Source organism: Bradyrhizobium sp. CCBAU 45384 (assembly GCF_028128665.1).
Classification (GTDB): Bacteria; Pseudomonadota; Alphaproteobacteria; order Rhizobiales; family Xanthobacteraceae; genus Bradyrhizobium; species Bradyrhizobium manausense.
The window spans coordinates 1-230686 of record NZ_LBIZ01000113.1; the positions used below are offsets into that span (position 1 = coordinate 1).

Below are 230686 nucleotides of genomic sequence, written 5' to 3' on the forward strand. Positions count from 1 at the left end.
TCTCGGAACGGGCGGGCGACTTCAAATCGGAATGGTGGGCGAGATCATCTCGGAATGGTGGGCGACATCGAGCGGAATCCGCACACCGGCGCACAAACCCAGTCCTCGTTCGCTAGGAGCTCCCTGACAATCCGCTTGTGCGCCGAGCTGGGCTACAAAGCCATTTTAGGCGCAACTTGCCAATCATCGGAACGACATCCTGAAGCTAAGACAGGGAGCTCTCTCCGCGGCCCGAGCGCAAGCGGGCTATTAAGCTAACTTGGAAGACCATCGCCTGTGTCGATCTGACCCAGTCTGACGCCGGAAGCAGCACGGGCGCGACTCGACGCTGGTCGGGCTGCATGGACCAGACGTTATCTCTGCCGCGCCCGCGCTACTGGTTGAAGTTAGCAGAAACGTGACTCGGCGCCGAATCCCCACGCATACTCGGGGCTAGCGCTGTCCCTACCACGCGCCGCTAACTTCAAGATCATTCTACACTGACTAGCTGTCCAAAACCTGACGGACTCGATGCGATGCATCAGGCGTAGCAGCCTGAGCGGGTCGATGCTCTCCTGCCTTGGACCCTGCTTGACATTATTGCCTGGGTTTCACATGTCATCGAGAACTTGGGAGGGGATCAGAAGTCCATACCACCCATACCGGGGGCTGCCGGCATTGCTAGAGCAGCCGCCGCGTTCTTCGGCAGTTCGGCAACCATCGCTTCCGTCGTAATCAGCAGCCCGGCTACCGAGGCGGCGTTCTGGACCGCGATGCGCACGACCTTGGTCGGGTCAATGATGCCTTTGGAGAGAAGGTTGCTGTACTCGCCTGTCTGCGCATCAAAACCAAAAGAGTACTGCTCGTTATCGAGGACCTTGCCGACCACTATCGAGCCGTCTTCGCCGGCGTTGATCGCGATCTGCCGGGCCGGCCAAGACAGCGCCTTGCGAACGATCTCGACGCCCGTCTTCTGGTCGTCGTTGTTGGTAGGCAGGCCCTTGAGCTGCTCGGAAGCACGGAGCAGGGCGACGCCGCCGCCCGGGACGATGCCTTCCTCGATAGCCGCGCGGGTCGCATGCATGGCGTCATCAACGCGATCCTTGCGCTCCTTCACCTCGACCTCCGTCGCGCCGCCGACGCGGATCACCGCGACGCCGCCGGCGAGCTTGGCGAGACGCTCCTGCAGCTTCTCACGGTCGTAATCCGAGGTGGTCTCCTCGATCTGCGCTCTGATCTGGGCCACGCGCGCCTCGATGTCGGCCTTCTTGCCGGCGCCGTTGACGATCGTGGTGTTCTCCTTGTCGATCGTTACCTTCTTGGCGCGACCGAGCATGTTGAGCGTGACGTTCTCGAGCTTGATGCCGAGATCTTCCGAGATCGCCTGGCCGCCGGTCAGGATCGCGATGTCCTGCAGCATGGCCTTGCGGCGATCGCCGAAGCCCGGCGCCTTGACCGCCGCGACCTTCAGGGGGCCGCCGCGCAGGCGGTTCACGACCAGGCTCGCGAGCGCTTCACCCTCGACGTCCTCGGCGACGATGACCAGCGGCTTGCCCGTCTGCACCACGGCCTCGAACAGCGGCAGCAGCTCGTTCAGCGTGGAGAGCTTCTTCTCGTTGACGAGGATGTAGGCGTCGTCCATCTCAACGCGCATCTTGTTGGCGTTGGTGACGAAGTAGGGCGAGATGTAGCCGCGGTCGAACTGCATGCCCTCGACGACGTTGAGTTCGGTCTCGAGCGACTTAGCTTCTTCGACCGTGATGACACCATCGTTGCCGACCTGTTTCACCGCGTCGGCGAGAAACTTGCCGATCTCTGCATCGCCATTGGCCGAAATTGTGCCGACCTGGGCGATCTCCTCATTCGAGGTGACCTTTTTTGAGTTCTTGTGCAGGTCCGCAACGACGGCCTCGACCGCGAGGTCGATACCGCGCTTGAGGTCCATCGGGTTCATACCGGCGGCAACCGACTTGGTACCTTCACGCACGATCGCGGCGGCCAGGACGGTCGCGGTGGTGGTGCCGTCGCCGGCTGCATCCGCAGCCTTCGAAGCTACTTCGCGGACCATCTGGGCGCCCATGTTCTCGAACTTGTCCTCGAGCTCGATCTCCTTGACGACGGTGACGCCGTCCTTGGTAATCCGAGGCGCGCCGAATGACTTGTCTAGCACGACATTGCGGCCCTTCGGGCCGAGCGTGACCTGCACGGCATTGGCGAGAATGTCGACGCCGCGCAGCATCTTGTCGCGCGCGTCCGCTCCGAACTTGACTTCTTTGGCTGACATAGAAAATTCCCTCAATTCTAGTTCATCCTTTGGCGAGCCCCGGTGGGCTCTCCTCAGGAGGGGCAGCTGCGAGCCTGTGTCAGGCGACTCTCTTCGTCGAGAACACCTCGGTGAGAACGCCCATAATGTCGCTCTCCTTCATGATTAACAGGTCTTGCCCATCGATCTTGACTTCGGTGCCGGACCACTTGCCAAACAGCACTCGGTCACCGACTGCGATGTCGATCGGAATCTGCTTGCCGCTATCATCGCGGCCGCCCGGGCCAACGGCAATGACTTCGCCCTGCGATGGCTTTTCCTTCGCGATATCCGGAATGATGATGCCGCTTGCGGTCTTCTCTTCGGCATCGATGCGCTTAACCACGACGCGGTCGTGAAGCGGTCGCAAAGTCATAGAGGTCTCCTGAGCGTTTGAACAAGTTAGCGTTAGTCACAATGTGATCAGCACCCTTGTAGCAAGAGTCAGGCCAGAAACGCGCTCGGCGATCTATCCTCACATTTCTGCTGAAGTATGGACCGGACTGCGTGTGTGTTTGTCCCGAAGCAAACGTGCTGAGGTGCACGGCCGCCCGGCTGTCGTAAAATTGACATTGCGCTTCCTCCAAACTCCCGCATCGATCCTTGGAATACACCAACATTGCTCGGGTGGCGTTGCACCGATCGAAAGGCCGCGGCTCGACGACGGTGTCGGGATTGCACATGATTACCTGACAGCACCATCTAGCAGCTGGGGGCGGCGCAGCGTGCACTCTACAAGTCCTATCGAAAAGCGATCGTCCAATCTGTCGTAGTGGTGCATGCGAAGAAGTATGCAACTATCTCGAAAAATCGGGAGCTGCTTCTTGTAAGTCGTGGCGTGCTCCAAGCCACGTCGCCATCGAATGGTAACGAAGCATGGGCGTTCGGCCGCGATGCGCAAAGCCTATTGAATTGCGCCTGGTCATCCTAGGGCCACAGCATTTTGGGAAATGTGAACGTGCCGCGAAAGCGGGATTATGCCAAGCAACGCGTGGGTTGGTGCTTTCACCGACTTTGGCTCCTCTCCGGCGATTCCGAGGAAGGGGTCGCCGGGAGCTACCGTCAGCCAATCTGAGATGGCGGCCGTCAGTCGGCAGAGCCCATTTTCGCACCACTCGTCATCGAGCGGAGTGGCTGTTGCTCTGCACGTGGGGCAAAGAGGATCTGGCTCACCGAGGCCGCATTTTTCCGATAAGTTCGAGATTGAATCGCGAGCTGTTCGACAGACTCTCTGTTTGATGTCGATGGCATGCAAACAAACAGCTGTCGTGGATCAAGGGGTGCTGGCGCATATATGAACTTTATACCTTGATATACGTTGTGCAGCGGCTTCTGACGTGTGATCGGCTCGAAGTCGAAAATCATCCGATCTCCGCGCACCATGGAAGAGCAGCTGTGTCGTCCGTAGAAGTACATCAGCACATCGTCTCACTTCTTCAGAAGCCGAACCCGGTCATCCTGGATATCGGCTGCAATGATGGGACTGATACGAAAAAGTTTCTCGAGCTATGCCCGCAACCCAAGCTCTACTGCTTTGAGCCGGACCCCCGAGCGATCGCGCGCTTCAAGAGGAAGCTCGGTCCATCCCTCGATAAGGTGAAGTTGCTTGAAATCGCCATCAGTGATCGCAACGGGACCATCGACTTCCATCCGAGCAATGCAGACGGGGATGCGAAGGATTGGGACTTATCAGGTTCAATACGCCGCCCAAAGAACCATCTTACCGAGTATGATTGGGTTCGGTTTGATCACCCTGTCTCGGTTGAAACACGGCGGCTGGACGACTGGTGCAGCGAAGCCAACGTGGACCTAGTCGATTTCATCTGGATGGACGTTCAGGGAGCCGAAGCCGACGTTATCGCCGGCGGAATGCGGACCTTGAGCAACACGCGCTTCATCTACACCGAATATAGTGACCGCGAGCTCTACGAAGGGCAGTTAACCCTGCAAGACATTCTTAACTTATTACCATCATTTGAAGTGGCGGCTCACTATCCGCGCGCAGTGGAAGGTGATGTATTGCTCAAAAATACGCGTCTCTAGCAGCTACTCATGTCGAACGTCTCATTCACGTAAGGCTTGACCAGCGGACTCTATGATGGTCGCAGCTGCACAACGGTGCTCGTCAAGGCGAGCGGCCATCGCTAGCCGGACAGGCAGCGCGGTGGGCTGGCATTGGGCCGGCAAGGGTGAGTGCTAGGATAGTGCGCAATGCAGAGCGTCTTCCGCACTCTGCGCCCCAAGCGGCAAGGTAGGCAACGGTGAGAATCGGGTCGCGCGCGCGGCCATTTGGAAAGTTTGGGAGTTGAACCGCGAGCCGTTACGCAAAAGCAAAGGTGGATACCGCTCGGCACCTCAATGATTGCGACAGGGCCGTAGAGGTATATAACGGCTCGCTATGTTTGGGCAATGAACCTGGTGATCCGGGATATGAAGTGAAAATCTTTTTCAAGGGGGAGAGCCCGAAGCTGTCTTTGTTCACATTGAAACGCGTGACGTGTGGCTTGCGCGTGCGTAACCCACTTCATGGAAAGTCCGGCTGTATTGCCGTGCCGAGCAGAGCGCGGCCAGCGCTCTGAAGCGTTCCCTCGTTTAAAGCTGCGTGCTGAGCAACCACGAAGCTGTCGCACATGGCGCGTGCTAGATTGCCAGTGGTATGGAGCGCCCCAGTACCGGCAAGACCGCTCGCAATCCTGCAGACCTCAGCGCCCTGCCGCGCGGCGTTCGTCGCGGCGAGCCGCATCAGCATCGTGGTGCTCAGAGTTACCTCACCCGTGAGCGCTTGCTTCCACAGCTCCTCCGTGGCCTCGTAAAAGAAGGAACGAGCGGAACGTAGCATGGCTTCGGCTTTGGCGATCTCAAGCTGGACATAGCCGCGCTCAGCCATCACGGGCGCTCCAGTGATCGAGGCGCGGCTTCCGGCCATGGCGATCACCTCGTCGATTGCGGAACGTGCAATCCCAATGCCCACAATCGCATGTGCCTGCGCGGCAAAAGCCAACGATGGATAACTATAGAGCGGCCCATCAAGTGTCGCCGGACCACCGCGGATCAAGGTCCATTCCTCTGGCACAATGACGTCGCTGACAACAACGTCGTGGCTTCCAGTGCCTTGTAATCCGATGACGTCCCAATTGGGCCGGATTGTCACCTTCTCGGCCGGAATCACCGCTACGCGCGGGAGGTCCCCGGCCGGATCGCCTTCCACTGTGATACCAACTCCTATCAAATCCGCGCCCGGCGAGCCGCTAGCGAATGGCCACACTCCGTTCACGACAAATCCATCGGTGCATCGCTTGGCGGGCTGGAGCGGGAAAAGCGCGCCCGCCAACACGACGTCCGGCCCATTGGCGTAAACTTTTCGAAGCGTGTCGTCCGGAAGAGCAGCGAGGTAGCGAGCTCCATCCCCGAAGCTGGCGACCCAACCGGCGGATCCGTCCGCCTCGGAGATGCGCTCGATCAGGCGACAAAAATCGGCTGGCGTTCGCTCCTCGCCGCCGAATCGCTTGGCGACCATAGCCCGATAGACGCCGACGCGCCTGAAGCCATCGATGATCTCTTTTGGAATTTTCTGCGCGCGGCCAAACTCATTGCGATGCGCGCGGATTTCGATGAGTAGCGGCGACAGATGAGCCCAGCTAGCAGCCGCACCGGGGGTATGTTGTGGTGGTGCGTTCATAAAAACGTCCTCCATGTCTTGTCCAGGTGATTTGCCGTGGGTGTGAAGGTGAAGCGTCAGCTCACAATATCGACCTTGCCGGTGTCGATTCGATACAGGCCCCCGACGACCTTCAGCCGGTTCTGCTCGACTGCAGCGTTCAGAATCGGGCCTGTCGATCTAAGTTTGTTGACATTATCGATCACATTTTGTCGGGCTGCGTGAGCGAATGTGTCGCCGGCTTGCTGTAGAGATGCTTTCACTGCAGGAGCAAGTGCGGTGACCAGCGATGAAATGTGCCCCGGCGGCGGCTTGTCTTGCTGGAGAGACTTGATCGTGGCGTCGATCGCACCGCAATGATCGTGGCCGAGTACAAGGATGAGCGGCGTGTTCAGCACTGCGACCGCATATTCCATACTGGCGAGCGTATCATCACTAGCGAAGTTTCCGGCGACGCGGCAGACAAACAGATCACCTAGTCCGCTGTCGAAGATAAGTTCGGGCGCCACGCGAGAGTCGGCGCAGCTCAGAACCGCCGCATATGGATTTTGGCCCTCAACCAAGACCGGACGCTCGCGCCTGAAATCGTCGACTCGTGATGCGCCCTGGACAAAACGGTCGTTCCCCTTTAGCAGCCGCTTTAGGGCAGCATCTGGACCCAGCAGGTTGTCGGGCTTGGGCGGGCCTTTTGCTTCCTTCGCATCGAGAATGCTATTGCCGAACCGCAGGGAAACTGCCAAAGCAGCGAACGCCAACAGCGACCGGCGCGAACGCGCTATCTTGGCTAAATGGTACAGGTTTGGAGAGTGGGGTGCATGCATGTGTCGCCTCATCGCGCGGCCTTACGCCACCCGGTGGCTTCGGCTTCCGCTTCGCCACAGAGCCAGCGTTCGCCGCGCTTCTTCGTCATGTCGATTTGTTCGTAACTGGGTTGCCCTGGCAGGTGGTAAATTCGCTCGCCGCTGCGCTCGAGAGTGCCTTTTATCAGGCACTCGGGGGACGGCGGTTCCGTTAGCAGATCGGATCCGAGCAGGACTTGCTGAGCGTTGATAGGAACCAACGTCGCGCCGACGATAATTGTCCCCCTATTGCGGCGAGGCCAGTCCCAGGGCGCGATGAACGCCCCCGACCACAGCCCCGCACGGGCTGTGCTCGCCACCAACTCATAGACAGCGTAGGTATGGAGAGATGCACCTGCCGATAGTGCCCAGCCCGAGCGTACCATCCAGGCGTTCACATTCTCGCCTTCGATGAAGCAGCTGCCGAGGGCTCGCCTGTACTCGTCGGCTCTTTGGGTATGACAATCCCAGGTTCGCCCATTCGAATGCTTGATGAGCTCGTCGCGAGCAGCTACGCCGCAGGCCCATCTCCGGCCCTGGGAGTCGAGGCAAATCTGGTCCGTCTCAGGAGCTTCGATGCCCGAGAGCCGAACGTTGGTGTGCTCGATCTCGATAGTATTGCCGTCGTGGATGCGCGGAACACCGCTGAGTGTCGCGGCGCAGACCGGAGATGTGATGAGAGCGAGCAATGCGCATATGATTCCGCGGTGCTTCATCCCGAGGATAACCTTTCACTCCTGATCCATGTTCACGCACGATACGCTGCCGATACATTCGACTGCCCGACCGAATTATATTCGCGATGCCGTTGGCATTTTCGACATGCTGTATGAGAGCTTCGCGAAGCTACGACCTGACGCTGCGTAAGGATCAAGAGATTTTTTCGGTAGTCCGTGCGGCGCTATTCTTCGAGCATCGACGGCTCTCTCACTGGGAGCGCACTGTACCTTCTCGAGTTGCGGAGAAGATCCTCGTCGGGCGGCGCCGAACTCGCGGCGCTGAACGAAAACCCAAACCTCGCAATGTTGCCTTTGCAAAAAACGGCCGACTATGAAGGGTCGGCGCTCGCGGTGCGGTCGGGCGTGGAGGAGCAACCATGCTGTGGTTGGTGATGGCTTCGATCGGCAGACTGGACGCTCCCGATCGTTCCGCGGAGGACAATGAAAGTTCGCCCTAAAGTCTTGACAGGAAAAAAGATGTTCAAGAAGCTTCTGGTCTGCTCGCTCTGACGGATTTACAAAAAGACGTAATGGAGTTCAACCTCAACGCTCGCCGCGCAAATGAACCTTTCTTGTTTGAGCAAATCGGACAAGTCCGGTGCGTTTTGCGCCCGACTAGATGATCTCTGATAGCAATCGCATTGGGGGTTTTGGCTCCTCCACCCTGCACCATGTCCGTTAAGCGCTACCTCCCAAACGATTGTACAAGGACTGAATGAGTGTTGACTGAAGCCGCGACGGGCGGCCGTTCTTGGTAGGGACTTTCCCCGCGATCTCAACGTGCGTACCCATGAGCGCTGGCATTCGCGTCCGTTTGCTCGAGAAATTGTAACTCCTGCGATATTGAGCCGCGGCTTTGCCGTAGACGCGCCGGAAAAGGGGAGGCGGCCCACGTGTTCGGACAATAGCGAGCATCCTGATGCAATTCAGTGCGAGGCTTCAGTCTACAATAGGCGTTGCGCATCACCGCGCGCGGGGCGGATAGCTTCGGTGCGGTTGCCGACTCAAGCTACGCATCATTCTTAAGCACCTGGCTGCATGATTGGAATGACATGCTCGCGGCCGTTCGGGAAGTACCGGTCTCGTCTTCCGCACTTGAAGTAGGTGCCCGACTCAGAGCCGGATTCGCAATAAGAGGCGGTGTCAGCTGGAGCAAAGCTAAAGACGCGCTTTCCTATGTTTCGAATCCGGATCTATGCGTGCAGACGAATGAGTGCGAGGAAAGCTAAGGGCCGAGCCAGTCTGGTCCTCGACGTTCTCGCGTACGGCCCCGGAGCTTCCTGCTCTGCGCACTCGGAAATGTGCAGGCGCTCAGCGGGTATGCCGGGGTCGCTACCGCTGCCCCGTTCGCGGTAACTTCCTCGTCGCTTTCGTCGCAGAACTGCGACCTTGGTGCAGCCTCGAGCCGATATGCTCACGCTGTTACGTATGCTACTCAGTCACGCGATGCGCGGCGCACGCGCCGAATCGGCCTCGTGCTGGAGGCATCTCGACCTCGTGCTGGAGGCATCTCGACGGGTCCAGCGAATAATGCGTGATAGCTGGTTCCCTCGCAAATCGGTCGCGAGCCAGTATGCGCCGCTGAGCTCGACAACCGGCGGTAAAAACCAAACGTGCTGCCGACCCTTGCACACGACGGGTCGATCCGCTGCAGCCGGACAGTTGTGGAGCCGTAAACAACGGAGCGGGTCTGTCTTGTAGCAGGGCCCGACGCGCCCAGCCATGGACGGGCTGCGCCGCTATGTTGCGCTGCTTGACAATTTGCTAAGGCCTTCGCTCTCCTAAGTCTTCCTCTTCGTTTGGCTCGGTGCGTTGGAACCAGGAGCCAGGAGGAAATTTGGCGATGCGCTTGGCAAAGGAGGATTGTGGCTCCCAATCATGTCCTTCAGTCTTCTCGAAAGAGATGACCCCATTGTATGTAAAATAACGTGGTCCTTGGATACTACAGTTCACCACGAGCAGAACGCGCCACATATCGCCTTTCTCGGTCGGCTTGTCATTCCGCTTCGGTAGGTAGTCCACTCCGACAGGATCGATGATAGTGCAGCGGCCGTGCCGCAGAAGATCGCCGAGCCGGCCTTGCGGCGTAGTCACAAAGTTGAAGTTGGTCGGATCATGCAGAAAGCTAAGATTTGCGCCCCGTTCGCCATCTGCGACTTCAGTGGCGATTAGCGAGAGCGCCAGGGCGCGCCAGCCTAACTCCATCGGCTTCGCATACGTTGAGGCGAGTTGAATCGTACCGTCGAGCGCGACTTTCCAAGCGATAACGTACTGTTCGTCTGATTTGTTGTCCCGGTGCCTGGTCCACGGAACGAAAACAAAGTCGTTTTGGCCAAGTTCAACAACGCCCCACATTTGCGGGACGAACTGGGCCACCATCGAAACATTGGAGATGATTTGTTCTATCGTCTCGCCATCTTGCGCTCGCCAAGTTGACTTGAGTCGTTCGACTAGGGGGCTGTCGTTGGCGCGAATATTGTTGCTCTTGGCAGCCGGCCAGGCGAGGCAGATTAGAAATCCGCCCAGGCAAAGCCATGGCACTGGTCTTCCAGACATTCTCTTCATAAGCCTCAGCCTATCGCGTTTCATCGAGACATCTTTCAAAGTGGGCGACCTTGAATTGCTATGAGCGAGCGCAAGAAAATTCCCGAGATGCGGGGGGGCACCCCTCGTTAGCTCTCCCGCGCCAGCAGGCGCTCCCCTCTATGTCACGTGCCGCTGACTTCCCTCGCCAGCGACAGCGTCAATCGGCTGAGCTGGACATGCCCAGCGGGAGGAGACTGGACATGCCGACGGCTTGCATTCTTCGTGCCAGGCAATAGGCGGAAATTTGCACGGATTTTGTGTCCCTCCTTGTCGACTTTCCGACCTGCGCCCGTTTCGATGTTTCCATTCAGTGTATCCGTCGCAGCTGTTGTATCCTTGTGCCGTACCCGATAGTCAGCGCGAGAGGTGAACGCCTCGATGCCAAGTGCCTGATGACAATCGGCAGTGCGTTTGCCGCCATTTAAAACCGTTCGGTTCGCTATCGTTGTCGTCGACGTTCGAGCTACAGGATTGCTAGCGACACAAAGCCGAGTTAACCCCGACTTTGAAGTCTGGCTGGCACGCCAAATCTACCTCTCGCCGCGCATGTTGCTAGATTGCGCCGCGTGCCGTGGCCTATTCGATGTCGACCCCTCAGTCCGAGAAAACAGCTGGCCAACGGAGGTGCGGGGCGAGCCTCTCAAAATCGGAAGCCGCATGCATGCTCATTCGCCTAACAGATGTCGCAGATTCGCTTGGCACACAATCTGAGAGGTTGACGGAAGAGTTCTCCTGCCGATAATCCAAGCCGTCGAGGTTCTCCGGTGCCCATTTGATCCGGAGCTAAGAGGGAAGCCGGTGCGAATGCCGGCGCTGCCCCCGCAACTGTGAGCGGCGAGCCGCTGTCCAACGATGTCACTGAAGCCTCCAAGGCTTCGGGAAGGCCGGACAGCAGCGATGACCAGCAAGCCAGGAGACCTGCCCCGATAAAATATTGGTCCACGGGCGGGGTGTCTCGGTGGTGCGCCAAGCAGTCGTCGCACGCGCGACTCCCCTGCCTGCGTCCGCCATGGCCTTTGTCCCGAACAGAGGTTAAAGCTATGTCTCTTCCCTCTCTTCCAATCGCTACGCTCGGGACGCCGCGCATCGGTCCAAGGCGTGAGCTCAAACTCGCTCTTGAAAGCTACTGGGCCGGAAAGATCAGCGAACAGCAGTTGCACGAGGACGCATCCGGCCTGCGCGCAGCGAACTGGGCTCGTCAGAAATCTCTCGGCGTCACGATCATTCCGTCGAACGACTTCTCGCTATACGATCAGGTGCTCGATACAAGTGTCATGGTCGGCGCCATCCCGGAGATCTACGCCTCGAAAGGAGAATCCGTTTCGCTCAGGACGTACTTCGCCATGGCCCGCGGATCACAATGCGACGATCAGGATGCGAGTTGCGGCCAGAGCCCGCGGGGATCTGGCGCACCCGCGCAGGGAATGACCAAGTGGTTCGACACTAACTACCACTATATGATCCCAGAGTTTTACAGGGGACAAGCGTTCAGATTGTGCAGTCGCAAACCCGTTGAAGAGTACGAGGAAGCAAAGGCTCTAGGCTTTCAGACCCGCCCGGTCCTGATCGGGCCGGTCACATTCCTAAAACTCGGCAGGAGTACCGATAGCGCGTTCCAGACCCTCTCCCTACTGGATGATCTGATACCGGTCTATATCGACGTTCTGCATGAATTGGCCGAACGAGGGGCTGGTTGGGTTCAGCTTGACGAGCCCTGCCTGGCCCTTGATCTGGATGAGGCGGCACGAAAATCGTTGCTACATGCCTATAACCGGTTCGCAAAGGAGGGACCGGACATCAAGATCATGGTTGCCAGTTATTTCGGCCCGCTAGGCGACAATCTGAATACTGCCTTGAGCCTGCCAGTTTCCGGTCTGCACCTTGATCTTGTTCGAGCGCCTGAGCTATTGGATCAAATCATTGCTGACGGCCGAAGAGATCTCGTCATGTCGCTCGGTGTCATCGACGGCCGGAATATATGGCGCTCGAACTTGTCGTCGCTCCGGAAGCGGCTCGATCCAGCGATTGCGAAGCTCGGCAGGCACCGTGTACAGCTCGCTCCATCCTGCTCGCTGCTTCACGTGCCGGTCGATGTTGAACTCGAGACCGGGCTTGCGTCCGACGTCAAGAGCTGGCTCGCTTTCTCGGTTCAGAAGATGCGTGAGCTTGCGATCCTGGGGCGGGCACTCGCAGGCGACGAGAATGTTGGGCTAGCTCTTGCCGATTCGGAACGCGCTGTGACTGCCCGCCGGACTTCGCCGAAGATCCATGATACCAAAGTCGCTGTCCGGATGAGGAGGATCGGCCAGACGATGCGCCGGCGCGCCAGCCCATTTGCCCGTCGTTCCGAAATCCAAAGGAAACGCTTTGGACTTCCAGCTTTTCCTACCACGACGATCGGATCGTTTCCACAGACCACAGAGGTCCGAAATGCTCGTGCAGCGCATGCGCGAGGTGCGATGAGCGACGAACAATACGACAGGTTCCTCAAGGAGGAGATAGCCCGCGCCGTACGCTGGCAGGAGGACATCGGTATTGACGTCCTCGTGCATGGCGAATTCGAGCGTAATGACATGGTGCAGTACTTTAGCGAGCAACTCGCCGGGTTCGCATTTACCAGGAATGGATGGGTACAGTCCTATGGTTCGCGCTGCGTCAGGCCCCCGATCCTGTTTGGGGACGTAGTACGGTCGACGCCGATCACCTTGGAATGGTGGCGCTACGCGCAATCACTAACCAGTAAGCCGATGAAGGCGATGTTGACCGGACCGGTGACGATCCTGAACTGGTCGTTTGTTCGCGATGATATTCCTAGAAGCGAGGTCTGCCGTCAGCTTGCGCTCGCGATCCGCGACGAAGTCCGCGATCTCGAGAATGCCGGTGCGGCCATGATCCAGATCGACGAAGCTGCACTCCGCGAAGGATTGCCATTGCGCCGGTCGGATTGGAAGGCATATCTAGATTGGGCCGGAGATTGCTTCCGCATCTGCTCATCTGGCGTAGCCGATCAAACGCAAATCCATACACATATGTGCTACTCAGAGTTTAACGATATCATCGCTGCGATCGCTGCAATGGATGCGGATGTCATTTCGATCGAGTCGTCGCGCTCGAAAATGGAGCTACTGGATGCATTCAAGACATACGAATATCCAAATCAAATCGGACCCGGCGTTTACGACATCCACTCTCCACGCGTTCCCGAGGTGGGCGAAATGAAGGAGCTGATGGTGCTGGCTCGGACGCGTTTGCGGGATTCACAGCTTTGGGTCAATCCGGACTGCGGCCTAAAAACGCGCAAATGGGAGGAGGTTCGGCCTGCGCTAACCAACATGGTCGCTGCCGCTCGCGAACTGCGCGCTTCATCTGAATCGCAAAACCATTGATCCCGCGCTCGGGTCTGTTCTCGACAGAGCTAATTCGCTTGTGGCCATTTGCGCTTTCCACAATGTCGAGGCAAGCCTTGCCGCCAACAAAATGCCCGGTCCAGTTCGCGGACCGGGAAGGTGAAGGCTCGGAGGAAAGACGGTGACGCGTCTCGCTGCCTTCTTGGCCGAGGGAGAATAGCCGACGGTTCGATCAAAGCGACAACATTCGCCGAAAATCTGCGCATGTATAAAGCACAAGTTTATCGTAGCTAAATTGTGTGGTGGTATGCGGCGTTATAGCCTGAGATACAGAAATCTACGGCGACTTTGTCGCTCATGAGCACGATGGCAACGATTGCGACAGCAATGAGAAACGTCATGCTTGACGGACAGCGCAAGGCACCCACCATGGATTCGGTCCGCTCGGAGATGATTGCCGTCGGGCTCGCTCATTCGATCGACCCTGCACAGTTTCCGAGAGTACAGCAAGGCGGTCCCTGCCCAACTCACGCCAGTCCATTTTGCAGGATAGCGCAGCTATCCCGGCCAGATACGCCAATGCGTTGGCTGCACGGTGACGTGCTTTCCGGTATGCGCGTTGATCCATCCGCCGAAGACCCGACGGCAAGGAAAGACAACCCGGTAAATTGAATTACCCTCGATCACGGCAATCTCCAGATCCTGATCGGGGGGCGGCACCGTTTCGAGCCGCTCCCAGGTCAGATCGCCATTAGATCCTGGTCTATGTTCATTGCTGCGGGCTGACAAATTCAGATAACCTTGTGAAGACTACGCACGTTGCTCGGGTTCCGCGCGGACAGGCTCAGTCCAGTATCGCGCGCGCGGCCCGCGGGGTCGATCGCGTCAGCCGAGGCGAGAGGGCTATCGGCCATGCGCCGTTGTGAACGAAGCACGATCCGCTCGCGAACTGAAATATTTGGATTTGCGCTACGAAAGAACGCCCGAGCTTCCGTCGAATCGATCTGATCAGCTCAAGAACTCGCTTATATGTAGCTGTACTGCACAAGCTAAACTGGACTGCAGCTCCAGCAATCCGGCCCGCGGCGGGAAAAATGGTCCGGCTTTCTGTCATGTCACGTCCCTTATTGATGAGACATTCCTTGTTCTGCGGCGTCATCCTACTGGGTGTGTGGGGGCGCTCAGCCGCGCCCTCTGGCGCGCGGCAGTCTATGCAGCGAGAGCGCAAAGACGTCGGAACCGCTTAACAGCATTAGGATGAGCGTAGCTCCGCTCGGAGCCCATAGTTGGGCCGGTCCGCAGGCCGAAAAAGTGGACGCCCTCGCGAGCGGCGCAGCCTACCGTGTGCAGTTCATTGGCCCGCGGCTCGGATGCGCTGGGCAGCAGTCCTAAAAAGCGGTCGTTGGTACCCGGACATGAAAGCATCGTGGGCGTCAAGCCTTTCTGTCTGCCGTGCATCTGACCTTACTGGCAGATAATTCTATCAGGGCGCAGCCGCCGCAGCGTTGATGCGGGTCAAAGAGTGGTGCCTGTTCGGGATTGGTCGAGCTCGAACGGGCACAACGAGCTGCAGACGCCCGCGTTGACAGTCGGCATGTCCGAACTCGCGCTTCCGCCAGCGCCTCGCGTTTCTCTGCAACGCGGCCAGAATGGTGATTTGCGGCGCAGCTCACGTCCATGGGCTATGACAGCATTTTCCTCATTGATCTGTCCAAGCGAATCGTCGATCGACGTTCCGCCTCTCATCGTCGGTAGCCTTGCCGGCGCCGATCCCACCCTTAAGCTTTGGCACTGAAGTCCCGGACCGGGCTCATTGACGACAAGCCTGATGATCGGATCTGCTGTCGCGGCGCCAGGTGGACCGTCGGATGCAGGATCGGGATGCGCGCTGCCCCGCGATCGCTTGCGCGTATAGCCGCCTGTCGGCGCATATCAGAAATCCGGCCGCGATGAGCCGGCAAGCGATCGCGGTTTTTCGCGACAACATGAGCCTAGCGCCGCGCTGCTATGGACCTGTCTTCGGAGGAGCGGACGGAGCTCTTGGATGCTGCTTGAGGTAGATCAAATACTCTAAGGGCGAGTGGCAGATAATGCATAAGCGAACCATAGGAAGAGGGGGGCATGCCTTCATTTAACGTTCGGTTTATTAAGACCGTTCGCGACGATACCGGCGGCGAGCATCGTGCGTGCCAGGCGGCATTTAAGGTCAATGCCGCCTCGCTGAGTGCTGCTGCACAGCAGGCAGAGACCGATTTCTGCAGGCAAAAGAGAGTCCGCGATTGGACAATCTTCGCCGATGTATTGGAGCTCCGAACCCCGCCCGCATGAGCTAATCCGTCCAGATCAGCCGTTCGAGCATCCGGCAAGGACGAACTCTCCTGAATAAGCAAAGGGCCTTACAGTTCCCGATTGTTCCACACAAGCTGGACGTCTTATCTCGTCGTTTTCGGATGCAACGTTCACCGCTGTGCTCGCCAGTCATGGCATTGCCATCAGCGTGGACGGCTTGGGCGCCGGGCGGGACATCGTGTTCGTCGAGCATGCCTACGACACCTGTGTCCGACGCCCGCGTCTCGATCGGACGTACCTCCCTTTTACAACGGCCAGCGTCGCCATTCGCACCTGGGCGGCGGCGCTTCGGATCAAGCTTACTTCCGCCCGCTGCCATTCCGTGCGGTAGCCTTACTGTGCCGATGGTGATGTACTTCGACTAGATCGCGAAGTTCAATTTGGAAACACTGTGGTTGTGATGGGTCTCAGAGCGCGAGGTTTGTATGAAGTCTACAACTCCACAGCTGCACTCGTCGAGACGCCTCGCTCGGAAGACGTGACCGACCTTATACCCGCGACTTCCTATGATATTGCCTGTTTTTTTCGGTCGTCGCGCCGAGAAAACCATGTTACAAGCCGCTCCCTCTCAAAAGGAGCATTAATCGTGAAGAAAGCAACCAAGAAACGCGTTAAGCGGCGCGAATGGACCAAGGCAGATATCCAGGAGCTCAAAGTTCATTCGAAGGCCCGAACCCCGGTCATGAAAATAGCAAAGATGACCAAACGCAGCGTCGGTGCTCTCCGCCAGAAGGCCTTAAATCTTGGAATCGGACTCGGACATCAGCGGTAGCTTTGGGCAGCGCCGGTACTGGAGCGGCAGGGCGGCTCACAGGCCGCCCTCACCCATGGAAATTTGGGCGCAAATTAGTTTTGCCGATCCGCGCTGAGAGGAGTTTTTGGATGGCGTTTCAATGTCGCGGTGGGAGGCTCGAGCATCCTCTCATTGATGAACTCTCTTAGAAGTGGTCTAAGCCGTTGTGACCACTCGCCATCCATATCGGCAGTGAAGACATTGTCTTGGCTATCTGTTAAGGATCTCCCACATGAACGGCTGACAATCTGCCTCCGTCACGAGAGGTAGGGCCAAGCGCGCTTGCTGATGGGGTAATCCCGAGGCCTGCTAGATCAGGTCCATCAATCCTAACACTGGCAATCTAACACTCCTTAGCGCCCGTCAGGGAGGAACAGCGTCGCGAGGTCCGCTAACCCAAATACACCTTACGGTTTCGACGAATGGGCTTGTGTAAAACAAGCTGGCCGGACCTATAATCCAGGGTGTTGACCAACCAACGGTGGCGCTCACTGGAAGTGAGTCTGGATCGCTGCCGCGTTCAGAAGATTGCTGCGTCCTGCCAGGTGTGACGTTCAGGATACCGTCGGCGTCTTTGTAGGACTGCGCTCATATGTCGAAATTGATTGGAGTATGCCGAGCCTCAGCGAGGTGCATATCGCATTTACCTCTTCAACGCCCCAGCGCAGGCATCTTCTGACTAAGCGTAGCAATCTTCCATGCCGCGCGCGGCCGTCGGCAAACGTCGGTATAGTTCTTTTCAACCTTTCCATAGCCACAGTCAATCTTCGTGCAATTGAGCTGTTGCTTGATTTGGTCTCATTGGGTCGGCAACAGCGGAGGCGATTGCAGTTATCCGTTCTGTGATCCCACCCCATCGAACTGAACGGGTCTCAGCTCATGAGTGGCAGACAGAATTTTTGTCGTTTCGAATCTTTGTGCGCAAGCGGTTGTCCTCATGTGATCTGCCGGCTGGCTTTGTTTGGCCCAATCGAGCTCGCGCCGACAGGGGGCGCTTGCCAAGCACGAGTGTCTGAACAATGAGCGGACGTCTTGGTCGTTCACCTGAGGTGTGCTTTCTCCTCGGTCTTCCACGATCCGGGACGACACTCCTGGCACATTTGCTGCAGCTCCATCCAGACATTGAGGCTCCGCCTGAGCCTTGGTTGATGCTGGCGCTTGAAGCATTTGGCAAGGTGGATCGGCGCCACCCGGCGGGCTGCTCATTGATTGAGACCGCAACCTCCGAATTCTTGGGACGGATAGATCGCAAGATCGCTAGCCGCGCTTTTGCAGACGCAGCATACAATCAGTATCTGGCAGAAGCGGGCAAGCGTATCATCATAGACAAGACACCACGCTATTGGACGGTCCTTGACTTTGTTGAAGCCGTGTACCCAGAAGCACCACACATCCTCTTGATGCGCAATCCCTACGCCATCGCCGCTTCACTGAAATCGACGTGGGGCATCCCACTGCGAGCAGAAAGCTCGCGGCCGGTCAGCGTATCCAGCCTCGCTGAGCTCATGCTCCGTCTGCCCGATAGCATAATATCTTCACTTGCCGATTTGGTTTTGGGTCTGCCTAGGCTCGCCGCGCAACGTACTCGCCGGCAGACTCATTTGGTGCGATACGAACTGCTCGTGGCGCATCCGGACGAGGAGATCCAGCGTCTACTGGCAGGGCTCGGCTGTGATCCAGGAGGCGTCGCATCGGCGAGCATGGAACGAGCAGATTATCTTCAATCCAGCAGCTTTGGGGATCGAAAAATCCTGGAACGAAACGCCATCGACGAAAGCTCTGTCAAATCATGGCAATCTCAATTGAGCGTCGAAGAGATGCAAACCGTGACGGATCTGGTCGGTGCCGAGCTATTGCTAGACCTCGGATATGAGCAGGAACTGCTGCATGCCCAGAAAGCTGGAGTTCTGGACAGGGGACCGGAGGTAACCGAACTCTATCGTCGGATGTTCCGAACCTGGTGGGATTTGCGAAGTGCCAAGGCAAGAGAATTGTCCGGCTCATCTCACGCTGGAGGGCCGGTCGACACTTCTTGGAGTATTTCGGAAAATCGGGACGTGGCTATCGAGATGCTGCGAGGCGAGGTCGCGCGGCTTGAACAGATCCTCAGCGTCTCCTAAAGACTCTGGATGCTTGTGATCAAGACACGCTGGTTGATTAGCCGAGCTCGTTAGTCGGCGCGCTGATCCCCCGATCAGGTATGACGCAGGCGCCGACCGCACGAGCGGGAGAATGCGATATGTTGCCGCGTCTGGAATTCTGCTGTCCAACGGGGTAGACCTGATCGACGAGCCGTGCGTTTCCGCCGGTCGTATCTGGCTCGGATATTCCCACTCTAGGGAGCCAAAGAGCGGCGAATAACAGAGATCCTCACGGAAAACAAGATATATGCTGCCGAAGCATCTGCGCCGTCTCGAGGCTGAATCGATTGAAATCATGCGTGATGTGGTCGCCGAGTTCGAAAGGCCCGTCATGCTTTACTCCATCGGAAAAGATTCAAGCGTGATGCTGCACATCGCGATCAAGGCGTTCTATCCGGCAAAAATACCGTTCCCCCTGCTTCACGTCGATACGACGTGGAAGTTCCGCGAGATGATCAGCTTTCGAGACGCGACAGCCAGGCGACTCGGCCTCGACTTGATTGTCCATGTCAACAAGGACGGCATCGCGCGTGGGATCAATCCGATCGATTCCGGCTCCGCGCTCCACACCCAGGTGATGAAGACCGACGCCCTGAAGCAGGCGCTCGACTTCCATGGATTTGATGCCGCCTTCGGCGGAGCCCGGCGTGATGAGGAAAGGAGTCGCGCAAAAGAACGGATACTCTCCTTCCGTTCGGCCGGACACGTATGGGACCCCCGTAACCAACGGCCGGAGCTCTGGAGCCTGTTCAACACACGGATTCGTCAAGGCGAAACCATGCGCGTGTTTGCGATGTCAAACTGGACAGAGCTTGAGGTGTGGGAATACATCATGATCGAGAAAATTCCGGTCGTTCCGCTCTACTTCGCAAAACGAAGACCGATAGTGCATCGAAATGGTGCGATGATCATGGTTGACGACGAGCGATTGCCTCTTAACCGCGACGAGACGGCGGAAATGCGGATGATCCGCTTTCGCACCCTTGGATGTTATCCCTTGAGCGGGGCTATTGAATCCGATGCGACAACGATCGAAGATATCGTTGCAGAAATGCAAACAGCGACTGTGTCAGAGCGCCAGGGACGCCTCATTGATACAGATGGAGCCGCTTCAATGGAGAAGAAGAAGCGGGAAGGCTACTTTTGATGTTTACAAATCCGACAATGGAGCGGTTCCCGACCCGGACGAAGGATCAGTTGCGATTCATCACATGTGGCTCGGTGGACGACGGCAAATCGACGCTGATCGGCCGATTGCTGCACGACAGCAAGATGATCTACCACGATCAGATCAAGGCACTGGAACGCGACAGCATCAAGTACGGTACCACCGGGAATAGCATCGACTTCGCCCTGCTCGTGGACGGGCTCGAGGCCGAACGGGAGCAGGGCATCACGATCGATGTTGCCTACCGCTTCTTCACTACGCCGCGGCGCTCCTTCATGGTGGCCGACACTCCTGGCCACGAGCAGTATACCCGCAATATGGCTACCGGCGCCTCGCAAGCCCAGCTCGCCATTATCCTGATTGATGCCCGCAAAGGCGTGATGGTTCAGACGCGCCGCCACTCTTTTATCTGTGCCCTGCTCGGTATTCGCCATATCGTGCTGGCAGTGAACAAGATCGATCTTGTCGCCTACGACAAGGCGTGCTTCGATCGGATCGCCCGTGACTATCTGTCCTTTGCTGCCGGTCTCGGCTTCACCTCGATCATTCCGGTCCCAATCTCGGCCCGCGAGGGCGACAACGTCGTAGACCGCTCCGCGCGTACCAACTGGTATCATGGCCCCTGCCTGCTTGAATATCTGGAGAGCATTGACATCCACTCCGGGACCGCAAGCCAAGCTTTCCGCTTTCCGGTACAATGGGTGAACCGGCCAAACCCGGAGTTTCGGGGCTATGCCGGGACGGTGGCTTCCGGTCAGATCTCGGCGGGGGATGAGATCATCGTCGCCGCGTCGGGACGGACCACGCGCGTCAAACGGATCGTGACCCACGGTGGCGACCTTGTCGGTGCCGAAGCCGGGGATGCGGTGACCATTACACTGGAAGACGAAATCGATATCGGCCGTGGCGACGTTCTGTCACGTCCGGACGATCAGCCGAAGGTTGCCGACCAGTTCGCTGCTTATGTCATCTGGATGGACGAGGAGCCGCTCGCTCCGGGACGCAATTACGTCCTGCGGATTGGATCGCAGACGATTGCCGGCAGCATTACCGAAATTACGCACCGGATCGACGTCAACACTTGTGAGCATCTGGCCGCCGGGATGGTTTCATTGAACGAGATTGCTCTTTGTAATGTTGCGACCACAATGCCCGCAGTCTTCGATCCCTACGACGTCAATCGAAAGACCGGATCATTTATCTTCATCGATCGGTACACCAATCGTACAGCCGGGGCCGGCATGATTGCCTTTCCGCTACGGCCGGCCGCCAATATTGTTAGGCAAGGCCTATCCGTGGATCGGAGGGAGCGCGCCGCGATCAAGAATCAGAAGCCCTGCGTCATCTGGTTTACCGGCCTGTCTGGCGCGGGAAAGTCGGCGATTGCCAATCTCGTTGATCAAAAGCTGTTTGCGATGTCGCGGCATACAATGCTGCTGGATGGCGACAACCTCCGGCACGGATTAAGTGCGGATCTGGGCTTCTCGGAGGCGGATCGCGTGGAGAACATTCGGCGTGTCGGTGAAGTTGCCAAATTGATGGCAGACAGCGGCTTGATCGTGATCTGTTCGCTTATCTCGCCCACCAGCGCCGAACGGGGCAGGGTACGCATCCTGGTTGGCAAGGAAGAGTTCATAGAGGTCTTTGTCGATACGCCGATCGAGGAATGCGCGCGACGAGACCCGAAAGGGCTGTACTCAAAGGTAAGATCAGGCAAGATCAAGAACTTCACCGGAATCGACGCGTGCTACGAAGCACCAGCAACGCCGGACATTCATCTCAAGACCATGGAGCAGACCCTAGAGCATTCAGCGAAAGCGGTGGTGGATTTCTTGATCGCGCGCTCAATTCTTGATGGTTAGAGGTTCCTCGCACCGCGATTCGCACAATATACTGCTGGTGCGGCTCGGGCGATGTGGCTCGGGCGGGGCCTGCGACGAACTTTTCGCTCTAAAGCAACAAAATGGCCGCGCCAACTCGTGTACTGCCAGCTTCAAATTATGTGCTCGAAGTGGATGGTCAATTCAAAACCGAGTACGCGAGCGAAGATGGAGCATGGTCAAAAGCCGGGGAGCTCAAGAGACGCAGTCCCATGCTGCAGGTCAGAATTCGCGACGCGGTGAGAAAGGCCAGAGAGGAAGTCCGTCTTCTGATCAGTATGCCGGGAGTAAGCGCAGGATCGCCGGATAGCCAGCCTTCCGGAAAGCGCGGCACGAGCTTCGTACTGGGCGGAGCTTAAAGCCGGGCCCTGGCTCGGCTTTGAAGGGAGCTCTGCGTTTCTTAGCCGCACGCGCAGCAAAAAGCGCCATGCGAAAAATCTAAACCGAGCAATCGGTCACGATCCATCCGGTCGCGGTGATGGTAACGTCCGACGAGCTTGCTTCCTATTGGCCGCCGCTCGTGGGCAATCACCGTCGGCGTACGCTCCGCACCTTCCTATCGCGAGGCTACGCTGCCGCGAACACCGGCCAACACGAGCTACGGAGCTCCCGCCGTGTGTTTGGGTCATGCTTCATTCCGCCTTCCATCGTGTCGCCATGAAGGCGGCCATCGGCACGGCCGGAAAGGAAGGGCAGCTTGTCCTTGGCGAGCGACTATGAATAATCTCTTGATGATCCGCTCTGTCTACCGTCAACGTGCTGTAGACTGCGTCGGACGTGATCTCGCATCAATGAGCGGCCCTGCAGAGGAGAAGAGAGCAGAAGGGCTCGGAAGTGCGGCTATCGTCAGGCCAGAGTGTCTCATCGGCGAGGTACTTGCGCGGACCGGGGGGGCTGGTGATGCGCGGAACTCCTGTTCGCCGGCTCACGCTTTGAAGTCGCCGTAAACCACGGCATGCTGCTGCCGCCATAATCGCTCGGTGAGACGTCTCGCGGCGAAGCGGCGTGTCGTACCGAGAGATGCTGCCAGCCTAGTGATCGCTTTCAAGATGGACACGGGCCACTCATTTGGACTCGGATCGGTCGTGCTCCTAGCAATTCAGGACGAGATGCTCTGTCTCACGGACCCCCGCCGAAAGGTCTCGACTGATCCTTGCTGAGCGGGCAGCGATCCAAGATCGCTCAACCGCTTCTAGTCGGACTCGACCGCAGGCTGCGAAGGCCGCTCCATTCGAGCGCAACGACGTGAGACAACAGCTAGGCCAGGAGGTGTAAGCATTCAGGCGCCGCGTCCAGGGAGATCTCGCCGGACCGCGGGGAAACTCCGTACCTCCAGATGGTGCTTTGGCCAGGATCGTACGTGAACGAAACGATCAGCCCTCACTTCGGCAGGAAACGCGCTCGCGGGCGAAAAGCTTACTGTAGATCCAAATTGAACTATCAAACTAGGTGCCTCGCTGTGGGTTCTCCGTATTCGGCCTTGCGTCGGCTTGTCGCAGCCAAATGCGAGCACTGAGGAAAAATTCGTGCGAGAAAAACTCCGGAGAGGGTTGAAACGCCCGTAACGTCAAGTTGTACGATCTCCGACATCGCCAACACGGTCATTGGCGTCACAAATCCTCCAACGAGCGACGGAGTGCAAATGTATCAAGCCCCAAGCAAACGCATTGGACTTCCGCCGCGAGCGACGATTATCGAGTGTGCCTGCCTAATCATCCGGGCGCGACGATCCCGGCTGCATCGCCTTACTGGCGTAAAGCGCCTGGCTGGGCAGGCTCACACGTAAATCGTCGGCCGACTGGCGCTGCGTAGCGCAAGAAGGCGACCGCGCCCAAGCCTGCACATGCGTGGCTGTTGGATGAGAGCATGGTCGCCGCCAGTTTGCGTCCGAGCGCTCAGCGCCAAAGGCTATTTGAGAGGTCTGAAGGGCATCGACGGGGAGCTTTGTGAGGAATCGCTCTCCATCCGCGATGAGATGTTTGGGGTTTGTCATCCGGCAGCCATTTCGAGCGGCCGATGCCACGCGCTTAATGGCGCTTCATTCGAAGCCGTTGACGAGGAAGAGGACGCGTGCGCCACGGGGCTGCCCGTTGGGCGTACTCCAGGTCCTCGACGAATACAATGTAGGAGGAATGGTTTGACAAGACAGCGCTCTCTGCTGACGCCTGGTCCATTGTCGTTATCGCTGGCGGTGAGGAGCCAGATGCAGCTCGATCTCGCATCTCGCGACGACGAGTTCAAGGAGGTGACCGCCTGCATGAGGCGGCTGATGCTCAACTTGCTGGGAAATGCCGAGGACTATTCGGTGGTGCCCATTCAAGGGGGTGGCTCCTTTGCAATGGAGGCTGCCCTCTCTTCGTTTGTGTCCCGGGTCCACAGGCCGCTCGTTTGCGTAAACGGCATCTATGGCGAGCGCATTCTACAAATTTTGCGGCTGTGGGGTGTCGAAGCACTGAAGCTTGTCAAGCGCGCGACCGACTCCTTGGATGCGCAAGAAATCGGCGAGTATTTGAGCCGAAATCCTGGCATTACGCACCTGTGCTTCGTGCATTGTGAGACGACAACCGGAATCGTCAATCCGCTGCACGAGATCGTGGAGGAGGCGAGGCGACGTGGCGTAAAGACCATCATCGATGGAATGAGTTCCTTCGGCGCCATCAATATCGACCTGAGCCAGGGTGGACCTGACGTACTGGTCACATCGAGCAACAAGTGCATAGAGGGGCCGCCGGGCGTAGCGTTTGTCATCGCCTCCCGCGAGCTGCTCGAAGATACGACTCAAGAGCCGAGATCGTTTGTGCTCGACGTGAGAGATCAATGGCGCTCGCTCGAGCGCACAGGTGAGTGGCGATCGACCCCTCCCACCCACATCGTTCAGGCAACGACAAAGGCTTTGAAGATTCTGCACGAGGAGGGCATCGATGCCAGGCGCTTCAGGTACGAGAAGGTCAGAGACGACCTTATCAAGGAACTCGAAGGGATAGTGTCCCCGCTGTTGTCCCCCGAGTTGCAGTCGCCGGTCTGTGTCGCGTTCAGTGCGCCGCCCGGAATGGTGGACCAGCCAGGGTTCGATGGGCTGTATCGCCACTTGGCGAACCACAATCTTTACGTCTACTCAAAGCTGCATCTCGCGACGCGTAGCTTTCGGGTCGGTTGCATTGGGGAAATCCAATCCAGCTGGATTGAGGAGTTGGGATGCGCCTTTCGTACATATTTCCGGTCCGGTCAGGCTCGGTCAGTAAGGTCGACGTCGGGCCAAGAGGCATATCGGGCGCACGTAAAGATGCCGGCTCAAGCAGCTGGGGGCCGGCGGCTGCCGCTTTCCCCCGAGACTGCTGTTCTGCATGCGGGCTATCGACGCGATCCGGTGACGAAAGCCGTTGCAGTGCCGATTTACCAGAATACAGCTTATGAACTCGATGGCGATCTAAACCACATCGCTGACGTGTACAACGTCAAGGCGGATGGGTTCACCTACACTAGGATTATCAATCCGACGACACGCGCGCTGGAGAAGCGCTACGCCGCCGTCGATATGGGAAGCGACTCGCTCGCCGTTGCGTCAGGTCAAGCGGCGACGTTCCTTGCTATCATCAACCTTTCAAGTGGCGAAGTAGGGGACAATATCGTCGCCTCCCCGTATCTATACGGCAATACCTGGAACCTGCTCCACAACACCTTAAAGCGTTTGGGAATCAGCGTGAGGACAGCAGATCCTCGAAGGCCCGAGACGTTCGAGCGTGCCATCGATGACCGCACGATTTGCCTGTTCGGTGAGGTAATTTCGAATCCCTGCCTGATTCCGCTTCCCGTCAAACAGCTGGCGGAGATCGGCCGAAGGTACGGAGTGCCTCTGGTCGTAGACAATACCACCACGCCACTGGTATGTCGGCCGTCCGACCTGGGCGCTGCAGTTACGACGTACTCCGCAACAAAATATATATCTGGCCATGGCACGACCCTCGGCGGACTAATCGTTGACAGCGGAAAATTTAGCTATCGGGGAGCCTCTCGCTTTCCCTTGTTCAACGGTCCCGACGAAGCGCATGGCGGAATTGTCTGGCACAACGCTGTGCGAGATGTCGATGATCTAGGAAAGAGCGAGTTTCTCCTCAAGGCTCGCATGACCTGGTTGCGCGATACCGGCGCAGCCATCTCCCCGTTTGCGAGCTTTCAACTGATCCAAGGGCTTGAAACGCTGCCGCTCCGCATGAAGCAGCACTGCGCGAATGCCAGGATCGTCGCGGGCGCTCTAAAGGAGCATCCTAAAGTGCGTCGCGTCTTTTACCCGGGGCTCTTTGAAGGCGCCGATCGGGATATCGTCGAGCAGACACTCGACACCGCATACGGACACGGGGCGATGGTCATGTTCGAAGTGGAAGACGAACTGGCCGGTCGCAAGTTCATCCAGAATGTTGACTTGATGTATCACGTTTCCAATGTGGGAGATGCCCGCACGCTCGTGACTCATCCGGTCTCGACGACCCACACCACTGTCCCGCGGGAAAAGCGCGAAGCCGCCGGCATATTTGGCGGCTCGATCCGGCTCTGCGTCGGCATCGAAGATGTTAACGACATCTTGCGCGATCTGGACAAGGCGCTTTCCGCAATCTGACAAACTGCAAGGCGATCAGGAAGAGGTTCTCATGAATCAGGCAGAGGCTTGGAAACTGAGGTCATCACGCTATGAGGCCGTTCAATTCAGTCGGGAGATCAATCGGCAGCTATCCGAGCTGAGGCCTGACAACATAACGGGAGCGGCTTATATTGCCAAAGACTACGCTGTCATCGCAGCTTGTACGCTCGCGACTGTGTCGGTCTCATGGTGGCTCTACCCGCTCGCCGTCCTCCTGATTGGCGCCTATCAGCGCGGATTGACAACCATCGCTCATGATGCGGCTCACCGCACGCTGGCGAAGAACACCACCTGGAATTATGTCCTTGGCATTCTGTTCGCCTCCTATCCCTTGTTCCAGCGTCACTGGGCCTACCGGATCTCGCACGTCTATTTGCATCACCCCTATCTTGGAGATCCGGACAAGGATCCCGACCTGAAGTTCTTCCTGGCCAGCGGCGTTTACAACGTGCAGCCTCCCGAGCGGTACGCTTTCAACATGATCTGGAAGCCGATCTTCGGCGGCGCGACAATAGCGTATCTGAAGTACCTTTGGGCCAATCGATTTTCGATTACAGATGTCGAAGATCAGAGCCGCTCAGGCATACTTATCGACAAGTACGGCTTCTATCTCTTCTGGATCAGCATCCTGGCCGGGTCATATGCTGTTGGGCTGCTCCATATCGTCGTCCTGTTTTGGATCGTGCCCTATCTCACCACGTTTCAGGTCCTAGGCTGGTTCATCGAACTCGCCGAGCACTCACCGATGTGCGAAACCGAGACGCAGAACGTCTATCTCACCAGGAATCGGAAAGGAAATTTCCTCGAGCGAGCCATCCTCGGACAGAATCTGGATGAGTACCACCTTGAGCATCACCTTTCGCCGGGTATCCCGTTTTGGCTGTTGCGAAAAGCGCAGAAAATTCGGATGCAGGATCCGAACTACGCGAAGGTTGCCGCGACCTGGGGCGGGCTCTTTGTCAAGGGACCTCAAGGTCAACCTAGCGTCATAGCTCAGTTGAAAGAGCGAAATCGACGGCTGTATGAGAACTCCGTTGCCGGCGCTCGCACGCGAGGACAGGTGGCGTGAGGTTGCAACAGCCCGAGCACGCCCGAGCCGTTGTCGGGGTTACTTCGAACCGTCTTCTGGTCGACGGTGTGCACCGCGACTGGGTACGGCGTAAGTACGTGCAGGCACTCCATCGTCATGCGGGAGTGGCTTGCGTCGTATTGCCGACCGTCGATGCGGAAGATGCCAGCGAGGAGGTCGCCACGGCCATCATGCGCCGGCTGGACGGTGTGGTCTTGACCGGCGATGAATCTAACGTCGACCCCGCCGTCCTGTCAGCGCCTGCATCCATAGCGGATCCTGATCGGCATGACGTAGAGGCTGGGATCCTTGATCGTCCTAGGGACCGGCTTGCTGCCGTGGCCATACAGAGTGCCATCGCGCTTGGGATGCCTATTTTGGGTATCTGCCGTGGGCTTCAGGAGCTCAACGTCTATTTCGGCGGCACGCTCCGCCCATCGCTTGCGGAGTGGAGCCTCGAAAGCGGCGCTATGCATGCCGAGAAGCCAGATCGTCCCAGGGACCGTCAGTACGATGCCGCGCACAGCGTTAGGATATCTTCCGACGGGGCGCTCTTCCCCATCGCGCGGACGATCGAAGCCCACGTCAACTCACTGCACAATCAAGGCATTGAAGCGCTTGCCCCGGCCCTGAGGGGGGAGGCGTGGGCGCCTGACGGTCTCGTTGAGGCGGCTTCGGTGATCGGCGCGCCGACGCTGCAAATCGGGGTGCAATGGCACCCCGAATGGCACGTCTCAGTCGATCTCCTCGGCAAGCAACTCTTCAAAGCATTTGGAGAGGCCTGTGTTGTGTACCGCGGAACGAAGAACCACGAGGGCAGATCGTGAGATTCAGACCAAACGTGGCCCGTACAGGCCGAAAGCTGAATGCGTCAAAACCGATGCGCGCGGCCCGTCTCTGCGAGGGCCGCGCCCCGTCGCGCGGGCACGAAAAGGGCAGACAATTGACGAATAGGTTCGCGCTCGGAGTGTTTTTTGTGGCCCTCTATGTCGTCGTGAGTGCAGCAGGCGAGGTTTATGCCGCAGCGTATTTTCAGCGAGCAGATGCGTTCGTCGCGCTCCTGCTGTCCTTTGCCGTGGTTTGTCTAACGTTCAATCTCTTGGCTCGCCACGACGCAAGCAAGGCAGGAGTGGGATATCGGTCGCTCTTGGTCTTCGTCGTACTCAACGTCGTGACTGCAATCAGCTGGATCGGCCTATTTATCGGCTTGAAATACGTTGAACCTGCGATCGTCGTTGCGTTCATGGTGGCGTTGGGGCCCACCGCAACTGTGTGGCTAAACGCCGTGATCAGGCGGCAGGGAGTCCCTCCAGCATCCGATATTGTCGTCAGCGCTTTGATCGCGATGATCGGGAGTTACATGATTTGGATCTCGGCCAGCGGCAACGCAGGCGTGGAGTGGGGGGCTCGATCGTCCTTTGGAATAGTCTTGGCCATCGTAGCCGGCCTATCGCTCGCCCTTACAAATATACTTGTCAAACTTCTGTTCGACCGTGGGTTTTCCGGCCGGCAAGTGCTGGCGCATCGGTTCTATGGAACGATCATCTTGCTGCTGGGACTGGTGGACTATTCATCCCTCGTGCCTGAAATCTCGCAGCACTGGTTTGCGATCGCAGCAATTGGCGTTTCGACGATGATTGTTCCTTTGCTCTTGATCCAGCAGGGCATTCGTTACGTAGAGCCCTTCACCGTCAATATGGTCTTGTCCGCCGCCCCTATCGTCACCTTCCTGTTCCAGTACTGCGATTCTCGCATCGTGCCTTCGTCACATACGTTCGTTGGAAACATTCTCATTACGGCTATCGCTGTCAGCAACATCTACTTGCAGTATCGGAGATCCGCATGAAAGAACGCAATTGTGTAATCGTAGACGCATACTCTACCGGCCGATATCTACCGGAGCAGTTCAAGCGCTATGGCATTGGAACGGTGCATGTGATGTCTGCCGCACAGATTCCACCCATATTCCAGGCGCACTTTGATGCTAATCTGTATGATGAAGTCATTCGCCCCGGCGAGCGCTTGGGGTTTGACGACATCGTTGAATATCATCTTCAGTCGCTCCATGGCAGAGAATTTGAGTTCGTTATAGCCGGCTGCGAGTCTGGAGTCGAACTCGCCGATTCGTTGTCGGAGCGGCTGGGCCTACCTTCAAACGGCACCGCTCTATCGGCGGCTCGGCGTGACAAAGCGCGATTGTCTAGCGCGTTGACCTATGCCGGTGTGCGATCGATCCGACAAGTCGTGTCTGACAATGCTGTAGAAATCGCAAGCTGGAAGCGCGAAGCGAACTTCGACGAGATCGTGATAAAACCTCTGAACAGTACGGGCACCGAGGATGTATTCTTTTGCTCGACAGATGCTGACATTCAGCGGGCACTAAGTGCGATTGTCGGGAAGACGAACCGTGTCGGAGCGTTGAATCGTTTTGCCCTCGGGCAGGAAAAAATAAACGGCCAACAATACACTGTAAACGCCGTCTCGATCCACGGGGATGCCTTCGTTACGGAGGCCTGGACCTATGACACCGTTACTATCGAGGGGGCATCATCGGTCTGTTCACTGGAGAGATTGTTGGACGGCAGCGAACCAATCGTTCAGGAGCTGTCCGATTACCTGAAACGAGCGCTGCAGGCGCTTCAGATCGCTGAGGGACCGGCTCATGCCGAGATCATTGTCGATCATCGGGGGCCCGTTCTGGTGGACTTCGGGGCGAGGATTCAAGGGACTATGTCGGCAAAAGCGCGTACCATGGCGTTGGGGCATAACCATATGACGCTGACGGCGTGGCGCTACGCAGATCCCACGGGCTTTGGTGAGTACATGAGGCTGCGGGGACCCTACAAGCGGAAGGCGCACGCACTATGCGTCTCCCTGATCTCCGATAGGGGCGGTGTCGTTGCCGGTTACCCGGGGCTCGAAGCAATACGCAAGCTCCCCAGCTTCGCGGATGCTATTGCGTTCGTTCCGATTGGTGAAGAGCTGGTTCCGACTATCGATTTGGCATCGACACCAGGCATCGTCTATCTCGTGAATAGCGACCTGACTCAGCTCGAAGATGATTATCAAAAGTTGCGAGCAATGCCGATGGAGCAGGTGTTCGAACTGGTGGCGCGGGATAGCAAGTGATGCCAACTGAAGCAACGTCTACCGGAGCTAATGCAGCCGCCGTGATGATCGGCGTAAGCGATTTCGACGGTGTGCTGCGAGGCAAACACGTCTTCGGTGAAGATCTCTCAAACCGAGATAAAGTCATCAAGTTCTCTGAAGCAGTGCTGGCGTGGGATTGTTCGGATCGGGTCATTCCGATCAGTGTCACGCAAAAGCCGCTAGCAGCATTCGGGGATGCTGATCTGCGTATTTTGTCAGGCACCGGCCGTTCGGTCTCTTGTGTCGGCAACCAATATCTTTACCTTGCCGAGTTCACGGGCGCACATGAGAACATTTGCCCACGGGGTGTTCTGCGCAAGGTCCTGAGAAGGGCTGCTGACCTAGGATACAGATGCGCTGCCGGGTTTGAATTTGAATTCATACTGTTCAAGGAGAGCGCCGACACAATTGAGGATAAGCCGTTCGAAGAATGGGCTCCTTTAACACGGGGCCCGTTCGGCTACTCGGTTATGCGCTCCGTTGCTCAACATGAGCTGTTCGATGAGATCTTGGCGCTTTGTGAGAAGGCTAGAATACCTCTCAGCGGACTACACTTCGAAACGGGACCGGGCGTGGTCGAAACCTCACTTCGTCATTGTGATGCGCTGGAAGCCGCAGATCGAGCAATCATATTTAAATCGATGATAAAAGCGTGGGCGCAAAGGCGAGGCATGATGGCTACATTCATGGCCAAGGTCTCCGAGAAATGGCCCGGCCAGTCCGGCCATATTCACATCTCTATGTCCTCAGATAGTCAAAATGCGTTTTACGACGGTGATGCGTTCGGCAACGTCTCCAATCTTATGAGGCAATTTATCGCCGGACAACTAGAATACATGAATGAGTTCTGTGTACTCGCTGCGCCAAACTTCAACAGCTACAAGAGATTGGTACCGGGCTCCTGGGCACCAATCTGTCCAAGCTGGGGAGTTGACAACCGCTCCTGCGCGGTTCGCGCCATTCCGGGAGATCCATCTGCCCATCGCCTAGAGTATAGGCTGCCTGGCGCAGACGCGAACCCATATCTCGCGCTAGCATGTGCGATCGGTTCGGGAATATTGGGCGTCGAGACAGGTCCGGCACTACCGGCTTCGATCGTCGGTGATGCAAGCGCGGAAATGTGTCGTCCGTCCGCGAGACTGCCTCAAAGCCTATCAGAGGCAACATCTCGGTTTGCGCAGTCTGCAGCGGCCAGTGATGTCTTCGGAGAAAGCTTTGTTGAAGCGTTTTCTTGCTCGCGCCGCTGGGAGTGGGAAGCTGTCCAACATCGAGTCACCGACTTTGAACGTCGGAGATACTTCGAAATCATTTAGCTTGGACTGTTCGACAGTTCTGTAGATCATTCTTCTGGCCGGTTCCGGCGGCGCGACTGCGGGGGTCTGTGCCGCTGATGTTGGAGTTCATGCAGAGAAAATGTGCGTTACTCGTTGGGTGAGTGACCTTGAGGAGGTGAGCTGCTATCTGCACTATAGCAGCAACCGAGATTGCTCCGTTTGCGATGCTAGGTAATTTCTAGCAACGATCAACACCACCTCTATTCGCATCAATGAAGACGTGCTCGGCTTCTTCAAGAGGGAAGGCAAAGTCTATTATGCTCAGAGGAAGCCGAAGAGGCACGTGATGAGCGACGAAGTAGCCGAGCCGCGGAGCCACGCAGGACGCGAGGCGCAGCATCAAATGGGGGCAGGCGACCAGACGATGGCTTGCACTCACGACAAAGCCGGACGACGCGAGCCAGGTATTTATGCCGTCGGAGACAGAACCGCTGGCATCGAGTTCGACGCCAAGCAGCCAGCCGTTCCTCTGCCAATTGTAGCCGATCTGGCCACCTGCGAGGAACGTCGGCGTATCGACGATGCCGCCATAGATTGACGGACCGTAGGGATTGCTGAAGGAGATCTTGTGTCCAGGTTCGGGCTCGGTGGTACGCGGCCGGTGGCAGAGCGCCTCTATCCTCATCCGCCGCATTGGCGTTTTGACATGCCAGCGGCTGATCTTGCACCCCTCGGCAGCCAACAGGTCTCGCAACATTCAAGAACCGGCGAACGGAGCGATGTGGCCGTCACGGTCAAGGACGAACGAGGTGGGAATCCCGATAGAAAAGCTGGAGTCCATCCAAAGCTTGTTCATTTCGCCTGTTGAGTCGAATCCGATCCGATAGTTCAGATTCGAGAACTTGTCGGTCAACCACGCGTCCAACCTTGTTCGGGCCTCGTCGGCCGTTTGAGCTCGTTCGTGAGCTGCGATGCCGAGCAGCTCAAGTCCGCTGTCTTTGTATTTCTCTTGCAGCTGTACTAGATGAGGCATCACTGCCACACATGGCCCGCACCAAGTTGCCCAGAATTCGACGATGTACACCTTCCCGGGCTGGAAGCTCGTGAGGGGCTCGCCTCGCAGCCAGTTCTCCACCTTGATCGGAGGAGCTGGGGACTCCATGCGCAGCACCATGTTGCTCTCCAAAACCGTTGCCACTCGTAGCGCGACTTTGTGCGCTACCAATTGTAGAGATCTCATATTGGGGCGCTAGCTTACGAGAATCTGATGAGGCTCGGCCCGATGCTTAGTTCGACGCTGAGAAGGCCGTCGAGTCTTAACCGGACCGGATACTAGCGGCAGCGACAGCGGAACGGTGAATGTCCTGTGTGCTCCCCGAGCTGCGGTGCTCAGAGCCTATATGTTCGCAAAGCATATTCAAGCGGCACCTCCACCTCTAACAATTCAAGCGGCCAGAGTCCTCCTTTGAGCTGCCGGCGAAATGGGATCAAGCCATTTCTGCGCACATAACCCGACTTCGGATTCTTGGGCTCATGGCTATAACTTCTGAGTTCGTAGCCGTATGTCGGGCGACTTGAAAGTTGAAAGCGGTCGATGCGTGTTTTTTATCGACGTCTGAGGTCATGAGGACAATGGGCCGGCGAACGTAGCTCATCGATGCGGTTACATGGCTGGCGAGCACGCCCGTGAACGAGGCGCTCGTGAACTGCGATCTCCGGTTTGTGTTAAGGATGTCCAGCTTGCCGTGGCGAGCGAGAGCGTCGTTCAGCGTCTCGACGCGGCTTCCATCGTGATCAAGACGCACCATGATAGCATCGGGCGGCTGAACCAGTCGAGCACCACCAAGAGATAGACGAACCCGCCATCGGCCATCGCCGAGCCCCACCTCGGCTTCCAGCCCGTCGTGGGGAAACACCGTCTTCCGCCATCCGTGACGAAGTAGCTGCCCGCTCAACCGCGCCGCGCTCACAATGTCGCCAGATTTGCGCGGTTCTCGAAAGCCATCGACAACAATGTCGAAACAATGCGTATGAATTGTTCTCCAAACACCGGCTATTGGCGGGAATCCTAGGTGTTGCGATGCATGCGATTTGAGCTGGTCTCCGCCGCCAGGAAAGCTAGCTGTCGCGGCGGCAGGTAGGAGGGCCGCTGATCAGATCGGCATGCGCTGCCACTTCGCCGAGATAGCGATCCATCCCCGTTAGGTCGGCAAATTCTTTGATGTCATGCGCAGGTCGATCGTATCGATCATCCACGCAAGCTGCGTGTTTGGCCGAGCGGCGACCGCCAAATCCAGACTATTGAGGCAGCGCCAAGCAGGCTGCTCACAAGCAGCGTAGCACGCAGTCCTGTCGCTGCAGCGAGTGCGCCACCGGCCAGCGCTCCCACTGACGCCAGCCCCCACACCAAGCTGCGGATGCTCGCATTGGCCCGGCCTTGCAAGCGCTGTGCGACCAGCGCGTACCGAAGGGGAACTTGCTGCACATTGTAAATCCCCTGGCCGACCCACAGAATGAATTGGGAGAGCGCGACGCATGCAATCGTCGCCCATCGGGGTTCGGTGATCAGGGTGGCCACGCTCATGCCTGCTGCGCTCAGGGCCAAACCGACCATTAACGCCGGGCCGATGCCGATTGCCCGGCCCGCCAAGGGCGAGCTGGTCGCGCCGACCACGCCACCAAGCGCGCCGATGCCGAGCACCATGCCGACGATCCGGCCGTCGAACCCGAGATCCTTGGTCAGATGTAGTAGAAAGGCCGCAGAATACGCGCTATGGCAAAAAATGAAGGTGGCGGTTGCCAAGGTGACCGCCCTCAAGATCGGATTGCCGAACACGCTCGCCAGCCCCTCGCTTATTTGGCCGAGGACCGCGCTCGAGGCGGCCGTTGAACAACCAGCGACCCGCATCGGCACCAGCAACAGCAACGCGGCGGCAAGCAGAAAGGAGACAGAGTCTGCCAGGATTGCGGTCGGTGCGGAGAGCGCCTCGACGAGCCAACCAGCCAGGAATGGACCTGCCGCCATCGCGATCGCTTGGCTGAATTCCAATGAGCTTTGCGCCCGCACCAAGCGAGAGCGGTCTACCACGGTGGGGATGCACGCCAGATATGCCAGGTCGGCGATCACCGCGACACTGCCAACCAGTAGGCTTGTCATGTAGAGCTGGGCCATTCCAAGACGTCCGAGGCCAGCGGACAGTGGGATCGTCGCCAGCGTGGCCGCCATAATCACGTTGGCTGTCAAAAGGATGTTTCGGTGCGGTAGACGGTCCACGATGACCCCGGCCAACAGGCTCAGCAACAGACAAGGCGCCCGACCGCAGGCCAGCAGCAGTCCCGTCTGCGCGGGGCCGGCGTCCAGCAGGGTGATCGCGGTCAGCGGTAGCGCCAGCATCGTGACGTTGGAGCCCAGCAGCGAAATGGTCTGGCCGAGCAGCAGCGCAAGATAGCTACGCGGCAGCCCGCGAACAGCGGCTGGACAGTTCCTCCTACTCACGGCTCGCCGGACGGGCTTGCCAGTGACAAATAGCCGAGACGGGCCAGCTCACATCCGGCGATCTGTTCGAACTCCGTAATCTGCGCTCGCGTCAGATCCTGGGCGTAACGGCCGACCCGGCCTTGGTGCAGCGGCTTTCCCGCAGCCTCGGCCGCCGGATGGCCGTGCGGTTGTTCGAACAATGCGTGCTCGTATTCGGCGTGACGCAGCACCGCCTCATCCCAAGGCAAGCCGAGATGGTCCAGAACTCGTGTCAGCGTGGACCGAGGACTGCCGACAAGATCCTCGTAACGGATCTCGAGATAGCGGCCGAGCGGCGCGATCCGATGCGGCCCGGACACCACGTCAAGCCAGCCGCGCGCGGCCTCGGCCACAGTCCGGTACCCCCAATCAGGAACGGTTTTCAGATGCGAGGCAGCAACGTCCCTTCCGTCGCGCACGATATGCACGAAATGCGCGCGCGGCCAAATTCGGGCGAAGTCATCGATCTGCGCGATCTTGCGCTGCAGTTTCAATCCCCATCGCCGAGCGCCGCTGCGGGTCCTGCGCAACTCGCCCATTTCATTGACAAGCCTGCATCGGTCGACGAGTGAAACGATGTCGTTGCCCAATTCGAGCATGACCTTGCTGGCCAGCTCGCGCACGTCATTGAAGTCCAGACCGAAGCGGCGACATTGCACCACAAAATGTACGCCGTCATACCAGAACGGATCGACCGTGTTCTTGGTCGCGCCCGCAACCCGCGGATCGCCGGCGGCAAGCAGGTCCGTTGCATGCAAAATGTGCGGGCCGAGATTGGGCGGCTCAAGGAAGTCGATCTCCGGCCCAACCAGCAGATCAAGATGCGAGTCAAGCACCACGCTAAGCAAGGTCGTGCCCGACCGGTTCTCGCCGCCGAGCAGCACTGGGGACGTCGAAAATGGATTGGGCTGCTGCATATAAAGCATTCTCTTCGGAAGACCTTTCTCATCCCTGGGCTGGCGCAATGAACCAGCGCCGAACCGCCTCAGGGCTCGCAACGAAGTGCTCACCGGCAAACCGTATGGCGGCTGCAAGCGGATCGTGCTCGTCATCGCAGCTGTCCAGCTGCGACTGCGCGGCCGGCAGAGCCTCTGCAGCTGCTTCAACAGCTGCCTTCACGTCGGCATTCGATACCGCCGCGGATGGCATGAAGCGCCCGCCATATTGCATGAGAAAGCCTCGCGCCCACATCTGCTGGAAAAACATCTGACCAAGCTCGGCGTTGGCAAAAACGACGTCGAACATGGTCGGCCATGCAAACGCCCATGCCGCGACTTGCCGATTCGCGAAGACCGCGTTCAGTCCCCTGATCAGTTGCTCGCCAACCTCGCGCATCCGCGCCAGCGCGGTGCCGTCGCGCAGCGCCTCCAACGTACTCAGGGCGGCAGCGAATGGAGTGACCTCGCGCTGATAGGTGTTGCCCATGTATGTCTTTTCGCCAGCGCTCAATACGTCCGCCCGACCCGCGACTGCGGACAACGCCATGCCGTTCGCCAATCCTTTACTCAGCGTAATCAGATCGGGCGCAAGGCCGACCGCCCCGTGGTAGCCCCCGAAAGCGTAACGGAAGCCGGTCATCACTTCATCGATAATGAGCAGCGCACCGTGCCGATGCACCAGCCTCTGCAGCTCCTGATGATAGTCGGGCGGGAAGAAATTGACCTCCGGCGTGACGATCACCGCCGCAACGCGCTCGATGCTGGCGAACTCGTCGAGCAAGTCCAGGTGATAACGGAAGTCCAGGCTGTCCCTGTCGCGGTTGGGCAGCCCCATGCCCGGCCGGTCCTGCAATTGCCAGTCATGCCAGCCATGATATCCGCTGGTGAGCACACGGTTCACGCCCGTAAACGCGCGGGCAAGGCGGACCGCGGCGCTGGTGGCGCATGAGCCGGTGCGGAAGAACATCGTACGTTCCGCGATTGGGAATATCTCAGCGAGCCGTTCGGCCAGCTCGACCCGGTGCACGGATACCGGCCCGGGCAGGATGCCGCCGGTCCGGCGCATCTCAGCGGCGGCGTGCGCGACGACGGGTTCGTATCCGGCTCCCAGCGGCGCGGCTCCACTACAGGACGTGAAATCGACATATTGCTTTTCGTTGGTATCCCACACATGCGCGCCCGACGCGCGGGTCATCACGACGGGAAATCGCCTGTTGAGGTCCCATTTTTCCGAGGCCGTGACGCGCAGAGCGCGCCCTAGTGCCGATCTGTGTCGATCGCTCGCGGCCACGGTGCCACTAGGTATGTTGGTCGACAAGGCCGGCCTCCGTCGATGATCCACGCTGGTCAGCTCAACTGGCTGATTATTCTGCGAGCTATCCGCATTGCGTTCGCCTGGATCGTGAAAGTCGGGTTGACGCCGCCGGCATAGGGAAAGAAGCCGCCATCTGCGACGTAGAGGTTGTCTATGTCGTGCACCCGGCCCCAGCGGTCGACCACCGACTGTGCCGGGTCGATCCCAGCGCGACAGCCGCCGTGCAGATGGCTGCTGCCGAACTGATAGTTGGAATCCTGGTAATCGATCTTTTCCACGCCCGCCTCGGCCAGCAAGTTCGACGCGCGTCGAGAAAGATAGCCCAATCGGCGTTTGTCCAGCGGATGGGTTGAGTAATCGAGAATGATGTTCGGCAAGCCCAGCGGGTCCTGGCTGGCGGCCAATCGGACGGCATTGTCGCGCATGGGCTGGTCGGCCGCCAGGAAATGCAGCCGCAAGGTTATCGCTCCGTGGCGGCCCGTGCGGTTAGATGCGGTGGCTTCGTAGATCATTCCGCCCAGTCCGGACGGTGCCTCGCGGTCCAGGTAGTGATCGGAGATCGCGACTGTGGAGAATGGGCCGCCAGAGGGGGAGGTCGAGAGCCGATCCAACCTCGTCGTGCCAGAGACGTAGCCGCTGATTTTAAACGAGAGGCCGCTGCCGACCATACCAGAGGCATTGCCTATGCCGTTAGGCGCGGCCCGCTGCCTCGAGCGGAGTAGCAGGGCAGCGGATTGCACTGCGTTACCCGCGAGCACAACGCAGCGGGCGCGGACCCTGGCGCGTCGCCTGCTTAGGGTGTCGAGCCATTCCAGCGAGTCCGCGCGGCTGACACTGCCCAGATGGATGCTTACAACCTTGCTGCCCGGAGCAACCGTCAGTGCGCCCGGCGGCAGCGCGATGTCTGTGAATGGCGAGCGCGCATCGGCCCTCGCGCCTGTTGGGCACAGATGTTCGTTGCACGGTCCCTCGCAACGACAGGCTGGCCGGTTGCGATAGGGCACCGAGTTGATTGCCAATGGGGTGGGGAACGGCAGGCCGCCCAGCCGTCCACACGCCTCGGCAATCAAGCGACCCTGCGCGCTGTACTCATGGGGCGGCAGAACAGGAGGATCGCTCGGTGGTTCGAGCGGATCGGCCCCGGCCAGACGGGCCACTCCCATCCGGTGTTCGAGTTCCTCATAGAATGGACGTAGTTCGGCGTATTCGATGGGCCAGGCCGGGTCGAGCGCGTCCGTCGCAATATGCGCTCGTGCGTCAAAATCAATGGTGCGATAACGGAAGGCTATTCCGGCATACAAAGTCATTCCACCGCCGAGCGCAGAGACGGTCCACGGGCGGCCGAACGGCGTCAACGTAGCCGGCGCAGACCGAACCAGCGCGCTGTCCATGCTACTTTGGACGTTCGCCAGCGAGGCGCCGGCAGGAAGCGCCCGACCTGCTTCGAGGAGGAGCACTCGCAAACCACTTTGGGCGATCTCGTGGGCTACCGTCGAGCCGCTGGCGCCACTCCCGATCACGCATACGTCAACGGCGTCGGCCGCCATGTCTCGCACTTTGGCAACACTTCGACGATAGGTCATCCCGATTACTCAATATCGGGCAACTGTCTTCACAGATGCCGTCGCCAGCGTTGAACGTTCGGTAGGTCCCCAGATGACTGGTGTGGCTTCGCCACTTGCCAAAGGATCGTCGCGAACTACTTCGGCACTATACAATGTGACGCTACGTGCGATTCAAGCCTCTTCGGCGGTAAACGCATGAATACGATCACGAGAGTCTCGCAGGATCAGCGAGAGCTTCGAAGAGAATGACCAGATTCATGATCCATCAACAACCTGTGGACCTGATGCGGGCGGGTATGCGTCTTGCGCGGCCAAAGCGATACGTCCCGGACAGGTGAAGCATCGAGGCTTCATCAGTCGTCTTTTTTGAGCACGAATCCTGGTGGTAGTGAGTTAAACGCGGCTCGAACACGCAAGCTGTCATTCATGGTTGGCAAAAAAAGGCCCGGCCTCGTTTCGATGGCCGGGCCGAAGTTAGTCTGGACGGGCGAGGCTGCTAAGCATCGCGCCGACCTCCGCCAGCAGAGGGAGGGCTGCCGACGGCTATTTGCGGTGGAACATGCACCGCAAATCCGTAATTGCGAAGGCCTTGTTCTCGGATACACCCGGCGTTCATTCGAAGCGATCTCTTGGGTCAGGATCGAAGACGCCGGTATCGCTCTGGGCTGTCCACACATCGAGCGCATTGGCGTCTTCGTTCGCTGATGGCAACAGAGCACCTGATCGACGTGCCGGGGGGCCTCACCATATATTTGGGATCGTACAACGTGACGCTACGTACGATTCAAGTCCTTTGAGCCGCCGCGATAAGAGATCGAAGCTCCCGACCTCTCACCAGCATCCACAAGTAAGCGGTGGGCGGTGGAGGCGCGTGTCACATTCCATTCATGGACTCGCGTGCCTAGCCTGGAGCATGCTCGCAAAGGGCCGTGATTACGACGCCAACTTCACGGGGCCACGCCGCTTAAGACAGGGCCGGGACGGGAGAAGATCCACGATCCACCCGGAAAGGCACAATATCCCGCCCAGGTTTGCGAGACGGAAAGGACGAATGGAGCAACGGTTGCACCGACACTTCTGAAGCCTGGTTCGATGCCATCGCCCTTCTTGAGGCCAGCGAGTTACTGAGGACAGGAGTGGGCGGATATCCATAGTGGCTCGAGGCGAGAGCCTCAAATCGAAGCCGGATAGATTGGCGCAGACCGCTACATTTCTTTGTCGATTCCTCTTGCAACGCGGGTGTGGTCCATAGATCGGTGTCAAAGCCTCCATCGTCACCAACAACCGTCGGGCTCCCGGAGGCCTGTTCGTGCTGCACGCCAGGGCGCTGCCCGATAATCCCTACGACGGGCACACTTTGCGCGACGTGATCGACCGCACCGAGACACTCACCGGCTGTCCGATCGAGCTGGCCTATGCCAACAAGGGATACCGCGGACACGACGCGCAAAATCCCCGACGCGTCTTCATCTCTGGCCAGAAGCGCGGCGTCTTCGACGTCATCAAGTGCGAGCTACGCCGCCGATCCGCCATCGAACCCTTCATCGGACACCTGAAGACCGACGGTCACCTTGGCGGCCGCTACCCCAAAGGCCGCGCAGGAGACGCCGCCAGCGTCATCCTCTCCGCCGTCGGCCACAACTTCCGCCGTATCTTCGCCTGGCTCAGAGAACTTTGATGCCTATCCAGCTCTGCCGCACGCGAGCCTGTCCGGCACCGCTCAATTCGGCTTATTAACTTGGCGTAATCGCGGCTGACGTCTTCTTGAGAACACGAGGATCGGTAGGATCGGCGTCGCGGAGGAGGTCACCAAGCCGGCCGCCCCGATACCCAGTCTCTACGATGGCGTCGGCTGCTCGGCGCTGCATTGGGAATGCACGCGATCTGCCCCCTTCTACGGAAGTGAGGAAGCGCAGCCAGCCGCGTCGACAACCGCGCTCCGTATGTTGTATAGCTCTGTCAACTAACGCACTCTCAACAGCTTGGACCGTCCTACATGCATAAGTCCGAGATCGGAGGGCAGGCTGCCCATTCGAGTGAATTTGTGACTTCAGCCTCGGCCAACCGGATCAGCGTGCAAATACCAAATCTAGTGTGCGCGCGTTCTGAATCACGAAGAGAAAAAAAGACTGTCTCTGTCTAGCCGCTCTGCTCTGATCGTCAATAGCAGCGAAAGGACTGAGATGATGAAGAGAGTTGACATTCTTAAATACGCGAAGAGCAAATATGAGACCGAGGCAGAGTATCCTTGGGAGAACTTTCCGCGCTACGCGGTGCTTAAGCACGAGAACAATATGAAATGGTACGGTCTCATAATGAATGTGCCGCGCGAGCGTCTCGGGCTTAAGGGCGATGGCGAGATCGACATTATCGACATCAAGACCGACCCGTACCTGGTCGATGCGCTCAGGAATGCAAGAGGCTACCTGCCGGCCTATCACATGAACAAGGAACACTGGATCTCGGTGCTCCTTGATGGCTCTGTCTCCAAGCAGCAGGTTCAGAAACTGATCGATAGTAGTTTCGACCTGACGAAGTGACGCAGGCGGAGTTTAAGCGATGACGTTCTGGGCCGGCAACTTTGGAGTGCTCGCGTTGCGCTATATCAATGAGGAGGCCTCTGCCAGACTGTCTGCAGACTTCGAGCCTAGTCGTCCAAAGTCTCGAAGCTATGGCTGGCCATCGTACCGATGTGATCGACCTCCAAACTGAAATCCGGCAGGGCCTTGAGCGCAAGCTTGTGATGGAAGCTGGTGATGGCGATGCAGCTATGCTCGACCGGGGGGCATGAGAACCGTCAGCGCGTCGTAGGGCTGGAGAACGAGCGAGCCTGAGCATGCGTAGGGCATGGTGTACAGCAGCGAGACGAAGTGCCGTCGCCGCCCCGGCGCCGTATAGACCTGATAGAGAGCTCCCCCAGAGAAGGGATAGACCTGTAGCCCGTTGATGAAGCCGTTGCGGACCGTTTGCACCCATGCTGGATCGTAGGGATTGCTGAAGGAGGTTCGGCCGAAAGCGCCGCCGACGTGTCCACCAATATAGCCTCCGGACCAGTCCCACACCGCCGCGGGCAGTTTGACTTCCGGCTCTAGGTCTGCCGCATTCGCCGCACCATTTGCGACGAGCGCAATTGTCGTGGCGCCCAAAAGAAGAACTCCAGATCGCATTCAACAAGTCCCCTGCATTTTCTCGGTCCATAACCGAGCGCCCTTAAATTATCGCCGCAGTAAACCGTCGGGGCGGTCAAGACGCTGACAGCGACACGCGCCGAGTCCGTCCCGAAGACCATCGCACCGCGATTGGTGATGAGGCCGTAAAAGAGCAAGTCACGTGCCGAAGTGAATTCGCAGGCTTTGCAGGCACTTCGTCGGGGCGTGTACCGTCAAGTTGCTGACATTGTCTCAATACCGACAGCCGCAGCCACTGCCCGAGCAATCTTTTCAGCCTCTGAGGTAGAGATCGCCGCCAACCCTCCAGGCTCTTCGGCAACGCCGTGGTAGCAATATCGGTGAGATCATGATTGCCGCCGACAGTAAGATTGTCCGGCACGGCCGCGATCGCCGTGTCGTTTGAGGTAGTTGAGTCGACGTCGCTAGATTGCGGACCGTCAATCTAATGACAACGAGCTGCCTATCTGCCGTCGAGCCTTCCGCCCACTCTGAAGATACTCTACGCCAACCGCAATCGACGGCCCCATCTGCCCGAGATACTCCCGCCTGGTCTTGCATCTCCAGCTCAACGGGAGTGAGGTAACGCGCCTGCCCAATCTGCTTCCAGCCGGACTCGAGACTCTGTTGGTCCACTGAAATCGACTGACAGCTTGCCTCAGTCCCTCCCGGTCACGCTCCAAGGTGTGAACATAGGTTACAATTTTTTATCCACGCTGCCCGAAACCCTCCCGATGTCATGGACCGAAGCGCACGATGCGCATGGTCTCCTGGCTACCGAAGCCATGCGCTCAAGATCGAAATGCTCGGACTGGATGAGGCCAGCGACCCGCAAGGACATGGCTAATGATCCTTGCTCGATGCGCGCGCCATTTCTTAGCGTCGAAGACGCCCGGCGCTTGGCTTGAGGTGTGATCTTTTCAATCGAACTTATAGGAGGCCTGAAAGAACGTACCCCAGCGCTCCATGCTGAACCTTGCAAACGCAGGTGGCGCTCCGGTGCACTTGCTGTCGCTGCCGTTGCAGATTACCTCGCCCCGCCTTTTGGTCCACATGGCCCAGTAGCGCCCGCCGACGCCGACGCTGAAGTTCTTGGTGAAGAAATAAGACAGCACGCCTTCAACCTGGACGCCGCCGCCACCATCGCCCCGCTGTTCAGCGAAGGTGGTCTCGTGGCGCAAGAGATGATTGTCGCGCCCCTTGAAATCGGTCCAAGGCAGGTAGGCGACATCGGTATTTAGTCTCCAGCCATCGGTCAGCATGGTTTCGGCGCTCAGGCCGATTCGAGGCGCATTCCACTGAGTATTCTGGCTGCCAACGATCCTGTCGTCGCCGCGCGCAAGACATGGGCGACGGGGGTTAACCGTTTCTACGCATCCGGTCGAGTCGGAGCTCTGATCGTAATAGGTCCAACCGATAAATCCCCCAACCTTGTAGTTGGCGCCGCGCAGGAAATCGTAACCCGCATCGGCGGTGTAATAGCTGAACCTCCCGTTTCCTTGGCCTGATACCGTGTTGACGTACGGCGTTATCGTTCCCGAGTGGGATGGGGGGAGGCTCCAGTCTTCATCGTTCATGTTCCCTTTGTCGAAGCGTCCAAGGCCAATGTTGCCCTTCAGGAACACTCCCCAAGGGCTGTCGGCACGGCCAAATAGCTCCCCGGAAAGTCCGTCGAGTCCGTGATAGGTGAGCCTCGATCCAAGAATGCTGGGGTCTAGAGGCCAGCCATAGGGCATTGCGCTGTTGTCCCATTGAAAACGTCCGCGGCTGAGCCAGAGCCGCGATCCGCCTTCAAACGACCAGCCGGTCGTGTAGGCAATCGGCGGCGCGCCGGCGGGTGCTTTTGCGTACAGCGGCGCACCGGACCATTGCGCCGTCCACGGGTCGGCGCCAAAATGGTAGTTCAATCCAATCTTTCCGACGTGATAGTTGCTGGACAGGCTCGTTGTGTTCCCCGGAAGAATTGACAAAGGCGGATCTTGCACGGTGGCGGGAGTCGCGACACTCGGCCCGCCGAAATGCAGATAGTCATACTCCGCTGTGACCGACCATGCGGACGTAAGCGCTTGCTCGACTCCCACCCCGATGATGCCACCGAAGCGACCATAGTCGAAATGGGTTTTCTGCTGTGGCAACTGGCGCCCCTCGTAGTTATTGACGACGTCGCCCTGATTGTTTTGCCAAGCCACGCCTCCCTTGAGATAGGCCAGTGTGCCACCCGACGCGCCAAACGTGTATCCGACACGACCGGTCGCGGTGGCAAAGACGTTCGGACCTGCCTTGCAGTTTGCACTCACGACAAAGCCGGACGACGCGAGGCAGGTATTTGTGCCGTCTGAGACAGCACCGCTGGCATCGAGTTCGACGCCAAACACCCATCCGTTCTTCTGCCAATTGTAGCCGATCTGGCCACCTGCGAGGAACGTCGGCGTATCCACGCTGCCGCCATAGATTGACGGACCGTAGGGATTGCTGAAGGAGGTTCGGCCGAAACCGCCGCCGACGTGTCCGCCAATATAGCCTCCAGACCAGTTCCACACCGCCGCGGGCAGTTTCACTTCCGGCTCAAGGTCTGCCGCATTCGCCGCACCACTTGCGACGAGCGCAATTGTCGTGGCCCCCAAAAGAAGAACTCCAGATCGCATTCAACATGTCCCCTGCATTTTCTCGGTTCACGGGGCGGAGCAGACGCTTACAGCGACACGCGCCGAGTCCGTCCCGAAGACCATCGCACTGCGATTGGTGGTGAGGCCGCAAAAGAGCAAGTCGCGTGCCGAAGGTGAATTCGCAGGCTTTGCAGGCACTTCGTCGTGGCGTGTATTGTCAAGTTGCTGACATTGTCTCAATACCGACAGTCGGCGCGGCCGCTGCCGCAGCAATACTTGGCGAGCGCGGGGTCATGGGTGGCCGAACCACATGATGCGCCGGTCTCGCTTTGGCTACGGGAAGCCTTGCTGCCTCCACAGATGGAAAGACAGTGCGGAACGGGCTGCGTCGCTTCGAAGATATTTGAGCTCGATCTGTGCTCCTAAGCGCTCTCATCGAGAGCGCTCTTTATTTGACGCCGCTTTAGTTGTGCCGCCGGCCACCAGAATGTTCTTGCGGGCAGCGAGCGCTTCGCGGAGCACGATCGCCTGAGCGGCCGTCATGATGCCGGCGGCCGCGTAGTCGTCCAGTGTGAAAACAGCGAAGGCAGGCTTGCAGATCGCAAAGGCCGGCCGCGCAGCGACCGGCGGCAAAATCCCCTCGAACCTCTCTCCCGTCTCGGAAAGTCGGCCGAGACGCGCGGCTTTTCCGCATGCACCTCCGCGCCGACATGGTGCCCGACCAGACGCACGATCCGCTCTCCGTCAGCGGCGGACAGCGTTCGGCCGCTATCCTCCAGCCCCCAGTCGATCCAGAGCCATCCATCGGGGTTGAGCATTGCCTCGACGATCGCGGGGCCTTCGAGGAACGTCGCGATCGCGGGGGCCAAGCGCGGTGCGAAGCATGCGCGCGCCACGCGAGAACGCTTCCGAATGGAGTGAAGTGCCCGCCACGATCGGTTCCCGTCGAGCGCCAGCCGCGGCAAGCACCGCGCAGCCCAGGGAGAATCTCGTGTAGGACGATGCCCTTTAAGAGCTCGAGGGAGAAAAGAATCGGATGAGCGACAATAGCAACCTCGAAGACAGAACCATCGAAGCGATACGGCACTATCGCGAGGCCCTCGCCGTGGTCGACGGCCTGGAGCGAAAAGAACGTTCCGCGCATCGAGCGCTGACCAGGATACTGCCTGAATTGGGACATGCCCTGCGCAGCCTAGACCCGCGGTCTCTCAAGGATAACATTAAGATTGGCTTGGCAGCTGTCTCGCGGCAGGACCAAGCGTGGGCCGAACGATATAGTTGGTCTTATGGTTGCGCTCGCATCACGCGTTTTTTGCGTGGGTTGCGCAGCATTTTTGTGCCGAAGTCGACTTCGGCGCTACAACTATCGATCGCCGAACAAGCAGGCACAGGAGCGCTGGAAGCGTCACCTAGAAAATCCCCGACCGCACAGCCTTTCGGTGAGGCGGCCCTCTCAAGAGCAAGCAGGTATGAATGTGCTTCACGGGTAAGCCCTCTACCGGTCTTCATCATTATCTCGCCATCCGCAGCGCAATGCGTAGCTCGTAAAAACCCTGATGGGATCAAGACCCCGGCTTTGGGGACTACATTGCTGAGAACGATGCAGCGGGGGAGCGGATCGCGGTAGCTCTTGACCATCTTCTCCTATCGCCGCAACGAAAACAAGCAAAGCAGATCGAGATGATGAGAGCGGGCTGTGGTGGTGACGGATCAAATCCCAAGCATCGGAGTTGCCGCCGGTCTTTTACGAATATCGAAACGTTTGCGGAGACGCCGCCGGCGGACGAAGTCGAGCCTCCCGCGCTTGGCTTGTCACCTGAGGATAGAGACGTCCTTTTATGGATCCAATCAGGACATCAGAAGACAGCCGATGAAATTGCCGAGCTCAATCGCAACGTCGATTGCGCAGCAAGCCGAGCTAAAGTGAATCTCGGATCAGATCGCAGCCCGGACCTAAAGAATCGAGGGGCTGCAGAATCCAGCGCCTGTTGCTTCTCCTGCTCCTGCTGCTTCTTCGCCACCGTGGCGCACCACATCCAAGCCGGCCAAGAGAGACGTCCGGCCCTCGAAACCACAAGGTCCGGTTTCTGTCGGAGGCGCGCCGCTGACTGCGGAGCTGAGCGCGGGACAGCGCTGATGACCACAGATGCCTGCCATATCAGGCTGCGCCTTCCAACCACCTCGCAAACCAACGGTCCACCATCTTGATCGTCAGGCCGAGCCTCTCATTGCTCCGCGTGGTTTCGGAAATCCTCTGTGAGTCGCAAGAAGTTCATAAGCAGGACGTGCCCCTGTGAGGTAAGTATCGACTCGGGATGGAACTGGACCCCATGAGTGGGATAATAGCCGTGCGTGAGGGCCATGATCTCGCCTTCCTCCGAACGCGCTGTCACTATGAGGTTCTGCGCGCATGACTGATCAAGCTCGACGATAAGAGAATGGTAGCGTCCGACGTCAAGCGGGGTTGGCAGCTCCTTGAATAATCCTCGGCCGTCATGGGCAACGTATGAGCGCCGACCGTGCATGGGCCGACGCGCACGCGCCACCCGTCCTCCGAAAGCGCTCGCAATACACTGATGTCCAAGGCAGATACCGAGAATTGGTACGCGTCCTGAAAGTTCGCGAACCGCTGCTGTCGATATTCCTGCCTCAGTTGGGGTGCAGGGGCCGGGCGATATGACCACCGCGCGCGGGTTGAGACCAACGAGCTCGCTGATGCTGATGGCGTCGTTTCGGATCACTTCCGTTGCTTCACTGAGCTTGTGGAAATAGCGGGCAATATTGTACACGAAGGAATCGTAATTATCGATAATGACAATCAAAATGCACCAGCTGGTTCAGAACCAAATGCATCAAAGAGTCGCTCTGCCTTGGCGAGCGTTTCCTCGTATTCGGCCTCGGGCTCCGACAAGGCTGTTATACCGCTGCCCGCATGAAACACAGCCAGGTCGCCGTCGATCGTGACAGTGCGGATCGCAATACTTGTGTCCATGTGCCCGTTGAAGCCGATGAACCCGATCGCCCCACAATAGACCTCTCGCGCTATGCGCTCGATTTCTGTAATAATTTCCATCGACCGCAGCTTTGGCGCTCCTGTAATGGAGCCGCCGGGAAAGCATGCACGGAGCAGGCTAACGGCGTCTTCGTCTCCGGCAAGTGCACCCGTAACGATCGACACGAGATGGTGCACCGAGGCATAGGACTCGAGATTGCATAGGGCCGGAACCTCGACCGAATGCGCAGTGCAAACGCGTGACAGATCGTTGCGCAAAAGGTCGACAATCATCGTGTTCTCGGCATGATCCTTTTCGGAAGCGAGGAGAACAGCCGCACGGCGGTGGTCTTCCTTGGGATTAGGCGAACGGGCGATCGTGCCCTTGATGGGGCGTGTCTCGACTTGTCGCCCGTCAAGTTTTAGGAATCGTTCCGGCGAACTTGATGCGATTGTCAGCTTTCCCCATCGCAGCAGGGCCGCAAAGGGCGCCGGATTCCATGATCGTAGCTGGCAATAGAACGCGAGCGGATCAAAAGAGGTCGACAGGCGGGTGTTGAAACGCTGCGCAATATTCGCCTGGAACACGTCACCCGCCAAGATCAAATCGATCACGCGTTGTACCGCCGCAATGTAGCCCTCGCGGCTGAAGTTCGAGCGCCATGCGCCGGCGTTGCTGGGACAACTCTTCTGTGGCGCCTTTGGACCGGCAAGCAATGCTGCAAAATCGTCGGCTCGACGACGCGCTCGTTCGCTCCGTCGCGCGCGATCCTGCTCCGGCCATCCGGTCGAGACGATCCAGCATTTGTTATCCCGGTGGTCGAAGCTGATGACCAGGTCATAGAAATGCAGGATGGATTGGGGCAAACCCAGACCGGCAATCGCCGGCGCAGACAATCGCTCCAATGTCCTGTTCATGTCGTAGCCAAGGTAGCCTGCCGCTCCTCCCTGGAACGGCGGGAGATCGGGGCGATGCTCTTGCGGGTACTTCGCGAGTAGCGTTCGAAGGACCTTCCATGGATCGGCCTCGAGAGTCAGTCCGTTCCAACTGGCTTGGCCATTCGTGACCCTGTAGGTGCTGAACGGGTCGCACATTAGATATGAGTAGCGTCCAAGCAGCTCGTGCCTTGCTGAGCTATCGAGAAACGTGAGATTGGATCGATGCCCAAGACGTCGCATCGCTGTGACAGGTTCAACCCACTGCAACTCGCGAACGTACATCGCTTTATCAGTCACCGGCGGCTGACGTTGTGAAAGTGCCGTTCCATCTGTTGCCCACCCGATGAGAATGACGCTTATCTGCGATGGGCCGAAACATGAGGGCCATTGCCAAGGTAACCCGGCGGTGGACGTTTTGCTGCGACAGCACCTGGATCATCCTGCCGTGGAGGCGAAAGGGGTATCTGTTGATACATCGTAGTCGGCCGCGAACCGGAGCTCGCGGAGCGGTCGGACTCGTTTAATCGACTCCTGGTAGAGATCGTGCGCTTTGTACGCTGCGAGCTCCCTCTCGCTGTCGAACTCGCCATAGACGACAATGTCGATATCGTTGCCGAGCTGATCGGTCCTGCGGTTGCGGGCAACCTCAAGCCGGCGCGCATGTGGTATCGTGGTGAGAAGCGAAAGACCTTCGATGATCTGGTTGATCTGCGCCTCGTCCTTGGCGCTGAAGAAGACGATGTGACGAATCATGGCCGCCCGTAGAGATGTCGCTGGAGGGTGCCATAACTATCTGGGAATAGAGCCCGTTGCAATGATGCCAGTCGCTTGCCGCATGATCGTCGCTTGCGATCGTCGGCGATCCGCAATGAGGCTTGCCAGATTTGCTCAGGACGCCGGAAGAGCAAGGCGCTCAATGGTTTGAATGTGCCGCGCGAGCAGGTTACAGGCTTGATCAACGTTGCGCGTCCGCAAGGCTTGCAGAATCAGGCGGTGATCTTGATTTGAGCGCGGTCGCCAGCCCACCGATCGCGCCATCGCGAACACCAACCGAGAATTGGCAAGCTGCAATCCATCGAGGCTCGCGAGCAGACGCGGCATCCCGCACGGCGCGACCAAGGCTTGGTGAAAGGCGCGGTTGGCCATCTCAAAAGCCTCGATCGTCTTTGCATTGTCTCCTTCGATCAAGGCCAGCTCGATCTCAGCCAAATGAGCTGTTGTGAGCCTTGGCCCCGAATGGCGCAGTGCCACCACCTCGAGCGCGGCGCGCATTTCGGCGATCTCCTTCACTGAACGGGTATCGAGCGGGGCAACCCGAACACCACGGCGCGGCACGGCGACAACAAGATGTTGTGCCTGCAGCTGCCGAAAGGCCTCGCGCACGGGGACGTGGCTGGAATTGAATTCTCGTGCAATGTGATCCTGACGGAGTGGCGCGCCTGGCTCTAAAGCGCCGCTGATAATGCGATCAGCGATTAAGTCCGCGATGCGCGCGACCGTCGTCTTGTTGTCAGCAGCGATCATAGATTATCTACCGCAATAACCGGTGCATTTGCGAGGCGGCTCGATTAGCATCTCTTCGAGAGCGATGACTATAGATAATTCACAGGATTATCTATAATTGAGCGGGATTGGGTTATGGATGCTGCTGCGCAAGTCCAACGGAAGGAAGCAAGCCACGGGGCGCAGGTTCGTAATCATTGGAACGTCGAAGAGGTCAAGGCGCTCTACGACCTTCCTTTCGCCGACCTGATGCTTCAGGCGCAGCGCGCTCATCGCAAGAACTTCGATCCAAACCACGTCGAAACTGCGAGCTTGCTCAGCATCAAGACCGGCGGCTGTCCGGAAGACTGCGGTTACTGCTCGCAAAGCGCGCATTACGAGACCGGCCTGAAAGCGACCCGTCTGATGCGTTGCGCCGATGTGGTTGCGACCGCGCAGCGCGCGAAGGATGCCGGCGCCACGCGCTTCTGCATGGCCGCGGCCTGGCGCACGCCCAAAGATCGCGATCTTGATTCCGTCTGCGACATGGTCAACGCGGTCAAAGGACTCGGCATGGAAACGTGCGTTACGCTCGGTATGCTGACACCGAAGCAGGCCGCGCGCCTCGCCGAGGCCGGCCTTGACTTCTACAATCACAACGTCGACTCATCGGCTGAGTTTTACAGCAAGATCATCACCACCCGCAGCCTGCAGGACCGCATCAATACGCTGGCGCATGTGCGCGATGCCGGCATCAAGATCTGCTGCGGCGGCATTATCGGCATGGGAGAGCGCGTCGAGGACCGCCTAGGTATGCTCGTGCTGCTCGCTAATCTTCCCAACCATCCCGAAAGCGTGCCGATCAACCTGTGGAACAAGATCGAGGGCGTGCCGGTGGAAGGCACCGCAGAGCCTCCCGATCCGATCGCGCTGGTCCGGCTGGCTGGCGACCGCGCGGATCATGATGCCGGGGAGTGTGGTTCGCTTGTCCGCCGGGCGGCAATACATGACCGATGAATTGCAGGCGCTTTGCTTCCTGGCCGGCGCAAATTCAATTTTCGTCGGCGACGTGCTCTTGACCACCAAAAACCCTAAAGTTGATCGCGACGCGGATCTGCTGGCCCGGCTCGGCATCACGTCCGGACTCGCCTGACGGAAGCAGTGCGCGCAATTGCCCCGACATCCAGCCTAGGTAAGAAATGCAGATAACTTTGATGAAGGGCAAAATCCATCGAGCCTCAGTGACCGAAGCTGATTTGCACTATGAGGGCTCGATCTCGATAGATCGTACGCTCCTGCAGGCAGCAGGAATGGTGATCAACGAGCGCGTCGAAATCTACAATGTCGAAACAGGGGCGCGCTTTGCTACCTACGTGATCGAGGCGCCGCCGATGTCTGGCACGATAAGCCTGAACGGCGCGGCCGCCCGACTGGCGATGCCCGGAGACAAGATCATTATCGTTGCATATGCCTCATTCGACGAGGCCGAAGCAAAGATGTTCAAGCCACGCATTGTGCGTGTCGACCGAGACAATCGCATCCTGGCAAGTTGAACCCAACCGGCCATCCTTCCCTCTTAAACGGCCAACGCATCTTATGCGTATGCGATCCTCGGAGTGATGAATGCGGTCGATCCAAACAGCTAGACTTAGTCCCTACGTCGCAGCGTTGAATGCCTTGAACGAAGATAAACGGCTGCGCTGCCTCAAGCCGCGCGTGGGGGTCGATTTCGCATCGAACGACTATCTGGCGCTCGGGAACGCTTCGCGCATCAAAAAGGCGATGGTCGCCGCGCTCGAGGCGGGCACTCCGGTTGGAGCCGGCGGGTCGCGGCTTCTACGCGGCAATTGCGAGGAACATGAACGGCTCGAGACGGAAGCGGCTCAGTTCTTTGGCGCGGAGGCAGCGCTTTTCTTTGGAGGCGGCTACATCGCAAATTTTGCTGTCCTGACAACGCTGCCGCAGCGCGGCGATCTGCTCGTCCTCGATTCGCTGGTGCACGCCAGTATTCACGAGGGGGCGCGGGCCGGTCGCGCCGAGTGTCGAATTCACGCGCACAATGACCCCCAGTCAGTCGAAGACGCAATTCGCGACTGGCGAAACAAAGGTGGCGCGGGCCGCGTCTGGATTGTGGCCGAAAGTCTCTACAGTATGGATGGCGACTTCGCTCCACTCGAAGAGCTGGTGGCAATCGCCGATCGCCAAGACGCGTTTCTGATCGTGGATGAGGCTCATGCCACAGGCGCTTACGGGCATCAGGGACGAGGGCTCACCGCCCCTTACGATAAGCGCGAAAATCTGATCGTCGTTCATACCTGCGGCAAAGCGCTCGGTGCGGCGGGTGCACTTGTTACCGCCTCCGGCATCTTGCGCGATTTCATGGTCAACCGCTGCCGTCCGTTTATTTTTGCGACCGCCCCATCACCACTGATGGCCGTTGCCGTTCGAGAGGCGCTCCTCACCCTGCAGAAAGAGCCGGAGCGGCAGCAAGGGCTGGCCAAACTCGTTGCGTTCACGCATCGGCAGATCACCTCGCTTGGTTTGGGCACACCATCGACCTCTCAGATCGTGCCGTACATCGTAGGTGACAATGCTCATGCAATGCGACTTGCCTCTGCTCTGCAGGCGCGCGGCTTCGATATCCGCGGAATTCGGCCGCCAACCGTCCCTGCAGGCACCGCCCGCTTGCGAATTTCGTTGACACTCAATGTTGGGGAAGCGGACGTGCGCGCAATGCTCGATGCGCTGGTTGAGGTGACGAGGGGCTCGTTTTGATGAATAAGCGGATCGTCGTGACTGGTACAGACACCGGGGTCGGCAAAACGGTATTCTCCGCAGGGCTCGCCGGGCTTCTCGGCGCGAATTACTGGAAGCCGGTCCAGGCTGGACTCGAACAAGAGATCGACTCGGAGTGCATCCGCCGCCTCGGTGGCCTCTCGTCCGATCGGATTGTCCCGGAGCTCTATCGACTTCGGACGCCTGCGTCGCCCCATCACTCCGCGGAGATCGACGGCGTTCGCATAGATACAGATACGCTTCGACTGCCGGACAGCGGCGAGCGGAAACTCGTGATCGAGGGCGCCGGCGGACTCATGGTGCCGCTGACAGCGCGCACTCTCTACATCGACATCTTCGAGCGCTGGCAGCTTCCCGTCGTGCTTTGCGCAAGGACGGGACTGGGCACAATCAATCACTCCCTGCTCTCCATAGAGGCTCTGCGCAAGCGTCAGATTCGAATCCTTGGAATTGCGTTCATTGGCGAAAGAAGCGCCGAAACTGAGAGCGCGATTTGCGAGATCGGCAGAGTGCGTTGGTTGGGACGGCTCCCGTGGCTTGTTCCCCTCACGGGCGATAGGCTGCAGGCCGCTTTCAAAGACTCCTTTGTTATCAGCGATTTCCTAAACCTATGAAGACAGCCAAGAGGTCGCCGATCTGGCACCCGTTTACGCAGCATGCTCTACAGCCGAACATGACGAAGGTGCTGCGGGGAGAGGGGGCTTATCTTTACACCGAAGATGGCCGACGCCTTATCGATGCAATCTCCTCCTGGTGGGTCGTGACCCACGGCCATTGCCATCCATGCATCGTGAACGCGATCCGAGAACAGGCAGGCAAGCTCAACCAGGTCATCTTCGCCGGATACAGTCACGACCCGGCTGAACAAGTTGCGACGGAACTATTGAAGCTCACCTCCCCCGCGCTCGAACATGTGTTCTTCTCCGATAGCGGGGCAACCAGCGTCGAAGTCGCGCTGAAAATGGCGCTCGGCTACTGGCGCAATACCGGAAGAGAGCGAACCAAAATTGTGGTGATGCAGCACTCGTACCATGGCGACACGATCGGGGCGATGTCGGTAGGTAGCCGCGGCATCTTCAATGCGGCCTACGGGGCGCTGATGTTCGAGGTGACCTCGATTCCGTTCCCGGCAAGAGATTGTGAGCAAAGAGCGCTCGATGCGCTTGAAAACGCGTGTCGAATGGAACATCCCGCAGCCTTTATCGTGGAGCCCCTGATATTGGGTGCCGGTGGAATGCTGATGTATTCTCCCTCGGTGCTAAGAGAGATGAAGCGGATTTGCGAAACCTTCGACGTCCTGTTCATTGCGGACGAGGTCATGACAGGCTGGGGCCGCACGGGTACCTTGTTTGCGTGTGAGCAGGCCGATGTCACGCCCGATATTGCCTGCTATTCGAAGGGCCTCACGGCTGGGGCGCTGCCGCTCGCCGTCACACTCTGTCGTGCCGATATTTTCGATGCCCACTATTCTGAAGATCGCACGCTTACGTTTTTTCATTCGAGCTCATATACGGCCAATCCAGTGGCCTGTGCCGCCGCCAAGGCTAATTTGGACCTATGGCAGGATCAGGAATATCGCCGCCGGCTCGCATCCTTGGCGATCATGCAAGAACAGGCACTCGCGCCGTTTCGCGCCGATTCACGATTCGCAAACGTCCGGCGCACAGGAACAGTAACAGCGGTTGAACTCAACACGAGCGATGTCGGCTATCTGGCGGACATCGGTCCGAAGCTTTTGGCTTTCTTCCAAGCGCGGAATCTGCTGTTACGCCCACTCGGTAACACGATCTACGTGATGCCGCCTTACTGCGTTACGGCGGCCGACCTTGATGAAATCTATACTGCCATCCGCGACGCTGCTGACTTGCTGGTGTGAGATGCACGAGACTGTGCGATCGTCTGCAGTGACAGGAACTTGGAAGGCGAACGTGTCCGTATTGCTGCCTTTTGATAGTGCAACGAGGATGCAGCCCCCACGGCTCGCAGGTTGATCGTGCTTTAAGCACTTAAGCGCTCCCGATCTAACTGCCGCAGCAATTATGCGAGCTTGCCACGAAAGGCGCAGCATTTGACCGAAGCGTCGAGCGAATTGCGTTAAACACGACAGAGGAATCGATTATCTTGAGCAAATTCTCGGCGAGGCGTTTTGCGGAAAGTACTGCTTCGCGAAGGCAGTCCGCACATCAGAGTCAAGGCTCTTGATGGTTGCAAGAACCAGGGAGACGAACCGCCGGGCGGCCGCACCTTTGGTGCGCGCGTGGTGCTGCGGTCAGAGGGCAGCAGGGCTTCCCAAGTAAATGTCTGACAGGAGGCGAGAATGCACATTGGCTTCCGTAATTCCCTTGGCCATTCAGTCACATGCTGCGCGATATGCGGCGGAAAGTTTGGGCTGATCCGCCATTACTGCTGGCGAACGGCTCTTTGCTCCAAGAAATGCGTCAACCGCTTCAAGGCGCGGCGGGAGGCCGATCAGAAATGGCTTCGATGGCTTCGAGCGGCTTAGGAATGGACTGAGTTGTGCCGGTACGGCCCTGGTCGAAGAGTTCGAGTGGCCCTCTAGAGCAAGTGGAAATAAAGTGACAGAAACATCGGCAAAAATAATCGACTTCAGGGCCTACAGGGCCAGCGGGCTGGCTCGGTCTGAGCGCCTTCGCGACAACATCTACTCGACGGCGACTCTCGCGGCGCTTTCTCCGGCCTGTCACCTCTGGACGTTCCTGGCCTGCCATCCGTTTGCTTTGCTCGCTGCGCCGAGGCAGGAGTCTCACGAGCCCGCCTAGGGGGCAGACAGGAAGATGTGCCCTAAAGACGAAGTCCTCACTGCGTGCATCTGCGGCTCGGTCCGGTCGAGCTGTCGCCATTTGGAGAGACTGCAATCAGCCCGGAACCGCGTGTAGATGGTGGTTCGTCGCGAGCGCCGCTGCTCGATTGAGGCCGCGGCTGGCATAGCGCTGAAACTGCACGGGAAGACGCGCCATCGGGTGGTGAAAACCGCGATGAGGAAGGTCTTGTCTCATGATTGCGCGACCATCGGACTGTTTCTGCGCTGTTCTCCAGTTCTACAGAACTGGGATCTCCATCCTCCATGCCATTGACAGGGTTCTCCCGCGTTCTTTAGGAAGCGCAGGCCGTGTGTGGGGAGCGGATTCAATATGAGCCACAGTTCAGAACAGCCTCTAGAGCGTGTCACCATTCCGGCACTGCAGCAGTGGAAGGATAAAGGACGGCGTCTCGTGATGACCACTGCCTACGATGCGGTTGCGGCGCGCATCGCGGATCCCATTGTCGATATCATCTTAGTCGGCGATAGCGTTGGAAACGTCTGCCTGGGATTCGACAACACGCTGCCCGTCAGCGTGGCCATGATGAATCATCACCTGGAGGCTGTTGCGCGCACGAGGCCTCATGCCCTGCTTGTGGCCGATATGCCCTTTCTGAGCTTTCATGTCGGTTCTGAGGATACGATTCGCAATGCAGGAGGTTTTTTGCAGCGTGGCGCCGATGCTGTGAAACTCGAGGGTGGTGCCAAACGCATCGAGATGGTACGCGCCTTGGTCGATTGCGAAATTCCTGTGATGGGTCATCTCGGTCTGACCCCGCAGAGCGTCAACGTGATGGGTGGATTCAAAGTGCAGGGACGGACAGCGGAGACCGCCTTGCGGCTGCTCGAAGACGCGCACCGTCTGCAGGAAGCCGGCTGCTTCGCACTGGTCCTGGAGGGCATTCCTGCCGAGCTCGCGGCGCGAGCGACCGAATTTCTCACGATACCCACCATCGGGATCGGAGCAGGACCCGATTGCTCGGGCCAAGTGCTCGTGTTCCATGATGTCTTGGGACTAACCGAAGGCCATCGCCCCAAATTCGTTCGTGCCTATACAAATGGATTCCGGCTGTTCCAGGAGGCGTTGTCGCGCTGGGCTGCCGATATCCGCAACGGTGCATTCCCGGGCTCAGAGGAGTGCTATCGGCTTCCTGATCAGCTTCGGCATGCCGTGGCCAACTGGGCGCCCTCCAGTTCAACCTCAAGGTAAGAAATGCAAGTCATTACGAAGGTCGCTGAGCTGCGTCGCGCCCTTGCAGACGTTCGCAAGACCGATAAGCGCATCGGATTCGTTCCGACGATGGGATACTTGCACGACGGCCACCTGGCCCTGATCTCGGCTAGCCGGGGACACTGCGACGCCACTGTCGTTAGCATCTTCGTCAATCCCACTCAGTTCGGCCCAAATGAGGATCTCAGCAGGTACCCTCGCGACTTCGCGCGCGATGAAGCGTTGTGCCGCAGTGCCGGGGTCTCCATCATCTTCGCGCCAAGTGCAGAGGAGATCTATCCGGCTCAATTTGAGAGCTTTGTCGAGCCGGGCGAACTCGCAAAGCCGCTCTGCGGAGCTTTCAGGCCTGGACATTTTCGTGGTGTAGCGACTGTCGTCTGCAAGCTATTCAACATGGTGCAGCCGGACGTCGCGTACTTTGGACAGAAGGATTTTCAGCAATGCGCTGTGATATGCCGCGTGACGGCTGATCTGAATCTTCCGATCGAGATTGTCACTGTGCCAACTGTGCGGGAGGCAGATGGGCTGGCAATGAGCAGTCGAAACCGTTATCTCAGCCCGGAAGAACGTGGTCGGAGCCTTGCGATCAGCCGTGGCTTGTTCGCCGCAGCGCATGAGTTTGCCTCAGGGGAGCGCGATGCGGCAACGTTGATTGCGCTTGCAAGAAGGCATTTGGAAGGAATCGATCGACTGCAGTACCTTGAGCTTGTCGACACTGGAACCCTAAGGATTGCCGAGAGCCCTCTGCGCTATCCGGCGGTGCTCTGTGTCGCAGCGTACGTCGGCTCCACTCGGTTGATCGACAATGTAGTCCTGTCCTGGTCGCCATCGTAGCCAGATCACGCAAGTGATTGCGCTCACAAACAGTCGGACCGGATGCGTCGAACATGAAATCCTCAACATCCTGGAAAATCCTCAACATCCTGGAAGAACTCTCGAAGGGATCCGGAACTGCCCTTTGCGTGCTGAGCAACTGCCCCACGGCTCGAGCTCATGATGTCGGTTGGAGATTGGCTCTGCCGCTGACGGGGTGGAGGGCCCGGCCGCTCCCACGCTGCCGAGAGCAGCCAAGTGCGAGTTCGCTTTCTGTATTATGATTTCGGCGGCTCGCTCAGACACTCCGGGAGTTCCGACCGCTTTGTGCGTTTTTTACGAGGTCGCGCAAAGCAATTTCAGAAAGCCGTACAACCAGCTGTTTGAGGCGCGCAATCTCCTGCTTGCAGCGCTCCAGCTCGTGCTGTTCGTCTGCCATCACAGATGGTGCGCGACGATAGCTGCTGCCGAGATGATTCATGTAGCTCCCTTTCCGATTCGACAAATACGGCAAATAATCTGAACAGCCCAGGTCGCTTCCCTTCGCTGGACGAAGCGCCTCGGCGTCATGTGATTGCTCTGGGCGGAGACTGTAACAAAATGGCAATATCGATTGATGCAACGAGCCGCGCTCTCGCGCTCGAATCCTGCATTACGGCAGCGTTCCCGATGAAGTTTCACGCTACGTTCGCGTCTTGCTGCTGGGGTCCTTCAGCTACACCAGGCTTATATATCCAAAAGGCAAGTCGCTTCCGAAATCATCCGTCTGCAAGCGGGCATTGCCAGGAGATTCGCTCAAAATCGTGTGCTGCCAATACGTGCGATTATGGATCAACCACCACACGCCCATGACCATGAAATCACTTCGCGATCGCGCAGGCGACCTCGTCAAGTTGCATCAAGCTAAAGCTCTCTCAAGAGCGGCGAGGGGGCGAGCAAAAGGGGCACTGCGCGCGCCCCAGACTAGGCTCGATTTCGTCGCCAGAGGTTGGGCGGCGCTGGTTTTTGACGCAAAGATATGCTTCACCGCAAGAATTAATCGCGATGTCCCTTTGCAGTGTTTGATGCCAAGCACTCGGGTTTCGAGCCGATAGTGCCGTCTTGTGACACGAGACATCCGAGCAAGGCAGTCGCAAGCGATTTCTACCGACGCAATCGGGGCAGGTATGCCGAAGCATTGGTTGGACGCAGCGGGCGCGATGAACGGCAGATCCTCTAGCCGCAATTGAACTTGACGAGGCTCGGCAACGAACTGGCACCGTTCGAGCAATGGCCTGCCGCCCAGTCAGTCCGGCGCGCAATAGATGGCCGAGCATGCCGTACAGAATCGCAGAGCATGATCGCAGGGCGCTCACATTGGCCTCTGAGCTCTAGCAAGCTTGTCTGTTAAGCCGAGACGGCCGACGAGAAGACAAAAGCAGGCCGATCAAGCGAGCTGCCGCAATGGATCAACGATCGCAGAGGTGCTGGACATTGCACCGCGCTGGAAATCTGCTGACCGGTAGTCGCGGTAGCTCATAAGATCTGATGTGCTTGAGTTGCGGTCCAGCAAATGCTCATTTATCTTCCTCGATGGTAGGAGGGAGATCTCCCAATGCTGGACGGTGCCACGACCGCACTTCTGCGCACGATCCTGGATGAGGTTTGCAAAGGCGTCTCACCGTATGACGCCGGCGTCCGCGCCTACGTTGCCTCCGCAATTCTGGAGGCCGCCACCAAAGGTGAGACGCGCCCCGATCTGCTTAAACAGATCGGTCAGGAAGCGCTTTCCAGAGCACCAACGATGTGGCGATAGATCTAGGACATGGCTTGCAATTGAGGTGAATTTCCAAGTCACAGTGCTGAGGATCCTGGCCTGTTATCCAGGGTCGCGCGCGCCGTAGTAATCCGGCTAGCTCGCAGAGGTGTATCGTAGTCGCTCGATGGCGGCCTAACGTCATCCAAGACGCGGCGTTATCCGATGTGAATCGGTCGGCGCGTTGCTCGCTGCGAGGCCAATCGTTGAAACGCGAGAGCTCGCACAACAGGCAGCATATCAAAGCCTTGGCGTGCCCACCCTTGCGCCACGATGTCGGTGAGGCGTTGCGCTAACAGCCTTCATCCCGAAGCGAGGGCGAACTCAGTGTTCGGCGCCGGAGCGCCATCACTCAAGCGAGTCGGCGCGCCATTGCTGTTTACTCCTGTGCGAGCGCCGCAAGTGCCTTTTCGATCACTGTGATGTCTCGACTGACCTGAGCGATCGCTGGCTTCGGATCAACCCCGGTAACGCAGTTCAACTGCTGCAGTAGCTCACGCCGATGCGCCAGAAGGTCGTCCAGCGCGCTGCGGTTGTTTAGTTTCACATAGCCGTCGACAATCAATCCAATCGAAAGAGACATCGAAGCTCTCAAACAAAGCTGTTCTCAATGAAATGCGTATAGCACACCGGCAAACGATGTTCAGCTCGTCGTGAGAGGATACTGACGGGCGAGCTTGTTAGCGACAGTCCGGCGGCGGGGGCGTGACCGGCTATTCCTTGCGCCCTACAAGCGTCCAGCTCTGTTTGAGCGATTAGCCGAGCAGAAAGACGGCTATGGCGAGCCAAAAACGCTGCGGATCGTCGCAATGGAAATGCTGGCTAGGGGGAAGGTCGTTGTCCGCCTGCCGAACGGCTTCCGAGAGGCGATGGCAGGCGGCGTTTGATCGACGACATGCTCGCCTGAATATTTCATAGGAGAGATTGCAACGACCTCAGGAGCGTCCCGGATGCTGATATTTGGCCCGGATTCGTTCTCCACCGTACCAGTATCCACCGCTATTCTCGCCTTTCGGAATCTATGGTCTGTGGTGATACTCACGGACATGGTCCGGCACTCCTGAACCAGAATGTGCGAAGTGAATTGGAGCCTCGCGAATCGATCCCACTCAATCTATGGATGTCATTGTAACAAGCAACTATGAAGAGAAGAAGTCATGTCGTTGTGACGCAGTGTGCGCGGAACGGTTGAGGTGACGCAATATGTGGCCCTCCGGTCGAGGGGTGCCCCGCAACACGCGTCGGAGCGAATAAAGCGATCATGGTTTGACTGCTATAGGAATGTTTTGCTGCGCGAAGGTGCCAAGTCGCCCTTAAAAGAAGCGTTTCACAGCGGAGTATCTTTGAAGGCGGCTTCGGATTGCGGGCGAGTTTGTCCTGGACCAAGGACGGGTGCGGATCATCGGCTCCGGCCCTCTTATTGCCCCCACCCTGATATCAACGTCTGCTCAACTGCCCCCGTCGAGGCTCTGCCACGGGTGATTGTCTTGCTGACGGTGGTCCAACTGGACCCAACACCGACAATTGACTAAGATCAAGCCATCTAATTCGGATACTCTATCCTTCAGCGAATTAAGGAGGCAAGAGATCTCATGCGTTACCTTCTCGCTACTGGAATCCTAGCACTTCCCATCCTCGTCAGCTTTGGAACAGGTTCGATCGCTGCTTCACGAGTTTATTCGTACACCCCGCCGGCTCGCCAAGACGTTTATTGCCTGCAGGGCCGAGCCTGGGGATATCCGGGCAACTGCCAGTTCTCGACTTACAGTCAGTGCATGGCTACCGCATCCGGCACAGATGCTTATTGCGGTATCAATCCGATCTACGCCTTCGAGCGACAGGGAAGGCAATTGCGCTGAGGCGAATGCCGTCCGGTCAGCCAAGCAGCGTTGGATGGACGGGCGCGCCGGTCAGACTCTCGTCGCGGTTCGCTCGACCCCGGCCGCTGAATCGGCTGATTGGGCCGTTCGTTCGACTGCGCCCGGTGCCGCGCTTGCATCTGGACGGGAATATCCGCTCCAGGGGCGGGGCGACACTGTTAGAAACGGATCTTCTGGCTCAGATCGTCTCTCGGAAGATAGCAGAAGGCCCGCGTTCTTCCCAGCACTGTCTCAATCTGTCTCAGGGTTTCAGCGCGGCGTGCAGCCGAGCCTTCTCCAACCGAGACCTGAGTCCACTCAAACAGGCCGCCAGTTTGGCGAACTCCTGAATGCTGAGATAATCAAAGACGAGCTGCTCAAGCTCTTCCTGCGGCCCTGCAATGCTCGCAAGGCTCTTGGGAGCGATGGCCGTGAGCGACAAAAGGACGTACCTGGCATCCTTCATGTCAGATTTCCGGCGCACGAACTGCTTACTCTCGAGCTCCTTTGATTGCTTGGCGATGAAACCCGACGCAACTCTCATCAGCTTCGCGACAGCAGACGGGAACGCCATGGTCTTCTTCGAGCTCCGTCAGAGCCATCAAGATCATCATTTGCGGACCATTATTGCCAAGCGCGTTCGCGTGGTATGACCGAAGATCGTCAAGACATAAGTCGATTGATCTGATCTCCCATGTAAAGCGCCTGAGTAGTTCCTGGCTGTCGCGCGGCTCCTTCCGGGAGCGTGTTGCTAATGCAGGCAGCTTGGGTGGCATCTGATCCCAGGAGCTCCATCCTCAAAATATGGCTTTGCTGGCTGGGCTCAGCAGAGAGGACCGATCCTCGCTGATCACTTTGACGCCCAACCGCCCGATCAGTCAGGCGCCACAGCCAGACCATTCGTTCCGGTTCGATTTATGAGGATGCCCCAGTCCGGCTTCGAATGTACCACGCAAATTCAGAAAATCGTTGCGATTAGATTCGTCAAAAAATCGATAGCCTCGGCAGGATATGTCCACCGCCGCCCGTATAAGAATTTGAGCTGCAATGCAGCGCGAGAGCGTGCTCAGCGAGGCACCAAGGCGGCCTTCCAGCTCTCGCTTTGGAAGCAGGCACGCCAGCTGGTGCACCTCGTATAGTGGTGGCTTGGTCCTCAGAAAACCATGCCTCCCCTCGTCGCGAAAAAAGTCATCCCATATGCAGACTGTCTGCGGACACTTTGCCGGAGCTGCCGGTCTTACGCTCGAAGCTGATCCGGCCCCTCAGCAAGGGAGGTGTATCCGGTCTTCTCGACTGACCTGATGTGCACGAATACGTCGGCTTCGCCATCATCGGGCTTGATAAATCCATAACCCTTTTTCGCGCTGAACCACTTCACAATACCGGTTGCCACTACAAGGTCTCCATCTCAAACAACCCCGATCTAAGTATGCTGTCTCGCCATGTCCTCTGGACGGGTGTGGGACCGCCGCTTCGAAACAGGCCGGCGAGGCCGCGCTTTACCAACGCAGAGCCCGGTGCGAAGATGCTGAAGCGAAATCCGCCGCGTGGACTGCGACGAAACCAACGATCCTCTCGTGAGCGCATCCAGCTAGCGCCGGAAGTGAGACGAAGCCGTCCGTTGAAAGCTTAGTTTATCCTTCCGGCTGAATGAAGCCGTAGCCTTTGACGGCATTGAACCATTTGACCGTTCCCATTGCAACTCTGCGCACTCCTCACATTGAATGTCGCGACCCAATCGTCGGTCATGCTGGAAGGCAAGAAGACCGGGGCCGCATCACCTGTCGCCGATCGACAGGCGCCATCGTCCCGAATCCCATCCGCGTCTGCACTAATGCAGTTAATAGGCGCGCGGTAATCTGCTGACCGTTCACGTCACCGCTCTGATTTCCGCGTCGGCGCTAAGAGGCTCCATATCGAGGATGCTCCTGTCCGTTGCCAGGCGATCGCAACCGAAATGCTCGATTGATTTAGGTTTAACCTTGAAGCAGAGCCGCAGACGTTTGCAGGTTGTGCGCTCTCAGTGGGTCGGGCAAAAAAGGTTCGTCCAAAAAATAAAAACGTCGAAAGTCGAACAATGCGGAAAGTAGCGCTAGGTCGAGATTGTAATACTGGATATCTCGATAGCAGAGCCGATGTGTGTGAAGCGCACCAGGCGTGGCGCAGTGCGGGCAGTCTTCGAAGGTGATAATATGGTCCAAGGCGCCGCGCAGTTTCAGCGTTTCAATGCGCCCTCTAAGTATTTCAACTTCCTTAAGTTGGGTTCTCTTTCGGCTTAGCTGTTTTACTTTATTGGGATCGAGTGCTCCCGCGATGAGATTATTGATCTCGCCTTTCAAAGCGCCTTCCCTCGCCAGCAAGGTTTCGACGATGCCGTCGGGCCGTCGATCGAAGTCCGACAGGCTAAACCCACACATAAAGCCCTCAGCGTCGCCATTTAGTCCGTTCACATAAACCACGGCGCAGCGAGCGAGAAAGCTTAGATCGCGCAAAAGAGCGACGAAATCGGGCGAAGGATTGAAGGATGGGACGAGTACGATTCGCGGACGGCGAGCTTCTTGGTTGCGCACGGCATCAAGAAAAACGTTGAGGAACGTCGTGGGATCGTAGGTGTCGTAGCATATAGCGATTGCGACGCGCATCTCATCGGAGTTGAACATGACGCTCGTTTCATAGCTCAACGCGGTCGTTCCGGCGCGGCCTAGCACATTCTCGCCGAGCCCACGGGCCGACGCCGCTTTGTAATGCCAATGGTCGTGAATCGAAGTCTTGCCGTGCCTTTTCGATAAGATTAGACCGCGATTGTACCGATCTTCGTGCCGTGTCCCAGCAAAGAAAAAATAATCGAGAGCCGCGTTGGAGCAGGCATTGCGCAGATCTTGCGCGATCGACCGGGAATTCCGCGGGGGAAGACAAAACTCCGGGATGACGATAATACGCGATTGGCGGTCCAGCGTGCGACGCGCCAGCGCCGAGATTGCGTCGTGCCAATCATGGATATCGGCCTTCTCGGCTAACGTTGTTCGACCAAGCTCGGTTGGAAGCGGGGCCTCGTTCGACACAACTGGCGTGTCGTCCTGAGGCGCCAGAAAACGGAGGTCTTCGCCTAGTTCTGCAGTGCTGAGCTTGCTGATTGGGACGCGATACCCGATTGCCGCGACCCTTAGGCGCCGATCAAACTCCTGTTGCGACCATCGATCGAGCCCGGCTTCAATCTTCGCATGGTTCTTGTGATTGTTGTCAGCGCGCTCGATCGTGCTGTCGTCGCTGACCATTGTTATCGCCCTTAGGTTCGCAAGGTCCTGGTCCGACAAGCCGGCGACCTTCGAGCGACGTGACCGCGCTTCGAAGTAAGCATCTTTTACTAGCTGAGATAGGGGAGGAGCAGTTCGTAGCTTGCGGACTGCAGGCGGCTTACTCGGATCGACCGGATAAGCACGGCTTGTTGTCAGCGGACGGAATACCAACAAGTGTTCAAGAAGCGACCTCCCGTAACGCCTCTGATTTGCTTCAGATAACAGTAACGGGTCAGCATCAAATATTTGCTTGTAGATCGGCGCAACAATTGGCCCCCGCGGCATTCCCCAACCCTAAATATATCCAACATGCGCTCTTGAGGCGCTTTGAGAATCTAGATGTTCTTGCTGAAACGACTTAAGACGCAAAGGCGGGAGACGTATGACCGGCTTGGGTTCGCACTCGGCGTTCCAGACGTAGCGCTTCAGCAGACGCCAGGCCGGCGCTTATGTGCAACGCAGCTGATCGAGAGCGAATTTGATCAAGACTTAAAGGCCGCTCAGCGTCAAGCTTATCGAGCTCGTCCTGATAACCGCCACCGTCGCCCATGTGACGAGCGACACCCGACAAAAGGCTCGAATAGCGTGGCGCACCCTCGAGCCGACATACGACCGCTTGCATGCCGTACGTTGTGTTTAGCACCGAAAACTTTTTGGGCTTTAATTTGTGGTCAGCAAACGCATGCGACGCGAAGTGGTCTACCGTCTCCAGCCCCTTCCGAAGCTCCTCATCAGACGTGGTTCTAAGCTGATTTAGTTCGATGTGATCGTAGTGGATAGCATCAACAAGATGGGCGACCGGCTTGGTATCATCATCTGTAAAATTGAGACGGACAGATCCATCCCTAAACTTTAAGCCGCTCGCGGCCGTCTTCGGCACTGCACGGAGACTTTCAACGAAAGCCGCACGTAGTTCCGAGAGAAGATGCAACTCGTTCTGATTAACCCAAGCCAAGAACGCGGTCGCGCGCGCTCCAGATTGTGACCGGTTAGGCTTCTGCGGCATGCCGTGGATGCTGAGCCACAGCTTGGAACGACCGGATGAACTCTGAAGTGCAGATGATGTCAGTGTTATTCGGCGACTGATTATCCAAGGAACGCTGGCGAACGTAATAGTTTCTTCAATGCGTGGAAGCTTTGCTATGAGCGTGTCAAAACGAGCTTTTTCGTGAGTCCCTGATCTTGCGCTTGACGGGTTCGTCGATGCGACAATTTCGACCGCGGGTACTGATCCTGCGAGAGAGCCGTACAATCTTTGGGCGAGTGCGGCAGCCTGACTCCGAAACGCCTGAACTAGGCTATCGCCAGCAAGAGGTTCAACGAGACGGTCATCATCACGCGATATGAATAAGCCAAATCGGCTCACGGTCAGGCTGTTCGGCATCGCCGCTCCAAGGGTCAGGTTAAATCACTTGGCGTCCAACCAGGAAAAACGCAAATCATTCAAGGATCATGCGCTTATCCCGTCATCAAAGCAACGTGACCTCCTCGCAAACCCGGTAAATAGCCCTCGGGATGTTGCTGCAATGCAGCACGACTCTCGCGATCCTGCGATGATCCTTTCGCTTGTTCTCTCGATCATCGGCCAAAATGGTTAACGACCAATGCTACCAAACGTTGCTAAGCATTTGACACCAATGCAGCTTCGGTAGGTCCTCCTCCAGTGGATTACGATCGTGTCCGCTCACTCCCGAATGCAAGAAGTACCGGCTGCGACGTTTGGCGGCACGCATGGACAAGAACCGTGCACCAGCTGCCGCCTTTGACGCCACTGCATATTTGCGGCGCGGCACGGGCTTCGCTGTGCCAACGGTAATCCCAACCATTACGTTCGCAGCGAGTCTAACGATGACCCGTTTACCGGGCCGCGCTCGAATGGGGGGGACGGACCCGATCGTGATCGAAAGTCGGGATGACCTTAAGTCCGAGTTCCGCTATAGCGTCGGGCTTTTCAATCGGTGGCTAGGGCTAGCCTCTGGCGGCCTCGGTTTGTGCTAACAAACCTGCTTCAACCTGAGGGGCGGGATTTTTCTCAGTGACCGTCAATCTCGCGCATGAGTGCCACCTGCCGTATGACAGTCTGAAGGAACCGCATCTCGTCGTCGGTCACGCGCCGGTTGAAGTAGAAGCAAAGCGTCTTCTCGTTTTGGGCATCGCGGCCGGCGGAAGAGCAGCGCAGCGGCTCCTGTTTCGCGCCGCTGACAAGCCGCAGTGCGGACCGCGAGTGCGGTGTTTCGGTCTTGGGGGTGTCTGGCACGGGACGGGCTCTCTCAACGCGTGGGCGAAGCTAGTGGCGGGTTTTTGGGCAGGCGGCAGGCGCGCTTTTCCGCATCCACAGCGATCGCGGAGAGCGTTTCGTTCTGATCAATGAGCAGAGAGATCGCCTTCGTCGACCAGTCCTCGTAGGTCAGCGTGCCGGAGTGCCACAAGAAGACAAGCGCGCGGGCGACCGCGTTATGGTGCGATAGTTCCTGCAGTTTGCGGTAAAGCTCGGCGTTCATTTGCTCGGGCATGCTCTTCTCTTCGTCGAGGCCGTGTCGGGGGGTATCAGTCGACGCTAAGTTCGAGCGCGCAATGCCTCGAGCCTGTTGCCGCCATCGCGCTAGTGGTCCCGATCTTTCGTGATGTCGCGCTCGGCCCGCTCGGCGACCGACACGCGCTCACGGAGGGGCTCTTAACATCGCAACCATTGCGATAATCGGCGTCGATGGGCGGCCTTGTGCCGTCTTTCTGCTTGATCTGCCGAGGGTTAACAAACTCAGAAGGAGCACCTGCGCGCGCGGACGCCGATCATCGCTGGGCAGCCCTCAAAGATCAGGACCTTCCGATCGCGATCGATACTATTGCAGCACTCCCACCGTATTACTCGAGAGACGTCATACCGCGCGGTGTAAAAAGTGTGTTTGCATGTTCGACTGTAGAACACTGGTCCGCTCACCCAAATTGTGAATTCAAGCTCTTTAGCTATTTGGGCGGAGTGTAATTGGTCTCAGGTGCCAGCGAATGCAATAAGACTATTCCAATAAATCGCCGAAGTCGTTGAACCGAGTGCCAAGGTGCAAACGGCCACGACATTGAAACTGCTCTCTGCGGCGATGCGTGATTGCCACAGCTGTACAGCAACAAACGTGCGTGCGCGGCGAAATAAAAGGAAGCTGATTATCTCCGCGCGACGAAAAATAGTTCGTCTTGGACTCGCAGCGCCGGACAATCTCTGAGAGGATGGATCATCAGGCAATGGTGCCAGTCAGGAGCGCGGATAATGCGCAACAACATCTTCGACAAGCCGAGGTGTTCGATCGTGCGCGAACTTGTCGATCAGTTGCGTTCGTGTCGCTCCTGAGTAGCGTCTCAATTCGCAGGAGCGACCTGGCCTTAGATCGCTCTAGCCCTTCGAAATCATAACACCGCAGTGGCTGAACAGCAGCATCGGCACCCGCTCGTCCTGAGCGGCGTGGTCGCACAGAGCTGCCTCGCTGAGGCCGTCGGGTGTTTCACCGCAAGCGTCATTCTCAAGGAGACAGCATGTCTGTGAACAACGAGCCGGTCAAATTCGCCTACTGGGTGCCGAACGTATCTGGTGGCCTTGTGATTTCGTCGATCGAGCAGCGTACCAGCTGGGACATCGACTACAACCGGAAGCTTGCGCAAATCGCCGAGAGAGCAGGTTTCGACTACGCACTCAGTCAGATCCGGTTCACGGCGGGTTATGGGGCCGACAAGCAGCATGAGCCGGTGGCCTTCTCGCACGCGCTGCTGGCTGCGACCGAAAAGCTCAAGGTGATCGCCGCTCTCCTTCCCGGTCCGTGGAATCCGGCCGTAGCCGCCAAGCAGATTGCGACGATCAGCCAGCTCACCAATGCGCGCGTTGCGGTTAATATCGTATCCGGCTGGTTCCGCGGCGAATTTCATGCGATCGGCGAGCCCTGGCTCGACCACGACGAGCGCTACCGGCGTTCGGAGGAATTTATCAACGCTTTGCGTGGGATCTGGACGCAGGAGAGCTTCACGCTCAAGGGGGACTTCTATCGGTTTAACGACTACTCGCTCAAGCCGAAGCCACTCGATCCGCTGCCCGAAATTTTCCAGGGCGGCTCTTCGCGCGCGGCCCGCGATATGGCCGCTCGCGTGTCCGATTGGTATTTCACCAACGGGAATACGCCAGAGGGGCTGAAAGCACAGGTCGAGGACATCAGGTCCAAGGAGAAGACCTTCGGCAAGCGCTTTCAGACCAAAATCGGCATCAATGCATTTGGCATCGTCCGGCAAACTGAAAAGGAAGCCAAGGACGTTCTGCACGAGATCCTCGACAAGGCGATCCCCGATGCAGTTCGCGGCTTCCACCATGAGGTCCAGAATGCCGGCAACGCCAGTCCCGAGCGTGAGGGCAACTGGGCCAAATCCACCTTCCATGACCTCGTTCAATACAATGATGGCTTCCGCTCGAACCTGATCGGAACGCCGCAGCAAGTCGCTGAACGCATCATCGAGCTCAAGCACGCTGGCGCCGACCTGATCCTGCTCGGGTTCCTGCATTTCCAGGAAGAGGTCGAATATTTCGGCAAGCATGTGATCCCGTTGGTCCGCGAACTCGAGGCAAGGACGCCTGTACGTATTCAGGCTGCCGAATAGGCGCAAAACGAGGGGCAAGCACGTGGCGGCGATTGTGACAGGGGCGGGGGCGTATCGGCTGGAGGAGATGCCTCCACGCCGATACGCGGATGTATCGACCGAAAGGCGCAATGACGCGCTGGACGGGGTCGCGGACGAGTCTGCCAAGACGCCCGGGCGGCCAGCCCTGGGACTTGCGAACATTTCGCTGGCGTTCGGCGGCGTCGCAGCCCTACGCGAGATAAATCTGGAGGTTGCGCCGGGTGAGATCCTGGCCGTGATCGGTCCGAACGGCGCCGGCAAGAGCTCGCTCCTCAACATCGTCAGTGGAATTTACAAGCCCGATCGCGGCGAGGTGCGGTTCGGCGAGCGCTCCTTTCGCGAAGCGCCAACTTCGCAGCTGGCAGTCCTTGGCGTGGCCCGGACGTTTCAGAATCTTGCGCTCTTCAAGGGGCTTTCCGTCTTCGACAATGTGCTGATGGGGCTGGCGCATCGCGTGCGTGCGGGGTTTTTGCGGCAGATCGTCGGCTCGCCACTGGCGCGACGGGTCGATGCGGAGAATCGCGCGGCCGCCGAAGAAGCGATCGGCTTTCTGCATCTTACCGCGGTTCGTGACCGCCTTGCCGGAGCGCTTCCCTATGGACTGCAGAAGCGGGTCGAGCTGGCGCGGGCCCTCGTTGCGCGGCCGAAGCTCCTGCTGCTGGACGAGCCGTTCGCGGGCGTGACTCTGGCCGAGAAGCGCGAGCTGTCACAGCATGTGCGCAACGCTCGCGACAGTTTTGGCGCAGCAATCGTCCTGATCGAGCATGACATCGGCGTGGTGATGGGGCTTTCCGATCGCGTGGCCGTGCTCGATTACGGACGAAAGATCGCGGACGGCACGCCCGATCAGGTCCGCGGCGATCCTGCAGTGATCGACGCCTATCTCGGCGTCGCACATGGGGACGATAAGGAGCTCGCGATCTAATGCTCGATTACCAGTTCCTGCTTGAGGTGCTGATCGGCGGCCTGCTCTCGGGTGTGATGTACTCGCTGGTCGCAATCGGGTTCGTGCTGATCTACAAGACCTCAGGCGTGCTCAACTTCGCGCAAGGCGCGATGCTGCTGTTCGCGGCCCTGACCTTCGTCAGTCTGGTCGAGCGCGGCGCGCCATTCCTTGCCGCACTCGCCGCGACGCTGGTCGTCATGGTCGTGCTGGGCATCGCCACCGAACGGTTGGTGCTACGGCCGCTCGTCAACGAGCCGCCGATCACCCTGTTCATGGCGACGCTCGGACTCTCCTACGTCATCGAGGGCGCAGCCCAGCTTCTGTGGGGCACGCAGGTGCATGGCCTCGACATTGGCATCAGCGACACGCCGTTCGAGGTGGCGGGCGTGCTGATCAGCCGGTTCGACCTGTTTGCAGCAGCAGTCGCTGGCAGCCTGGTAGCGCTGTTTGCGCTGTTCTTTCGCTACACTCGCACCGGGCTGTCGTTTCGCGCCGTGGCCGATGATCAATTTTCAGCGCTTGCGGTCGGCCTGCGGCTGCCACGGGTCTGGGCCGCGGTCTGGACCGTGGCGGGGATCGTTGCTCTCGTCGGGGGGCTGCTATGGGGCGCGCGGCTCGGCGTGCAGTTCTCACTTTCGCTTGTCGTCCTGAAGGCGCTCCCAGTCTTGGTCCTCGGTGGTTTCGACTCGATCGCGGGGGCGATCGTCGGCGGACTTTTGGTAGGTGCCATCGAAAAACTGGCGGAAGTCTATGTCGGACCATTCTTTGGCGGCGGCATCGAGGCCTGGGCCGCCTATCTCGCGGCACTGGCTCTCCTCTTGATCCGGCCGTCGGGCCTGTTCGGGCAGAAGCTGGTGGAGAGGGTGTAAGTTATGCCGACTCTCATCTCCGCCAAATCGAACTGGTTCTCCAGCAACGCGATGTGGATCGGCCTCGTGATGATGGCCGCTTACGGCATCGTTCCGCTCGCGGGGACGGACTACCTGCTCGACGCGGTGCTCACGCCGTTTCTTGCGCTGTCGCTGGCCGCCGTAGGACTCAACGTCCTGACTGGTTATGCGGGTCAGGTCTCACTCGGCTCGGCCGCCTTTCTTGCTGTCGGCGCCTACGCCGCCTACAATCTTCACCTTCGTATCCCGGCATTGCCGCTGCTCATCGATCTGGTGCTGGCCGGAGGCGTCGCGGCGGCTATCGGCATTGTATTCGGGCTCCCCAGCCTACGGTTGCGCGGTTTCTATCTCGCCGTATCAACGCTCGCTGCGCAGTTCTTCGTGCAGTGGGCGCTGACCAAGTTCAGCTGGTTCTCCAACGACAATCCATCAGGAGTGATCGACGCGCCGATTCTCAGCATCGGCAGCATCCCGTTCACGACCCCCGCCGAACGTTACGTCTTTTCGGTGACGATCGTGGTCGTTTTGACTCTGCTGACGCTGCGGCTGCTGCGTTCCCAATCTGGCCGCAACTTCATCGCGGTACGCGATCACGAGATCGCGGCCAAGGTGATTGGTGTGCCGCTGTTGCGAACCAAACTGCTCGCCTTCGCCATCTCGTCGTTCCTGATTGGTGTTGCCGGCGTGCTCTGGGCGTTCGCGTATTTGCGCACGGTCGAGCCGGCCGGATTCAATCTGGATCGCTCGTTCCAGATCTTGTTCATCATCATCATTGGCGGCCTCGCCTCGCTCCGCGGCTCGTTCGTCGGCGCGGCCTTCATCGTGGTGTTCCCACTTCTGCTGTCGCGTATCGGCGCCACCCTGCTTGGAAACGTGTTCGATTCCGGCGTGCTGGAGATGAGCCAGCGCATCGTCATTGGCGCGCTCATCATTGCCTTCCTCATCGCCGAACCGCGCGGACTGATCGCCCTGTGGGATCGCGCCTGGGCTGCCATTCGGACGGCCAGGCGCCCGGCGATCCCAGGCTGAGATTTGCTTAACCCAAAGGAGCTTGTAATGAACATCTTCAGACATTTGAAAGTAACGATGGGCGCGGCAATCGCCGTCGGCCTTGCCAGTTCGTTCACGGCGCACGCCGACGAACAATTCTTTCCGCTGCAGAGCTATCGCGTTGGCCCCTATGCTGCTGGCGGTACCGGGTTCTTTGGTGGCTTCATCGACTATCTCAATCTGATCAATATTCGCGATGGCGGCGTCAACGGCGTCAAGCTGACCTGGGATGAAGGCGAGACCCAGTATGAGGTGGAACGCGGCGTCGAGGTCTATGATCGGCTAAAGAGTCACCCTGGGATCGCGGCCTGGAATCCGCTGTCGGTCGGCATCGCTTATGCCATGATCGACCGCATCACTAAGGACAAGGTGCCACTGATCACCATCAACCATGGCCGTACCGATTCGACCGATGGCCGCATTTTCCCTTACGTCTTTCCGCTGCTGCTCAACCCCTACAGCGAAACCTCCGGCATCGTGAACTACATCGTCTCCAGAGAAGGCGGCGCGGACAAGCTGAAGGGCAAGAAGATCGTTGTGCTCTATCATGGTTCGCCCTACGGCAAGGAGACGATCCCGATCTACAAGCTCCTGGCGGACAAATACGGCTTTGAGCTGGAGCAGATCGAAGTCCCGCACCCGGGCAATGAGCAGCAATCGCAATGGCTGTCGATCCGCAGAGCCAAGCCCGACTACGTGGTCCTGCGAGGGTGGGGCGTGATGAATCCGGTGGCCTTGAAGACGGCGCAGAAGGTCGGCTTCCCTGCCGATCACATCATCGGCAACGTCTGGTCCAACTCCGAAGAGGATGTCATTCCCGCCGGTGACGCCGCCAAGGGCTACATTGCAATCACGACCCAGGCCTCCGGCGCCGAATATCCTGTGCTCCAGGAGGTGATCAAGACCGTATATGGCGCGAACAAGGGCAATCTTGACGACAAGAAGCGCATCGGCAGCGTCTATCACAACCTCGGAATCGTAAACGGCATCCTCAATGTCGAAGCTGTCCGGATTGCGCAGGCAAAGTTCGGCAAGCGTACCCTGACGGGCGACGAGGTCCGCTGGGGTTTTGAGCACCTGCAGCTCGACCCGGCACGAGTCGAGGCGTTGGGCGCCAAGGGCTTGTTCCATTCGATCAACGTCACCTGGGACAATCACGAGGGGGATGGCCGCGTCACCTTCCAGCAGTGGGATGGCAGCAAGTGGAAGGTCGTCTCGGACTGGATCGCGCCGGATTGGGCGTCCCTGCGGCCCATCATCGAGAAGTCGTCGGCCGCCTATGCAAAGGAGCACAACATCAAGATCCGTACGTCCGGCGATGATCAGGTCGGCCAGTAGCACCAGGCAATGCTGGGGTCTCTGCGGGAGCTTCGGCTCCCGCAGCCTTCAGGCGGGGTGAATCAGGGCATGAGTGACGTTCTGCTATCGGTCGAAGGGCTGGCGGCAACCTACAACCACGCCATTCGCGCGGTGACCGACGTATCCTTTGCGGTTCGACGTGGCGAGATCGTCGCCGTCCTCGGCGCCAACGGAGCCGGCAAGTCGACAACGCTTCAGGCGATTTCGGCGCTGCTTCCGGCTCGGCGCGGTCAAGTGGCGGCTGGGCGCATCATCTTCGATGGCCGCGACATCGTGTCCGCATCGCCCGCGAAGCTGGTCCGGGCCGGGATCGTTCCGGTGCTTGAAGGCCGGCATTGCTTTCCCTCGCTGACCGTCGAGGAGAACCTTATCACCGGCGCCATTGGCCGCGATGCAAAGTCTCGCATCATCCGCGCAGACCTTGACGAGATCTACGAGCTTTTCCCACGACTAAAGCATCATCGCAGGTCGATTTCGGGGCTCACCTCAGGCGGCGAGCAGCAGATGACGGCGATCGGCCGTGCGCTGATGTCACGTCCACGCCTCTTGGTGCTGGACGAACCCTCCATGGGGCTTGCGCCGCTCGTTGTCGAAGGCATTTTCCGGGCGCTGAAGCAGCTGAACAGCGAGCAGGGGCTCTCGATCCTGGTTGCGGAACAGAATTCGACGGTTGCGCTGCGCTTTGCCGACTATGCTGTCGTGCTTGAGAGCGGCCGCAGCGTGCTGTCCGGCGCATCAACCGAATTGCGCAGTCGCGACGACATCAAGACCCTTTACCTCGGCGTTTCGCCGCAAACCGATGTCGCCGAGACACCGCTTATCCGTGCCGTTGCCACGCTTTGACGAATACAGGGGAGAATAACCAATGGCTAACGACAATCTGGCGCGAAAGATCGATTCCGACATCTATTCTCGGCTGGATGCCGCGATCGATGCGGCCGTAAAGGTCGATGCCGATCGCAATGATTTGGAAAGTCGCTTTCCAAGAGAAAATCTGACGGCATTGGCGGAAGCTGGCTGGACCGGCGTGTTGAACGAAACGCGCTTTGGGGGCCTCGGCCTTGGCCATATTGATTTTGCCGAAGCCGCTTACCGCATCGGACAGGCCGATGCGTCGACCGGCCTCGTCTACGTCATGCATGTCGGCGCAGCTCAGACGATCAATCTGTTTGGTAACGACGATCAGAAGGAACGCTGGCTCAAGGCGAACAATGGCGCGCTGCTTGGGACATACTCGACGAGCGAACGCGCCACCGGTGGACACTGGTGGTATAATCTCTCGGAGGCATCGCGCGACGGCGACAATTATCTTCTCAACGCCGAAAAGTCATTCACGACGAGCTCCGGCCAGGCTGACTTCTATGTGGTGCAGACGCGTACCCCCGGCGCCAAGGACCAGGCCGACATCGTCTTCTTCATTGTCGATGGCAAGTCGGAGGGCATCGAATCCAAGCCTTGGGATGCGCTCGGTGTTCGTAGCAATCACTCAGGTCCGATCCGCTACAGCAACGTCCGGGTGCCGCAGCGTGACCGGCTCGGCACTGAGGGGCAGGGCAAGGAGATCATCTACGATGGCGTATCCCCGGTCTATCTGATCGGCCTCGGCGCGGTCTGGGAAGGTGTCGCTCGCGGTGCGTTGAATGCAGCCGTCAAGCACGCCACGAATTTCGTCCATAAGGACCGAAACAAGAGCCTGTCGGACTACCAGGCGATCCGGCAGGAGCTGGGTGCGGCAAAGGTCCTCGTCGAGACATTACGGCCCTGGCGGCTGGAGCTTGCCTCAAGGCTCGATGAGCTATGGCGGGCCGGTACGCCGCAGAGCGAGATCCTGATTCCTCTGACCGAGTTCAAGGTGCATGCGGCCGAAGTCGCCAACAAGGTTGCTGCAGCCGCGCTCACGGTCACTGGAGGTTATGGCTACCACCGCGGGCCCATCGAGCGCGCCTTCCGCGACGCGCGCGCAGCCATCGCAATGGGGCCGTCGAATGTGATTGCTCGCGACTGGATCGGCAAGGCGCTGGTCGGCCTTCCGCTCGAGCTATTCTACGAGGGCGGTGAGTAGTTCCAGCTCGGCACCTTTGGCCGCCTGCCGGCGATACGGTGTTCGGACCCTGGCCGATTATCGCGAGAGCATCACCGCACCTGCTCGCGCGGGCCTGGATGGGTCGGCCCGCGGGGCGCGGCGGGGCGACTCACGGTCCGAAGCAGATCGCTCGTTCATATCAACTCTTGCGCGGCGACAGGAGGTCGCGTTCTTTTCAGTCCTCTCTCAATCTGCCTCAGAGTTTAGCTCGGCGTGCAGCCGAGTCTTCTCGAACCCAAACCTGAGCCCACTTAGGCAACCCGCCAGTTTGGCGAACCTCTTGAAGGCTGAGATAGTCAAAGACGAACTGCTCGAGCTCTTCCTGCTGACTTACAATGCTCGCAAGGCTCTTGCGAGCGGTGTCCGTGAGCGACAAAAGGACGTGCCGGGCATCATTCGCGTCAGACTTCCGGCTCACGAACCGCTTGCTCTCGAGCTCCTTCGAAGCCTGGTGATGAAACCCGACACTACTCTCATCAGCTTCGCGAGAGCGTTGACGGGAACACCGTTACCTTCTTCCAGCTCCGTCAGAGCCATCAAGATCATCATTTGCGGACCAGTAATGCCGAGCGCATTGGCTTGGTAGGACCGAAAATCGTCAAGACATATGTCGATCGATCTGGTCTCCCATCTGAAGCGCCTGAGTAGATCCTCACCGACGCGCGGCTCTTTTCGGAGGCGTGTTGCTAATCCAGGCACGTTGGGTGGCATCTGATCTCAAGAGCTCCATCCTCAAAACGATTGGCTGCTGGCTGCGCTCAACAAAGAGGATAGATCTTCGCTGATCGCTTTGAGATCCCAAGCGCCCGATCTAAAATCCATCGCCACTCAGATGAGTTCGTTCCGGTTCGATATCTAAGAGGATGAACCCCGGCCCAGCTTCGAGTGTACCACGCAACTTCACCTAGTCGCCCTGATTAAATCTGTCAAAAACTTGAGAACCTCTACAGGATTCCGTTATGCGCTTTGATCCGCAGACGTAGTCGCGCTGATGTCGCGAATCGCGGCCAGCGAATTCGAGGACCAGCCGATCCACCGTGCCCACCAACGCCGGTATCCAAAACGCGTGCTAGGATTTGCACGCATCACTCGCAATGACTTGGTCATTACGGAACGATGTCCGTCTCGGCGAGGCAATTCATTTTATACGGAGATTTGTGCCGACATTTTGTCCGAGCTACCAGTCTTGCGCTCGAAGCGGAGCGGTGCCCCCCTCAGTAGCCCGCCTCCTCGACGGCCTAATGTGCACGAATACGTAGGCGTCGCCATCATCCGGCTTGATAAAGCCATAGTACGTTTGTCGGGCTGAACCACTTCACAATGCCGGTGGCCACTACAATATCGCTCCATTTATACGGTCGCTGATCCAAGCACTGTTTGCAGAGGCATCAAGGTCTTGCGTGTAAGCCATACGCGAGGCTGCCGCGGCACATATGCAGCCACATCGTCGTCGGGAGCTAGCCTTGCAAAAGGGCTAGGTGGACCGGCCATCGCGCGTCCTCAGGCGCTTACGTCGGCGATGCCTGCGACTGGCGCGTTGGTCTTGTCGGCCCGGGGCATGCGCGGGAAGCTCACTTGCGAGTGGTTTCTCAGCCCTGCCTTCGAGCGCTCGCTCCCGAGAAGCCGGGGGCCCCGTCTGTTCCAGCAAAGCAAGAAAGGCCTGGCCTTTTTCCGTTATGATCCACTGTCCGGGTTCTCGCGCGACCAGCCCTTGTCCGAAAATATTGAGATCCGGCGCCCGCTCTGCCAATTGCTTCATACGAGCCGTCCACTCCGGACCGCTGGTGTAGAACACCGCCAGGTAGTCCTTCAGTAGGGCGAGGCTCGCACGGCCTTCCGGCTGACCGGCGAGAATTTTAAGTATCGAGACCTGAAAACTCAATTTCTCTAACCAAACGCGATAGCACGAACGCCGCACATCTTAACGGCACTTGCTGGACCCCGCGCTGGACTTCAAAACAAGAACCTGAAAACAAAAGCTGATGTATGGATCATCCGATAAATGTGGATGAAGCTTAGACTGTCCTTTCAGACCTGGGGAGACCCTTTTGATGCAATCCTCGGCCGTTCCTGGATGGCCTGCGGGCTGTCGAGCATCGAATCTGACTGAACCGTGGACAGCCCAGAGCTTTCCTAAGCTGAGCTTGCGCGTCTCACGTCAGGTCGTAACTCGCGAGCGCGAATTTTCGATCTAAGGTCGCCGTCGCAAGAAAGCTGAAGACTACCATACGCGCGTGAATGTATCGGCGCCCTTCAGCTTGCTGGGCTTGCCGCTCTTATCAACGTAGAACAGCGTCCATAACGTTGGCATTTGAAGACCGTTTATCTTTCCAACCCACCGGGTGAACGAATTGCACTGACCAAAAGTAACAACAAAATAGAGTCCGGTTGGACGGGCGGCTCCCGAAGCGGGATAAGGGATGCCCTGGCAGGCGAACCCTTGAGCATGGTTTGTGAAAGTCCCTTGGATGGACCCGCCATTGGCGGACCAAACAAACAGTTCCGAGCCCCGTTCATTCTTCCAGTATGAGGGAGCAGGAAGTCCCTGCGCCCCCGCCTGAGCGGCGACCAAGAAAAACTGAGCGATCAACAAAAATGCCAGAAGTCTCTTCATATTGAAGCCCCGAGAGTGTTCGCCTAAAAGTAGCAAAATGGATCGCCAGTCTGGTACAATCTGAGGTGACGTTCGCTGCTCTTATCTCGCGTTCAGCAAAGGATTGCGGCGCATATGCACGAGTTCATGCTGGATCTCGACGTCGCTCCAGCTTCGCGGCTCTGCATCTGCTAGCCGGTGCACAATAGCACCTGAGGTCCAAGCCATGATCGGTCGGTCAGCTGCCCGTCAAAAGTTTAAATCACCAGACGCAAGGGCAATTGCTGACATCGATAGTGGAGCTTCCGGCGAGCTTGCGCTTAGCACCGTACCGTCGTCCGCAGCTCTTGACCGGTGCCCATTATTCGTGAACGAGAAGCATCGATGTCTGGAACGGCAGAGAATCTTGGATGTGATTGATGAGGCGAGCGCCTCGGAGTTACCGCATTTTGCACAAATCCTTACGGCGCTTGTCTTGGATCTTCGCCCTCGTGGTCACCTCCTTTGGCCTGTGTGCCGCGGGAGCCTACCTTTGGACCAACATGGAGACAATTTTGGTGAGGTCCCCGGCGCATGAACCAGCGCCAATTCCAGGCTTGTCAAGTGACGATAGGGAAGCTCTGTTGGAGGTTCGATCCGGGCAACAGCGGGCCAGCGATGAAATTGCAGAACTCAATCGCAATATCGGCGCGCAGCAAGCCGATTTGAAACGAATGGCAGACCAGATCGAGGCGCTTACCGCGAAGATCGAATCTTTGCAGAGTTCACCCGTTGCTGCCTCAGCCGCTGCGTCTGCGCTGCCGGCTCCTTCTCCGCCTGCAGCCCATTCCGTTTTGAGGCCAGCGAGGCGAGCGGTCCAACCCTCTAAGCCAGACGGGCCAGTTTCGGTCGGCGGCGCGCCGCTGATTCCTAATTCAGGCTCTGAGCAGCATTGATATGGACCGCTGATTGTCCTGAGCGGATTTCATAGGTGTAGCGCTCCCGGCCGCGCGAGCCGCGGCCATGGCCAGTCTAGATTGACGGCTCTGTGGGTCCGCGGCACGCGCGAAGAAGAAATTCCCGGCAGGCTCGACAGCGTTGGTGATGCGCTATTCATCGGAAGGTCATCGCATGCGTCCGCTGGCTCACGCCTTCTCTGCAATTTGCAGCAGATGAGAGGCGCGGGTCCCAATGACGGTCCGGATCGTCTTCAGAATTGCGTGCGTGATGCCTGCCTCTTCCAGCTCTAGGAGGAGGCCGTCGGCCGCGCTTCTGATGCTGTCCGCCGTTTCCTTGATATCCTTGATGAGGAGACGTTGTGCGCCGCGTGTTGCGGGAACGAGTGTCAGCCAGTGCTGCAACTGAATCGTATCCGGCATTGAGCGCCCGCCGATGGCCATGGCGAGCTTCTTTGCCAGACGCGGGTAAGCGGCTGTGCAGACGACGTCATAAAGCGGGGCGAGGTCTGGCACCTCGCCTCGATAGAGCAGGGCATAGTTCTTCCCATGTGCGTCGGCATTGCCGACGAGATAGTGAAAGATCAGCATGCGGATGAACTGCAGCCGGTCGGCTGCCGGTCGTGCTGTGGCGCGATTGATCAGGTCTAGTGAACGCTCGGTCCCCGGTCCTCCTTCTTCCTCGTATTTGAGCTCCGGAGGAACGCTCAATGCCTGGCAGAAATCCTCCTGATGCAGGCGCAAGATGGTGCCGTCCTCATGTCTCGACCGGTCGTACCGTTCGACCAAAAGGAATGAAGTGGCCCTGTGCCGTCGCATCTGGACGTCAGGCACAGGCAGCTTCAGGCGTGCGGCGAGGCGCAGGCAGAAAAATTCATTCTCGACGCTGCCCTCCAGCGCTTGAATGAAGGGCTTTAGAATGTGCGTGGTCGGGCGGCCTCCCTTGGCAAGTCCAATTGTCTCTCCCTCAAGACAAACGGCAAGCTTGTCTTGCACTCCGGCGAGCGACAGCCGCACGCCCTCTTCTCCACCGAGAAGGGGACGTTCCCGAAGTTTGCCCAAAATTTCCTCGAGCCGGGCAGGGGTCAATGCCTCGACGCCGTCGTCATCGGACGAGGGAGGCTCCTGGCCGGCTGGATACAGCGACAAGGCGCCCGCGCACTCCCCGCCGATTACTTCAAGGAGCCCAAAGACATTTCCTGCGGAAATCCCCAGCGCGCCGGCGAGACGTTGCCGGGCGCCCTCATCGGGCAAAAGACCTGAAAAGAAGGGACGGACAATGCGATCTGGGTGGGGGGCCTCCTGTAGCGGCATGGAAAAGGAGATTGCTCGAGGTGCCTCGCCGGCGAGGTAGCCGGCGTCATAGCTGTAGGTGAGCATGCCGGCTTCTTCCTGGCTGAGTGTGCCGGCCTTGACCTTGCCGAAATAGACATCCAGCAGATGGCTCATCGCGGAGTCTCCCGGCGGCTGCTAACCGAGACGGTGAGACCCAATGCGGCAGCGACCTGAAGTGCGCGACCGAGTTGGCAACTCTCTTTTCCGGCTTCCAATTCTCGCACAAAACGCACGCCGACCCCCGTCAGGCCCGCAAGCTGTTCCTGCGTCAGGCCTTGGTTCTTGCGTTCATCCCGGATCAGAGTTCCGAGGCCTTTGCTGGTCGCGATCTTCGCCATAATCGTCCCTATCGGGAGGATTTTAGCAGGTTCCGGACCAAACTGCATGGAAAAGAACCGATCGGGACGTTTTTTGCAAATTGATAACCCGGTAACCAAGATAGTCCCGAGCGGGACGTTTTTTGGATGGCTCTCAGGGAATAGGGTTCCAGATCGTCGCTGTCGTCAGCGGCAGAACGGAGGAAAAAAGCTTGGAAATGAGGCAATTCCGCAGGAAAAATGCTTTCGGTCTGTCAATCGGCGTTCGACTGGGTCTCTGACGCAACTTTGGTGCAGCCCCGATTATTGTGCGCCGATTAGTCTGGCCTGCAGCAGATCGATTTTGCCGCGGCCATACATCTGACGTCTGACGAGCTTGAGGCGCGTAATCTGACCTTCGGTCTGTCCGTTGGACCAAGGGGAGGTGATTGCCGCCCGGACCGCCGCTTCATCCCTGGCAAAGCGGTTGGCAAACGAGGCAACGAGACTGTTGCGGGCCCGTTCAATCCATGGGGCGAAGCCCGCCTCAGCCTTGCGCCGGATCATCATCTGGCATTCGGCGATGATCTCACGGGCCTCGACCAGGGTTGGTACGCCAGTTTCGATCGCCGCGACCGTGACGGTCTCCGCTTTCTAAGCAAGTCAGCGGCCGATCGTCATCAGACGTGCAATTGTTCTGGCTGACGGAATCCGTTGAAGGTTTTGCGTGTCAGCCTTTTCAGCTCGTCGGCGGCGCGTCGCCCACTCGCTGATGACGCGCAGTGAGCCTCGGAAGCCTCGCGGCTTTAGGCGGCGCCAAAGTTCGGCTCCGTTTCGACATCCAGACGCCCACTGGTCGTCGAGCCATGGCAAATGCAAGTCCAACGAACTTTGTCGGGTTCGGAATACATCGTTGCGCTCGCCGCGGATTACCTGTCGTACCAGCTTCCTGCTATAGCCAGTCTGGCGCACGATCTGCTTGATCGGTATGCCAATCTTCGACAGAGCCAGGATGGCCGCATTGGTCTCCTCGCGGCGCAGATACCCCTCATACTGGAGGCGCTCGGCGGTCGTGAGTAATTTGAGATCGATGGTGGACGCACCGATGACGTTGCGTATCTGACGCATCGATTTGCGAACGGCATCAAGGAAGGCTCGGCTGGTGTTCTCCATCAGATGCCCACGGTCCGCGACCTGGACCGCGTGCGGCAGGGCTTTGGCTGCCGCTTCGCCATACCCTCCGCCACGATCGCGGGCGAGAATCGCGATCGTCGGATGCGCAGCGAGCCAGGCTTGGGCGGTCGCAGGCTCCCGATCCGGCAGCAGGGTGACGACCCGGCGCCGTTCCAGGTTGCAGACGAGCGGTGATTGCGCCGCCAGGCCCAATCATCAATGCCGACAATGCTGAGCGGGTCAGCCGGCGGACGGCTACGGCGTCGGACCACGCGCAGCAGCGTATCCTTACTCACCGGCAGCATCAGCCGTTTTGCGAAGCCTGCGTCGACCGCCAAGCGCCAGACCGAGGTGATGGACGATAGCTTCCAGCCTTGTCGTGCGTCGCGCCGATGGGGCCAGTACGCCATCGCTGAAGCGCTCGGTGAAGATTTGGCGCCCGCATAGGACGGCATCGCAGCGGAAGCGGCGGGCGATAACCAGGAGCTGGACGATCCGCCCCGAGAGCGGCAGATCGGTCACACGTCGCCGATATCGGCTATGGACACGTCGGGGAACCGTTCCGCACGTTGGACACAGACCAACGCTTCCCGACGCCCGGACCGCAATGACGGTCTTATCACCCTCACAGTACGCACTCTCTACAACAAACCCACGCGGTACCAGATTGGAGCGCTGGAGTGCGTGCTGCATGGCGCTGATTCTCCCCCAATCAAAGCGCCAGACATCCTCCAAACTGCATCAAAAGTGAATCAGAGCCCTTATTCCATGCCGAAATACACAGGTGTGGGCGTTTTGGCGCCTGCTCGCACGTAGAATTTGGCGCCTTCCCGGACGTCTTCGGAAATTTTGTACAGCAGATTCTGAAGGGTGGGAGCCTGGTGATCGGCCCCTTTTTAGACCCGGTCGAGTTCAACGGCGTTCCACACGTCCTGTCGTGCGTTCTCCAACACAAACGGCGTGTGAAAGTCGACGCGCTGCTGCACGCGGGCGAGTACCGCTGCATTGTTCGGGTGAGGCTCCTGGATCATGACCGCTCGCTGAGCGTGGGGGCGGTAGGGGTCAACGAACATCGGAGCGGTCGCATAGACCAGGGTTAGGGGACCGTGCAGGGGCGATTCCTGCTTCAACCGCCGATCCCAGATATGTTTGACGTTAGCGGCGGCCTGCGGCAACTCGCCGTTCATGTTCTCCCAGCTCTGAATCGTCGTCCGGCTTACCTTCACGCGATCGGACCGTCTTACGATCTCGTTGCGCGCATTGCTGTAAGTGGGTCTGCGCCCTGGGGGAGGTGGTGAGGCCAACTCTACAGTTTGGCTCCGACATAGAACGTCAGTATTGAAAGTGCGCTCTCTCGCTCACTAGGCGTGAGTTGACCAGCGAAGTAGTCGACGTGAAACTTCACCTTCTCGTCGATCGCGTGGAGGAGCTCTTTTCCCGAGTCGGTAACACCGACGAATGTGACCCTTTGGTCTTGATCGTCGCGCCTGCGATCTGCCAAGCCCTTTTCAACCAAAGTCCGCACCAGCGTGGAAGCAAAGGCTGCTGGTATATCGAGCCGAGCGGCGATCTGATTTACCTGCAGATGCATTTCAGCGCTACCGTAGATCTGGATGAGAGCCTGATGGGCCAACGGGTCTATCCCGAAAGCTCTTGCCTGATCCTCGACTATACGGAAGGCCTTGCGTAGAACATAGCGAGCTTCTGCCACTCCCATGAAATACGTGTGCTTGTTCTCCGCCTCGCGAGATTTTTTTGCCGCGTTCCGTCGGCGCCTCAGTCGTTCAAGATCGAGTGGTTGAGGAGTGAGGGCCGGAGACGGAGCAGGTTCTCGGGTGCGCTCGTCGGCTCTTTTTGCTTTAGTTGCCATATCCAATCTTTCCAGTCGGTGCCGCGAGTCGGCTACTTCAGTCTGGCAAATAACATGGATACACAAGGTAAGTAAGTGAATTTACGTAGATATATTTGCCGGATTGGGCATGTCAACGTCACCCACCCGTGAAACGCACAGCATTGATGCGGGTCTCGACCCCTACGGCCAACGAAAGTAGCGGCCAGTCGCCACGGCTACCGCCGATCAGCATCAGGCCGACTGGACCTGTTGTGGGTTCTTGGCAAGGCAGGCTGATCGCGCAGCCGTCCAAGGCATTAACGATAGTTGTGTTTCGGAGCATCAGAAGATTGGCGCGGGAATACGCCTCGTCGCTCGTCTCGAGCTCGCGGATTCGGGGTGCAATAGTCGGCACGGTCGGCGCCAGGACGGCATCGAATCCTGTCAACTCTCGCTCCCATTCGGAGATTAGGCGCGTCCTCAGCTGAAGGCGACGGATATAGTCGGCGGCTCGGTGTTGAGCACCTCTTTTTATTCGAGAGCGTCCCCGCGGATCGTAGGCAGCCCCCCTTCGTTCGAGCAGTTTTTCATGCCATTCGAATGCCTCAGCAGCCACGATACCCCCGTCCTGCATGATCTCGGAGAGGTGAGCGACGGCGCTGCTGTGGCGTTCAATCAGCTTGAATCCCGAATTAGACAGAAGGTTAAGCGTTCGCTCATAAGTTCTGGCGACCTGAGCGTCGAGATCTTCCAAGACGCGATTCTTCAGCACCATGAAGGTAGCGGGGTGGCCCATGGAGGACGACTGAGGCTTCTGACCGGACAACAGCCGTGGAGCCGTGCGCATTCGCCGACGCTGGGAGCTAGCGGCCCGATTGAATCAAATGAGGGTGAGAGAGGAAGAGTTCCTTGCAGGGGTACCGTTCGGGCCGTCGGTTTGAACCCAACGAGACCACATAGCGCCGCAGGAATCCGCACCGAGCCGCCGGTATCGGTCCCAATAGCGACTTCTGCCATTCGATCAGTAACCGATATTGCCGCGCCGAACGAGGATCCGCCCGGGATGCGCCGTTGGTCACGTTCCCATGGATTGGCGGTCGTTCCGAAGTGAGGATTTAGCCCAAGCCCACTGAAGGCAAATTCGGTCATCGTCGTGCGTCCGACAATAATCGCGCCGGCCTCCCGAAGGCGCCGGACGATCTCTGCGTCGCGTGGGGCTGGCTCCTCGCCCGTTCTCGCTCGCGAGCTGGCGCGCGTCACCTCACCTGTGACGTCGAACAGGTCCTTAATTGAGGCGATCATTCCGGCCAGTGGAGGCAGCTCGATTCCGAGAGCGAGCGCCTGATCAAAATAATCGGCAGTAAGCTTCGCCTCGTCCGCGTAAATTCGCGTGAAGGTATTGGAGCCTTCGCCCCTGGGTTCGCCGCGTTCTCGAGGCAATGCTCCACCTTGGCGCGAATTGTTTGTGCCAGCGCCATGCGCTCCTCCATTTTCGGCGAAATCAGCTCGTGCTTGAACTGTTGTCGTAGGATGCTTCAATATCACCAGCCATGGAGGGCGAAATCGATGTCCGGTGATGCTGGGGCTATGGAAGCTTGCGCCAAAGCGCTGTAACTGCCCCGGAAAAAGAGCAGCGGACCCGCGCCAGCTGTTCGAGTTTTGAACCGTGACACCCTACAGACGAATATGTCGTGATCCCCTCCGTCGTATGTAGCGTAGGCGGCGCATTCGAAGTATGCGAGCCAGTCGGACAACAATGGGGACCCGTTTTGCATCTGGCCGACCGTTAGATCCGCCCATTTATCGCCTCCGCTCTTCGCAAATCGGTTCGAGAGGTCCTTCTTATCTTCCGGCAAGATGATAACGCCGTAGTCTGCGGCCGATCGCCATTGATCTATTCCGAGTGCGCGCCGAGACAAGCTGAACAATATTAGCGGCGGGTCCAGAGATACCGAATTGAAGGAGCTTACGGTGACCCCAAGACGTCCTTGAGGCGTTTCGGCGGTAATGATGGCAACGCCCGTTGCGAATGACCCGAGAGCATCTCGAAAGGCGCGAGAGTCGAAGTTTTCCATCTGGCCCACCTAGGTATTTTTCGGTTGCCATAACGATTGAAAGCGCGTCGCCACTACGTCATTGTAGGCCGGTGCACCATTTAAAATACCGAGTCTTCGGCAAAAGACGTTCATGCCTTCAACGAACGTCCTTGAGATTCTTGCCGAATATTGTGGAATGTCGCGGCGGATTAAATCGGTTATCAGCTTCGCTTCCGTAGCGGGGAATACTTTAGCGCCTACTTCAGCAGCTTTCTCTGGAGCGGCCTTGAGGATCTCCTGGGTGCGAACGATCGCCCTCACAACCGCCTCGACCTGCTGTGGATCTGTCGCGATCTTCCGTTCAGTCGTCGCGATTGACGCCATGGTATAGTTGAAACATTCTGGTGGACCGTCGCCGCGGCGCACGTCGATCACCACAGATCCGGCGCCGGATCGTACAGCTGTTTCTGTACCCATGCCGTTTGCCCAAAAGCCGTCAATCAATCCCTTTTCAAGGGCATGAGCCGCTGTGAGACCGAAGTTCACAGTCTTTCCTATGGCGCCAGGCACCGGCGCGATTTGGACCTCGTCCCGTTCGAGGTCGATTCCGCCGGCGATGAGTAACTGGCGAAGCCCCATATCGACCCAAGGCGCGGCACCTATTCTCCGCCCCTTTACGATCGATAGATCGTTCCGCTGCGGGCTGAGATCCTTGCGCATGACCAGAAACCAATACATGCCCTGGCCTTGCGCGCAGACAAGCTTGACGCCGTTCCACTCGGGAAACGCGCTAAGCGCCGAATGAGCCGAACCTGCAACAAAATCTAGGCCGCCGTTCTGCAGCGCAGTGTAGGCACGGTCCACAGGGAAGACGAGCTCAATCTCGGCATTCACTCCTTCCTCCCTCATGATTCCGAGCTCGACGGCCGCGACAGCCGGAAAGTATGAATTCGAAATGAGATCGGGCACTCCGATTTTCATGCAAATACTCACGGTAGAGTGGACGGAAAGACCGACTGAGCCCCTAGCTGGGGCCAAGCAACAGGCGCGCTGGCCTCGGCCAGGCGCTGCTCGATCGGCAGCTGAGGATTCCACCTGCGCGCAATCACGCGGAGCCCGTTGACTTGATCCGCTTCGTCGGAGCAGAGCCAGATCAGAGGGGCACGCATTTGCTCCGGCTGGATTAACTTGTCGGCTGGCAGGCCGTTTTCCGCCGGCACTTGGCGCGTGTTTACCGGGCCACCAGGAACCAGAACGTTGGCCGTCACACCAGTCCCGTCCACATCGCCAGCCATGATCCTTGATGCAGCCTCCAATGCAGCCTTGCACGGTCCATAACTGCCGATGCCGGGGCGATACATCGTGTCGAGGCTCGTGGTGATATTCACTATTCGCCCCCAACCGTTTTCAAGCATCGGCTTCACGAAGGTTCGAGTCATGAGTTGAGGCCCGAATACGTTGACACGAAGCATAGCGAGCCAGAGCTCGTCACTTACCTCCCAGAACTTTGCCCGGTCGGCGAGATATCGATTTGAGATGCTCTCAGGCCCAATAGCTGCATTGTTCACGAGAACGTCGACGCCCCCGAAGTGTCTCTCCGCCTCAACTTTCAGCGTCTCAGCCGACGCCGCGTCCGCAACGTCCATTGCCCGAACGAGGACCCGCCCACCCATGGCTTTGAGTTGCGCGCCTGTTGCCGTCAGCGCTTGTGCGTCAATATCGACAAGAACAAGATTTGCGCCGATCTCGACCAAACCCTCCGCCATTGATCGGCCGATCCCGCGCGCGGCGCCCGTAATGAGGGCCGTCTTGCCCCTGAGCGATATCATGCAAACACGCTCCTATTTAGTGGTTGGCTTTTCGCTGAAATAATGCAGCTCGAACAGCATGCACCCTTCGTTTGACTTGAACGGCCCGTGGTAAGCCCCCGGGGGACGGCAAGCATAAGTATTCGGGGCGAATGCAGTGCCTCCATTGCCCGATTTGTCATTGCCGACGGTCAAGTCACCCGAAATGAGGAACACCTCTTCCCAGTACTCATGTACGAACGGGTCGGTTGTAAACACGCCGGGATCGAATCGGAGCAGGCGGCTCCTGCCGCCCGTCTTGCCATCTTCGTTGAAATCGCTTGCGAGAATCTTCTGCTTGATGCCCTCTGGATAACCGGGCGGTGTTTCCCAACCGCTCTGCAGATCAAGAGTGTGGAATTCGAGATGCGGTTTACCATTCGACATATTCGCGCTCACTCCGTTGGCAGGGTTTTGACGGTATAGCTGTGATGGAGAGCCCTCCCGAGAACCGGGTCTGCTAACTCCAGCTCGTAAGCATCGCCGTGTTCGATGGCTCCATGTACGGGTAAAGTTCCACAGAACATTGCGGTCGACATCGGCAGCCCGCTGCCGGCACCAAAGCAACGGGTCATGAGGTCGTGGGGATGTCGCATCGCTTTTAGTGATCCTTCTTGATAAAGCCGGCGCTCACCGTTTATGACAGCGTAGGAACGCATTTGGAGTTGGTCCCAGTGATCCTCGACGTCTGCCAGGAGCCACCAGCTGCGGCCAATCGGCTTGGGGCAGGACTGTTTTGAAATCGTAATGCCAATTGTTTCGATCTTGCGATCGGTATGATCCGAACCCAAGCCGAGGCAGACACCTTCTTTCACCCGCATCAAAACCGGCTCAACTTCTCCACTCGAATTGCTGCCGACGACTTCAATCATTTCGTCCATCGTGAGGAGCGATGAGGCGACCCGATAAAAAATCGGGGTCGTCTTCGGTCGCGGTACTCCCAATTTCTCGAGTTCCTCGATGTGAGCCAGTAGCGCGGCTTCGTTGCGGCCGGTCCAGCCGGCGATGATCAGATCCCGGATGGTCGCCTTGACGAGATCGGCCGCCCCCCCTCGCTCTGACACGATAAGCGCATCGAATTTCGTCACTTCTGCCACTCCGCCACGTTGTCTTCGCGGCCCCATCCGCGCACTGCAATGCAAATGGGCTGATAGGGCCGCTCTTTTCAGTTGAAATCGAACGCTAAGTAGAATACCTATGTTAGCTGACGTATGTCAAAACATTTCTCCTGCCACCAAATGGAGCTCGCCAGTGAACCCTCAGCCCAAGAGCATTACTGCTTCATCCGCCGGCGGCCTACGTTCCGGTCGCGATTTCCTGGAGTCGCTGAACGATGGGCGCCAGGTCTTTCTGGATGGCGAGCTGGTAAAGGATGTTACGAAGCACCCGTCTTTAGCTCGAACGGCCCATACGATTGCCGGCTTGTTTGATCTGGCGGCTGAACCCCGCCTGAGGGATCGCATGACCTTTACCAGTCCAAGGACTGGACAGCCGGTGCTTAGGGCTTACCAAATCCCGAAGACGACTGCAGACATGCGGGCCCGCCGCTTGTTCTCAGAAGTGTGGGCCGAGGCAACCTTCGGGCTGATGGGACGAACCCCTGATCACGTCGCGGGCTTTTTTTGCGGCTATGCGGCCGTTCCGGAGGTCTTCAAGACTGGCGGCGCTCAGTTCGCTGCTAACGTAGTGAACTTTTACGAGAAGATGCGCGACAATCATCTCTATGCCAGCTACGCAATCGTTCCTCCGCAGATCGATCGCAGCAAGCCGGCTCACAAGCAAGCTGATCCGACATTGTATGCCGGGATCGTGTCCGAAAAGGACGGGGGTATCGTTCTCAAAGGTGCCCAGCAGCTGGCAACCGGCGGTCTATATTCGGATTATATCTATCTTAGCTGCATCCATCCACTTCAGCCTGGAGACGAGAATTACGCTAATGGCGTCATGATTCCTGCCAACGCTCCGGGACTGAAGCTGTATCCGCGGCGCCCTTTCGGCGCGGTGGCGTCGAATTCACTCGACTACCCACTGTCCGGGCGTTTCGATGAGCCTGACTGCTTCGTCGTATTGGACAATGTATTCGTCCCCTGGGAGAACGTATTCATCCATCGCAACATCGATGTGTGCCGGGATCAGTGGTGGAAGACGCCGGCTCATGCCTATGGCAACTGTCAAGCTCAAACCCGTTACACCGTGAAACTGCGCTTCATGATCGGCTTGGCCAAGCGCATCAATGAGCTATCCGGAAACGATGGCAATCCGGCGGTCCAGGTGCAGATGGGCGAGCTGGCTTCGCTCGTCTCCATCGTCGAGAACATGCTGCTGTCGCAAGAGGTGACGGCATCGATCGATTCCAGTGGCGTGCTTTGGCCTTGCAAGACGGCGCTGTATTCGATCATGGCCCTGCAATCCGAGTTGAACGCTCGAATGCTAGAGATCATCCGGGAATTGAGCGGTGCCGCGATGATTACGTTGCCGTCGTCGGCAGCGGATTTCGAGAACGCTGAGATGAACGCTGATATTGCGCGCTATATGCAGTCGGGAGCGGCGGACGCCAAAACGCGTGTTGCCGTAATGCGTATGGCTTGGGACTTCATCGGGTCGGAGTTCGGAAGTCGGCAGCAGCAGTACGAGAAGTTTTATGGGGGAGCATCATTCTTGGTGAAGCAGAACATGTTCCGGAACTATGATTTCAAGCGGGCGACTGGGCTCGTTGAGAAGGCGCTTGGTCTTCAGGCTTTTTGAGGCTTCATCGTTTGGGGGTGGTCGAGCCCGTCCCCGACGCGCTCCAGCAAGATGGCCGTGGGGGGTAGGGTGTATGACAAGCTCTACATACCGGCTTGATCGGGCGGCGGCTACGATGGGGGATTTCGAGACGTATCTCATCGATAGCTCTGAACCGCTCTATCGGAGCGATGCACGAAGAGCCCCGTCGAACGGGCCTGGAGCGAGTCATCGATGATGGGCCCAGAATCGCTATTGTGGGAGCCCGCGTCCTGGGGATCATGGCCGGGATAGTTCTGATCTTAGGCGTCTAGGGATCGAACTACGGTGCCCCTACTGGTGCAAGTCGCTCACTTGAACAAGGTGTAAACGTCGACCTTCATTCCATGACATTATGCCTCCCGAGGAAGCTCAGCACGCGCGATCTGGCGAGCTGATGGGCCTTCTCGTCGAACCGGTCCGTCCGAAACCGATTATAGAATGCATGCTCGGCGCCAGGATAGGTGAAGAACTCGTCTTCCGCCTTACCTCTGTCCATCACCATCTCGCGAATCCGATTGATCGTCGCCAAAGGATTGTGATTGTCATTTTCGCCAAAATGAAATTGCACCGGACTTCTTGCTGTCCTGATCTCCTCGCCGAGCGAGTCTAGCCGCACGCCATACATCGAGATCATGCAGGCCGTTTCGGTAGCTGACGCAGCTCGAACAGCGAGGCGACCTCCAAGACAGAAGCCCAGAATGCCCGGCCGCGAGGATCTGTTCAGGTAGTTGGCAAGCCAATCAATGCTCGCGCAAATATCAGCCGTGCCAATGCGTTCGTCGAAGCGCATGGAGAAATCGACGGCCGCTTGTCTTTGCACCGGATGTTCGCCGTTACCAAGATCGAGGTCACGCTGCATTCGCCAATAGATGTCCGGCACCAGAGTGGCATAGCCCTCATCGGCGAAGTCGTCGGCAATCGCGCGCATGGCTGGAGTGACGCCAAAAATCTCCTGTAGAACGACAAGCGCTCCGCGAGGGGGGGCGCGCGGCACAGCGAGGTAGCCGCCCATGTATGAGTTGTCGATTTTGACTTCCACAATCTTGGATATGATTTTCATCTGCGGTCGACGCTCCCTTTTGGACCAAAAGAATATATGTCGACAAAGGTAGTTTTCCAATATATCATTGCTGAAATTGAGAATGAAACGCAAGGAAGTCGAGCGGGCTCATCATGAACAAGGACGCGCGCAGCTCCCTCACGGGCGTTAGGGTCATCGAACTCACTGCGATGATCACCGGGCCGCTTGCGGGTACGATGCTTGCCGATTTGGGTGCCGACGTCATCAAGGTGGAAAATCCGCCTGATGGCGATCCTTTTCGGTCATTCCGAGGGGGAAACTACAGCCCCTACTTCTGCACGTATAATCGGAACAAGAGAAGCGTCGTTCTCAACCTCAAGGGAGAGAAGGGACGCGAGGCATTCCTCAAGCTGATCGGGACCGCCGACGTTCTTATCGAAAACTTTCGCGCTGGTGTCATGGATCGGCTCGGGCTCGAGGTTGCCCGTCTGCGAGAGGCGAATCCGCGCCTCATAATTTGTTCGATCACGGGTTTCGGAGACTCGGGGCCATATGCAGATCGTCCAGCATATGATGCGGTCGGGCAGGCGCTGAGCGGAATTTCAGGTCTAATGCTCGGGGCTGATGCGCAAATCACAGGGCCCTCTGTGGTTGATAATCTTACCGGTATGTATGCGAGCTACGCCGTTCTAGGGGCGTTGTTCGAGCGCGAAAGAACCGGCGTAGCGCGAACGATCCAGCTCAATATGCTTGAATCGGCCATTGCTTTCATCGCCGATCCCTTCGCAAATTATAACATGGCCGGCATCAAGCCCGATCCGCTGATGCGGGTGCGGGCGTCGCAGTCTTACGCGCTGCGCTGCAGTGACGGAGCGCTGTTGGCGATTCACATGTCTTCGCCAGCGAAGTTCTGGGTTGGTGTCCAGAAGGCGTTCGGTCGGCCGGATCTTGGTGTCGATCCAAGGTTCGAGAGCCGTGCCGGCCGTATGGAGAATTACGAACAGCTGGCGCAGGAACTGGGACTTGTCGCCAAAACTCAAGAGCGCAAATATTGGATCGATCGTCTCGTCGAGAACGATGTTCCTCATGCGCCGATCCTTACCCTCCAGGAGGTGATGGATGATCCTCAGGTGCTCCATCTCGATACCTTCACCGAGATAAGCCATCCACTTCATGGTCCGCACACCACGATCAGGCGTCCGGTTCGGTATGACGGACAACGGGCGGACCAGCCGTTGAATGCCGCTCCCGATCTCAACGAGCACGCAGCTGAGGTGCTCAGTCCGCTGGGTTATTCCGTCGAAGCGATTTCGGATTTGCAGCGCGGCTAGGAGGCTGTGCGGTGCTCGCGCAATGGATTCGACTTTGGAAGGAAGGCAAATGGCCACGACCAGAATTGGTAGTCACCCGAATGATGTCACTCGTCTCCGAATGAGAGGGTGTGACTCGCTGTCTAAAGTCGTCGGGGAGATGACCTTCACGCAGGGTTTCTATTTCATCGTGACGGGGCGTCGCCCAACGGAGGTCCAGACCAAGGTCCTCGATGCAGCGCTTTTGATTCTGATGGATCATGGGTTGACACCGGGAGCGCTCGTTGCTCGTCTGGTGGCAGACTCGAATCCGGACGATGTTCAAATTCCGTTGGCTGCCGGCATTCTTATGGTGGGCAATCGGTTCGCTGGCACGATGACCGGCGCTGGTCGCATATTGAGCGACGGCATGGCATTTCAGGGCGACAAGCATGTATGGGCGGAGCAGGTCGTCCAGGACTTCAGGAAAACAAGGCGGCGAATTCCCGGTTTTGGTCACCAGCAATACACGTCAGGAGATCCGCGGACTGAGCGACTCTTCAATATTGCAGAGAGTGCGGGCGTAAAAGGCGACTACATCGGCCTGATCAAGTTGCTCAGTGCTGCTATCGACAAGGATGCCAAGCGGCATATCACCCTCAACGTCACAGGCGCCCTAGGCGCTGTTCTGCACGAAATTGAATTTCCGGTTGGAGCCATGCGATCGGTTGCGGCAGTCGGTCGTTGTGCAGGATTGGCGGCGCACATCGAAGAAGAGCGGCAAGCGCCTGTCGCGCCTGAGCTGATCAATTTCGGTGCAGCGGTGGAGTACATCGATTGATCTTCGTTGCCGCCGTCTGTTAGTCAAATAGGTTTGTTGACTAAGCTATGAAGCTAATCTATATTGCGAGTGTGGAGAAACGGTACCGACTGTGACTCGCTTTCACAGGGGAGGTTGCGATGTCGATAAGCAGAAGGTCTCTTTTGGTCAGTACTGCTGCCGCTTCTGGAAGCGCATTGCTTCCTGGCTATCTCAGATCCGCTAAGGCGGAAGCGGGCCCCATCCGCATAGGTGTTCCCACCGGAATTACCGGCAACTGGGCGGCCTTGGGCCAGCAGGTGCAGCGGTCGTGCCGACTATTTGCCAAGTCCGTGAATGCCAAGGGCGGCATCAATGGCCGGCCCATCGAATTCATCTATGAGGACACTCAGGGCGATCCTGCTGCGTGTGTGCGCAAGGTTACCGAGCTTGTCGAGCGCGGCGGGGTCAATCTGATCACTGGCATCATTTCGAGTCCCGAGTCGTTGGCCGTGATGCCGCGCCTCAACGACTGGAACGCGATCTATGTCGGGAGCATCAGTGGCGTTGGGTCAATGACCGCCGCCAATTTTGTGCCAAATGCGTTCCGCGCGTGCACGTCCGGGCCTATGCGTGCGAGGACGATTGCTCTGTGGTTGGCGGACTCACCCAAGAAGCGTTACTTTGCGATCGCGCAGGACTATGCTTGGGGAAAGAGCAGTGTTGCGACCTTCGAGAAGCTCATAACGGATCTCAAGAAGGAGGTTGTGGGGCAGGTGTTGTCCCCGCTGGGAACTAAGGATTATTCGAGCTTTATTGCGCGTATTCGGGAGGCTAAGCCCGAGGTGCTCTACATCGCAATGAGCGGCGACGATGCGACGGCCTTCCTCAAGCAGGCCGCCCAATACCGGCTGGCCGATCGCATGCAGTTGGTAACCGAGGTGTTGGATATCCTGAACATCAAGCCCCTTGGCGAGGCCGCGGTCGGATTGTACGGCGTCAGTCAGTACAATTTTGCGTACGATGCGCCCGGCAACATTGAATTCGTTCGGTCGTTTAAGGCCGAGTACCACGACGTGCCGGATACTTACGAGGGCGAGCAGTGGCAAGCCCTCGCATTCTTGGCTGAAGCCATTCGTCGCGGGAATTCGACGGACGTGGCGGCCGTTCGTGGCGCTCTCGAAGGGTTAGAAATCGACAGCGTTAAGGGCAAGGTGAAGATGCGGGCTTGCGACCACCAGGCGGAGCAGCAGGTCTTCATCGCACAGGTCGAGAAGACGCAGCAGGTGGCTTACCCAGTGCCGAAGATCGGCAAGACCTATGCGGTCGATGCGGTGATGCCCGGTTGCCGCAAGGACACTTACTGAGGCGCGGAGATTCGGCCTCTCGCTCGGGAGGGGCCGGAATCGAGGGATGCGTAGATGATCTCTTGGCAAGTCTTGCTCAATCTGACTTTGAACACTCTCGCTCTGGCGTCGTTGCTCGCGATGCTGACGATGGGCCTCACTCTCATCTTCGGCATCTTGCGCATCATGAACTTTGCTCATGGCGCGATCTATATGCTCGGAGCCTATTCCGGCATATCGGCGGCTGCCCTTCTCGGAAATTTCTGGATTGGATTGTTGGTCGCGCCGCTCGCCTCGGGCCTCCTCGGTTGTGTCTTCGAGATCACTCTGCTGAGACGGCTGTATCGGCGCGACGGCGGAAGCTTTTTGCTAATCACGTTTGGCTTGAGCTTGGTCCTGAGCGAGTCGGTTCGCCTTATTTGGGGGCCGAACACCCGTGACGTGGATCTTCCCGAGATGCTCTCCGGTGTGCTGTGGATTGGCGACGAGCCGTTTCCCGCATACCGGATCTTCCTGATCTTGTGGTGCGTCGTCGTATTGCTTGCGCTGACCTACGTCTTCTTACGTACGCGGCTGGGGTTGTTGATCCGGGCGATCGCCCAGAACGCCGAAATGACCCAGGCGCTTGGGATCGACGTCGGGCTGATGAGGTCGTTGACCTTCGCTGTTGGCTGCGCGTTCGCAGGCCTGGGTGGCTATCTCGCGGTTCCGCTGATCACTGGCTACATCGGTATGGGTGGAGCGGCGATCATCGACTCGTTCGTTATCGTCATGATCGGTGGCATGGGGAGCTTGTTCGGCTCGGTTGCGGGTAGCGTCCTGGTCGCGCTCACGCAGACCTTCGGCAACTTCTATCTTCCTGAATTGGCGCTCGTCGCGACCTATCTCCTGATGATTGGAGTGCTTCTGTATCGGCCAGGCGGATTGTTCGGAGAGCAAGACTAGAAGGGCGTGTACTCATAAAGACGCAGATGCCTGAGCAATGAGCTTACATCACAAACTCACAAAGAACTGGCCGGGAGGGGTTGGCTCGTTGCATCGATGTTGGAGCGGAACGTTCTTGTTAACCCACTAGAGGAGCGCGCTATGTCCTGGAAGTCGAAGCCGAGTTGGTACAATCTGGGCGATGCGAAGGGCAAAGCGCCATTGCAGACCTCAGAGGAGTTTGTGCGCACCTATGGTGCTGTCGTCGACGCGCTCACAGCGACGATCGTCAATGCAGAGGCCGGGTTAAACTGGCTGAGCGCTCAACAGCCGGATCTGGAAGTAGTTCGGCGAACTCTCAAGACCATCGCTAACGACGGTAAGCGTGCAGGCGAAATTGTCGTTCGACTTCGGGCGCCGATGCGGGATGACGCTCCGATTTATGAGTACACGTCCTAATGAAGTACGCAGCTCCTATCGTCGCGCTTCTGCTGTCGGCGCCATTCTTCCTGTCTGGCTTTCACATTACGCTTTTGACGGAGATCTTGATCTTCGCCTTGTTCGCCATGAGTCTTGATGTCCAGGTCGGATACGCGAGGATGTTCTCGTTTGGGCATGCCGCCCCGTACGGCGTCGGTGCGTATGTAGCGGCATTCGCCTTGGTCGTCGGTCAGCTGCCGCTACCGGCCGCCATCTTGATTGCCGTGGCCGCGGTGTTCTTCCTCTCCGTCCCGGTGGGCTGGCTCTGCACCAGGGCGAGCGGCGTGGCATTTGCCATGCTAACGCTCGCCTTCGCGCAATTGGCGTTTGCCGTTGCCTTCAAGTGGAATAGCGTAACCGGAGGCTCGGATGGAATTTCAGGACTGATCCGGAACCCCGGCCCTTGGGGTTTCTCCAGTCTGGAATCGCGAGACGGCTTCTATTGGCTCACTGCGTTCCTCGTCCTGGGGGCCGCATGGCTCGCGAGCAGGTTCGTTCGCTCTCCGATGGGGACGGCTATTGTTGCCGTTCGGGAGAACGAGAGGCGAGCCATCGCGATCGGCTACGAGCCGCGTCAGCTCCGGCTCGCTGCATTCGTGATTTCGAATACCGGGGCTGGGCTGGCCGGCGCACTCCATGCGGGCTTCTTGTTATTCGTATCGCCTGAACTTCTGCATTGGACTTTGTCCGGATACGTTCTCGTTGCCGTGGTACTTGGAGGAAGCGGAACCCTAGTCGGCCCGATGGTTGGAGCGGCTCTAATGGTGGTCGGCGGACATCAATTGAGCGCCGTGGCGACAAGCTGGCCGCTGTTCATGGGCCTGCTCTTTATGATTGTCGTGGTGGTTGCTCCGAATGGTCTTTGGGGGATCAAGTCGTCAATTGTGAATGCTCTCGCTTTGCGACGAGCGAGCCGGTTGGAGGTGAATCGTGTCGCTTCTTGAGTGCACCGGATTGACGAAGAAGTGGGGCGCGCTTGCTGCTGTGAGCCAGGTTGACATCGTCGTTGAGGCGGGCGAAGTCGTTGCGCTAATCGGCCCGAATGGAGCGGGCAAGTCGACTTTGTTCGATTTGATTGCTGGGAGGGTCACCAAGACCGCGGGTGCTGTATCGTTTCGTGGTGATCGGGTCGATGGCCTGTCCGCGGCTGCACTCACTCGTCTTGGACTTAGTAGAACTTATCAGATCACAGCTCTTTTCCCTAACCTCACAGTTCTTGAGAATGTCCGATTGGCGGTGCAGGCTTGCAAGCCGGCTCGAAGACGTCCGCTGTTCTCGAAGTCTCTTCATGACTCCACGACCAGCGAGGCCCTGCAGTGGCTGGCCAAAGTCGGATTGAACGCAAGAGCCAATGCACTCGCAGGTCAGCTGTCACACGGAGATCAGCGACTCACTGAAATCGCGGTTGCTCTAGCAATGCGGCCCAAGCTCCTGCTGCTGGATGAGCCAACGCAGGGAATGTCGGTTGAGGAAACGCGCGGTACGGTCGAGCTGCTCAAGTCTTTGCTAAAGGACACCGACATCGCCGTTCTACTCGTTGAACATGATCTGGAAGTCGTTTTTGGACTTGCCCATCGCATCGTGGTCCTGGATCGGGGGCGAAAAATCGCCGATGGGCTCCCCGATACAGTAAAGGCGGATCCTGTCGTGCAACAAGCGTATCTGGGGGCGGGGCATGTTGCGCATTGACGGCTTGGAGGCTGGCTACGGCATCGGCAAGGTTCTATTCGGAGTCGACCTCGAGGCACCTCCTGGGCAAGTTACAGCCATCATAGGACGTAATGGCGTCGGTAAGACGACAACTTTGAAGGCAATCCTTGGTTTCTTGCCCGTGACCGCCGGCCGGATTTCGCTCGATGGCAAGGAGCTTCGCGGAAAGCAGGTCCACGAAGTGGTTCGTGCGGGCATCGGCTACGTACCGGAGGGGCGTCAGATTTTTCCGGCACTGACCGTACTCGAGAACTTGCGGGTAGGTCAGCGCCGTCCTCCCCAGGTCTGGACCGAGGAGCGCCTTCTCGCGCTGTTTCCGAATTTGCGGGAGCGGTCCCAGAATGCAGGGCGCGCCCTGTCAGGTGGGGAGCAGCAGATGTTGGCGATCGCGCGAGCCCTTGTAACTGACGTCAAGGTATTGATGCTTGATGAGCCGACCCAGGGACTCGCGCCGAAGGTCGTGGACCAGATTGGAGACGTAATTCGTCGCCTGAAGGCAGAAGGAGTTGCGGTTCTTCTAGTGGAGCAGAACTTGAATCTCACCGAAAACGTCGCCGATCGAATTCTCGTCATGTCGAAGGGAAGGATCGTTGAGACGGTCACTGGCGAAGGATTTCGAGCCAATGGCGAAGATATTCGGCATCGATGGCTCACGATCTGATTAGACCCCGTATTGTAGAGAGCGACGAGGATCGCAATGATGGAATTGGACGGCAAGCCACTTCTGGACGGTCAAGCCGCGGTAGTAACCGGCGCCGGCCAAGGCATGGGCAGAGAGATCGCGTTGGGGCTGGCAAAGGCAGGTGCTCGTGTCGTTGTGTGCGACATCAATGTCGCCACGGTCGATGCAACAGCAAGCGAAATTCAACAGCGCGGCGGTACGGCTTGGCCACTCGTGTGGGACGTATCCGATGCTGCAGATTCAATGCGTGTAGCTAGCAAGGTTAAGGAACTCGCTGGCGACATCTCAATTCTCGTCAACAATGCGGGAATTCATCGTCGAGGCTTGGTCGGCGCGCCCGAACACGTCGATACGTGGCGAAGCATCATGGCCGTCAACCTTGACGGTGTGATGTTTGGGATAACTGCCTTCCTGGATCAGTTGAAGCAGACGCGCGGTTGCATCATCAACCTGGGTTCGATCCAGTCCTTCGCCGCGGCGCCGAATGATACGACCGCGTACACAACGAGCAAGGGCGCGGTCCTTATGTTCACTAAGGCGCTGGCCGTTGAGTTCGCTCGATACGGGATTCGGGTCAACGGAGTGGCTCCGGGATTCATCGAAACGCCACAGACAGAAGCATCTCGCGCGAATCCGGACCGCGTGGCTTTCATTCTGTCTCATACTCCGGTGAAGAGGTTCGGACGAGCCGACGAGATCGTCGGTCCCGTCGTGTTTCTTGCCTCTCCAATGGCAAGTTTCGTGAATGGGGTGATGCTGCCAGTCGATGGCGGCTTCCTCACCCTCTGACAACGCTGAAAGGATGCGGACCATGGCACGTACCAACCAAGTTGATGTTCTTTCCCATGTCGGCCCTGGCACTAAGGTCGGCGAGCTCTTTCGCTCGGTCTGGTTGCCGGCGCTCCTGTCCGCCCAACTGCCAAAGCCCGGCGGCGCGCCGGTACGTTTGAAGCTCCTCGGTGAGGAACTGGTCGCCTTTCGCAGCGGAGACGGTCAGGTCGGGATAGTGCAGGCGAACTGCGCTCACAGGCTAGCGCCGCTTTTTTATGGTCGCGTCGAAGAGCAGGGAATTCGTTGTGCCTACCACGGGTGGCTCTACGACAAGTCAGGCCAGTGTTTGGACATGCAGAATGAGTCAGACAAGGCAGTCTGTAGCAAAGTCAAGATCAAGTTCTATACGGCAGTCGAACAGGCAGATGTCGTCTGGGTCTATATGGGGCAGGACGCTCCGCCGGAGCTGCCGAAATTTCCATGGATGGGCCTGCCAAAATCGCAGCGGAATGCAACGGTCTGGATCCAGGAGTCCAACTGGCTGCAAGGCATGGAGGGCGAGCTAGACAGCTCGCACGTGTCCATCCTTCATACGAATCCAGCCACGATGGCCACATCGCCCGTGCATCAGCACTATTCGGCGTCGGACCTTTCTCCGAAATTGTATGCAAAAAACACTGCCATAGGCGTTCTTGCAATCGCCCGGCGAAACGCGGACAGCAAGTTCTACTGGCGTGTATCCCAGTTCATGGTCCCCGCGTTCAGCTCTATTCCTAGCGCAGATTTCCCAATTGGTGGTCGAGCGTTCATCCCGATCGACGATCACAACACGTATACGTGGGACTTCAACTACTATGAAAAGGGCGATCTGCCCAAGGCCTTCCTAGACTACGTTGGCAAGGGCCTGGCATTCCCGCCGGAAAGCACGTATCAGCCCTTCAAACTGAATACTGGAACAATCATCGATACGTACGTTCCCGTCCGCACTGCCCTGAATAGTTACTTCATCAATCGGGAAGGGCAGAGCCTGTCCAGCCCGACCGGCATCCATGGTCTTAACGATCAAGACCGAGCCATGCAGGAGGGCATGCTTGCGCTTGAAGGTAGCAGCGGTCGCATCGTTGATCGAGCCAAGGAGTTCCTTGTGGCTGCCGACATCGGCATCATTCGTGCGCGCCGCCGGATCCTGGACGTTGTGCAAGACGAGGCAAGCCTCGCAAAGTTCAAGCAGACCATCAAAGATGGTGCGGCATACGCCGTACGACCACTTGACGTTGTGTCTGAACATGGCGAACTTGATGCCTTTTTGGCACAGCACGACGGTCAGCTCACTTCGAAGCGTGAAGCGGCTTAGACAGAGGCCTCAAGCAGCGGAATCGAATATGGCCTGGCAGCAAGTGACGACTCGTGACAAGGTGTCGCCAGAGACGCCGTTTGCGTTCACTATCGGGGAACGCAATTTCGCGCTCTATCAAGTCGCCTCCACGTACTACGCTTTAGACAATGTCTGTCCGCATGCTTTTGCGCTGATGTCGGACGGCTTCGTGGAGGGCGACACTGTCGAGTGTCCACTCCACGGCGCACTCTTCCATATTCCAAGTGGTCGCTGCTTGGGGCCGCCTGCAGATGCGGATTTGAGATCCTACCCAGTTCGCTTGGACGACGAGCAGATTCTCGTGGATGTGTGATTCTCCACTATGCAAACGACGCGAAACGGCCAGCAATTCGTTATTGTGGGAGCGGGACAGGCTGGAGGATGGGCCGCTCGGACGCTGCGCGAACGTGGGTTCGCTGGCCGGATCGTACTTATTGGCCAGGAGGACCATCCGCCGTATGAACGTCCCCCTCTTTCGAAGGAGTTTCTCGTCTCGCGTAAGGATCCAGCTGGCACCTATCTGTTCGCGATGGAGAAGCTTTGCGGATTGGACATTGAGATGCGCAGAGCATCTACCGCGATAGCGATCGACCGGTCGGGACATGAGCTTGTGCTCCGAAATGGAGATAAGATCCCGTATGATCGCCTGTTGCTGACCACGGGCGCCCGGCCCAGAAAGCTGTCTATGCCTGGGGCCGATCTCAAAGGGATTCACTATCTTCGCACGATTGAGGACAGTGCTCGTATTCGACAATCGCTCGGAGCGGCCACCCACGTCCTTGTCGTCGGTGGTGGCTGGATCGGATTGGAGGTCGCTGCGGCCGCTATCGGTCTGGGAGTGGGGGTGACGCTCGTGGAGGCGGGCGATCAATTGTGCGGGCGATCGCTGCCCAAAGCAACGGCTGCGTACTTCCAGGAACTACACGCTAGTCGCGGAGTAGACGTGCGGCTGAATACCAAGCTCATCGGGTTCGAGGGTAACGGCGCCGTGGAGCGGGCGAGTTTTGCTGACGCCGCGCCTGTGCACACCACCACTGTGATCGTCGGGGTGGGAGTAGAGCCGAACGTTGAGCTCGCAGTCGGCTGCGGACTTAGCGTAGACAACGGAATCGTTGTGGACGAGACCACCCGTACCTCCGATCCATATATCTTTGCTGCTGGAGACGTGGCAAGCCACCCGGTAGATCGAGTGGGACTGCGACACCGTCTTGAAACATGGCATAACGCGCAGAACCAGGGAATCTCGGCTGCTAAGGCCATGCTCGATGAGGATGCGAGATATCGCGAACTACCATGGTTTTGGTCGGACCAGTTCGATCTCAATTTTCAGCTCTTGGGGATACCGGGCCGGGCTGATGAGATCTACGTCAAGGGCGATCGCAACGCCGGCCGCTTCGTGCAGTTTTTCGTCGCTGACCAGCGTCTCAGTGCGATCGCAGCCTTCAACAGCCCTCGTGAACTACGCGAGGCGAAGCGGATGATGCTAGCAAATCCGACGATCGCTCCGTCAGAGCTTACGAACTTGGCGAAACTACAATGAAGGCTGCTGACGTCTCGCACCACGGCGAACGCCAGTACTACGAGAGCATTCGTGAAGGGGCACTGGCTGCCGTGCGCGTGCTCGGTAGGTGACGGAAGTCCTGGGCTCGTAAGCTCAGTCAGGTTGGTATGGCAGTGGCTCGTGGGCCGCTTGAAACGCGTGAGTTAAAACTGCGAAAGCAGTCGCTCCTTTGCACAAGGCTCTATCATCTATCTGAGGTGTTTTATGGCCAAAGCGCTCGCAGCTGTTCTCGAAAGTCCGAAGAACTTTCAGTTTCGCGAGTTCAAGATCCCGGAGATCGCCGACGACGATGCGCTCCTGCGTGTCGAGGCATGTGGGCTCTGCGGAACGGACTATGACCAATGGCTCGGGCATCTGAAAGATTGGGGCGGTGGTATGCCGATCATCCCCGGGCACGAAATCATGGGGTTCATCGAGCGAGTGGGACCGAAGGCCTCCAAGCTGTGGAACGTGAAAGAGGGAGATCGCGTCGCTATCGAACCGATCATCCCCTGCGGCCATTGTGAGGATTGCGTTCGGGGTGCCTATACCCGGTGCCAGACGGATTTGGGGTACGGGCTATATCAGAGCACCGATGTGGCCCCTTCGCTTTGGGGTGGATACGCTACGCATACCTATTTGCATCCGCGCACGATGGTCCACAGACTGCCCTCAAACATCCCGACTGATTTGATGACGCTGGTGAACCCTTTGTCGAACGCGATCCGCTGGGCGTACGAAGTCGGAAGGGTTGGAATGGGCTCGACTGTCGTCATCGAAGGCCCTGGACAACGAGGACTCCTCGCGGTCGCAACAGCGAAGAAGGCAGGCGCTGCGAATATCATCGTGACAGGAACACGCGCGGATGCGGAGCGACTGGTACTCGCCGCGAAGTTGGGTGCGACGGCCACCATTGATGTAGAAGAAGAAGATCCGGTTCGGCGAGTTATCGAGCTCACGGATGGCCGGCTTGCCGATGTCGTTCTAGACGTTTCATCGGGAGCCATGGCGCCTGTGTTGCAGGCGATCGACATGGTAAAGCGGGGGGGAAGGGTCGTGTTGGCAGGTCTCAAAGGCCAGAACAAGCTAAATGGTCTACCCATCGATAAGGTTGTTCTAAGTGAAATCGAACTCGTCGGCGTCCTGAGCGCGGGATGGCAATCAACCGAGATGGCAATCAATATGATCAGGGAAGATGGGGGCGCGCTTCGGGAGCTTTGTTCACACTCGTTTCCGCTCGCTCGCGTAACCGACGCGGTGCGGACACTTGGACGAGAGATTGCCGATAGCCGTGATGCGGTTCACGTTACATTGACAACATCGTGATCGCCATGTGCAGCCTTTGCGTGGCCCGTTTGGCTGGTCGACTTAGTGCGTCCCTAACGCCTCGCGGCGGCGAGGAGAGCGATGCGGACAGTGCCGGTCAAGAGCCTAGTGGAAGTCATCGAACGAAGGCGACGTCGAAGGGGCCTGCCGTGGTCGAGACGAGTGGAGAGCAGGCCAAAGGCGTCGCGCACAGATGAGCGTCGCTTGGGTGCCTGGGAGTCGGGTGTGTGGCTCTGGAATGCCGCCCGATCGTGCGTCTACGCCGCGCTGCGAGCTATTCGAAAGCTTGATCATGGGATGGCGCAGTTCTGGGATCAGGGCAAAAGCTGAGCCATAGCGCAAATTCCTGAAGCTCCGCTGGCAGGCCGGTTGTCTGCTCCTCCCTGACTTGGCCGCCGCCGGCTCTCGCGGCGGCCACTTTCACGTTAGTCGGCCATTTGGTCGAGCCTCATCCCGCGGAACTCGAGCCCGACTCTCCTGGCGCCCCACGTCACAGTGAGTGAGATCGCGCCGAGGCTCGGCTGATCATCACCTTCGGCAATGTCACAAGATGCCGAACTCTGAAGAAAAGCGGTTTGACGGGTCGTAATGGGTCTTTAAGCGCCTCAGTTTCTTCAGGGCATCGCCGTAGAACTCGCGTGCTTGGTCGTGGCTGTCCACATCGAGTATGGCAGGATAGGCCCCGCGTATGCTCAGCGGCTCGATCGACCGTCTTATGCTGTCCACTGCCTGCCTTTTTTCTCGTCCTCAGGCTCGCGAGGATTCCAAGTGGAGACGATCTGCATACTAAAGTGGTCGCGACGGACTGAAAACGAGGTCGAATCCTCGGGGATGCGCGCCGCGGCCCCGTGAAAGTCGTGGAGCATGAGGCAGTTTCTGTCGGAAGGACATCGGACGGCGCAATCCACGATGAGGCCGATGACGTCGTCGGAGAGGCGGGCGATGTTGTTGGCGTCCATCTGGTAGCCTCGTCCCTTCGGCCAGGCGTCCTCGGCATCATCATACATATCTTTGTAGGCGCACCACTTCTAACTTAACGTAGTGGCATTACCTTCTCGGACATCAGGCAAAAATAATGCTCTCCCTTTTGCTCATCTCCCGTCCATAACGGCTCCATGATCAGTCCGAAAACTCCGTTTGGCGCAGCCGCAAATGTCGAAGTGACGCCGAGGGCGTCGTGGTCCTCATCGATCAAGCTTTGTAGGATCCGTAAGCCTTGTTCCGCGGATGAGAGAGGAAAGAAGATCTTTCCTGTCAGCACTTTCTCCAGAGGAAACACGGAGTACTCGGCCGACGTCACGATACCGAAATTCTTCCCGCCGCCACGCCGCGCCCAGAACAGGCCTGGATTACTCGCGTGACTTGCAACGACCAACGATCCGTCCGCCACAACTACATTCGTCCTTTGAAGCGTGTCCGTCACCAAGCCGAAGCGAGAATTGAGCTTTCCGTAACCGCCTCCGAGAGCGCGCCCCGTTACACCTACCGCTTTGTGGACACCCGTCACCAGCCCGAAGCCGCTGGGAAGGCAAGTTAAGGCGTTCCTAACCAAGGCTCCGCCTCCAGCTGTGATTGTGTGTCGTGCGGGATTGAAAGTGGCCTCACTCAGTCTCCTCATGTCCAAGGTGATTCCATTCCTGCAGGCGGATCTACCGACGCAGTCATGCCCGCCACCCAAGGCTGATACGTCGCTGCGTGATCTCGAGCTATTTCTATTGCCCTTTGAACATCAAACGCATCGAAACACGCGACCGATGCGAGTGTTTCGACGTTCGCTGCCCCGTTCCAAAGACCCGTCCTGGCGCTTTCGTTGGCGCCGTCGCAAATCTTCACGTTTTCGCCAAAGGACTTTTCAGGTCGCCTATCAAGCCAGTCTTCATAGAACTGCTGCTCCTTGTGTGATCGCAGCAACCGCCGATCGCTATCTCGAGTCGATCCGACGATCCGCTACTTGTCAGCCGAACCTGGTGCCGATGAGATCAAACACCTCGTCCTTCGGTAAAGAGCTCTCCAAGAGGAGTGTTACCCAGTGCTCCTTGTTCATGTGATAGGCCGGTAAGATGCCCCGTCTTCTTTTGATGAAGTCGATCCGCTCCGGCCCGCACTTTACGTCGACTATCTCATCTCCCTCGAGGCCCAGCCTGTCTTTAGGAGCGTCCATGACGAGACAGAACCATTGTCGCTGCCGGAATGCCGCAGCACCGCGTAGTGAGGAAAATGCTGAAACGGGTAACCTGGTTTTACCTGGTATTCTCTCTTCGCGAACTTGAAGAGTTCAGAACGGTTGATGACATCCGACCTCCTGTGTTCCGGACACAAACTGCGCAGCTAATTTGCGGTAGTGTTGCAAGGATGTCGGTCCAACACGCCAGCTTAGACGCAAGTTTTCGCGTCTCGCAAATAGATCAGTTAGCTAGGCCAGATTAATAGGATATTGACATTGGCGACTTTACAATGCCATATATCCAAGGTAGTTTAGTCCGGTTAGAGCTACAGAGACGCTTCACATGCGAGAGCAGCCTGGTCCAAACGAGCTTTGTGCTTTGACCTTCTTTGCCTTTGGGGCACACGCGTCGCACGGTGAGCAATCGCCTACATCCTCAGGCGGCCTAGGGCTTAGGACGGTTTCATGGGAGACTGCTCTTCTAAAGTTTCAACGATTGAGCCGGCTGGCAAGTGCAATTCGCTGGACGCGTGGCCGCGAATGCAGCACGTCACGCCGCGGCGAGCTGACGGCTCGCTGCGCACCCATTTGAACAGACGTAGTTGGAAAGGTATCACAGGCGTCAAATGGAAGCTGCATGGGATTGCAAATAAGCAAACACCCGGCAGGCAATCCCACGATGGTCCGCTTTGAGTCACGAACCGATCTGGCGAGAGGGCGGCCTTTGAATGCGGAGCGGACCTGTATGGCCTCCGCGCAGCACGTAGTGGCGCCGGGACCAAAGGTCTCTTCCTGATCTCTGACGCTTCCCGGCTATGTGCCATGCGAGCTGTGTCAGTCTGCGGCGCGCCCTCCAGCTGACAAGGCTCCAACAGATGGCGAAATTGCCAGTGCTTCATCAGGAGCCATTTTTTCTGTGAATTCCCGCCCGAAAAATTGAGGCGGCTATGCCGTCGACACTTCCGTCAGAATCGAAGATTCGTGCTGATAGATCAACGTCTAAATGTCCGTGAAATGTTAGAGTGGGAGTGATGGCGCGGAGAATGGATATTGAGGAATATCAAGAGCCGAACTCGTATGCGATAGCAGCCCATAGTGGGCGAACTTGTTTTGGCGGCTACGACCAATGGCGGATCTTTACGGAAGAACTCCGGAGGCGGAATTCTCTTGGTGTGCAGCTAGTTTCACGTTTGAAGAATTTACTAAAGTGCGTGGCCTCGTAGAATCCGAGCTTTTCCGCAATCTCTCCAATTGGCAAATCCGTATGAGCCAGTAGGCGCTTGGCTTCTAGATTGATACGCTGGGACAGGAAGGCCTTCGCGCTCATGCCGACTGCGATTGTCGTAGCTCGTGTTAGGCTTTTTTCAGTACACCCAAGTTCCTTCACATAGTCACCAAGTTGATTCCATTCGGAAAAGTGCTGCTCGACGAGCTTCTGGAAACGGTTGAATCTTTGCAACGCGGCTGACCACTGAGGGTCCAGGCTCATTCCTCTGCCATGGATGACAGCGAGCCACGTAGCAAAAGCATAGAATTGAAAACGCAGCAAAGCATGGATGTCGGCGGGAAGCGCCGCTGCGCTGGCCTTATTCCTCGACACAGCACTCGTTGGTCGAGACGAGGTGTCGATCAGAGAATCGGCTCGCATCTGAACAATGGCATCTGATGCACGCTTCAGCTCATCGTGGTCCAGCTTAAGACTGTGTGGCAATCGCTCAAGATCAAAGGAGAGCCGGAGGTCCTGGGATACGGACATTGCGGGTAAGAGAAATTCAGGGCGAAACAGAATAATCCATCCGTCCCAGTTTTCATCACTTCCGAAGTTGTGTGCTTGGCCAGGCCTCAGTATGAGCAGGGCGCCTTCCGAACAGGAAACGGGTTCGAAATCCACAAACTGAACGCACCGTCCTTTAGTGACGCAAATGATCATGTAGAACTCATAGCTGTAAGTCCACCGCATGGCCTCCGCCCGTGTTCTCCGCTTGAGGTTGGTTACGCGGAAGATTTCGAGGTCATAGGGGTACGGCTTCGAGGGACGATAGCCGAGGCGCTCGACATCGACCTTCCGTCGGGAAGTGGCGTGCATTTCCGTGGCCCTTTCGAGTCAGATTGCCTGACCACATGTCCGAATTGTATCATAAATTCTCGTCTTTTCGCCTTTTTCCGGGAAGGTGATGGCCTATAATCGCCATATCGATTGATTGCTGAAGGCGTGAAACGATGACCGCTGATACGAACAAGATCGGAGAGGCGCTTCTTGAGCTCGAGCGTTCACTAAACGAGCGGTGGAGCGCGGGCGACAGCAGCGGCTATCTCGAGAATTACCACGACGAATTGAGCTATTTCGACCCCCATGTCGAGAAGCTTCTCGTCGGTCGTGAAGCTGTGCTCGGCCATCTCCGCGCGCTATACGAAGACCCGCATATCATTCGGAGCGAATATCTCAATCCCCATGTCATTGTCAGTGACGGCGGCGATCTTGCGGTACTGAGTTATAATCTCAATACATTCGTGTCGGACGGCAAGGGTGGCGAGAAGCAACTTCGTGCTTGGAATTCGACGGAAGTTTATCGCTTGATCGACGGCCGGTGGCGGATCGTGCATTCGAACTGGGCGCTGACGAAATCGATGGCTGCGGCCTCAGCCTCGTGATGGTTCAATTCCTCGCAATCTGCGACCGGCCCCTTCGGTAGATGGGCGCATTCGCTAGAGACGAACGGAGTGCGCCATGGGCGAGAGGATGCAAGCTGTTGTGCTTTCGGAATCGGGCGGCATCGACAAGCTCGTCATCACTGAGCTTCCGATACCTTCAACACGGCCGGGTTATGTACGCATTCGCGTGAAGGCGTTCGGAGTCAATGAGTCCGAAGTCACCAGCCGCAAAGGGCTGTCCGACCCGGATTTCACGATGCCTCGCGTGCTTGGCATCGAATGCGTCGGCATTATCGACGAGGCTTCAACGGGCAGCGGTCTGGCACCTGGGCAACAGGTCGCCACCATGATGGGCGGCATGGGGCGCTCCCTCGATGGGAGCTACGCCGAATATACTCTCGTTCCGACCACACAAGTCATTCCGTTCCAAACAAGTCTGCCGTGGGAGGTGGTTGGCGCGCTCCCAGAGATGTTCCAGACGGCCTATGGCTCCCTGACCAAGGGACTTGCCATCGAGCGTGGCCAGTCACTGCTGATCCGCGGCGGCACGTCGACTGTCGGCCTCTCGGCGGCGACGATCGCCAAGGAAATGGGCGCAGTGGTGATCTCTACTACTCGCCGCGCCGAGCACGTGGCGCTGCTGCGCGAATTCGGTGTCGATCACCCTATCGTCGATGACGGAAAGATCGCGAAGGCCGTGTGTGCACACTTCCCAAAAGGGGTTGACGCGTCGCTCGAACTGGTGGGCGGCCGGACCTTGCAGGATACGCTTCAGGCGACCCGGGTCCATGGCACGGTCTGCTTCACGGGCGCATTATCCGACGAGTGGGTGATCCCCGATTTCAGCCCGCTAGGCTATATTCCGTTCGGGGTACGGCTGACCGCCTATGGTGGTGGGGCTGCCGATCTGCCGCCCAGTGTCTTCAATCGGCAGCTCCTGGCTGTCGCGGATGGTCGGCTGAAAGCTCCCATCGCGAAAGTCTATCACGGTCTCGAAGGAGTCCGCGACGCGCAGGCCGACCTTGAGGCAGGGACGACGCCTGGCAAGCATGTGGTCGTGCTCGATTGATTTTACCCTCTGCAAAGTTTGGTCCACGAAAAGGACAAGCAGATGTCAAAAAGATCCGAACAGACGCAGCGCTTTGCCGAACTCTATGTTGATCAACTGTCGGACTGGGCGAAGATCAAGACGCGGCCACTGTTTGGCGCAGTCGCCCTCTATCGTAACGACCACGTCTTCGCCATGGCGTGGCACGGCGCGCTCTACTTCAAGGTCGATGACGACTCGCGCATCGAATACGAGTCCGCGGGCTCCCAAGCGCTCGGCTATGTTTGCGACGGCGATGATCGCGCACTCAAATCCTACTGGGAAGTTCCCGCAGACGTGCTCGAAAATGGGGAAAAGCTGCACGCATGGGCCGAGCGCGCCTATCAGGCGGCGCTGAAGAGCGGGAAGCACTGACCGGCGGTACGATGCGCTTGACGGACACCGGAACCGCCGAGCCGCTTGCAAATTTTGCTCCCGGGCCGCGCGTGGTCCGCCTCGGCGTTCAAGGCCGCGAATGTCGGGATCATCGCGCGCAAGGAGGTCGGCGGCGGCCGGGTGAATCGGGGGTGGCCGGCGGTTCGAGATCAACTACTCGGGCTATCTGGAGCTCGCGAACCGCTCTGGACCGAGCACGTTCGGGCGCTGGCCGAACTCTATGCGTACACGCTCGAGATTCTCCATTGCGATTGCTTTGGCGGCATCGCGGGTCATCTTGCGGACGCGGATCAACGCCAATGTACAATTATCGAGCACCGTCAGATGGGGAAATAGATTGAACTGATGGAAAACATCCCAAGCTCACGGCGCGCCTCGGCCAAGCCGTTCATTCCCCGACGGACTTCGGTGCCATTGACAACAATTCTGCCCCGCTGATGCGTTTCAAGCTGATTTATGCAGCGAATCAAGGTCGACTTACCTGATCCCGATGGACCGCACACGACGATTCGCTCGCCGACGGCCACGCTGAGGCTAACGTCATCGAGGACTTGAAATGTGCCATACCACTTGGACACGTCTTCGATCAGCACTGCAGCAGGTGGAGGCATTCGCTGTTCTGCAGCAGAACTTTCGTATTCCGCAATATTAGGCGTCATATCGACCTTTAAAGCCGCCTCTAGGGGTTCTCCGGACATTTGCAACGGCATCCGGAGCGCTGATGCAGGCTGGAATGGATCCTGAGGCTTCCAATGAGATCGAGACCTTGAATTGTCGACCGACGCCTCTGCAACCTCGTTCAGACGCTGTAGGATGAATATGCGGCTGGAGGGTGATTGAGTCCGCAACGTTCCGGCAGCACAGATCTTTTCGGGTATCACGTTGTGGATGGAGCCGGCCACCAACTGGCCTATGCTGATCACCGCCGCTTCCTGAGCGTCAACCTCTCGCGCCACGAGATGGTAATTTGCCTGGATCAGTTGTGCCAGTGCGCCGACAGTGTCGTATGCAAGGTGAGGGATCGTCGAAGCGGGCCTGGCAAAGCTGGTAGAGGTTGCGGCGCCCAAGTTGCCCACATCACCCGCGAATTGCCCTCGATTACGGCAACGACCACTTCGGGCGGGGATCTCTTGTGCTTCCCGAAATGTGGCGATCACATCGCCAGAAAGTCGAAATCATCGACGGATCGGCCGCTATCTGGGCCGTGCGCATGATCAAGAGCGCCGACGAGGTTGAACTGAAGCGGCAAGCCATGAAAGTGGCTACAGATGCGTTTTTTAGCTGCCTTGAAACACTGGAAATCGGGCACACTGAAGAGCAATTCGCAATTGCGTTGAAACGCGAAATGTTTGCGCAAGGATCGGAGAGCGTGCCATGGCTTCCGGTTGGGTTCGGACGCGCGGACATGGCTTACAGCCTTCGGCCTACACAACGAAAGTTGGCTGAGAATGATTACATTTGGGTCGATATCGGATGTGTCCGCGAGGGCTATATGTCGGACGTCAATCGCTCCGCCAAGGGTGGTTCGGTTACGAACGAAGAACAAGCCGCGCATGAGACTATTCGAAGGTTGACGCTCGAGACGCTGCATTCGATCCGGCCGGTCATGACTGGAGGCGACGTATTCAGAAGATGTGCGAACTCGCATCTGCAACATTGTTTGGTGCACCTGCCGGTGCAGCATCCCGCATCGGACACGGCTCAGGTATAGATCTAACTGAACCGCCCTCCATCATGGCCGCGTCTGATGAGGTGATCAGGCCCGGAATGATTATTCATATCGAACCAAAATATGAACCGAACTCGGCGTATCCCAGCTTGAAGAGGTTTGCGTGGTGCGTGACGCGGGCGTTGAAATGCTGACAATACCGGCGCCGGAAAGACTTCCAACCATTGCACTACGTGGTTAGAGCTGGCGGACGGCCTGACTAGGCATCGTATCCGCCAAACGGAGGCGGAGGGTTTTTGCAGCAACAAGCGGATCACTCCCGCGGCGAGCTCAGGAAGGTCAATGCCTGACCAAATACCCATGCGCGGACAAAATGCTGCCCCAGCGTCACCGCGGAACGATTAGATCCCATCGATGTGGTGCGTCTCCTAGCGGTAGCGCGCTCACAAGAGTCGAAACAAGCGCCTGGCGAACTATCAAGCGTTCCGGTAGGGGCTCGGTGCGGCCAAGGTGGTGGTGGCCTTGCGGTCGTGAGGCCGACAGCTAGCGGCAAGGCTAGATGAGCTCTGGCGAGCCGGCAATCCGCAGAGGGGGAGTCCTCGTCCGTCGACTGAGTTCAGGGTTTCTCGCCGCCGAGATTGAGAACAAGCTCGCGGTGGCGGCCCTCACGATCAGGGGAGATTAGGCATACCACCGCGACCGATCGAGCGGGCGCTCTAAGATGCGCGGGCGGCGATCGCCATGGACCTTCGAATGTGATTGCTCGCGACTGGATCAGTGAGGCGCTGGCCCGGCTCGCTCAAAGGCACAGCGCCACGTGCCCATAGCGTTGCAGTTGTCCGCCTAACTCACCGAGGCCCGTTTGCTCGGGGCTCTCAACCTCATTCTTTTCAATAATCCAATTCAGAAGTAAGCCACTCGGCGAATGCTCGCACCGCTGCGCGTCGTCGGCTAGCACGCGGATAAACAAGGCTATGGCCGATATACCGAACGTCAGTTGATCGTCCCGCGAGCGGCGCAACGAGCCGACCGGCTGCCAATTCGCGCTCCGCGAGGAGTGTCGATTCCAGCGCGACACCAAGCCCCTCTACAGCAGCTGCGATCGCGAGAAAGCTCCGATCGAAGCGCATCCGGTGAAGCGCGGGTGACTCGATGCCGTTGGCACCGAACCATTGGTGCCATTGAACGCGTTTGACGTCCGACCGGATCAGCGACTGGTGGAGCAGATCTGCCGGCTTGTGAATTGCGGACGCCACTGCTGGCGAGCAGAGGGGAACGACCGTCTCTTCCTTGAGCGGGGTGATTTCAACCCCTTCGGCGCGCGGTTCGCCGTAAACGATGTCGATGTCGTAGTCATCATTGTTGAACCGCGCGTAGTCCGTGCTCGCGGCGAGGCGCACATCGAGCTTTGGTTGAGCGGCAAGGAAGCGGGAGAGCCGCGGCGCGAGCCATTGAGCGGCAAAGCTGGGCGCAGAATGAACCCGTACAAGCTGTGGTCCGCGGGCTGACACCTCCTCGAGACCGCGCCGTAGCTCATCGAACGCCGTACCCGCGTGCCGCATCAGATTCTCGCCAGCAGGCGTCAGTCGAACGGCGCGCGTACTTCGCTCGAACAGGGTGGTGCAAAGCGTCCTTTCCAGCTTCGTAATTGCGTGGCTGACCGCGCTGGATGTCAGGCGAAGTTCATTCGCTGCATCGCGGAACGACCCGGTTCTCGCGGCAGCCTCAAAGATCCGAATTGCCGATATCGGAATGTTCGACAGCATGGGCTTGAGTGAAACAGATTCAGCAATTGGTGACAACTGCGCATTTGTAAAAGGGCATGTCGAAGACGTAGAGAGAGAGTCAACAAAGCTGGCGGCGACCAGCGGTGCATCGTGTAGCCAAAACATAGGGAGGGATGAATGCTGCTGAGCGGCAAGACGGCGATTATTTCGGGTGCGGCTTCGCCGCGCGGTATCGGTCTCGCGACAGCTCGGCGCTTTGTCTCCGAGGGCGCCCGGGTCGCGATTCTGGATATCGATGGCGCGGCGGCCGAAGCGGCTGCAAAAAGCCTTGGGCCCATTTCCGGTGGAACGCATCTCGGTCTTGCGTGCAACGTCGCCGATCGAGAGTCCTGTGCCAAGGCCGTCGACGAGGCAGCGAGCGCCTTTGGCCATATCGACATATTGATCAACAATGCTGGCATTTCCCAGCCGGTGAAGCTGCTTGAGATCACGTCAAGCGATTGGGACCGTATTCAGGACGTCAATCTGAAGGGCGTACTGTTCTTGTCGCAGGCGGTCGTCCCGCATATGCGTCGGCGCAGGTCCGGATCAATCGCGTGCATGTCTTCCGTTTCCGCTCAACGCGGGGGCGGCATCTTCGGCGGTCCGCACTACTCGGCGGCGAAGGCGGGCGTGCTCGGGCTCGCCAAGGCGATGGCGCGCGAGCTCGGCCCCGATGGCATTCGCGTCAACTGCGTCACGCCAGGATTGATCGGGACAGACATCACGGCGGGCAAGCTCACCGACGAAATGAAGGCGAAAATACTGGAAGGCATTCCGCTCGGGCGTCTCGGCGAGGCCGCCGACGTGGCCGGCATCTATACGTTCCTTGCCTCCGACTTGTCGGCTTACGTCACGGGGGCAGTCATCGACGTCAATGGCGGAATGCTCATCCATTGAGCGGCTATAGCAGGGAGATCGTCATGGAAACCGTTGCGAAGCCGCTTGTGAATGCGCCGACGCTGGCGCAACGCGCCTACAATATTCGCCGCAACGCGCTTCGCATGGGCGAGGTTCAGGGACAGGGCTATATCGCGCAGGCGCTGGATATCTCAGATGTGCTGGCGGTGGCCTACTTCCATGCCATGCGCTACCGACCGGAAGATCCTTCATGGGAGGAGCGCGATCGCTTCCTCCTCTCCAACGGCCATTATGCGATCGCGCTCTACGCGGCGCTAATTGAGGCCGGAATTGTCCCCGAGGCGGAGCTCGAGAGTTACGGCTTTGACGAAAGCCGTCTGCCTATGTCGGGCATGGCTTCCTACACGCCAGGAATGGAAATGTCGGGTGGATCTCTCGGGCTTGGTCTTGGGATAGCGGTCGGGATGGGTCTTGGACTAAAGCGCAAGAGCTCCAGCTCCCGAGTGTACACGCTGTTCTCCGATGGTGAGCTCGATGAAGGCTCCGTTTGGGAAGCAATCATGTCCGCAGGCCACCACAAGCTCGATAACATCATCGGTATCATTGATGTCAACAATCAGCAGGCTGACGGCCCCTCAACTCAAGTGATGGCTTTCGAGCCCTTGGTTGACAAGCTGGAGGCTTTCGGCTGGTTCGTCCAGCGCGTTGATGGCAACGATCTCGACGCAGTCGTGAGTGCTTTCGATGCCGCCAAAGCTCACACTGAACCAAAGCCCCGCATGATCGTCGCCGACACGCTGATGGGCAAGGGCGTTCCGTTCCTGGAGCAACGCGAGAAAAACCACTTCATCCGTGTTGAGCAGCACGAGTGGCAGCTCGCACTCGCATCACTTGAAGCCGGGAGGCAGTCATGAAGCCCGCCACACCGCCGCCGGCACCGGGTAAGCCGCGCCTGACCACTTCGGCAATGATTGCCTCGATCGCGGCCGAAGGGCAAAAGACAAAATCGGCGCCGTTTGGACACGCGCTCGTCGCACTGGCCCAAAGCCGGCCCGACGTGGTCGGTATGACGGCCGATCTGGGTAAGTACACTGATCTGCACATCTTCGCGAAGGCGTTTCCCGAACGCTACTATCAGATGGGCATGGCCGAGCAGCTCCTGTTCGGCGCGGCCTCAGGCATGGCCGCGGAGGGATTTATGCCGTTCGCGACGACCTACGCCGTGTTCGCCTCCCGGCGGGCTTACGATTTCATTCATCAGACGATCGCGGAAGAAGATCGTAACGTGAAGATCGCCTGTGCATTGCCCGGTCTGACCTCGGGCTACGGTCCAAGTCATCAGGCGGCGGAAGACCTGGCCCTGTTCCGGGCCATGCCAAACATGACAGTGATCGATCCCTGCGATGCGCACGAGACAGAGCAACTCGTTCCTGCGATCGCTCAGCACCAGGGACCAGTCTACATGCGGCTGCTTCGTGGCAACGTGCCCTTGGTGCTCGACGAATACGATCACAAGTTCATTCTGGGCAAAGCCGCGATGATCCGCGACGGCTCGGATGTCCTGATCATCTCGTCGGGCATCATGACGATGCGGGCGCTCGAGGCGGCGAAGGAGCTCGAGAAGGATCGCGTCGCTGCTGCCGTGCTGCATGTTCCCACGATCAAGCCGCTCGACGAAGAAAGAATTGTTCGGGAAGCCGGGAAAGCCGGTCGGCTTGTCGTCGTCGCCGAGAACCACACGGTAATCGGCGGTCTCGGTGAAGCGGTCGCTGCTTTACTGATGCGCTCCGGCGTTCATCCGGCCTTCCATCAGATCGCACTGCCTGATGAATTCCTGGCCGCCGGAGCGCTACCGACCTTGCACGACCGGTACGGCATCTCGACCACAGAGGTGACGAGAAAAATCAAGGAATGGCTGGGTCGGTGAAGGCTTAGCCGTCACTCAGATCTATGCGCACCTATCGCTCGCAACTTTTTCGCGAGAAGGATCGCTGACGCCTTGTCGGCGGAAAACGGCCCAATGAGTGGTCAAAGGCCTGAATCGCCGCACCGCGAAACCAGCCTGAATTGGCCCCGATTTCAAGGAGGAAACAATGACGAACCGCAAGCAGGTCGGGATTAGTCGCCGGAAGTTGATCGTCGGAGCCACCGCGGTCCCTCTATGCGGCATTCTTGGTGGTCGGGCATCCGCGGCGGAGTTTAATTATAAGCTGGCCACGGGCCAGGACCCTGCTCATCCGGTCAACGTCAGGGCGCAGGAGGCGATCGATCGCATCCGCGAGGCGACAAGCGGGCGGCTCGACATCAAGCTGTTTCCCGCAAACCAACTCGGGTCCGATAGCGATCTCTTGACCCAGGTGCGCAACGGGGGAGTCGAGTTCTTCAATCAGTCCTCGTCCATTCTCGCCAACTTCGTGCCGGTCGCGGGTATTGTGAACACGGGGTTCGCATTTCAAGACTATGATTCCGTCTGGAAAGCGATGGATGGAGATCTCGGAACCTACATTCGTGCGCAGGTCGCGAAAACTCCGATCGTGACGGTCGGCAAGATCTGGGACAACGGCTTTCGTCACGTCACATCGTCGGTGCGTGAGATCAAGACACCGGACGATCTCAAGGGGTTCAAGATCCGCGTCCCGCCCGCACCGATTCTCACCTCCGTGTTCAAGGCATTGGAGGCCGGCCCTGCGCCGATCAACTTCAACGAACTCTACTCCGCCCTGCAAACCAAGGTCGTCGACGGGCAGGAAAACCCCTTGCCGATCATTGCGACAACCCGACTTTACGAGGTGCAGACCTCTTGCAGTCTCACCGGTCACGTCTGGGACGGCTATTGGATCTTGGGGAACAAGCGCGCGCTCGAGCGGCTGCCGAAAGACCTGCAGGAGATCGTCGCACGGGAGTTCGACCGTTCGGCGGCCGATCAGCGAGCCGACATCGCGAAACTCAGTCAGTCACTTCGGACGGACCTCTCGGCTAAAGGTCTCAAATTCATCGACGTCGATCGGGCCGCTTTCCGCCAGGCCCTGTCAAAGACCAGCTTCTACGCCGATTGGAAGGCGAAGTTCGGAGAGGAAGCCTGGGCGCAGCTCGAGAAAGCCGCCGGGCAACTATCATGAGCGCCGTGAACCACGCGTCGAATATTGACGCCGAATTGGGCGCATCTCAAAGCGGCGCGCGCCTATGGGCGGCAAACGCCAACAAGGTGCTCGGTCATGTGGTCGCGATTCCGGCGGCACTTTTGGTGCTCGCCGAGATCGCCGTGCTGTCAGCCGGTATCATCGGCAGATACGTGTTTCATTCTCCCATCATCTGGTCTGACGAACTCGCCGGAATCCTCTTCCTGTGGCTCGCCATGCTGGGATCGGTGATCGCCTTCCAGCGCGGCGAGCACATGCGGATGACCGCGATAATCGGCATGCTCAGGGCGGATACCCGCGCCTTTCTGGATGTCGTTGCAGCAGCGGCTTCAATGGCCTTCCTTCTGCTGGTCATCCAGCCGGCTTACGAGTTCGCCGCCGACGAGGTGTTCGTTACCACGCCGGCGCTTGGTATCGTGAATAGCTGGCGTGCCGCAGCCTTGCCCGTTGGTATCGGGCTGATGCTGGTCGCGGCGGTCCTCCGTCTCATTCGTATCGCGAGCTTGCGGAGCATGCTGACGGCCTTGGTATTGGTCGCAGTTATCATCACTGTATTTGCGCTGCTGGCGCCTGCGTTGAAGCCTCTCGGCAATCTGAACCTGCTGATCTTCTTCGTCTTCGTCGTGGGCGCCATGGTGTTTGCGGCGGTGCCAATTGCTTTTGCTTTCGGTTTGGCAACCGTCGGCTATCTGACGTTGACGACCAGCACACCCGACGTCGTGATCATTGGGCGCATGGACGAAGGCATGAGCCATTTGATTCTTTTGGCTGTGCCCCTATTCGTGTTTCTCGGGCTATTGATAGAGATGACCGGGATGGCGCGGGCGATGGTGGGCTTCCTGGCAAGCCTGTTGGGGCACGTCCGCGGTGGCCTGCATTATGTTCTCGTCGGCGCGATGTATCTTGTCTCGGGCATATCGGGTTCGAAGGCCGCCGATATGGCCGCGGTTGCCCCGGTTCTGTTCCCGGAAATGAAGCAGCGGGGAGCCAAGCCCGGCGATCTCGTCGCACTCCTTTCCGCGACAGGGGCGCAGACCGAGACAATTCCGCCCTCCTTGGTCCTGATCACGATTGGCTCCGTAACGGGCGTATCGATTTCGGCCCTGTTCACGGGCGGGCTCCTTCCGGGTGTCGTCCTGGCCATCATGCTGGCTGCGGTGGTCTGGTGGCGATATCGGCAGGAGGATCTGTCGCATGTCCAGCGCGCAACCAAGCGGGAGATTGGCCGCAGCTTTATCATCGCGCTTCCTGCCATTGCACTGCCATTCGTGATCCGCACTGCGGTCGTCGAGGGTATCGCAACCGCGACCGAGGTGTCCACGATCGGAATTGTCTACTCTGTCTTTGCGGGCCTCGTAATCTATCGGCAATTCCCCTGGCAGCGGATCTATCCGATGCTGGTGGAGACGGCGTCTCTTTCGGGCGCAATTCTTCTTATTATCGGCGCCGCAACTGGAATGGCTTGGGCTCTCACCCAGTCGGGCTTCTCAGCCTCGCTGGCCAAGTTCATGACCTCGCTCCCCGGCGGGGTGCCGATGTTTCTGGCTGTGACGATCATCGCGTTCGTTGTCTTGGGAAGCGTCTTGGAGGGCATTCCGGCGATTGTGCTCTTCGGACCACTGCTATTCCCAATCGCGCGCCAGGTTGGGGTTCATGACGTGCACTACGCAATGGTGGTGGTTCTCGCCATGGGTATCGGCCTCTTCGCGCCGCCATTTGGCGTCGGCTACTATGCCGCCTGTGCCATCAGCCGCATCAACCCAGATGAGGGAATGAAGCCGATCGTTGGCTATATGATCGCGCTCTTGATCGGAACCATCATCGTCGCAGCCATACCGTGGATTTCGATAGGATTCCTTTGAACAGAGCACATGGATTGCGGTCTGTCTCAACGCTGGGAGCTTCGGAGAATGTCCACAAAGATGGGTGACATGTCGTGGTGGCCTTTGGCTAGTTAAGTTGTGGTTCGCGGTCACCCTGGATGACCGCGGCGGTAAGAGGCGCGCTGGCTTTCGTTGCTGACCAAAACCAGCTCAACGCTGGTCTGCATCCGGGAGCTTGGATTTCAGCAATAGCGGCGCGATTTCAAATGGGGCCAGCCCGGTCGCTCTATCGGTCGGTCGGTAGATCGAGATGAACGACGGAAGCGGACGCGACGAATACCAGGAAGGGGCGCCATGGGTGAGCAGACCGACACGGATTCGCTGGAAACGCAGGAGTGGCTGGATTCGCTCGAGGCGCTCAGAGCCAACCGCGGTGCGGACCGTGCCAACTTCGTGGTGAATGCTGTTGTGGACGCAGCACGGCGTGACCGGCTCTATGTACCGCAGTCCCTCACGACCTCTTATTGCAACACCATACCTGCCAGCGAGCAACCGCCGTTGCCGGCCGACCGTGCGACTGAGCACAGGTTGCGCTCGATCGTCCGCTGGAACGCCCTGGCCATGATCCTGCGGGCCAACAAGCACAGCTCGGAGCTTGGGGGCCATATCGCCAGCTTTCAATCGGCGGCTACGCTCTACGACATCGGCTTTGGTCATTTCTGGCACGCGCCGACGGACAGTCATGGAGGCGACCTCATTTTCGTGCAGGGTCATTCCTCGCCGGGCATCTATGCCCGCGCTTTTCTCGAAGGACGTCTGACCGAGGAGCAATTGCTCAACTATCGGCAGGAGACGCAAGGCAAAGGTTTGTCGAGCTATCCGCACCCTTGGCTGATGCCGGACTTCTGGCAGTTTCCGACGGTCTCGATGGGTCTTGGTCCGCTGATAGCGATCTATCAGGCGCGCTTCCTGAAGTATCTCGAAAGCCGGGAGTTCGCCGCAACCTCAAACCGCAAGGTCTGGGCCTTCATGGGTGACGGAGAGATGGACGAGCCGGAGTCGCTCGGCGCCATTTCGCTGGCCGGTCGAGAAAAGCTCGACAACCTGATTTTCGTCATCAACTGCAACCTGCAGCGCCTCGACGGTCCCGTGCGTGGGAACGGCAAGATCGTCCAGGAGCTCGAAAGCGTATTCCGCGGCGCGGGATGGAACGTCATCAAGGTCCTGTGGGGCTCGGGTTGGGACCGCCTCCTCGAAAAGGACAAGAGCGGCCTCTTGCTCAAACGCATGGAAGAGTGTGTCGACGGCGAGTACCAGGATTTCAAGAGCAAGAGCGGCGCCTATGTACGCGAGCATTTCTTCGGCAAATATGACAAGCTGAAGCAACTCGTCGCCGATATGAGCGACGACGACATCTGGAAGCTGACACGCGGTGGGCATGACCCGGACAAGATCTTTGCTGCCTACACCGCCGCGGTGAACCACAAGGGCCAGCCGACGCTGATTTTGCCGAAGACCGTCAAGGGCTACGGGATGGGCGAGTCCGGCGAAGGGCAGATGATCGCCCATCAAGCCAAGAAAATGACCCTGAGCGCCCTGCGGGGTTTTCGCGAACGGTTCGAGATTCCAGTTTCAGACGAGGATCTGGAAAATGTCCCGTTCATCAAGCTGCCGGAAGACAGCCCTGAAATGCAGTACCTGCGAGCGCAGCGCGCTCGACTCGGTGGCTCTCTGCCGCAGCGGCGTCGCAAATCGCAGTCGCTCGAGATCCCGCCGCTGTCTTCGTTCCAGCGGCTGTTGGAGAACACCGGCGAACGCGAGATCTCCACGACCATGGCGTTCGTACAATTTCTGGGCAGTCTCGTGCGCGACAAGGCCATCGGCAAGCGCATCGTGCCGATCGTGCCGGATGAATCCCGCACCTTCGGCATGGAAGGCATGTTCCGGCAGCTCGGCATCTATTCGTCGGTCGGACAGCTCTATCGGCCGCAGGACGCCGACCAGCTGATGTATTACCGTGAGGACAAGCACGGTCAGGTGCTGCAGGAGGGCATCAACGAGGGCGGCGCGATGTCGAGCTGGATCGTCGCCGCGACGTCCTACTCCACGAACAACGTGCCGATGATCCCGTTCTACATCTTCTATTCGATGTTCGGGCTTCAGCGCGTCGGCGATCTGGCCTGGCTTGCCGGTGACATGCGCGCCCGCGGCTTCCTGCTCGGTGGCACTGCGGGCCGCACCACGCTCAACGGCGAGGGACTGCAGCACGAGGATGGCCACAGCCACGTTATGGCCGGCACGATCCCGAATTGCGTCTCCTACGATCCCACCTTTGCCTATGAAGTCGTGACGATCATGCGCGACGGCCTGCGGCGCATGTATCAGGACCAGGAGGACGTCTACTATTACGTCACCTTGATGAACGAGAACTACGCCCATCCGGGGATGGGTGAGGCGGCGGCAGGAGCGGCGACGAAAGCGGGTATTCTCAAGGGGCTTTATCTCCTGAAGAGCGGCGGCGAGACCGCGAAGAACGGTCTTCGCGTCCAGTTGGTCGGCTCGGGCACGATCCTGCGCGAAGTCATGGCCGCAGCGGACCTGCTCGAGGCGGATTTCGGCGTGACTGCCGACGTGTGGAGCGCGACCAGCTTCAACGAACTGCGTCGCGATGGCATGGCGGCCGAGCGCTGGAATCTGCTGCACCCGACGGAGCCTCGTCGCAAAAGCTGGGTCGAAGCCCAACTCGAGGGTCATCCGGGGCCGGTCGTGGCATCCACCGACTACATGCGCAACTACCCCGACCAGATCCGGGAATATGTGCAGGCGGCCGGACGCAGATACGTCGTGCTCGGCACGGATGGCTTCGGCCGCAGCGACTATCGCGTGAAACTCCGGCGATTTTTTGAGGTGGACCGGCATTACGTGGCGGTCGCAGCCCTCAAGGCACTCGCCGACGAGGGAGCAATAAAGCCTGCTGTCGTCGCCGAAGCCATCGGCAAATATCAGATCGACGGCGGGCGTCCCGCGCCTTGGACCGTGTGATGCAGGGAGCCGAGGGCAGAGCGATGAGCGGCGTGATCGACATCAGGGTTCCCGATATCGGCGACTTCAAGGAGGTCCCGGTGATCGAGGTGTTCGTCAAGCCGGGCGACAAAGTGAAGGCCGAAGATCCGCTGGTCGCGCTGGAGTCCGACAAGGCGACCATGGAGGTGCCCGCGCCGCGGGATGGCCGCGTGAAGTCGGTCATCGTCAAAGTCGGCGATAAGGTGAGCGAAGGGGCCGTGATTGTGCAGTTCGAGAGCGCCGGCGCGGAGCAGGCCGAGGCACGCCCGGTCGTCAGCGCGCCGCCATCGTCGGTCAGCGCGCCGGCTGGTGTCGCTGACGTGCGCGTCCCCGACATCGGCGACTTCAAGGACGTGCCCGTCATCGAAATCTTCGTGAAGCCCGGCGACAGTGTGAAAGCCGAAGATCCGCTGATCGCACTTGAGTCGGACAAAGCGACGATGGAAGTGCCCGCGCCGCTCTCGGGAACGGTGCGCGAGATCAAGGTCAAGGTCGGTGACAAGGTCTGTGAGGGCGCGATCATTCTCTCGCTGGGAACGGCGGGATCTGCCATGCAGGCCGACGGTCCTCCCAGGTCGCCTGCTGTCTCGCCGGCCGCCGCCGTGGAAGCGGCGGTGGCCGGTGCTTTTGACGAAGAGAGCTTTGCACTCGCCTATGCAAGCCCCGCTGTTCGCAAGCTTGCGCGCGAAAAAGGCGTCGATCTCGGAAAACTGAAAGGGACGGGCAATCACGGCCGCATTCTGCGTGAAGATGTCGAGGCTTACATCAAAGGCGGAGCGCTCCCCGCCGCGGCGAGGGTGGACGGTGCTGCCGGCGGCATCGACCTTCTGCCCTGGCCAAAGGTCGATTTCGCGAAATTCGGGCCGGTCGAGCGCAAGGAGATGGGCCGCATAAAAAAAATCTCCGCGGCCAACCTTCATCGCAACTGGGTCGTCATTCCGCATGTGACGACCCACGACGAGGCCGACATCACCGACCTCGAACAGTTCCGCGTCCAGATGAACAAGGAGCTGGAGAAGAGCGGCGTCAAGCTGTCACTTCTGCCGTTCATGGTGAAGGCGGCGGTCGCGAGCCTGAAGACATTCCCGGAGTTCAATGCCAGCCTCGACGGCGACACGCTGGTCTACAAGAATTACTGGCATATCGGTTTTGCCGCCGACACCCCCAACGGACTGATGGTCCCGGTGATCAGCGACGCTGACAAGAAAACGATCCCCGAGATTGCCAAGGAGATGAACGAACTCGCAAAACTGGCGAGGGACGGCAAGATCAGGTCGGAGCACATGCAGGGAGGAACGTTCTCCATCTCCTCGCTCGGCGGGATCGGCGGCATCTACTTCACCCCGATCATCAATGCGCCCGAAGTCGCGATCATGGGCGTGTGCAGGAGCTTTTGGAAGCAGCATTCGCCCGACGGCAAGACGGCAAATTGGCGCCTGACGCTACCGTTGTCGCTCTCCTGGGATCATCGCGTCATCGACGGAGCCGCCGCCGCTCGGTTCAATGTCTATTTCGCCAAGCTGCTCGCCGATATGCGGCGAGTACTGTTCTGATGGTCGGGGCATCATGATGGCGAACCAGATCGAAGTAACAGTTCCCGACATCGGCGACTTCAAGGATGTCGCGGTGATCGAAGTGATGGTGAAGCCCGGCGAGGCCATTGCGGTGGATACCGGCCTCATCATGGTCGAATCCGACAAGGCCTCGATGGAGATTCCGTCATCGCATGCCGGTGTCATCAGCGAGATCCGGGTCAAGGTGGGCGATAAGGTGAGCGAGGGATCCGTGATCCTCACGCTCGAGGCCGAAGCTACCGCGACAAAGCGCGTAGCGGCGAAGGGCGAGGAGGCTCCGGCTGCTCCTGCGCCCAGACCTGCGGGCGCGAGCCACGGCGGCAAGGCGGATATCGACTGTGACATGCTCGTGCTCGGCGCGGGGCCTGGGGGTTACTCGGCTGCCTTCCGCGCAGCCGACCTCGGCATGAAAACCGTGCTCGTTGAACGCTATGCCACGCTCGGCGGCGTATGCCTCAATGTCGGCTGCATTCCGAGCAAGGCCCTGCTGCACACAGCCTTTGCGATGGACGAGATCCCCCATCTCGCCGCGCATGGGGTGACTTTCGGGCCGCCGCAGATCGACCTCGACAAGCTGAGGGCCTTCAAGGACGGGGTGATCGCCAAACTGACGGGCGGCCTCGCCGGCATGGCCAGAGCGCGCAAGGTCGAGGTCGTCACCGGCACAGGTTCGTTTCTCGATCCGCATCATGTCAAAGTGACGACGGCGGCCGGTAAGAAGACGGTCAGCTTCGGCAAGGCGATCGTCGCGGCGGGTTCGCAGGCGGTGAGGCTGCCTTTCCTGCCGGAAGATCCGCGCATCGTCGACTCGACCGGCGCGTTGCTGCTTCGCTCGATCCCGAAGCGCATGCTGGTCGTCGGCGGCGGCATCATCGGGCTGGAAATGGCGACCGTCTACTCGACGCTGGGCGCACGCATCGACGTCGTCGAGATGCTGCCTGGGCTGATGCCGGGCGCGGATCGCGATCTCGTCAAGGTCTGGCAGAAGAAGAACGAGCAGCGCTTCGACAATGTGATGCTGCAGACGAAGACCGTCGGCGCAACGGCGACAAAGGCGGGCATCGAGGTCTCTTTCGAGGGCGTGAAGGCGCCTGCTACCCCGCAACTCTACGATCTCGTGCTTGTCGCGGTTGGTCGCTCTCCGAATGGAAAGAAGATCGGAGCGGAGAAGGCGGGCGTTGCCGTCGACGCGCGCGGTTTCATACAGGTGGACAAGCAGATGCGGAGCAATGTCTCTCATATTTTCGCCATCGGCGACATTGTCCGGCAGCCGATGCTGGCGCACAAGGCCGTGCACGAAGGCCATGTCGCAGCCGAGGTGGCAAAAGGTGAGAAGTCCTTTTTCGACGCACGCCAGATCCCGTCTGTAGCCTACACCGATCCGGAGATCGCCTGGGCCGGCAAGACGGAAGAGCAATGCAAGGACGAAGGCATCAAGATCGGCAAGGCTGTGTTTCCCTGGGCCGCGTCTGGCCGCGCCATCGCCAATGGTCGCGATGAGGGCTTCACCAAGCTGATCTTTGACGAGACCACGCACCGGATCATCGGCGGCGGGATCGTGGGTGCCCATGCCGGCGACCTCATTGGCGAAATCTGCCTGGCGATCGAGATGGGGTGCGAACCCGCCGATATCGGCAAGACGATCCATCCGCATCCGACATTGTGCGAGTCCATTGGCATGGCGGCCGAGCTCTTCGAAGGCCACTGCACCGATTTGCCGCCGCAGAAGAAGAGATAGCGAAGCAGTTTCGTAGTCACGTCGACCAGATGAGAGCAATCAAGAGGGGTTTTCATGTCCACTGATGTCGTGATCGTTTCGGCGGCCCGTACTGCGGTCGGTTCTTTCAACGGAGGCTTTGGCAACACGCCTGCTCACGAACTGGGCGCGGCCGCCATCAAGGGGGCACTCGAACGGGCGAAGGTCGACGGTGCCGAAGTCGACGAAGTCATCATGGGTCAGGTGCTCTCCGCCGGTCAGGGCCAGAACCCGGGTCGCCAGGCGGCCATGGGCGCTGGCGTGCCGCAGGAGAAGACGGCGTGGATCCTGAACCAGCTTTGCGGGTCGGGCCTGCGCGCCGCCGCTCTCGGCATGCAGCAGATCGCCAATGGCGACGCCAGCATCATCGTAGCGGGCGGACAGGAATCCATGTCCTTGGCTCCCCACGTGGCTTATATGCGCAGCGGGGTGAAGATGGGCGATTTCAAGCTCACCGACTCGATGCTGAGGGACGGGTTGCTCGATGCGTTCCATGGTTACCACATGGGCAACACGGCCGAGAACGTCGCTGCCAAGTGGCAGATAAGCCGTGGCGAGCAGGACCAGTTCGCGGTCGCTTCGCAAAACAAGGCCGAGGACGCGCAGAAGGCCGGCCGCTTCAAGGAGGAGATCGTCCCGGTAACGGTCAAGACCAGGAAAGGCGACATCGTCATCGACAATGATGAATACATCCGTCACGGCGCAACGCTCGATTCGCTTGCAAAACTGAAGCCAGCCTTTTCGAAGGACGGCGGCGTGACCGCGGGCAACGCCTCCGGCATCAATGACGGCGCGGCAGCGGTGGTGCTGATGTCGGCCAAGTCGGCCGCGACGCGTGGTCTGACGCCGCTCGCTCGCATCGCTTCATGGGCGACCGCCGGCGTCGATCCCGCGATCATGGGCTCGGGCCCAATCCCCGCGTCGCGAAGGGCTCTGGAGAAAGCAGGCTGGAAGGTCAAGGATCTGGAGCTCGTCGAAGCCAACGAGGCTTTCGCTGCGCAGGCACTCGCGGTCAACAAAGGCATGGGCTGGGATCCGGCGATCGTCAACGTCAATGGCGGCGCGATCGCGATTGGCCATCCGATTGGGGCGTCCGGTGCACGCGTGCTCGTCACGCTTCTCCACGAAATGCGGCGTCGCGGCTCGAAGAAGGGCCTTGCCACGCTTTGCATCGGGGGTGGCATGGGCATCGCGCTGACTGTGGAGCGCTGATGGCGGCGGTCACAACGGGAACGGTTTCAACGGAGGTCAGAATGGCTCGTACAGCGGTGGTTACAGGGGGCACGCGCGGCATTGGCGCGGCGATCAGCAAGGCGCTGAAAGACGCCGGCTACAATGTCGTGGCGAGCTATGCTGGCAATGACGAAGCTGCTGCCAAATTCAAAGCCGCGAGCAGCATCGAAGTCCGCAAATGGGATGTGTCCGACTATGACGCCTGCGCCAGGGCGCTCGGCGCCATCGGACAGGTCGATGTGCTCGTCAACAACGCGGGCATCACCAAGGACGGGATGTTCCACAAAATGAGCAAGGAACAATGGTATGGGGTCATCAACACCAACCTCAACTCGCTCTTCAACATGACGCGCCCTGTCTGGGAGGGCATGCGAGAGCGGAAATTCGGCCGTGTGATCTGCATCTCGTCCATCAACGGGCAAAAAGGCCAAATGGGTCAGGTCAACTACTCGGCCGCCAAGGCCGGCGACATCGGCTTCGTGAAAGCCCTGGCTCAAGAAGGTGCCCGCTCAGGGATCACCGTCAATGCGATCTGTCCTGGCTATATTGCCACTGACATGGTGAAGGCGATCCCGCAAGAAGTGTTGAACAAAAGCATCCTGCCGCAGATTCCGGTCGGTCGGCTCGGCGAGCCTGAGGAAATCGCGCGCTGTGTCGTCTTTCTCGCATCAGATGACGCAGGCTTCATCACAGGGGCGACCATCGCCGCCAATGGCGGCCAATACATGGCGTGAGTCGGCTCTCAGGATTCGGATCACCTGAGAAGGTGTTGGAGAGGCTCTCTTACGGACGACTGGAGGGGAAGATGAACAGCGACACATTGCCTAACGAGCTGTCCGGATATCTGGAGGGACTGATGCAGGCCGGTCAGCAGTCGGCCAAGCGGTTTGACGAGGCACTCGCGGCGGCGATGGGAGGGCAGGGCAAAAGTGTGGCTGCAGGCGAGGCGCCTTCACCTCTTGCGCTCGCCATGGATGTGCAGCGCGAGTACCTGATGCAGCTCTGGCGTTTCTGGACCTCCGCTCCCGTAAGGGTTGCCACGCTCGGCGCAAAGCCCGCGATCGAGCCGTCGTGCGGCGACCGGCGCTTCAAAGACGAGGCGTGGCAGGCAGGGCCCTTCTACGACTTCCTCAAGCAATCCTACTTGCTATCAGCCAGGCAGTTGTTCGATCAGGTCGAGCAGGCGCAAGTCGATGAGAAGACGAAGTTGCAGCTTCGCTTCTACGCACGCCAGTTTATGGACGCGATCAGTCCGTCGAACTTCCCGGCGACCAATCCTGAAGTCGTCCGAAAAGCCATCGAAACGCGATCGGCGAGCCTTGTGCAAGGCATGATGAACCTGATCGAGGACGTCAGGAAAGGCCGGATCACGCGCGTCGACGAATCGGCCTTCGAAGTTGGCGGCAATCTCGCAATCACGCCCGGCGCGATTATCTTCCAGAACGAACTGATCCAGTTGATCGAGTACACGCCGCAGACGGCCGAGGTGGAGAAGACGCCGCTGCTGATGGTTCCGCCATGCATCAACAAATACTATCTGCTCGACCTCGGCAAAGAAAATTCGCTGGTCGAATACGCCGTCGCCCAAGGGCATCGCGTGTTTCTCATTTCCTGGCGGAGCGCCGTCCCCGAGACGGCGCATCTAACCTGGGACGACTATCTCTCTCTCGGTCCGTTGAGAGCGATCGAGATCGTGCGCGATGTCACGAATGTGGACAAGGTTCATGCGCTGGGCTTTTGCGTCGGCGGCACCATTCTTAGCTGCGCGGCGGCGGTGTTGGCAGGGCGCGGCGAAGACAAGCTGGCAAGTCTGACGCTGCTGACGACCATGCTGGACTTCGCCCACACCGGCGACATTGGGCTATTGATCGACGAGCGGTCGGTCTCGTTACGCGAGGCGACGATCGGCAACGGCGGCATTTTGCCGGGCAAGGATTTGGCGTTCACGTTCGGCACGTTGCGCGCCAATGACCTGATCTGGCGCTATGTCGTCGACAGCTACTTGAAGGGAGCTCCGCCCGATGCGTTCGATCTGCTGTATTGGGATTCCGACACAGTGAGCCTGCCGGGACCGATGTACTGCTGGTACACGCGTAACACTTATGTGGAGAACAAGATCAAGGATCCGAGGGCGACGACGCAGTGCGGAGTGCCGATTGATCTTTCTGAGGTCAAGGCGCCACTCTACGTGCTCGCCTCGCGCGAGGACCATATCGTTCCGTGGCAGACTGCGTATCGTTCGACGCGGATCATCGGCAGCGAGCCACGCTTCGTGCTGGCTGCGAGCGGTCACGTGGCGGGCGTGATCAATCCGCCGGCACGCAACAAGCGAAGTTACTGGATAAACGATGATGTGAACTACGTGGCTGAGGATTGGCTCGTTGAGGCCGAAGAGAAGCCCGGCAGCTGGTGGCCCGATTGGAGCGCTTGGCTGAAGCGACATTCGAGTGGAACTGTCCCGGCCCCCGTCCAGCCCGGCAACGCGGCTTATCAGGTGATCGAGCCGGCACCAGGCAGTTACGTCAAGCAGAAGTCAAATTGAGCACCGGAGCTGTCCCGAACGGCGTCCGATTGCAGCGTGGGGTTCCAGTTGCAATCGTCAGGAATCATCGTTGCGGATTGGCAGGTCGGAGTTACGGCTGGTTGCGATTTAACTCGCTGGGAGCTGTCTGAATTCGCATCGCGATTTGCTGCAGCGGCTCGTCATTGTGAACATGAGGGATGACGAACTGCGGATGCGTTTTTTGGGACGAGCTGGGCCTGCTGTAGACGTCTGGTTGGATGTGAAGGCGATCGCATGGGGCAGTCATGAGGAAGCGACAGTTCGAAAAATCCCGGATTGTCATCGTCGGAGGCGGAGCCGGAGGATTGGAGTTTGCAATGCCTCTCGGCGACAAGTATGGACGCAGAGGAACACTCGATATCACATTGAACGAGCAAAACCGCACCTATGTGTGGAAGCCGAAGCTTCACGAGATCGCAGCCGGGAGCATGGATATCGGCGCTCACGAGGTCGATTATCTCGCGCAGTCCTACTGGCATGGCTTTCGCTATCGCGTCGGTGAGATGACCGGGATTGATCGGCATCGCCGTCAGGTACAGGTGGCGCCACATCTCGATGCAGAAGGTCGCGAAGTGACGCCAAAGCGGACCTTCGACTATGACATTCTAGTGCTCGCCGTCGGAAGCCAGAACAACGACTTCGGCACGCCTGGTGTCGCCGACCACGCGATGAAGCTAGAGACGCAGGCGGATGCCAGGCTCTTTCACGAAACAATGGTCAATGCATGTATCCGTGCGCATGCCCAATCGTCGCCACTGGGAGTTCACCAACTGAAGGTTGCGATCGTTGGCGCCGGGGCGACCGGCGTCGAGCTTGCTGCCGAACTCCATAGAACGACGCGTGAGGTGGTGGCCTACGGCCTCGACCAGGTCGACCCTCAGAAGGACATCAGGATTACGTTGATTGAAGCTGCCGAACGGGTGCTTCCAGCTTTGCCTGAGCGAGTTTCGAAAGAGACCGAGAAGTTGCTGGCCAGGCGCGGAATCGAGGTGCTGGTCGGCGCCAAGGTTTCCGAGGTTGGTGGCGATCGCGTCAGCCTGACGGACGGCCGGACGATCCCCGCCGAACTGATCGTCTGGGCCGCAGGAGTCAAAGCGCCCGATTGTCTAAAGGACATCGCTGGCCTCGAAACTAACCGGATCAATCAACTCGTCGTTCGCCCGAAGCTACAGACGACGCGCTATGCACGCATCTTTGCAATTGGCGACTGCTGTGCCTGTTCATGGGGGGAGCGCGGCAACGTGCCGCCTCGTGCGCAGGCAGCGCATCAGCAGGCCGCCCATCTTTATTGCCAGATTCCACGGTCTCTGCATGGCACGCCGCTAGATGCCTACCGGTACAGGGACTTCGGATCCCTCATATCGCTCGGCGAATTCAGCGCCGTTGGCTGGATCCTGGGCGCACTCGTGGGCAGCAACTTGGTGTTCGAGGGTATGTTCGCGAGAATAATGTACCTGTCTCTCTATAAGATGCATGAATGCGCATTGCATGGCCTCGCAAGGGTGACGCTTAGCACGCTGGCCCGCCTGATCAACCGGCGCACCGAGCCCCACGTCAAGCTCCATTGACCAGGGATCGTCCTTGTACCAGATCAAAATCCTGTTCACAGCGTCACTGAGCAACGGAAAGACGGACCGCCCATGAAGATCGGTACTCCCAGGGAACGCGTCGAAGGCGAGAAGCGCGTGGCGATGACGCCGCAGTCCGCAATCGCACTGAAGAAACTCGGCTATGACTGTCTTATCGAATCGGGAGCCGGATCGGCGGCCCGCTTCTCGGATCAAGCCTATCGTGATGCCGGCGTGACGGTGGTGGCCAGGCCGGCGGACCTTTGGGCGCAAGCCGATGTCGTCGCGAAGATCCGGCCGCCTGGCCTGGACGAAGTCGAGATGGGCCATGCCGGGCAGGTCGTGATCTCGCTGCTGTATCCGGGGCAGAACAGCGAGCTCCTCGAAGCGCTCAAGACGAGGGGCTTGACGGCGCTGGCGATGGACATGGTGCCGCGGATCAGTCGTGCCCAGAAGATGGACGTCCTATCGTCGATGGCCAACATCGCCGGGTATCGGGCAGTGATCGAGGCGAGCAACAATTTCGGACGCTTCTTCACCGGCCAGATCACTGCCGCCGGCAAGTTGCCACCAGCCAAGGTGCTGGTGGTCGGCGCGGGCGTCGCCGGCTTGGCGGCGATCGGTGCTGCGGTTTCGCTGGGCGCGATCACCTATGCTTTCGACGTGCGGCCGGAAGTCGCCGAGCAGATCGAATCGATGGGCGCCGAATTCGTGTTCCTCGCATTCGAGAAAACCCAGGATTCGGCAGCCACAGGCGGCTATGCGGCTCCCTCTTCACCGGAATTTCAGGCCAAACAGCTCGCCAAATTCCGAGAACTCGCTCCAGATATGGACATCGTCATCACCACCGCCCTTATTCCGGGCCGCCCGGCGCCAACGCTGTGGACCAAGGATATGGTCGAAGCGATGAAACCTGGCTCGGTGATCGTCGATCTCGCGGCCGAACGCGGCGGTAACTGCGAACTGACCGTCCCGGACCAGGCGATCGAGACTGCGAATGGCGTCAAGATCATCGGCTACACAGATTTTCCCTCGCGTATGGCAACGCAAGCCTCGACGCTTTATTCCACCAATGTCCGCCACATGATGGATGACCTGACGCCGGCCAAGGACGGCGTGGCTGTGGTCAACATGGAAGACGACGTGATCCGCGGCGCCACCGTGACGAAAGACGGCGTGATCACCTTCCCGCCGCCGCCACCAAAAGTGCAGGCGATCGCCAAGGTCATGCCGAAGAAGGCCGTTGTCGAGACCGCCGAGGAACGGGCGGCGCGTGAGCTCGCCGAGTTCAGGGCCGCCGGCAGGCGCCAGACCTGGATGCTCGTTGCCGGCGCGATCGTCACTCTCCTGATCGGCAGCGTCGCGCCCGCGAGTCTCATGCAGCACTTGATGGTCTTCGGGCTGTCGGTTTTCGTTGGTTTCCAGGTGATCTGGAACGTCGCGCATTCGCTGCACACGCCGTTGATGGCGGTCACCAACTCGATTTCATCGATCATCATTCTGGGCGCGCTGCTGCAGGTCGGCTCATCGAGCCTGATCGTCAGTCTGCTTGCGGCGTTTTCCGTTTTGATGGCGTCGGTCAATATCTTTGGCGGCTTCCTGGTGACACGGCGAATGCTGGCCATGTTCCAGAAGAGCTGATCGGGGGGCATATGCATTCGGCTTTGATCACAGCTGCCTACATCACGGCGGCGGTTCTTTTTATTCTCGCACTGGGTGGCCTCTCCAACCAGGAGAAGGCGAAGCGCGCGATCTGGTACGGCATCGTCGGCATGGCCATCGCCGTGGCGGCGACGGTCCTCGGCGGGGTCGGCGCGGTCTGGCTGGTCCTCATCATGGTCGCCCTTGGAGGGATCGGCGGTGCGATGGCCGCGCAGAGAGTGCAGATGACGCAGATGCCGGAGCTTGTCGCCGGCTTCCACAGCCTCGTCGGGCTTGCGGCCGTCTTCATAGGATTGAACGCCGACATCGAGGCAGGAGCGGCGGCGAGAGCCCTGAGTAACGGCAGCGGCGACACGCTATCGGGCTTCGCGGCGACGCTAGCTCACAAAACGCCGATCGAACTGTCAATCATGAGGGTCGAGGTGTTTCTCGGCATCTTGATCGGCGCAGTCACCTTCACAGGCTCGATCGTTGCCTATGGCAAGCTCGCGGGCAAGATTCAATCGAAGGCGCTAACCCTGCCGGGCCGGCATGCCATCAATATCGCGGCTGGCGTCGCTTGCCTGCTGCTCGGCATCCTCTATTTCTATGGCTCCGGGATCTGGACCATGATCCTCGTTGCGTTCATCGCGGGCGCGGTCGGGTGGCATCTGATCATGGCAATCGGCGGCGCGGACATGCCGGTGGTGATCTCAATGCTGAACAGCTACTCTGGCTGGGCCGCTGCGGCGATCGGCTTCACCTTGTCGAACGACCTGCTGATCGTCACCGGGGCCCTGGTCGGCTCGTCCGGCGCCATTCTGTCCTACATCATGTGCCGGGCGATGAACCGGAACTTCCTCAGCGTCATCCTGGGGGGCTTCGGCGCATCCGGCGGACCAGCGCAGGCGATCGAGGGCGAGCAGGTGGCGATCGATACCGACGGAGTGGCGGCGATGCTGGATGATGCCGAATCGGTCATCATCGTGCCCGGCTACGGGATGGCCGTCGCGCAGGCACAGCAGCCGGTCTCCGAATTGGTGAAACGGCTGCGGGCCAAGCGCAAGGAAGTGCGGTTCGGCATCCATCCGGTCGCAGGCCGTCTGCCGGGGCACATGAACGTGCTACTCGCCGAAGCCAAGGTACCCTACGACATCGTGCTCGAAATGGACGAAATCAACGACGATTTCCCGTCGACCGATGTTGCGATCGTCATCGGATCGAACGATATCGTCAATCCAGCGGCGCAGGAGGACCCGACATCGCCAATCGCTGGCATGCCCGTCCTCGAAGTCTGGAAAGCCAAGAACGTGCTGGTCCTAAAGCGCGGTCAGGGCACCGGCTACTCGGGCATCGAGAACCCGCTGTTCTACAAGGAGAACGCCCGGATGTTTTATGGCGACGCCAAGAAGTCGCTGGACGAGCTGCTGACGCGAATTCATTAAGATCAGCTTGCGGGCCGAAGCGCGAGGAAATTGGAATGAATGGTCATCGCGCTTTAGGTCATTGTTGAGCATCATCTTTTCGGAGAAACGCTTCGCACTTTTCCGGCTTATGCTTTAGCTCTCTGTCAGCATACGGGATACGCTCCGTTCTTCAGGATCGAACAGCAGAACAATCAGCAAGCCCGCCACGATCACGACGTCGGCATTGAACACTGATCAGGCGAATTTCGGCAGATGCAGCGGCAGGCCGTCACACGGCATATCGATTTCCTCGACCTGCCCCTTGCCGACCTCAGTGACGCGCAGCTTCTTGCCTTCCATCGTAAAGGCACAATTCGTCGGCTGCGATCCATCCAGGATCAAGCGATCGGCGAGCTCGCCTCGCCGGTCTAGCACAGTGACGTTCTTCTGATTGTAGACGGTGCAATAAAGCCGGCCGTCGGTTCCGAAAGCCATTCCATCCGGTCCTTTGAAGTCCGGGTTCGCATCCGCTTGCAGGACGTTACCGAAGACGACGCGCTTTGGCGCCGCTTCGCCGAACACGTCGTATCGGTAGATTTCGCCGGTAAAGGACGCGTTGGCATACAGGTGATCGTCGGGTCCGAAGGCGATGCCGTTGGTGAAACGAATTTTGCGGTCGATCACGCGCAGCACCTTCATGGCTGCCGGATCGATCTCATACACACGGCCGTCCCAATCGAGATCCATATAGCCGTCCACGAAGGCCTGGCCATTGATAAAATCCTCTGCGGCCATGCCGGAGTCCGTCATGTAGAGCAGTCCGTTCGGACCAAAGCAGAGGTCATTCGGAAACAGGAAGCGATCTGCGCCTTCGCCCTGCATGCGCCGGATCTCGTTTCCGCTTTCGTCGATGCAGATCAGCGCCTGGAGGCCAGCTTCTGCGATCCAGATCCGGCCGTGGCCATCTGTCGTTAGTCCATTCGGACGGCCACCCGTCGTCCGGATCACGCGGCGGTTGCCGCGAGGATCGAGCCGCGTGACACAAAGGGTCGACGCGGACATCTCCGTGACATACATCGAACCGTCGGGCAGGCACACCGGGCCCTCGGGCGCTCCGATTCCGCTTGCAAAGAGTCTCGACGCCATTTTTCCCTCCCGTTTCCCAGACTGTTCACCGATCGCTATCCGATCACCAGGCCGCTGTCCGGATCGATCAGCACGACGCGATTGAGGTCGATGGCAAGGTCGATGCGCTCGCCATGGCTGCTGACGTCATGAGCCTGCAGCTCCGCCACAGCGTCCACTCCGCCGAGCTTAATAGTCGTGAAGGTGCGGGTCCCGGTTGGCTGAATGAGGTCGGCAATGGTTGAGTAGGCCACCACTCCGTCCCTGAGAGGTCGGCCGCCGGCCCGGCTGAAGTGCTGCGGTCGAATCCCGACGATAACCTGTTTCCCATCTGCATGGGTCAGTGATGCGGCCTTGGCTTTCGGAAGTGTCAGCGCGTCGCCGGATTGAAATATCACCGCGCCCTCGGGGCCGTTTGTCGTGAGGGCCGCCGGGATAAGGTTGATCGATGGCGAGCCGAGAAAGCCCGCAACGAATCCAGTACGAGGCTGCTCGAACAGCTCAAGAGGGGCTCCCTGCTGCTCGATCTTTCCCTCGCGCAGCAGCACGATCCTGTCGGCGAGGGTCATCGCCTCGACCTGGTCGTGGGTAACGTAGATCATCGTCGTCGTGATCTCGTGATGCAGGCGCTTGATCTCGGTCCGCATCTCGTCACGCAGCTGGGCGTCCAGGTTGGAGAGGGGCTCGTCGAACAGAAACAGGTCTGCTTTGCGGACGATGGCGCGGCCGATGGCGACGCGCTGACGCTGTCCACCGGAGAGCTGCCGTGGATAGCGCTGCAGGAGATTGCCGATGCCGAGCATCTCGGCGGCTTCACTGACGCGCTTTCTGACCTCGATCTCCGGAGTTTTGCGGGCGCGCAGACCGAAGGCGATGTTCTCGCCGACGGTCAGATAGGGGTAGAGCGCATAGTTCTGAAACACCATTGCTATGTTGCGCTCGCGCGGGCGCAGATCGTTAACCACTGCGCCTCCGATGGCGATCGTTCCGCCGTCTGGGTCCTCGAGACCTGCAATGGTTCGTAACAGTGTGCTCTTGCCGCAGCCGGACGGACCCACCAGCACAGCAAATTCGCCGTCGGCGATGGTGAGATCCACACCACGCACTGCATGCACGTTGCCGTAATATTTGTGTACACCGGACAGCCTGACGTCAGCCACTTCGCTCTCCCTAACCTTTGACTGCGCCCAGCGAGATGCCTCGCACGAGATAGCGCTGCATGACGGAGACCGCGACGAAGATCGGCAATGTCCCCAAGACCGACATCGCTGCGATCTTTGCCCAGAAATTCGATTGTCCGCCGAAATAGTGCGTCAGCATGACCGGAAAGGTGATGACTTCGGTGCGCGTGAGCACCAGCGCGAACAGGAAGTCGTTCCAGGCGAACACGAAGGTGAAGACCGACGTCGCCATGAGACCGGGTCTGACCATCGGGAAGACGACTTTCCAGATCACCTCCCATCGGTTCAGGCCATCGACCAGAGCGCTCTCCTCTAGCTCCAGCGGAACGTCGACGATGTAGCCGCGCATCATCCAGATCACGTAGGGGAGATTGAATGCGGTGTAGAGGAGGATCAGCCCGAAATAGCCGTCGACGAGGCCGAAATAGACGTAGATCAGAAAGATCGGGAAGACGACTGCAATTGGTGGAATCATGCGCTGGGAGATGATCCACATCGCCAGGTTCTCGCCGCCGGTGCCGAACCTGGCGAGGCTGTAGGCGCAGAGCGTTCCGAGAACGATTGCGATGCCGGAGCTGACGCCTGAGACGATCAGGCTGTTCAGGATGGCAAGAACGTCGCCGTCCTTGAACAAAACGTAGTAGTTCGAGAACTGGATCTGCCCAGGTATCCATAGGGGTGGCACGTGATAGATCTCGTCCGGCGTCTTGAACGAGATCATGAACAGCCAGTAGACCGGAAACAGAAATAGCAGGGTTACTACGCCGGCGCCGAGATAGCGAAGCGCCAGAATGCGGGCTTTTCTCGCCGGTAGCTTGCCGACCCTCATCGCGCGAGCTCCATGCGCTTGAGGACCAGCGTGGTGATGACCGTGAGCAGCGCAATCACCAGAAAGGAGATTGCGGCTGTGTAGCTGGTCTCGAATTGCGAGAAGCCTTGCACATAGGTGTAGAGCGAGACGGTCTCGGTCATCGAGCCTGGCCCGCCTTCGGTGAGGGCCCAGATGATGTCGAAGATGCGCACGAGATCGAGGCCGCGGATCAGGCAGGCCACGGCTACAACGGGAGCGATCGCCGGCAGAATGATTGCGCGAAGCACGCGCAAGTACGAGGCGCCGTCGATCTCCGCAGCCTCGAGTTGTGACTGGTCGACGTTCGACAGGGCTGCAAGCAGGAGCAGGAACATGAACGGTGCCCACTGCCAGACTTCGCAGATGATGATCGCCGGATAGACGTAGGCCGGATTGACGGTCCAAAGGATCCGGACCGGCTCGCCGGCGAAGACACTCAGAATCTGGCCAATCGGGCCGAAGCGGACGTCGAACATCAGACGCCAGGTCGCACCCGCGACGATCGGCGAGATCACCGTTGGAAGCACCAGCAGCGCTACGAAGATCTGACGACCAGGCATGCGATCGATGAAGAGTTGCGCCATCAGGAAGCCGATCAGCAACTCCAGGGGGAGGGCGATCGCGGTGATGATGGCGGTGTGGCCGAGCGAAGCCCAGAGGCGCGCATCCCTGAACAGCTCCGCATAGTTCAAGAATCCCGCGAAGGACGTATCACTCACGGTCATCGTGATGCGCTGGAAGCTCACGATCAGGGAGTAGATCAGCGGAAACAAGCCGACCAGCAGAAGGATCAGAATAGCCGGAGCGACGATGAGATAGGGAAGCCGGTCCTCAAGCAGGCGCCCGAAGCGGCTAGGACGGCGTTGCTCGGCAACATTGAGACTTGCGGAAAGCGTCATCATTAGTCCAGGAAATGACACCACACGGGAGGGCGACGCCTCCCGTGCGGTATTCAGTCAGTTATTGCGGGTAGGCGCCGGGCTTTGCCGCCCAGACCTTGTAGACGGCCTTTTGATTGTCGATGCCGACCTTCTCGGTGATCGCATCGAATTGCTGCGCCATGCGGTCGAGAATGGCCTTGGGGTCTTCGCCTGCCCAGAGGCTCGAAATCGCCTTGGTCATCGCCTCGTCGTACTTGTCCTGTTGTAGCAGCGACAGGTCGAGTAGGCCCTTCTCGCCGGACGTCTTGATGGTGTCGAGATAGGCGGGAGCATCGGGCCAGAGCGCGCGATATTTCTCGCTCGCGTAGTGCGACAGGCGGAACGGATCGCGCAGCGTATAGGGCAGCTGGACGCGCGCGAGGCTGGTCTTCTTGCTGTTCAGCCACTGGATGAAGAGATACGCGGCCTCCTTGTTCTTGCTGGTGGCCGAGACCGACAAATCGAAGCCAACGCCGAGCTCGGGACGGCCGAGAGGGGTGAGCGCGTAGCCGACCTTGCCGGCGACCTGCGATTTCGGCACCCACTTCAGCGCTTCCTCGCCCGAGCCGTAGCCGGCTGCCCAGCGGCCGTAGGGCGGCCAGGAGATCGTCATTGCGGTCGTGCCCTGGAGAAACGCGGCGAGATTATCGACAAAATTCCACTGCTCCACGCCCGGCGGCATGAACTTGTTCTCCGCCAGCATCTGCTTGAAGACCTTGAGGCCGACATCGCCATTCACCGTCGCCTTCATCGTGTCGGCATTGAAGAACTTGCCGCCCTCCATGCGGAAGCGTTCTTGGAACATGTATTGCGGATAGGGCGCGGTGCGGAAAAATCCCGCGCCGTAGACCTTGGGTCCCATCTTGTCGGTGATGAATTGGCCGATCTCGTCGAACTGTTTCCAGTCCTTTGGCGGCGCGAGCTCGTAGCCGAACTTGGCCTTGAACTCGTCCTTCATCTTCGGATCCTCGAAGATGTCCTTCCGGTAGTAGAGCAACATCACGTCGCCATCATCCGGGAAGCCGTAGATCTTCCCGTCATACTGCATCTGGTTGTCGCGATAGGCGGCCGCAATGTCCTGCAACTCCTCGCGATAGCCGAACTTGTCGACATATTTGTCGAGGGGCTCGAGTGCCCCTGCGCGGGCCAAATCGGGCATCCAGGATGGGATAACGTTCAGCGCGTCATAGGCTCCGGCGCCTGATTTGAAATCCTGCATGATCTTGGTGAACATCTGATCGGTCGGCACTTCGACCACCTTCACCTTGATGCCGGTGAGCTTCTCCCATTGCGGGCCCGAATAGTTCAGCGGATCGAGCGACTGGAGACCAGCCTCCCAGACGATGCTGATTGTTGTACCCGCGTACTTCTTCGCGGCCTCCACCGCTGTGTCGGCCGCGTCCTTATCGGCGGCGGGCGCCGAGGTGCCAGCGAACGCCAGGATCACGGCGGCGCCGAGAAACGTCTTGAACTTCATTCCATCCTCCTCCTCTTCTCCCGAGCGTCCCGAGGCCACAAGCCGGCTTCGGAGCGCTTTCACATCATTCCTGGACGTGCCTCCGCCAGCCGCCGACATCGACAGGCTGTGCCGGCGCCGAGGGGCGCCGAACAAACGATTTCACCTATGTTGAGGGTTGGCGGCGCAGACGTATCGCTGCCGGATTGCTGCTCCAGCCTAGATGAGGCCAGTTGGGCTTTTTAAAAACACGCGTCCTCCCCGAAAACGCTCTAGGGCGTTGATTTTGGGGCTAGTCTGCGTTGCGACGGAACTGTTGGGCAAATGAGAACTTTGCAATCATCGATGAGCAGGATTCACCTGTCTTCTGGTGCTCTCAGAAGTGCGAATCTGCAAAGCTTCGCCTGATCACAGTTGTTCGCAAAGCTTCCACGTCGGGCTAAGATGAATGTTCGAATTGCGGTTGCCAGCGCAGCAAATAAGATTGCAAAGCACGGACGGCAACCGCCAGCAGAATACCCACGACCATCATGACGAAGATGGCGACCATCATCTCGCTGGCATTGGCGCGCGCCTCCGCTTCGATGATGAGCTTGCCGAGGCCACGCTCGGCACCGATGAACTCGCCGACAATGACGCCGATCAGCGCGAACGAGACCGCCGGCAGCAGCGAGGCGAACACCCAGGCGAGCGCCGAGGGAATCACGACCGTCCGCAGCACGGTGAATTCGCTGGCGCCGAGCAGGCGGGCGGCCGCGATCTGGTCGCGGTCGACCGCGCGCGTGCCCTCAAAAGTGTTGAAGAACACCACGAAGAACACGACCAGCCAGGCGGTCGCGATCTTGGAGAGATCGCCGAGGCCGAAGATCAGGATGACGAGCGGCACCAGCGCGATGCGCGGGATCGAGTTGAGCGCGACGATATAGGGCCCGAACACGCGGGCGAGGAAATCCGAGCGGCCGAGGATCAGGCCGGCCGCAATTCCGCTCGCCGATCCGAACAAAAATCCCCACCAGGTGTTCTTCAGCGTCACGAGCGTGGCGAGCCAAAGATTATTGTCGTTGCCCTGGATGCAGGCGGCAAAGCCACTCGCATCGGAGAAGCAGCCGAGGCGCAGGAAGCTCTGCCAAATCAGCGACGGCTTGGCGACGAAATAGGGATCGAGGATTTTCGGCACATAGGCTTTCGGCAGCAGCGCCTTGCTCCAGTCGAAGCCCCATTGCCAGATGACGAGCAGGCTCGCGAGGATGGCGAGTTGCCAGAACAGGATGACGGCGCGGCTTTTGGGCATGTCAGTCGGCCCTGGTGCGGCGGAATTCTTCGCCGAGCGAATGCCAGATGTGGGAATAGAGGCGGCCGAATTCGGCGGTCTCGCGCAAGCTGACGGGATCGCGCGGACGCGGCAGGGCTATCTCGAAGTCTTCCTTAAGCCGTCCGGGGCGCGCCGAGAGCAGGATGATGCGGCTCGCCAGGGTGATGGCCTCGCCGAGATCATGCGTCACGAACAGCACGGTCTGCCGCTCCCGCTCCCAGATCTCCAGCAGCGTCTTGTGCATCTCGAGCTTGGTGTGGGTATCGAGTGCGCCGAACGGCTCATCCATCAGGAGGATCTCGGGCTCCAGGATCAGGGTGCGCATCAGGGCGACACGCTGGCGCATGCCGCCGGAGAGCATGCGGGGGAAGCTCTGCGCAAAGCCGGAGAGCCCTGCCTTGTCGACGGCCGCGGCGACGCGGCCCGTGCGCGCGGCCTTGGCGACGCCGGCGATTTCAAGGCCATAGCCGATGTTCTGTTCCACCGTGCGCCAGGGGAACAGCGTGTCACGCTGGAAGACGTAGCCGACCTTGCGGTTGATCCTACCGGTTTCGACGGTGTCATCGTCGATCAGGATGCGTCCGCCCGAGCGCGGCAACAGGCCGGCGACCATGTTGAGGATAGTGCTCTTGCCGCAGCCGGACGGGCCGAGCAGTGCGACGAATTCGCCTTGGCTGACCTCGAAGGAGACGTCGTCGACCGCGACGAACTCGCGGCCGGCCGAGGTGAAGCGCTTGGCGAGACCTTGCACGGCAATGCGTGTGCGAGCCGCATCCGCGTCCTTGTCCTCTCGCGTGAGCGCGAGGCTCGGGCCTTGAGCGGCCATCATTTGGTTTTCGCCTGCGCTGTCGCAAGGAAGCTCATGTTGACGACATCCTCATATCTGGTTTCGGGAATGTCCGTACCCTTGCGATACCAGGGTTTGGCGCCGCGTTCGAAAGACACCTTGTCGATGTGTCCGTCGTAGGCCCAGGTCGATGTGTCGAAGCCGAGCTCGGCGCTGACCGCGTCCGGATCGATGCCGGAGAAGTATTTCGGCGTGACCAGCGCCTGCACCTCGGCGAGCGGCGTTGCCTTGACATAGGCCATGGCGCGAGAGATCGCGTTGACATAGGCCTGCACCATCGCTTTGTCCTGGTCGATCGTGTCCTGCAGCGTGTAGATCACGAGCACGGGCAGGGTGCCGCCGAAGTCCTTTTCGAACACACCAGGCTTGGACGTATCGTAGATCGCCTTGCCAAAACCCTTCTTCTCGACTTCGACCATCCAGCTCGGCGGCGCCATGATGGCGTCGAACTGCTTGGTCTGGAGGGACGGGAACATCGTGTTGGGGCCGCCGCCGGCCACCCAGTTCACCTTGTCACCGAGCCCGCGCGTCTCGAACACATAGGTGCCGAACACCCAGGTGCCCGAGCCGATGGCGGTGGCGGCGACGATCGGCTTGGTGCCGTCGGCGCGCTTGGAGGCGGCGAGCTTCTCGACCGAAGTGATGCCGCTCTCGTAGAGGTCCTGTCGGACCATGATGTTGGCATAGGAGCACACCATTTCGGTTGCGAGCAGGATCTTGCAGGGCTTGCCGCGCGCGCTGAGCTGCAGCGGGTGGCTGGCGTCGCCATGCGCGAACAGCGCCTGTCCCGCGGCCAGCGTCTGGCGTCCGAACGTGCCGGCATTGCCGGTGACGAGCTTCGAATCCAGCCCTTCGTCTTTGAAGTAGCCCTTCAGCTCCGCGATCATGCCGATGGCATAGACCGGCGAGACCGGCCCGAAGGCCAGCGAGACCTGCTTGCCCTCGGCGCGCACTTGCCTCGTCAGCAGCGATGCGCCGGCCCATGCGGAGCCTGCGATCAGCGCCGTGCGCCTGGTGATGGTCATGTGCTCCTCCCTTTGTTCTTGTTTGATCGCGCCATTCGTCAAGATGGCGTCAGTGCAATCCGGATCGTTCCCGCCTCCCGCAGCGCCTCGATATCCTTTGCAGAGATTCCGGCCTCGCTCAGGATCTCGCGCGTGTGCTCGCCGATTCCAGGCGGATCGTAGCGATTGGGCAGGCGCTGCCCGTCCATGGAGATCGGCAGCAGCGGCGTCTTGGCCTCGCGGCCGTCGGGCAAGTGAATGTTGGTCATGCCGCCTGATTGATTGAGATGCGGATCGTCGAAGAGATCGCCGGGCTTGTTCACGGGCGCGTAGGGCAGGTCGAGCTGCTCCAGCTGTGCGGCAAGCGCGGCCTTGTCCCACTCCTTGAAGATCTTTGCGATCTCGGGGATCAGCCAGGCGCGATGATCGACGCGGCCGTTGGCTGTCGCAAGGCGCGGATCGGCGAGCCAGGCTTCGCGCTCGAAGGCGCGGCAGAACGCCTCCCATTGCTCCTCGCCGACGATAGTGACGAACAGTTTCGAGCCGTCCTTGGTGTCGAAGAGATCATAGACCGGCCACGGGCTGTCCTTGATCGAATAGGGGATCGACGGCTGGCCGCTGACCACCTCGCACATCATCGCCTGCGCCATCAGGAACACGTTGTTCTCGTAGAGCGCGCTCTGGATGTAGCGGCCGCGACCGGTGCGCTGCCGCTCCGCAAGCGCAGCCTGGATCGCGATCACGCCAAACATGCCGCCCATGACGTCGTTGACCGAGGCGCCGGCGCGCATCGGGCGGTCGGGCAGCCCGGTCATGTAGGCGAGCCCGCCCATCATCTGCACGACCTCGTCGAGCGCGAGACGGTTCTCGTAAGGGCCGGGCAGATAGCCCTTCAGCGAGCAATAGATCAGGCGCGGCACGAAGTCTGCGACCGATTGATAATCGAGGCCAATCCGCTTCAACAGGCCGGGTCGGAAATTCTCGATCAGCACATCACTCGTCTCGATCAGCCGCCGCGCGATCTTCTGGCCTTCCGCGGTCGATGTATCCAGCGCAATGCTACGCTTGTTGCGGCTGTAGGTTGCGAAGAAGCCGGCGGCCGGTCCCTTGAAGGTGCGGGTGCGATCGCCCTTGGGTGGCTCAACCTTGATCACATCGGCGCCGAGGTCGGCGAGAATAAGCCCGCAACTTGGGCCCATCACCATCTGGCTGAATTCGATGACGCGAATGCCGGCCAGCGGCCGCAGCTCGGAGGCGCTCTCTCGCACGGCCGCGGTCATGTCGCCCTCCGCAGCACCTTGGGGATGCCGGCTTCATGCAGATGGCCCGTGAGATGCTTCGCTTGAATATGGCGGGCGAGAATCTCGCGCGTCTGCATCAGGCGGTCGAGATCGATGCCGGTGGACAGGCCCATGCGCTCCAGCATGAACACGAGATCCTCGGTGACAATGTTGCCGCGCGCGCCCGGCGCGAACGGGCAGCCGCCGAGGCCGGACACGGCGGCATCGAACCGGCGGATGCCGGCTTCGAGACCGGCGACGGCGTTGGCAAGGCCTGCGCCGAGCGTATCGTGCAGATGCAGCCGCAGCGTCATCTGCGAGCCGACCTCGCGCCGGACGGCGTCGACGATCTGTCCGATCAGCCTCGGCGTCGCATAGCCAACGGTGTCGGCAAGCCCGATCTCGTCGGCGCGCGCGTCCGCGAAGGCGCGCGCCACGCGGCATACGGCGGCTTCGCTCACTTCGCCCTCCAGCGAGCAGCCGAACGAGGTGGAGATCGCGCCCATCAGTTGCGGCCGCTGACCCACAGGTCGGCCATCGATCGCGGCGCGCACCGCGCGAAAGCCCTCGATCTGCTCGTCGATCGTACGGCGCACATTGGCGCGGTTGTGCGTCTCGCTGGCCGAGATGACGAAGTAGATGGCGTTGACGCGTGCCGCGATGGCGCGCTCGGCGCCTTTGGGGTTGGGCACCAGTGCGCCGATGGTCGCGGTCTCTTGGGTGAGGGCGTGTGCCATTACCGCATCAACGTCGGAAAATTGTGGCACGACCTTCGGTGGCACGAAGGAGCCGGCATCGATCTCGCTCACGCCGGCGGCGGCGATCGCATCGATCAGCGCGCACTTGGCTTCCGTCGGAACGAAGACGTCCAGGTTCTGCAAGCCGTCGCGCGGAGCGACCTCGCAGATGTGGACATCGGGCGCGCGTGCCATCGTGGCTCTCCCTGTTCGATTGTATATTATTGCAATAAAGAACAATCCGTGGGACAGTCTGTCAAGTCCTAAAAGCTGCGTGCACTGGCAATGACCGCCGTCCAAAGTTCCCGACGACTCCAAGGCAAAGCCGGTTCCGAGCGCGCCGAGCACCTGGCCGGCCTAATCATGGCGCTCGCCCGGCGCGACGGCATGAAGGCCGGCGATCGCTTGATCGAGCAGAGGCTGGCCGATGCGCTCGACCTGTCGCGTGCGCCGATCCGGCTCGGGCTGAAGGCGCTGGAGGCCGCGGGCCTTGCCCGAGGCGAGCCACATCGCGGCTTCGTGCTGGCGAAGAATCCGACCAGCGGCGCGGCCCAGCCGGCGCTTGCGGCGGTCAGGCGTGGCGAACAGGTCTATGCGAGCATTGCCGGCGACGTTCTGGCCAGCCGGCTTTCGGCCGATGTCACCGAGGCGGAGTTGATGCGCCGTTATGATCTGAGCCGGGCCGAGCTGCAGCGATTGCTCGATCGCATCGCGGCCGAGGGCTGGATCGCGCGCCTGCCGGGCTATGGCTGGCGCTTCGCGGAGACGGTGTCGAGCCCCGCCGCGCAGGCGCAGGCCATGGCGTTCCGCGTCGTGATCGAGCCGGCCGCGATGGCGCAGCCTGATTACACGCTATCGCAGGAGGTGATCGCACGGTTGCGGGAACGGCAGCAGCGCGTCCTTGATGGCGAATTCGAGAAGATGACCATCGGCGAGATCTATCAATCCGGCTGCGATTTCCACGAGGAGATCATCCGCGGCGCCGGCAATCCGTTCTTCGTCGAGGCGCTGAAACGCGTGAACTCCATCCGCCGCCTGTTCGCTTATCGCAGCTTCGCCGACCGCGACGGCATGCGCCGCCATGTGCGTGAGCATCTGCGCCTGCTCGATCTGCTGGAGGCGCGCCACTATGCGGAGGGGGCCGAACTGATGGCACGGCACCTGCAGCGCCCCCTAGTCGAAGGCCTGTCTTAACGTCTCAGGATGTTAATCGTCATTTGCGCCTTGTATGGCCGTAAACATTATGCTCCGCGACTCCGTGTGGATATCGAAGGCGTGATTGATGTGAAGGAGAAACTGCGAGCTGCCGAAGCGACAATCTAGCTGCCAAGACCCCGGGCTGCGCGGTACGCCGACTGTATCGGGCTGAAGCCGATCATTCGCTGCAGCTTGTATCGGCACCGTAGAAGCGATCGGTTCGAGCCCAGAATCTCGGCAAGTCGGGCTTCGTCCAATACCTTTCTTTCAAACAAGTCAGCGGCGACTTCTTCGACCAGTTTGAAGTCAATATTGGGGTAAACTTTACCTAACGCGGTGCCGCCAAAATCCATCATCGGGTCATCTACCCGAGCATTCATGGCAACCATGCCTTTGACGTAGTTCTGTACGTCCTCCTGAGCATTCTTTTGAGCTTCCGACAGGAAGAGACTGGCGTCCGCCACCCTTCCCGAGCCGTCTACAAGACGGCGCTTTTCGAAAAGGAAATGCTCGGCTGCTAAGCCGCCGCAAGCGATAAATGGGGCTTGAGGCGGAGTCCGTTCGATGCTGCTGATCCCGTGGGGCGGAGGACCGTCAAGCAGAGAAACCTGGGCAACTCTCGCGCCGATTGTCGCCGCGGTAACGACGTGGCCAGCTTCGTGAAAGCAGACAAGCTCTGGCGTAAGTATGCCGATAAGCTGAGGCAGAGGCACGAGAGCTAACCTTCGCGTTTCCAGGGGTCGCCCGGCAACTTCTCGATCAGCGCCGCTGCAATCTCGTCTGCTGCTTTCTTCATATCCCACGAATATCCGCTCGCCAGCAACGGGCTGATATCGGCCGTGAATTGTGCATCTGTCATTTTCTGATGCATGTTCTGCTCGAACAGAGCGCGGGTGATGTTATGTCCGCCGTGATCCATGTAGGCCGCAAAGGTTTCCACGATGCGGTCCGGATCAACACCATCTTGTTTGAGGGCAATCGCAAGATCGAACAGATCGCGGCCTTTTTTGCGCTGATAGAGAGCGCGGAGCTTGGTGCCGAGCAACTCATCAAGCTCGTAAGTCGAGATATCGCATTTGCCGCCGAACCAGCGCGAACTGACGCTGAATGGCACCTGTTTGAAACCATGAACGGCAAAATGCTCGCGCGTGTTGGTTTCGACTTTGAGCCTCATATTGATTGGCGGCGTATCCTCGGAAGCAAAGCGGTACACGAAGGTCACGCGGCCTTCGGCCTGCTTCCAGCGGGGTGTCCCGAGCCATGGATCGAGGACGGAACGCAGCGCCTCCATGACCGCGCCTGCTGGCTCTGCGCGAATCTGCACCAGATCGATGTCTTCTGAATATCGAGCGGCGGGTGTGATGTAGAGCTTGTAAAGAGCCGTGCCGCCGCGAAAGGCGAGTGCCTTGGAAAGCACGGGATGCGTGAATATCTCAACAAGCGCCCTGCAGATCACAAGGTCCTGCTCCACCTGGATATCTTGTATCCACGGCGCGTGAGCCCGCCATTCTGAGATATAGTCGCGTGGAATCATAGCTCCGGCTCCACTTCGGCGTTGACGATCAGCTTCCAGTCATCGTCACGTGCGGCCTCATCGTGAGGCGCGGTCGGCAAAAGCACGGCCGTCTGGCGCGCGTGCTGCCGGACATAGGATTTAAGAGCTTCGGCTCGGTCGCCTGCACCGGCCTTGGTTAGGAGATAACCGAGGCGCTGCGCCCACGGCATAGGTGCAGTTTGAGCCGCCATTACGAGCTTTTCGGAGTCGATTGTCTCCGCCAGTTCTCCCAGCACAGTCGCGGCCTGATCGAGTCCCCCGATCTGGTTGGGGTAGCCGACAAGATCGACAGCCGTAGCCTCCGGGGTGGAAACCAGCACAGGGCCGCGCGGCGTATTGAAGCTCTGGGTTGGGATCGCCGCGATATCCTTGCGAACATAAAACGCGACCCGAACGGCGCCACTGACAAGCGGACGGCGGCTTTTTGCCAGCATTACCTGGAATTCCTGGGGCCGCTGGTGAGCCGCGCCGTGATATTGAGCGGCTGTTAGCAGCCCGGCGTAGTAGATCAGACCCAGCCTTTGCATGAGGGCGGGGATAAATTGGTCCGCGGGCAGAGATCCGAGAGATTGGTATTCAGGCGGGATGATAACGTAGAAGCCCCGGGCCGGAGACGCGACCACGCGCTGCTTGGCAAGACGATTCAAAGCCAGCTTCGCCGCCGCGGGTGAGACGCCGAGTGCCTTTTGCGCGTCGCCAGACTCAAAATGATAGCGACCGCTGGCAGCGAGTCGCGTCAGATAGTTCCGAGCAGAGAGGCGAATATTCGAAATCATCTGCGTAAAGTATCATTTTTCAATACCTTGCGCAAACAATCTATAACCAAGTTCCCAAGTTTTTGACATTGTCAGTATTTTCAGATTAAGATAATGACATCGGAGATAACCCGGTGAGTGATGGACCACATAAGAGCCTGCCCATGCGGCGGCATTGGAAGGACCTCGCTGAGCGATCGGCGAAGGCTGCATTCTCACCGGACCAAGTCTCCGAAGCGCTGCCGCATGCGCTGAAGAAGGAAATCCTCTCGGCCCCCATCAAAGAAATCCGCGACATAATGGATAGCGACACTCTATTTCCTGAATTGCGCATCGAGCGTCTGGATGCACTACGGCAGGCTCACCGATCGGCAGCTGCCACTCACGTCATTGATTGCACCATCGCTGCCGCCGCTTCTGGCTTGACGGGGGAAGTGGGCACCCACGCAGCCCTGCAAAACGCGCTTCAAGACACGACGCGCAACGCCCTTCGCGGAATCGAGGAACACTACCAGCGCGAAGCCAGCTCCCGTAGCGCCGGCTACGTACGGACGAGACTGGACGCCGCCAGCCGCCAGCTCGATTGCGGCGCTCTCGCGCGAGAACTGTTGACGCCCGGGACCCCGCCTTCCCCGCGCTCCGTTACGTTGCCGCGCCAATCGGGCGTTGACGAGGGTCCGTCCCTATGACGATCACGCCATATAGCGCGACGATCAGCGAGAAATCGATCGATGTAGTCGAAGCGGGCCGCAAGCCGCGCAAAGGACGCATCGCATTCAACCTTGACCAAAATCTCGAATTCAGCATCGAGGCGCTGCGGTCCTATGCATTTGCCCGCTGGGAAACCGTTATCTATGATGCAATGGTCATTTCCGCTTCAATTGAATTTGCTGACCTATCAGTTAAGCGTCCTTCACGCGGCTGGGCGCGGCGCATCGCCCTGCGTATTCCCGTCCATGATCCTCTTCGCTGGAGCGATCCGGCTGTTATCAATTCCCTGCACGATGCGCTGGGTTTCCTCACGGGGGATTACTGGACGCTTGAGTTCGTGAAACGGTTAAAACACGTCGCAGCACCGGCTCAAGAATGCCTGCCGTTCCCGCGCCCGACCGAAGCGGTGATCGCTTATAGCGAGGGCATGGATTCCCGGGCTGTCGCGGGTCTCGCAGGTAAAGCGCTCGGCGATAAGCTCGTGCGCGTCCGCGTTGGTTCCAAGGCTGCCGACAAAACGACTATTGACGGTCAGTCACTTCCGTTCGCGCGAGTTCCTTACAGATTCAAGAAGATCAAAATGAGCAATCGCGAATCGAGCGCCCGTTCCCGCGGTTTCAAATTCGCGATGATCAGCGGGTTAGCCGCTTACCTCGCCGATGCGCGGCAAATCTTGATTCCAGAGAGTGGGCAAGGTTCAATCGGTCCTGCCCTGGTAACGGTCAGCCATGCCTATCCCGACTACCGCAACCATCCCCTCTTCACCAAAAGAATGGCCCGCTTCCTTGCGGCGCTACTTAAAAATCCGGTGGAGTTCGCATTCCCACGTCTTTGGCACACGAAAGGCGAGACGCTACGCGAATTCACGGCGCTGCCAGAAAGCGACACGTGGAAAACGACGCGGTCCTGCTGGAAAGACGTGCGCTGGAGCGCCTTAGCCCATAAACATCTTCAGTGCGGAATATGCGCCGCCTGCATGCTGCGCCGAATGAGCGTTCATGCTGCCGGTTTACGTGAAGAGGATGGAATCTATATCTGCACAGATCTGAGTGCGCCGTCGCTCGATGCCGCTATTCATACCGATTTCACACGGAATAGCCGCGCCTTCGAGCAATACGCGATTGCGGGCACACTTCATCTGGATCACATGGCGGACATGGCAAGCGCGGATGCGCGTCCCGCCGTTAAACGGCATGCCGTGCTGACCGGGATGGCGCTAGGTATTTCGGCGGCAACTGCAGAGGAAAAGATTGTCGGCATGCTCGAACGGCATGCTGCTGAGTGGAGCAACTTTTTGGACGGGTTGGGAAAACGCTCGTTCATCAGGAAATGGACGCGGGCAAGTCAATGAGCGGAGAAAAATTAACGGACAAAGAAATCGGCGAACGCCTGCGGCTGGCGCGTGAGAATGCGAAGATGACGCAGGTCGATGCCGCCGCTCAAATTGGCGTCGTGCGGACCACTCTCGTCGCAATTGAACAGGGGAAACGCCGGGTCCAGATGGATGAGCTGCAAAAACTCGCTACGGCTTACCGGACTTCCGCGAACGCTCTCCTCCGGCGTGAGGCCGTGCATCTTGATATGGTGCCACGCTTTCGCAAATTGCAGGAAAGTAGCAATGATGCGGTTGAAGCCGCGACGCGACTTCTGAATGATCTGGTCCGCGCCGAAGTTGAGCTTGAGAACGCGCTAGGCGTGGTTCGCACGCGCAATTATCCTCCTGAGCGTCCGATCTTGCCGGGCGATATCCGTGCGCAAGCTGAGCAGGACGCGCAAGAGCTGCGCGACTGGCTCGGTCTCGGACCAGGCCCAATCACGGATATTGTGTCCATTTTGGATTTGCAGCTCGGCGTCCGGGTCTATGTGCGTCCCCTGAATGGTAAAGTATCGGGCCTATTCGCGTACGATGAGACTGCTGGCGCATGTATCCTGCTAAACGCTAACCACCCGCCCGAGCGTCTATTGCAGTCGGGAGTGCATGAAACCGCGCATTTAATTTCAACTCGGCGTCAGCCCGAAGTGCTGACGGACGATGAGCGGTTCACTTCTCGCGAAGAGCGCTATGCCAACGCTTTCCAGCGTTCTTTCATCACGCCTGCGCGGGCTGTTCGCCAGCAATTTGCGGAAATAACTGCTGGTCAATCTCACCTAACGCGCCGCCACATCATCCTTCTTGCTCACGCTTCGGGTGTCTCCCGTGAAGCCATGGTACGCCGACTTGAGGAACTGAAGCTTGCCCGCGAAGGCACCTGGGATTGGTTCGTTGCAAATGGCGGGATTACGGATGATCAAGTCCGTCAGGTGCTTGGTGAATTGCCAGACAAAAAAGTATACACGGCGCGGGCTCAAGGCCTTGTGCCGCCGCGTCTCGCTCTTCTCGCCCGCGAGGCGTGGAAGAAGGATATCTATAGTGAAGGGCAGCTTGCCCGGCTTCTGCAACTAAACCGTCACGAAGTAAGAGAGCTTCTTGATGGCGTTGAAAAAGAGGAAAGCGAAGCCAATGAGCTTGTCAAGCTTCCTCACTAATCCCCGTGCAAGCCTCATTGCCGATGCCAGCGTTGTGATCAATTTGAACGCGACGTCTCGCGCTGCCGATATCATAAAGGCCGTGCCGAATCCGTTCTTGGTCACAGAGAATGCTGAAGCTGAGCTAAAGGCTGGATCGCAGAAGGGCTACCGCGATCACGAACAGCTTCTTGAGCTGATCGATTCGGGCCTCGTACGCCGCGCTACGCTTAGCGCGTCGGGTATGGCCGTCTATGAAAGCCTTATCGATGGTTCTGCCAAGCTGACGCTTGACGACGGCGAAGCCGCAACCATCGGTTACGCGAAAGAGATTTCCGGGATTGCGCTCATAGATGAGCGCAAGGCGAGGTCCCTATGCTCTAGCCAATATCCGGGTCTCCAGCTCGCATGCACCGTGGAGTTCCTGATGCATGATGCCATCACATTGGCCCTCGGTATTCAGGCCCAAGCTGATGCATTGACGAGCGCTTTGAACGGCGCTCGCATGCACGTGCCTGCCGAATACCTAGAACAGCTTCGCGCGACGATCGGTCCGGAGCGGGCGGCGCAATGCAGTAGCCTGCCGAAGGTAGCGCGAGCAGCTACCGTCTGACCAGTTTCTGTCCAAGACGGCCAAGCTGGCGGTGATATCCCTAAGCGCGAATAGTTTGTAGTGCTCAATTCACGCAACGTGCCTCGAGCGCATCGACGAAGGCGCGATCCCACCGGCCCTCACGGATCGCCTCGATGGTGCCCTGTTCCTTTTGCTCCTGGGCCAGTGCTTTCTCGATGACTGTTGCAGCCAGGGACGGTGCGAATGCGAGGAGGCCGTCCTGATCCCCTACGATGATGTCGCCAGCGTTCACGAGCATACCGCCGACGGTGATCGGGACGTTGATCGCTCCGGGACCATCTTTATAGGGGCCACGATGCGTCACGCCGCGCGCGTACACGGGAAAAGTGCGCTGGCGGATTTCCGCAACGTCGCGAATGGCGCCGTCGAGCACCATGCCGGCAAGCCCGAGCGAGGCGGCGGCGAGGGTCATGATGCCGCCGACGAGCGCGTTCGAGATGTCGCCGCCGGCATCGACAACCATCACGTCGCCGGGACGACAGAAGTCGTAGGCGCGCAGGATGGCGAGGTTGTCGCCGCCTCGCGTCTTCACCGTCACCGCGGTGCCCACCATCGGCGCCGGCGAGTGATAGGGGATCAGCCCGGTGCTGCCGCAATTGCGGTGCAGCTGATCGCTGAGCAGGGCGACCGCGATGGTCCGCAGTTTTGCGATCACCGCGGGATCGACTTGCGGAGCCGAGGGGTTCTTTGTGATGCCGGCGTTTGACATGGGATGCTTTCGATAGGGGTGTTAGCGGAGCTCGGAAACAGCGAGAGCGATGCGGTTGGTCCCATCGTCGAGCACATCGAGCGACGCTGCGATCGAGATGCGGAAGTACGGCGACAAGCCATAGGCGCTGCCTTGAACCACCGCGACGCCAACGCTTTCGAGCAGGTACATCGCGACATCGCCGTCGGTTTCGAGGCGCGTACCCGCCGGTGTGCGTCGGCCGATCAGGCCAGCACAATTGACGTAGAGATAGAACGCGCCGTCGGGCGGCAGGCAGCTCAGGCCCTCGATCTGGTTGATGCGCGTCAGCGTGCGGTCGCGGCGGTTACGATAGATCGCGACGCTCTCGGAAACGAAGCTCTGATCGCCATTGAGCGCTTCGACGGCAGCGGCCTGGCTGATCGAGCAGGCGTTGCCGGCGGCCTGCGACAGCAGCGTGTTCAGCGCACCAATCAAATCGGACGGCCCGGCGATCCAGCCGATCCGCCAACCGGTCATCGCGTAGGTCTTCGACACGCCGTTGACCGCAAGCACCCGGTCCGCCAGCTCGGGTGCAGCGTTCAGCAAATGTGGCGTCGCGCGGCCGTCGAAGCGAATGTGTTCGTAGATGTCATCGGTCATGACCAGCACATGGGGATGCCGTAAGAGCACTTCGGCCAGCTCGCGATATTCTGCCGCCGAATAGCTTGCGCCTGTGGGATTCGACGGCGAGTTGATGATCAGCCATCGTGTCTTGCCCGTGATCGCTGCTTCGAGCTGCGCCGGCGAGATCTTGAAGCCTTGGCTTTCCGGACACAGCACAATCTTCGGAACGCCGTCGCAGGCGATCACCATATCGGGGTACGATACCCAGTACGGCGCCGGGATGATCACCTCGTCGCCGGTCTCGATCGTCGCCTCCAGCGCGCTATAGATGCCGCTCTTGCAACCGTTGGTGACGATGATATCGGAAGGTGAGTAGACGAGATTGTTCTCGCGCTTCAGTTTCGCGGCAATCGCTTGGCGGAGATCAACAGAGCCGGCCAACATCGTGTAGCGGGTTGCGCCCTTGTCCATTGCCTTTGAGGCCGCGGCGCGAATGTTCGCAGGCGTATCGAAATCCGGCTCGCCAACGACGAGGCTGATGATGTTCTTGCCCTCCCGCTTCAGCGTCGTTGCCCGATCGGCCGCTGCCGAGCTGGGCGAAGGCTTGATGCGCCTCACGCGGGCGGAGATACGAGGATGGTTCATAGTGATTGACCCTGGCTAAGCGAGGTGCGACGCTAGAGACAGAGCCGGGCGCTGGCCAACACGAGTTCAATCTGGCCTGATAGGCATATCTTATGGATACTCTTCTCGTGGTCTGGAGCAGCAGCTAGTCTGAGGAGACGGCATGAATCTCAGGCGACTGCAGTATTTCGTGAAGATTGTCGACGTCGGCAGCCTGACGCAAGCTGCCGATGTTCTGCATGTGGCGCAGCCGGCGCTCAGTCAGCAGCTCGCGACCCTGGAAGGCGAGGTGCGTCAGCAGCTTCTGGTGCGCACCAAAAGCGGCGTAGTGCCGACCGAGGCCGGCAAGGTGCTGTATCGCCACGCCCAGCTCATTCTCCGGCAATGCGACCAGGCGCGCGCCGACATGAATGCGGCCGCCAAAAACATCTCTGGCGCCGTGGCCGTGGGATTGGCGCCGGGCACTGCCGCGGCGGGACTGGCCTTGCCGCTGCTGCGCGCGGTGCGGGCGCGGCACCCTGGCATTCTGCTCTATTTGAACGAGACCTATGGCACCACCCTTTCCGAGCTCGTCATGAATGGCCGCATGGACTTGGCGGTACTCTACGGCGGCAAGACCGCCGTCCACGGCCTGGCGTTCCAGCCGTTGCTGCGCGAGCCGCTCTACCTTGTCGGCCGCGGCAGCATGGTGGCGCCACCGGCCGAAGTGCCGCTCGCGATGCTGGTCGACACGGAACTCTACCTCGCGCGCCCCTACAATGTCGTCCGCAAGATGGTGAACGACGCTTTCGCGGCCATCGGCAAGGTACCAAAGGTCGTGGCGGAGATCGAATCCGCCAGCACTCTGACCGCCGTGATCGCCGACGGGCTTGGGGCGACCATCCTACCCGAATCGATGGCGCGGCAGGTCGCTTCGTCCTGCGATGCCTGGCAATCGTGCATCATCGATCCGGTGATCGAGGCGCCGCTGGCGTTGTGCCAATCCGATCATTTGCCGCTCTCCGAACCTGCACAGGCGATCAAGGAAATCCTGCTGGAGCTTGTGGCCGGTCTGCCGGGGAACCTCGTTGCGCATGACGAGCGGTCTCAAAAGGCGTCATAGCGCTCTCTTATAGGGGCAAAGCCAATCCGTCTTGGTCGGCAGGAATCGATAGGGTTAGCGTCGAGGCCGGCGTTGCCTGTGCAGGGCCACGATCCCGTATGGGTGGCGGAACATGGATTTGGACCGGATCAAGACCCTGATCGATGCGATGGCTGTGTCAGATCTGAACGAGATGGAGTTCAGAGAAGACGGCTGGTCGCTCAGACTGGTCCGACGGGTGCAGCCGGACGATATGGCTCAGGTATCGGTCAAGACGGCCCAATCCATGCCGGCCAAGCAGTTGCCAATTCCCGCCGAACCCGAAGCGGCGCCGAAGCGAGAGGCGAAGATCGCTGCGCCCTTGTTCGGAATTGTGCATCTGCAACCGGCGCCGGATGCGCCCGTCTTCGTTTCAGTCGGCCAGACCGTGAAGGCCGGTACGCCACTCTGTGTCATAGAGGCGATGAAGATGTTCCACGAGGTTCGCGCCGAACGGGACGGCACAGTGTCGGCGATTTTGGTTGCTTCCGGTCAGGAAGTCGAAGCCGGCCAAGAACTGATAAGGTTCGCGTGACCCATGTTTGGATCGGTTCTCATAGCCAACCGGGGAGAGATTGCCTTACGCATCCAGCGGACGTGCCGGCGTCTCGGGCTGCGAACGATCGTGGTCCATTCAGAGGCCGATCGGGAGGCGCTCTATGTGCGCCATGCCGACCAGGCACTATGTATCGGGCCCGCCACGGCAGCTCAGAGCTATCTGAACCAGAAGGTGATCTTGTTTGCGGCCGAGATCAGCGGCGCCGAGGCGGTCCATCCCGGCTATGGATTTTTGTCCGAGAATGCCGGCTTTGCCGAGCAAGTTGAGGCTGCCGGCCTGACGTTTATCGGTCCGACCGCCGCGAGCATGCGCGTCATGGGTGACAAGATCGCCGCCAAGGGCGCCATGAGAGCGGCAGGCGTTCCGTGCGTCCCCGGTCCCGATGCAGCCCTGACTGAGGATATCGATGTCGTGCGCGCGGCGGCGCGGGAGATCGGCTATCCCGTCATCCTGAAGGCTGCGGGTGGCGGAGGCGGTCGCGGCATGCGGGTGGTGGAGACTGAGGACGGCTTGCGCGACGCGCTGCTCCTGACCCGGGAAGAGGCGCGGCGGGCGTTCGGCAACGGCGAAATCTATGTCGAGAAATTCTTAGGCTCCCCGCGCCATGTCGAGATCCAGGTGATCGCCGATACCCAGGGCGACGCAGTTTGGCTTGGCAGCCGCGACTGCTCGTTGCAGCGGCGACATCAGAAGGTGATTGAGGAGGCGCCAGCCCCCCTGATCCCGGATGCGCTAGTCCGTGAAATCGGCGAGCGCTGTGCGAAGGCTTGCCGGCAGATCGGTTATCGCGGCGTCGGCACTTTCGAGTTTCTGGTCGAAGATGACGCGTTCTACTTCATCGAGATGAATACCCGCCTCCAGGTGGAGCATCCCGTTACCGAGATGACCACCGGGATCGATCTTGTGGAGGCTCAGATCCGTGTGGCGCAGGGTGAAAGGCTGCCGTTCAGGCAGGGCGACATCGCCTGTCACGGTCACGCCTTCGAGTGCCGCATCAATGCCGAAGACCCGGACAACTTCGTGCCTTCACCCGGCGTGATTGATACCTGGCAGATGCCGGGCGGACCCGGCGTGCGCATCGACAGTCACGCGAGTGCCGGCTACCGCGTGTCGTCGTACTACGACTCGCTGCTCGGCAAACTTATCGTTCACGGCGCGACGCGCGACGAGGCGTTGTCGCGGTTGCGGGTGGCGCTCGGCGAGGCTCGGATCGACGGCATTGCAACGAACCTGCCGCTGCACCGGCGCCTCGTCGACGATCCCGATTTTATCAGCGGTGGTGTTAATATCCACCATCTCGAGACGAATCTTCGCCGGAGTGGGCAGCCATGACGACGGATCGACCACGTACAAGCCTACTCGGGACGACGGCCCTGCTGTTCGAGGCGCCCGGCGAGACCACGCTCGAAACGCAGCGGCGGATCTGGGCCATGGCGCACGAAGCTGCCGGATTTCCTGACGTGCGCGAGGCTGTGCCAGGCATGAACAACCTCATGCTGGTCTTTGTCGAGCCGCCACGGCGGCCGGAGGAGATTGAACAAAGGCTTATCGAACGCTGGAACGTCGTCGCGCCGCTTCCCGTCTCCGGGCGCTGCATCGATCTTCCCGTCGCCTATGGTGGCGAAGCCGGACCGCATATGGCCGATGTCATCGAACACACCGGCATGAGTGTCGATGAGATCGTCGAACGTCACAGCGCGCCAATCTACACGGTGTTCGCGCTCGGAAGTCACCCCGGCTACTGTTACCTCGGCGGCATGGACGAGTGCATCGCAACGCCGCGTCGCAAGGTGCCGGTGCTGAAGATTCCGCGTGGAGCCGTGTCAATCGGCGGCAGCCAGACCGGCGTGTCTGCTTCCGACGGACCCAGCGGATGGAATACGATCGGCAGTACAGAGGTGGCATTCTTCGATGTGAAGCGCAGCCCGTCCGCGCTACTTCAGCCGGGCGATAGCATCCGCTTCAGGGTTGCCCGGGTGCTGCGATGATCAAGATTTTGTCAGCAGGTGCGCTTGCGACGGTCCAGGATCTCGGCCGCACCGGTGGACTCAATCTCGGCGTCGGGACATCGGGCGCCATGGATCCGCTCGCACTTGCCGGAGGCAACATCCTGCTGCGCAACGAAGAGAATGCGGCGGCCATTGAGGTCCCGGTTTTTCCATTCAAGGTTCGTTTCGAGCGCTCAACTGTTTTTGCCGTCACCGGGGCCGATTGTGCAGGACGGCTTGATGAGGCGCCGGTGTTGCCGTGGTGGGCGCATCGCGCCGAAGCGGGGCAGGTGCTGTCGCTTTCGCATCCTCAGCAGACCACATGGCGGGCGACCCGCGCCTATCTTTGCGTTGCCGATGGCATTGACGTGCCGGCCGTACTCGGCTCGCGCAGCACGCAGTTGAGAGGCTCGTTTGGTGGCCACGAGGGGCGGCCGCTCCGCGATGGCGACGAACTGCCGACCGGCCGTTCGAATGGCCGGGCCGCTCCCGGCTTCGGTTTGGTCCCGCCCGGACTGGCGCTGCCACTTGAGGCGGACGGCGTGCCCGCTGTCCGCGTGTTACCGGCCGCCGAGTACGACTGCTTCACCAATTCATCGCAGGATGCATTGTGGTCGACGGCCTGGAAAATCACCGCGCAGAGCGACCGCTATGGCTACAGGCTTGCCGGCCGTGAGCTCAACCCGCTGCGTCCGCTGGAATTACGCTCGCATGGCATCGTGCCCGGCGTCATTCAGGTGCCCCATGGCGGCCAGCCCATCATCCAGATGCGCGATGCGCAGCCGTCCGGCGGCTATCCCAAAATCGGCACGGTCATCGAGGCAGATCTCTGGCGTCTCGGCCAGGCTCCAATCGGGAGCAACATTCGCTTCATCCGCTGTAGCTGGGATGAAGCGCTGGGCGCTTCAGTGGATATCCGCCGCTGGCTCGCAAACGCGCGTCGTCTCGTTGAGCTTCACTGCGGCGAGGGGGGCGGCCGATGAGCAATCCTCTCGATCACGTCGACCAGGTGAGCGCCTGGCTCAAGGACGCCAATCTCGCGCTGCTCGAGCTGCGCGGTCCGAATGCCACGTTGCGCCTGGTGAACGATGCCGCATCGGTGCGCGTCGTTGAAGGCGAGGAATCGTCGTCCCTCGACGCGCCGCCGCTGACCGTCCGCGCGCGATCACCGGGCATCTTTCTCGATCGCCACCCGCTTCACGAGCGTGCAATCGCTTTGGTGGCCGTCGATGTCCGGGCCGGCGACCCTCTCGGCTTCCTTCAAATCGGTTCTCTGCTTTTGGCAGTGCCTGCGCCCCGGGCCGGAACGCTGACCGATGTGCTGGTCGCGCACGGCGCGATCGTTGGCTACGGCACGCCGCTATTCGCACTGCAGCCGATCGAAGGTGATGCATCATGAAGGTCGATCTCAACGCCGATATGGGCGAAGGTTTTGGTCCGTGGCCCATGGGCAATGACGAGGCGCTGCTCGACCTCGTGTCTTCGGCCAACGTCGCGTGCGGCTTTCATGCCGGCGATCCGCTGATCATGCAGCGCACGGCGGAGCGCGCCAGGGCGCGCGGCGTCGACCTTGGGGCTCATGTCGGCTTTCCGGACCGTCAGGGATTTGGCCGGCGCGTGATGCAGATCGATACCACCGAGCTTGCCGCCATGGTCACCTACCAGCTAGGCGCGCTCGATGGCATCGCGCGGGCCGTCGGGCATCGCGTCACGCATATGAGCTTTCATGGGGCGCTGGGCAACATGGCGGCTGCCGACCTCGATCTTGCCCGGCCATTGGTCCGGGCGGTTGCCGCCTTCGATCCCCATCTTCTGATCGTTTCCTCGAGCAGCCGCGCCATTGCGAGGGCGGCGGCGCAGTGCGGGATCAGGGTCGCCACGACGTTCCTGGCGGACCGGGCCTATGATGACGAAGGCCTGTTGGTGTCTCGGGCGAAGCCCGGTGCGGTCATTCACGATGCCCGGGCGGTCGGCGAGCGGGTCGAGCGTCTGCTGCGGGATGGAGTGGTCATTGCCGCCAGCGGAAAGGCGCTTGCGATGCCGGTCAAGTCGATCCTGCTGCATGGGGATACCCAGGGCGCCGTCGAACTGGCCCGGGGGATTCGGGCCTCGATCGAGGCCGCCGGCGGGGAGATCGTGCCGGTCTCCCGGCTTGTGGCGGGCTCCGGCGGAGCAGGTAGGCAATCATAAGGGGACCTTATCCCACCACAGTTAATCCGTCTTGGCGAGGAAGTCGCGCGATCGTTTAGCGTGTTGAGAAGGTGAGAAACCAGATGCCATTCTCCGATTACAAGACTGCTCTCGTCACCGGCGCCTCGTCAGGAATCGGCCTGGCGGTCGTCGAGCGCCTGACGCGTGAGGGCTTGAAGGTTCATGCGCTCGCACGGAGCGCGGATGCGCTGAGAGCTTTGGCTGATCGCACCGGCTGCATCCCCCACGCCATCGATGTCAGAGATATTGCAGCTATCACCAAGCTTGCTGAGGGGATCGAAGTCGACGTGCTGGTCAACAGCGCGGGCGTCGATCGGCCGAAGAAATTTCTCCAGGCGGATGCGGAGGATATCGATCTCCTGGTCGACGTCAACCTGCGCGCGATCCTGCATCTCTGCCGCCTACTCGTGCCGGGCATGGCTCAGCGCGATCGCGGCCACGTGGTGAACATTACCTCGATTGCCGGCACTTACAACTTCGCTGGCAATTCGAGCTATCACGCGACCAAGGCGGCCGTTAGCATGCTGACCAGTCAGCTCAGGGTCGATTGCTTCGGCAAGCGCGTGCGTGTCACCGAGATCTGCCCGGGCCGGGTTGCAACCGATATCTTCGCCCATGTCCACGGCGACAGCGCCGAAACACGCGCGAACTTCATCGACGGCTTTGAACTGCCCGAGGCAAAGGACATCGCCGACGCGATCGCGTTTGCGATCGCAGCTCCGGTGGCGGTGAACGTGGGTTACATCGAAATCACCCCGACCCTGCAGGTGCCGGGTGGCTTGTCGACCACGCGCCCCGAGGGCTCCTCAAAACCCTTTCTCCCGACCTAGATGAGGGGCGCGCGATGAAGGGTTTCGACCTCATGGCCGTCCTGCTCAATCCGGAGTTCAGCCGGATGCTGGTCCATGGGGTGAAGATGACCTTCATCATCTTCATTGGCTCATGGCTGCTCGCGATGGGTCTTGGAATGATTCTTCTTGCGGTCCGGATGCTGCCGAGCCGGATCGCCAGCGGTTTTGTCGCGATCTACGTCTCCTACCACCGCAACGTGCCGACGCTCGTGCAGCTCATGCTCTGGTATTTCGGCATTTCGAGCCTGCTGCCGGACTCCGTTCAGATGTGGCTCGGCGATCACAACGGCGAAGCAGTGTTCGCGGTCGTTGCTCTGGGGCTGTGCCAGGCTGCCTATTTCAGCGAAGATCAGCGCTCCGGTCTGCGTGCCGTGCCGCGTGGGCAGTGGGAAGCGGCCCGTGCGCTGGGGCATAGCTACGTCGGGGCCATGGCCTACATCCTGCTGCCACAGGCCGTTCGCAACGCGATGCCGGCGCTGGTGAACCATACGGTCTCGCTGTTCAAGAACTCCAGCCTTGCGATGGCGATCGGCGTCGCCGAGTTGACCCACGCCGTGAAGGAGGTCGAGAACCAGAGTTTTCGTCCGTTCGAGACTTACCTGATTGCCACGATCGTCTACCTCGTCTGCTCGCTGCTGCTGATGTGGCTTGGTCACTATCTCGAGCAGCGCAGCCGCATGGTCGGAGCGGTCTGATCATGTCGCTGCCCCTGAGCATGATCGAGATCGTCAGGGACAACTGGCTGTTGCTGCTCGTCGGCCAGTATCCGAACGGCCCGCTAGGCGGCATCGCGGCCACCCTCATCCTCTCCGTCCTCGGCATTGCCTTGGCCTTTCCGCTGAGCGTCGCGATGGCGCTGGCCAGCCTGTCGCCGTGGCGCGCATTGCGCTGGCCGGTCATGGCTCTGGTCTACATCACGCGCGGCGTGCCGCTGCTGCTGATCATCCTGTGGGTCTATTTCGTGCTGCCGCTCTTGATCGGGCATAGCGTCCCGGCGTTCGCGACTATGCTGGTCACGCTGGTCGGCTATGAAGCCGCATTCCTGAGCGAGATCGTGCGTGCCGGCATTCAGGCGCTGCCACAAGGTCAGATGGACGCCGCGCGCGCGCTCGGACATAGCCGTCTGGGCGCGATGCGCTACGTGATTTTGCCGCAGGCGCTTTTCAACATGATCCCGAGCATCCTCAGCCAGTTCGTCTCGACCATCAAGGAGACCACGCTCGGTTACATCATCAACGTCCCGGAGCTCACCTTTGCAGCCGGCCAGATCAACAACCGCTTGCTGACCAAGCCGTTCGAAGTCTACTTCATCCTCGCCATCAGCTATTTCATCGTTTGCTGGACCTTGACGCAGGCCATCAACATGGTCGAGCGGCGGATTACCGCGCGCCGAACTACAAGTGTGGCCGCCGCGTCCACACTGCCCGCCACATCCGCAAGCGTATCAGGGGCATGACCATGACGCATGAAACTCCATCCCCACATGCCGCTCCCATGATCCAGTTCGTCGCTGTCCACAAATTCTTTGGAGCGTTGGCCGCGCTGACGGATGTCAATGCCGAGGTCAAGAAAGGCGAGGTGGTGGTGGTCTGCGGGCCGTCCGGTTCGGGTAAGTCGACGCTCATCCGCACCGTCAACAGGCTTGAGGATATCCAGTCCGGCTCGGTGCTGTTCGAGGGCAAGGACGTCCACGCCAAGCTGCGTGGCTCGGCGCTGAACCACCTCCGGAGTCGCATCGGCTTCGTCTTCCAGAGCTTCAACCTGTTTCCGCACCTGAGCGCGCTCGACAACGTCATGCTATCGCCAATGAAGGTGAACGGCGTCAAGCGCAGTGACGCGCGCGAAACCGCACTTCGCCTGCTGGACCGCGTGGGGCTTTCGGCCAAGGCGCAGAACTATCCGGCCCAGCTCTCCGGTGGACAACAGCAGCGGGTCGCGATCGCGCGCGCGCTCGCCATGGAGCCGCCGGCTATGCTGTTCGATGAGCCGACCAGCGCGCTCGATCCGGAGATGGTGGGCGAGGTGCTCTCGGTCATGCGCAGGCTCGCGCGTGATGGAATGACCATGATGTGCGTAACCCACGAGATGAATTTCGCGCGCGATGTCGCCGACCGCGTCTGGTTCATGGATGCCGGAAGGGTGCTCGAGACGGGAGCTCCGGGCGACTTCTTCCGCTCACCACAACATCCACGCGCGCAGCGCTTTCTGTCGGATTTACACAGCCGGTGACCGCGCTGACTTCATGTCCCAACTTTGAGGAGAATGCGAATGTCCTTCAAGAACCGTTCAATCAGCCTGGTGGCCGCGATCACAGGCCTTGCCGGGATCGCGTCGGCGGCGTGCGCCGACCAGCTCTCGGAGATTACCCAGCGCAAGGAGCTGCGTTGCGGAACCTTCGCAGACGTGCCGCCGTTTGCGGCCCCGGATGCCAAGACGCGCGAGATGGTCGGCTTTGACGTCGACCTCTGCAAGGCCATCGCCCAACGCTGGGGCGTTGTCGCCAAGGTCACTCCGCTCTCGGTTGAGGCGCGCGTGCCCGAGGTCAAGCTCGGTCACGTCGACATCACGGTGGCGAACCTCGCCTACACGCTGGGCCGCGCCGAGCAGATCCAGTTTTCCGATCCGTATTATATTGCCAAAGAAATGCTGGCAGTGAAGGCGAGCGACCCCGGGACCGCCAAAGCCGACTTCAAAGGTAAGCGGCTGGCGTCGACCAAAGGCTCGACCTCGGAACTCGCGATCAAGATGAATGAATCCGAGCCGTTGACTTTCGTCGATACTGGTTCGGCCTTCATGGCAGTTCAACAAAACAAGGCGGTCGGAATGGTTGCAAATACCATGACTATCACCAAGCTGGTGAACCAGTCCAAGGAGGCCGGGCAGCCGCTAAAGATGATCGAGGAGCCCATGGTCCTGCAGCCGATCGGCGTTGGCATGAAGAAGGACGAGCCGGCGCTGCTCGCAAAGATCAACGAGACCCTACTCGCGATGGACCAGGCCGGCGAGATCAACCAACTCTGGGATAAGTGGCTCGGTCCGAGCACCGAGTTCAAGATGACGCGCACCGACAAGGTCGCGCCGCTCAGCCAGCTGAAGTTCACGCCGCTTCCATGATTTGTGAACTGGCGCCATCCAATCGATTTGAGCAAGCTTCATCTTGAGTTAGGCTTTGGCAGTCTGCTCTTGTGCCGGGCGTAACTCCGCCGGCAAAGTTGTCCACCGAAGGAGCTAATTGATTGGCCCCTGCAAGTAGAACGTCCATCACGACAGCGGTCGCGGGCGGGGAGCCATTTCCGAATCGAGGATCAGTCGACCGTCGAGTCGGCCATCCAATCTCTTCACGTATTCTGAAGCTTCCTCCATGTGCGCTTTCATGAGCGCGCGCACGCGCTCGCTGTCGCGCGCGCGGGCGGCCTTGGCGATCTCCGTGTGAATCTTGACGTTGGCGCATCCGAATTTCGTGTGCTCTTCAGGAGGCGTCTGGGTGCTGAAGACAACGAGCCGACGAAGCATCTCGTTGATTAGCTCGCATGCAAAGCGAAGGAAGGGATTGGGGTTTGCAGCAGCGAGGATGTCGTGAAAGTCGAGATCCGCCTGGCGTTGACGAACCAGAAGAGACGGCTCCTGGGAGGTAGGCTGGCACGTCTGAATGTTTTGCTCCAGCGCGTCGAGCTGCTCGTTCGACAGAAATGGCACCGAGCCGGCAGCTAATTCCGGCTCCAGCAAGCGTCGCGCCGCATAGATGTCCTCCATACTGACCTCTTTGAAGAAGAGGTAGTTCTGCAAAAGCTGAAAGGTACGTTCGAGCGGGACCTCCCTGATCATCGCCCCGCCGCTCGGGCCCGTGCTGATCGTTATCAGTCCCTGCACCTCGAGGGATTTAAGCGCCTCGCGGATCGTACTCTTGCTGACCGAAAACAGCCGCTGAAGCTCCTTCTCCATGGGAAGCTTGTCGCCCGGACGAAGGTTCTTCTGGGTGATCAGCTGCTTGATCTCTTCGGTAACGAGATCAGCCCGCTTTTGAATTTTGAGCCGCCCCCCCGGCCGCGGCAATTTTTCCAGTTCGACCGTCATCCCGAATTCTCCAAAGCGACCAATAAGTTCCAGGGCCGGCTGCGGGCGAACTGGCGTAGGGGCCAGGCAAAGAACCGACTCATGGATTGACACTTCTCCCATAATAGGCATATTCATGCAAATCCGGTTTATCATAATAAATAGAATAGACCGGCCGGATGAAAGGGAGCGCGCATGACGACCGAGCGGAACATCCCGGAAATCTGGGCGGCAATTCACACGCCCTTCGATGCATCCGGTGCCATCGACGAGGCCGGAGTCCGCCGGAACGTCCGCCACTACATCGTGACCGGGTTGGCAGGGGTCTTCTGCAATGGGCTGATCGGCGAAGTCTGGTCGCTCACGCTGCAGGAGAGAAAGCGTGTCATCGAGGTCATTGCGGACGAGGCGGGGGGGCGCCTTGGGATTTCCGTGGTGATCTCGGGTCCCTCGGTGGAGGAAACCATCGATCTCGGCGAGCATGCGCGTCGGCTTGGCGTCAGCCACGCCGTGCTCATGGTCCCAACGTCCGGGCCGCGATCCGCTGCGCAGCAGTTCGCCTATCTGCACCACATCTGTGTCCGCTTGGAGATGCCGATCGTCATCTTCAACGCACGCACCGCCGCGGGCAGCCCATTGGATCCCGGCGTTTTCACGCAGCTCTGCTCGCTACCAAATCTCAAGCTCCTGAAGACGACAGGCAATGCAGCCGAGAACGCGGTGCTCCGCCAGGCCGCGCGAAACGGCGTGCTGGTGTCAGACCCATTGGAAGAGAACTTCTTCGCCAACATGCAGGCCGAGGGGCAGTCGATCCTCTATGCCGACCCCGAGCCCTACCTCTATCAACGCGGCGAGTTTCGCCCGATTGCGGACTACGTGGCTCTGTTGGCGGCCGGACAGACGGAAGAAGCGGCGCGCATCTGCGCTTCACTCGCGCCGCAACGGATCATCTTCAACAAGTGGATCATGGACCCGCTGAAGCGCGGTCACATGCCGAACGCGGCGGTCAAGCACTGGTGCGATCTGATCGGCCTTGCCGGCGGTGCAGTGCGAGCGCCTGTCACGCCGCTGTCCGCTGCTGAAAGCCGAGCGCTGGAAGCCGATCTCATTGCATGTGGTGCGCCCGGCCTGCTGTCTGCTGCCGAACGAACGTCGTGACTTGCTGATTGCAATCTTTAACGGAGGGGAACATGACTTTGAAGCCTGTTGACCGTCGCTCGGTGCTCCAGATGCTGGCCGCTGCCGGCTCTGCATCATTCGTTCTCAAGAGTACCGTTGCCCGTGCGGAGACGCCGCTCACCGTCGGAGTCCTCTACTCCGGCTCCAAGCAGGATTACGGCTTCAACCAGTCCCACGCGCAGGCCGCCGCGGCCCTGAAGAAACTGCCGGGCATCAAGGTGATCGAGGAGGAGCGTGTCCCGGAAACGATCGCGGCCCAGCGCAGCATGGAAGGCATGATCCGTCAGGACGGCGCTCAACTCATCCTTGCAACCTCGTTTGGCTACTTCAAGCCGCACGTTCTGGAGATGGCAGCGAAGTATCCGGATGTCACATTCGCTCACACCGGAGGCGTGTGGACGGCGGGCATGCCCGAGAACATCGGCACTTTCTACGCCTACATCTTCGAGGCGCAGTACATTTCGGGAATCATCGCCGGCCATATGACGAAGAGCAAGAAGCTCGGCCTCGTCGCTGCAAAGCCGACGCCCAATCTCCTGCGCAGCATCAACGCGTTTGCGATCGGCGCGCGTTCGGTCGATCCGGCGATTCAGGTGCAGGTCATCTTCACAGGCGACTGGGTTCTTCCAGTCCGCGAAGCGGAGGCGACGAACACGCTGGTCGACCAGGGGGCCGACGTCATCGCGGCCCAGGTCGACAGCCCGAAAGTCGTGATCGAGACGGCGGAGAAGCGCGGCGTCATGTCGTGCGGCTACCACTCGAGTCAGGCGGATGTCGCTCCCAACGGCTATCTCACGGGGGCCGAGTGGAACTGGATCACGCCCTATCTTGTCTATGCCGGCAGCGTGCGTGACGGCAAGAAGCCCGAACACTATCTCCGTGCCGGGCTTGCCGATCATTTCGTCAAGAACAGCCCGTTCGGGAAACTCGTTACCCCTGAGGCGCGCGCGGCGTCCGAGACGGCGCGGGCAGACCTCATCGGCGGCACGCGCGTGATCTACAGCGGTCCGGTCAAGGACAACAAGGGTAATGTCGTGATCCCAGCCGGCGTCATGCAGAGTAGCAACGACCGCGCGCTCGATGGCATCAATTATCTCGTCGAAGGCATCATTGGCCAAGTCTAGGAGGCGCCCTTGTCTTCGATCTCGGGAATCGAATCCGTGCCTTCGAGGCCGCTGGTAACCGCAGCTCAACTGAGTGTGGCCTTGCCTGTCCTGGCGGTGCTGCTCGCCTCCGCCATCTTCGCGGCGTTCGTGGCCTTGTACGGACAGAACCCCGCCACGGTGTTCGGTCTGATCGTCCAGGGCGGCTTCGGTAGCAGCTTCGCCTGGCAGGATACCTTGTCACGGGCTGCTCCTTTGGTTCTCGTGGGCCTCGCCGTTGCGATCCCCGCGCAAGCGGGGCTGGTGATTATCGGCGGCGAGGGGGCTTTGGTGCTCGGCGGGCTCGCGGGTGCCGTCGTGACGTTGCCGTTCGCAGGGGCGCCCGCCCTTCCCATGCAACTCCTGATGTTGCTGGCCGGCGCCTTGATCGGAGGGCTCTGGTTCGGTCTGGCGGGTGTGCTCCGTCAATTTCGCGGCGTCAACGAAACGATCTCGAGCCTGCTGCTGTCCTATATCGGAATCGCCGTCTTCCACCACCTGACCGAAGGTATGTTGCGCGATCCGGCAAGTCTCGACAAGCCGTCGACCCATCCTATTGATCCCTCCTACATGCTGCCGACGCTGCCAGGCGTGGGCGTCCACGCCGGCCTAGCCGTCAGTCTCTTGCTGGCGATCGCCGCACATGTCGTGCTCCGTTACACCCGCTGGGGGTTTACGCTGCGAGTGGTTGGCGGAAGTGCGCGGGTCGCGAGGATGATTGGCCTTGCGGTGAATCGCTGGATCATCGGTGCCTCGGTCGTGGCAGGCGGCATTGCGGGCATTGCCGGCGCGATCGAGGTGGCGGCAGTGCAGGGGACGGCCAACTCCTCGCTCATCGTTGGCTATGGCTATAGCGGTATCCTCGTCGCGTTCCTGGCGCGACACCAACCGCTTGCGATTGTCGCTGTCGCGCTGTTGATCGGCGGCATGCAGGCAAGCGCCAGCCTGTTGCAACGACGTCTCGGACTTCCGGATGCGACGATGCTGGTGTTTCAGGGTCTGATCTTCGTTTGCGTCCTCGTCGCGGATGCAATCGCGCAACAACTGCGAGAAACGACGCGGAGGTAAAGGCAATGGACGGTACATCCAACGGCTGGCTTGCACTGCCGCTCGCGATCTTGGGTGGGGCGATCCGTGTGTCGACACCCTTCATATTCGTGAGCATCGGTGAGCTGATCACCGAAAAATCCGGCCGTATCAATCTAGGCCTCGAAGGGACGCTAATGCTCGGTGCCGTGGCGGGATACGCTATCTCCTACTTCTCCGGCTCGCCCTGGCTCGGCGTGCTTTCCGCCGGGCTCGCCGGAATGGCCTTCGGCCTGCTGCACGGGCTGCTGTGCAGTGTGAAGCGCGTCAATGACACAGCGATCGGCATCAGCCTGATCGTGCTGGGTACGGGCCTCGCGTTCTTCCTGGGCAAACCCTTGATCGAGCCCAAGGCGCCGCCGCTTCCCTCGATCGCACTCGGATTCTGGTCGAGCGTGCCGCAGGTGCGAGCGGCGCTGGACGTCAACGCACTGTTCTTCGTCGGAATTGCATTGGCTTTCGCGGTCTACATCTTCCTGAACAGGACGGGCTGGGGGTTGATGCTGCGCACGGTGGGAGATAGCGAAGATGCGGCACGGTCGCTTGGCTTTCCCGTATTGCGGGTGCGCATCATCGCGACCATGGCGGGCGGCTTTCTCGCGGGCATCGGCGGCAGCTTCCTATCGCTTTCGTATCCGGGAAGCTGGAGTGAAGGCTTGTCGAGCGGCCAAGGCATCATGGCCGTCGCGCTTGTCATCTTTGCCCGCTGGCGTTCGATCAATGCCCTCGGCGCATCGCTGCTGTTCGGCGGGGCAGGCGCTCTCGGTCCTGCTCTCCAGGGCATCGGCGTGACCGGCTACTACTACCTGTTCAACGCGGCCCCCTACATTCTGACCCTCGCAATCATGGTTGCGTCGACGTCACGGGCTGCTCCGTTTGCCGATGCCCCGGGCGAGCTCAAACTCCACCGGTGAGAAGCGTCGTGACGAGAATTCATCCTCGGAGGAAAGTCGGATGAGCGTTCCGCGAGTCGAGCTCAAGAACATGACGAAGCGTTTCGGGGCGAACCTCGCTCTGAACAACGTATCGCTGCTGATCCGCTCGGGCAGCGTCCACGCGCTGCTCGGGGAGAACGGCGCTGGGAAGAGCACGTTGGTCAAATGCCTGGTGGGCTTTTACCATCCGGACGAGGGTCACATCCAGGTGAATGGGCGCGAGCACCGGCTGAACTCGCCGAAGGATGCCGATGCGCTCGGCATCGGCATGGTATATCAGCATTTTACTCTCGTGCCGTCGATGACGGTTGCGCAGAATCTCGTCGTCAGCGGTGCGAGATTGCCGGCCTATATCAACTGGCATAGCGAGCTGAAGCGGCTGGCGGAAGTCACCAAGAAGCTTCCGTTTCACGTGCCGCTCGACGTGCGCGTCTCGCAGCTCTCTGCGGGCGAGAAGCAGAAGGCCGAGATCGTCAAGCAGCTCTATCTAGGGCGCAAGCTACTCATCCTGGACGAACCGACATCGGTGCTGACGCCGGCAGAAGCCGATGAAGTGCTCGGCCATGTTCGCAGCCTGACACGGACGGGCGAACTCAGCGCTATCCTGATCAGCCACAAGTTTCACGAAGTGCGCCGATTCGCCGACGACGTGACGGTATTGCGTCGAGGCGCGTCCGTGAGAACGGGCGCTGTCGCCGATTTGACTGATGACGCTCTGGCAGAAGCTATGATCGGAGAGCCCGTCAGCAAGATAGTGCAGCACGCGCCGAAATCACCGCCGACGTCCGATATTATCCTCTCCATCAGCGACCTCTGCGTGAACGGCGACAATGGTCTTCCCGCCGTGAAAGGTCTCTCGCTCGAGGTGCGGGCAGGCGAGATTGCCGGGATTGCCGGGGTATCCGGAAATGGACAGTTGGAGTTGGTCGAGGCTCTGATGGGGCAGCGGGATCGCAGCGGTACGATGACCGTGTCCGGCTCGCCGTTCAACGGTACGCGACAGGAAATCGCCCGCCTCGGCGTCTATGGACTGCCGCAAGAGCCCCTGAAGAACGCCTGCATCGATCGCATGTCGCTGGCCGAGAACCTCGCCCTGCGCAATTTCGATCGGGCGCCGCTCTGCCGAGGTATCGCGATGAACTACGGCGCGCTCGCCAAGCAGGCCGAACGGTTGGTCGCTCAATTTCGTGTCAACGCGCCTGGTCTGACCGCAAGCATGAGCACGCTGTCCGGTGGCAACGTGCAACGAGCCGTACTGGCGCGGGAGCTCACGCAGGACGTTCGATTGTTGGTCGCGTCCAATCCGACGTTCGGTCTCGATTTCGTTGCGTGCGAAGAAACGTACCGTCGGATCCTCGAGGCCCGGAACGGCGGAGCCGCAGTGCTGCTCATCTCGGAGGATCTCGACGAGTTGCTTGGCTTGGTCGACAGGGTCCTCGTCATGAGCGCGGGTCGCATCGTCCATGAAGTGTCAGCCGAGGGCGCCGACAAGCGCTTGATCGGCAAATATATGGCGGGAATGAAAGCGGCCTGACTTGAGGGCGCGGGTCTGATCAGAAACAAGAAGGAGACGTTCGTGGTCACGCAGATCAATCACTTCATCAATGGCAAGCAGGTCTCGGGAGGAACCGAACGTAGTTTTCCGGTCTTCAACCCGGCAACGGGCGCGCAGACGGGCCGTGTCGTGGCTGCCAATGGGGCGGTGGTGGCAGACGCGGTATCTGCTGCGAACAGGGCGGCACAGGGTTGGGCCGACACGACGCCTCTCAGGCGTGCACGCGTCCTCAATCGCTTTCTGCGGATCCTCGAGGATCGCGCGGGTCAGCTTGCCGACGTGATCGTCTCCGAGCACGGCAAGGTTCACTCCGACGCTCTGGGCGAAGTTCAGCGCGGAATGGAGGTGGTCGAGTTTGCCACGGCCGCTCCGCAGCTCCTCAAGGGCGAACTTACGGAGAATGTAGGTACCCGCGTCGACAGCTATTCCACTCGCCAGCCGCTCGGTGTCGTCGCCGGAATCACGCCCTTCAATTTCCCGGTCATGGTTCCGATGTGGATGTTCCCCGTCGCTCTCGCCTGCGGAAATGCGTTCATTCTGAAGCCATCTGAACGCGACCCATCAGCGTCGCTCGTCATGGCTGAGTGGCTGAAGGAAGCCGGTCTGCCGGACGGTGTGTTCAACGTCGTGCAAGGCGACAAGGAAGCTGTCGATGCGCTGCTGCATCACCCGGATATCTCGGCGATCAGCTTCGTGGGCTCCACACCAATCGCGCAGTATATCTATTCGACGGCCGCGAACACCGGGAAGCGCTGCCAGGCCCTTGGCGGCGCCAAGAACCACATGATCGTGATGCCCGATGCCGACATCGATCAGGCGGTCGATGCGTTGATGGGGGCGGCCTACGGCTCCGCGGGCGAACGCTGCATGGCGATCTCGGTTGCCGTGCCGGTCGGCGAGGGCACGGCAGACAAGCTGATTTCCGCGCTCGAACCCAAGGTCCGAGGCCTGAAGGTCGGGCCGGGTACCGACCGTGAAGCGGAGATGGGGCCTCTCGTCACGAAGCAACACCTGGAGAAGGTCCGAAGCTATATCGATGCCGGTGTCGCAGAGGGCGCAAGGTTGCTGGTCGACGGACGCAAGTTCAGGATGCAGGGCTACGAGAATGGTTTCTTCGTGGGCGGAACCCTGTTCGACCATGTCAAACCGAACATGAAGATCTACAAGGAAGAGATCTTCGGACCTGTGCTGTCGGTGGTTCGAGCGCCGGACTACGCGGCAGCCGCGCGACTGATCAATGAACACGAATTCGGCAATGGCACGTCCATCTTCACACGTGATGGCGATGCTGCGCGGGAATTCGCCCATCAAATTAAGGTGGGGATGGTCGGCATCAACGTTCCGATTCCGGTACCGATGGCCTTTCACTCCTTCGGTGGATGGAAAGCATCGATCTTCGGCGACCATCACATGCACGGCCCGGAAGGCGTTCGCTTCAATACCCGAATGAAGACGGTCACCAGCCGCTGGCCAACCGGAATACGAGCCGGTGCCGAATTCGTGATGCCGACGATGTCATGACGGCGCCTGGAAGCTGCATGTTTCCCTTCCTCCCAAACTGCGAGGGCACTCAGCGCTCGTTCTTTTTCGGGCGATTTCATTGGCCGCAGTCTTAGAGAAATGATCGAGTCTGCGCAGACAGTTGTGCGCGCGCAGTGCGGAGAGGAGTGCGATGTTTCTCCAAATTGCTTACTCGCTGGAATATGGCGGAGCTGAAGTTTCGGTACGGGCGCGATCGCACATCTGCGGATGAAGCGAACGTGCTGCTGGTGCCGTGGCGAAGCTGATCAGACTGTAGAGCATTACTTCGCGGAAGTCTTTTACTTGCGTTCGATCAGCGCCGCGCATGAGGGTTCTTGGCCGCGGGCTGCTTTGGTCTCGATAGATTACTGGAAGGCACTCGGGAGGAACGGTCCGACTCAACTACTTGCTTGACGATGCCTCGTGCTAAAGCATTAGCCGTTTCGAACCGAGCTATTCCACGGCGAATGCGAGCCCTTTCAGAAAACGTCATAGTTCGTTTTACCTTCTGGCCAGTCCGCAGCAGTACGTAATCAAGCACCGATTTGTTATGCTCAGCCATCCTGGCCGCGGCAATCCACCCGTGAGGCAAGCGTTCCTCACGCTTGATGGACCAGTACGGCGCGCGGTCTTGCCTTCCGCACCAGAGGGCGACTCGAATTGAGATGTTGACCGATCCATTTACGCGCAAGTAACCCGTTTCCTTCCGAGAGACGGTTCGGCCGCCGGCCTTTTGGATGACCGTGGCAATTTGCGAGCCGAGCTTGGCCTTTTGTTCGGCCCACAGCGGACGCGACTCAAGGAATTCATAGTTTCGCTTCGGAGTGTAGCCGATTAGCCGATACACGTTCGTCATACTGCCGAAGTGAGTCTGATAGGTGGAGGGGCAGGGAAGGCCTACCGCGCTAGCGATGATAGCAGAGCTCAGACGTCCTTCCTTGACCAGCGTTTTGCGTAGTCGGGCAAGCATCTCCTCTTCAGTGAGGTCGACACGCCGTTCCTCAATGATCTTCTTCACTTTGAGGAAGGTGTCGCGTTCGATGATCGGTTCGATGCATCCCTCGCTGGTAATCCAAAGCTCGGGAGGATTGCAGATAGCCTTCCGCCGTAGCTTGCGCGATCGACGGTTAAACGTCAGGTTCCCAATGTAGTTCTCGTTTCTAAGAACCGTGTTAACAGCTGCACGCGTCCACCGACCTCTTGTGCTCGTGAGTATCTCCTTCTGGTTTAGCTCCCGAGCGATAATCACTTCCGACTTTACTTGCAGAAACCGCTCGAAGATCCACCTCACCACGGCTACTTCCTCGGGGATGCCAGGCCGTAGTCGGACGTGATCAGTCGCGAGGTACTTCTGATCCCCTTTCTTCAGCACGCCCCGAGACTGATGGCTCTGATCGACAAGCTCTCGAAGAAGAGCATAGCCAGGGAGACCTCCGAGCTTGAAGCCAAGTCGAGCGAACCGGCATTGCGCGGCGTGGACCTTGGTCGAAAGCTCACGACTGTACTCCGCCGCCATTACGCGCTTGATATTCTTGATGATGCTGGAGAGCACGCTGCCATCATTATCAAATTGCTCCGCACAATACGCGACATTGATGCCTGCCTGTTTGCAGACGAATTCGTAGTGCGCGCTCTCGTCAACGTTCTGAAAGCGGCCCCAGCGGCTCACGTCATAAACCAGAATATGACCAAAATCGACTTCCCCTGTTTGAACGTCCTTGATGAGCTGGATAAGGCCGGCCCTGTTCTTGATGTGAAGACCGCTCTCTCCCTCATCGCGATAGGTCCGTACAATCGTCAGGCCATGGGCGTGCGCGTATGATGCAATCACTGCAGCCTGATTCTGAATCGAGTATTGCTGCCGTTGTGTCGACATGCGCACGTACTGTGCCGCTCTCAGATTGAGCTGTGATCGCGTCGGATAAGCCTTATAAATATCGAGGGCGTTCTCCATCATTCTCGCTCCCCAAGGTTACGCTGCCGCGATCAGACATCTATCCGACCCTTTCAGCAAGAATCAATTCGATAGTGCCGCAACGACCCGGCGCGCAATCTTCAGCTACGTCGCCGGCCTGTAGGGCTCCGCCGCTCATGCCGCGGCCGTTAATGATGTCGAAATCGACTTTGCGCTCAATCGGTAGTCGGCTACGGCAAGCCCGAACGCGCCACGCTCGAGATAGGCAACCGATGTTTTTTGCGACTACCCAAAGGATAATCGATCAAAGCGCGATGGGTCTGCCGGCGATCATGTTCCCCGACGCCCTCAAGAAGGCGTGGCGCCTTGTCCGTGACGGTGAAGTCCTAACCGCCAAGAAGCGCCGCGCACGGGTGAGGCTAACTTGCTGTGGGTGACCAGACCAAACAATGTCCTCCTCTTGGCGAGGCCTGCGCAGATGAAAAAAACCAACGGGGCCAAAGGGGCGACAGGGCTCGCCGTTGGTGGATCAAAGCCGTGAATAGACGTTCTGGTCACAGCGCCACCGCTCGCCGAGGATCGTCATGCTCAAACGCGCTTGCCATGCGGTTGATCTCTGCCGAATGCGCACCGGCTGACTTGGCGACGTTGCGCCATGTGGCGGTGATCGTCGCGAGCCTGCGCCAGCGTCAACCCGAAATAGTCTGATGCCGCCTCTAGCAGATCGATCGAGCAGGTGCCTTCATCCAGATCAATGTTTGTGGTCAACACGCGCCTTCACATCGCTTGGCACTGGATTGAGGTCATAGGCCGGAGACAGCGCCCAGGCGGCCTTTCCGAAACACAGGAAGCCGTGGTTGCGCACGTGGTCGTCGACATTCGAGATTAGCACGAAGACGACGCGCCGATAGAGAGCATGGGCGTCTGTCTTTCCCTGCGCGCCATGCTGCGCGAGCGCGTCGACCATCTCGGGATAGCTGCCGCGCTCACCGTCCTTAGCGCCCATCGTCGTCATGGCTGAGAGGATGTGTATGCGGATCGCACCGTTGCGATCAAAGCGACGCGATAGCATAACTGCCTTGTCGGCCACTTCGATGAGTTCGTGTTGTGGGTGGTCACGCCGGCCCGCTCCGCCAGCCGGAGCGCGATTTCCTCCCACGTCTCCATGCTGTAGTCGTCGGTCTCCTTTGGAAACTTGGCGATGGAGAGGTTGCCATGCTGGTCGATGACCGACGCCTTCGGCGGCCCCCGCCCAGAGAGGAGCCGGGCGCGAAGATGAGCTGAAGGCCTTCGTCCGTTTCTTCGTCCCGAAGAATGCGCTCCGTGATCTGGAGCAGCCGGCCAAGTTCGATCAGGGCAGGTACACTGGCGCGGATCGGCGCCTGGAAGGTGTCTTCGCCAACCCAGCGGAATCTGACTGCGCCGAGCCGCGTCTCGTCGGCGACGCTGAGCAGATAATCGCTTTCTGCAAGCGTGCGGACGGCTCGACTTTCGCGTTCGGCGAGGCGGCGTTCGGCGCGCTGCATGAGACGACGGCCCCAAGTATAAGGCCTGCTCGGTTCAGTGGATGCTATCTATCCGTCGCAGTGCTTCAGCAAGAAGCCCTCGCTGATCACGAAACCACTACGCGGGTCTGCTCAGTAATGCGAGGATGCGTTCATTTGCGCGACAAACGAAGCGCAAACTGTATTACGGGAGTTGCCTTTGCGATGATGACTGGGAACCCATTCACAAGCACGCTGAAAAGCGTTGATGTCACATCGAACGCAACCTGAAATTACACCTAATACCCCACTTCGCCTTGCTGACGCCGTGAAGATCGCATTTCCTCTGGGCGGAATGACGGTCGCCGGCTTACGACGCGAGCGCGATCGTCACCGATTGGTAGTTGAGAGAATTGCCGGCAAGGAGTTCACGACGCTGGCGCACATTGAACGGATGCGAGAGCTATGCCGCGGAGAAGCAAGGGGGCTCGACTTCAGCTCAAAGCCGCGCGTCGAACCAAATACGGAAAGATTACCCATAAAGCAACCTGGATCATCAGAGACAACGGTCGGGATGTCGGCACAGGCTGCGCTCCAGATGAAATTGCAGCCGCGGAGGAAAAGTTAAGGGACTATATCACCTCAAAGCACATACCCAAGCGAAGAATTTGCCATATAGACGATATCCCGATCGCGGATGTCCTCTCGATCTACTTGGATGCCCAACTAGACAAACTTCGCAGTCGCTTCGGCGTCGACGCGGAAAACGAAGACTCCATCCCGGACATCCGAAAGTTCAAGAAGCGGATCGAGCGGCTAAACGATTGGTGGGGCGGAAAAATGCTTGGCGAGGTCAATGGTGAGGCATGCCGGTCCTACACCAAGAATCGTAGCAGAAAGGGTGGGGCTCGTCGAGACCTCGAAGATCTCCGTGCTGCCATCGGGCACCACGCAGCCGAGGGGTACCATAGAGAGATCGTGAAGGTCTCCTTGCCCGAGAAGGGTCAGCCGAGAGATAAGTGGCTGACGCGCAACGATGCGGCCAAATTAATCTGGACTTGCTGGCGCTATCGCGAAATGCAGAAGGGCTCACGTCGGCCGTTAGACGAGACAAAGGTGCCAACGAGCAAACATCCACTCCGGCATCTGGCTCGTTTCATCTTACTGGGAATCTACAGCGGCACTCGCGCCGGCGCCATCGCAGCCGCATCTCCTATACCAGCCCTTGGTCGTTCATATGTGGATCTGGAGCGCGGCCGCTACTACCGTCTGAAGCAGGGAGCCTCGCAGACCAACAAGCGGCAGCCAACGGTTCCCATCCCATTGCGATTGCTTGCTCACCTGCGGCGTTGGCATCGGATCGATCCCGAGGCGAAGCATTTCGTTGAATACAAAGGCAAGCCGGTTCAATCGGTCAAGACGGCATTCAAAAGTGCCGTGCGACTCGCGGGGCTTGGACCATGTATTTCCCCTCACACATTGCGGCATACCGCAGCGACTTGGCTGATGCAGAGAGGGGCAGACCCTTGGCAGGCGGCAGGCTATCTCGGCATGTCGCTTGAGGTTCTGCTCAATACGTATGGCCATCACCATCCCGACTATTTGTCCGACGCCGTCGAGAAAATCGCCAAACGCGATCCAGCCAGCGAACGAAAAGCGCACGTATGTTGGTCCACTTTAAGAACGACTCGCACAAGCCTTTGATTTCGCTCGATCGCGCATTTTGGGTCCGACTCGATTTGGGCTTTAAGAACGACTCGATCCGCCCATTTCGACGATAAGAACGACTCGATTTCGTAGTTCGTTGTTTTTCCAGATTTTTCGGCCCCAAGGATTCCGCCTTGCCGGACCAGCCCGTAAGGTCCCTCCCAGCAGAGGGAGGCCGGTCATGGACACCAGAGTGCTGCCGCGGATGCAGGAATTTCAGAGGCTGAATTTCGCGATCCTCACTGAGAGCCACGGGGACCCGCGGTGGGTCGAGATCACGACGCCTGAACAGGCCGAGTTCGCCCATCGGGCCTCGAAGACGCCGGTCCATGTTCAGTTCGCCGCCGAGCGCGCCGACAACGCGGGCCGGCCCGCCCCTCATCGCTGGTTCATGTACGCGGTCGTCGATCCGATCGAAGGCGCGATCCAGGGCAACATCATCGTGGCCGCCCCGGGCCCCGGCGCTCGCTTGCGGCAGGCGGTTTGCCAGGTCGCGCCGACCTACACGGTCGGGTTCGCCGGCGCCAACCCGTATCCGGACAGCCGCGACGAGATCGATGAGCTGGCGAGAGCCGTCGGGATCCGGATCGAGCCAAACTTCGCCGGCGCTCGGATCGAAAGCAAGGCGCCGCGCCTGCACGAACTGCTGAACCTCTACGGCGCGAGCAAGTTCAAGGAAGGCTGGCTTCCGGAGTCGTTCGGCGGGCTCGGCGAGGTGGCGGCGTTGGCGCGGACCAGCGGCCTCCTGGACGAGGACGCCGACTTTCTCGTCGCCGAGATGACGTCGTACGGCGATACGGCATTCGGAGCCGAATGGAAGCCCCGCGAGGCCGACGAGGTCCTGGGAAAGGAGCGCGCGGGCGAGCTGCGTGGTCTCCTCGACTGGCTCGAGGCCACTCTGGACGCCAAGATGTATCCGAACTCTTGACGGCGAAGAAACGGTGCGCCTGTCGCCGCGTGAAGCCTAACCCCAACTCAGTCAGACGTATGACTGATTTTGTTCTTGTCATGGCCGTTCTTCCTGCGAGCTTCGACCACCGACTTCAGCACGATCCCATGACGGGATAGATTGACCTGCAGACTGTGAGGCCCGCACTTGAAGCCGCGCGTCGCCAAGGCGGCCGTAAGCTCCCGAAGAGTGACGTCCGGATTTGCCTTGATCCGACCGCGGACGAAATCGAGATGATCGTCGAAGGGATAGCGGCGAGTCCCGCGCCCCTTCTTTGCGGTCGTCTGTCCCGTCGATTTCCAGGTCTCGATCCACCATTTGACTTGCGAGAACGTGACGCCGAGCTCCTCGGCGACCAGGCGGGGAGGCCGGCCGTCGCGGAAGACAGCGCGGATGAGCTTCACTCGCGGATCGTCGGTCTCTTCCGGAAGCTCGGCCAGCCGTTTCCTGCGCGTTTCCAACAAAGTCTCGAGGACGGGCTCGACGGCGCCGCGGTGGTAGGCGAAATCCTTGTTGTCCTCGAGGGCGACGACAGGCTCGATGCCGAGCCCGGCGAGGAGCTTTCTGACGCCGCGCAGCGGCTCCATGGTCTTTTCGGCGACTTCGGCCGTGAAGATCAGCTTGCGCGCTGCAGCTTCGACCTCGGCACGCCGATAAGGCCTGGATCCCTCCCGGCCGGCCTTCAGCACGTCGGGGCGCTTGGCGACCAGGCGGTAGAACAGGGGATCGCTCAGCGCCGTCTTAAGTTTTCCTGACGGTTCCGAGATGCGCTTTCTTGGCGGAAGCTTGACGGCCTCCAGCTCGCGCCGCCGCCTCCCGCGCGATTGCGTCCAGGTTGCTCGCCGACGTTACACTATTGCGGGTCGACACGTCGCTGCACTGCGTGGTACTCGGTTGTCTGCCAATGAACCGGAATCGCCGAGTGACCCAGTCAGCCCTCAAATTTGGCCATGCGTTGCCGCGCTCGCTGCGCGGTGCGATGACCATTTTCGTGCTGGCGATGTACCTGATCGCTGGCGTGCTGCACGGCGTGTGCGACTTGGACGTCACGAATTCGTCGTCCAAATCCGTCATCTCGCTTGCCGAAAAAGGTGCTGGTCATTCCGACAAGGGCTCCTTGGCGGACCATCATTGTCACGGCTGTTTCTCCGTCTCCGTTCCGGCCCCCGTAGTTGCGGCGGTAGCCCTGATGCCCAGCGTCAAGGTGGTGCCCATGCTGCAGATCACTCGGCGCGGTTTGCCGCCCGGGATCGACCCGCCGCCCCCGAAGTCCCTGACCTGAAAATGACCGCTGGGCGTATCGCGCCCTGATTCCGTCTTTCGTCAGGTTTTCACCATGTTTTCCAAGTGCGTCACGCGTTTCGCGTGCGCGATGGCGTTGCTGGTCAGCCCATGGCTGACGGCGGTGTCGCATTCGCAGAGCCTCAACATGGGGGCGGCGTTGCAGCGCGCGCTTGCGACCAGCCCGCGTCTGACCGCCGCTGAGCGCGACATCGGGATCGCGACCGGCCAGCGCATTCAGGCGGGAGCGCTCCTCAATCCGGAACTGTCCTACGAACAGGATAATTCCTTCGGTTCGGGCATCTATCGCGGCACGAAGTCGGCCGAGACGACGCTGCAGATCAGCCAGCTCTTCGAGCTGTTCGGCAAGCGCGAGGCGCGGATCGCGGCCGGCCAGGCGGGTGTCGACGGCGCGGCCATCGAGCGCAAGGCAGTACGCCTGCAGATCCTGTCGGAAACGGCCATCGCCTTCCTCAACGTGCTGGGCCTGCAGCGGCGGATTCAGATTCTGGACGAGCAGGTCGCCGCCCTCGAGCGTCTGACCCCGCTGCTCCAGCGTCGGGTCGACGCCGGCGCGTCGTCGCCCGCCGAGACCGGCCGCGCGGAAGTCGCTGCGGCGCTGGTGAAGGCCGATCGCGAGCGTACCAAGGCCAATCTCTCGAGCGCGCGTCGCGAACTGGCGGTCCTGATGGGCGATACCTCGCCGAAGTTCGCCAGCGTCTCCGGACGGCTGGACGCGACCACGCGCGCGCCCTCGTTCCAGTCGGTGATCGCCGCCATCGATGCGAACCCGCAACTGGTGAGATGGAACGCGATCTACGCGCAGCGCAACGCCGAGCTTCTGCTTGCGCGTCTGAAGCCATATCCGGACGTCCGTCTCGCTGCGGGCTGGCGTCATTTCAACGAGACCAACGACGACGCGGTCCGGTTGACGCTCTCGGTGCCGATCCCTGTGTTCGACCAGAACAAGGGCAACATCCTCTCCGCTCAGGAAAGCCTCGCCAAGACGCGGGCGGAGCGAGAGGCGAACCGCAACACGCTGATCGTCGTGGCGGGGCGGGCCTACGACAACGTTCAGGGCTCGCTGCGGGAACTTGCGATCCTTCGCGACTCCGGCATCCCCAAGGCCCAAGCCGCCGCCAACGAGATCGAGCAGGGCTACGGTGCCGGGCGCTTCACCTTGCTCGAAGTTCTCGACGCACAGGCCAACGTCACCCAGGCGCGTCTGCGCGAGCAGGAGGCGCTGCAGAACTACCATGTCGCAGTTGCCACGATCGAAGGACTCGTCGGCAACCCCTTCGCTCTGGCGCGGGAGAGCGCACGATGAGAAATTCGAGCGCGATCGTCCTCGCACTGGTCGCTGCCGCCGCAGGTGCCTTCGGGTATCGCTGGCTGACGCCCAAGGACGCACCCGCAGCGACCCAGCAGACAGCGAAGCAGGAAGGCAACGCGGCCAAGGAGGAGAAGGCGGGCAACGAGCACGTTGAGAAGGACGAGCACGGGGCCGACCGCATCGTGATCAGCGACGTCAAGCTTGCGGCCGCGGGTGCCACCTTCGCCGAAGCCGGGCCGGCTACCCTGACCGAGACACTGTCGTTCAACGGTGTGCTGCGCGCCAATCAGGAGACCGTGGTTCAGGTCACCCCGCGCTTCCCGGGCATCGCGCGTGCGATCAAGAGGCGGATCGGGGACGTCGTCGGCAAGGACGAGCTGCTGGCGTCCATCGAGAGCAACCAAAGCCTCACCGTGTACGACCTCAAGTCACCGATCGGCGGCACGATCATCGATCGGCAGATCTCGCTGGGCGAATACGTCTCCGAGCAAAAGCCGGCCTTCGTCGTCGCGGATCTCTCGACGATCTGGGTCGACCTGTCGATCTACCGTCAGGATCTCAGGCGCGTCCGGATCGGAGACGAGGTGCTGATCGATCCGGACGACGGAAGGGGCGAGATCAAGGGCAAGATCTCCTACCTCGCGCCCGTCGGCATCAGCGAGACGCAGACCGCGCTCGCGCGCGTGGTGCTACCGAACGCCGACGGACGTCTCAGACCAGGCCTCTTCGTGACCGCGCGCCTGGTACTCGCCGCCCGGGCCGTGGCGGTCGCCGTGCGGGCCGGTGCGATCCAGACGCTGGAAAACAAGACCGTCGTATTCGTGCGCGAGGAAGGCGACAAGATCGAAGCCCGTCCCGTGGAACTCGGCGAATCCGACCCCAAGTCCGTCGAGATCAGGGCCGGATTGTCCGCCGGCGAGCGCTACGTCGCCGAGAACAGTTTTGTCGTGAAGGCAGAGATGGGCAAGGGAGACGCCGATCATGATTGATGCGGTCCTCGCCTTTTCGATCCGTCAGCGCTGGCTGGTTGTCCTCTTTGTGCTCTGTGCGGCCATCTTCGGCGCATGGAATTTCACGCGTCTGCCGATCGATGCGGTCCCTGACATCACCAATGTCCAGGTGCAGATCAATACCAACGCGCCCGGTCTGTCGCCGCTCGAAGCCGAACAACGCATCACCTTTCCGATCGAAACCGCGATGGGCGGATTGCCCAGGCTCGACTACACGCGATCGCTCTCGCGATACGGACTGAGCCAGGTCACAGTGGTGTTCGAGGACGGCACCGACATCTATTTCGCACGTCAGCTCGTCAACGAGCGCATCCAGCAAGTCAAGGACCAGTTGCCGCCTGGAACTGAGGTCGCGATGGGCCCGATCTCGACGGGTCTCGGCGAAATCTACTCCTATACGGTGAGTGCCGAGGCAGGAAAGGCGCCCGGGGGCAGGGACTACACGCCGACAGAACTCAGGACGATCCAGGATTGGATCATCAAGCCGCAGCTCCGAACCGTGCCGGGCGTCGTCGAAGTCAATTCTATCGGCGGCTACGTACGGCAATTCCACGTGCTCCCGAATCCAGGCCGGCTGATGGCCTACAACTTCGGCTTCCGTGACGTCCTGACGGCTCTTGCAACGAACAACGCCAATGTCGGCGCCGGCTACATCGAGAAGAACGGCGAGCAATACCTCGTCCGTGCGCCCGGTCAGGTCGCGACGTCAGATGAGATCCGCGACATCGTGGTCGGCTCGCGTGGCGGCGTACCGGTTCGCATTCGGGACGTGGCGGATGTCGACGAGGGTAAGGAATTGCGGACGGGCGCAGCATCCGTCGATGGCAAGGAGACGGTGCTGGGCACAGCGATGCTGTTGATCGGCGAGAACAGCCGAACAGTGGCCCAAAGAATCGCGGTGAGGCTTCGTCAGATTGCCAGGTCGCTGCCTGAGGGCGTTATTGCTCGGGCGGTTTACGATCGCACGCATCTGGTGGAAGCCACGATCGAGACCGTTGAGAAGAATTTGTTGGAAGGTGCGGCACTCGTCATTGCCGTCCTCTTCCTGATCCTCGGCAACATCCGCGCGGCGATTATCACCGCCTGCGTCATCCCGCTTTCGATGCTGCTGACGATCACGGGCATGGTCGAGAGCAAGGTCAGCGCCAACCTCATGAGCCTTGGCGCAATCGACTTCGGCATCATCGTCGACGGCGCCGTGATCATCGTCGAAAACTGCCTCCGGCTGCTCGGGCGGGAGCAGCACCAGCGCGGACGCCTGCTCTCGCTCGAAGAGCGGATGGAGACGATCCGCGCCGGCGCGAGCGAGGTTATCAAGCCGAGCCTGTTCGGCACGCTCATCATCGCTGTCGTCTATTTGCCCGTGCTGACCTTGACGGGCACCGAAGGCAAGATGTTCACGCCGATGGCCCTCACAGTGCTCATGGCGCTGACTGGTGCGGCCTTGTTCTCCATCACTTTCGTGCCCGCTGCAATCGCCATCGTCGTCAGTGGCAAGGTCTCGGAAAAGGAGAACATCTTCATGCGCGGTGCGAAGCGCATCTACGTTCCGCTTTTGCATCAGGCGATCCGCTATCGAGGCAGCGTCGCCGTCGGCGCCGTGTTGATCATCGCCGGGAGCCTACTCTCGGCAACCCGCATGGGGGGAGAGTTCATTCCGAGCCTTGATGAAGGCGACGTGATCATCGAGACGATCCGGATACCCGGAACGAGCCTGACCCAAAGCGTCGAGATGCAGCTTCGGCTCGAAAATGCGCTGAAGCAGGTACCGGAGGTCGCCACCGTATTCTCCAAGCTCGGCACGGCCGAAATCGCCAACGATCCCATGCCGCCCAACGCCGTCGATACCTACGTTATCCTAAAGCCGAAGGGTCAGTGGCCGGATGCCGGCAAGCCCAAGGCTGATGTCGTCGAGGAGCTCGAGCGTGTCGCCAACACGCTGCCTGGCAGTTCCTATGGCATGACCCAGCCGATCCAGATGCGCTTCAACGAACTGATTGCGGGCGTGCGCAGCGATGTCGGCGTCAAGATCTTTGGCGATGATCTCGATATTCTGCTCGGGGTCGCGCAGCAAGTGCAATCAGTGATCCGCGGGATGGAGGGCGCTGCGGATGTCAAGACGGAGCAGGTTGGCGGCCTGCCAATCTTGACGGTAAAGCTCGACCGGCAAGCGCTGTCGCGCTACGGGCTCAGCGTCGCAGAGGTCCAGAACATCGTCGAGATCGCCGTCGGCGGAAAGGCCGCCGGCAAGCTCTACGAAGGCGACCGCCGCTTCGATATTGTCGTCCGCCTGCCGGAGCATCTGCGTGCCAACCTCGATGCCATCAAGGCCATCCCGATATCGCTGCCGCCTGTGCCGGAGAGTCCGTCGCTTACAAGGACCGCATCGACTGGCTCGGCGAACGCATCGCCGCGCTATATTCCGCTGTCTTCCGTCGCCGCCGTCGAGGTCGCACCCGGTCCCAATCAGATCAGCCGGGAAAACGGAAAGCGCCGGGTCGTCGTGACGGCGAACGTCCGCGGCCGCGACCTGCGATCCTTCGTCACCGATGCCCAGGAGGCTGTCGCGCAAAAGGTCAAGATTCCGGCTGGGTATTGGATCGGCTGGGGCGGACAGTTCGAGCAGCTCGTTTCCGCGACCAAGCGGTTGACGATCGTCGTGCCGATTGCGCTGGCCCTGGTGCTCCTGCTGCTTTTCATGAGCATGGGCTCCATTGCCGACGCGCTTCTGGTGTTCAGCGGCGTGCCGCTGGCGCTGACGGGCGGCGTGCTGGCGCTCCTCCTGCGGGGCATCCCCTTGTCGATCAGCGCGGGCGTCGGCTTCATCGCGTTGTCCGGCGTCGCGGTGCTCAACGGCCTCGTCATCATCGCGTTCATCGAGCGGCTCAGGCACGAAGGGAAGCCTGTGATCGAGGCCGTCCATGAGGGTGCGGTGACGCGGCTCCGCCCCGTGCTGATGACGGCGCTGGTGGCTTCGCTCGGCTTCGTGCCGATGGCGATCGCGACAGGCGCCGGCGCGGAGGTGCAGCGGCCGCTGGCGACCGTCGTCATCGGCGGCATCATCTCCTCGACGGTCCTGACGCTTCTGGTGCTGCCGGCCCTCTACGTACTCTTCCGGAAGGACTCCGGGCCGGCGCCGGCGGCCGAGGAGCCGGCGTGAAAGGAACTGCGGCAGACCACGCCGCTTGGCTAAGGACGGCATGATGACGGGTTCAAACGCAACGACTACGCGCCTGCGGGTTCAGGGAATGGACTGCGCGAGCTGCGCGCTCAAGATCGAGAACGCACTCAACCGGGTGCCCGGGGTGCGGTCCGTCGACGTGTCGGTCGCCCGCGGCACCGTCACCGTCAGCCATGACCAGACCGACGCGGCGGAGATGGCGAGCAGGATCTCGGCTCTTGGCTATACAGTCGCCGAAGGCGAAAAGACCCATGCCCCCATCGATCACCAAAAAGGTTCGGCGCCGGGACCCCAGGATCGCACCGACAGCAATCGCGGCGGCAGGGCGGCGGACCGACGATGGTGGCAGACCGGCAAGGCCAGGCTGACCTCGCATCCGGCGCGGCTCTGGCGGTCGCTTTCGCCGTCGGCAAGAGCATTCCCGCCATCGAGCGTTGGGCGTTCTTGCTGGCAATGATGGTGGGGCTTGTCCCGATCGCCAGACGCGCTTTTTCTGCCGCCGTGGCAGGCACCCCGTTCTCGATCGAGACTCTGATGACGATTGCGGCGGTCGGCGCGGTTTTCATCGGCGCGACCGAAGAAGCGGCTACTGTGGTCCTGCTGTTCCTGATCGGCGAGCTGCTTGAGGGCGTCGCAGCGATGGCCGAGGCGACCTGCTGCGTCCGGGTGCTCGCGCCGGCGAGCGGAAAGGTGCTGGCGATCGTCCAGGACAGCGAGGCGACGGTCCTGCCCGGGACGGCAGAGGTCGTAGCCGACCTGCTCTCGACCGATGCCGTTCAGATCAAGGTCGGAGCCCCCGTCCGGATCGACGGGTGGGGCGGACAGTCCACCAAGGGGAAGGTGGGTCCGGGTGGACCCCGCAGGCTTCCTGAAGGTCTCCGCCCTCGGAATCGAGGAGCAGCGGGTCCGGGTGACAATGGACTTCGCGGACCCGCCCGAGCCATGAGGCTGCTCGGCCACGTTTCCCGGGTCGTCGTCCACGTGACCACCTGGAGCGCTCCGGACGCCCTACCTTGTGTTCAGGAAAGGCGACCAGTGGGCTGTTTTCGCCGACGAGAACGGCCGCGCCAAACCGGTCACCCTCGGCCACCGAAACAACCGAGTGGCCGAGCCGCTCTCCGGGTCGGCCGGTAGCCGCCTGGTGCTGCACCCCAGCGACCGGGGTCACTATGGGGCAGAATTGCCGGGCGCTGAGAGGGACGGCAGGCCAATGGTTAATGGAACTTAAGTTGCGTTGGCCTGTAAAAGCCTAAATAAGCTGCCTTGAGATCGCGGTGTGTTATGGCTTTTTGCACAAACCAAAAATATAAATAGGAAAACTGCCTCTTATTTCGGGTTCCCATGAAGCGCAGCGATCTCAGCCACACCATCCGCGAGAGCCTGAAGCGGCTTCCGCCGCCCTACGACTCTCACTACGGGATCGTGCCGCCGGCACCCCCCGAGGACGGGGTGTTCGTCGGAGGGGCGATGAAAGCCCTGGAAGCCGCTCAAGCGGCCTTCGGCAAGGTCGACGCCATCGCCGCCCAGATGAAGGACCCCTACATCGTCAGCCGGGTCCTTACCAGACGTGAGGCAGTCAGTTCCTCATCGATCGAAGGCACCCAGAGCACTCTCGACGAACTGCTTTCGGTCGAAGAGACGGGCGACGCCGGCGCACGGGACGAAGCGCGCCAAGTTCGCAACTACGCCGTTGCTTTGGACGGATTCATTCCGAGAGCCGCCAAGGATGGCTACGGCGTCTTCACGATGGATCTGATCAAGGACCTCCATCGCGCCGTGATGAAGGACGACCCCGACTATCAAGACGTTCCTGGCGACCTCCGCTCGCGCGTCGTGTGGATCGGCGGAAACAAAGACATCGCATATTCCAGCCTGAATCCTCCCCCACCGGCCGACGTCGCCGACTGCCTCGCCCAAACCGTCGACTACCTGCGGAACGAGGGCATGCAGCAGATGACGCAAGGGTTCATCACGCGCATGGCCATCGCGCATACCCACTTCGAGGCGGTGCACCCCTTCCGCGACGGCAACGGTCGTGTCGGCCGCCTTCTGCTTCCGCTCATGATGGCGGCGGAGAGGCACGTGCCTCTGTACCTTTCGCCTTACATCGAAAGCAAAAAGGGGGCGTATTACGCTTCGCTCAAGGACGCTCAGCAGCGGCTTGACTGGGAGCCGATCATCACCTTCATGGCCGACGCCGTCACCGGCACCGTCGAAGAACTCATCCGGACCCGCACGGCACTGTCGGAATTGTCAGAGCGCTGGAGAGAGCGCCGAAAATTCCGAAAGGGATCCGCGGCCATCCGCGCCCTGGACGAACTTCACAACTATCCGGTCGTGACGGCGAAGCGCCTTGGCCAACTGCTCGATGTCTCGCCCGCGCAAGTAAATCAGGCCATCGCGCAGTTGCAGGAGGCTGGCATTCTGCAGGAGAGGACTGGATACGCGCGAAACCGAATTTACGCCGCTCCCGAAGCTCTGGCCATCATCAACCGTCCGTTCGGCGAAGAGCCCATCTTTGCCGAATTGGATGCCGACGACACCGACCTGGACGAGGTCTTGCCTGGCCCGAAGGGTCCTTGATCTCTCGCTAGAGACTACACCGAGGCGGCTGCGAACCAGCGTCCCCGGTATCCTGCAGCTTATCGCCCCGGATCGCGGGGCGGTGCCGCCGACGCCAGAGCCGACGGCGCAGTCTCAGCTTATCTGACACGCGTCGCGCCCGCCGGACGAGCAGGTCCATTTCCAGGTCGACAGCGATCGACGCCAACCGGTACGCTCCGCCGATCATGCGCGCGACTTCCTCGTCAGTGATCGGACGATCAACTTGATCGGGCACCCGTGCGGTACCGACGAACGTGCCGGTCTCGGCGTCGATGCAAGTGACGGCGGTCGTGCTCGACGGATCTTCGCTTCTGGACACGATTACATCGCAGTCCCGATAAGGTAGTTTCCGCCTGCAGGCGTTCGATCGGGACACGTCGCACTTCCTCTCTCGGTGCGCCGGAAGGCGCATCGCTGCGGCCAAGTTTCTCAGATGTGCGGGAGAAGCTCCCTTATTCTTCGATGATTGGTCGGTGCGGGTGAACGAGCGCCGCCGCCGATCATTACGATTTGAAAGGTTGCGAGCACGACGACGACGGCTTCTCTTCATCGCAAAGAATGCGTTGCTTCGAAGCGGCGGCTTCGACGAATTTCCAAGGATTCGTTCAGCAAGAAGCGAAGAGCGGCCCGTCGGGGCCGCCGGCGGCGTTCCGCCTCAAACTTCTAGTAGGCAAGCCGCGCGCAGAACCGGCAACAACGAGGAGGATTCGGATGCCGGTACTGGCGGACGAAAGGCTTGCGACGTTGGTGAGGCAGGTGGTGCCGCCTAGAACCCAGCAATGGGTGGTGCAGATCGTCGACAACCATGAAGAGGTCTGCGTGATGTTCAGCCGAAACGTTCTCCGGGTCCATCGAAACTGGTGGACCGATGTCCACGACGCCGGGCTGCATTCCGTTCTGGCCTACCATCCGTTGAGTCTGAAGAAGGTGCCATCGCAGATTCTCCGCGGTTTGTCCTCGCGTACTGTCGTCGACGTCTGGCAGGCGTGCGCGTTAAAAAAAGGCTACAAGGGACGCCTTTCGGAGAAACGCGGCTTCCTGGCGCGGACCGCAGAGGGAGAGCTCGCGTTCGCAGCAACGCGGCGGCGGCGGAATTGGATGCGCTCCGCGAAGCCAGACGCGCAATCTCCGAAAGAGCCCGTCAGGCTCGGTCTCGAGCTCAACGCGACGAGGATTATCAAGGCTTGTTGAGCAGACGTTTGACGCTCCGAAAATACGACGGCTCTTTCCGCGTTCCGCTGTCGGACTACGAACGCTGGCTGCCGAAGCAGACTGCCGAAGCCTTGCGGCTCTACGGCGAGGAAGGTGTACCGCTGCTGGTGATCGAAGGAGAGGCGTTCGATCTTGTCCCCTCGTTGAACGACCGGGACTTGGCGGACTTGATCTACCAGTTGGATGGCGACGTCCAACGCGCGCAGACCGAGACGGACGACCGGGCATTGGACCAAATGTTGGAGAGCCTGGCCGAACTCGACGCCGGTCGGGGCTATTAGGCCGCAAGCGACAGCAAGCTGACGATCATCATCACCGGCACGGTCGGCATGCTGGCGCCACGATCATGGTGGCCGGAACTCGGCGATCATCGCCGCGATCATCAGCGGCGGCGCCGATCATCGGCGGCATCATCATGATCAGCATGGTGCCGGTACTCTGATGGACATGTCGATCATCATCGGCCCCAGCATGATGACCGGCAGCATCATCAGCAGCACTAGCAGCACTAGAACAGCAGGATGGATTGACGCGCTGGCGGTTCTCAACATCCAGCAGCTGCTGGTGATCATGGATAGCTTGCGATCAGCACGAAACCTATTATCTTAGCCACGGCGAATCTTCGCGGCGTTAATGTTTGAGCTTGGTCTCCGCCGCCGATTTCCCCTGATCGGGCATCCATTTACGAAATCGAGTCGTTCTTAAAGCCCGGAATCGAGTCGCTCTTATAGCCCGAGCGAGTCGTTCTTAAAGTGGACCAACAACGTATCTGGTGCGGTTTCTGGTGCGGCGATTCAGATAAGGCGAAACAAGGCCTAATAAGTTGCTGATTTCATTGGTGGGCCCGGCAGGACTCGAACCTGCAACCAGACCGTTATGAGCGGCCGGCTCTAACCATTGAGCTACAGGCCCCGCCGCGGGACGGCCCGCGGGAACGCGCGGCTGGCAACGGTGCGCGGTTCGTTTACAGGGATGGAGGCGGGGGTGCAATGCCGAGGCGCGCGAGGTGAGACGTCGGCGCGGCATCGCGAGCGATTTCCAAATTACCGAATTTTGCGATCATGCCCTTATACGCCTGTTTTGCCCGACGGAACAAGCGTTTTTCCCGTGGTCCTGATTTTTGCTGTGGTAACCCGTTGTAATCGGGACACTTTCTACTGTGCATGGGGTTGTTTTGGTGTTTTTGACGTGACCCGCTCAGTCCACCGAGACCCCGGCGAACTCCACCACCTTCCTCCACTTCTCGGTCTCGTCAGCGACCAGCTTGCCGAACTCGGCCGGCGTCATCGGCCTGGGGATGCCGCCATTCTCGGTCAGCCGCGCCACCACCTTCGGGTCCTTCAGCGCCTCGTTGACCGCCTTGTTGAGGAGCTCGACGATCTCTGCCGGCGTGCCCTTCGGCGCGGAGATGCCGTAGAAGCCGACCGATTCGAAGCCAGGCACGGTCTCGGCGATAGCGGGCACGTCGGGCAGCGCGGGCCAGCGCTGCGGCGAGGTGACGCCGAGCGCGCGGACATTGCCGCCGCGCGACTGCTCCAGCGCGGACGGCAGGTTGTCGAAGATCAGCTGCACCTTGTTGGAGATGATGTCGGGGAAGGCGATCGCAGATCCCCGATAGGGCACATGCACCATGTCGCACTTGGTCATCGCCTTGAACAGCTCCGCCGACATGTGCACCGAGGTGCCGTTGCCTGACGAGGCGAACGAGATCTTGCCGGGATTGGCCTTGCAATAGTCGATGAACTCCTGGACCGTCTTCACCGGCATCGCGTTGGAGACGACCAGCATGTTGGTGAGCTGCATGATGCTGGCAACCGGCGTGGTGTCGCGCAAGAAGTCGAACGGCAGCTTCTTGTAGAGCGAGGTCGAGATCGCATTGTTGGGCGCGACGAACAGCAGCGTGTAGCCGTCGGGCGGCGAATTGATCGCGGCCGCAGCCGCGATGTTGCCGCCCGAGCCGGTTCGGTTCTCGACGATGAACTGCTGGCCGAGATGGTCCGACAACCACTGCGCCATGATGCGTGCGACGATGTCGACCGGTCCGCCGGCGGCAAAGCCGATCAGCCAGTGCACGGGGCGGTCCGGGTAGGCGGCGGAGGCGGGAGGGGCCGCGTTGAGAAGACCTGACAGCAAGACCAGCCCGAAAACAGCGCACCGCAAGATTCGCAACATGTCGCCTCCCATTGCCTTATTGTTTGGCGGCATGCTTTCACAAAAACCGCCCGCTGCCTACATGGCCTCAAGTCGATGTTGACGCAGGCGCAGCCGGACCGATGATGACATTCGTAAGTCGTATCCTTCTCAGTGTCGCGAGATCGGCGTGGTGAAGTGACGATCGCTCTAAGCGATCGTTATTTCTTCAGCATCGCACACGCCGGGTCCGGCGGGCCGAAGGCCTTGTCGCCGGGAATCGTCGTGAGGATCTTGTAATAGTCCCACGGATATTTGCTCTCCTCCGGCGTCTTCACCTGCACCAGCCAGAGGTCGTGCACCATCAGATTGTCATCGCGAAGCTTGCCGTGGCGGGCGAAGAAATCCTCGACCGGCGTCTCGCGCATTTTCGCCGCGACCTTGAGCGGATCGTCGGTGCCGGTCTCCTTGATGGCGTTGAGATAGTGGATCACGCTGGAATAGACGCCGGCCTGCCACATCGACGGCATCTTGTTCATCTTGGCGAAATAGCGCTTCGACCATTCGCGGGTCTTGTCATCCATGTCCCAGTAGAACGAGGTCGTCAGGAGCAGGCCCTGCGCGGCCTGCAGGCCGAGGCCGTGGATGTCGGTGATCAGCGCCAGCAGCGCCGCCATCTGCTGGCCGCCCTTGAACACGCCGAACTCCGAGCCGGTCTTGATCTCGTTCATGTTGTTGGGGGGACCTGCCGCAATGCCGATGATCTTGGCTTTGGAGGCCTGCGCCTGCAGCACAAAGGAGGAGAGGTCAGGCGTCGCCAGCGGCGGCTTCACCGAGCCCAGCACCTTGCCACCATTGGCGGTGATGACGCTGGAGGCGTCGCGCTCCAGCGAGTGACCGAAGGCGTAATCGTCGGTGATGAAGAACCAGCTGTCGCCGCCGCGCTTGACCACCGCATCCGCAGTGCCGACCGCGAGCGCGCGGGTGTCGAACACCCACTGCATCGCATAGGGCGAGCAGAACTTGCCGTGGAAGTCAGCGGTGCCGGTGGAGTGGGTGATGAACAGCCGCTTCTTCTCGTTGGCGATGTTCTGCACCGCAAGGCCGACGGCCGAGACCGGCACGTCGACGATCAGGTCGACCTGGTCGACATCGTACCAGCGCCGCGCGATCGCAGCGCCAATGTCCGCCTTGAGCTGGTGGTCGCCGATCACGATGCGGATCGGCTTGCCGAGCACAGTGCCGCCGAAATCGTCGATCGCCATCTGCGCCGCCGTCACCGAGCCCTGGCCGGTCGGCGCGGAGGCGGGGCCATTCATGTCGGTGAGCACGCCGATCTTGACGACGTCGTCGGACACCTGCGCCATCGCGGCACCCGACAGCAGCGCCGCCGCCAAGGCGGCCGCAACCGGCAGTCCAAATTTCATTGGATTCACGCTCGTCCTCCCCTGATCCGGCGCGTTGACCGAAACTTGCCGGGTACGGCCCGGCTGAATTGGTTTCTTTTGCAACTATTTGGGGGTGGGCGTCAATCTCAGGCCGCGAAACGGATTTGGCCTGCGGGCGAGGGATCGTACCCGGTCAGCTCCTCGGCGCGTTGGCACAGCCGCCGTTCGTCCAGGAACCGGATCAGAGCCTGCATGGCGGGGCGGAAATAGCTGCGCTGCCGCATTGCGAGGTCAAAATTCTCCCAGACCAGCGGCACGAAATCGAGCCCGGCCGAGCGCGCTGCCGCGCGCGTCGCGACGCCGCAATCGGCTTGTCCGGCGCGGACCATCTCGGCGAGGTCGGGCCCGGTGAGGGCCGGCGTCTCCACCCGTCGCAGATCGCGCGTCGAGGCGCCGGCGCGCTTCAGCAGCACGTCGAGCAGCATCTGCGCGCCGGTGCCTTGCTGTCGCATCGCCATCCGCGCGCCGAGCGCGAGCACGTCGGAGAGCCCCTGCAACTGCTTTGGATTGCCGGACGGCAGCACGAGCCCTTGTTCGCGGCGCACGAAGGCGACCAGCAGCGCATCATGTAAGTCAGGCGCGTCCCGCAGCGCCGTCACGCTGGCGTCGGAGGCAAGGTTGCCTTCCGCGTCGAGGCTGTGGAAGTGCACGGCGACCGCCATCACCTCGTTGCGTTGCAGCCGCTCGAGCCCGCGCGCGCTGCCTTCTGTCATCGATCCGAGGCCTGAACCGGACTCGCGGAGGCTCCAGTCCAGCAGCTCGTCCTGGCTGCCGCCCACCACCGGCGGCGGCTCTGCCGTCAGCATGCCGGCAGGGCGCGCCAGGCCCGACAGCACCCAGAGGTCGAGCTCGTGTCGCGGGAAGAGCCATTTGCCTGTTACCTTGGTGCAGGGGATCGCGCCGTTGGTTACGAGTTCGTAGAGCTTGCGTTCGCCGAGGCGGAGATAGTCCGCGGCTTCGCTGGTCGTCAGGAATTCCATCCTGCATTCCTATGCAAATTCTTGCTTCTTTTTGACGTTCAACGCAGGGGAAATTCTGCATTTCAGTTCGGGTCCGCGGGAACCATGCCTGATCATCTCGCTGCTTTGCAACACGTCCGCACGCCGGTTTTCACTGCTTTAGTGAACGATCTTAAAGCGTGCGCGTGCTTGCCGAGATTTCCCGAAAGACCTTCCCAATGGGTATCGCGTCACGAGTGCGGCGCAATCGATCATCATCATGATCGCGTCATAGCAATGGGAACCTGATATGGGCCGCCTGTCCGTCGCTTTCGCGCTTTCCTGCGGCCTCACGGCGGCCGTTGCGGCCGCGTCCGCGCAGGACCGCAGTATCGTCCTCGCGACAACGACGGCGACGCAAGAATCCGGCCTCATGGATTATCTGCTGCCGATTTTCCGCGACAAGACCGGCATCGAGGTGACGGTGATTGCGCGCCGAAGCGACGAGGTGCTCGATGTTGCCCGAAGAGGCGAGGTCGAGGTGGTGTTGATGCACGCCCGGCCGCAGGAGGAGAAATTCGTCGCTGACGGTTTCGCCAGCAAGCGCTACGACGTGATGTACAATGATTTCGTGCTGATCGGGCCGAAGAGCGATCCCGCCGGCGTGAAGGGCAAGGACATCGCCACTGCGCTGAAGGCAATCGAAGCCAAGGGTGCGCCGTTCGTGACGCGGGGCGATCGTTCCGGCACCCATGCGGCGGAGCTCGCACTCTGGATCGTTGCCGGCATCGACATCGCCAGTGCCAAGGGCGCCTGGTATCGCGAAAGCGGGCAGGGCATGACCGCGGCGCTCGATGCCGCGCGCAAGGCGAATGCCTATATGCTTGCAGATCGCGCCAGCTGGATCTCGTTTAGGGAACGCGGCGATCTCGACATCATCGTCGAGGGCGACAAGCGGTTGCTCAACCAATATGGCGTGATGCTCGTGAACCCGGAAAAATTTCCGGACGTGAAGAGAGAGCTGGGCCAGACCTTCATCGAGTGGCTGATCTCTCCGGAGGGGCAAGCGGCGATCGCCGGTTACAAGGTCGACGGGCAGCAGGTGTTCTTTCCGAACGCGGACAAATCGGGCGGCTGACGGCCGAGGTAGGAGCGGTTGCCAAACCGCGCGATGCGTGGTCCATCATGAGACATGATCCAGCGCCTGCCGCCTTCATTGACCCCGCTCGAGACCGGGCTTGCCGCACTGCTGCGCGGCGTCGATCCGGTCGTGCCGGTCGAATTGTCGCTGATTGAAGCGGCCGGCTGTATTTCCGCGGGCATGCCATTGCTGCCGGCCTCTCCGCCGCGCGACATCGCTGCAGTGGATGGCTGGGCGCTTTGCGCCCGCGATCTCGTCGGCGCGTCCTCCTATTCGCCGCTGCCTCTGGCCGGCCTTCCGGTGTGGGTCGAGGCCGGCGGCGCGATGCCGGCGGGCTGTGATTGCGTGCTCGATGTTGACGCAGTCGAGGTGTCGGGCCCGCTCGCCCAGGCGCTGATGGAGGGCGTTCCGGGACAAGGCGTCGCGCGTGCGGGCAGCGATATCGCCGAGAACGCGCCCGCGGCCGCAACGGGATGTCCCGTCGATGCAGCAGCTCTGTTGCTCGCGCGCGTTGCGGGTGCGGACAGGCTGAGCGTCAGGCGGCCGCGTCTGCGCATCGTCAACGTGCCGGGCGGAAGTGCGACGCTGCAGATGATCGCCGAGCTTTCAAGCGCGGCAGGGTTGGATGTGAGCATGCATGAAGCCGGTTCGCGCGATGCGGCGTCGATCGCAGCGGCGCTCGATGTGTCCGCCTGCGATCTTCTGCTGACGATCGGCGGCAGCGGCGTCGGTCGCGCGGATGCCGCGGTGACGGCGCTGGCTGAGCGCGGGGCGGAGCTCGCCCACGGTCTTGCGCTCCAGCCTGGACGGACCGCAGCCGCTGGTCGGCTCGGAAAGGTTCCGGTCGTCGCCTTGCCCGGTTCGCCGGCTCAAGCGCTTGCGGTCTGGGTTGCGCTGGTGCTTCCGCTGATCGATCGATTGTCGGCACGGCAACCACGTCGCACGGTGACCTTGCCGCTCGCGCGAAAAATTGCTTCCAGCGTCGGCATTGCCGAGATCGCGCTACTGGCGGAGGAACATAAAACGTGGATGCCGCTTGCCATGGGCGAATGGCCGCTGCACACGATCGGCCGATCCGATGCATGGTTGCTTATTCCCGCGAGCCGCGAGGGATTTGCTGCGGGCGAACCGGTCGATGCTTATTTGATGCGGGAATGATATGGGTTCCGGCATGACGATGATCCCAAGGCCGCCAGATCGCAGCACGCTCGAGCAGGAGCAGTTTCTCAAAATCCTTTCGCGTGAGGAGGCGTTGGCGCGCTTCGATGCTGCGCTGTTTCCGCGTCCGGTCCCGAATGAGGCGCGCAAGCTCGCCGATGCGCTCGGTGCGGCCCTTGCTGAAGACATCACCGCGCCGATCGACGTGCCGCCGTTCGATCGCTCCAATGTCGACGGCTTTGCCGTGCGCTCGGCAGATCTTTCAGTCGCCGGCGAAGGCGCGCCCGTGCGGCTGGCGCTGAACGGCGAGACCATTCACTGCGGCACCGCACCTGTGCTGCAAGTGACGACAGGAACCGCAACGCCAATCGCGACCGGCGGCCCGCTGCCGCGCGGCGCCGATGCCGTCGTCATGGTCGAGCACACCCAGCCGTCCGGCCTCGCTGCGATCGATGTCCGTCGCGCAGTCTCGCCGGGGCAGTTCGTCTCGTACGCCGGCTCCGACATCGCGCGCAGCGAAGCGCTGCTGCGCGCCGGCACAATCATCGGCTCGCGCGAGATCGGCATGCTGGCGGCCTGCGGCATAGCCGAGGTCAGAGTCGCACGGAAGCCGCGGGTTGCGGTGATCTCCACTGGCGACGAGCTCGTGCAGCCCGGCGAGGCGCTTGCGCCGGCGGCGATCTACGACACCAATGGTGCGATCGTCGCAGCCGCGATCAACGAGAACGGCGGCGAGGCGATCTTCCTCGGTGCGATTCCCGACGACGAAGTCAGGCTGGAAGTGGCGATGCGTCAGGCGCTGGCGGATTCCGACATGCTGGTGCTGTCGGGCGGCACATCGAAGGGCGCGGGCGACCTGTCCCATCGCATTATCGATCGGCTCGGCCTGCCCGGCGTCATCGCGCATGGCGTGGCGCTCAAGCCCGGCAAGCCGCTGTGCCTTGCCGTGTGCGACGGCAAGCCGGTGGTGATCCTGCCGGGCTTTCCGACCTCGGCGATGTTCACCTTCCACGACATGATCGTGCCGGCGCTGCGCAAGATGGCCGGATTGCCGCCGCGCTCCGATGCCAAGGTGAGTGCGACGGTGCCGGTACGCATTGCCTCCGAGCTTGGCCGTACCGAGTTCGTCATGGTCTCGCTGGTCGAGGGCAAGGACGGGCTGATCGCCTACCCTTCCGGCAAGGGCTCAGGTGCGATCACATCCTTCGCGCAGGCCGATGGCTTTTTGCGCATCGATGCGCTCGCCGACCAGATGCCCGCGGGGACGAAGGCCGAGGTGACGCTGTTCACGCCGCATGTGCGGGTGCCTGATCTCGTCATCGTCGGCAGCCATTGCACCGGCCTCGATCTCGTCACCGCGCCGCTCGCCCATGCGGGCCTCACTGTGCGCTCGATTGCCGTTGGCAGTCTCGGGGGCCTGGCGGCGGCCAAGCGCGGCGAATGCGATCTCGCGCCGATCCATCTGTTCGACGACAAGACGGAGACCTACAACGCGCCATATCTCGTCGAGGGGCTCGAGCTCGCGCCGGGGTGGCGGCGAATGCAAGGCATTGTCTTCCGCAAGGGCGACAAGCGCTTCGAGGAGCGCGGCGCAAAAGAGGCCGTCGCTGCCGCGGTCGCCGACCCCGCCTGCATCATGGTCAACCGCAACCAGGGCGCCGGCACGCGTATCTTGATCGACCGCCTGCTCGGCGGAGCGCGCCCGGAAGGCTATTGGAACCAGCCGCGCTCGCACAACGCGGTTGCAGCCGCCGTCGCGCAGCACCGTGCGGACTGGGGCATGACCATTGCGCCGGTCGCCCATGCGGCCAATCTCGCTTTCATTCCGTTCGCGGAAGAGCATTATGATTTTGCCTTGGTGACCTCGCGCAAGCAGCGTCCGGCCGTGCAGGCTTTTCTCGATGCGCTCGGCTCGGAGGAGGCGCGTGCGGCGCTGCAGCGAGCCGGATTCCGGCCTGCCTAAAGCGCGTTGAGATTGGGTTCAATCGTCATCGCGCCTAAGCTCTTTGTTTGAGGATGATCTCCGCGCAAACGCGTTCCGCTGACGTCGCCAGGGAAAACCGCTTCACACTTTTCCGGATCATGCTCTAGACGACCGAGCCGATGCCGCTGGCCTGAGCGGCGCGCTCTCTCGCGCATTCCCGCTCCTCGGCTTCCGCATGGCTGATCCGGAGTGCGTCCCGATCAGTAGTCGCAGCTCGTCTCCATCCGGTTCGATGTTCCGTTAAATGCTAGGATGCCGCATCCAGTGCCGCGAGACGCTCGGCTGCAGTGATGTCCTCCACCGTGTTCGCATTGAAGAACGGATCGAGCGGCTCGGCCGGCCATGTTACTGTCGCAAGCGGATAGCGCGCGGTCCAGCGGTCGATCTTGCGGAGATCCTCGACGACCAGGGCGTGGCGCAGCTCGTCGCGCAAGGCGACGCGCCACAGGCCAATCACCGGATGCGACTGGTCGCCCGAGGCGGCGACCGCGAGCTGCGCGTTCTCCCGCGCCCGCGCCGCGTGGAGCCGTGCGACGAGGTCACGTGGCAGGAACGGGCAGTCCCCGGCGGCGCTGAGCACCCATTCGATCTCCGGCCGGTTTGCTGCGGTCCAGTCCAGTGCGGCCAAAATGCCGGCGAGCGGACCGGGGAAGCCGGGCACGTCGTCGGCAACAACCTGCAAGCCGAATGTAGCGAAACGCGCCGGATCGCCATTCGCGTTGAGGATCAATCCGTCGCACTGGGGCGACAGGCGCGCGATCACGCGCTCCAGTATGGTGCGGCCGCCGATGGTGCGCATCGGCTTGTCACCACCGCCCATGCGACGTGCCAGGCCGCCGGCGAGCAGCACGCCAAGAGTCGGCGGAAGGCTCGTTGGCGGAATGTTAGTCGTCACCACTTTCGCCCTTGCGCTTGTGCCTCGCTGATTCCTCTTCGACGTAAGCGAGATTCTGGTCGTAGACGATCCGCTCCTCGCCGGCGAGTGCGATGAAGCGTTTTCCGCGGGTGCGTCCGACCAGCGTCAGGCCGACTTGCCGCGCGAGATCGACGCCCCAGGCGGTGAAGCCGGATCGCGACACCAGGATCGGAATGCCCATGCGTACGGTCTTGATCACCATCTCCGAGGTGAGGCGGCCCGTGGTGTAGAGGATCTTGTCGCCGGGATCGACGCCGTGGCGGTACATCCAGCCTGCGATCTTGTCGACCGCATTATGGCGGCCGACGTCCTCGGTGTAGCAGAGCGGCTCGCCTTCCTTGCACAGCACGCAGCCATGGATCGCGCCGGCCTCGAGATAGAGCGATGGCATGGTGTTGATGGTTTGCGTCATCCGGTAGAGCCAGGAGGTGCGCAGCTCCGCCCTTGGCAGCGCGACGCTCTCGACCGCTTCCAACAGATCGCCGAAGGCGGTGCCCTGCGCACAGCCGGAAGTCTGCGTGCGCTTCTTGAGCCTGGCTTCGAAATTGGTGTGGTGTGAGGTGCGCACGACAACGACCTGAAGGTCGTCGTCATATTCGACCTCGGTGACCGCGTCGTTATATTTCAGCATGTTCTGGTTCAGCAAATAGCCGAGCGCCAGATATTCCGGATAGTCGCCGATCGTCATCATGGTGACGATCTCCTGGGAATTCAGGTAGAGCGTCAGCGGCCGCTCCATCGGCACCTTGATTTCGACCCTGGCGCCGGTCTGGTCAGTCCCGGTCACGCTCTGGGTCAGGCGCGGGTCGCCGGGGTCAGGGATAATCAGAGGCACCGGGGCCTTGTCGATCTTCATCATGGCCGCGACGTTAGCATGACATTCGCCCCAAGCCGATATAAGCATGCCGGGGAGTGGGCAAAATGCCTGCGTTCGTCAGTGCGAGCGAAGCGATCCGGCATCTTTCCTCGGAAGCACCCTGGATTGCTTCGCTGCGTTCGCAATGACGGGGAGAGGCCGGAGGTTCCATCTGCTCGCGAGCCGGTGGCGGAGATCGAATGGTTATGAAAGTCATCGGCCTTGCAGGCTGGAGCGGAGCGGGCAAGACCACGCTGTTGACGCGGCTGATCCCGCATTTCAACGCGCAGGGCCTGCGCGTCTCCGTCATCAAGCATGCCCACCATCGGTTTGACGTCGATGTGCCCGGCAAGGATTCGTGGCGCCACCGCGAGGCCGGGGCGGCCGAGGTGCTGGTGGCGTCGTCGAACCGCTGGGCCTTGATGCACGAGTTGCGCGGCGCAGCCGAGCCGCGGTTGCCGGAACTTCTCAGCAAGCTGTCCGCGGTCGATCTCGTCGTGGTCGAAGGCTTCAAGCGCGAGCCGCATCGCAAGATCGAGGTGCATCGGGCCGCCAATGCCAAGCCGCTGCTGTTCCCCGATGATCCCGGCATTGTCGGGATTGCCACCGACGCTGCGGTTGAAACCCGGCTGCCGACCGTCCATCTCGATGACATTGAGGCTGTAGCGGCTCTCATGCTGCGTGCCGCCATACAGGTCGAGGATGCGATGGCAAGAAGCGCGGCGACGCGCTGACGAGGCACCATGGCGCAACTGTCGGACGATTGCTTTGCTTTCGGCGGACCGATGATGTCGGTCGACGAGGCTGTTGGCCTGATCACGACCCGCGTCCACGCGATTGCCGACCTTGAGACGGTGGCGCTCGTGGATGCCGACGGGCGCGTGCTGGCGCGCGATATCGCGGCGCCGCTGCCGTTGCCGCCTTTCACCAACTCTGCCGTCGACGGCTATGCCGTCGGCGACGCGGATCTTCCGCGGGACGGGGAACAGGCCTTCCCGCTCGATGGCCGTATCCAGGCCGGCGGCCTTGCGCAGGCGCCGATCAAGCCCGGCCACACTGCACGCATCTTCACGGGCGCGCCGATGCCGCCGGGGGCCGGGACCGTCTTCATGCAGGAGGATGTCCGCATCGATGTATCAGGAAAGATCGTGCTGCCATCAGGACTGAAGTCGGGTGCAAACGTTCGGCCGGCAGGCGAGGATATCCCCGTTGGCCACATCGCGCTGCGAGCAGGCCTGCGACTGCGGCCGCAGCATGTTGCCCTTGCCGCCGCCTTTGGCCTGACCCGACTTGACGTCGTCAGCCGTATTCGCGTCGCCGTGTTCTCGACCGGCAACGAGCTGGCCTCGCCGGGCGAGCCGCGTGCGGCCTCGCAGCTGTTCGATTCCAATCGTTTCATGCTGATGGCGATGCTGCGCCGGCTCGGCTGCGAAGTCTCCGATCTCGGCATTCTCCGCGACGAGCGCGCCTCGCTCGCCAACGGATTGAAACAGGTGGCGGGCCACCATGATCTGATCCTCACCACCGGTGGCGTCTCGACCGGCGAGGAGGACCACGTCAAGGCGGCGGTCGAGAGCGTCGGCTCGCTCGTGCTGTGGCGGATGGCGATCAAGCCCGGCCGGCCTGTGGCGATGGGCATCATCGGCGGCACGCCGCTGATCGGGCTGCCCGGTAATCCCGTCGCAAGTTTCGTCACATTCGTTCACGTGGTGCGGCCAACCGTGCTCGCGCTCGCCGGCAGCCTGCCGGAGCCGCTAGCGCCGATCCCGCTGCGTGCGGCGTTCACCTATAGGAAGAAGCTGGGTCGCCGCGAATATGTTCGCGCCTCGTTGCGCCGCGCACAGGATGGCGCGCTGGAGGCAATCAAGTTCCCGCGCGAAGGAGCAGGCCTGCTGTCGTCATTGGTGGAGACCGATGGCCTCATTGAACTCGGCGAAGATATCACGCGCGTCGAACCCGGCGACAGCGTAGGTTTCCTGTCCTACGCCAACCTGCTCTGAGGCCCTCGCGTTGACGCAATCGATCCCTCCCGCCATGTTGCCCTGATGACCAGAACGACGCTTGATCTCACCGGGCTCAAATGCCCGTTGCCGGCCCTCAAGACGCGCAAGGCGCTGAAACCATTGCAGCCGGGCGATCAGCTCGAAGTCCTCTGCACCGATCCCTTGTCGATCATTGACATTCCGAACCTGATCCGCGAGACGGGCGACACGGTGGAGATCACCGAGCGCAACGAGGCGCGCATCGTGTTCTTGATAGAAAAAGCGAATGGCTCGATAAAAAGTGCCAATGGTGCGCTGCGTTCTTAGGCGCGTTACTGCGCTGATACCGACCTTTTGTCTATCGACATCGATCCCGGCTTCTGCCCCAATTGACTTTGTCCGCGCCGGCGCGGAGGTTGAATCGTGTCCGCGATACGCGGATCAGCGGGCCACGCACGAAGCCGTCACATCGTATCGGGCATAGAGTCCTGTTCGAGGGGTTAACTTTTCAGACATGCGTGACGGTCCTGGCGCGTGTTGGATGATTTTGCGGAGCAGCGGGGACCAGAGCTGCGCCGCAATGGGCTGAGGAACTGGATCGTAGCGGCAGTCTCGCTCAGAAGGGCGACTGCAGGGGAGGAGTGCATGACGACAATCGAGAGCGCGGGAAGGATTTCAGGCGCTGGCGCAGGAATTTTCGATCGCGAACATACGGTCGCAAAGGCAGGCTTCAACCGCTGGCTGGTGCCGCCGGCGGCGCTCTGCATCCATCTCTGCATCGGCATGGCCTACGGCTTCTCCGTGTTCTGGCTGCCGCTGTCGCGCGCGATCGGCATCACGCAGAGCAAGGCCTGCCCGGACATCTCGCTGTTTCAGGAGCTGTTCACCACCACCTGCGATTGGAAGGTCGCGAGCCTGGGGTGGATGTACACGCTGTTCTTCGTGCTGCTCGGCGTCTCCGCCGCGATCTGGGGCGGCTGGCTCGAGCGCGCGGGCCCGCGCAAGGCGGGTGCCGTCGCGGCCTGCTGCTGGGGCGGTGGTCTTCTGATCGGCGCCTTCGGCGTCTATGTCCACCAACTCTGGATCATGTGGCTCGGTTGCGGCGTGATCGGCGGCGTCGGTCTCGGTTTGGGCTACATCTCGCCGGTGTCGACGCTGGTGAAATGGTTCCCCGACCGTCGCGGCATGGCGACCGGCATGGCCATCATGGGATTTGGCGGCGGCGCCATGATCGGCGCGCCCCTCGCCAACCTCCTGATCAACTATTTCAAGACGCCGACCTCGGTCGGTGTCTGGGAGACGTTCGTTGCGATGGGCGTCATCTATTTCGTGTTCATGATGATCGGCGCGTTTGCCTATCGCGTGATCCCGGTCGGCTGGCAGCCCGAGGGCTGGACGCCGCCGAGCGAAAAGAAGTCGATGATCACCGAGCATCACGTGCATCTCGACAATGCGCACAAGACGCCGCAGTTCTGGCTGATCTGGTGGGTGCTCTGCCTGAACGTGTCGGCAGGCATCGGCGTGATCGGCATGGCCTCGCCGATGTTGCAGGAGATCTTCGCCGGCAAGCTGATCGGTCTGCCCGATGTAACTTTCAGCCAGCTCTCGACTGAGCAGAAGACCGTCATCGCCGGCATCGCGGCGGGCTTTGCCGGTCTGTTGTCGCTGTTCAACATCGCCGGCAGGTTCTTCTGGGCCTCGCTGTCCGACTATCTCGGCCGCAAGAACACCTATTACACGTTCTTCCTGCTCGGCATCGCGCTCTACGCGCTGGCGCCGACCTTTGCGGCAATGGGCTCGAAGCTGCTGTTCGTGGTCGGCTTCGGCATTATCCTGTCGATGTATGGCGGTGGCTTCGCGACCGTGCCTGCCTATCTCGCCGACATGTTCGGCACACAGTTTGTCGGTGCCATTCATGGCCGTCTGCTGACGGCATGGTCGACCGCGGGCATCATCGGCCCGGTCGTGGTGAACTACATCCGCGAGTTCCAACTCGCCGCCGGTGTGCCGCGCGATCAGCTCTACAACACGACGATGTACATCCTCTGCGCCATGCTGATCGCCGGCTTGATCTGCAACTATCTGATCAAGCCCGTCGATCCCAAGTGGAACATGAGCCAGGAGGAGGTCGCCCGCTTGCAGGCGGCCAGCGCGAAGAACGAAGCGGCGATCCAGCACGGCTCGTTTGGCATCGGCAGGGGCGGTCTGGATGCCAAGGCGGCGCTGTTCTGGGCTTTCGTCGGAGTTCCCTTGGCCTGGGGCGTCTGGAAGACGCTGGAGAGCGCGGTCAAGATCTTCTGATCGTAGATCCATGCCGCCGCGGAAGGTCACATGGCCTTCCGCGCGCATCTGTCGAATTGCTCAAGAACAGAATCTAGGGGGATTTCATGCTTCGCACCCGTATCTGCCTTGCCGCCATGATGCTGGCAGCAAGCCTTCACACCGCGTCCGCGCAGACCGCGACGGCGCCTGCACCTGCCGCAACGACCGACGCCAAGCCATCGGGCAAGATCAAGCTCACCATGCAGAAGCTGAAAGACATGAAGGCGAAGTGGGCCGCCAACAAGCCGAAGCTGAAGGCGTGTCGCGCCGAGGTGAAGGCCAAGGGGCTGATCGGCGATGACCGCTGGTTCTATATCCAGGACTGCATGGAGAGGACCTAAGCCAGGGTTCCACTTTGCGGTTGCGCGGAGGGTACGCAGAGCGGTGGCCTTCCCCGTAAAGCATTATAGAGTCTTTCTAAATTCTCTCTTGCATCTGGCATACCAGAGACTAGAGTCGGTTCGATCGGGTTCGATCCACTGTGCCGCGGAGACGCGGTTCCCGGATGATCGTGCCTAGAAAATCAGGGCGGATCGCGATGGTCATCCCGCCCGGAGATCATCGCGCTTTTGAGGAGAACGCGACGTTTCCATGAGCAGCAACGACGACGTTCACAAGGTCAGGGAATTCGAGCACCCGGGCGAGGGGCGCCGGCGCGCCAAGGCGACGCCCAAGGGGCGTCAGGTCGATCCGACCGCCGCGCATGAGATCGAGCAATTGCTCGGAGATCGCCCGCGGCGGCGCGATCTCCTGATCGAATATCTGCACCTGATCCAGGACACATATCACCAGATCTCGGCTGCGCATCTCGCCGCGCTTGCCGACGAGATGAAGCTCGCCTTCGCCGAAGTGTTCGAGACCGCGACCTTCTACGCGCATTTCGACGTGGTGAAGGAGGGCGAGCCTGATATTGCCCCGCTGACGGTCCGCGTCTGCGATTCGCTGACCTGCGCGATGCTCGGGGGAGAGAAGCTGCTTGCGGATTTGCAAGACGCCTCTGGGCCCGGCATCCGCGTGGTGCGCGCGCCCTGCGTCGGCCGCTGCGATACCGCGCCTGCCGCGGAAGTCGGACACAACTTCGTCGATCACGCGACCGTTGCCAATGTGATGGCTGCGGCGAAGGTCGGTGATACTCACGCGCATCTGCCTGATTATATCGATTACGACGCTTATGTTGCCGGCGGCGGCTACAAGCTGCTCGGCCGCTTGCGCTCGGGCGAGATGTCGACGGACGATCTCTTGAAGTCGCTCGACGATGCGTCGCTGCGCGGCCTCGGCGGCGCGGGCTTCCCGACGGGACGCAAATGGCGTGCTGTGCTGGGCGAGCCCGGTCCGCGGCTGATGGCGATCAATGGCGACGAGGGCGAGCCCGGCACGTTCAAGGACCGCTATTATCTCGAAACCGATCCGCATCGCTTCATCGAGGGCATGCTGATCGGCGCGCATGTGGTGCAGGCCTCCGACGTCTACATCTATCTGCGCGACGAATATCCGGCCTCGCGCGACATCCTCACGCGCGAGATCGCAAAGTTGCCTGCGGGCGGCCCGACATTGCACATGCGCCGCGGCGCCGGCGCTTACATCTGCGGCGAAGAGTCTTCGCTGCTCGAAAGCATCGAGGGCAAGCGCGGGCTGCCCCGCCACAAGCCGCCTTATCCGTTCCAGGTCGGCCTGTTCGGCCTGCCGACGTTGATCAACAACATCGAGACGCTGTGGTGGGTGCGCGACATCGTCGAGAAGGGCGCTGACTGGTGGAAGGGCCATGGCCGCCATGAGCGTCATGGCTTGCGCAGCTTCTCGGTCTCGGGGCGCGTCAAGAATCCGGGCATGAAGCTTGCGCCTGCGGGCATCACCGTGCGCGAGCTGATCGACGAATATTGCGGCGGCATGGCCGATGGCCACCAGTTCTACGCCTACCTTCCGGGCGGCGCGTCCGGCGGCATCCTGCCGGCGTCGATGGACGACATCCCGCTCGATTTCGGCACGCTCGAAAAATACGGCTGCTTCATCGGTTCCGCCGCGATCGTGATCCTGTCGCAAAAGGACAGCGTGCGCGCAGCCGCACTGAACCTGATGAAATTTTTCGAGGACGAGAGCTGCGGCCAGTGCACGCCGTGCCGCGTCGGAACCCAGAAGGCGGCGCTGCTGATGCAGAAGCCGGTCTGGAACCGCGCATTGCTGGAAGAATTGAGCCAGGCGATGCGCGATGCCTCGATCTGCGGGCTTGGCCAGGCGGCATCGAATCCGCTGTCCTCCGTGATCAAATATTTCCCTGACGAGTTCAAGGAAGCGGCCGAATGACCAAGATTACGTTCGAGCTCGACGGCAAGCAGGTCGAGGCCAGGCCCGGCGAGACGATCTGGCAGGTCGCCAAACGCCAGGGCCGCGACATCCCGCATTTGTGCTATTCGCCCGCACCAGACTATCGGCCCGACGGCAATTGCCGCGCCTGCATGGTCGAGATCGAGGGCGAGCGGGTGCTGGCGGCTTCGTGCAAGCGCACGCCGTCGGTCGGCATGAAGGTGAAGACCGAATCCGCGCGCGCGACCGCCGCGCAGAAAATGGTGATGGAGCTGCTTGTCGCCGATCAGCCGGCGCGCGAGACCAGCCACGATCCGGATTCGAAGTTCTGGCACTGGGCCGAGACCACGGGCGTCACCGAGAGCCGCTTCCCGGCTGCCGAGCGTTGGGAGACCGACGCCAGCCATCCGGCGATGCGGGTCAATCTCGATGCCTGCATCCAGTGCGGCCTCTGCGTGCGCGCTTGCCGCGAGGTCCAGGTCAATGACGTCATCGGCATGGCCTATCGCAACCATAGTTCCAAGATCGTGTTCGACTTCGACGATCCCATGGGTGAGTCGACCTGCGTTGCTTGCGGCGAATGCGTGCAGGCCTGTCCGACCGGCGCGCTGATGCCGGCCGTCATGCTCGACGACAAGCAGACCCGCGTGACTTACGCCGACAGGAAGGTGGATTCGCTCTGCCCGTTCTGCGGCGTCGGCTGCCAAGTCACCTACGAGGTCAAGGACGAGAAGGTGATTTATGCCGAGGGCCGCGATGGCCCCGCCAATCATAACCGTCTCTGCGTCAAGGGTCGCTTCGGCTTCGACTACATCCACCATCCGCATCGTCTGACCAAGCCGCTGGTGCGGCTGCCGAATGCGAAGAAGGATGCCAACGACCAGGTCGATCCGGCCAATCCCTTTACCCATTTCCGCGAGGCAAGCTGGGACGAGGCGCTCGACATCGCCGCCAAGGGCCTCGTCAAGATCCGCGACGAGAAGGGCGTGAAGGCGCTCGCCGGCTTCGGCTCGGCCAAGGGCTCCAATGAGGAGGCCTATCTGTTCCAGAAGCTGGTCCGCACCGGCTTCGGCTCGAACAACGTCGATCACTGCACCCGGCTATGCCACGCCTCGTCGGTCGCGGCGCTGTTCGAAGGCCTGAGCTCCGGCGCGGTGTCGGCGCCGTTCTCGGCGGCGATGGACGCGGAAGTGATCTGGGTGATCGGCGCCAATCCGACCGTCAACCATCCGGTGGCCGCGACCTTCATCAAGAACGCGGTCAAGCAGAACGGCGCAAAACTGTTCGTGATGGATCCGCGCCGGCAGTCGCTGTCGCGTCACGCCACCAAGCATCTGCAGTTCAAGCCCGGCTCCGACGTCGCCATGCTGAACGCGATGATCAACACGATCATCACCGAAGGCCTGACCGACGATCAGTACATCGCGGGCTACACCGAGGGCTTCGAGGACCTCAAGGAGAAGATCAAGGAGTTCACGCCGGAGAAGATGGAGCCGATCTGCGGCATCCCGGCGCAGACGCTGCGCGAAGTCGCGCGTACCTATGCACGCGCCAAATCGTCGATCATCTTCTGGGGCATGGGCATCAGCCAGCACGTCCATGGCACCGACAATGCGCGCTGCCTGATCGCGCTGGCGCTGATCACCGGCCAGGTCGGCCGGCCCGGCACCGGCCTGCATCCGCTGCGCGGCCAGAACAACGTGCAGGGCGCCTCCGACGCCGGCCTGATCCCGATGTTCCTGCCGGACTACCAGCCGGTCGGTCGCGACGATCTGCGCGGCGCTTTCGAAAAGCTGTGGCAGCAGGATCTCGATCCCGTCCGCGGCCTGACCGTGGTCGAGATCATGAACGCGATCCATGCGGGCGAGATCAAGGGCATGTATATCGAGGGTGAGAATCCCGCGATGTCCGACCCCGACTTGCAGCATGCGCGCCAGGCGCTCGCGATGCTCGATCATCTCGTGGTGCAGGATCTCTTCGTCACCGAGACCGCGTTCCACGCCGACGTCATCCTGCCGGCCTCGGCGTTTGCCGAGAAGGACGGCTCCTTCACCAACACCGATCGCCGCGTCCAGCTCGCGCGTCAGGTGATCAAGCCGCCGGGCGATGCGCGGCAGGATCTCTGGATCATCCAGGAGATCGGCAAGCGCATGGGCCTGCCGTGGAATTATGCCGGCCCGGGCGATGTCTACACCGAGATGGCGGAGCTGATGCCGTCGCTGAAGAACATCAGCTGGGAGCGGCTGGTGCGCGAAGGCGCCGTCACCTATCCGGCCGATGCTCCCGACAAGCCCGGCAACGAGATCATCTTCACCACGGGCTTCCCGACCGCGAGCGGTCGCGGCAAGATCGTGGCGGCCAAGGTCATCCCGCCGGATGAGCTTCCGGACGATGAATATCCGATGGTGCTGTCGACCGGCCGCGTGCTGGAGCACTGGCACACCGGCTCGATGACCCGCCGCGCCCAGGTGCTAGACCAGATCGAGCCCGAGGCGGTGGCGTTCATGTCGCCGAAGGACATGCGCAAGAAGAAGCTCGTGCCTGGCGATTTCATTCGGCTCGAGACCCGCCGCGGCGCGGTCGAGGTCAAGGTGCGGTCGGATCGCGACGTGCCTGAGAACATGGTGTTCATGCCGTTCTGTTACGCGGAAGCGGCGGCGAACCTGCTCACCAATCCGGCGCTCGATCCGTTCGGCAAGATCCCGGAGTTCAAGTTCTGCGCGGCGAGGGCCGAACGGGCGGAGATGCGCGACGCGGCGGAGTAGCATCAGGCGAAAAACAACCCCATGCACAGTAGGACGGGGTTGAAAGGCTTGAGGAATTTTCGGTCTTACCGAAAAATGCTTGCGGCGTCGGGCAAAACACCTGTATAAAGGCATGATCACCAACAGCGCCGGGCATCGCCGTTCGGCAAACGTACCTCATGTCCAAAGTCACCCCGGCCACCCGCGCGCTCGCAGCCGCCGGTGCCGCCTTCACTGTCCACGCCTACGACTATGATCCCGATGCCGAAAGCATCGGCCTGCAGGCCGCCGCCGCGCTCGGCGAAGATCCGGCGCGCGTCTTGAAGACGCTGATGGCGCTGGTGGACGGCAAGCCGGTTTGCGTCATCGTGCCGTCCGACCAGGAAGTTTCGATGAAGAAGCTCGCAGCAGCCGTGGGCGGCAAGTCGGCGCAGATGATGAAGCCGCCGGAGGCCGAGCGCGTCACCGGCTACAAGGTCGGCGGCATCAGCCCGTTCGGGCAGCGCAAGCAGGTCGCCACCGTGATCGAGAGAAGCGCGCTCGTGCATGATCTCGTTTATCTCAATGGCGGCCAGCGAGGCCTGCAGGTGCGGATGAAGCCGGCCGATGTACGGGACGTCGTGAAGGCCGTCGTGGCCGAGGTGATTGCCTGACGATCCTAGACAAAGCGACAGATCGGCCTGCGGCGTTTCCCCAGGGAAGCCGCCCGCATGTCTGAGTTGGATTTTTCGACGCTTCTGTTGAAACGGTTTGAGGTCTGTTCTGGACCAAGAATCCGATGGCACCGCGCGATCTAACCAACGCGATGTCACTCTCCTCAAGGCGATCTACCAGACGCTGCGAGCAAAGCGTTAGTTTGGGACTTGCGGCTGCTGTAGCGGATCGCCGAACTTTCGCCGCATCGACCTATCACCTCAATCCGGCGCCCACTCATTTCCACTTGAAATAGAGACCTTCATGCCGGCTGTTAAGAGAGTTCTTGCCTCAGGCGTTTGGTGGAATGCCTGGACAACGTGGTGGTGCGGGTTCGTTCCGCCAACTCCAAACTCGCCAAATTCGATCTTTACGCCCTGCTGCTGTAGGTACGCAACCAAGCGACCGACGTTCGTGCTGGGATCACCCCACTGATCTTTTCTCCCATCCAGTTCCCAGGCCGCCGCGAAATCCGGCATTGAGAGCGTCAGCCGCTTCGGAAGAAGGCTCCTATCGACGACCATCGCCGGAACCAGCTGGCATTTCGTGATGTCGTTTACGCAATTGCTCGCTGCGCTAGTTATGTCATTGAGCGACTTGGCCACCTTGGCGACGTAAACCGTCAATGCCGAAGCGTCGTACGGTTCGAATTGATCGGAATGGGTCTCAACATAGTCGACGTCCGAAAGAAACTGCTGCAGAATCGCTCGGTCTTGCATAAACTTGGCCAGGCTATCTTTGGCTGCTTGTATTTGCACGAAGTTGGGAGGCTTAGGAAGGTCAAGCGCAAGGTAATCTTGCAATGATACGGTATACCTCACGGGACTTGCTTTGACTGTAGAAGGAAACGCTGTAATTTTGGCAACCAGTTCAGGCAGCGAAATTGACATCTTCGCCGTGTCTCCAGCACCACCTCTTTGAAACACATTTACAGATATTTGCATATTCTGGGTTATTCTCTGAATAGAGTCCGCGAAACCAACGCTTGCGTCGACACCCCCGACTCCAAACTGGAGCCCCGCGCTCAATCGATTTGTTATATCGACCTTGTCGCTATCTGTGCGCGTTGTAAATTCTAACACTGCCCATAACTCGCCGCCCGAAGTCATTTCCTTCACGTACAAATCGCCAAACTCCTCGCGGAAACGCTTATTGTCTCCGTTCGCTAGCAACGTGCTTGCAGACGTCGTAAGCGCCTCATTTTCAATAATCGTCGGTGGGTTGGAAACCGTGATCCCCGCGACCAAAAAAATAGAATAAGCATGAAAATTAGATTGTTCAGTGAATGAAAATTTCTCCGAGCCCGAGAACAGGTCGTAAGAACCTGACACACTTACGTCAATGCCCATGGACTTCTTCAGATCATCAACAGTCTCAATCATCTTGAGGTGGAAGCGTACGGTTTGCCCGCTAAATGATCCATCAGAGCTAGGGGCGGAGTAAGTCACCCCCTTTCCCCGTACGTTTCCGTTTAGGTCGTCAACTCCATTGCCGAAATCCATCATTGGGTTGAATTCCCGCGTAGCGTTCATGGACGATCTCCCTATCCGGCAACGGCGCGCTATAATTCAAGTAATCGCGAAATTCTGTGCGACGTCAGTATCGTTGACGAGCGTTACGGTGATTTGAGAATCATAATCTCCATCCCAAGAGAAACATCGGGACGGCATTGAGCATCGCGGTTCGCAATACGCGTCTTTCCTCCGATGCAAACCGGGACTTACTGTACGGAGCACCGCCGTTCTACGTTGTGAAGCAGTTCACAACTTCTACGTTCATTTTCAAACGCCTCCGTGGCGCAAGGCGGTTATTAGCCCCGGCAGGCCACCACTGGAGCAAGGGTGAATGTCGATCAGCCGCGTCGCGATCTGGAAGCTTCCGGGATCAACCGCCGTGGGAGTGCGGACCTTTGTATTTGATTGGAACGCGTCTACTGCGATAGCGAGCTTCGCGCTTTCGACTGGCCAGACCTGGAGCGTGGACGAACCGGCTCAACTCAAGCCATCTCCCACACTCACGATGCGCAGTGTCTCGCGCGCGTTCCGAACTTCCAGTCCTCGACAATTTGACTCTCGCTGGCGCCTCGCTTCGATGCCGACATGACTGTCCGCCTCATTAAGCACGGAGCGTGCCCGGTACTGGTAGCTTCGAGGTGCGCTTCTCTGATGGACGCCGGCGTCGATGTTTCGACAACCGCCATCGCCAACGGATCAGGTCCGATCGTAGTAGTTTGATCTACCACACGAGGCGACTTCCGCTTGACCCGCGGAAGTGACGTTCACGAGTGCACGTCCTACTGCTTCTGCAACAGCTTCAGCCGGCAGCGCAGCGCCTCGCGGATGTGGGCGCGGGCGAGCTGCTCGGCCTTGTCACCGTCGCGCGCGGCGATGGCATCGATGATGGCCAGGTGCTCGCCGTGGCTGGTCGAAGGGCGCCCCGACACGGTGAAGGTGGTCGGGCCGAGCAGAGCGATCCAGTCCTGCAATTCGCGCGAGGCGTTGTCGAGATAGCGGTTGCGCGCGGCGCGGCAGATCGCTTCGTGGAAGGCGCGGTTGAGCCTTGCCATTTCCCTTGCCATCTCGGCGGCGTCGGTCTCGGATGCTTCCGCCAAAGCCTGCTCGATGTCCCTGAGCGCGTCGACCTCCGGCGCCGAGGCGTGTTCGGCGGCGAGGCGCGCAGCGGCGCCCTCCATGATCTCGCGCATGGCGTAGAGCTCGAGCACCTCCGAGATGTCGAGATTGCGCACGATCAGGCCGCGGCCGCCGGCGGGCTCGACAAAGCCGCGCGCCGCGAGGCGGCCCAATGCTTCGCGCACCGGGGTGCGGCTGACCTTCAGCCGCTGCGCGACCTCTTCCTCGCGCAAGCGGTCCCCGGCGCGGTAGCTGCCGGCCTGGAGCGCCTCACAGAGCGAACGGAATACGGCCTCGCCCAGCGCGACGCCGCCGTCGCGCGCGATTGCTCCGCCTGACTTTACCGGGCGCCTGGCCATGGTCCCTCGAAGCACCACGCGCATCCTGCCCATGCAGAGATGCCGCTTGCGTTTCGTCCGTATATCTTCGTATACAAAAGTACGCAAGAGCCGCGAGGGTTGACCAAGCGCTTTCGCGGGCAGAATGTCTCCAACCTCGTCGCATCGGACACACGGAATGGGCAGCAAATACGATGTGCTGGTGATCGGCGGCGGCAATGCGGCGCTGTGCGCGGCGATTTCGGCGCGCCGCGGCGGCGCCTCGGTGCTGGTGCTGGAAGGCGCGCCAAAATTCTATCGCGGCGGCAACACCCGCCACACCCGCAACATGCGCTGCGCCCATGACGCCGCCACCGAAATTCTCACGGGCCCCTACACCGAGGAGGAGTTCTGGGAGGATCTGCTGCGCGTCACCGGCGGGCAGACCGACGAGCTGCTCGCTCGTCACATGATCCGCGAGTCCAAGGACATCCTGAACTGGATCGTGGAGCAGGGCGTGCGCTGGCAGCCTTCGCTCGGCGGCACGCTCAGCCTCGGCCGCACCAACTCCTTCTTTCTCGGCGGCGGCCGCGCGATGCTGAACGCGCTTTACCTCACTGCCGAACAGCTTGGCGTCGAGGTCGAATACGATGCCGAGGTCACCGACCTTGTGATCGAGGACGGCATGTTTCTCGCCGCCCGCCTCAAGCGGCCGATCAAGGGCGAGACCGAGATGCGCGCGACCGCGCTGGTCGCGGCGGCCGGCGGGTTCGAGGCCAACATCGAATGGCTGAAGCAATATTGGGGCGAGGCGGCCGACAATTTCCTGATCCGCGGCACGCCGTACAATCGCGGCTCGATCCTGAAGATGCTGCTCGACAAGGGTGTCCAGGAGGTCGGCGATCCCACCCAGTGCCACGCGGTCGCGATCGATGCCCGCGCGCCAAAGTTCGACGGCGGCATCATCACGCGGCATGACTCGGTCGTGTTCGGCATCGTCGTCAACAAGCACGCCCAGCGCTTCTATGACGAGGGCGAGGACATCTGGCCGAAGCGCTATGCGATCTGGGGGCGGCTGGTCGCGGCGCAGCCCGACCAGATTGCCTACATCATCTTCGATTCGACCGTGGTCAGCAGCTTCATGCCCACGCTGTTCCCGCCGATTGCCGGTCAAACCGTGGCTGAGCTCGCCGGCAAGCTGGGGCTCGATCCGGCGGCGCTGGAAAAGACCATCACCGAATTCAACGCGGCGGTGCGGCCGGGTACCTTCGATCATACCATTCTCGACGACTGCCGCACCGAAGGCGTCACGCCGCCCAAGACGCATTGGGCGCGCAAGATCGAGACGCCGCCCTATCTCGCCTATCCCGTGCGGCCGGGCATCACCTTTACCTATCTCGGCACGCGCGTGAACAAGGAGGCGCGGATGTTGATGGCGGACGGCAAGCCGTCGGCGAACATGTTTGCAGCCGGCGAGATCATGGCCGGCAACGTGTTGGGTAAAGGCTATGCCGCCGGCATGGGCATGACCATCGGCAGCGTGTTCGGGCGGATCGCAGGACGGGAAGCGGCGAAACATGCACGGAACTAGAATTCTTGATGAGGCCGACCGTCTGATGACGGTCTGCAATTCCTGCCGCTATTGCGAGGGCCTGTGCGCGGTGTTTCCCGCCATGGAGATGCGGCGCGCCTTCTCGGACGGCGACCTCAACTATCTCGCCAACCTCTGCCATTCCTGCGGCGCCTGCTATGTCGACTGCCAGTTCTCGCCGCCGCACGAGTTCAACGTCAACGTTCCCAAGACGCTGGCGGTCGCGCGCGCCGAATCCTATGCGGCCTATGCCTGGCCGCGGGCGCTGTCCGGCGCCTTCGCCCGCAACGGCCTCGTCATCAGCATCGTTGCCGCGCTTAGCATGGCGGCCTTTATCCTCGGTTTCGCCGCGCTCAACGACCGCGGCGTGCTGTTCGGTGTGCACACCGGGCCCAGTGCGTTCTACAAGCTGATGCCACACAGCGTGATGGCCGTGCTGTTCAGCGCCGCGTTTCTTTATGCCGTTCTCGCTCTGGTGATGAGCGTGCGTGCGTTCTGGCACGACATCGGCGCGCCGATCGGCGGGCACGCCGACGGCGGCTCGATCTTTCAAGCGATCCGTGATGCCGGCGAGCTGCGCTATCTCCATGGCGGCGGCGTCGGCTGCTACAACGAGGACGACAAGCCGACCGACCGGCGCAAGCTCTTCCATCACCTGACGTTCTACGGCTTCCTGCTGTGCTTTGCCGCGACTTCGGTGGCGACGCTCTATCACTATCTGCTCGGCCGGGAGGCACCGTATCCTTGGTGGGATCTGCCGGTCGTGCTCGGCACGCTCGGCGGCGTCGGCCTCATCGTCGGCCCAATCGGGCTTCTCGTCGCGAAATCTCGGCGCGCGCCCGAACTGCTCGACGAGAACAGTTACGGCATGGATGTCGGCTTCATCGCCATGCTGTTCCTGACGGGTCTCACCGGCATGCTGCTTCTGATTTTGCGCGAGACAGCCGCCATGGGCCCACTGCTGGCGCTGCATCTCGGCGCGGTGTTCGCATTGTTCATCACCATGCCCTATGGCAAATTCGTGCACGGCATCTATCGCTTCGCTGCGCTGGTGCGCTACGCGCAGGAACGGCGCAGCGAAGCCGGCTCTTGAGGGACGCGCGGCTCTAACGTATCTCTTGAGCCATTCGCGCTGTGCGCGAATCGCTTGGGGAGCCCGCGCTCATGTACATGTTTGTGCCATTTCTGTTGGCGCTCGCCGGCTGCGCGAGCGTCTGGCGTTCCCACGCGCGGCTGGGCTACGGACTGTGGGGCGCAACGATCGTCGTCACCATCGCGTGGTTCTTCCATCACGCGACCGATCCGCTGAAATTCTCTTTCTGACGGTGTCGCGATGAGCATCGTTGATACGAGCAAGAAACCGCCGGTCGGCGCGATCCTGAATGCGGCGGGATTGCTCGGGATCTCGCTAATCCTGACGGTCGCCTTCTCCTACCAACTTGGGCTGGGCGAATTGCCTTGTCCGCTTTGCCTGCTGCAACGAGCCGGGTTCATCGCAATCGGCATGGGGTTCCTGTTCAACCTGCGTCTCGGTGAGCGGCCGTCGCACTATGCGATGATCCTCATGGCCAGCCTCGTCACCGGCTTTATTGCGATGCGGCAGGTGTCGCTGCATCTGGCGCCCGGCGATCCCGGCTACGGTTCGGCGTTGTGGGGCTTGCACTTCTACACTTGGGCGCTCATCGCGGCCGTAGCTGTGGTGTGCTATGTCGCGTTGGTCTTTGTCCTGAAGGATGCGACCGGCAAGCAGGAAGGGGATGCGCCGGTGACCGGGTTCGCGTCCAATGCGGTCTTCGCGATCTTCGCGTTGCTGGTTGCCGCAAATCTCCTGTCCACCGTGCTGGAGTGCGGCGCAGGTCAGTGTGACGACAACCCGGTCCGCTATCTCCTGCTCAAGTGACAGAGGCGGCGCGGAAGCGGCTGTCCTGCAGGAAGGCGATCGTCTGTTCGATCGCGACGGGGTGCCGGAGCAGCCCGGTGTGGGACGCCTTCACGACGACATGGTCGGCCATGCCTGAAAGCATCGTGCTCTGCACCGATACGCGGCCGTCATTCGGCTTCGGCAGAACGAAGAGGCCGGCGACGGGATCGATGAAGCGGTTTCCGGCGATGACGCCAACCGGATAGTCGATGGCGGGGAAGGCATTCGGCACGGCCGCAGGCGTGGTGGTGAGCTCGAGGCCGGCCGGCCCGTAGAAGGCGCGGTAAGGCGGGAATCCCTGCAGGAGATCGGCGACCTCGCTGCCGCGGTTCGGTGTACCGAGCATCACGACGCGGCCAAGCCGGGCCGGGCGGTGTCTTGCGATATAAGCGCGCGCGACGAGGCCGCCCATCGAATGCGCGACAAAATGCAGCGGCGCGTCGCGCTCGGCGAAATGGACGATCGCCGGATGAATGTCGTCCACGATGGCCGATATCGGCTTGCTGCGGCTGGAATAGTCGATTTTGAGCGTCGTGAACCCGCTCGCCTGGAGCGCCCGCTCCAGCTTCTTCAGGGATGCCGAGGTCCGCGCGATGCCGTGAAGCAGAATAACTCCGGGGCATCGCGCGTCGCCTGATTGAGGCGCCTCGGGCATCTCGTTTACGCGACCTCGCGCTCCGGCGCCGAGGCCTGTTCGCGGGCCATCGCCGTCGCGGTGACGTAGTCGGTCTTGCCGGTGCCGAGCAGCGGCACCTTGTCGACCACCATGATCGTCGCGGGCACGGTCAGCTCGGAGGCGCCGATCGCCTTGGCCTGGGCCTGCATTGCGCTGCGCTCGGCATTCTTCTCCGTCGTCAGCAGCACGATACGCTCGCCCTTGCGCTGGTCGGGGATCGACACCGCGACCGAAGCCGCCTGCGGCCACAGCGTGGTCGCGATGCTCTCGACCGCCGACAGCGAGACCATCTCGCCGGCGATCTTGGCAAAGCGCTTGGCGCGGCCCTTGATGGTGATGAAGCCGGCCGTGTCGATCGCGACGATGTCGCCGGTGTCGTGCCAGCCCTCGGGCAGCACTTCGAGCACACCAGGGTTTTCGGCCCTGAGGTAACCGAGCATGACGTTCGGTCCGCGCACCGACAGGCGTCCGCCTTCCTCGATGCCGGGGACCGGATCGAGGCGGCTTTCCATCAGCGGCGACAGGCGGCCGACGGTGCCGGGGCGGTTGGCCATCGGCGTGTTCATCGCCAGCACCGGCGCCGTCTCGGTGACGCCATAGCCTTCGAGAATGCGGATGCCGTAGCGCTCCATGAACACCTGGCGTGTGCGATCCTTCACTGCCTCGGCGCCGGCGATCACCAGGCGCAGGGTGCGGAAGTCGTAAGGGTGCGCCGAGCGGGCATAGCCGGTGAGGAACGTATCGGTGCCGAACAGGATGGTGGCGCCGGTCTGGTAGATCAGCTCGGGCACGATGCGGTAGTGCAGCGGCGAGGGATACATGTAGATCGGAATGCCCGCCAGCATTGGCATCATCATTCCGCCTGTGAGCCCAAACGAGTGGAACACCGGCAGCACGTTGAACACCTTGTCATTGGCGTTGGCATCGACCCGCGCCAGCGCCTGCGCCGCGTTGGCGAGGATGTTGCGGTGGGACAGCACCACGCCCTTGGGCGTGCCTTCCGAGCCCGAGGTGAACAGCACGACGGCCGGATCGTTGGCCTGGCGGGCAACGCGCGGCGCGGTGCCTGCAAGTAGTCCCTTGATCTTGTCGACCGTGCCGATCGAGGCTCTGATGTCCTCGAGATAGACGATGCGCGCCTCCGCGGAGATCGCGGCCATCAGCTTGTCGAGCTTGCCCTTCTCGATGAAGGCCTTCGACGTCAGCACGGTGTTGACCTGCGCGGCCTTCATGGCGGCGGTCACGTTGACCGGGCCGGCCGAGAAGTTGAGCATGGCCGGAACGCGGCCGATGCTCTGCAGCGCCATGAAGACGGCGGCGACGCCGGCGGAGTTCGGCAGCAGCACGCCGACATTCTCGCCGGCCGAGGTACCGGCCTGCAACTTGCGGCTCAAAACCTGCGCACCGAGGATCAGCTTGCGATAGGTCAGCTTGGTGCCGAGCGCATCCTCGATGATGACCTTGCCGGTATCGCGGTCGCGATAGGCATGGCCCAGCGCTTCGAACAGCGTGTGATCGAGCATGGCGTTCTTGACCATCGCGTCGATCATGACGTCCTGCAGCGCGGCACCCGCGGCATTGCGGCGCGCCTTGCCTTTCAGCTCCGAGGCGACCGGCAGCTTGACCGGCGGCAGGATCGTCACTGTCACCCGCGGGAACCACGAGCGCTTGATCTGGCTGCTATTGAGATAGCTGAGGTGGGAGCGCTGCGCGCCTTCGATGCGAACCGGCACGACCACGGCGTCGGCCTTATCAGCGATCATCGCGGTGCCGTCATAGACCTTCATCAGCGAGCCGGAGACGGTGATGCGTCCCTCCGGGAAGATCACGACGGGCTCGCCGGCCGCGACGAGCTTGATCAGGTCGCGCGCGGCCAGCGGCTTGCTCGGGTCCATGGTGTAGTGCTTGACCACGCGCAGAAACGGTTTGGCCCACCAGGCCTTGGAGATGCCGGTGTCGACCGCGAAGCTCGCGTCGATCGGCAGCACGGCGTGCAGCAGCGGACCGTCGATCAGGCTGACATGGTTGGGCGCGATCAGCATGCGCGTGCCCGGCGGCGGCAGGTTCTCGAGCCCGCGCACTTCGGTGCGGAACAGGGCGCGGAACAGCAGCGCGCCAAAGTCGCGCACGCCTTCCTTGCCCCACTTCGTCAGCACGAACCAGACCGCACCGAAGCTGGCGACGCCGAGCCCGAAGAAGATCCAGCCGACATGCAATCCGCCCGCCTGCAGCAGAGCAACGAACAGCGAGCCCACCACCATGAAGGCGGCCTGCAACACGTTGCCGGCGGCGATGATGCGGGCGCGTTCGTTTGGCGCGGACCAGGCCTGCACGGCGGCGAATGACGGCACCACGAACAGGCCGCCGCCGAAGGCGAAGGCGACGAAGTCTGCCAACATGCGCAGGCCGGCGAAGGAGGTCGCGAAATCGACCGCTGCGATGTCCTGGCCCTTGGTGGTCACCGCGATGGCCAAGGCGAGGTCAAGGCCGGCGCAGCCCATGATGATGGCGCCAATCGGCACCAGCGCGAGGTTCGGGCGAACATGGCTCAGGCTGGCCGCGAACAGCGAGCCGATGGCGATGCCGATCGCGAAGATTGCCAGGCACAGCGTCACCACGCCTTCGTTGCCGCCGACGACGTCCTTGACCAGCGCCGGCAAGAGCGACAGCACGATGGCGCCGACCAGCCAGAACCAGGAGACGATCACGGTGCCGTCCCACAGCCGGTGGTCAGCGTGCAGCGTCCTGAGCAGACCGAGTGTCGAGGTCCAAGGATTGGCATCGACGGGCAGATCGGGCGCGGACGGCGTTGTCTGCGGAATGCGGGAGGCAAAGGCCCAGGACAGCAGGGCCAGCACGACCACGGCCGATGCGACCCAGCCCATATGGGCGGAGCCTGCGACGAACTGGCCGCCGGCAACAGTGCCGAGCAGGATGGCCATGAAGGTCGCGCCCTCGACCAGCGCGTTGCCGGTGGCGAGCTCGCCGAGCTCGAGCTGGTCCGGCAGCATGGCGTATTTCACGGGACCGAACAGCGCGGCGATGATGCCGAACAGTGCGAGCGCGGTGAACAGCAGCGGCACCGAGTGCATGAAGAAGCCGGCGGCAGCGAAGGCGGCCGCGAAGATCTCGGCAAACTTCAATCGCCGTGCCACGACCGATTTGACGTATTTGTCGGCGAGCTGGCCGCCGAGCCCGGACAGGATGAAATAGGGGAAGATGAAGACGGCGCCGGCCACTGTCACAAGCGCATCGCCGTGGCCTGTCGCGGCGCTGTAAAGCAGGATGATGACGAGTGCGTTCTTGAGCACGTTGTCATTGAGCGCCGAGAAAAATTGCGCCCAGAACAGCGGCGCAAAGCGGCGAGACGACATCAATTCCCTGATCATGACGAGTCCTGTTGTGGAAAGGCAGCCTGAGATTGTTACGTTGCGGGTCGAACGTCACGACCGGAAGGGGGGTGGGGAGCGATTGCAGGCGACGATGGTTGCCGGCCTGTCATGTCCCCTGCCATCCCTCCGATCCTGTTGGTCTCCAGCTTGTCTCGTTAGGTTCGCAAAATATCCGGTCGCGGGCCGCAGCTTCGGGCGCAAATGCCGCGATTATGCGGATATCGCCGGGGCCGATAGCAAAAGCTGAACGGCATGCCTGACTTTCGCCGGGCGGCCGGCAATATCGCGACATGGTGAGTCCTTTGTTGCGACCGGCGTTCGCATTCGAGTGGACCTGCATGCGCATCGGCTTGTCCTCTAGGTGAGGTGAGCGAGATGGCGAAACGGGTTGAGGCGGCCAAGCAGGCCGACGCGGCGACCCTCGTGGCGGGGGCGGCTGGTCCGCCACATCCGAAAATTGGCGCGGCGCTCGGCGAGCACGCCGGCAATGTCGCAGGCATTGGCAATCCGATCGATCGGCGCCATCGCGAGCCGCAGGACAGCGCGGCCAAAGCCGCTGACGAGAGCCGTGGCGTCATCGATGAAGGTGGAGGCGATATCAACAGCGAGGGTTTGCATTTTGCAGGTCTCCGGGTTAATTTGAACAATGTTCACGTGAGTAGCTTGAAAATGAACAATGTTCAAGAAGAATCGGTCCGAGATCAAAAAAAATTGCGCAGGCGGCTCCAGATCATCGAGATCGCCCGCGGTATTATCGCAACTAAGGGATTGAGATCGTTGAAGGTTCGGGACGTCGCGGACGCCGCCGGCTGCTCCGTCGGCAGTGTCTATAACGAGTTCGGCGACTTCGACGGGGTGATCCTGACCGTCAACAGGGAGACGGTTCAGGCGCTCACAGCGCGGCTTGGTGCGGTCCCGGCTGAGGATCCGGTTCGCCAGCTCTATGGCCTGGCCGAGACCTATCTCGATTTCTTCGCCGAGAACGCCAATCTGCTGCGCTCGCTGTTCGAGCATCGGATGGAGGACGACCGCCCGTATCCCGACGACATCCTCCAGATGGTGATGGACGCCTTCGCGCTGATGCATCCACCCCTGGTGCGGGTGCTGCCTGACGCGGATGACGTGAAGATCGCGCTGTTGTCACGCACGCTGTTTTCCGCGGTTCACGGCATCATTTCGCTCGGCCTCGAAGAGCGCATGGTCGCGGTGCCGCCGCAGATGCTGCGCCAGCAGGTCACGCAGTTCCTCGATGCGCATCTCGTGGGGCTCGGAGTCTTGCCGTCGCGCTAGACTAGACCAGCACCGGCTGACGCACGCGCCCGGCATCGCCGAACACGCGCAAATAGCGCTCGATCTCGGAGGGCATTCCGGTCGCCTTCTCCGGATTGTCGGAGAGCTTGACGGCCGGACGTCCGTCGACCGACGACACCTTGCAGACCAGCGAGATCGGATCGAGATTGAACGAGCCGTCCGGCGCACAGCCGACAAAGTCGTTGGTCAGGTTGGTTCCCCAGCCGAAGGAGAGCCGCACGCGACCGGCGAAGTGATGATAGGTCTCCTCGATCGAGCCGACGTCCATCGCATCCGAGAACACCAGCAGCTTGTCCTTGGGGTTGCGGCCCTTCTTCTGCCACCAGGCGATGATCTCTTCACCGGCCTGGATCGGCGGCGCGCTGTCGGGGCGGAAGCCGGTCCAGTCGGCCACCCATTCCGGCGCATCGCGCAGGAACGCCTTGGTGCCGAAAGCGTCCGGCAGGGCGATCAAGAGATTGCCGCCATAGGTCTGGCGCCACTGATCGAGGATGCGATAGGGCGCCCAGCGCAATTCCTCGTCGTCCTTGGCGAGCGCGGCCGCGACCATCGGCAGCTCGTGCGCGTTGGTGCCGATCGCTTCGAGATCGTTGTCCATCGCCAGCAGCACGTTGGACGTCCCGATGAAGGACGGGCCCAGCCCTTCCTTCACCGCCTCCACGCACCAGCGCTGCCAGAGAAAGCCGTGGCGGCGGCGGGTGCCGAAATCGGACAGCCGCAAATTCTCCAGCTTGCGCAGCCGCTCGACCTTGGTCCACAGCTTGGCCTTGGCGCGGGCATAGAGCACATCGAGCTCGAACCGGCCGCGGCCCTTGCATGCCGCGCGGGAGCGCAATTCGTTGAGGATGGCGAGCGCCGGAATCTCCCACATCGAGCTGTGGGTCCACGGGCCGTGGAAGTGCAGCTCGTACTGGCCGTCGACCTTGCGCAGCTCGTAGTCGGGAAGGCGGAATTCGGCGAGCCAGCGGATGAAGTCCGCCGAGAACATGTGGGTCTTGCCGTAGAAGGTGTTACCGGCAAGCCAGATCAGCTCCTTCTTGGTGAAGCGGATGGTGCGGGCATGGTCGAGCTGGGCGCGCAGCTCGGCCTCGTCGATGATTTCGGCCAGGCGCACATGGCGCGAACGGTTGATGACTGAGAAGGTGACTTGCTGATCCGGGTAATCCTCCCGAATCATTTGCAACATCAACAGTTTATAAAAGTCGGTATCCAGCAGGCTGCGGATGATGGGGTCCAGCCGCCAGCTGTGATTGTAGGTTCGGCTCGCAATGTCGGTCACTGTCATGGCCGAATTCTAGCGTGGCCGCTCGCGCGCAACCAGTGGGTTTGGCGAGGGGCAGGCCCCGGCCGGCATCAACAGCCGGCGGGCAACGACCGATTCAGGCGGCTGCCGTCGCCGCTACATGTTCCAGTTGTGTCCTGATCCAGCGGTGGGCCGGGTCCTTCTGGTAGCGCTGGTGCCAGACCATGAACATCGGCAGCTCGGCCAGCGTGCGCGTGCGTGAGGCCAGCGGAATCTGCACGTGCGCGAAGCCGCGCATGACGCCGGACGCCAGCAGGCTCGGCATGCTCGCGAGCATTTGCGAGCCACGCAGGAACGAGGGCACGCCGGAAAAGCTCGGCACCGAAATCGCGATGTCGCGGTGGAAGCCGTTGGCCGCGAGCCGGCGGTCGAAGTCGAGCCGCTCATTGTCGGTATAGACCACGGTGACGTGGCGCGCCGCGAGATAGGCCCCTCGTCCCGATGGGGCGGCGCGCGTCTTGGGATCGTAGTAGCAGACGTAATGATCGCTCAGCAGGCGCTTCTGCACGATGTCGACGCCGACGGGCGGCAGTGGCGTGATCATGAGGTCGCAGCGATTTTCGCGCAGCATCGCAGGCGAGGGCGATTGCGACGGGATCACGCGCAGGTTCAGGCTCTTCACCTGCGCGACAACATGGCCGAAGAAGTGTGGCAGCAGCAGGTCGCGCTGGAAATCATTGGCGGCGATCGTCAGCGACAGCTGCGCGCTTCCCGGCTCAAAGGTGACGCCGCCGGCGAAGCTGCGCATCTCGTCGATCAGCGCGCGGGCCTTGGCCGCCAGTGCCTGGGCATGGGCGGTCGCGACGATGCCGCGGCCGGATTTCGCGAACAGCGGATCGCCGACGATCCGTCGCAGCTTGTTGAGGTTGTGGCTGACGGCGGATTGCGTCAGGCCGAGTCGCGTCGCGGCCGCCGTGACCGAGCCTTCCTCCAGCACCGCGAGAAACAATTCGAGGGCGTGGCCGTCAAGCGCCAAATGATCGATTTTGTTCATGGGATTCATTATAATCGATCTATTTATCTTGAGAATAGGGAGCGGCATTATCGTTCAACAAGCCGCGCACCCGGACCCGGGGCGCCCAAGGGAGAGACAACGCCGATGAATGCCCAGGCGACAGCCTTGCAGGATCCCCGCCTCAACCGCCCCGAGCCGTTTACGCCGCCACTCGGCGATGGCGGCTTCTTCCAGCGCGACCGCTCGATTCATCCGCCGGCCTATGCGCCCGGCTACAAATCCTCGGTGCTGCGCTCACCGCGCCAGTCGCTGCTGTCGCTCGAGAACTCGGTCTCGGAGATCACGGGGCCGGTGTTCGGTCACAACGATCTCGGGCCGCTCGATAACGATCTGATCCGCAACTACGCCAAGGACGGCGACCCGGTCGGCGAGCGCATCATCGTCCATGGCCGCGTGCTCGACGAGACCGGCCGCGGCGTGCCGAACACGCTGGTGGAGTTCTGGCAGGCCAATGCCGGTGGCCGCTATCGGCACAAGAAGGACACGTATCTCGCACCGATCGATCCGAACTTCGGCGGCTGCGGCCGCGCGCTGACGGACGACACCGGCTACTATTATTTCCGCACCGTGAAGCCTGGCCCCTATCCGTGGCGCAACTTCGTCAACAGCTGGCGCCCCGCCCATATCCACTTCTCGGTGTTCGGCTCCGGCTTTGCGCAGCGGCTGATCACGCAGATGTACTTCGAGGGCGATCCGCTGATCCCGGTCTGCCCGATCCTGACGACGATCCCGGACAAGGACGCGCTCGACCGCCTGGTCGCGCCGCTCGACCTCAACGCCTCGACGCCGTTCGACTCGCTCGCCTACCGCTTCGACATCGTGCTGCGCGGCCAGCGCTCCACCTATTTCGAAAATCGTCCCGAAGGGAACTGAGCACATGCCGCAGCCGCTCAACTATCTCAAGGAAACCGCCTCGCAGACCGCTGGGCCCTACGTCCATATCGGCCTGATCCCGGCCATGGCCGGCTTCGACATCTTCGAGAAGAACTTTTCCAACGTGCTGGTAACGCCGAACACCAAAGGCGAACGCATCACGCTGGAAGGCAAGGTGCTCGACGGCAGCGGCACGCCGCTGCGCGACGTGCTGCTTGAAATCTGGCAGGCCAATGCGGCCGGCCGCTACAACCATCCGGCCGATCGCTCGGCCGGCGCGCTAGACCAGGATTTCCGCGGCTGGGGCCGCGCCGGCTCGGATTTCGAGAGCGGCCTCGTGACGTTCGAGACCATCAAGCCGGGCGCCATCACCGACAAGGCAGGGCGCAAATGCGCGCCGCACATCAATGTCTGGATCGTCGCGCGCGGCATCAATATCGGCCTCAACACGCGGCTCTATTTCTCCGACGAGGAGGCCGCCAACGCCGCAGATCCCGTCCTGAACCTGATCGAGCAGCCGGTGCGCCGCGGGACCTTGATCGCCAAGCGCGGCGAGCGCGCAGGAAAGGTCGTCTATTCCTTCACGATCAATTTGCAGGGCCCGGACGAGACGGTGTTCTTCGACGTTTGAGGCCTCAGCCCTCATCGCCATGGAGCTGCGCGCGAAAGGCGCGCGGCGACAGGCCGGTGGCCGCGGCATAGACCCGGCTGAAATAGGCGGGGTCCTCGAAGCCGAGGGCATAGGCGATCGTCGAGACCGGCAGGTTGGTATAGACGAGGTTGCGCCGCGCCTCGCGGATCAGGCGGTTCAGGATCAGGTGCGAGGCGGTGTCGCCGGTCGCCGCGCGCGTGACGCGGTTGAGATGGGTCGGCGTGATCGCCAGCGACTTCGCGTAGTCCGCCACGGTCCAGCGTTCCAGGTGATGCTGTTCGAGCAAGGCCTCGAAGCGGCGGAACAGATTTGTCTCGGCATTGCCGCCAGCGCCGCTCGCGCCGGCGAGCGCACGTGCGACGAGGCCGATCATGGCCGCCGACAATGCCCGCAGCACATGCGCGCGGCCGAAATCGCGCGCGGCATGCTCGGCAAAGATCTGCTTCATGATGGCGCGAATCTGCGGCGTGCCGCGCACCACTGATGATCGTGACAGCACGCCGCGCAGGCCTTCGGCAGCGAGCAGCGCCTCGTCGAGCATTTCCGCGGCGATGGTCAGCACCCAGCCTTCGGTTCCTGGCACGAAGCGGAAGCCATGGACATGGCCGACCGGCACGTTGACGATCTGCATCGGCTTCAAGGGCACGACGCGTCCGTCGAGCGTCGCTTCGCCGCCGCCGCGCTCGATCAGCAGCACCTGGTGCAGACGGGCATGCCGGTGCACGGCGAGCTTCCAGTCGTGCAGCACCGAGCGCGACGCAATCGTCTCGCAGTGGACGACGTCAGGCAGATCGCCGGCTTCGCCGAACAGATTGTAGACCCGGATCGCCGGGGCGGGGGCTGCGTTCCTCATGTTCGAATAGTACAAGACAATGGCGAAACCCTCCATCGGTCTTCCGCATTGAATCTGCAAAAAACGCCGTCGGGAGGACGCAAAAATGAAAGTTCAGGTCTGCATCATCGGTGGTGGGCCGTCCGGGCTGCTGTTGTCCCAGCTTCTGCACCTGAAGGGCATCGACACCATCGTGCTGGAGAAATACAGCCGCGACCACGTGCTGGCGCGCATCCGTGCCGGCGTGCTCGAGCACGGTTTCGCCAGGTTGATGCACGAGGCGCAATGCGGCGAGCGGATGGACCGCGAAGGCGAGATCCACAACGGTTTCGAGATCGCCCATGACGGCGTGCTCTCCCATATCGATCTGCACAAGCATTCCGGCGGCAACTCGGTGTTGGTCTACGGCCAGACCGAGCTGACGCGCGACCTCTACGAGGCGCGCGACCGGCTCGGCGGCAAGGTCGTCCACAACGCCGAGGACGTGACGCCGCATGATCTGACCTCGGATCGGCCTTATGTGACGTATCGCTCGAACGGGGAGACTGTTCGCGTCGATTGCGACTACATCGTCGGCGCCGACGGCTTTCACGGCGTCAGCCGCAAGTCGATCCCGAAGGACGTGCTGCGCGAATATGAGAAGGTCTATCCGTTCGGCTGGCTGGGCGTGCTGTCGCGCACCAAGCCGGTGTCGCCGGAGCTGATCTATGTCAAGCATGAACGCGGCTTTGCGCTATGCTCGCTGCGCTCACAGGTGCTCAGCCGCTATTACGTCCAGGTGCCGCTGACCGACAAGGTCGAGGACTGGAGCGACGATGCGTTCTGGGCCGAACTGAAGCGCCGCCTGCCTGATGACGTCGCCGCACGATTGATCACCGGTCCCTCGATCGAGAAGAGCATCGCACCGCTCCGCAGCTTCGTTGCGGAGCCAATGAGCTACGGGCGCCTGTTCCTCGCCGGCGACGCCGCCCACATCGTGCCGCCGACCGGCGCGCGCGGGCTGAACAGCGCCGCCTCCGACATCTACTATCTCTATCACGGCATGCTCGCGCACTATCAGAATGGCGACGATTCCGGGTTGAAGGGCTATTCCGCCAAGGCCCTGGCGCGGATCTGGAAGGCGCAGCGCTTCTCGTGGTGGATGACGATGATGCTGCATCGTTTCCCCGATCGCTCCGAGTATGAGGACCGGCTCCAGCAGACCGAGCTCGAGTACCTCTTCTCGTCCGAGACGGCGCAGCGGCTGCTTGCGGAGAATTATGTGGGGCTGCCGTTCTAGGGGCCGTTACTTCCCTTCCAGCGTGTTCACCGGCGTCCAATCGGCCGGCGGTGGATTGGCTGCCAGAGCCCGCGCACGCTTGGCAAAATATCGGGACGGCGGATCATCGCCAGCGGCGCTTTCGAACAGTTCGGCGGCCTTCGCAAAGTCGCGCGCCCGCCAGCATCCAAGTGCCCTGGCGTAAGTGGCCGCGCGCATGTCCTCCTCCTCCGTCTCCTGGTTCGTCTCGGCCAGGGGCTCGTACACCCTGATCGGCTCGTCGCGTCCCTGCACCTTCACCGTGTCCAGCTCGCGCCAGGTATAGGCGCTGCGGCTCTGGTTCACCGTCGCCTCGGAGGCCAGGATCACGGTGCCATAATATTTGTTGGCGCCCTCGAGGCGCGATGCGAGGTTCACGGTGTCGCTCATGACGGTGTAGTTGAAGCGCCGGCGCGAGCCGATGTTGCCGACGACGGCCTTGCCGCTGTTCAGTCCGATGCGGTGGGCAAGGCCACGACCCTGAAAGGCGGGGTGGCTGTCGTTGAGCTCCTTCAGCCGGTCGCGGCATTGCAGCGCGGCGGCGACCGCGTGCCGCGCGTGATCGGGATCGTCGGCCGGCGCACCGAACATGGCGACAACGGAATCCCCGATATATTTGTCGACATAACCGCCATGGCTTTCGATGATGTCGGTCATGGCCGACAGATAGTCGTTCATCAATGCGACCAGCTCGGCCGGTGTCATCTTCTCGGCGATCGAGGAGAAGCCGGCGAGGTCCGAGAAGAACATGGTGATGTCACGCATCTCGCCGCCGAGCGCAGGCATCTTGCCGGAGGCAACCATGCTGTCGATCACTTCGGGCGCGAGGTAGAACGCAAAGCTCTTGCGCAGAAAGCGCTCCTCGCGGTCGGCGATCACGAAGCGATAGCCGATCATCAAGGCGATGGCGGTCAGGCCTGCCAGCACCGGCTCGGTCAGGGGAAGTGCAAGCGCATGAACGAATGCGCTGACAGCGACGGTGGTGTAGGCGGCAGTGAGCGCGAGCCAGCTGAGTATCGCACCGGTCGGGGCGAGCATGCAGGCCGCGAAGGCGATGACCATTGCGAACCCAATCGCCAGGGCCGCGCGCTGCGGGACGCCGAACTCGGTGACCGCGTCACGCTCGATCAGGTTGCGGACCGCCGTGGCATGCACGAAGACACCGGCGATGTCACTACGGGCTTTTTGTTCCGTACGGGCGGGCGTTGGCAGGGCGCATCGCGCGCCCGGGCTGCCGTCATAGCCGCCGGAGAGGTGCATCGAGGTGAGCTTGCGGTCCTCGAAATTGAGGATGGTGCCGAGCAAGACGACCTTGCCGTCAAAGGCGCGACGGAAGAAGTCCGTGTCGCCTTTCTCGATGCAAGCGCGCAGGTCTGCGAAGGAATAGGCCGGGACGTCGCGGCCCATACCGCGGAAGTTGAGCGTCAGTGTGTTGGGCTCAGCGCTCGGAATAGCGTAGCCGGACAACGACATGGTGCCGGACGGCCCGGTCTCCGGCGGTAGGGCGAGTGCGCGCGAAGCGAGCTCGACAGCCATGGCCGGGATCGGCTTGCCGCCGATGGAAAAGCTGAGCGGCATCCGCCGGATCACGTCGTCGTCATCGGTGTAGACGTTGAGGGCGCGGACATTGTTCTTCACTGAAAGTCGCTGCGCGGCGAAAGGACTGTCCGGATGGTCATTGCTGAGAATCTCGCCGAGCACCAGCTTGCCGCTGTCGGACAGCTTGCGCAACGCGATCAGATAGTCGCGGTCAAATCCTTTCATGCGCGCGCCGACCGGCGCGTCGCCGAAAGGAATGTCCGACTGCTCGATCGAATTCTTGAAGATGACGTCGAATCCGATGACCTTGGCGCCGCCCTCGGTAATGCTGCCGAGCACCCGGCCGACCTCGCGCGTCCAGGTCTGCGTCGGCGATCCCTTGAAAGGCGGCGTCTCGTAGGTCTCCCCGTCGATCGCGACGACGACGACCGGCGATGTCGCGGGATCGCGCCGGTCGCCGATCAGCGTCCAGCGCAAGGCCGTGAGAATATCGAGCGAGAGACCTTGCAGTCTCTGGAGCGGCGGGGACGTGAAAGCAGCGCCGGTCACGAGCGCAATCACGATCGCTGCAACGATGTCCCGCCTGCCGATCCGCCGCATCGTTGCTGTCGCGGACCCTATTCGAACCGCAGCAGACGCCCGATGATCGGCGTCGGCGACGCGGTGGCGCTGGCATCGACCTGGAACGTGTAGCGCTTGTTGCCGAGTTTTGCGAGATAGCTGCCGCCCGGCGTCAGCGACTTTCCGGCCTTCGAGAGGTCGAAGAATTTGCCGGCGACCATGATGTCGCTCTTGAGCGGCAGGCTGATCGCGGGCTCCTTGCCGTCGGTGCGTTCGATCACCAGCGTGCTGCCGCTCTTGGCCTGGATCAGCGGCGCGGTGCCGTAGATCGTCGGCAGCTTCGCCGGCGCGCTGCCAGCATCGGATCGCATGGTGCGAAACGTGGTCGCCGCGCTTTGGTTCGCCTCGCGTTCGGAGAGCTGCGCGGCGTTGGCATCGCACGATACCTTGACGCGCTGGACGTTGCCGAGTTGCACGGTGCTCTGCTCGGTGCCGACAAGCACCACGCCTTCGGTGATGGTCTCGCGCAGGCAGGATTTCAGGTAGCTGAGCGTGACGCCGGCCTTGGGGCCGAGCTTGATGATCTTGCCCGGCGCCACGTAATCCATGAAGTCGATACCGTCGACCTTGCCCTGCACGTCCTCGACGATCGCGGCCGGTGTCTCCGCGACGGCGGGGGCGGCGAGGCAAATCGCGCCGACGATGGCGCCGATCAGGGTTCTCATGACTGTCTCTTCCAGTTCGAACGGTGTGTGACTGACCCAGGTCCCGACGCGAGCCTAACAGGGGATGACCGAGCCAAGTGTGATCAGAATCACTCTTGGTGTTGATGCAGCCTAGCAGGAACAGGTTCAAGCCTG

General features: G+C 60.2%; 190 protein-coding genes, 1 tRNA gene, 12 pseudogenes and 1 riboswitch. Of the genes and pseudogenes, 118 read left to right on the forward strand and 85 right to left on the reverse strand.

The features are described from left to right. Positions 1 to 619: 619 nt before the first annotated feature. The 3 genes from groL to XH80_RS24795 form a co-directional block, all read right to left on the reverse strand. Positions 620 to 2263, reverse strand: a complete 1644-nt coding sequence (gene groL / locus XH80_RS24785) for a chaperonin GroEL (RefSeq protein ID WP_271600806.1) — start codon at positions 2261 to 2263, stop codon at positions 620 to 622. Between the two features lie 79 nt (positions 2264 to 2342). After that, positions 2343 to 2657, reverse strand: a complete 315-nt coding sequence (gene groES / locus XH80_RS24790) for a co-chaperone GroES (RefSeq protein ID WP_271600807.1) — start codon at positions 2655 to 2657, stop codon at positions 2343 to 2345. 710 nt (positions 2658 to 3367) lie between these two features. Then, positions 3368 to 3646, reverse strand: coding sequence for a hypothetical protein (locus XH80_RS24795; protein ID WP_271600808.1), 279 nt, complete (start codon positions 3644 to 3646; stop codon positions 3368 to 3370). A gap of 30 nt (positions 3647 to 3676) precedes the next feature. Here XH80_RS24795 and XH80_RS24800 point away from each other — a divergent pair, with 30 nt between their 5' ends. After that, on the forward strand, positions 3677 to 4324 hold the full coding sequence (locus tag XH80_RS24800; protein ID WP_271600809.1) for an FkbM family methyltransferase: 648 nt from the start codon (positions 3677 to 3679) through the stop codon (positions 4322 to 4324). Positions 4325 to 4805: 481 nt separating this feature from the next. Here XH80_RS24800 and XH80_RS24805 read toward each other — a convergent pair whose 3' ends face one another. From XH80_RS24805 to XH80_RS24820, 4 genes are all read right to left on the reverse strand, one after another. Further along, positions 4806 to 5975, reverse strand: a complete 1170-nt coding sequence (locus XH80_RS24805) for an acyl-CoA dehydrogenase family protein (protein ID WP_271600810.1) — start codon at positions 5973 to 5975, stop codon at positions 4806 to 4808. Positions 5976 to 6016: 41 nt separating this feature from the next. Then, positions 6017 to 6760, reverse strand: coding sequence for a carbonic anhydrase (locus XH80_RS24810; RefSeq protein WP_271600811.1), 744 nt, complete (start codon positions 6758 to 6760; stop codon positions 6017 to 6019). A gap of 8 nt (positions 6761 to 6768) precedes the next feature. Further along, complete coding sequence (locus XH80_RS24815) at positions 6769 to 7494, reverse strand: thermonuclease family protein (protein ID WP_271600812.1); 726 nt, start codon at positions 7492 to 7494, stop codon at positions 6769 to 6771. A gap of 1767 nt (positions 7495 to 9261) precedes the next feature. Then, a complete protein-coding gene (locus XH80_RS24820) occupies positions 9262 to 10086 on the reverse strand; it encodes a nodulate formation efficiency C protein (RefSeq protein ID WP_271600813.1) in 825 nt (274 codons plus the stop codon). Between the two features lie 734 nt (positions 10087 to 10820). Beyond that, positions 10821 to 11023, forward strand: a riboswitch (cobalamin riboswitch). A gap of 100 nt (positions 11024 to 11123) precedes the next feature. On the opposite strand from XH80_RS24820, the gene metE reads away from it, so the two are divergent. From metE to XH80_RS24885, 13 genes and pseudogenes are all read left to right on the forward strand, one after another. Further along, complete coding sequence (metE, locus tag XH80_RS24825; protein ID WP_271600814.1) at positions 11124 to 13469, forward strand: 5-methyltetrahydropteroyltriglutamate--homocysteine S-methyltransferase; 2346 nt, start codon at positions 11124 to 11126, stop codon at positions 13467 to 13469. Between the two features lie 2082 nt (positions 13470 to 15551). Continuing rightward, positions 15552 to 15758 carry a hypothetical protein gene (locus XH80_RS24830; protein WP_271600815.1) on the forward strand — a complete coding sequence of 69 codons (207 nt, stop codon included), beginning with the start codon at positions 15552 to 15554 and terminating at the stop codon, positions 15756 to 15758. Between the two features lie 109 nt (positions 15759 to 15867). Next, positions 15868 to 16130 (forward strand): annotated as a pseudogene (locus XH80_RS24835) (IS3 family transposase); the annotation flags it as partial. A gap of 235 nt (positions 16131 to 16365) precedes the next feature. Next, complete coding sequence (locus tag XH80_RS24840; RefSeq protein WP_271600816.1) at positions 16366 to 16551, forward strand: hypothetical protein; 186 nt, start codon at positions 16366 to 16368, stop codon at positions 16549 to 16551. A 1040-nt stretch (positions 16552 to 17591) separates the two neighbouring features. Beyond that, positions 17592 to 18692, forward strand: a complete 1101-nt coding sequence (locus XH80_RS24845; RefSeq protein ID WP_271600817.1) for a sulfotransferase family protein — start codon at positions 17592 to 17594, stop codon at positions 18690 to 18692. A 268-nt stretch (positions 18693 to 18960) separates the two neighbouring features. Then, entirely contained in the window at positions 18961 to 19860 is a 900-nt protein-coding gene (gene cysD / locus XH80_RS24850) for a sulfate adenylyltransferase subunit CysD (protein ID WP_271600818.1), read from the forward strand. Continuing rightward, positions 19860 to 21743 (forward strand): sulfate adenylyltransferase subunit CysN, encoded by a 1884-nt coding sequence (gene cysN, locus XH80_RS24855; protein WP_271600819.1) that lies wholly within the window; start codon positions 19860 to 19862, stop codon positions 21741 to 21743. Before cysD ends, cysN begins: the two co-directional genes overlap by 1 nt. Before the next feature lie 2221 nt (positions 21744 to 23964). Further along, entirely contained in the window at positions 23965 to 26376 is a 2412-nt protein-coding gene (locus tag XH80_RS24860) for a 2-aminoethylphosphonate--pyruvate transaminase (protein ID WP_442869171.1), read from the forward strand. 31 nt (positions 26377 to 26407) lie between these two features. After that, a complete protein-coding gene (gene rtxC, locus XH80_RS24865; protein ID WP_271600820.1) occupies positions 26408 to 27466 on the forward strand; it encodes a dhydrorhizobitoxine desaturase in 1059 nt (352 codons plus the stop codon). Further along, on the forward strand, positions 27463 to 28293 hold the full coding sequence (locus tag XH80_RS24870) for a gamma-glutamyl-gamma-aminobutyrate hydrolase family protein (RefSeq protein WP_271600821.1): 831 nt from the start codon (positions 27463 to 27465) through the stop codon (positions 28291 to 28293). The genes rtxC and XH80_RS24870 overlap by 4 nt, the downstream gene beginning before the upstream one ends. A gap of 149 nt (positions 28294 to 28442) precedes the next feature. Next, positions 28443 to 29312 (forward strand): EamA family transporter, encoded by an 870-nt coding sequence (locus XH80_RS24875; RefSeq protein ID WP_271600822.1) that lies wholly within the window; start codon positions 28443 to 28445, stop codon positions 29310 to 29312. Then, positions 29309 to 30595, forward strand: a complete 1287-nt coding sequence (locus tag XH80_RS24880) for an ATP-grasp domain-containing protein (protein WP_271600823.1) — start codon at positions 29309 to 29311, stop codon at positions 30593 to 30595. The genes XH80_RS24875 and XH80_RS24880 overlap by 4 nt, the downstream gene beginning before the upstream one ends. Further along, entirely contained in the window at positions 30595 to 31929 is a 1335-nt protein-coding gene (locus tag XH80_RS24885) for a glutamine synthetase family protein (protein ID WP_271600824.1), read from the forward strand. The genes XH80_RS24880 and XH80_RS24885 overlap by 1 nt, the downstream gene beginning before the upstream one ends. A gap of 583 nt (positions 31930 to 32512) precedes the next feature. Here the strand turns inward: XH80_RS24885 and XH80_RS24895 are convergent. The 6 genes and pseudogenes from XH80_RS24895 to XH80_RS24920 all read right to left on the reverse strand — a co-directional run. Further along, positions 32513 to 33064: pseudogene (locus XH80_RS24895) on the reverse strand (TlpA disulfide reductase family protein); the annotation flags it as partial. A 493-nt stretch (positions 33065 to 33557) separates the two neighbouring features. Then, a pseudogene (locus XH80_RS24900) lies at positions 33558 to 33751 on the reverse strand (IS3 family transposase); the annotation flags it as partial. A 387-nt stretch (positions 33752 to 34138) separates the two neighbouring features. Then, positions 34139 to 35386 (reverse strand): MFS transporter, encoded by a 1248-nt coding sequence (locus tag XH80_RS24905; RefSeq protein WP_271600825.1) that lies wholly within the window; start codon positions 35384 to 35386, stop codon positions 34139 to 34141. Next, positions 35383 to 36324, reverse strand: coding sequence for a sulfotransferase family protein (locus XH80_RS24910; protein ID WP_271600826.1), 942 nt, complete (start codon positions 36322 to 36324; stop codon positions 35383 to 35385). The genes XH80_RS24905 and XH80_RS24910 overlap by 4 nt, the downstream gene beginning before the upstream one ends. Before the next feature lie 28 nt (positions 36325 to 36352). After that, positions 36353 to 37687 (reverse strand): aminotransferase class III-fold pyridoxal phosphate-dependent enzyme, encoded by a 1335-nt coding sequence (locus tag XH80_RS24915; RefSeq protein WP_333968845.1) that lies wholly within the window; start codon positions 37685 to 37687, stop codon positions 36353 to 36355. Between the two features lie 5 nt (positions 37688 to 37692). Then, entirely contained in the window at positions 37693 to 39243 is a 1551-nt protein-coding gene (locus tag XH80_RS24920) for an FAD-dependent oxidoreductase (protein WP_271600827.1), read from the reverse strand. Positions 39244 to 40480: 1237 nt separating this feature from the next. On the opposite strand from XH80_RS24920, the pseudogene XH80_RS24925 reads away from it, so the two are divergent. Then, positions 40481 to 40962: pseudogene (locus tag XH80_RS24925) on the forward strand (IS5/IS1182 family transposase); the annotation flags it as partial. A 449-nt stretch (positions 40963 to 41411) separates the two neighbouring features. After that, on the forward strand, positions 41412 to 41765 hold the full coding sequence (locus tag XH80_RS24930) for an MmcQ/YjbR family DNA-binding protein (protein WP_271600828.1): 354 nt from the start codon (positions 41412 to 41414) through the stop codon (positions 41763 to 41765). Positions 41766 to 42104: 339 nt separating this feature from the next. Here the strand turns inward: XH80_RS24930 and XH80_RS24935 are convergent. The 7 genes and pseudogenes from XH80_RS24935 to XH80_RS24965 form a co-directional block, all read right to left on the reverse strand. Then, a pseudogene (locus tag XH80_RS24935) lies at positions 42105 to 42392 on the reverse strand (hypothetical protein); the annotation flags it as partial. Between the two features lie 920 nt (positions 42393 to 43312). Next, positions 43313 to 45037, reverse strand: a complete 1725-nt coding sequence (locus tag XH80_RS24940; protein ID WP_271600829.1) for an outer membrane beta-barrel protein — start codon at positions 45035 to 45037, stop codon at positions 43313 to 43315. 426 nt (positions 45038 to 45463) lie between these two features. Continuing rightward, positions 45464 to 45883, reverse strand: a pseudogene (locus tag XH80_RS24945) (P-type conjugative transfer ATPase TrbB); the annotation flags it as partial. 1340 nt (positions 45884 to 47223) lie between these two features. Then, positions 47224 to 47820, reverse strand: a complete 597-nt coding sequence (locus XH80_RS24950; protein WP_271600830.1) for an anthranilate synthase component II — start codon at positions 47818 to 47820, stop codon at positions 47224 to 47226. Then, positions 47817 to 49211: an aminodeoxychorismate synthase component I gene (gene pabB / locus XH80_RS24955; RefSeq protein ID WP_271600831.1), complete on the reverse strand. Its 1395-nt coding sequence runs from the start codon at positions 49209 to 49211 to the stop codon at positions 47817 to 47819. Before pabB ends, XH80_RS24950 begins: the two co-directional genes overlap by 4 nt. Positions 49212 to 49364: 153 nt before the next feature. Further along, complete coding sequence (locus tag XH80_RS24960; RefSeq protein WP_271600832.1) at positions 49365 to 49682, reverse strand: Dabb family protein; 318 nt, start codon at positions 49680 to 49682, stop codon at positions 49365 to 49367. 135 nt (positions 49683 to 49817) lie between these two features. Then, positions 49818 to 50453: a GntR family transcriptional regulator gene (locus tag XH80_RS24965; RefSeq protein WP_271600833.1), complete on the reverse strand. Its 636-nt coding sequence runs from the start codon at positions 50451 to 50453 to the stop codon at positions 49818 to 49820. 114 nt (positions 50454 to 50567) lie between these two features. Here XH80_RS24965 and bioB point away from each other — a divergent pair. The 7 genes and pseudogenes from bioB to panC all read left to right on the forward strand — a co-directional run bounded on the left by bioB (position 50568) and on the right by panC (position 58093). Then, positions 50568 to 51564: pseudogene (gene bioB, locus XH80_RS24970) on the forward strand (biotin synthase BioB). Positions 51565 to 51610: 46 nt separating this feature from the next. Then, a complete protein-coding gene (gene panD / locus XH80_RS24975) occupies positions 51611 to 51964 on the forward strand; it encodes an aspartate 1-decarboxylase (RefSeq protein ID WP_271600834.1) in 354 nt (117 codons plus the stop codon). Between the two features lie 70 nt (positions 51965 to 52034). Further along, positions 52035 to 53186, forward strand: coding sequence for an 8-amino-7-oxononanoate synthase (locus XH80_RS24980; RefSeq protein WP_271600835.1), 1152 nt, complete (start codon positions 52035 to 52037; stop codon positions 53184 to 53186). Beyond that, a complete protein-coding gene (gene bioD, locus XH80_RS24985; RefSeq protein ID WP_271600836.1) occupies positions 53186 to 53821 on the forward strand; it encodes a dethiobiotin synthase in 636 nt (211 codons plus the stop codon). The genes XH80_RS24980 and bioD overlap by 1 nt, the downstream gene beginning before the upstream one ends. Then, positions 53818 to 55083, forward strand: a complete 1266-nt coding sequence (locus XH80_RS24990; protein WP_271600837.1) for an adenosylmethionine--8-amino-7-oxononanoate transaminase — start codon at positions 53818 to 53820, stop codon at positions 55081 to 55083. Before bioD ends, XH80_RS24990 begins: the two co-directional genes overlap by 4 nt. 1276 nt (positions 55084 to 56359) lie before the next feature. Beyond that, entirely contained in the window at positions 56360 to 57238 is an 879-nt protein-coding gene (panB, locus tag XH80_RS24995; RefSeq protein WP_271600838.1) for a 3-methyl-2-oxobutanoate hydroxymethyltransferase, read from the forward strand. Positions 57239 to 57241: 3 nt separating this feature from the next. Continuing rightward, positions 57242 to 58093 carry a pantoate--beta-alanine ligase gene (gene panC / locus XH80_RS25000; protein ID WP_271600839.1) on the forward strand — a complete coding sequence of 284 codons (852 nt, stop codon included), beginning with the start codon at positions 57242 to 57244 and terminating at the stop codon, positions 58091 to 58093. Between the two features lie 277 nt (positions 58094 to 58370). On the opposite strand, the gene XH80_RS25005 is transcribed toward panC, so the two are convergent. Then, positions 58371 to 58553 carry a hypothetical protein gene (locus tag XH80_RS25005; RefSeq protein WP_271600840.1) on the reverse strand — a complete coding sequence of 61 codons (183 nt, stop codon included), beginning with the start codon at positions 58551 to 58553 and terminating at the stop codon, positions 58371 to 58373. A 1113-nt stretch (positions 58554 to 59666) separates the two neighbouring features. On the opposite strand from XH80_RS25005, the gene XH80_RS25010 reads away from it, so the two are divergent. Further along, a complete protein-coding gene (locus tag XH80_RS25010; RefSeq protein WP_271600841.1) occupies positions 59667 to 59867 on the forward strand; it encodes a hypothetical protein in 201 nt (66 codons plus the stop codon). A 379-nt stretch (positions 59868 to 60246) separates the two neighbouring features. On the opposite strand, the gene XH80_RS25015 is transcribed toward XH80_RS25010, so the two are convergent. After that, positions 60247 to 60450 carry a hypothetical protein gene (locus XH80_RS25015; RefSeq protein WP_271600842.1) on the reverse strand — a complete coding sequence of 68 codons (204 nt, stop codon included), beginning with the start codon at positions 60448 to 60450 and terminating at the stop codon, positions 60247 to 60249. A 1009-nt stretch (positions 60451 to 61459) separates the two neighbouring features. On the opposite strand from XH80_RS25015, the gene XH80_RS25020 reads away from it, so the two are divergent. Then, the gene (locus XH80_RS25020; protein WP_271600843.1) at positions 61460 to 61726 is read left to right on the forward strand and encodes a DUF3551 domain-containing protein; all 267 of its coding nucleotides are present in this window, start codon (positions 61460 to 61462) and stop codon (positions 61724 to 61726) included. Positions 61727 to 61988: 262 nt separating this feature from the next. Here XH80_RS25020 and XH80_RS25025 read toward each other — a convergent pair whose 3' ends face one another. The 7 genes and pseudogenes from XH80_RS25025 to XH80_RS25050 form a co-directional block, all read right to left on the reverse strand. Further along, a complete protein-coding gene (locus XH80_RS25025; protein ID WP_271600844.1) occupies positions 61989 to 62300 on the reverse strand; it encodes a hypothetical protein in 312 nt (103 codons plus the stop codon). A 614-nt stretch (positions 62301 to 62914) separates the two neighbouring features. Further along, positions 62915 to 63119: pseudogene (locus XH80_RS25030) on the reverse strand (cold-shock protein). 241 nt (positions 63120 to 63360) lie between these two features. Next, on the reverse strand, positions 63361 to 63423 hold the full coding sequence (locus tag XH80_RS44085) for a cold-shock protein (protein WP_442868692.1): 63 nt from the start codon (positions 63421 to 63423) through the stop codon (positions 63361 to 63363). Between the two features lie 279 nt (positions 63424 to 63702). Beyond that, positions 63703 to 65001, reverse strand: coding sequence for a hypothetical protein (locus XH80_RS25035; protein ID WP_271600845.1), 1299 nt, complete (start codon positions 64999 to 65001; stop codon positions 63703 to 63705). A gap of 379 nt (positions 65002 to 65380) precedes the next feature. Beyond that, positions 65381 to 66406 (reverse strand): hypothetical protein, encoded by a 1026-nt coding sequence (locus XH80_RS25040; RefSeq protein WP_271600846.1) that lies wholly within the window; start codon positions 66404 to 66406, stop codon positions 65381 to 65383. 648 nt (positions 66407 to 67054) lie between these two features. Beyond that, on the reverse strand, positions 67055 to 67279 hold the full coding sequence (locus XH80_RS25045) for a hypothetical protein (RefSeq protein ID WP_271600847.1): 225 nt from the start codon (positions 67277 to 67279) through the stop codon (positions 67055 to 67057). A 13-nt stretch (positions 67280 to 67292) separates the two neighbouring features. After that, positions 67293 to 67535: a hypothetical protein gene (locus XH80_RS25050; protein ID WP_271600848.1), complete on the reverse strand. Its 243-nt coding sequence runs from the start codon at positions 67533 to 67535 to the stop codon at positions 67293 to 67295. 1012 nt (positions 67536 to 68547) lie between these two features. Between XH80_RS25050 and sfnG the strand changes: the two genes are divergently transcribed. From sfnG to XH80_RS25085, 7 genes are all read left to right on the forward strand, one after another. Then, positions 68548 to 69654 (forward strand): dimethylsulfone monooxygenase SfnG, encoded by a 1107-nt coding sequence (gene sfnG, locus XH80_RS25055; protein WP_271601045.1) that lies wholly within the window; start codon positions 68548 to 68550, stop codon positions 69652 to 69654. Positions 69655 to 69721: 67 nt separating this feature from the next. After that, entirely contained in the window at positions 69722 to 70600 is an 879-nt protein-coding gene (locus tag XH80_RS25060) for an ABC transporter ATP-binding protein (RefSeq protein ID WP_271600849.1), read from the forward strand. Continuing rightward, positions 70600 to 71490 carry a branched-chain amino acid ABC transporter permease gene (locus XH80_RS25065; RefSeq protein WP_271600850.1) on the forward strand — a complete coding sequence of 297 codons (891 nt, stop codon included), beginning with the start codon at positions 70600 to 70602 and terminating at the stop codon, positions 71488 to 71490. Before XH80_RS25060 ends, XH80_RS25065 begins: the two co-directional genes overlap by 1 nt. Before the next feature lie 51 nt (positions 71491 to 71541). Next, positions 71542 to 72540 (forward strand): branched-chain amino acid ABC transporter permease, encoded by a 999-nt coding sequence (locus XH80_RS25070; protein ID WP_271600851.1) that lies wholly within the window; start codon positions 71542 to 71544, stop codon positions 72538 to 72540. Positions 72541 to 72567: 27 nt separating this feature from the next. Further along, a complete protein-coding gene (locus XH80_RS25075) occupies positions 72568 to 73899 on the forward strand; it encodes an ABC transporter substrate-binding protein (RefSeq protein ID WP_442869172.1) in 1332 nt (443 codons plus the stop codon). A 69-nt stretch (positions 73900 to 73968) separates the two neighbouring features. After that, positions 73969 to 74763 carry an ABC transporter ATP-binding protein gene (locus tag XH80_RS25080; RefSeq protein WP_271600852.1) on the forward strand — a complete coding sequence of 265 codons (795 nt, stop codon included), beginning with the start codon at positions 73969 to 73971 and terminating at the stop codon, positions 74761 to 74763. 22 nt (positions 74764 to 74785) lie between these two features. After that, complete coding sequence (locus XH80_RS25085) at positions 74786 to 75982, forward strand: acyl-CoA dehydrogenase family protein (RefSeq protein WP_271600853.1); 1197 nt, start codon at positions 74786 to 74788, stop codon at positions 75980 to 75982. A gap of 2242 nt (positions 75983 to 78224) precedes the next feature. On the opposite strand, the gene XH80_RS25095 is transcribed toward XH80_RS25085, so the two are convergent. The 13 genes and pseudogenes from XH80_RS25095 to XH80_RS25145 form a co-directional block, all read right to left on the reverse strand. Further along, on the reverse strand, positions 78225 to 78617 hold the full coding sequence (locus tag XH80_RS25095; protein ID WP_271600854.1) for an avidin/streptavidin family protein: 393 nt from the start codon (positions 78615 to 78617) through the stop codon (positions 78225 to 78227). 1103 nt (positions 78618 to 79720) lie between these two features. Continuing rightward, a complete protein-coding gene (locus XH80_RS25100; protein ID WP_271600855.1) occupies positions 79721 to 80980 on the reverse strand; it encodes a HipA domain-containing protein in 1260 nt (419 codons plus the stop codon). Then, positions 80977 to 81204, reverse strand: coding sequence for a type II toxin-antitoxin system Y4mF family antitoxin (locus XH80_RS25105; protein ID WP_271600856.1), 228 nt, complete (start codon positions 81202 to 81204; stop codon positions 80977 to 80979). The genes XH80_RS25100 and XH80_RS25105 overlap by 4 nt, the downstream gene beginning before the upstream one ends. Before the next feature lie 282 nt (positions 81205 to 81486). Beyond that, positions 81487 to 83028 (reverse strand): annotated as a pseudogene (locus XH80_RS25110) (ISL3 family transposase). Between the two features lie 203 nt (positions 83029 to 83231). Then, on the reverse strand, positions 83232 to 83522 hold the full coding sequence (locus tag XH80_RS25115; RefSeq protein WP_271600857.1) for a hypothetical protein: 291 nt from the start codon (positions 83520 to 83522) through the stop codon (positions 83232 to 83234). Between the two features lie 119 nt (positions 83523 to 83641). Further along, positions 83642 to 84205, reverse strand: a complete 564-nt coding sequence (locus tag XH80_RS25120) for a MarR family transcriptional regulator (RefSeq protein WP_271600858.1) — start codon at positions 84203 to 84205, stop codon at positions 83642 to 83644. Positions 84206 to 84323: 118 nt separating this feature from the next. Further along, positions 84324 to 85013: an amidase family protein gene (locus XH80_RS25125; protein WP_333968846.1), complete on the reverse strand. Its 690-nt coding sequence runs from the start codon at positions 85011 to 85013 to the stop codon at positions 84324 to 84326. Next, positions 84932 to 85711, reverse strand: coding sequence for an amidase family protein (locus tag XH80_RS44090; protein ID WP_442869173.1), 780 nt, complete (start codon positions 85709 to 85711; stop codon positions 84932 to 84934). Before XH80_RS44090 ends, XH80_RS25125 begins: the two co-directional genes overlap by 82 nt. Then, a complete protein-coding gene (locus XH80_RS44095; protein ID WP_442869174.1) occupies positions 85708 to 86241 on the reverse strand; it encodes a flavin reductase family protein in 534 nt (177 codons plus the stop codon). The genes XH80_RS44090 and XH80_RS44095 overlap by 4 nt, the downstream gene beginning before the upstream one ends. A gap of 9 nt (positions 86242 to 86250) precedes the next feature. Then, on the reverse strand, positions 86251 to 87183 hold the full coding sequence (locus tag XH80_RS25130; RefSeq protein WP_271600860.1) for an ABC transporter substrate-binding protein: 933 nt from the start codon (positions 87181 to 87183) through the stop codon (positions 86251 to 86253). Positions 87184 to 87191: 8 nt separating this feature from the next. Beyond that, entirely contained in the window at positions 87192 to 88031 is an 840-nt protein-coding gene (locus XH80_RS25135; protein WP_271600861.1) for an SDR family NAD(P)-dependent oxidoreductase, read from the reverse strand. A 12-nt stretch (positions 88032 to 88043) separates the two neighbouring features. After that, the gene (locus XH80_RS25140) at positions 88044 to 88436 is read right to left on the reverse strand and encodes a cupin domain-containing protein (protein WP_271600862.1); all 393 of its coding nucleotides are present in this window, start codon (positions 88434 to 88436) and stop codon (positions 88044 to 88046) included. An 8-nt stretch (positions 88437 to 88444) separates the two neighbouring features. Then, complete coding sequence (locus tag XH80_RS25145) at positions 88445 to 89137, reverse strand: DUF2848 domain-containing protein (RefSeq protein WP_271600863.1); 693 nt, start codon at positions 89135 to 89137, stop codon at positions 88445 to 88447. Between the two features lie 163 nt (positions 89138 to 89300). On the opposite strand from XH80_RS25145, the gene XH80_RS25150 reads away from it, so the two are divergent. Next, on the forward strand, positions 89301 to 90794 hold the full coding sequence (locus XH80_RS25150) for a 4-hydroxyphenylacetate 3-hydroxylase family protein (RefSeq protein ID WP_271600864.1): 1494 nt from the start codon (positions 89301 to 89303) through the stop codon (positions 90792 to 90794). Positions 90795 to 91152: 358 nt separating this feature from the next. On the opposite strand, the gene XH80_RS25155 is transcribed toward XH80_RS25150, so the two are convergent. Next, positions 91153 to 91875 (reverse strand): dienelactone hydrolase family protein, encoded by a 723-nt coding sequence (locus XH80_RS25155; RefSeq protein ID WP_271600865.1) that lies wholly within the window; start codon positions 91873 to 91875, stop codon positions 91153 to 91155. Between the two features lie 113 nt (positions 91876 to 91988). Here XH80_RS25155 and XH80_RS25160 point away from each other — a divergent pair, with 113 nt between their 5' ends. The 13 genes from XH80_RS25160 (at position 91989) to XH80_RS25220 (ending at position 104078) form a co-directional block, all read left to right on the forward strand. Further along, the gene (locus XH80_RS25160) at positions 91989 to 93167 is read left to right on the forward strand and encodes a CaiB/BaiF CoA transferase family protein (RefSeq protein WP_271600866.1); all 1179 of its coding nucleotides are present in this window, start codon (positions 91989 to 91991) and stop codon (positions 93165 to 93167) included. Between the two features lie 49 nt (positions 93168 to 93216). Beyond that, entirely contained in the window at positions 93217 to 93966 is a 750-nt protein-coding gene (locus tag XH80_RS25165) for a citryl-CoA lyase (RefSeq protein WP_271600867.1), read from the forward strand. Positions 93967 to 94085: 119 nt separating this feature from the next. After that, positions 94086 to 95291, forward strand: a complete 1206-nt coding sequence (locus tag XH80_RS25170; protein ID WP_271600868.1) for an ABC transporter substrate-binding protein — start codon at positions 94086 to 94088, stop codon at positions 95289 to 95291. 54 nt (positions 95292 to 95345) lie between these two features. Then, entirely contained in the window at positions 95346 to 96215 is an 870-nt protein-coding gene (locus XH80_RS25175) for a branched-chain amino acid ABC transporter permease (protein WP_271600869.1), read from the forward strand. A 141-nt stretch (positions 96216 to 96356) separates the two neighbouring features. Further along, positions 96357 to 96653, forward strand: coding sequence for a hypothetical protein (locus XH80_RS25180; RefSeq protein ID WP_271600870.1), 297 nt, complete (start codon positions 96357 to 96359; stop codon positions 96651 to 96653). Continuing rightward, complete coding sequence (locus tag XH80_RS25185) at positions 96653 to 97618, forward strand: branched-chain amino acid ABC transporter permease (RefSeq protein WP_271600871.1); 966 nt, start codon at positions 96653 to 96655, stop codon at positions 97616 to 97618. Before XH80_RS25180 ends, XH80_RS25185 begins: the two co-directional genes overlap by 1 nt. Continuing rightward, positions 97605 to 98363 carry an ABC transporter ATP-binding protein gene (locus XH80_RS25190; RefSeq protein ID WP_271600872.1) on the forward strand — a complete coding sequence of 253 codons (759 nt, stop codon included), beginning with the start codon at positions 97605 to 97607 and terminating at the stop codon, positions 98361 to 98363. Before XH80_RS25185 ends, XH80_RS25190 begins: the two co-directional genes overlap by 14 nt. After that, entirely contained in the window at positions 98350 to 99045 is a 696-nt protein-coding gene (locus XH80_RS25195; RefSeq protein ID WP_271600873.1) for an ABC transporter ATP-binding protein, read from the forward strand. Before XH80_RS25190 ends, XH80_RS25195 begins: the two co-directional genes overlap by 14 nt. A 36-nt stretch (positions 99046 to 99081) precedes the next feature. Then, positions 99082 to 99855, forward strand: coding sequence for an SDR family NAD(P)-dependent oxidoreductase (locus XH80_RS25200; protein ID WP_271600874.1), 774 nt, complete (start codon positions 99082 to 99084; stop codon positions 99853 to 99855). Positions 99856 to 99877: 22 nt separating this feature from the next. After that, positions 99878 to 101191, forward strand: coding sequence for a Rieske 2Fe-2S domain-containing protein (locus XH80_RS25205; RefSeq protein WP_271600875.1), 1314 nt, complete (start codon positions 99878 to 99880; stop codon positions 101189 to 101191). Positions 101192 to 101219: 28 nt separating this feature from the next. Further along, positions 101220 to 101525, forward strand: a complete 306-nt coding sequence (locus XH80_RS25210) for a non-heme iron oxygenase ferredoxin subunit (RefSeq protein ID WP_271600876.1) — start codon at positions 101220 to 101222, stop codon at positions 101523 to 101525. A gap of 9 nt (positions 101526 to 101534) precedes the next feature. Continuing rightward, positions 101535 to 102752 carry an NAD(P)/FAD-dependent oxidoreductase gene (locus tag XH80_RS25215; protein WP_271600877.1) on the forward strand — a complete coding sequence of 406 codons (1218 nt, stop codon included), beginning with the start codon at positions 101535 to 101537 and terminating at the stop codon, positions 102750 to 102752. A gap of 225 nt (positions 102753 to 102977) precedes the next feature. Then, the gene (locus tag XH80_RS25220; RefSeq protein ID WP_271600878.1) at positions 102978 to 104078 is read left to right on the forward strand and encodes a zinc-dependent alcohol dehydrogenase; all 1101 of its coding nucleotides are present in this window, start codon (positions 102978 to 102980) and stop codon (positions 104076 to 104078) included. Positions 104079 to 104621: 543 nt separating this feature from the next. On the opposite strand, the gene XH80_RS44100 is transcribed toward XH80_RS25220, so the two are convergent. The 5 genes and pseudogenes from XH80_RS44100 to XH80_RS25235 form a co-directional block, all read right to left on the reverse strand. Next, positions 104622 to 104804, reverse strand: coding sequence for a BBE domain-containing protein (locus tag XH80_RS44100; RefSeq protein ID WP_442868677.1), 183 nt, complete (start codon positions 104802 to 104804; stop codon positions 104622 to 104624). Continuing rightward, complete coding sequence (locus tag XH80_RS25225) at positions 104792 to 105037, reverse strand: hypothetical protein (protein ID WP_271600879.1); 246 nt, start codon at positions 105035 to 105037, stop codon at positions 104792 to 104794. Before XH80_RS25225 ends, XH80_RS44100 begins: the two co-directional genes overlap by 13 nt. A gap of 74 nt (positions 105038 to 105111) precedes the next feature. Further along, a pseudogene (locus XH80_RS25230) lies at positions 105112 to 105759 on the reverse strand (FAD-binding oxidoreductase); the annotation flags it as partial. A 273-nt stretch (positions 105760 to 106032) separates the two neighbouring features. Next, positions 106033 to 106239, reverse strand: a complete 207-nt coding sequence (locus tag XH80_RS44105; RefSeq protein ID WP_442868678.1) for an MmcQ/YjbR family DNA-binding protein — start codon at positions 106237 to 106239, stop codon at positions 106033 to 106035. A 1120-nt stretch (positions 106240 to 107359) separates the two neighbouring features. After that, positions 107360 to 108328 carry an AraC family transcriptional regulator gene (locus XH80_RS25235; RefSeq protein WP_271600880.1) on the reverse strand — a complete coding sequence of 323 codons (969 nt, stop codon included), beginning with the start codon at positions 108326 to 108328 and terminating at the stop codon, positions 107360 to 107362. A 134-nt stretch (positions 108329 to 108462) separates the two neighbouring features. Between XH80_RS25235 and XH80_RS25240 the strand changes: the two genes are divergently transcribed. The 3 genes from XH80_RS25240 to XH80_RS25250 all read left to right on the forward strand — a co-directional run bounded on the left by XH80_RS25240 (position 108463) and on the right by XH80_RS25250 (position 110356). Further along, positions 108463 to 108894, forward strand: coding sequence for a YybH family protein (locus XH80_RS25240; RefSeq protein ID WP_271600881.1), 432 nt, complete (start codon positions 108463 to 108465; stop codon positions 108892 to 108894). 76 nt (positions 108895 to 108970) lie between these two features. After that, positions 108971 to 109963 (forward strand): zinc-binding dehydrogenase, encoded by a 993-nt coding sequence (locus XH80_RS25245; protein WP_271600882.1) that lies wholly within the window; start codon positions 108971 to 108973, stop codon positions 109961 to 109963. 42 nt (positions 109964 to 110005) lie between these two features. Further along, positions 110006 to 110356, forward strand: coding sequence for a TfoX/Sxy family protein (locus XH80_RS25250; RefSeq protein ID WP_271600883.1), 351 nt, complete (start codon positions 110006 to 110008; stop codon positions 110354 to 110356). Between the two features lie 341 nt (positions 110357 to 110697). Here the strand turns inward: XH80_RS25250 and XH80_RS44110 are convergent, their stop codons facing one another. Further along, positions 110698 to 111444, reverse strand: coding sequence for an ATP-binding cassette domain-containing protein (locus XH80_RS44110; RefSeq protein WP_442869175.1), 747 nt, complete (start codon positions 111442 to 111444; stop codon positions 110698 to 110700). Positions 111445 to 111509: 65 nt separating this feature from the next. On the opposite strand from XH80_RS44110, the gene XH80_RS25260 reads away from it, so the two are divergent. Together XH80_RS25260 and XH80_RS44115 are read left to right on the forward strand one after the other, a co-directional pair. Next, entirely contained in the window at positions 111510 to 112088 is a 579-nt protein-coding gene (locus XH80_RS25260) for a M24 family metallopeptidase (RefSeq protein WP_271600884.1), read from the forward strand. Next, entirely contained in the window at positions 112010 to 112240 is a 231-nt protein-coding gene (locus XH80_RS44115; protein ID WP_442869176.1) for a M24 family metallopeptidase, read from the forward strand. Before XH80_RS25260 ends, XH80_RS44115 begins: the two co-directional genes overlap by 79 nt. A gap of 696 nt (positions 112241 to 112936) precedes the next feature. On the opposite strand, the gene XH80_RS25265 is transcribed toward XH80_RS44115, so the two are convergent. Then, positions 112937 to 113812: a LysR substrate-binding domain-containing protein gene (locus XH80_RS25265; protein ID WP_271600885.1), complete on the reverse strand. Its 876-nt coding sequence runs from the start codon at positions 113810 to 113812 to the stop codon at positions 112937 to 112939. A 138-nt stretch (positions 113813 to 113950) separates the two neighbouring features. Here XH80_RS25265 and XH80_RS25270 point away from each other — a divergent pair, with 138 nt between their 5' ends. The 14 genes from XH80_RS25270 (at position 113951) to XH80_RS25335 (ending at position 134479) form a co-directional block, all read left to right on the forward strand. Beyond that, a complete protein-coding gene (locus XH80_RS25270) occupies positions 113951 to 114712 on the forward strand; it encodes an SDR family NAD(P)-dependent oxidoreductase (protein ID WP_271600886.1) in 762 nt (253 codons plus the stop codon). A 23-nt stretch (positions 114713 to 114735) separates the two neighbouring features. Further along, complete coding sequence (locus XH80_RS25275) at positions 114736 to 115587, forward strand: transketolase (RefSeq protein ID WP_271600887.1); 852 nt, start codon at positions 114736 to 114738, stop codon at positions 115585 to 115587. Then, positions 115584 to 116600, forward strand: a complete 1017-nt coding sequence (locus XH80_RS25280; RefSeq protein WP_271600888.1) for a transketolase family protein — start codon at positions 115584 to 115586, stop codon at positions 116598 to 116600. The genes XH80_RS25275 and XH80_RS25280 overlap by 4 nt, the downstream gene beginning before the upstream one ends. Positions 116601 to 116766: 166 nt before the next feature. Next, entirely contained in the window at positions 116767 to 117792 is a 1026-nt protein-coding gene (locus XH80_RS25285; protein WP_271600889.1) for a TRAP transporter substrate-binding protein, read from the forward strand. Continuing rightward, entirely contained in the window at positions 117789 to 119675 is a 1887-nt protein-coding gene (locus tag XH80_RS25290) for a TRAP transporter large permease (RefSeq protein WP_271600890.1), read from the forward strand. The genes XH80_RS25285 and XH80_RS25290 overlap by 4 nt, the downstream gene beginning before the upstream one ends. Positions 119676 to 119990: 315 nt before the next feature. Continuing rightward, entirely contained in the window at positions 119991 to 122678 is a 2688-nt protein-coding gene (gene aceE, locus XH80_RS25295; protein ID WP_271600891.1) for a pyruvate dehydrogenase (acetyl-transferring), homodimeric type, read from the forward strand. Positions 122679 to 122701: 23 nt separating this feature from the next. Then, the gene (locus XH80_RS25300) at positions 122702 to 124252 is read left to right on the forward strand and encodes a dihydrolipoyllysine-residue acetyltransferase (RefSeq protein ID WP_271601048.1); all 1551 of its coding nucleotides are present in this window, start codon (positions 122702 to 122704) and stop codon (positions 124250 to 124252) included. 16 nt (positions 124253 to 124268) lie between these two features. Then, entirely contained in the window at positions 124269 to 126011 is a 1743-nt protein-coding gene (lpdA, locus tag XH80_RS25305) for a dihydrolipoyl dehydrogenase (RefSeq protein ID WP_271600892.1), read from the forward strand. A 54-nt stretch (positions 126012 to 126065) separates the two neighbouring features. Further along, positions 126066 to 127241: an acetyl-CoA C-acetyltransferase gene (locus XH80_RS25310; protein ID WP_271600893.1), complete on the forward strand. Its 1176-nt coding sequence runs from the start codon at positions 126066 to 126068 to the stop codon at positions 127239 to 127241. A gap of 41 nt (positions 127242 to 127282) precedes the next feature. Continuing rightward, on the forward strand, positions 127283 to 127996 hold the full coding sequence (gene phbB / locus XH80_RS25315; RefSeq protein ID WP_271601049.1) for an acetoacetyl-CoA reductase: 714 nt from the start codon (positions 127283 to 127285) through the stop codon (positions 127994 to 127996). Between the two features lie 71 nt (positions 127997 to 128067). After that, a complete protein-coding gene (locus XH80_RS25320; RefSeq protein ID WP_271600894.1) occupies positions 128068 to 129804 on the forward strand; it encodes a PHA/PHB synthase family protein in 1737 nt (578 codons plus the stop codon). 266 nt (positions 129805 to 130070) lie between these two features. After that, on the forward strand, positions 130071 to 131393 hold the full coding sequence (locus XH80_RS25325; RefSeq protein ID WP_271600895.1) for an NAD(P)/FAD-dependent oxidoreductase: 1323 nt from the start codon (positions 130071 to 130073) through the stop codon (positions 131391 to 131393). A gap of 72 nt (positions 131394 to 131465) precedes the next feature. Continuing rightward, a complete protein-coding gene (locus tag XH80_RS25330; RefSeq protein ID WP_271600896.1) occupies positions 131466 to 133034 on the forward strand; it encodes a Re/Si-specific NAD(P)(+) transhydrogenase subunit alpha in 1569 nt (522 codons plus the stop codon). Positions 133035 to 133045: 11 nt separating this feature from the next. Continuing rightward, positions 133046 to 134479 (forward strand): NAD(P)(+) transhydrogenase (Re/Si-specific) subunit beta, encoded by a 1434-nt coding sequence (locus XH80_RS25335; protein ID WP_271600897.1) that lies wholly within the window; start codon positions 133046 to 133048, stop codon positions 134477 to 134479. Between the two features lie 216 nt (positions 134480 to 134695). On the opposite strand, the gene XH80_RS25340 is transcribed toward XH80_RS25335, so the two are convergent. The 10 genes from XH80_RS25340 to XH80_RS25385 all read right to left on the reverse strand — a co-directional run bounded on the left by XH80_RS25340 (position 134696) and on the right by XH80_RS25385 (position 145347). Then, on the reverse strand, positions 134696 to 135586 hold the full coding sequence (locus tag XH80_RS25340; RefSeq protein WP_271600898.1) for an SMP-30/gluconolactonase/LRE family protein: 891 nt from the start codon (positions 135584 to 135586) through the stop codon (positions 134696 to 134698). A gap of 35 nt (positions 135587 to 135621) precedes the next feature. After that, entirely contained in the window at positions 135622 to 136725 is a 1104-nt protein-coding gene (locus XH80_RS25345) for an ABC transporter ATP-binding protein (protein WP_271600899.1), read from the reverse strand. Positions 136726 to 136735: 10 nt separating this feature from the next. Beyond that, entirely contained in the window at positions 136736 to 137575 is an 840-nt protein-coding gene (locus XH80_RS25350) for a carbohydrate ABC transporter permease (RefSeq protein ID WP_271600900.1), read from the reverse strand. Then, the gene (locus XH80_RS25355; protein ID WP_271600901.1) at positions 137572 to 138495 is read right to left on the reverse strand and encodes a carbohydrate ABC transporter permease; all 924 of its coding nucleotides are present in this window, start codon (positions 138493 to 138495) and stop codon (positions 137572 to 137574) included. The genes XH80_RS25350 and XH80_RS25355 overlap by 4 nt, the downstream gene beginning before the upstream one ends. Positions 138496 to 138556: 61 nt before the next feature. Next, positions 138557 to 139993: an ABC transporter substrate-binding protein gene (locus XH80_RS25360; protein ID WP_271600902.1), complete on the reverse strand. Its 1437-nt coding sequence runs from the start codon at positions 139991 to 139993 to the stop codon at positions 138557 to 138559. A gap of 418 nt (positions 139994 to 140411) precedes the next feature. Next, positions 140412 to 141263: an ABC transporter permease gene (locus XH80_RS25365; RefSeq protein WP_271600903.1), complete on the reverse strand. Its 852-nt coding sequence runs from the start codon at positions 141261 to 141263 to the stop codon at positions 140412 to 140414. 1 nt (position 141264) lies between these two features. Next, positions 141265 to 142113, reverse strand: a complete 849-nt coding sequence (locus XH80_RS25370) for an ABC transporter ATP-binding protein (RefSeq protein ID WP_271600904.1) — start codon at positions 142111 to 142113, stop codon at positions 141265 to 141267. Further along, positions 142110 to 143156 (reverse strand): ABC transporter substrate-binding protein, encoded by a 1047-nt coding sequence (locus XH80_RS25375; protein WP_271600905.1) that lies wholly within the window; start codon positions 143154 to 143156, stop codon positions 142110 to 142112. Before XH80_RS25375 ends, XH80_RS25370 begins: the two co-directional genes overlap by 4 nt. Positions 143157 to 143194: 38 nt before the next feature. Next, positions 143195 to 144415, reverse strand: a complete 1221-nt coding sequence (locus XH80_RS25380) for a CaiB/BaiF CoA transferase family protein (protein WP_271600906.1) — start codon at positions 144413 to 144415, stop codon at positions 143195 to 143197. Beyond that, positions 144412 to 145347 carry a hydroxymethylglutaryl-CoA lyase gene (locus XH80_RS25385; RefSeq protein WP_271600907.1) on the reverse strand — a complete coding sequence of 312 codons (936 nt, stop codon included), beginning with the start codon at positions 145345 to 145347 and terminating at the stop codon, positions 144412 to 144414. Before XH80_RS25385 ends, XH80_RS25380 begins: the two co-directional genes overlap by 4 nt. Before the next feature lie 168 nt (positions 145348 to 145515). Between XH80_RS25385 and XH80_RS25390 the strand changes: the two genes are divergently transcribed. Beyond that, on the forward strand, positions 145516 to 146346 hold the full coding sequence (locus XH80_RS25390; protein WP_271600908.1) for a GntR family transcriptional regulator: 831 nt from the start codon (positions 145516 to 145518) through the stop codon (positions 146344 to 146346). Positions 146347 to 146471: 125 nt separating this feature from the next. Here the strand turns inward: XH80_RS25390 and XH80_RS25395 are convergent, their stop codons facing one another. The 3 genes from XH80_RS25395 to XH80_RS25405 are packed head-to-tail and all read right to left on the reverse strand — an operon-like array spanning position 146472 to position 148680. Further along, positions 146472 to 147062, reverse strand: a complete 591-nt coding sequence (locus tag XH80_RS25395; protein ID WP_271600909.1) for a hypothetical protein — start codon at positions 147060 to 147062, stop codon at positions 146472 to 146474. A 5-nt stretch (positions 147063 to 147067) separates the two neighbouring features. Continuing rightward, on the reverse strand, positions 147068 to 147883 hold the full coding sequence (locus tag XH80_RS25400; protein WP_271600910.1) for a nucleotidyl transferase AbiEii/AbiGii toxin family protein: 816 nt from the start codon (positions 147881 to 147883) through the stop codon (positions 147068 to 147070). After that, entirely contained in the window at positions 147880 to 148680 is an 801-nt protein-coding gene (locus tag XH80_RS25405) for a type IV toxin-antitoxin system AbiEi family antitoxin (protein WP_271600911.1), read from the reverse strand. Before XH80_RS25405 ends, XH80_RS25400 begins: the two co-directional genes overlap by 4 nt. 143 nt (positions 148681 to 148823) lie before the next feature. On the opposite strand from XH80_RS25405, the gene XH80_RS25410 reads away from it, so the two are divergent. Genes XH80_RS25410 through XH80_RS25425 form a run of 4 tightly spaced genes read left to right on the forward strand, consistent with a single transcriptional unit; the run spans position 148824 to position 152488 of the window. Then, positions 148824 to 149348, forward strand: coding sequence for a hypothetical protein (locus tag XH80_RS25410; RefSeq protein WP_271600912.1), 525 nt, complete (start codon positions 148824 to 148826; stop codon positions 149346 to 149348). After that, positions 149345 to 150721, forward strand: coding sequence for a 7-cyano-7-deazaguanine synthase (locus tag XH80_RS25415; protein WP_271600913.1), 1377 nt, complete (start codon positions 149345 to 149347; stop codon positions 150719 to 150721). Before XH80_RS25410 ends, XH80_RS25415 begins: the two co-directional genes overlap by 4 nt. Beyond that, positions 150718 to 151896: a helix-turn-helix domain-containing protein gene (locus XH80_RS25420; protein WP_271600914.1), complete on the forward strand. Its 1179-nt coding sequence runs from the start codon at positions 150718 to 150720 to the stop codon at positions 151894 to 151896. Before XH80_RS25415 ends, XH80_RS25420 begins: the two co-directional genes overlap by 4 nt. After that, positions 151871 to 152488 (forward strand): hypothetical protein, encoded by a 618-nt coding sequence (locus tag XH80_RS25425; protein ID WP_271600915.1) that lies wholly within the window; start codon positions 151871 to 151873, stop codon positions 152486 to 152488. The genes XH80_RS25420 and XH80_RS25425 overlap by 26 nt, the downstream gene beginning before the upstream one ends. A 64-nt stretch (positions 152489 to 152552) precedes the next feature. Here the strand turns inward: XH80_RS25425 and XH80_RS25430 are convergent, their stop codons facing one another. Both XH80_RS25430 and XH80_RS25435 read right to left on the reverse strand, forming a co-directional pair. Beyond that, positions 152553 to 153218 (reverse strand): RraA family protein, encoded by a 666-nt coding sequence (locus XH80_RS25430; RefSeq protein ID WP_271600916.1) that lies wholly within the window; start codon positions 153216 to 153218, stop codon positions 152553 to 152555. Between the two features lie 21 nt (positions 153219 to 153239). After that, entirely contained in the window at positions 153240 to 154448 is a 1209-nt protein-coding gene (locus tag XH80_RS25435) for an aspartate transaminase (protein WP_271600917.1), read from the reverse strand. 142 nt (positions 154449 to 154590) lie between these two features. Here XH80_RS25435 and nac point away from each other — a divergent pair, with 142 nt between their 5' ends. The 12 genes from nac to XH80_RS25495 all read left to right on the forward strand — a co-directional run bounded on the left by nac (position 154591) and on the right by XH80_RS25495 (position 164270). Beyond that, positions 154591 to 155529, forward strand: coding sequence for a nitrogen assimilation transcriptional regulator NAC (gene nac / locus XH80_RS25440; protein WP_271600918.1), 939 nt, complete (start codon positions 154591 to 154593; stop codon positions 155527 to 155529). A gap of 112 nt (positions 155530 to 155641) precedes the next feature. Further along, on the forward strand, positions 155642 to 156082 hold the full coding sequence (locus XH80_RS25445; RefSeq protein ID WP_271600919.1) for an acetyl-CoA carboxylase biotin carboxyl carrier protein: 441 nt from the start codon (positions 155642 to 155644) through the stop codon (positions 156080 to 156082). A 3-nt stretch (positions 156083 to 156085) separates the two neighbouring features. Continuing rightward, positions 156086 to 157438 carry an acetyl-CoA carboxylase biotin carboxylase subunit gene (gene accC, locus XH80_RS25450; RefSeq protein ID WP_271600920.1) on the forward strand — a complete coding sequence of 451 codons (1353 nt, stop codon included), beginning with the start codon at positions 156086 to 156088 and terminating at the stop codon, positions 157436 to 157438. Next, entirely contained in the window at positions 157435 to 158094 is a 660-nt protein-coding gene (gene pxpB, locus XH80_RS25455) for a 5-oxoprolinase subunit PxpB (protein ID WP_271600921.1), read from the forward strand. Before accC ends, pxpB begins: the two co-directional genes overlap by 4 nt. After that, positions 158091 to 159077 (forward strand): biotin-dependent carboxyltransferase family protein, encoded by a 987-nt coding sequence (locus XH80_RS25460; RefSeq protein WP_271600922.1) that lies wholly within the window; start codon positions 158091 to 158093, stop codon positions 159075 to 159077. Before pxpB ends, XH80_RS25460 begins: the two co-directional genes overlap by 4 nt. Positions 159078 to 159103: 26 nt before the next feature. After that, entirely contained in the window at positions 159104 to 159493 is a 390-nt protein-coding gene (locus XH80_RS25465; protein WP_271600923.1) for a hypothetical protein, read from the forward strand. After that, positions 159490 to 160284 carry a LamB/YcsF family protein gene (locus XH80_RS25470; RefSeq protein WP_271600924.1) on the forward strand — a complete coding sequence of 265 codons (795 nt, stop codon included), beginning with the start codon at positions 159490 to 159492 and terminating at the stop codon, positions 160282 to 160284. Before XH80_RS25465 ends, XH80_RS25470 begins: the two co-directional genes overlap by 4 nt. Positions 160285 to 160367: 83 nt before the next feature. Next, positions 160368 to 161135: an SDR family oxidoreductase gene (locus XH80_RS25475; RefSeq protein ID WP_271600925.1), complete on the forward strand. Its 768-nt coding sequence runs from the start codon at positions 160368 to 160370 to the stop codon at positions 161133 to 161135. Between the two features lie 14 nt (positions 161136 to 161149). After that, complete coding sequence (locus tag XH80_RS25480) at positions 161150 to 161851, forward strand: amino acid ABC transporter permease (RefSeq protein ID WP_271600926.1); 702 nt, start codon at positions 161150 to 161152, stop codon at positions 161849 to 161851. Between the two features lie 2 nt (positions 161852 to 161853). Next, positions 161854 to 162612, forward strand: a complete 759-nt coding sequence (locus XH80_RS25485) for an amino acid ABC transporter permease (RefSeq protein WP_442869177.1) — start codon at positions 161854 to 161856, stop codon at positions 162610 to 162612. Beyond that, positions 162609 to 163385: an amino acid ABC transporter ATP-binding protein gene (locus XH80_RS25490; protein ID WP_442869178.1), complete on the forward strand. Its 777-nt coding sequence runs from the start codon at positions 162609 to 162611 to the stop codon at positions 163383 to 163385. The genes XH80_RS25485 and XH80_RS25490 overlap by 4 nt, the downstream gene beginning before the upstream one ends. A gap of 39 nt (positions 163386 to 163424) precedes the next feature. Further along, on the forward strand, positions 163425 to 164270 hold the full coding sequence (locus tag XH80_RS25495; protein ID WP_271600927.1) for an ABC transporter substrate-binding protein: 846 nt from the start codon (positions 163425 to 163427) through the stop codon (positions 164268 to 164270). Between the two features lie 147 nt (positions 164271 to 164417). Here XH80_RS25495 and XH80_RS25500 read toward each other — a convergent pair whose 3' ends face one another. Then, complete coding sequence (locus tag XH80_RS25500; RefSeq protein ID WP_271600928.1) at positions 164418 to 165230, reverse strand: FadR/GntR family transcriptional regulator; 813 nt, start codon at positions 165228 to 165230, stop codon at positions 164418 to 164420. A gap of 174 nt (positions 165231 to 165404) precedes the next feature. On the opposite strand from XH80_RS25500, the gene XH80_RS25505 reads away from it, so the two are divergent. The 6 genes from XH80_RS25505 to XH80_RS25530 are packed head-to-tail and all read left to right on the forward strand — an operon-like array spanning position 165405 to position 172627. After that, positions 165405 to 166367, forward strand: coding sequence for a dihydrodipicolinate synthase family protein (locus tag XH80_RS25505; protein WP_271600929.1), 963 nt, complete (start codon positions 165405 to 165407; stop codon positions 166365 to 166367). Positions 166368 to 166399: 32 nt separating this feature from the next. Beyond that, complete coding sequence (locus XH80_RS25510; RefSeq protein WP_271600930.1) at positions 166400 to 167512, forward strand: BMP family ABC transporter substrate-binding protein; 1113 nt, start codon at positions 166400 to 166402, stop codon at positions 167510 to 167512. A gap of 9 nt (positions 167513 to 167521) precedes the next feature. Continuing rightward, a complete protein-coding gene (locus XH80_RS25515; RefSeq protein WP_271600931.1) occupies positions 167522 to 168598 on the forward strand; it encodes an ABC transporter permease in 1077 nt (358 codons plus the stop codon). A gap of 5 nt (positions 168599 to 168603) precedes the next feature. Then, the gene (locus XH80_RS25520) at positions 168604 to 169530 is read left to right on the forward strand and encodes an ABC transporter permease (RefSeq protein ID WP_271600932.1); all 927 of its coding nucleotides are present in this window, start codon (positions 168604 to 168606) and stop codon (positions 169528 to 169530) included. Positions 169531 to 169570: 40 nt separating this feature from the next. Next, on the forward strand, positions 169571 to 171085 hold the full coding sequence (locus XH80_RS25525) for an ABC transporter ATP-binding protein (RefSeq protein WP_271601051.1): 1515 nt from the start codon (positions 169571 to 169573) through the stop codon (positions 171083 to 171085). Positions 171086 to 171127: 42 nt separating this feature from the next. Then, entirely contained in the window at positions 171128 to 172627 is a 1500-nt protein-coding gene (locus tag XH80_RS25530) for a CoA-acylating methylmalonate-semialdehyde dehydrogenase (RefSeq protein WP_271600933.1), read from the forward strand. 313 nt (positions 172628 to 172940) lie between these two features. Here XH80_RS25530 and XH80_RS25535 read toward each other — a convergent pair whose 3' ends face one another. Both XH80_RS25535 and XH80_RS25540 read right to left on the reverse strand, forming a co-directional pair. Beyond that, a complete protein-coding gene (locus tag XH80_RS25535; RefSeq protein WP_271600934.1) occupies positions 172941 to 174584 on the reverse strand; it encodes a recombinase family protein in 1644 nt (547 codons plus the stop codon). Between the two features lie 512 nt (positions 174585 to 175096). Continuing rightward, positions 175097 to 176098, reverse strand: a pseudogene (locus XH80_RS25540) (type II toxin-antitoxin system HipA family toxin); the annotation flags it as partial. 393 nt (positions 176099 to 176491) lie between these two features. Between XH80_RS25540 and XH80_RS25545 the strand changes: the two are divergent. Together XH80_RS25545 and XH80_RS25550 are read left to right on the forward strand one after the other, a co-directional pair. After that, entirely contained in the window at positions 176492 to 177730 is a 1239-nt protein-coding gene (locus tag XH80_RS25545; protein ID WP_271600935.1) for a tyrosine-type recombinase/integrase, read from the forward strand. A gap of 196 nt (positions 177731 to 177926) precedes the next feature. Continuing rightward, entirely contained in the window at positions 177927 to 178661 is a 735-nt protein-coding gene (locus tag XH80_RS25550; RefSeq protein WP_271600936.1) for a hypothetical protein, read from the forward strand. Between the two features lie 47 nt (positions 178662 to 178708). Here the strand turns inward: XH80_RS25550 and XH80_RS25555 are convergent, their stop codons facing one another. Next, positions 178709 to 179371 (reverse strand): hypothetical protein, encoded by a 663-nt coding sequence (locus XH80_RS25555; protein ID WP_271600937.1) that lies wholly within the window; start codon positions 179369 to 179371, stop codon positions 178709 to 178711. 233 nt (positions 179372 to 179604) lie between these two features. On the opposite strand from XH80_RS25555, the gene XH80_RS25560 reads away from it, so the two are divergent. From XH80_RS25560 to XH80_RS25605, 9 genes and pseudogenes are all read left to right on the forward strand, one after another. Next, on the forward strand, positions 179605 to 179964 hold the full coding sequence (locus XH80_RS25560) for a hypothetical protein (RefSeq protein WP_271600938.1): 360 nt from the start codon (positions 179605 to 179607) through the stop codon (positions 179962 to 179964). Positions 179965 to 180018: 54 nt separating this feature from the next. Beyond that, a complete protein-coding gene (gene ihpA / locus XH80_RS25565) occupies positions 180019 to 181290 on the forward strand; it encodes a divalent metal ion exporter subunit IhpA (RefSeq protein WP_271600939.1) in 1272 nt (423 codons plus the stop codon). Beyond that, a complete protein-coding gene (ihpB, locus tag XH80_RS25570) occupies positions 181287 to 182285 on the forward strand; it encodes a divalent metal ion exporter adaptor subunit IhpB (protein ID WP_271600940.1) in 999 nt (332 codons plus the stop codon). The genes ihpA and ihpB overlap by 4 nt, the downstream gene beginning before the upstream one ends. After that, entirely contained in the window at positions 182278 to 185466 is a 3189-nt protein-coding gene (locus XH80_RS25575) for an efflux RND transporter permease subunit (RefSeq protein WP_271600941.1), read from the forward strand. The genes ihpB and XH80_RS25575 overlap by 8 nt, the downstream gene beginning before the upstream one ends. A 43-nt stretch (positions 185467 to 185509) precedes the next feature. Beyond that, a pseudogene (locus XH80_RS44120) lies at positions 185510 to 186133 on the forward strand (cation transporter); the annotation flags it as partial. A gap of 695 nt (positions 186134 to 186828) precedes the next feature. Beyond that, positions 186829 to 188070: a Fic family protein gene (locus tag XH80_RS25590; protein ID WP_271600942.1), complete on the forward strand. Its 1242-nt coding sequence runs from the start codon at positions 186829 to 186831 to the stop codon at positions 188068 to 188070. A 732-nt stretch (positions 188071 to 188802) separates the two neighbouring features. Further along, positions 188803 to 189282: a hypothetical protein gene (locus XH80_RS25595; protein ID WP_271600943.1), complete on the forward strand. Its 480-nt coding sequence runs from the start codon at positions 188803 to 188805 to the stop codon at positions 189280 to 189282. Next, positions 189276 to 189584, forward strand: coding sequence for a hypothetical protein (locus XH80_RS25600; RefSeq protein ID WP_271600944.1), 309 nt, complete (start codon positions 189276 to 189278; stop codon positions 189582 to 189584). The genes XH80_RS25595 and XH80_RS25600 overlap by 7 nt, the downstream gene beginning before the upstream one ends. 160 nt (positions 189585 to 189744) lie before the next feature. Next, a complete protein-coding gene (locus XH80_RS25605; protein ID WP_271600945.1) occupies positions 189745 to 189912 on the forward strand; it encodes a hypothetical protein in 168 nt (55 codons plus the stop codon). Positions 189913 to 190139: 227 nt separating this feature from the next. On the opposite strand, the gene XH80_RS25610 is transcribed toward XH80_RS25605, so the two are convergent. The 4 genes from XH80_RS25610 to XH80_RS25625 all read right to left on the reverse strand — a co-directional run bounded on the left by XH80_RS25610 (position 190140) and on the right by XH80_RS25625 (position 193861). Then, a tRNA-Ile gene (locus XH80_RS25610) sits at positions 190140 to 190215 on the reverse strand. 285 nt (positions 190216 to 190500) lie between these two features. Then, the gene (locus tag XH80_RS25615) at positions 190501 to 191475 is read right to left on the reverse strand and encodes a Bug family tripartite tricarboxylate transporter substrate binding protein (RefSeq protein ID WP_271600946.1); all 975 of its coding nucleotides are present in this window, start codon (positions 191473 to 191475) and stop codon (positions 190501 to 190503) included. A gap of 179 nt (positions 191476 to 191654) precedes the next feature. Further along, complete coding sequence (locus XH80_RS25620) at positions 191655 to 192869, reverse strand: ABC transporter substrate-binding protein (RefSeq protein WP_271600947.1); 1215 nt, start codon at positions 192867 to 192869, stop codon at positions 191655 to 191657. Positions 192870 to 192967: 98 nt separating this feature from the next. Then, the gene (locus XH80_RS25625) at positions 192968 to 193861 is read right to left on the reverse strand and encodes a helix-turn-helix transcriptional regulator (protein ID WP_271600948.1); all 894 of its coding nucleotides are present in this window, start codon (positions 193859 to 193861) and stop codon (positions 192968 to 192970) included. Between the two features lie 268 nt (positions 193862 to 194129). Here XH80_RS25625 and XH80_RS25630 point away from each other — a divergent pair, with 268 nt between their 5' ends. From XH80_RS25630 to XH80_RS25640, 3 genes are read left to right on the forward strand one after another with little or no spacing between them, the layout of a single operon-like run. Then, a complete protein-coding gene (locus XH80_RS25630; protein WP_271600949.1) occupies positions 194130 to 194957 on the forward strand; it encodes a substrate-binding domain-containing protein in 828 nt (275 codons plus the stop codon). Positions 194958 to 195011: 54 nt separating this feature from the next. Further along, on the forward strand, positions 195012 to 196118 hold the full coding sequence (locus XH80_RS25635; protein WP_271600950.1) for a molybdopterin-binding protein: 1107 nt from the start codon (positions 195012 to 195014) through the stop codon (positions 196116 to 196118). 13 nt (positions 196119 to 196131) lie between these two features. Beyond that, the gene (locus XH80_RS25640; protein WP_271600951.1) at positions 196132 to 198081 is read left to right on the forward strand and encodes a molybdopterin biosynthesis protein; all 1950 of its coding nucleotides are present in this window, start codon (positions 196132 to 196134) and stop codon (positions 198079 to 198081) included. A 268-nt stretch (positions 198082 to 198349) separates the two neighbouring features. Here XH80_RS25640 and mobA read toward each other — a convergent pair whose 3' ends face one another. Continuing rightward, a complete protein-coding gene (gene mobA / locus XH80_RS25645; RefSeq protein ID WP_271601052.1) occupies positions 198350 to 198985 on the reverse strand; it encodes a molybdenum cofactor guanylyltransferase MobA in 636 nt (211 codons plus the stop codon). Between the two features lies 1 nt (position 198986). Continuing rightward, positions 198987 to 199877, reverse strand: coding sequence for a formate dehydrogenase accessory sulfurtransferase FdhD (locus tag XH80_RS25650; protein WP_271600952.1), 891 nt, complete (start codon positions 199875 to 199877; stop codon positions 198987 to 198989). Positions 199878 to 200080: 203 nt separating this feature from the next. Between XH80_RS25650 and mobB the strand changes: the two genes are divergently transcribed. From mobB to ybaK, 8 genes are all read left to right on the forward strand, one after another. Beyond that, a complete protein-coding gene (mobB, locus tag XH80_RS25655) occupies positions 200081 to 200608 on the forward strand; it encodes a molybdopterin-guanine dinucleotide biosynthesis protein B (RefSeq protein ID WP_271601053.1) in 528 nt (175 codons plus the stop codon). A 9-nt stretch (positions 200609 to 200617) separates the two neighbouring features. Continuing rightward, complete coding sequence (locus XH80_RS25660) at positions 200618 to 201874, forward strand: molybdopterin molybdotransferase MoeA (RefSeq protein ID WP_271600953.1); 1257 nt, start codon at positions 200618 to 200620, stop codon at positions 201872 to 201874. 45 nt (positions 201875 to 201919) lie between these two features. Beyond that, positions 201920 to 202183, forward strand: coding sequence for a sulfurtransferase TusA family protein (locus XH80_RS25665; protein ID WP_271600954.1), 264 nt, complete (start codon positions 201920 to 201922; stop codon positions 202181 to 202183). A gap of 318 nt (positions 202184 to 202501) precedes the next feature. Then, positions 202502 to 204157 carry an OFA family MFS transporter gene (locus XH80_RS25670; protein ID WP_271600955.1) on the forward strand — a complete coding sequence of 552 codons (1656 nt, stop codon included), beginning with the start codon at positions 202502 to 202504 and terminating at the stop codon, positions 204155 to 204157. 86 nt (positions 204158 to 204243) lie between these two features. Then, positions 204244 to 204519, forward strand: a complete 276-nt coding sequence (locus XH80_RS25675; RefSeq protein WP_271600956.1) for a hypothetical protein — start codon at positions 204244 to 204246, stop codon at positions 204517 to 204519. Between the two features lie 250 nt (positions 204520 to 204769). Continuing rightward, entirely contained in the window at positions 204770 to 206479 is a 1710-nt protein-coding gene (locus XH80_RS25680) for an NADH-ubiquinone oxidoreductase-F iron-sulfur binding region domain-containing protein (protein ID WP_271600957.1), read from the forward strand. After that, positions 206476 to 209244 carry a formate dehydrogenase subunit alpha gene (fdhF, locus tag XH80_RS25685; protein ID WP_271600958.1) on the forward strand — a complete coding sequence of 923 codons (2769 nt, stop codon included), beginning with the start codon at positions 206476 to 206478 and terminating at the stop codon, positions 209242 to 209244. Before XH80_RS25680 ends, fdhF begins: the two co-directional genes overlap by 4 nt. 158 nt (positions 209245 to 209402) lie before the next feature. Then, a complete protein-coding gene (gene ybaK / locus XH80_RS25690) occupies positions 209403 to 209876 on the forward strand; it encodes a Cys-tRNA(Pro) deacylase (RefSeq protein ID WP_271600959.1) in 474 nt (157 codons plus the stop codon). Between the two features lie 261 nt (positions 209877 to 210137). On the opposite strand, the gene XH80_RS25695 is transcribed toward ybaK, so the two are convergent. Next, positions 210138 to 211448: a hypothetical protein gene (locus XH80_RS25695; RefSeq protein WP_271600960.1), complete on the reverse strand. Its 1311-nt coding sequence runs from the start codon at positions 211446 to 211448 to the stop codon at positions 210138 to 210140. A gap of 761 nt (positions 211449 to 212209) precedes the next feature. Continuing rightward, positions 212210 to 212905, reverse strand: coding sequence for a GntR family transcriptional regulator (locus tag XH80_RS25700; protein ID WP_271600961.1), 696 nt, complete (start codon positions 212903 to 212905; stop codon positions 212210 to 212212). Between the two features lie 157 nt (positions 212906 to 213062). Between XH80_RS25700 and tcuA the strand changes: the two genes are divergently transcribed. The 4 genes from tcuA to XH80_RS25720 all read left to right on the forward strand — a co-directional run bounded on the left by tcuA (position 213063) and on the right by XH80_RS25720 (position 216354). Next, the gene (gene tcuA, locus XH80_RS25705; RefSeq protein ID WP_057747694.1) at positions 213063 to 214454 is read left to right on the forward strand and encodes an FAD-dependent tricarballylate dehydrogenase TcuA; all 1392 of its coding nucleotides are present in this window, start codon (positions 213063 to 213065) and stop codon (positions 214452 to 214454) included. Beyond that, on the forward strand, positions 214441 to 215547 hold the full coding sequence (tcuB, locus tag XH80_RS25710; RefSeq protein ID WP_271600962.1) for a tricarballylate utilization 4Fe-4S protein TcuB: 1107 nt from the start codon (positions 214441 to 214443) through the stop codon (positions 215545 to 215547). The genes tcuA and tcuB overlap by 14 nt, the downstream gene beginning before the upstream one ends. A gap of 71 nt (positions 215548 to 215618) precedes the next feature. Further along, positions 215619 to 215777: a DUF5993 family protein gene (locus XH80_RS25715; protein WP_271600963.1), complete on the forward strand. Its 159-nt coding sequence runs from the start codon at positions 215619 to 215621 to the stop codon at positions 215775 to 215777. A gap of 10 nt (positions 215778 to 215787) precedes the next feature. Then, positions 215788 to 216354: a disulfide bond formation protein B gene (locus XH80_RS25720; RefSeq protein WP_271600964.1), complete on the forward strand. Its 567-nt coding sequence runs from the start codon at positions 215788 to 215790 to the stop codon at positions 216352 to 216354. On the opposite strand, the gene XH80_RS25725 is transcribed toward XH80_RS25720, so the two are convergent. The 3 genes from XH80_RS25725 to XH80_RS25735 form a co-directional block, all read right to left on the reverse strand. Then, positions 216347 to 217030, reverse strand: a complete 684-nt coding sequence (locus tag XH80_RS25725) for an alpha/beta fold hydrolase (protein ID WP_271600965.1) — start codon at positions 217028 to 217030, stop codon at positions 216347 to 216349. The two genes, XH80_RS25720 and XH80_RS25725, sit on opposite strands and share 8 nt — an antisense overlap. Before the next feature lie 5 nt (positions 217031 to 217035). After that, the gene (locus tag XH80_RS25730) at positions 217036 to 220440 is read right to left on the reverse strand and encodes an acyl-[ACP]--phospholipid O-acyltransferase (RefSeq protein WP_271600966.1); all 3405 of its coding nucleotides are present in this window, start codon (positions 220438 to 220440) and stop codon (positions 217036 to 217038) included. A 360-nt stretch (positions 220441 to 220800) separates the two neighbouring features. After that, the gene (locus tag XH80_RS25735) at positions 220801 to 221061 is read right to left on the reverse strand and encodes a hypothetical protein (RefSeq protein WP_271600967.1); all 261 of its coding nucleotides are present in this window, start codon (positions 221059 to 221061) and stop codon (positions 220801 to 220803) included. Between the two features lie 51 nt (positions 221062 to 221112). Here XH80_RS25735 and XH80_RS25740 point away from each other — a divergent pair, with 51 nt between their 5' ends. Beyond that, positions 221113 to 221733, forward strand: coding sequence for a TetR/AcrR family transcriptional regulator (locus tag XH80_RS25740; RefSeq protein ID WP_271600968.1), 621 nt, complete (start codon positions 221113 to 221115; stop codon positions 221731 to 221733). A 1-nt stretch (position 221734) separates the two neighbouring features. On the opposite strand, the gene pncB is transcribed toward XH80_RS25740, so the two are convergent. Beyond that, positions 221735 to 223039 carry a nicotinate phosphoribosyltransferase gene (pncB, locus tag XH80_RS25745; protein ID WP_271600969.1) on the reverse strand — a complete coding sequence of 435 codons (1305 nt, stop codon included), beginning with the start codon at positions 223037 to 223039 and terminating at the stop codon, positions 221735 to 221737. Between the two features lie 94 nt (positions 223040 to 223133). Continuing rightward, positions 223134 to 224060, reverse strand: a complete 927-nt coding sequence (locus XH80_RS25750) for a LysR family transcriptional regulator (protein WP_271600970.1) — start codon at positions 224058 to 224060, stop codon at positions 223134 to 223136. Between the two features lie 96 nt (positions 224061 to 224156). Here XH80_RS25750 and pcaH point away from each other — a divergent pair, with 96 nt between their 5' ends. Further along, a complete protein-coding gene (gene pcaH, locus XH80_RS25755; RefSeq protein WP_057747679.1) occupies positions 224157 to 224945 on the forward strand; it encodes a protocatechuate 3,4-dioxygenase subunit beta in 789 nt (262 codons plus the stop codon). Positions 224946 to 224949: 4 nt separating this feature from the next. Next, complete coding sequence (gene pcaG, locus XH80_RS25760; protein WP_271600971.1) at positions 224950 to 225576, forward strand: protocatechuate 3,4-dioxygenase subunit alpha; 627 nt, start codon at positions 224950 to 224952, stop codon at positions 225574 to 225576. A gap of 4 nt (positions 225577 to 225580) precedes the next feature. Here the strand turns inward: pcaG and XH80_RS25765 are convergent, their stop codons facing one another. Further along, entirely contained in the window at positions 225581 to 226486 is a 906-nt protein-coding gene (locus XH80_RS25765; RefSeq protein ID WP_271600972.1) for a helix-turn-helix domain-containing protein, read from the reverse strand. Between the two features lie 49 nt (positions 226487 to 226535). Between XH80_RS25765 and pobA the strand changes: the two genes are divergently transcribed. Beyond that, entirely contained in the window at positions 226536 to 227708 is a 1173-nt protein-coding gene (gene pobA, locus XH80_RS25770) for a 4-hydroxybenzoate 3-monooxygenase (protein ID WP_271600973.1), read from the forward strand. Positions 227709 to 227714: 6 nt separating this feature from the next. On the opposite strand, the gene XH80_RS25775 is transcribed toward pobA, so the two are convergent. Both XH80_RS25775 and XH80_RS25780 read right to left on the reverse strand, forming a co-directional pair. Continuing rightward, positions 227715 to 229865, reverse strand: a complete 2151-nt coding sequence (locus tag XH80_RS25775; RefSeq protein WP_271600974.1) for an adenylate/guanylate cyclase domain-containing protein — start codon at positions 229863 to 229865, stop codon at positions 227715 to 227717. A 17-nt stretch (positions 229866 to 229882) separates the two neighbouring features. Further along, the gene (locus tag XH80_RS25780) at positions 229883 to 230551 is read right to left on the reverse strand and encodes a hypothetical protein (protein WP_271600975.1); all 669 of its coding nucleotides are present in this window, start codon (positions 230549 to 230551) and stop codon (positions 229883 to 229885) included. Positions 230552 to 230686 lie beyond the last annotated feature (135 nt).

What these genes read in the sequence shown, in the direction of transcription:
- groL (WP_271600806.1), bottom strand. Translation starts at nt 2,263, where the DNA reads ATGTCAGCCAAAGAAGTCAAGTTCGGAGCGGACGCGCGCGACAAGATG.
- groES (WP_271600807.1), bottom strand. Translation starts at nt 2,657, where the DNA reads ATGACTTTGCGACCGCTTCACGACCGCGTCGTGGTTAAGCGCATCGAT.
- XH80_RS24795 (WP_271600808.1), bottom strand. Translation starts at nt 3,646, where the DNA reads ATGATTTTCGACTTCGAGCCGATCACACGTCAGAAGCCGCTGCACAAC.
- XH80_RS24805 (WP_271600810.1), bottom strand. Translation starts at nt 5,975, where the DNA reads ATGGAGGACGTTTTTATGAACGCACCACCACAACATACCCCCGGTGCG.
- XH80_RS24810 (WP_271600811.1), bottom strand. Translation starts at nt 6,760, where the DNA reads ATGCATGCACCCCACTCTCCAAACCTGTACCATTTAGCCAAGATAGCG.
- XH80_RS24815 (WP_271600812.1), bottom strand. Translation starts at nt 7,494, where the DNA reads ATGAAGCACCGCGGAATCATATGCGCATTGCTCGCTCTCATCACATCT.
- XH80_RS24820 (WP_271600813.1), bottom strand. Translation starts at nt 10,086, where the DNA reads ATGAAACGCGATAGGCTGAGGCTTATGAAGAGAATGTCTGGAAGACCA.
- metE (WP_271600814.1), top strand. Translation starts at nt 11,124, where the DNA reads ATGTCTCTTCCCTCTCTTCCAATCGCTACGCTCGGGACGCCGCGCATC.
- XH80_RS24830 (WP_271600815.1), top strand. Translation starts at nt 15,552, where the DNA reads ATGCCTTCATTTAACGTTCGGTTTATTAAGACCGTTCGCGACGATACC.
- XH80_RS24845 (WP_271600817.1), top strand. Translation starts at nt 17,592, where the DNA reads ATGAGCGGACGTCTTGGTCGTTCACCTGAGGTGTGCTTTCTCCTCGGT.
- cysD (WP_271600818.1), top strand. Translation starts at nt 18,961, where the DNA reads ATGCTGCCGAAGCATCTGCGCCGTCTCGAGGCTGAATCGATTGAAATC.
- cysN (WP_271600819.1), top strand. Translation starts at nt 19,860, where the DNA reads ATGTTTACAAATCCGACAATGGAGCGGTTCCCGACCCGGACGAAGGAT.
- XH80_RS24860 (WP_442869171.1), top strand. Translation starts at nt 23,965, where the DNA reads ATGCAGCTCGATCTCGCATCTCGCGACGACGAGTTCAAGGAGGTGACC.
- rtxC (WP_271600820.1), top strand. Translation starts at nt 26,408, where the DNA reads ATGAATCAGGCAGAGGCTTGGAAACTGAGGTCATCACGCTATGAGGCC.
- XH80_RS24880 (WP_271600823.1), top strand. Translation starts at nt 29,309, where the DNA reads ATGAAAGAACGCAATTGTGTAATCGTAGACGCATACTCTACCGGCCGA.
- XH80_RS24885 (WP_271600824.1), top strand. Translation starts at nt 30,595, where the DNA reads ATGCCAACTGAAGCAACGTCTACCGGAGCTAATGCAGCCGCCGTGATG.
- XH80_RS24910 (WP_271600826.1), bottom strand. Translation starts at nt 36,324, where the DNA reads ATGCAGCAGCCCAATCCATTTTCGACGTCCCCAGTGCTGCTCGGCGGC.
- XH80_RS24920 (WP_271600827.1), bottom strand. Translation starts at nt 39,243, where the DNA reads ATGACCTATCGTCGAAGTGTTGCCAAAGTGCGAGACATGGCGGCCGAC.
- XH80_RS24930 (WP_271600828.1), top strand. Translation starts at nt 41,412, where the DNA reads ATGAAGAGAGTTGACATTCTTAAATACGCGAAGAGCAAATATGAGACC.
- XH80_RS24940 (WP_271600829.1), bottom strand. Translation starts at nt 45,037, where the DNA reads ATGCGATCTGGAGTTCTTCTTTTGGGGGCCACGACAATTGCGCTCGTC.
- pabB (WP_271600831.1), bottom strand. Translation starts at nt 49,211, where the DNA reads ATGTACGTTCGCGAGTTGCAGTGGGTTGAACCTGTCACAGCGATGCGA.
- XH80_RS24960 (WP_271600832.1), bottom strand. Translation starts at nt 49,682, where the DNA reads ATGATTCGTCACATCGTCTTCTTCAGCGCCAAGGACGAGGCGCAGATC.
- XH80_RS24965 (WP_271600833.1), bottom strand. Translation starts at nt 50,453, where the DNA reads ATGATCGCTGCTGACAACAAGACGACGGTCGCGCGCATCGCGGACTTA.
- panD (WP_271600834.1), top strand. Translation starts at nt 51,611, where the DNA reads ATGCAGATAACTTTGATGAAGGGCAAAATCCATCGAGCCTCAGTGACC.
- XH80_RS24980 (WP_271600835.1), top strand. Translation starts at nt 52,035, where the DNA reads ATGCGGTCGATCCAAACAGCTAGACTTAGTCCCTACGTCGCAGCGTTG.
- bioD (WP_271600836.1), top strand. Translation starts at nt 53,186, where the DNA reads ATGAATAAGCGGATCGTCGTGACTGGTACAGACACCGGGGTCGGCAAA.
- XH80_RS24990 (WP_271600837.1), top strand. Translation starts at nt 53,818, where the DNA reads ATGAAGACAGCCAAGAGGTCGCCGATCTGGCACCCGTTTACGCAGCAT.
- panB (WP_271600838.1), top strand. Translation starts at nt 56,360, where the DNA reads ATGAGCCACAGTTCAGAACAGCCTCTAGAGCGTGTCACCATTCCGGCA.
- panC (WP_271600839.1), top strand. Translation starts at nt 57,242, where the DNA reads ATGCAAGTCATTACGAAGGTCGCTGAGCTGCGTCGCGCCCTTGCAGAC.
- XH80_RS25005 (WP_271600840.1), bottom strand. Translation starts at nt 58,553, where the DNA reads ATGAATCATCTCGGCAGCAGCTATCGTCGCGCACCATCTGTGATGGCA.
- XH80_RS25010 (WP_271600841.1), top strand. Translation starts at nt 59,667, where the DNA reads ATGCTGGACGGTGCCACGACCGCACTTCTGCGCACGATCCTGGATGAG.
- XH80_RS25015 (WP_271600842.1), bottom strand. Translation starts at nt 60,450, where the DNA reads ATGTCTCTTTCGATTGGATTGATTGTCGACGGCTATGTGAAACTAAAC.
- XH80_RS25020 (WP_271600843.1), top strand. Translation starts at nt 61,460, where the DNA reads ATGCGTTACCTTCTCGCTACTGGAATCCTAGCACTTCCCATCCTCGTC.
- XH80_RS25025 (WP_271600844.1), bottom strand. Translation starts at nt 62,300, where the DNA reads ATGGCGTTCCCGTCTGCTGTCGCGAAGCTGATGAGAGTTGCGTCGGGT.
- XH80_RS25035 (WP_271600845.1), bottom strand. Translation starts at nt 65,001, where the DNA reads ATGGTCAGCGACGACAGCACGATCGAGCGCGCTGACAACAATCACAAG.
- XH80_RS25040 (WP_271600846.1), bottom strand. Translation starts at nt 66,406, where the DNA reads ATGCCGAACAGCCTGACCGTGAGCCGATTTGGCTTATTCATATCGCGT.
- XH80_RS25050 (WP_271600848.1), bottom strand. Translation starts at nt 67,535, where the DNA reads ATGCCCGAGCAAATGAACGCCGAGCTTTACCGCAAACTGCAGGAACTA.
- sfnG (WP_271601045.1), top strand. Translation starts at nt 68,548, where the DNA reads ATGTCTGTGAACAACGAGCCGGTCAAATTCGCCTACTGGGTGCCGAAC.
- XH80_RS25060 (WP_271600849.1), top strand. Translation starts at nt 69,722, where the DNA reads ATGCCTCCACGCCGATACGCGGATGTATCGACCGAAAGGCGCAATGAC.
- XH80_RS25065 (WP_271600850.1), top strand. Translation starts at nt 70,600, where the DNA reads ATGCTCGATTACCAGTTCCTGCTTGAGGTGCTGATCGGCGGCCTGCTC.
- XH80_RS25070 (WP_271600851.1), top strand. Translation starts at nt 71,542, where the DNA reads ATGTGGATCGGCCTCGTGATGATGGCCGCTTACGGCATCGTTCCGCTC.
- XH80_RS25075 (WP_442869172.1), top strand. Translation starts at nt 72,568, where the DNA reads ATGAACATCTTCAGACATTTGAAAGTAACGATGGGCGCGGCAATCGCC.
- XH80_RS25080 (WP_271600852.1), top strand. Translation starts at nt 73,969, where the DNA reads ATGAGTGACGTTCTGCTATCGGTCGAAGGGCTGGCGGCAACCTACAAC.
- XH80_RS25085 (WP_271600853.1), top strand. Translation starts at nt 74,786, where the DNA reads ATGGCTAACGACAATCTGGCGCGAAAGATCGATTCCGACATCTATTCT.
- XH80_RS25095 (WP_271600854.1), bottom strand. Translation starts at nt 78,617, where the DNA reads ATGAAGAGACTTCTGGCATTTTTGTTGATCGCTCAGTTTTTCTTGGTC.
- XH80_RS25100 (WP_271600855.1), bottom strand. Translation starts at nt 80,980, where the DNA reads ATGAGCCATCTGCTGGATGTCTATTTCGGCAAGGTCAAGGCCGGCACA.
- XH80_RS25105 (WP_271600856.1), bottom strand. Translation starts at nt 81,204, where the DNA reads ATGGCGAAGATCGCGACCAGCAAAGGCCTCGGAACTCTGATCCGGGAT.
- XH80_RS25115 (WP_271600857.1), bottom strand. Translation starts at nt 83,522, where the DNA reads ATGAACGGCGAGTTGCCGCAGGCCGCCGCTAACGTCAAACATATCTGG.
- XH80_RS25120 (WP_271600858.1), bottom strand. Translation starts at nt 84,205, where the DNA reads ATGGCAACTAAAGCAAAAAGAGCCGACGAGCGCACCCGAGAACCTGCT.
- XH80_RS25125 (WP_333968846.1), bottom strand. Translation starts at nt 85,013, where the DNA reads ATGCGCACGGCTCCACGGCTGTTGTCCGGTCAGAAGCCTCAGTCGTCC.
- XH80_RS44095 (WP_442869174.1), bottom strand. Translation starts at nt 86,241, where the DNA reads ATGGAAAACTTCGACTCTCGCGCCTTTCGAGATGCTCTCGGGTCATTC.
- XH80_RS25130 (WP_271600860.1), bottom strand. Translation starts at nt 87,183, where the DNA reads ATGAAAATCGGAGTGCCCGATCTCATTTCGAATTCATACTTTCCGGCT.
- XH80_RS25135 (WP_271600861.1), bottom strand. Translation starts at nt 88,031, where the DNA reads ATGATATCGCTCAGGGGCAAGACGGCCCTCATTACGGGCGCCGCGCGC.
- XH80_RS25140 (WP_271600862.1), bottom strand. Translation starts at nt 88,436, where the DNA reads ATGTCGAATGGTAAACCGCATCTCGAATTCCACACTCTTGATCTGCAG.
- XH80_RS25155 (WP_271600865.1), bottom strand. Translation starts at nt 91,875, where the DNA reads ATGAAAATCATATCCAAGATTGTGGAAGTCAAAATCGACAACTCATAC.
- XH80_RS25160 (WP_271600866.1), top strand. Translation starts at nt 91,989, where the DNA reads ATGAACAAGGACGCGCGCAGCTCCCTCACGGGCGTTAGGGTCATCGAA.
- XH80_RS25165 (WP_271600867.1), top strand. Translation starts at nt 93,217, where the DNA reads ATGGCCACGACCAGAATTGGTAGTCACCCGAATGATGTCACTCGTCTC.
- XH80_RS25170 (WP_271600868.1), top strand. Translation starts at nt 94,086, where the DNA reads ATGTCGATAAGCAGAAGGTCTCTTTTGGTCAGTACTGCTGCCGCTTCT.
- XH80_RS25175 (WP_271600869.1), top strand. Translation starts at nt 95,346, where the DNA reads ATGATCTCTTGGCAAGTCTTGCTCAATCTGACTTTGAACACTCTCGCT.
- XH80_RS25180 (WP_271600870.1), top strand. Translation starts at nt 96,357, where the DNA reads ATGTCCTGGAAGTCGAAGCCGAGTTGGTACAATCTGGGCGATGCGAAG.
- XH80_RS25185 (WP_271600871.1), top strand. Translation starts at nt 96,653, where the DNA reads ATGAAGTACGCAGCTCCTATCGTCGCGCTTCTGCTGTCGGCGCCATTC.
- XH80_RS25195 (WP_271600873.1), top strand. Translation starts at nt 98,350, where the DNA reads ATGTTGCGCATTGACGGCTTGGAGGCTGGCTACGGCATCGGCAAGGTT.
- XH80_RS25200 (WP_271600874.1), top strand. Translation starts at nt 99,082, where the DNA reads ATGATGGAATTGGACGGCAAGCCACTTCTGGACGGTCAAGCCGCGGTA.
- XH80_RS25205 (WP_271600875.1), top strand. Translation starts at nt 99,878, where the DNA reads ATGGCACGTACCAACCAAGTTGATGTTCTTTCCCATGTCGGCCCTGGC.
- XH80_RS25210 (WP_271600876.1), top strand. Translation starts at nt 101,220, where the DNA reads ATGGCCTGGCAGCAAGTGACGACTCGTGACAAGGTGTCGCCAGAGACG.
- XH80_RS25215 (WP_271600877.1), top strand. Translation starts at nt 101,535, where the DNA reads ATGCAAACGACGCGAAACGGCCAGCAATTCGTTATTGTGGGAGCGGGA.
- XH80_RS25220 (WP_271600878.1), top strand. Translation starts at nt 102,978, where the DNA reads ATGGCCAAAGCGCTCGCAGCTGTTCTCGAAAGTCCGAAGAACTTTCAG.
- XH80_RS25225 (WP_271600879.1), bottom strand. Translation starts at nt 105,037, where the DNA reads ATGGACGCCAACAACATCGCCCGCCTCTCCGACGACGTCATCGGCCTC.
- XH80_RS44105 (WP_442868678.1), bottom strand. Translation starts at nt 106,239, where the DNA reads ATGGACGCTCCTAAAGACAGGCTGGGCCTCGAGGGAGATGAGATAGTC.
- XH80_RS25235 (WP_271600880.1), bottom strand. Translation starts at nt 108,328, where the DNA reads ATGCACGCCACTTCCCGACGGAAGGTCGATGTCGAGCGCCTCGGCTAT.
- XH80_RS25240 (WP_271600881.1), top strand. Translation starts at nt 108,463, where the DNA reads ATGACCGCTGATACGAACAAGATCGGAGAGGCGCTTCTTGAGCTCGAG.
- XH80_RS25245 (WP_271600882.1), top strand. Translation starts at nt 108,971, where the DNA reads ATGGGCGAGAGGATGCAAGCTGTTGTGCTTTCGGAATCGGGCGGCATC.
- XH80_RS25250 (WP_271600883.1), top strand. Translation starts at nt 110,006, where the DNA reads ATGTCAAAAAGATCCGAACAGACGCAGCGCTTTGCCGAACTCTATGTT.
- XH80_RS44115 (WP_442869176.1), top strand. Translation starts at nt 112,010, where the DNA reads ATGTGCGAACTCGCATCTGCAACATTGTTTGGTGCACCTGCCGGTGCA.
- XH80_RS25265 (WP_271600885.1), bottom strand. Translation starts at nt 113,812, where the DNA reads ATGCTGTCGAACATTCCGATATCGGCAATTCGGATCTTTGAGGCTGCC.
- XH80_RS25270 (WP_271600886.1), top strand. Translation starts at nt 113,951, where the DNA reads ATGCTGCTGAGCGGCAAGACGGCGATTATTTCGGGTGCGGCTTCGCCG.
- XH80_RS25275 (WP_271600887.1), top strand. Translation starts at nt 114,736, where the DNA reads ATGGAAACCGTTGCGAAGCCGCTTGTGAATGCGCCGACGCTGGCGCAA.
- XH80_RS25280 (WP_271600888.1), top strand. Translation starts at nt 115,584, where the DNA reads ATGAAGCCCGCCACACCGCCGCCGGCACCGGGTAAGCCGCGCCTGACC.
- XH80_RS25285 (WP_271600889.1), top strand. Translation starts at nt 116,767, where the DNA reads ATGACGAACCGCAAGCAGGTCGGGATTAGTCGCCGGAAGTTGATCGTC.
- XH80_RS25290 (WP_271600890.1), top strand. Translation starts at nt 117,789, where the DNA reads ATGAGCGCCGTGAACCACGCGTCGAATATTGACGCCGAATTGGGCGCA.
- aceE (WP_271600891.1), top strand. Translation starts at nt 119,991, where the DNA reads ATGGGTGAGCAGACCGACACGGATTCGCTGGAAACGCAGGAGTGGCTG.
- XH80_RS25300 (WP_271601048.1), top strand. Translation starts at nt 122,702, where the DNA reads ATGAGCGGCGTGATCGACATCAGGGTTCCCGATATCGGCGACTTCAAG.
- lpdA (WP_271600892.1), top strand. Translation starts at nt 124,269, where the DNA reads ATGGCGAACCAGATCGAAGTAACAGTTCCCGACATCGGCGACTTCAAG.
- XH80_RS25310 (WP_271600893.1), top strand. Translation starts at nt 126,066, where the DNA reads ATGTCCACTGATGTCGTGATCGTTTCGGCGGCCCGTACTGCGGTCGGT.
- phbB (WP_271601049.1), top strand. Translation starts at nt 127,283, where the DNA reads ATGGCTCGTACAGCGGTGGTTACAGGGGGCACGCGCGGCATTGGCGCG.
- XH80_RS25320 (WP_271600894.1), top strand. Translation starts at nt 128,068, where the DNA reads ATGAACAGCGACACATTGCCTAACGAGCTGTCCGGATATCTGGAGGGA.
- XH80_RS25325 (WP_271600895.1), top strand. Translation starts at nt 130,071, where the DNA reads ATGAGGAAGCGACAGTTCGAAAAATCCCGGATTGTCATCGTCGGAGGC.
- XH80_RS25330 (WP_271600896.1), top strand. Translation starts at nt 131,466, where the DNA reads ATGAAGATCGGTACTCCCAGGGAACGCGTCGAAGGCGAGAAGCGCGTG.
- XH80_RS25335 (WP_271600897.1), top strand. Translation starts at nt 133,046, where the DNA reads ATGCATTCGGCTTTGATCACAGCTGCCTACATCACGGCGGCGGTTCTT.
- XH80_RS25340 (WP_271600898.1), bottom strand. Translation starts at nt 135,586, where the DNA reads ATGGCGTCGAGACTCTTTGCAAGCGGAATCGGAGCGCCCGAGGGCCCG.
- XH80_RS25350 (WP_271600900.1), bottom strand. Translation starts at nt 137,575, where the DNA reads ATGAGGGTCGGCAAGCTACCGGCGAGAAAAGCCCGCATTCTGGCGCTT.
- XH80_RS25355 (WP_271600901.1), bottom strand. Translation starts at nt 138,495, where the DNA reads ATGACGCTTTCCGCAAGTCTCAATGTTGCCGAGCAACGCCGTCCTAGC.
- XH80_RS25360 (WP_271600902.1), bottom strand. Translation starts at nt 139,993, where the DNA reads ATGAAGTTCAAGACGTTTCTCGGCGCCGCCGTGATCCTGGCGTTCGCT.
- XH80_RS25365 (WP_271600903.1), bottom strand. Translation starts at nt 141,263, where the DNA reads ATGCCCAAAAGCCGCGCCGTCATCCTGTTCTGGCAACTCGCCATCCTC.
- XH80_RS25370 (WP_271600904.1), bottom strand. Translation starts at nt 142,113, where the DNA reads ATGATGGCCGCTCAAGGCCCGAGCCTCGCGCTCACGCGAGAGGACAAG.
- XH80_RS25375 (WP_271600905.1), bottom strand. Translation starts at nt 143,156, where the DNA reads ATGACCATCACCAGGCGCACGGCGCTGATCGCAGGCTCCGCATGGGCC.
- XH80_RS25380 (WP_271600906.1), bottom strand. Translation starts at nt 144,415, where the DNA reads ATGACCGCGGCCGTGCGAGAGAGCGCCTCCGAGCTGCGGCCGCTGGCC.
- XH80_RS25385 (WP_271600907.1), bottom strand. Translation starts at nt 145,347, where the DNA reads ATGGCACGCGCGCCCGATGTCCACATCTGCGAGGTCGCTCCGCGCGAC.
- XH80_RS25390 (WP_271600908.1), top strand. Translation starts at nt 145,516, where the DNA reads ATGGCGCTCGCCCGGCGCGACGGCATGAAGGCCGGCGATCGCTTGATC.
- XH80_RS25400 (WP_271600910.1), bottom strand. Translation starts at nt 147,883, where the DNA reads ATGATTCCACGCGACTATATCTCAGAATGGCGGGCTCACGCGCCGTGG.
- XH80_RS25405 (WP_271600911.1), bottom strand. Translation starts at nt 148,680, where the DNA reads ATGATTTCGAATATTCGCCTCTCTGCTCGGAACTATCTGACGCGACTC.
- XH80_RS25410 (WP_271600912.1), top strand. Translation starts at nt 148,824, where the DNA reads ATGCGGCGGCATTGGAAGGACCTCGCTGAGCGATCGGCGAAGGCTGCA.
- XH80_RS25415 (WP_271600913.1), top strand. Translation starts at nt 149,345, where the DNA reads ATGACGATCACGCCATATAGCGCGACGATCAGCGAGAAATCGATCGAT.
- XH80_RS25420 (WP_271600914.1), top strand. Translation starts at nt 150,718, where the DNA reads ATGAGCGGAGAAAAATTAACGGACAAAGAAATCGGCGAACGCCTGCGG.
- XH80_RS25425 (WP_271600915.1), top strand. Translation starts at nt 151,871, where the DNA reads ATGAGCTTGTCAAGCTTCCTCACTAATCCCCGTGCAAGCCTCATTGCC.
- XH80_RS25430 (WP_271600916.1), bottom strand. Translation starts at nt 153,218, where the DNA reads ATGTCAAACGCCGGCATCACAAAGAACCCCTCGGCTCCGCAAGTCGAT.
- XH80_RS25435 (WP_271600917.1), bottom strand. Translation starts at nt 154,448, where the DNA reads ATGAACCATCCTCGTATCTCCGCCCGCGTGAGGCGCATCAAGCCTTCG.
- nac (WP_271600918.1), top strand. Translation starts at nt 154,591, where the DNA reads ATGAATCTCAGGCGACTGCAGTATTTCGTGAAGATTGTCGACGTCGGC.
- XH80_RS25445 (WP_271600919.1), top strand. Translation starts at nt 155,642, where the DNA reads ATGGATTTGGACCGGATCAAGACCCTGATCGATGCGATGGCTGTGTCA.
- accC (WP_271600920.1), top strand. Translation starts at nt 156,086, where the DNA reads ATGTTTGGATCGGTTCTCATAGCCAACCGGGGAGAGATTGCCTTACGC.
- pxpB (WP_271600921.1), top strand. Translation starts at nt 157,435, where the DNA reads ATGACGACGGATCGACCACGTACAAGCCTACTCGGGACGACGGCCCTG.
- XH80_RS25460 (WP_271600922.1), top strand. Translation starts at nt 158,091, where the DNA reads ATGATCAAGATTTTGTCAGCAGGTGCGCTTGCGACGGTCCAGGATCTC.
- XH80_RS25470 (WP_271600924.1), top strand. Translation starts at nt 159,490, where the DNA reads ATGAAGGTCGATCTCAACGCCGATATGGGCGAAGGTTTTGGTCCGTGG.
- XH80_RS25475 (WP_271600925.1), top strand. Translation starts at nt 160,368, where the DNA reads ATGCCATTCTCCGATTACAAGACTGCTCTCGTCACCGGCGCCTCGTCA.
- XH80_RS25480 (WP_271600926.1), top strand. Translation starts at nt 161,150, where the DNA reads ATGAAGGGTTTCGACCTCATGGCCGTCCTGCTCAATCCGGAGTTCAGC.
- XH80_RS25485 (WP_442869177.1), top strand. Translation starts at nt 161,854, where the DNA reads ATGTCGCTGCCCCTGAGCATGATCGAGATCGTCAGGGACAACTGGCTG.
- XH80_RS25490 (WP_442869178.1), top strand. Translation starts at nt 162,609, where the DNA reads ATGACCATGACGCATGAAACTCCATCCCCACATGCCGCTCCCATGATC.
- XH80_RS25495 (WP_271600927.1), top strand. Translation starts at nt 163,425, where the DNA reads ATGTCCTTCAAGAACCGTTCAATCAGCCTGGTGGCCGCGATCACAGGC.
- XH80_RS25500 (WP_271600928.1), bottom strand. Translation starts at nt 165,230, where the DNA reads ATGACGGTCGAACTGGAAAAATTGCCGCGGCCGGGGGGGCGGCTCAAA.
- XH80_RS25505 (WP_271600929.1), top strand. Translation starts at nt 165,405, where the DNA reads ATGACGACCGAGCGGAACATCCCGGAAATCTGGGCGGCAATTCACACG.
- XH80_RS25510 (WP_271600930.1), top strand. Translation starts at nt 166,400, where the DNA reads ATGACTTTGAAGCCTGTTGACCGTCGCTCGGTGCTCCAGATGCTGGCC.
- XH80_RS25520 (WP_271600932.1), top strand. Translation starts at nt 168,604, where the DNA reads ATGGACGGTACATCCAACGGCTGGCTTGCACTGCCGCTCGCGATCTTG.
- XH80_RS25525 (WP_271601051.1), top strand. Translation starts at nt 169,571, where the DNA reads ATGAGCGTTCCGCGAGTCGAGCTCAAGAACATGACGAAGCGTTTCGGG.
- XH80_RS25535 (WP_271600934.1), bottom strand. Translation starts at nt 174,584, where the DNA reads ATGATGGAGAACGCCCTCGATATTTATAAGGCTTATCCGACGCGATCA.
- XH80_RS25545 (WP_271600935.1), top strand. Translation starts at nt 176,492, where the DNA reads ATGCCGCGGAGAAGCAAGGGGGCTCGACTTCAGCTCAAAGCCGCGCGT.
- ihpA (WP_271600939.1), top strand. Translation starts at nt 180,019, where the DNA reads ATGTTTTCCAAGTGCGTCACGCGTTTCGCGTGCGCGATGGCGTTGCTG.
- ihpB (WP_271600940.1), top strand. Translation starts at nt 181,287, where the DNA reads ATGAGAAATTCGAGCGCGATCGTCCTCGCACTGGTCGCTGCCGCCGCA.
- XH80_RS25575 (WP_271600941.1), top strand. Translation starts at nt 182,278, where the DNA reads ATGATTGATGCGGTCCTCGCCTTTTCGATCCGTCAGCGCTGGCTGGTT.
- XH80_RS25590 (WP_271600942.1), top strand. Translation starts at nt 186,829, where the DNA reads ATGAAGCGCAGCGATCTCAGCCACACCATCCGCGAGAGCCTGAAGCGG.
- XH80_RS25595 (WP_271600943.1), top strand. Translation starts at nt 188,803, where the DNA reads ATGCCGGTACTGGCGGACGAAAGGCTTGCGACGTTGGTGAGGCAGGTG.
- XH80_RS25605 (WP_271600945.1), top strand. Translation starts at nt 189,745, where the DNA reads ATGGACATGTCGATCATCATCGGCCCCAGCATGATGACCGGCAGCATC.
- XH80_RS25615 (WP_271600946.1), bottom strand. Translation starts at nt 191,475, where the DNA reads ATGTTGCGAATCTTGCGGTGCGCTGTTTTCGGGCTGGTCTTGCTGTCA.
- XH80_RS25625 (WP_271600948.1), bottom strand. Translation starts at nt 193,861, where the DNA reads ATGGAATTCCTGACGACCAGCGAAGCCGCGGACTATCTCCGCCTCGGC.
- XH80_RS25630 (WP_271600949.1), top strand. Translation starts at nt 194,130, where the DNA reads ATGGGCCGCCTGTCCGTCGCTTTCGCGCTTTCCTGCGGCCTCACGGCG.
- XH80_RS25635 (WP_271600950.1), top strand. Translation starts at nt 195,012, where the DNA reads ATGATCCAGCGCCTGCCGCCTTCATTGACCCCGCTCGAGACCGGGCTT.
- XH80_RS25640 (WP_271600951.1), top strand. Translation starts at nt 196,132, where the DNA reads ATGACGATGATCCCAAGGCCGCCAGATCGCAGCACGCTCGAGCAGGAG.
- XH80_RS25650 (WP_271600952.1), bottom strand. Translation starts at nt 199,877, where the DNA reads ATGATGAAGATCGACAAGGCCCCGGTGCCTCTGATTATCCCTGACCCC.
- mobB (WP_271601053.1), top strand. Translation starts at nt 200,081, where the DNA reads ATGAAAGTCATCGGCCTTGCAGGCTGGAGCGGAGCGGGCAAGACCACG.
- XH80_RS25660 (WP_271600953.1), top strand. Translation starts at nt 200,618, where the DNA reads ATGGCGCAACTGTCGGACGATTGCTTTGCTTTCGGCGGACCGATGATG.
- XH80_RS25665 (WP_271600954.1), top strand. Translation starts at nt 201,920, where the DNA reads ATGACCAGAACGACGCTTGATCTCACCGGGCTCAAATGCCCGTTGCCG.
- XH80_RS25670 (WP_271600955.1), top strand. Translation starts at nt 202,502, where the DNA reads ATGACGACAATCGAGAGCGCGGGAAGGATTTCAGGCGCTGGCGCAGGA.
- XH80_RS25675 (WP_271600956.1), top strand. Translation starts at nt 204,244, where the DNA reads ATGCTTCGCACCCGTATCTGCCTTGCCGCCATGATGCTGGCAGCAAGC.
- XH80_RS25680 (WP_271600957.1), top strand. Translation starts at nt 204,770, where the DNA reads ATGAGCAGCAACGACGACGTTCACAAGGTCAGGGAATTCGAGCACCCG.
- fdhF (WP_271600958.1), top strand. Translation starts at nt 206,476, where the DNA reads ATGACCAAGATTACGTTCGAGCTCGACGGCAAGCAGGTCGAGGCCAGG.
- ybaK (WP_271600959.1), top strand. Translation starts at nt 209,403, where the DNA reads ATGTCCAAAGTCACCCCGGCCACCCGCGCGCTCGCAGCCGCCGGTGCC.
- XH80_RS25695 (WP_271600960.1), bottom strand. Translation starts at nt 211,448, where the DNA reads ATGAACGCTACGCGGGAATTCAACCCAATGATGGATTTCGGCAATGGA.
- XH80_RS25700 (WP_271600961.1), bottom strand. Translation starts at nt 212,905, where the DNA reads ATGGCCAGGCGCCCGGTAAAGTCAGGCGGAGCAATCGCGCGCGACGGC.
- tcuA (WP_057747694.1), top strand. Translation starts at nt 213,063, where the DNA reads ATGGGCAGCAAATACGATGTGCTGGTGATCGGCGGCGGCAATGCGGCG.
- tcuB (WP_271600962.1), top strand. Translation starts at nt 214,441, where the DNA reads ATGCACGGAACTAGAATTCTTGATGAGGCCGACCGTCTGATGACGGTC.
- XH80_RS25715 (WP_271600963.1), top strand. Translation starts at nt 215,619, where the DNA reads ATGTACATGTTTGTGCCATTTCTGTTGGCGCTCGCCGGCTGCGCGAGC.
- XH80_RS25720 (WP_271600964.1), top strand. Translation starts at nt 215,788, where the DNA reads ATGAGCATCGTTGATACGAGCAAGAAACCGCCGGTCGGCGCGATCCTG.
- XH80_RS25725 (WP_271600965.1), bottom strand. Translation starts at nt 217,030, where the DNA reads ATGCCCGAGGCGCCTCAATCAGGCGACGCGCGATGCCCCGGAGTTATT.
- XH80_RS25730 (WP_271600966.1), bottom strand. Translation starts at nt 220,440, where the DNA reads ATGATCAGGGAATTGATGTCGTCTCGCCGCTTTGCGCCGCTGTTCTGG.
- XH80_RS25735 (WP_271600967.1), bottom strand. Translation starts at nt 221,061, where the DNA reads ATGCAAACCCTCGCTGTTGATATCGCCTCCACCTTCATCGATGACGCC.
- XH80_RS25740 (WP_271600968.1), top strand. Translation starts at nt 221,113, where the DNA reads ATGAACAATGTTCAAGAAGAATCGGTCCGAGATCAAAAAAAATTGCGC.
- pncB (WP_271600969.1), bottom strand. Translation starts at nt 223,039, where the DNA reads ATGACAGTGACCGACATTGCGAGCCGAACCTACAATCACAGCTGGCGG.
- XH80_RS25750 (WP_271600970.1), bottom strand. Translation starts at nt 224,060, where the DNA reads ATGAATCCCATGAACAAAATCGATCATTTGGCGCTTGACGGCCACGCC.
- pcaH (WP_057747679.1), top strand. Translation starts at nt 224,157, where the DNA reads ATGAATGCCCAGGCGACAGCCTTGCAGGATCCCCGCCTCAACCGCCCC.
- pcaG (WP_271600971.1), top strand. Translation starts at nt 224,950, where the DNA reads ATGCCGCAGCCGCTCAACTATCTCAAGGAAACCGCCTCGCAGACCGCT.
- XH80_RS25765 (WP_271600972.1), bottom strand. Translation starts at nt 226,486, where the DNA reads ATGGAGGGTTTCGCCATTGTCTTGTACTATTCGAACATGAGGAACGCA.
- pobA (WP_271600973.1), top strand. Translation starts at nt 226,536, where the DNA reads ATGAAAGTTCAGGTCTGCATCATCGGTGGTGGGCCGTCCGGGCTGCTG.
- XH80_RS25775 (WP_271600974.1), bottom strand. Translation starts at nt 229,865, where the DNA reads ATGCGGCGGATCGGCAGGCGGGACATCGTTGCAGCGATCGTGATTGCG.
- XH80_RS25780 (WP_271600975.1), bottom strand. Translation starts at nt 230,551, where the DNA reads ATGAGAACCCTGATCGGCGCCATCGTCGGCGCGATTTGCCTCGCCGCC.